This is a genomic window from Variovorax palleresanus (assembly GCF_051144945.1).
Classification (GTDB): domain Bacteria; phylum Pseudomonadota; class Gammaproteobacteria; order Burkholderiales; family Burkholderiaceae_C; genus Variovorax; species Variovorax paradoxus_S.
The window spans coordinates 221102-445138 of the sequence record NZ_JBJNVP010000002.1 but is presented as its reverse complement, the minus strand read 5'-3'; the positions used below and the strand labels follow the sequence as shown (position 1 = coordinate 445138).

At 66.7% G+C, this 224037-nt stretch carries 200 protein-coding genes, 7 tRNA genes and 2 riboswitches (2 of these 209 only partly in view); of the genes, 117 read left to right on the top strand and 90 right to left on the bottom strand.

The window, feature by feature from the left end; translation table 11 throughout:
* The 3 genes from ACJ7Z0_RS05895 to ACJ7Z0_RS05885 all read left to right on the top strand — a co-directional run.
* Positions 1–833, top strand: the 3' portion of a protein-coding gene (locus ACJ7Z0_RS05895) for a D-amino acid dehydrogenase (protein ID WP_434789073.1). Its footprint begins 427 nt before the window's first position; 833 of the gene's 1260 nt are visible here — the last part of the coding sequence; the start codon falls outside the window, past its left edge; the stop codon is at positions 831–833.
* A gap of 717 nt (positions 834–1550) precedes the next feature.
* The gene (locus ACJ7Z0_RS05890) at positions 1551–3776 is read left to right on the top strand and encodes a M1 family metallopeptidase (RefSeq protein WP_434789072.1); all 2226 of its coding nucleotides are present in this window, start codon (positions 1551–1553) and stop codon (positions 3774–3776) included.
* An 11-nt stretch (positions 3777–3787) separates the two neighbouring features.
* Positions 3788–4198, top strand: coding sequence for a hypothetical protein (locus tag ACJ7Z0_RS05885; protein WP_434789071.1), 411 nt, complete (start codon positions 3788–3790; stop codon positions 4196–4198).
* Between the two features lie 28 nt (positions 4199–4226).
* Here the strand turns inward: ACJ7Z0_RS05885 and ACJ7Z0_RS05880 are convergent, their stop codons facing one another.
* From ACJ7Z0_RS05880 to ACJ7Z0_RS05870, 3 genes are all read right to left on the bottom strand, one after another.
* Positions 4227–4979 carry a transporter substrate-binding domain-containing protein gene (locus ACJ7Z0_RS05880; protein WP_434789070.1) on the bottom strand — a complete coding sequence of 251 codons (753 nt, stop codon included), beginning with the start codon at positions 4977–4979 and terminating at the stop codon, positions 4227–4229.
* 59 nt (positions 4980–5038) lie between these two features.
* Positions 5039–5857: a substrate-binding domain-containing protein gene (locus ACJ7Z0_RS05875; protein WP_434789069.1), complete on the bottom strand. Its 819-nt coding sequence runs from the start codon at positions 5855–5857 to the stop codon at positions 5039–5041.
* A gap of 126 nt (positions 5858–5983) precedes the next feature.
* A complete protein-coding gene (locus ACJ7Z0_RS05870) occupies positions 5984–6268 on the bottom strand; it encodes a DUF1488 family protein (RefSeq protein WP_434789068.1) in 285 nt (94 codons plus the stop codon).
* A gap of 130 nt (positions 6269–6398) precedes the next feature.
* On the opposite strand from ACJ7Z0_RS05870, the gene ACJ7Z0_RS05865 reads away from it, so the two are divergent.
* Positions 6399–7532 (top strand): ATP-binding protein, encoded by a 1134-nt coding sequence (locus tag ACJ7Z0_RS05865; protein WP_434789067.1) that lies wholly within the window; start codon positions 6399–6401, stop codon positions 7530–7532.
* A 198-nt stretch (positions 7533–7730) separates the two neighbouring features.
* Entirely contained in the window at positions 7731–8201 is a 471-nt protein-coding gene (locus tag ACJ7Z0_RS05860) for a hypothetical protein (RefSeq protein ID WP_434789066.1), read from the top strand.
* Positions 8202–8255: 54 nt separating this feature from the next.
* Here ACJ7Z0_RS05860 and ACJ7Z0_RS05855 read toward each other — a convergent pair whose 3' ends face one another.
* Together ACJ7Z0_RS05855 and ACJ7Z0_RS05850 are read right to left on the bottom strand one after the other, a co-directional pair.
* A complete protein-coding gene (locus tag ACJ7Z0_RS05855; protein ID WP_434789065.1) occupies positions 8256–9167 on the bottom strand; it encodes a response regulator in 912 nt (303 codons plus the stop codon).
* Positions 9145–12543 carry a hybrid sensor histidine kinase/response regulator gene (locus tag ACJ7Z0_RS05850; RefSeq protein WP_434789064.1) on the bottom strand — a complete coding sequence of 1133 codons (3399 nt, stop codon included), beginning with the start codon at positions 12541–12543 and terminating at the stop codon, positions 9145–9147. The genes ACJ7Z0_RS05855 and ACJ7Z0_RS05850 overlap by 23 nt, the downstream gene beginning before the upstream one ends.
* A 270-nt stretch (positions 12544–12813) precedes the next feature.
* Between ACJ7Z0_RS05850 and urtA the strand changes: the two genes are divergently transcribed.
* The 8 genes from urtA (at position 12814) to ACJ7Z0_RS05810 (ending at position 20302) form a co-directional block, all read left to right on the top strand.
* A complete protein-coding gene (gene urtA / locus ACJ7Z0_RS05845) occupies positions 12814–14079 on the top strand; it encodes an urea ABC transporter substrate-binding protein (RefSeq protein WP_434789063.1) in 1266 nt (421 codons plus the stop codon).
* A gap of 143 nt (positions 14080–14222) precedes the next feature.
* Positions 14223–15137, top strand: coding sequence for an urea ABC transporter permease subunit UrtB (gene urtB, locus ACJ7Z0_RS05840; RefSeq protein WP_434789062.1), 915 nt, complete (start codon positions 14223–14225; stop codon positions 15135–15137).
* 34 nt (positions 15138–15171) lie between these two features.
* Complete coding sequence (gene urtC / locus ACJ7Z0_RS05835; protein ID WP_434792616.1) at positions 15172–16380, top strand: urea ABC transporter permease subunit UrtC; 1209 nt, start codon at positions 15172–15174, stop codon at positions 16378–16380.
* A gap of 18 nt (positions 16381–16398) precedes the next feature.
* Complete coding sequence (gene urtD, locus ACJ7Z0_RS05830) at positions 16399–17142, top strand: urea ABC transporter ATP-binding protein UrtD (protein WP_354375017.1); 744 nt, start codon at positions 16399–16401, stop codon at positions 17140–17142.
* 340 nt (positions 17143–17482) lie between these two features.
* A complete protein-coding gene (urtE, locus tag ACJ7Z0_RS05825; protein WP_434792615.1) occupies positions 17483–18172 on the top strand; it encodes an urea ABC transporter ATP-binding subunit UrtE in 690 nt (229 codons plus the stop codon).
* A gap of 43 nt (positions 18173–18215) precedes the next feature.
* The gene (fmdA, locus tag ACJ7Z0_RS05820; RefSeq protein ID WP_431130729.1) at positions 18216–19448 is read left to right on the top strand and encodes a formamidase; all 1233 of its coding nucleotides are present in this window, start codon (positions 18216–18218) and stop codon (positions 19446–19448) included.
* 7 nt (positions 19449–19455) lie between these two features.
* A complete protein-coding gene (locus tag ACJ7Z0_RS05815) occupies positions 19456–19803 on the top strand; it encodes an FmdB family zinc ribbon protein (protein WP_434789061.1) in 348 nt (115 codons plus the stop codon).
* Positions 19804–19951: 148 nt separating this feature from the next.
* Positions 19952–20302, top strand: coding sequence for an alpha/beta hydrolase (locus ACJ7Z0_RS05810; protein WP_431130732.1), 351 nt, complete (start codon positions 19952–19954; stop codon positions 20300–20302).
* A gap of 63 nt (positions 20303–20365) precedes the next feature.
* Here the strand turns inward: ACJ7Z0_RS05810 and ACJ7Z0_RS05805 are convergent, their stop codons facing one another.
* The 8 genes from ACJ7Z0_RS05805 to ACJ7Z0_RS05770 all read right to left on the bottom strand — a co-directional run bounded on the left by ACJ7Z0_RS05805 (position 20366) and on the right by ACJ7Z0_RS05770 (position 29044).
* Positions 20366–20647: a hypothetical protein gene (locus ACJ7Z0_RS05805; protein WP_431130734.1), complete on the bottom strand. Its 282-nt coding sequence runs from the start codon at positions 20645–20647 to the stop codon at positions 20366–20368.
* Between the two features lie 6 nt (positions 20648–20653).
* A complete protein-coding gene (locus ACJ7Z0_RS05800; protein WP_434789060.1) occupies positions 20654–22927 on the bottom strand; it encodes a glycoside hydrolase family 3 N-terminal domain-containing protein in 2274 nt (757 codons plus the stop codon).
* Positions 22928–23030: 103 nt separating this feature from the next.
* Positions 23031–24257, bottom strand: coding sequence for a tricarballylate utilization 4Fe-4S protein TcuB (gene tcuB / locus ACJ7Z0_RS05795; RefSeq protein ID WP_434789059.1), 1227 nt, complete (start codon positions 24255–24257; stop codon positions 23031–23033).
* Positions 24241–25668: an FAD-dependent tricarballylate dehydrogenase TcuA gene (tcuA, locus tag ACJ7Z0_RS05790; RefSeq protein WP_434789058.1), complete on the bottom strand. Its 1428-nt coding sequence runs from the start codon at positions 25666–25668 to the stop codon at positions 24241–24243. The genes tcuB and tcuA overlap by 17 nt, the downstream gene beginning before the upstream one ends.
* A gap of 77 nt (positions 25669–25745) precedes the next feature.
* The gene (locus ACJ7Z0_RS05785) at positions 25746–26672 is read right to left on the bottom strand and encodes a LysR family transcriptional regulator (protein WP_434789057.1); all 927 of its coding nucleotides are present in this window, start codon (positions 26670–26672) and stop codon (positions 25746–25748) included.
* A gap of 7 nt (positions 26673–26679) precedes the next feature.
* Positions 26680–27558, bottom strand: a complete 879-nt coding sequence (locus ACJ7Z0_RS05780; protein WP_434789056.1) for a bile acid:sodium symporter family protein — start codon at positions 27556–27558, stop codon at positions 26680–26682.
* 93 nt (positions 27559–27651) lie between these two features.
* On the bottom strand, positions 27652–28419 hold the full coding sequence (locus ACJ7Z0_RS05775) for a class II aldolase/adducin family protein (protein WP_434789055.1): 768 nt from the start codon (positions 28417–28419) through the stop codon (positions 27652–27654).
* A gap of 34 nt (positions 28420–28453) precedes the next feature.
* Positions 28454–29044 (bottom strand): HD domain-containing protein, encoded by a 591-nt coding sequence (locus ACJ7Z0_RS05770; protein WP_431130747.1) that lies wholly within the window; start codon positions 29042–29044, stop codon positions 28454–28456.
* Positions 29045–29176: 132 nt separating this feature from the next.
* Here ACJ7Z0_RS05770 and ACJ7Z0_RS05765 point away from each other — a divergent pair, with 132 nt between their 5' ends.
* The gene (locus tag ACJ7Z0_RS05765) at positions 29177–29896 is read left to right on the top strand and encodes a Crp/Fnr family transcriptional regulator (protein WP_434789054.1); all 720 of its coding nucleotides are present in this window, start codon (positions 29177–29179) and stop codon (positions 29894–29896) included.
* A gap of 1 nt (position 29897) precedes the next feature.
* Here the strand turns inward: ACJ7Z0_RS05765 and ACJ7Z0_RS05760 are convergent, their stop codons facing one another.
* From ACJ7Z0_RS05760 to ACJ7Z0_RS05750, 3 genes are all read right to left on the bottom strand, one after another.
* Positions 29898–31058: an ABC transporter substrate-binding protein gene (locus ACJ7Z0_RS05760; RefSeq protein WP_431130751.1), complete on the bottom strand. Its 1161-nt coding sequence runs from the start codon at positions 31056–31058 to the stop codon at positions 29898–29900.
* An 82-nt stretch (positions 31059–31140) separates the two neighbouring features.
* On the bottom strand, positions 31141–31680 hold the full coding sequence (locus ACJ7Z0_RS05755) for a cupin domain-containing protein (protein WP_434789053.1): 540 nt from the start codon (positions 31678–31680) through the stop codon (positions 31141–31143).
* Positions 31677–32426, bottom strand: coding sequence for an NAD-dependent epimerase/dehydratase family protein (locus ACJ7Z0_RS05750; RefSeq protein ID WP_434789052.1), 750 nt, complete (start codon positions 32424–32426; stop codon positions 31677–31679). Before ACJ7Z0_RS05750 ends, ACJ7Z0_RS05755 begins: the two co-directional genes overlap by 4 nt.
* A 95-nt stretch (positions 32427–32521) precedes the next feature.
* On the opposite strand from ACJ7Z0_RS05750, the gene pdxR reads away from it, so the two are divergent.
* Positions 32522–33967 (top strand): MocR-like pyridoxine biosynthesis transcription factor PdxR, encoded by a 1446-nt coding sequence (gene pdxR / locus ACJ7Z0_RS05745; RefSeq protein ID WP_434789051.1) that lies wholly within the window; start codon positions 32522–32524, stop codon positions 33965–33967.
* A 30-nt stretch (positions 33968–33997) separates the two neighbouring features.
* Here pdxR and trmB read toward each other — a convergent pair whose 3' ends face one another.
* The 4 genes from trmB to ACJ7Z0_RS05725 all read right to left on the bottom strand — a co-directional run bounded on the left by trmB (position 33998) and on the right by ACJ7Z0_RS05725 (position 37801).
* A complete protein-coding gene (gene trmB, locus ACJ7Z0_RS05740) occupies positions 33998–34747 on the bottom strand; it encodes a tRNA (guanosine(46)-N7)-methyltransferase TrmB (RefSeq protein ID WP_434789050.1) in 750 nt (249 codons plus the stop codon).
* A complete protein-coding gene (gene gluQRS, locus ACJ7Z0_RS05735; protein WP_434789049.1) occupies positions 34747–35670 on the bottom strand; it encodes a tRNA glutamyl-Q(34) synthetase GluQRS in 924 nt (307 codons plus the stop codon). Before gluQRS ends, trmB begins: the two co-directional genes overlap by 1 nt.
* A 7-nt stretch (positions 35671–35677) precedes the next feature.
* Positions 35678–36760 carry an NAD(P)/FAD-dependent oxidoreductase gene (locus ACJ7Z0_RS05730; protein ID WP_434789048.1) on the bottom strand — a complete coding sequence of 361 codons (1083 nt, stop codon included), beginning with the start codon at positions 36758–36760 and terminating at the stop codon, positions 35678–35680.
* A gap of 87 nt (positions 36761–36847) precedes the next feature.
* Positions 36848–37801 (bottom strand): LysR family transcriptional regulator, encoded by a 954-nt coding sequence (locus ACJ7Z0_RS05725; protein WP_434789047.1) that lies wholly within the window; start codon positions 37799–37801, stop codon positions 36848–36850.
* A gap of 177 nt (positions 37802–37978) precedes the next feature.
* Between ACJ7Z0_RS05725 and ACJ7Z0_RS05720 the strand changes: the two genes are divergently transcribed.
* The 4 genes from ACJ7Z0_RS05720 to ACJ7Z0_RS05705 all read left to right on the top strand — a co-directional run bounded on the left by ACJ7Z0_RS05720 (position 37979) and on the right by ACJ7Z0_RS05705 (position 40765).
* On the top strand, positions 37979–38680 hold the full coding sequence (locus ACJ7Z0_RS05720; RefSeq protein WP_434789046.1) for a pirin family protein: 702 nt from the start codon (positions 37979–37981) through the stop codon (positions 38678–38680).
* Between the two features lie 89 nt (positions 38681–38769).
* The gene (locus ACJ7Z0_RS05715; protein ID WP_434789045.1) at positions 38770–39207 is read left to right on the top strand and encodes a DoxX family protein; all 438 of its coding nucleotides are present in this window, start codon (positions 38770–38772) and stop codon (positions 39205–39207) included.
* Positions 39208–39264: 57 nt separating this feature from the next.
* Complete coding sequence (locus ACJ7Z0_RS05710; RefSeq protein WP_434789044.1) at positions 39265–39816, top strand: flavodoxin family protein; 552 nt, start codon at positions 39265–39267, stop codon at positions 39814–39816.
* Positions 39817–39841: 25 nt separating this feature from the next.
* Complete coding sequence (locus ACJ7Z0_RS05705) at positions 39842–40765, top strand: pirin family protein (RefSeq protein WP_434789043.1); 924 nt, start codon at positions 39842–39844, stop codon at positions 40763–40765.
* 31 nt (positions 40766–40796) lie between these two features.
* Here the strand turns inward: ACJ7Z0_RS05705 and ACJ7Z0_RS05700 are convergent, their stop codons facing one another.
* A complete protein-coding gene (locus tag ACJ7Z0_RS05700) occupies positions 40797–41588 on the bottom strand; it encodes a sulfurtransferase (RefSeq protein WP_434789042.1) in 792 nt (263 codons plus the stop codon).
* Positions 41589–41649: 61 nt separating this feature from the next.
* Between ACJ7Z0_RS05700 and dnaE the strand changes: the two genes are divergently transcribed.
* A complete protein-coding gene (gene dnaE / locus ACJ7Z0_RS05695) occupies positions 41650–45168 on the top strand; it encodes a DNA polymerase III subunit alpha (protein WP_434789041.1) in 3519 nt (1172 codons plus the stop codon).
* A gap of 60 nt (positions 45169–45228) precedes the next feature.
* Here the strand turns inward: dnaE and ACJ7Z0_RS05690 are convergent, their stop codons facing one another.
* The 12 genes from ACJ7Z0_RS05690 to ribD form a co-directional block, all read right to left on the bottom strand.
* Complete coding sequence (locus ACJ7Z0_RS05690) at positions 45229–50460, bottom strand: PDDEXK-like endonuclease domain-containing protein (protein ID WP_434789040.1); 5232 nt, start codon at positions 50458–50460, stop codon at positions 45229–45231.
* On the bottom strand, positions 50457–51677 hold the full coding sequence (locus tag ACJ7Z0_RS05685) for a SprT-like domain-containing protein (protein ID WP_434789039.1): 1221 nt from the start codon (positions 51675–51677) through the stop codon (positions 50457–50459). Before ACJ7Z0_RS05685 ends, ACJ7Z0_RS05690 begins: the two co-directional genes overlap by 4 nt.
* Before the next feature lie 130 nt (positions 51678–51807).
* On the bottom strand, positions 51808–52734 hold the full coding sequence (gene tolA, locus ACJ7Z0_RS05680) for a cell envelope integrity protein TolA (RefSeq protein WP_431130781.1): 927 nt from the start codon (positions 52732–52734) through the stop codon (positions 51808–51810).
* Positions 52735–52737: 3 nt separating this feature from the next.
* A complete protein-coding gene (locus tag ACJ7Z0_RS05675) occupies positions 52738–53175 on the bottom strand; it encodes an ExbD/TolR family protein (protein ID WP_055806077.1) in 438 nt (145 codons plus the stop codon).
* Between the two features lie 15 nt (positions 53176–53190).
* Positions 53191–53913: a protein TolQ gene (tolQ, locus tag ACJ7Z0_RS05670; RefSeq protein WP_434789038.1), complete on the bottom strand. Its 723-nt coding sequence runs from the start codon at positions 53911–53913 to the stop codon at positions 53191–53193.
* The gene (locus ACJ7Z0_RS05665; protein ID WP_055806080.1) at positions 53910–54368 is read right to left on the bottom strand and encodes a YbgC/FadM family acyl-CoA thioesterase; all 459 of its coding nucleotides are present in this window, start codon (positions 54366–54368) and stop codon (positions 53910–53912) included. Before ACJ7Z0_RS05665 ends, tolQ begins: the two co-directional genes overlap by 4 nt.
* Positions 54365–55561, bottom strand: coding sequence for a pyridoxal phosphate-dependent aminotransferase (locus tag ACJ7Z0_RS05660; protein WP_434789037.1), 1197 nt, complete (start codon positions 55559–55561; stop codon positions 54365–54367). Before ACJ7Z0_RS05660 ends, ACJ7Z0_RS05665 begins: the two co-directional genes overlap by 4 nt.
* Positions 55558–56094: a transcription antitermination factor NusB gene (gene nusB / locus ACJ7Z0_RS05655; RefSeq protein ID WP_434789036.1), complete on the bottom strand. Its 537-nt coding sequence runs from the start codon at positions 56092–56094 to the stop codon at positions 55558–55560. The genes ACJ7Z0_RS05660 and nusB overlap by 4 nt, the downstream gene beginning before the upstream one ends.
* Positions 56091–56558 (bottom strand): 6,7-dimethyl-8-ribityllumazine synthase, encoded by a 468-nt coding sequence (gene ribH, locus ACJ7Z0_RS05650; RefSeq protein ID WP_434789035.1) that lies wholly within the window; start codon positions 56556–56558, stop codon positions 56091–56093. Before ribH ends, nusB begins: the two co-directional genes overlap by 4 nt.
* Positions 56559–56564: 6 nt before the next feature.
* On the bottom strand, positions 56565–57719 hold the full coding sequence (gene ribBA, locus ACJ7Z0_RS05645) for a bifunctional 3,4-dihydroxy-2-butanone-4-phosphate synthase/GTP cyclohydrolase II (RefSeq protein WP_434789034.1): 1155 nt from the start codon (positions 57717–57719) through the stop codon (positions 56565–56567).
* On the bottom strand, positions 57716–58408 hold the full coding sequence (locus ACJ7Z0_RS05640) for a riboflavin synthase (protein ID WP_434789033.1): 693 nt from the start codon (positions 58406–58408) through the stop codon (positions 57716–57718). The genes ribBA and ACJ7Z0_RS05640 overlap by 4 nt, the downstream gene beginning before the upstream one ends.
* A gap of 85 nt (positions 58409–58493) precedes the next feature.
* A complete protein-coding gene (gene ribD / locus ACJ7Z0_RS05635; protein ID WP_434789032.1) occupies positions 58494–59630 on the bottom strand; it encodes a bifunctional diaminohydroxyphosphoribosylaminopyrimidine deaminase/5-amino-6-(5-phosphoribosylamino)uracil reductase RibD in 1137 nt (378 codons plus the stop codon).
* 167 nt (positions 59631–59797) lie between these two features.
* Here ribD and pilV point away from each other — a divergent pair, with 167 nt between their 5' ends.
* From pilV to ACJ7Z0_RS05605, 6 genes are read left to right on the top strand one after another with little or no spacing between them, the layout of a single operon-like run.
* A complete protein-coding gene (gene pilV, locus ACJ7Z0_RS05630; protein ID WP_434789031.1) occupies positions 59798–60400 on the top strand; it encodes a type IV pilus modification protein PilV in 603 nt (200 codons plus the stop codon).
* The gene (locus ACJ7Z0_RS05625) at positions 60387–61361 is read left to right on the top strand and encodes a PilW family protein (RefSeq protein ID WP_434789030.1); all 975 of its coding nucleotides are present in this window, start codon (positions 60387–60389) and stop codon (positions 61359–61361) included. The genes pilV and ACJ7Z0_RS05625 overlap by 14 nt, the downstream gene beginning before the upstream one ends.
* Positions 61358–62011 (top strand): pilus assembly PilX family protein, encoded by a 654-nt coding sequence (locus ACJ7Z0_RS05620; RefSeq protein WP_434789029.1) that lies wholly within the window; start codon positions 61358–61360, stop codon positions 62009–62011. The genes ACJ7Z0_RS05625 and ACJ7Z0_RS05620 overlap by 4 nt, the downstream gene beginning before the upstream one ends.
* Before the next feature lie 26 nt (positions 62012–62037).
* A complete protein-coding gene (locus tag ACJ7Z0_RS05615; RefSeq protein WP_434789028.1) occupies positions 62038–65991 on the top strand; it encodes a pilus assembly protein in 3954 nt (1317 codons plus the stop codon).
* Positions 65988–66413 (top strand): type IV pilin protein, encoded by a 426-nt coding sequence (locus ACJ7Z0_RS05610; protein ID WP_434789027.1) that lies wholly within the window; start codon positions 65988–65990, stop codon positions 66411–66413. The genes ACJ7Z0_RS05615 and ACJ7Z0_RS05610 overlap by 4 nt, the downstream gene beginning before the upstream one ends.
* The gene (locus tag ACJ7Z0_RS05605; RefSeq protein WP_434789026.1) at positions 66410–66964 is read left to right on the top strand and encodes a GspH/FimT family pseudopilin; all 555 of its coding nucleotides are present in this window, start codon (positions 66410–66412) and stop codon (positions 66962–66964) included. The genes ACJ7Z0_RS05610 and ACJ7Z0_RS05605 overlap by 4 nt, the downstream gene beginning before the upstream one ends.
* Before the next feature lie 33 nt (positions 66965–66997).
* On the opposite strand, the gene nrdR is transcribed toward ACJ7Z0_RS05605, so the two are convergent.
* The 3 genes from nrdR to ACJ7Z0_RS05590 all read right to left on the bottom strand — a co-directional run bounded on the left by nrdR (position 66998) and on the right by ACJ7Z0_RS05590 (position 69736).
* Positions 66998–67441, bottom strand: a complete 444-nt coding sequence (gene nrdR / locus ACJ7Z0_RS05600; RefSeq protein ID WP_431130806.1) for a transcriptional regulator NrdR — start codon at positions 67439–67441, stop codon at positions 66998–67000.
* A gap of 19 nt (positions 67442–67460) precedes the next feature.
* Positions 67461–68705, bottom strand: coding sequence for a serine hydroxymethyltransferase (gene glyA / locus ACJ7Z0_RS05595; protein ID WP_434789025.1), 1245 nt, complete (start codon positions 68703–68705; stop codon positions 67461–67463).
* Between the two features lie 41 nt (positions 68706–68746).
* Positions 68747–68873: riboswitch (ZMP/ZTP riboswitch) on the bottom strand.
* Between the two features lie 17 nt (positions 68874–68890).
* On the bottom strand, positions 68891–69736 hold the full coding sequence (locus ACJ7Z0_RS05590) for a lytic transglycosylase domain-containing protein (protein WP_431130810.1): 846 nt from the start codon (positions 69734–69736) through the stop codon (positions 68891–68893).
* A 596-nt stretch (positions 69737–70332) separates the two neighbouring features.
* Between ACJ7Z0_RS05590 and ACJ7Z0_RS05585 the strand changes: the two genes are divergently transcribed.
* Positions 70333–74145 carry a DUF748 domain-containing protein gene (locus ACJ7Z0_RS05585; protein ID WP_434789024.1) on the top strand — a complete coding sequence of 1271 codons (3813 nt, stop codon included), beginning with the start codon at positions 70333–70335 and terminating at the stop codon, positions 74143–74145.
* Between the two features lie 130 nt (positions 74146–74275).
* Positions 74276–77206, top strand: coding sequence for a DUF349 domain-containing protein (locus tag ACJ7Z0_RS05580; RefSeq protein ID WP_434792614.1), 2931 nt, complete (start codon positions 74276–74278; stop codon positions 77204–77206).
* 101 nt (positions 77207–77307) lie between these two features.
* Here the strand turns inward: ACJ7Z0_RS05580 and ACJ7Z0_RS05575 are convergent, their stop codons facing one another.
* The 6 genes from ACJ7Z0_RS05575 to ACJ7Z0_RS05550 form a co-directional block, all read right to left on the bottom strand.
* Positions 77308–77601, bottom strand: a complete 294-nt coding sequence (locus tag ACJ7Z0_RS05575; protein ID WP_434789023.1) for a GYD domain-containing protein — start codon at positions 77599–77601, stop codon at positions 77308–77310.
* Between the two features lie 237 nt (positions 77602–77838).
* On the bottom strand, positions 77839–78630 hold the full coding sequence (locus tag ACJ7Z0_RS05570; protein WP_434789022.1) for a M90 family metallopeptidase: 792 nt from the start codon (positions 78628–78630) through the stop codon (positions 77839–77841).
* Positions 78631–78638: 8 nt separating this feature from the next.
* Positions 78639–79421 (bottom strand): UDP-2,3-diacylglucosamine diphosphatase, encoded by a 783-nt coding sequence (locus ACJ7Z0_RS05565; protein WP_434789021.1) that lies wholly within the window; start codon positions 79419–79421, stop codon positions 78639–78641.
* Between the two features lie 13 nt (positions 79422–79434).
* Positions 79435–79947: a peptidylprolyl isomerase gene (locus tag ACJ7Z0_RS05560; protein ID WP_434789020.1), complete on the bottom strand. Its 513-nt coding sequence runs from the start codon at positions 79945–79947 to the stop codon at positions 79435–79437.
* 30 nt (positions 79948–79977) lie between these two features.
* Complete coding sequence (locus ACJ7Z0_RS05555) at positions 79978–80574, bottom strand: peptidylprolyl isomerase (RefSeq protein WP_431130822.1); 597 nt, start codon at positions 80572–80574, stop codon at positions 79978–79980.
* Between the two features lie 91 nt (positions 80575–80665).
* Complete coding sequence (locus ACJ7Z0_RS05550) at positions 80666–81256, bottom strand: tetratricopeptide repeat protein (protein ID WP_431130824.1); 591 nt, start codon at positions 81254–81256, stop codon at positions 80666–80668.
* 191 nt (positions 81257–81447) lie between these two features.
* Here ACJ7Z0_RS05550 and cysS point away from each other — a divergent pair, with 191 nt between their 5' ends.
* The 6 genes from cysS to ACJ7Z0_RS05520 all read left to right on the top strand — a co-directional run bounded on the left by cysS (position 81448) and on the right by ACJ7Z0_RS05520 (position 86933).
* A complete protein-coding gene (cysS, locus tag ACJ7Z0_RS05545; protein WP_434789019.1) occupies positions 81448–82824 on the top strand; it encodes a cysteine--tRNA ligase in 1377 nt (458 codons plus the stop codon).
* A 17-nt stretch (positions 82825–82841) separates the two neighbouring features.
* Positions 82842–83492 (top strand): DNA-3-methyladenine glycosylase family protein, encoded by a 651-nt coding sequence (locus ACJ7Z0_RS05540; RefSeq protein WP_434789018.1) that lies wholly within the window; start codon positions 82842–82844, stop codon positions 83490–83492.
* 16 nt (positions 83493–83508) lie between these two features.
* The gene (locus ACJ7Z0_RS05535; RefSeq protein ID WP_307576649.1) at positions 83509–84489 is read left to right on the top strand and encodes an acetyl-CoA carboxylase carboxyltransferase subunit alpha; all 981 of its coding nucleotides are present in this window, start codon (positions 83509–83511) and stop codon (positions 84487–84489) included.
* Between the two features lie 11 nt (positions 84490–84500).
* The gene (gene tilS / locus ACJ7Z0_RS05530; RefSeq protein ID WP_434789017.1) at positions 84501–85478 is read left to right on the top strand and encodes a tRNA lysidine(34) synthetase TilS; all 978 of its coding nucleotides are present in this window, start codon (positions 84501–84503) and stop codon (positions 85476–85478) included.
* A gap of 67 nt (positions 85479–85545) precedes the next feature.
* Positions 85546–86814, top strand: a complete 1269-nt coding sequence (locus ACJ7Z0_RS05525) for an aspartate kinase (protein ID WP_434789016.1) — start codon at positions 85546–85548, stop codon at positions 86812–86814.
* A 26-nt stretch (positions 86815–86840) separates the two neighbouring features.
* Positions 86841–86933 (top strand) — tRNA-Ser (locus ACJ7Z0_RS05520).
* A 119-nt stretch (positions 86934–87052) separates the two neighbouring features.
* On the opposite strand, the gene ACJ7Z0_RS05515 is transcribed toward ACJ7Z0_RS05520, so the two are convergent.
* The 3 genes from ACJ7Z0_RS05515 to ACJ7Z0_RS05505 form a co-directional block, all read right to left on the bottom strand.
* Positions 87053–87406: a HigA family addiction module antitoxin gene (locus ACJ7Z0_RS05515; RefSeq protein WP_434789015.1), complete on the bottom strand. Its 354-nt coding sequence runs from the start codon at positions 87404–87406 to the stop codon at positions 87053–87055.
* A 42-nt stretch (positions 87407–87448) separates the two neighbouring features.
* Positions 87449–87718 carry a type II toxin-antitoxin system RelE/ParE family toxin gene (locus ACJ7Z0_RS05510; protein WP_431130836.1) on the bottom strand — a complete coding sequence of 90 codons (270 nt, stop codon included), beginning with the start codon at positions 87716–87718 and terminating at the stop codon, positions 87449–87451.
* A gap of 205 nt (positions 87719–87923) precedes the next feature.
* Complete coding sequence (locus ACJ7Z0_RS05505) at positions 87924–88928, bottom strand: LysR family transcriptional regulator (protein WP_434789014.1); 1005 nt, start codon at positions 88926–88928, stop codon at positions 87924–87926.
* Positions 88929–89032: 104 nt separating this feature from the next.
* Between ACJ7Z0_RS05505 and ACJ7Z0_RS05500 the strand changes: the two genes are divergently transcribed.
* The 4 genes from ACJ7Z0_RS05500 (at position 89033) to ACJ7Z0_RS05485 (ending at position 92790) form a co-directional block, all read left to right on the top strand.
* Positions 89033–90262, top strand: coding sequence for a pyridoxal phosphate-dependent aminotransferase (locus tag ACJ7Z0_RS05500; RefSeq protein ID WP_434789013.1), 1230 nt, complete (start codon positions 89033–89035; stop codon positions 90260–90262).
* Positions 90259–91245, top strand: coding sequence for a Bug family tripartite tricarboxylate transporter substrate binding protein (locus tag ACJ7Z0_RS05495; protein WP_434789012.1), 987 nt, complete (start codon positions 90259–90261; stop codon positions 91243–91245). The genes ACJ7Z0_RS05500 and ACJ7Z0_RS05495 overlap by 4 nt, the downstream gene beginning before the upstream one ends.
* Before the next feature lie 20 nt (positions 91246–91265).
* A complete protein-coding gene (locus ACJ7Z0_RS05490; RefSeq protein ID WP_434789011.1) occupies positions 91266–91952 on the top strand; it encodes an RraA family protein in 687 nt (228 codons plus the stop codon).
* 166 nt (positions 91953–92118) lie between these two features.
* Positions 92119–92790 (top strand): hypothetical protein, encoded by a 672-nt coding sequence (locus ACJ7Z0_RS05485; protein ID WP_434789010.1) that lies wholly within the window; start codon positions 92119–92121, stop codon positions 92788–92790.
* A 49-nt stretch (positions 92791–92839) separates the two neighbouring features.
* Here the strand turns inward: ACJ7Z0_RS05485 and ACJ7Z0_RS05480 are convergent, their stop codons facing one another.
* The 4 genes from ACJ7Z0_RS05480 to ACJ7Z0_RS05465 are packed head-to-tail and all read right to left on the bottom strand — an operon-like array spanning position 92840 to position 96234.
* Positions 92840–93646 carry a PPK2 family polyphosphate kinase gene (locus ACJ7Z0_RS05480; protein ID WP_434789009.1) on the bottom strand — a complete coding sequence of 269 codons (807 nt, stop codon included), beginning with the start codon at positions 93644–93646 and terminating at the stop codon, positions 92840–92842.
* A gap of 52 nt (positions 93647–93698) precedes the next feature.
* Positions 93699–94133: an RNA-binding S4 domain-containing protein gene (locus ACJ7Z0_RS05475; RefSeq protein WP_431130850.1), complete on the bottom strand. Its 435-nt coding sequence runs from the start codon at positions 94131–94133 to the stop codon at positions 93699–93701.
* A 2-nt stretch (positions 94134–94135) separates the two neighbouring features.
* Positions 94136–95557 (bottom strand): sensor histidine kinase, encoded by a 1422-nt coding sequence (locus tag ACJ7Z0_RS05470; protein ID WP_434789008.1) that lies wholly within the window; start codon positions 95555–95557, stop codon positions 94136–94138.
* Positions 95554–96234 carry a response regulator gene (locus tag ACJ7Z0_RS05465; RefSeq protein WP_434789007.1) on the bottom strand — a complete coding sequence of 227 codons (681 nt, stop codon included), beginning with the start codon at positions 96232–96234 and terminating at the stop codon, positions 95554–95556. Before ACJ7Z0_RS05465 ends, ACJ7Z0_RS05470 begins: the two co-directional genes overlap by 4 nt.
* Before the next feature lie 128 nt (positions 96235–96362).
* Here ACJ7Z0_RS05465 and ACJ7Z0_RS05460 point away from each other — a divergent pair, with 128 nt between their 5' ends.
* From ACJ7Z0_RS05460 to ACJ7Z0_RS05450, 3 genes are all read left to right on the top strand, one after another.
* Positions 96363–97322: a tripartite tricarboxylate transporter substrate binding protein gene (locus ACJ7Z0_RS05460; protein WP_431130855.1), complete on the top strand. Its 960-nt coding sequence runs from the start codon at positions 96363–96365 to the stop codon at positions 97320–97322.
* 194 nt (positions 97323–97516) lie between these two features.
* Positions 97517–98053 carry a tripartite tricarboxylate transporter TctB family protein gene (locus ACJ7Z0_RS05455; RefSeq protein WP_431130856.1) on the top strand — a complete coding sequence of 179 codons (537 nt, stop codon included), beginning with the start codon at positions 97517–97519 and terminating at the stop codon, positions 98051–98053.
* 89 nt (positions 98054–98142) lie between these two features.
* Positions 98143–99657, top strand: a complete 1515-nt coding sequence (locus ACJ7Z0_RS05450) for a tripartite tricarboxylate transporter permease (protein ID WP_431130858.1) — start codon at positions 98143–98145, stop codon at positions 99655–99657.
* A 211-nt stretch (positions 99658–99868) separates the two neighbouring features.
* On the opposite strand, the gene ACJ7Z0_RS05445 is transcribed toward ACJ7Z0_RS05450, so the two are convergent.
* The 4 genes from ACJ7Z0_RS05445 to ACJ7Z0_RS05430 are packed head-to-tail and all read right to left on the bottom strand — an operon-like array spanning position 99869 to position 106375.
* A complete protein-coding gene (locus tag ACJ7Z0_RS05445) occupies positions 99869–102979 on the bottom strand; it encodes an efflux RND transporter permease subunit (RefSeq protein WP_434789006.1) in 3111 nt (1036 codons plus the stop codon).
* Positions 102976–104175, bottom strand: a complete 1200-nt coding sequence (locus tag ACJ7Z0_RS05440; RefSeq protein ID WP_434789005.1) for an efflux RND transporter periplasmic adaptor subunit — start codon at positions 104173–104175, stop codon at positions 102976–102978. The genes ACJ7Z0_RS05445 and ACJ7Z0_RS05440 overlap by 4 nt, the downstream gene beginning before the upstream one ends.
* On the bottom strand, positions 104172–105653 hold the full coding sequence (locus tag ACJ7Z0_RS05435) for an efflux transporter outer membrane subunit (protein WP_434789004.1): 1482 nt from the start codon (positions 105651–105653) through the stop codon (positions 104172–104174). Before ACJ7Z0_RS05435 ends, ACJ7Z0_RS05440 begins: the two co-directional genes overlap by 4 nt.
* Complete coding sequence (locus ACJ7Z0_RS05430) at positions 105650–106375, bottom strand: CerR family C-terminal domain-containing protein (protein WP_431130865.1); 726 nt, start codon at positions 106373–106375, stop codon at positions 105650–105652. Before ACJ7Z0_RS05430 ends, ACJ7Z0_RS05435 begins: the two co-directional genes overlap by 4 nt.
* Before the next feature lie 156 nt (positions 106376–106531).
* On the opposite strand from ACJ7Z0_RS05430, the gene ACJ7Z0_RS05425 reads away from it, so the two are divergent.
* The 9 genes from ACJ7Z0_RS05425 (at position 106532) to ACJ7Z0_RS05385 (ending at position 116627) form a co-directional block, all read left to right on the top strand.
* The gene (locus ACJ7Z0_RS05425) at positions 106532–108064 is read left to right on the top strand and encodes a sigma-54 interaction domain-containing protein (protein ID WP_431130867.1); all 1533 of its coding nucleotides are present in this window, start codon (positions 106532–106534) and stop codon (positions 108062–108064) included.
* 419 nt (positions 108065–108483) lie between these two features.
* A complete protein-coding gene (locus ACJ7Z0_RS05420; protein WP_434789003.1) occupies positions 108484–109671 on the top strand; it encodes a substrate-binding domain-containing protein in 1188 nt (395 codons plus the stop codon).
* 168 nt (positions 109672–109839) lie between these two features.
* Complete coding sequence (locus ACJ7Z0_RS05415) at positions 109840–111297, top strand: extracellular catalytic domain type 2 short-chain-length polyhydroxyalkanoate depolymerase (protein WP_434789002.1); 1458 nt, start codon at positions 109840–109842, stop codon at positions 111295–111297.
* 36 nt (positions 111298–111333) lie between these two features.
* Positions 111334–112101, top strand: coding sequence for an ABC transporter ATP-binding protein (locus ACJ7Z0_RS05410; RefSeq protein ID WP_434789001.1), 768 nt, complete (start codon positions 111334–111336; stop codon positions 112099–112101).
* A 136-nt stretch (positions 112102–112237) separates the two neighbouring features.
* Entirely contained in the window at positions 112238–112966 is a 729-nt protein-coding gene (locus ACJ7Z0_RS05405) for an ABC transporter ATP-binding protein (RefSeq protein ID WP_434789000.1), read from the top strand.
* A 151-nt stretch (positions 112967–113117) separates the two neighbouring features.
* Positions 113118–114101 (top strand): branched-chain amino acid ABC transporter permease, encoded by a 984-nt coding sequence (locus tag ACJ7Z0_RS05400; RefSeq protein ID WP_434788999.1) that lies wholly within the window; start codon positions 113118–113120, stop codon positions 114099–114101.
* 16 nt (positions 114102–114117) lie between these two features.
* Complete coding sequence (locus tag ACJ7Z0_RS05395) at positions 114118–115185, top strand: branched-chain amino acid ABC transporter permease (RefSeq protein WP_434788998.1); 1068 nt, start codon at positions 114118–114120, stop codon at positions 115183–115185.
* Positions 115182–116069, top strand: coding sequence for an alpha/beta fold hydrolase (locus tag ACJ7Z0_RS05390; RefSeq protein ID WP_434788997.1), 888 nt, complete (start codon positions 115182–115184; stop codon positions 116067–116069). Before ACJ7Z0_RS05395 ends, ACJ7Z0_RS05390 begins: the two co-directional genes overlap by 4 nt.
* 51 nt (positions 116070–116120) lie before the next feature.
* Positions 116121–116627, top strand: a complete 507-nt coding sequence (locus tag ACJ7Z0_RS05385) for a DUF1993 domain-containing protein (RefSeq protein ID WP_434788996.1) — start codon at positions 116121–116123, stop codon at positions 116625–116627.
* On the opposite strand, the gene hemH is transcribed toward ACJ7Z0_RS05385, so the two are convergent.
* The gene (hemH, locus tag ACJ7Z0_RS05380; RefSeq protein WP_434788995.1) at positions 116624–117658 is read right to left on the bottom strand and encodes a ferrochelatase; all 1035 of its coding nucleotides are present in this window, start codon (positions 117656–117658) and stop codon (positions 116624–116626) included. The two genes, ACJ7Z0_RS05385 and hemH, sit on opposite strands and share 4 nt — an antisense overlap.
* A gap of 15 nt (positions 117659–117673) precedes the next feature.
* On the opposite strand from hemH, the gene ACJ7Z0_RS05375 reads away from it, so the two are divergent.
* Entirely contained in the window at positions 117674–118405 is a 732-nt protein-coding gene (locus tag ACJ7Z0_RS05375) for an HAD family hydrolase (protein WP_434788994.1), read from the top strand.
* A 9-nt stretch (positions 118406–118414) separates the two neighbouring features.
* Here ACJ7Z0_RS05375 and ACJ7Z0_RS05370 read toward each other — a convergent pair whose 3' ends face one another.
* The 5 genes from ACJ7Z0_RS05370 to hpnC all read right to left on the bottom strand — a co-directional run bounded on the left by ACJ7Z0_RS05370 (position 118415) and on the right by hpnC (position 122096).
* Positions 118415–118720 (bottom strand): NIPSNAP family protein, encoded by a 306-nt coding sequence (locus ACJ7Z0_RS05370; RefSeq protein ID WP_434788993.1) that lies wholly within the window; start codon positions 118718–118720, stop codon positions 118415–118417.
* A gap of 64 nt (positions 118721–118784) precedes the next feature.
* On the bottom strand, positions 118785–119087 hold the full coding sequence (locus ACJ7Z0_RS05365; protein WP_434788992.1) for a hypothetical protein: 303 nt from the start codon (positions 119085–119087) through the stop codon (positions 118785–118787).
* Positions 119084–120352: a hydroxysqualene dehydroxylase HpnE gene (gene hpnE / locus ACJ7Z0_RS05360; RefSeq protein WP_434788991.1), complete on the bottom strand. Its 1269-nt coding sequence runs from the start codon at positions 120350–120352 to the stop codon at positions 119084–119086. The genes ACJ7Z0_RS05365 and hpnE overlap by 4 nt, the downstream gene beginning before the upstream one ends.
* Positions 120349–121188 (bottom strand): presqualene diphosphate synthase HpnD, encoded by an 840-nt coding sequence (gene hpnD / locus ACJ7Z0_RS05355; protein ID WP_434788990.1) that lies wholly within the window; start codon positions 121186–121188, stop codon positions 120349–120351. Before hpnD ends, hpnE begins: the two co-directional genes overlap by 4 nt.
* Entirely contained in the window at positions 121185–122096 is a 912-nt protein-coding gene (hpnC, locus tag ACJ7Z0_RS05350) for a squalene synthase HpnC (RefSeq protein ID WP_434788989.1), read from the bottom strand. The genes hpnD and hpnC overlap by 4 nt, the downstream gene beginning before the upstream one ends.
* Before the next feature lie 150 nt (positions 122097–122246).
* On the opposite strand from hpnC, the gene ACJ7Z0_RS05345 reads away from it, so the two are divergent.
* The 13 genes from ACJ7Z0_RS05345 to ACJ7Z0_RS05285 all read left to right on the top strand — a co-directional run bounded on the left by ACJ7Z0_RS05345 (position 122247) and on the right by ACJ7Z0_RS05285 (position 137236).
* A complete protein-coding gene (locus ACJ7Z0_RS05345; RefSeq protein WP_434792613.1) occupies positions 122247–124091 on the top strand; it encodes a potassium transporter Kup in 1845 nt (614 codons plus the stop codon).
* Between the two features lie 99 nt (positions 124092–124190).
* Complete coding sequence (locus ACJ7Z0_RS05340; RefSeq protein WP_434788988.1) at positions 124191–125384, top strand: efflux RND transporter periplasmic adaptor subunit; 1194 nt, start codon at positions 124191–124193, stop codon at positions 125382–125384.
* Complete coding sequence (locus ACJ7Z0_RS05335) at positions 125381–128536, top strand: efflux RND transporter permease subunit (RefSeq protein ID WP_434788987.1); 3156 nt, start codon at positions 125381–125383, stop codon at positions 128534–128536. The genes ACJ7Z0_RS05340 and ACJ7Z0_RS05335 overlap by 4 nt, the downstream gene beginning before the upstream one ends.
* A gap of 113 nt (positions 128537–128649) precedes the next feature.
* Positions 128650–128736: transfer RNA gene (locus tag ACJ7Z0_RS05330), tRNA-Leu, on the top strand.
* A gap of 26 nt (positions 128737–128762) precedes the next feature.
* Entirely contained in the window at positions 128763–130079 is a 1317-nt protein-coding gene (gene tig, locus ACJ7Z0_RS05325; RefSeq protein WP_369655829.1) for a trigger factor, read from the top strand.
* Positions 130080–130215: 136 nt separating this feature from the next.
* Positions 130216–130824, top strand: coding sequence for an ATP-dependent Clp endopeptidase proteolytic subunit ClpP (clpP, locus tag ACJ7Z0_RS05320; RefSeq protein ID WP_369655830.1), 609 nt, complete (start codon positions 130216–130218; stop codon positions 130822–130824).
* A gap of 121 nt (positions 130825–130945) precedes the next feature.
* Positions 130946–132211: an ATP-dependent Clp protease ATP-binding subunit ClpX gene (gene clpX / locus ACJ7Z0_RS05315; protein ID WP_012747621.1), complete on the top strand. Its 1266-nt coding sequence runs from the start codon at positions 130946–130948 to the stop codon at positions 132209–132211.
* Positions 132212–132330: 119 nt separating this feature from the next.
* Positions 132331–134769 (top strand): endopeptidase La, encoded by a 2439-nt coding sequence (gene lon / locus ACJ7Z0_RS05310; RefSeq protein ID WP_431130907.1) that lies wholly within the window; start codon positions 132331–132333, stop codon positions 134767–134769.
* A gap of 54 nt (positions 134770–134823) precedes the next feature.
* Positions 134824–134899, top strand: a tRNA-Gly gene (locus ACJ7Z0_RS05305).
* A 64-nt stretch (positions 134900–134963) separates the two neighbouring features.
* A tRNA-Cys gene (locus tag ACJ7Z0_RS05300) sits at positions 134964–135037 on the top strand.
* A gap of 103 nt (positions 135038–135140) precedes the next feature.
* Positions 135141–135232, top strand: a tRNA-Leu gene (locus ACJ7Z0_RS05295).
* 22 nt (positions 135233–135254) lie between these two features.
* A complete protein-coding gene (locus ACJ7Z0_RS05290; protein ID WP_093018172.1) occupies positions 135255–135890 on the top strand; it encodes a DUF6806 family protein in 636 nt (211 codons plus the stop codon).
* Between the two features lie 44 nt (positions 135891–135934).
* Positions 135935–137236: an MFS transporter gene (locus tag ACJ7Z0_RS05285; RefSeq protein ID WP_434788986.1), complete on the top strand. Its 1302-nt coding sequence runs from the start codon at positions 135935–135937 to the stop codon at positions 137234–137236.
* A gap of 24 nt (positions 137237–137260) precedes the next feature.
* Here the strand turns inward: ACJ7Z0_RS05285 and ACJ7Z0_RS05280 are convergent, their stop codons facing one another.
* From ACJ7Z0_RS05280 to proV, 6 genes are all read right to left on the bottom strand, one after another.
* Complete coding sequence (locus tag ACJ7Z0_RS05280) at positions 137261–138040, bottom strand: PA3715 family protein (RefSeq protein WP_434788985.1); 780 nt, start codon at positions 138038–138040, stop codon at positions 137261–137263.
* 12 nt (positions 138041–138052) lie between these two features.
* The gene (gene murI / locus ACJ7Z0_RS05275) at positions 138053–138862 is read right to left on the bottom strand and encodes a glutamate racemase (protein WP_434788984.1); all 810 of its coding nucleotides are present in this window, start codon (positions 138860–138862) and stop codon (positions 138053–138055) included.
* Positions 138859–140412 carry a fumarate hydratase gene (locus tag ACJ7Z0_RS05270; RefSeq protein WP_434788983.1) on the bottom strand — a complete coding sequence of 518 codons (1554 nt, stop codon included), beginning with the start codon at positions 140410–140412 and terminating at the stop codon, positions 138859–138861. The genes murI and ACJ7Z0_RS05270 overlap by 4 nt, the downstream gene beginning before the upstream one ends.
* Before the next feature lie 71 nt (positions 140413–140483).
* Positions 140484–141494 carry a glycine betaine/L-proline ABC transporter substrate-binding protein ProX gene (proX, locus tag ACJ7Z0_RS05265; RefSeq protein WP_434788982.1) on the bottom strand — a complete coding sequence of 337 codons (1011 nt, stop codon included), beginning with the start codon at positions 141492–141494 and terminating at the stop codon, positions 140484–140486.
* Between the two features lie 23 nt (positions 141495–141517).
* Positions 141518–142690, bottom strand: a complete 1173-nt coding sequence (gene proW / locus ACJ7Z0_RS05260) for a glycine betaine/L-proline ABC transporter permease ProW (RefSeq protein WP_434788981.1) — start codon at positions 142688–142690, stop codon at positions 141518–141520.
* A gap of 21 nt (positions 142691–142711) precedes the next feature.
* Positions 142712–143974 carry a glycine betaine/L-proline ABC transporter ATP-binding protein ProV gene (proV, locus tag ACJ7Z0_RS05255; protein WP_434788980.1) on the bottom strand — a complete coding sequence of 421 codons (1263 nt, stop codon included), beginning with the start codon at positions 143972–143974 and terminating at the stop codon, positions 142712–142714.
* Between the two features lie 549 nt (positions 143975–144523).
* Between proV and fumC the strand changes: the two genes are divergently transcribed.
* Positions 144524–145921, top strand: coding sequence for a class II fumarate hydratase (gene fumC, locus ACJ7Z0_RS05250; RefSeq protein ID WP_434788979.1), 1398 nt, complete (start codon positions 144524–144526; stop codon positions 145919–145921).
* Between the two features lie 72 nt (positions 145922–145993).
* Here fumC and ACJ7Z0_RS05245 read toward each other — a convergent pair whose 3' ends face one another.
* Complete coding sequence (locus tag ACJ7Z0_RS05245; RefSeq protein WP_431130923.1) at positions 145994–146611, bottom strand: NAD(P)-dependent oxidoreductase; 618 nt, start codon at positions 146609–146611, stop codon at positions 145994–145996.
* A gap of 101 nt (positions 146612–146712) precedes the next feature.
* Here ACJ7Z0_RS05245 and ACJ7Z0_RS05240 point away from each other — a divergent pair, with 101 nt between their 5' ends.
* Entirely contained in the window at positions 146713–147630 is a 918-nt protein-coding gene (locus tag ACJ7Z0_RS05240) for a LysR family transcriptional regulator (protein ID WP_434788978.1), read from the top strand.
* 13 nt (positions 147631–147643) lie between these two features.
* Here ACJ7Z0_RS05240 and ACJ7Z0_RS05235 read toward each other — a convergent pair whose 3' ends face one another.
* Positions 147644–148276: a YqhA family protein gene (locus ACJ7Z0_RS05235; RefSeq protein ID WP_434788977.1), complete on the bottom strand. Its 633-nt coding sequence runs from the start codon at positions 148274–148276 to the stop codon at positions 147644–147646.
* A 156-nt stretch (positions 148277–148432) separates the two neighbouring features.
* On the opposite strand from ACJ7Z0_RS05235, the gene acs reads away from it, so the two are divergent.
* Together acs and ACJ7Z0_RS05225 are read left to right on the top strand one after the other, a co-directional pair.
* A complete protein-coding gene (acs, locus tag ACJ7Z0_RS05230) occupies positions 148433–150433 on the top strand; it encodes an acetate--CoA ligase (RefSeq protein ID WP_434788976.1) in 2001 nt (666 codons plus the stop codon).
* Positions 150434–150574: 141 nt separating this feature from the next.
* Positions 150575–151075: a LapA family protein gene (locus ACJ7Z0_RS05225; protein ID WP_434788975.1), complete on the top strand. Its 501-nt coding sequence runs from the start codon at positions 150575–150577 to the stop codon at positions 151073–151075.
* 24 nt (positions 151076–151099) lie between these two features.
* Here the strand turns inward: ACJ7Z0_RS05225 and ACJ7Z0_RS05220 are convergent, their stop codons facing one another.
* Positions 151100–151411, bottom strand: coding sequence for a c-type cytochrome (locus ACJ7Z0_RS05220; RefSeq protein WP_434788974.1), 312 nt, complete (start codon positions 151409–151411; stop codon positions 151100–151102).
* Positions 151412–151518: 107 nt separating this feature from the next.
* Here ACJ7Z0_RS05220 and ACJ7Z0_RS05215 point away from each other — a divergent pair, with 107 nt between their 5' ends.
* Entirely contained in the window at positions 151519–151773 is a 255-nt protein-coding gene (locus ACJ7Z0_RS05215) for a TIGR04438 family Trp-rich protein (RefSeq protein ID WP_434788973.1), read from the top strand.
* Between the two features lie 52 nt (positions 151774–151825).
* Positions 151826–152647, top strand: a complete 822-nt coding sequence (locus ACJ7Z0_RS05210) for a DUF3592 domain-containing protein (protein ID WP_434788972.1) — start codon at positions 151826–151828, stop codon at positions 152645–152647.
* 7 nt (positions 152648–152654) lie between these two features.
* Here ACJ7Z0_RS05210 and ilvD read toward each other — a convergent pair whose 3' ends face one another.
* Positions 152655–154349: a dihydroxy-acid dehydratase gene (gene ilvD, locus ACJ7Z0_RS05205; protein WP_434788971.1), complete on the bottom strand. Its 1695-nt coding sequence runs from the start codon at positions 154347–154349 to the stop codon at positions 152655–152657.
* Between the two features lie 103 nt (positions 154350–154452).
* On the opposite strand from ilvD, the gene ACJ7Z0_RS05200 reads away from it, so the two are divergent.
* From ACJ7Z0_RS05200 to ACJ7Z0_RS05165, 8 genes are all read left to right on the top strand, one after another.
* Entirely contained in the window at positions 154453–155391 is a 939-nt protein-coding gene (locus ACJ7Z0_RS05200; protein ID WP_434788970.1) for a LysR family transcriptional regulator, read from the top strand.
* A 134-nt stretch (positions 155392–155525) separates the two neighbouring features.
* The gene (gene lgt / locus ACJ7Z0_RS05195; RefSeq protein WP_434788969.1) at positions 155526–156359 is read left to right on the top strand and encodes a prolipoprotein diacylglyceryl transferase; all 834 of its coding nucleotides are present in this window, start codon (positions 155526–155528) and stop codon (positions 156357–156359) included.
* 71 nt (positions 156360–156430) lie between these two features.
* A complete protein-coding gene (gene lgt, locus ACJ7Z0_RS05190) occupies positions 156431–157252 on the top strand; it encodes a prolipoprotein diacylglyceryl transferase (protein ID WP_431131876.1) in 822 nt (273 codons plus the stop codon).
* Positions 157253–157377: 125 nt separating this feature from the next.
* A complete protein-coding gene (locus ACJ7Z0_RS05185) occupies positions 157378–158046 on the top strand; it encodes a GntR family transcriptional regulator (RefSeq protein ID WP_055796544.1) in 669 nt (222 codons plus the stop codon).
* A 49-nt stretch (positions 158047–158095) separates the two neighbouring features.
* Positions 158096–159568 (top strand): malonyl-CoA decarboxylase, encoded by a 1473-nt coding sequence (locus ACJ7Z0_RS05180; RefSeq protein ID WP_434788968.1) that lies wholly within the window; start codon positions 158096–158098, stop codon positions 159566–159568.
* A 79-nt stretch (positions 159569–159647) separates the two neighbouring features.
* Entirely contained in the window at positions 159648–160640 is a 993-nt protein-coding gene (locus ACJ7Z0_RS05175) for a Bug family tripartite tricarboxylate transporter substrate binding protein (protein ID WP_434788967.1), read from the top strand.
* A complete protein-coding gene (locus tag ACJ7Z0_RS05170; RefSeq protein WP_434788966.1) occupies positions 160640–161419 on the top strand; it encodes an enoyl-CoA hydratase/isomerase family protein in 780 nt (259 codons plus the stop codon). Before ACJ7Z0_RS05175 ends, ACJ7Z0_RS05170 begins: the two co-directional genes overlap by 1 nt.
* Positions 161420–161430: 11 nt before the next feature.
* The gene (locus ACJ7Z0_RS05165; protein ID WP_434788965.1) at positions 161431–162966 is read left to right on the top strand and encodes a malonate--CoA ligase; all 1536 of its coding nucleotides are present in this window, start codon (positions 161431–161433) and stop codon (positions 162964–162966) included.
* A 53-nt stretch (positions 162967–163019) separates the two neighbouring features.
* On the opposite strand, the gene ACJ7Z0_RS05160 is transcribed toward ACJ7Z0_RS05165, so the two are convergent.
* Positions 163020–164081, bottom strand: coding sequence for a phenylacetaldoxime dehydratase family protein (locus ACJ7Z0_RS05160; RefSeq protein ID WP_434788964.1), 1062 nt, complete (start codon positions 164079–164081; stop codon positions 163020–163022).
* 17 nt (positions 164082–164098) lie between these two features.
* Complete coding sequence (locus ACJ7Z0_RS05155) at positions 164099–165148, bottom strand: carbon-nitrogen hydrolase family protein (protein ID WP_434788963.1); 1050 nt, start codon at positions 165146–165148, stop codon at positions 164099–164101.
* 170 nt (positions 165149–165318) lie between these two features.
* Between ACJ7Z0_RS05155 and ACJ7Z0_RS05150 the strand changes: the two genes are divergently transcribed.
* Complete coding sequence (locus ACJ7Z0_RS05150; protein ID WP_434788962.1) at positions 165319–166281, top strand: AraC-like ligand-binding domain-containing protein; 963 nt, start codon at positions 165319–165321, stop codon at positions 166279–166281.
* A 39-nt stretch (positions 166282–166320) separates the two neighbouring features.
* Here ACJ7Z0_RS05150 and ACJ7Z0_RS05145 read toward each other — a convergent pair whose 3' ends face one another.
* The 4 genes from ACJ7Z0_RS05145 to ACJ7Z0_RS05130 form a co-directional block, all read right to left on the bottom strand.
* A complete protein-coding gene (locus ACJ7Z0_RS05145; RefSeq protein ID WP_434788961.1) occupies positions 166321–166746 on the bottom strand; it encodes a universal stress protein in 426 nt (141 codons plus the stop codon).
* Between the two features lie 76 nt (positions 166747–166822).
* The gene (locus ACJ7Z0_RS05140) at positions 166823–167644 is read right to left on the bottom strand and encodes a sulfite exporter TauE/SafE family protein (RefSeq protein WP_431131855.1); all 822 of its coding nucleotides are present in this window, start codon (positions 167642–167644) and stop codon (positions 166823–166825) included.
* A 282-nt stretch (positions 167645–167926) separates the two neighbouring features.
* On the bottom strand, positions 167927–168274 hold the full coding sequence (locus tag ACJ7Z0_RS05135) for a cell division protein ZapA (protein ID WP_434788960.1): 348 nt from the start codon (positions 168272–168274) through the stop codon (positions 167927–167929).
* Positions 168271–168495, bottom strand: a complete 225-nt coding sequence (locus ACJ7Z0_RS05130; RefSeq protein ID WP_093023459.1) for a DUF904 domain-containing protein — start codon at positions 168493–168495, stop codon at positions 168271–168273. Before ACJ7Z0_RS05130 ends, ACJ7Z0_RS05135 begins: the two co-directional genes overlap by 4 nt.
* A gap of 69 nt (positions 168496–168564) precedes the next feature.
* Positions 168565–168813: riboswitch (cobalamin riboswitch) on the top strand.
* A 93-nt stretch (positions 168814–168906) separates the two neighbouring features.
* Here ACJ7Z0_RS05130 and ACJ7Z0_RS05125 point away from each other — a divergent pair.
* The 12 genes from ACJ7Z0_RS05125 (at position 168907) to ACJ7Z0_RS05070 (ending at position 179189) form a co-directional block, all read left to right on the top strand.
* Entirely contained in the window at positions 168907–170847 is a 1941-nt protein-coding gene (locus ACJ7Z0_RS05125; protein ID WP_434788959.1) for a TonB-dependent receptor domain-containing protein, read from the top strand.
* 45 nt (positions 170848–170892) lie between these two features.
* Entirely contained in the window at positions 170893–171474 is a 582-nt protein-coding gene (locus tag ACJ7Z0_RS05120; protein ID WP_434792612.1) for a bifunctional adenosylcobinamide kinase/adenosylcobinamide-phosphate guanylyltransferase, read from the top strand.
* On the top strand, positions 171471–172340 hold the full coding sequence (locus ACJ7Z0_RS05115; RefSeq protein WP_434788958.1) for an ABC transporter substrate-binding protein: 870 nt from the start codon (positions 171471–171473) through the stop codon (positions 172338–172340). The genes ACJ7Z0_RS05120 and ACJ7Z0_RS05115 overlap by 4 nt, the downstream gene beginning before the upstream one ends.
* Before the next feature lie 14 nt (positions 172341–172354).
* Entirely contained in the window at positions 172355–173365 is a 1011-nt protein-coding gene (locus ACJ7Z0_RS05110; protein ID WP_434788957.1) for a FecCD family ABC transporter permease, read from the top strand.
* Positions 173366–173426: 61 nt separating this feature from the next.
* Entirely contained in the window at positions 173427–174209 is a 783-nt protein-coding gene (locus tag ACJ7Z0_RS05105) for an ABC transporter ATP-binding protein (RefSeq protein ID WP_434788956.1), read from the top strand.
* A gap of 29 nt (positions 174210–174238) precedes the next feature.
* Positions 174239–174808 (top strand): cob(I)yrinic acid a,c-diamide adenosyltransferase, encoded by a 570-nt coding sequence (gene cobO, locus ACJ7Z0_RS05100; protein ID WP_434788955.1) that lies wholly within the window; start codon positions 174239–174241, stop codon positions 174806–174808.
* 5 nt (positions 174809–174813) lie between these two features.
* The gene (gene bluB / locus ACJ7Z0_RS05095; protein WP_434788954.1) at positions 174814–175497 is read left to right on the top strand and encodes a 5,6-dimethylbenzimidazole synthase; all 684 of its coding nucleotides are present in this window, start codon (positions 174814–174816) and stop codon (positions 175495–175497) included.
* 51 nt (positions 175498–175548) lie between these two features.
* Positions 175549–176517 (top strand): adenosylcobinamide-phosphate synthase CbiB, encoded by a 969-nt coding sequence (gene cbiB, locus ACJ7Z0_RS05090; protein WP_434788953.1) that lies wholly within the window; start codon positions 175549–175551, stop codon positions 176515–176517.
* On the top strand, positions 176514–177539 hold the full coding sequence (locus tag ACJ7Z0_RS05085) for an aminotransferase class I/II-fold pyridoxal phosphate-dependent enzyme (RefSeq protein WP_434788952.1): 1026 nt from the start codon (positions 176514–176516) through the stop codon (positions 177537–177539). Before cbiB ends, ACJ7Z0_RS05085 begins: the two co-directional genes overlap by 4 nt.
* Before the next feature lie 28 nt (positions 177540–177567).
* Positions 177568–177921 (top strand): CidA/LrgA family protein, encoded by a 354-nt coding sequence (locus tag ACJ7Z0_RS05080; RefSeq protein WP_434788951.1) that lies wholly within the window; start codon positions 177568–177570, stop codon positions 177919–177921.
* Positions 177918–178646, top strand: coding sequence for an LrgB family protein (locus tag ACJ7Z0_RS05075; RefSeq protein ID WP_434788950.1), 729 nt, complete (start codon positions 177918–177920; stop codon positions 178644–178646). Before ACJ7Z0_RS05080 ends, ACJ7Z0_RS05075 begins: the two co-directional genes overlap by 4 nt.
* Before the next feature lie 66 nt (positions 178647–178712).
* On the top strand, positions 178713–179189 hold the full coding sequence (locus ACJ7Z0_RS05070; protein ID WP_434788949.1) for an OsmC family protein: 477 nt from the start codon (positions 178713–178715) through the stop codon (positions 179187–179189).
* Between the two features lie 21 nt (positions 179190–179210).
* Here the strand turns inward: ACJ7Z0_RS05070 and ACJ7Z0_RS05065 are convergent, their stop codons facing one another.
* Positions 179211–180125 (bottom strand): LysR family transcriptional regulator, encoded by a 915-nt coding sequence (locus tag ACJ7Z0_RS05065; protein ID WP_434788948.1) that lies wholly within the window; start codon positions 180123–180125, stop codon positions 179211–179213.
* A gap of 183 nt (positions 180126–180308) precedes the next feature.
* Here ACJ7Z0_RS05065 and ACJ7Z0_RS05060 point away from each other — a divergent pair, with 183 nt between their 5' ends.
* The 10 genes from ACJ7Z0_RS05060 (at position 180309) to ACJ7Z0_RS05015 (ending at position 193199) form a co-directional block, all read left to right on the top strand.
* Positions 180309–181190 carry an alpha/beta hydrolase gene (locus ACJ7Z0_RS05060; protein ID WP_434788947.1) on the top strand — a complete coding sequence of 294 codons (882 nt, stop codon included), beginning with the start codon at positions 180309–180311 and terminating at the stop codon, positions 181188–181190.
* 149 nt (positions 181191–181339) lie between these two features.
* Positions 181340–182590 (top strand): efflux RND transporter periplasmic adaptor subunit, encoded by a 1251-nt coding sequence (locus ACJ7Z0_RS05055; RefSeq protein WP_431131824.1) that lies wholly within the window; start codon positions 181340–181342, stop codon positions 182588–182590.
* Between the two features lie 40 nt (positions 182591–182630).
* The gene (locus tag ACJ7Z0_RS05050; RefSeq protein ID WP_434788946.1) at positions 182631–185906 is read left to right on the top strand and encodes an efflux RND transporter permease subunit; all 3276 of its coding nucleotides are present in this window, start codon (positions 182631–182633) and stop codon (positions 185904–185906) included.
* A gap of 33 nt (positions 185907–185939) precedes the next feature.
* A complete protein-coding gene (locus ACJ7Z0_RS05045) occupies positions 185940–187424 on the top strand; it encodes an efflux transporter outer membrane subunit (protein WP_434788945.1) in 1485 nt (494 codons plus the stop codon).
* Between the two features lie 80 nt (positions 187425–187504).
* A complete protein-coding gene (locus ACJ7Z0_RS05040) occupies positions 187505–188944 on the top strand; it encodes a cobyric acid synthase (protein WP_434788944.1) in 1440 nt (479 codons plus the stop codon).
* Positions 188941–189987 carry a nicotinate-nucleotide--dimethylbenzimidazole phosphoribosyltransferase gene (gene cobT, locus ACJ7Z0_RS05035; RefSeq protein WP_434788943.1) on the top strand — a complete coding sequence of 349 codons (1047 nt, stop codon included), beginning with the start codon at positions 188941–188943 and terminating at the stop codon, positions 189985–189987. The genes ACJ7Z0_RS05040 and cobT overlap by 4 nt, the downstream gene beginning before the upstream one ends.
* A gap of 5 nt (positions 189988–189992) precedes the next feature.
* Positions 189993–190787 carry an adenosylcobinamide-GDP ribazoletransferase gene (locus ACJ7Z0_RS05030; RefSeq protein ID WP_434788942.1) on the top strand — a complete coding sequence of 265 codons (795 nt, stop codon included), beginning with the start codon at positions 189993–189995 and terminating at the stop codon, positions 190785–190787.
* Positions 190784–191335, top strand: a complete 552-nt coding sequence (locus ACJ7Z0_RS05025) for a histidine phosphatase family protein (protein ID WP_434788941.1) — start codon at positions 190784–190786, stop codon at positions 191333–191335. Before ACJ7Z0_RS05030 ends, ACJ7Z0_RS05025 begins: the two co-directional genes overlap by 4 nt.
* Positions 191336–191371: 36 nt before the next feature.
* Positions 191372–192256, top strand: a complete 885-nt coding sequence (locus tag ACJ7Z0_RS05020; protein WP_434788940.1) for a helix-turn-helix domain-containing protein — start codon at positions 191372–191374, stop codon at positions 192254–192256.
* 46 nt (positions 192257–192302) lie between these two features.
* The gene (locus ACJ7Z0_RS05015) at positions 192303–193199 is read left to right on the top strand and encodes an SDR family NAD(P)-dependent oxidoreductase (RefSeq protein WP_434788939.1); all 897 of its coding nucleotides are present in this window, start codon (positions 192303–192305) and stop codon (positions 193197–193199) included.
* 29 nt (positions 193200–193228) lie between these two features.
* On the opposite strand, the gene nth is transcribed toward ACJ7Z0_RS05015, so the two are convergent.
* Positions 193229–193876 (bottom strand): endonuclease III, encoded by a 648-nt coding sequence (nth, locus tag ACJ7Z0_RS05010; protein ID WP_055796645.1) that lies wholly within the window; start codon positions 193874–193876, stop codon positions 193229–193231.
* A gap of 141 nt (positions 193877–194017) precedes the next feature.
* Between nth and ACJ7Z0_RS05005 the strand changes: the two genes are divergently transcribed.
* The gene (locus ACJ7Z0_RS05005; RefSeq protein WP_431131807.1) at positions 194018–195205 is read left to right on the top strand and encodes an aminotransferase-like domain-containing protein; all 1188 of its coding nucleotides are present in this window, start codon (positions 194018–194020) and stop codon (positions 195203–195205) included.
* Positions 195206–195221: 16 nt separating this feature from the next.
* Here ACJ7Z0_RS05005 and ACJ7Z0_RS05000 read toward each other — a convergent pair whose 3' ends face one another.
* Positions 195222–195449 (bottom strand): hypothetical protein, encoded by a 228-nt coding sequence (locus tag ACJ7Z0_RS05000; RefSeq protein WP_055796651.1) that lies wholly within the window; start codon positions 195447–195449, stop codon positions 195222–195224.
* Between the two features lie 72 nt (positions 195450–195521).
* Here ACJ7Z0_RS05000 and ACJ7Z0_RS04995 point away from each other — a divergent pair, with 72 nt between their 5' ends.
* Positions 195522–195845 carry a DUF6172 family protein gene (locus ACJ7Z0_RS04995; protein WP_434788938.1) on the top strand — a complete coding sequence of 108 codons (324 nt, stop codon included), beginning with the start codon at positions 195522–195524 and terminating at the stop codon, positions 195843–195845.
* Positions 195846–195849: 4 nt separating this feature from the next.
* Here ACJ7Z0_RS04995 and ACJ7Z0_RS04990 read toward each other — a convergent pair whose 3' ends face one another.
* The 3 genes from ACJ7Z0_RS04990 to mfd are packed head-to-tail and all read right to left on the bottom strand — an operon-like array spanning position 195850 to position 201103.
* Entirely contained in the window at positions 195850–196917 is a 1068-nt protein-coding gene (locus tag ACJ7Z0_RS04990; RefSeq protein ID WP_434788937.1) for an Ldh family oxidoreductase, read from the bottom strand.
* The gene (serB, locus tag ACJ7Z0_RS04985) at positions 196914–197624 is read right to left on the bottom strand and encodes a phosphoserine phosphatase SerB (RefSeq protein ID WP_434788936.1); all 711 of its coding nucleotides are present in this window, start codon (positions 197622–197624) and stop codon (positions 196914–196916) included. Before serB ends, ACJ7Z0_RS04990 begins: the two co-directional genes overlap by 4 nt.
* Positions 197621–201103: a transcription-repair coupling factor gene (mfd, locus tag ACJ7Z0_RS04980; RefSeq protein WP_434788935.1), complete on the bottom strand. Its 3483-nt coding sequence runs from the start codon at positions 201101–201103 to the stop codon at positions 197621–197623. The genes serB and mfd overlap by 4 nt, the downstream gene beginning before the upstream one ends.
* Positions 201104–201484: 381 nt before the next feature.
* Between mfd and ispD the strand changes: the two genes are divergently transcribed.
* Positions 201485–202198 carry a 2-C-methyl-D-erythritol 4-phosphate cytidylyltransferase gene (gene ispD, locus ACJ7Z0_RS04975; protein ID WP_431131795.1) on the top strand — a complete coding sequence of 238 codons (714 nt, stop codon included), beginning with the start codon at positions 201485–201487 and terminating at the stop codon, positions 202196–202198.
* Positions 202195–202683 carry a 2-C-methyl-D-erythritol 2,4-cyclodiphosphate synthase gene (gene ispF / locus ACJ7Z0_RS04970; RefSeq protein WP_434788934.1) on the top strand — a complete coding sequence of 163 codons (489 nt, stop codon included), beginning with the start codon at positions 202195–202197 and terminating at the stop codon, positions 202681–202683. Before ispD ends, ispF begins: the two co-directional genes overlap by 4 nt.
* A 1-nt stretch (position 202684) precedes the next feature.
* Here the strand turns inward: ispF and ACJ7Z0_RS04965 are convergent, their stop codons facing one another.
* Both ACJ7Z0_RS04965 and ompR read right to left on the bottom strand, forming a co-directional pair.
* On the bottom strand, positions 202685–204094 hold the full coding sequence (locus ACJ7Z0_RS04965) for a sensor histidine kinase (RefSeq protein ID WP_434788933.1): 1410 nt from the start codon (positions 204092–204094) through the stop codon (positions 202685–202687).
* Between the two features lie 75 nt (positions 204095–204169).
* Positions 204170–204901, bottom strand: coding sequence for an osmolarity response regulator transcription factor OmpR (gene ompR / locus ACJ7Z0_RS04960; RefSeq protein WP_012747691.1), 732 nt, complete (start codon positions 204899–204901; stop codon positions 204170–204172).
* Positions 204902–205052: 151 nt separating this feature from the next.
* On the opposite strand from ompR, the gene ACJ7Z0_RS04955 reads away from it, so the two are divergent.
* Together ACJ7Z0_RS04955 and ACJ7Z0_RS04950 are read left to right on the top strand one after the other, a co-directional pair.
* Entirely contained in the window at positions 205053–205433 is a 381-nt protein-coding gene (locus tag ACJ7Z0_RS04955; RefSeq protein ID WP_434788932.1) for a hypothetical protein, read from the top strand.
* Between the two features lie 58 nt (positions 205434–205491).
* On the top strand, positions 205492–206202 hold the full coding sequence (locus tag ACJ7Z0_RS04950) for an SIMPL domain-containing protein (protein WP_434788931.1): 711 nt from the start codon (positions 205492–205494) through the stop codon (positions 206200–206202).
* A 45-nt stretch (positions 206203–206247) separates the two neighbouring features.
* Here ACJ7Z0_RS04950 and ACJ7Z0_RS04945 read toward each other — a convergent pair whose 3' ends face one another.
* The gene (locus ACJ7Z0_RS04945) at positions 206248–207018 is read right to left on the bottom strand and encodes a 3-hydroxybutyrate dehydrogenase (RefSeq protein WP_434788930.1); all 771 of its coding nucleotides are present in this window, start codon (positions 207016–207018) and stop codon (positions 206248–206250) included.
* Between the two features lie 67 nt (positions 207019–207085).
* Between ACJ7Z0_RS04945 and ACJ7Z0_RS04940 the strand changes: the two genes are divergently transcribed.
* The 6 genes from ACJ7Z0_RS04940 (at position 207086) to rimO (ending at position 213056) form a co-directional block, all read left to right on the top strand.
* Positions 207086–208045 (top strand): alpha/beta fold hydrolase, encoded by a 960-nt coding sequence (locus tag ACJ7Z0_RS04940; protein WP_434788929.1) that lies wholly within the window; start codon positions 207086–207088, stop codon positions 208043–208045.
* Positions 208046–208151: 106 nt separating this feature from the next.
* Complete coding sequence (locus ACJ7Z0_RS04935; protein WP_434792611.1) at positions 208152–210296, top strand: RelA/SpoT family protein; 2145 nt, start codon at positions 208152–208154, stop codon at positions 210294–210296.
* A 48-nt stretch (positions 210297–210344) separates the two neighbouring features.
* Positions 210345–210421, top strand: a tRNA-Val gene (locus tag ACJ7Z0_RS04930).
* A 170-nt stretch (positions 210422–210591) separates the two neighbouring features.
* Entirely contained in the window at positions 210592–210960 is a 369-nt protein-coding gene (locus tag ACJ7Z0_RS04925; protein ID WP_431131781.1) for a hypothetical protein, read from the top strand.
* Positions 210961–211049: 89 nt separating this feature from the next.
* The gene (gene phaR, locus ACJ7Z0_RS04920) at positions 211050–211610 is read left to right on the top strand and encodes a polyhydroxyalkanoate synthesis repressor PhaR (RefSeq protein WP_431131779.1); all 561 of its coding nucleotides are present in this window, start codon (positions 211050–211052) and stop codon (positions 211608–211610) included.
* Positions 211611–211649: 39 nt separating this feature from the next.
* Complete coding sequence (gene rimO / locus ACJ7Z0_RS04915; RefSeq protein WP_434788928.1) at positions 211650–213056, top strand: 30S ribosomal protein S12 methylthiotransferase RimO; 1407 nt, start codon at positions 211650–211652, stop codon at positions 213054–213056.
* Between the two features lie 341 nt (positions 213057–213397).
* Here the strand turns inward: rimO and ACJ7Z0_RS04910 are convergent, their stop codons facing one another.
* The 3 genes from ACJ7Z0_RS04910 to ACJ7Z0_RS04900 form a co-directional block, all read right to left on the bottom strand.
* Entirely contained in the window at positions 213398–213676 is a 279-nt protein-coding gene (locus ACJ7Z0_RS04910) for a hypothetical protein (protein WP_434788927.1), read from the bottom strand.
* Between the two features lie 76 nt (positions 213677–213752).
* Positions 213753–214145 (bottom strand): YkvA family protein, encoded by a 393-nt coding sequence (locus ACJ7Z0_RS04905; protein WP_434792610.1) that lies wholly within the window; start codon positions 214143–214145, stop codon positions 213753–213755.
* Positions 214146–214716: 571 nt separating this feature from the next.
* Positions 214717–214801: transfer RNA gene (locus tag ACJ7Z0_RS04900), tRNA-Leu, on the bottom strand.
* 80 nt (positions 214802–214881) lie between these two features.
* Between ACJ7Z0_RS04900 and rnr the strand changes: the two genes are divergently transcribed.
* Both rnr and ACJ7Z0_RS04890 read left to right on the top strand, forming a co-directional pair.
* Positions 214882–217149 carry a ribonuclease R gene (rnr, locus tag ACJ7Z0_RS04895; RefSeq protein WP_431132245.1) on the top strand — a complete coding sequence of 756 codons (2268 nt, stop codon included), beginning with the start codon at positions 214882–214884 and terminating at the stop codon, positions 217147–217149.
* A gap of 55 nt (positions 217150–217204) precedes the next feature.
* Positions 217205–217969, top strand: a complete 765-nt coding sequence (locus tag ACJ7Z0_RS04890) for an SDR family oxidoreductase (RefSeq protein WP_434788926.1) — start codon at positions 217205–217207, stop codon at positions 217967–217969.
* A 16-nt stretch (positions 217970–217985) separates the two neighbouring features.
* On the opposite strand, the gene ACJ7Z0_RS04885 is transcribed toward ACJ7Z0_RS04890, so the two are convergent.
* The 3 genes from ACJ7Z0_RS04885 to ACJ7Z0_RS04875 all read right to left on the bottom strand — a co-directional run bounded on the left by ACJ7Z0_RS04885 (position 217986) and on the right by ACJ7Z0_RS04875 (position 222146).
* Positions 217986–219440: an NAD(P)H-hydrate dehydratase gene (locus tag ACJ7Z0_RS04885; protein ID WP_434788925.1), complete on the bottom strand. Its 1455-nt coding sequence runs from the start codon at positions 219438–219440 to the stop codon at positions 217986–217988.
* A 76-nt stretch (positions 219441–219516) separates the two neighbouring features.
* Entirely contained in the window at positions 219517–220770 is a 1254-nt protein-coding gene (locus ACJ7Z0_RS04880) for a D-amino acid dehydrogenase (RefSeq protein WP_434788924.1), read from the bottom strand.
* A 50-nt stretch (positions 220771–220820) separates the two neighbouring features.
* Entirely contained in the window at positions 220821–222146 is a 1326-nt protein-coding gene (locus ACJ7Z0_RS04875; RefSeq protein ID WP_434788923.1) for an amidase, read from the bottom strand.
* A gap of 220 nt (positions 222147–222366) precedes the next feature.
* Here ACJ7Z0_RS04875 and rpsB point away from each other — a divergent pair, with 220 nt between their 5' ends.
* Both rpsB and tsf read left to right on the top strand, forming a co-directional pair.
* Complete coding sequence (gene rpsB, locus ACJ7Z0_RS04870; RefSeq protein WP_431131763.1) at positions 222367–223122, top strand: 30S ribosomal protein S2; 756 nt, start codon at positions 222367–222369, stop codon at positions 223120–223122.
* An 80-nt stretch (positions 223123–223202) separates the two neighbouring features.
* A protein-coding gene (tsf, locus tag ACJ7Z0_RS04865; protein ID WP_431131761.1) for a translation elongation factor Ts crosses the window boundary here: on the top strand, positions 223203–224037 show its 5' portion. Its footprint extends 89 nt past the window's final position; the window shows 835 of its 924 coding nt (coding positions 1–835); it begins with the start codon at positions 223203–223205; the stop codon falls past the right edge of the window.

The window sequence follows — 224037 nt, the reverse complement described above, 5'->3', positions numbered from 1 at the left end:
CCCAGAAGCAGCTCGACGGCATTGCCAAGGACGTGGAAGTGCTCCAGGCCTCCGGCGTGCCCTACCAGGTGCTCGACCGTGAAGGCTGCGTGCAGTACGAGCCCGCGCTCGCGGGGGTGAAGAGCAAGTTCGTCGGCGGCCTGCGCCTGCCGGGCGACGAGACAGGCGACTGCTTCAAGTTCACGCAGGCACTGGCCACGCTGGCCGAGGCGGCCGGCGCCAAGTTCCGCTTCGGCGTGGGCATCCAGGCCATCGAGCACGGCGCCGGCGGCGTCACCGCCGTGAGAACCGATGCCGGCAGCTTCACCGCGGACCGCTACGTGGTGGCGCTGGGCAGCTACTCGCCGGCCATGGTCAAGCCGCTGGGCATCGACCTGCCGGTGTATCCGGTCAAGGGCTTTTCCATCACCGTGCCCATTTCCGATGCCAGCGGCGCGCCCGAATCCACCGTGATGGACGAGACCTTCAAGGTGGCCGTCACCCGGCTCGGCGACCGCATCCGCGTGGGCGGCACCGCGCAGCTCTCGGGCTTCGACCTGGCGCTCGATGCCGGGCGGCGCGACACGCTCGAGCATGTCGTGACCGATCTCTTTCCCAAGGGCGGCGATGTGCGCGAGGCGTCCTTCTGGACCGGCCTTCGCCCCATGACCCCCGACGGCACGCCGGTGATCGGCGCCACGCGCATTCCCAACCTGATGCTGAGCACCGGCCACGGCACGCTCGGCTGGACCATGGCGGCCGGCACGGGCCGCGTGATGGCCGATTTGATCGACGGCAGGCAGCCCGCGATCGACATGGAAGGCCTGACGGTGGCGCGCTACGGCGCGCGCTGATCGGGCAGCGCTGCGCCACATCTTCCAGGGCCTGTTCGCGCATTCAGTGTGGCTGCACGGTCACACCGGATGCGCGTGGCGTTCTCGCCCCGCACGCCGCGCGCGGCATGAAGAAAGAACCATCTTCGTAGTGCATTGCACGCGTGGAATCGATGACTCCATTCGTCGTATGGCGCGCGAACATTTTGAGAGAGAAAAGTTCCGCGCCTCGTTGACGCTGTCATCTGTGCTCAGCTAAAAATGTGCCCACTTCCAAGGAGGGAGAACGCACGTGAAGCTATTCAGAACAGCTACAAGAGAACTTGCCGTTGCGACCGCCATTTCAATCGTTTATTCAATCGCTTCTTCAACCGTTATCTCTCTGCCTGAACCCGCAGAGTTGACGCGATTGCGCTAAGCCAACCATCCAGGCATTTAGGCTCAGCCGCATTCCATCGCCCTCGCACATCGACGGGAATGGAACCCATCACTCCCCGCATCCTGGGACCGCCCGCATCGCTCGCGGCGTGGTTAGGCGTGGCGCGTTCGCGCCGCGCCGGCTGAAAAAAATCGCTGGACAGCTCGTGTCTTTCCTGACGAACGTCTCGTTCGCCGGGAGGGCGCGGCGTTGCCTGTCGATGTGTCGTTCATTCCATCATCGCGCGCGTTCGCGCATTGCCGGCTATCCGCCGGTGCATGCGCGGCGGCGCCTGTCTGTACCAAGAGGCGTTCATCATCATGAAGAAACTTGTCAAGCCAGCCGTCAATCATCTTGCCATCACCGCCGTGACACTTGCCACCTTGGCGGCCTGCGGTGGAGGAGGCGGCGGAGGCGATTCTTCGCTGGGAGCCAGCGCATTGAATGCGCCCACGCTCACGGCGGACGGTTCGGCGTCGCCCAAGACACCCGACGACGGACCGGCGCTCGCACCCGACGCGGCCGTGGCGCAGATCGACCGATCCGCGAAGCCGATGGAGCTGCCTGACACCGTCTGGCCCATCAACTACAAGCTGTGGTTCCGGCCCGATGCGGAGCTCAAGACCTTCGTGGGGCGAGGGGACGTGGAGATCGAAGTGCTCAAGCCGGTCGATGCGATCGTCGTTGCCGCGCACAACCTGAAGTTTGCCAATGGCAGAACCACCTTGCGCAAGCTGTCGAATCCCTCCGAGGCGATTGCGTTGATACCCACGCCGCAGACGCTGGGCGACTTCGTTCAGCTGCGGCTCAGCGACGGGCAGATCGCCAAGGGCAAGTACCTGCTGCACATGGAGTGGGATGGCAAGATCCAGTTCTCCGATGCGGAGTACTGCCCGCCCGAGGAGATGGCGCGCAACCCGTTCTGCTCTGCCGCGACCGGCGTCTTCAAGGTCGGCCTTTCCACGCCCGAGGGCGTGACGAGCGACGCCATCGTGACGCAGGGCGAAACCAACTATGCGCGGCAATGGTTTCCGGGCTGGGACGAGCCGGCCTTCCGCCACACCTTCGAAATCTCGGCCGAGGTGCCGGGCGACTGGCAGACGGTGTCGAACGCCGCGCAGAAGTCCGCCGTCAAGCTGCCGGACGGCTACCAGCAGGTGTCGTTCGAGAAGACGCCTTCGATGCCGATGTATCTCGCCTTCTTTGGCGGCGGCAAGTTCGACATTCTCTCGGACACCTTCAAGAGCCCGCTCGACGGCAGCGAAATGCCGCTGCGCTGGTTCACGCCGCCGGGCCGCTCCACCTGGGCCACCTTCGCGATGGAGTGGACCAAGGTGGCCATGGACTACTACTACAACTACACCGGCATTGCGCTGCCGTTCAAGAAGTTCGACACCGTGGCCGCCAACGACAGCTACGACAACAAGCCCAACACCGGCTTTGGCGGCATGGAGAACTGGGGCTCCATCTTCGAGTTTGCCGACCGCGTGCTGACCAAGCCGGGCGACACGCCCACGCTCTATTCGGTGACGGTGGTCACGCACGAAATTGCGCACCAGTGGTTCGGCGACCTGGTCACGCTCGACTGGTGGGACAACGTGTGGCTCAACGAATCGTTCGCGCGCTGGTTCGACCGCCGCACCACCATCAAATTCCACCCTGACTACTACAGCTTCTCCGACTACGTGCTGGACAAGCACACCGTGGTGGTGGCGGACCTGCGCAACACGGCGGTGCCGGTGCAGCGCAACCTGAACGATGCGGGCTCTTTCGGCTTCATCAGCCCTTCGATCTTCGTCTACAACAAGGGCAGCCACGTGCTGGAGATGATCCAGAACTACATCGGCGAGGAGGCGATGCAGAAGGGCCTGCAGATCTACCTGAAAGACTATGCCTTCGGCAACGTCACGCCGTCGCGGCTGTGGAGTTCGCTCGAGAAGGCGAGCGGCGGCAAGAAAGTGACCGACATCGGCGACAGCTTCATCCGGCAGACCGGCGTGCCGCTGCTCACGGTGGACGCGCAATGCGCGGGCGACCGCACCTACGTGTCGATCAGCCAGGAGCCGTTTCCCAACCAGAACGTCTATCCGGCGTCTTCATGGACCATTCCCGTGACGCTGGCCTACGGTGACGCGATGGAGCAGCGCAAGACCTTCGTGATGGCGAGCAGCACCACGCAGCTGGATCTTCCGGGCTGCACCGCGGTGCTGGCCGGGCCGACCGGGCAGGACTACTACGTGAGCAACTACAGCGCCCAGTCGTGGAGCGACCTGCTGGCCAAGGCGCAGAACTTTGCCGACAACAAGCCGCTGCTGCTCAACATCGAGCGGGACGCGTTCCGCCTGCTGTCGGTAGGCCGGATCACGCAGGCGCAGTACGACCAGATCAAGAACATCGTCAACCTGCCGTCCACGCTTCTTGCCAAGACCGAGGCCAGCCAGCAGAAGATGATGACGATGGCGCAGGACACGGCCGGCAAGGAAGACTATCCGCACGCACTGCGCTACCAGGGCAGCCTGAAGCTGCGCGAGAACCAGAAGCGCTGAAGGGCAGCCTCATGAAAAAAGCATTCAACCATCTGGTGGCCAGCGCATCTGCGCTGCTGTTGTTGACCGCATGCGGACCGGGTGGCGGGCCCGAAGCAGAGCTGGTCGGCGTGTATGCCGTGAAGAAGAACGGCATCCTGAAAGAGCTGGTCAAGATCGAGCGGCAGGACGGCCGCTACATCATGCGTGACAAGGTGCGCACCGCCGAGTGGAGCGAACCCAAGATGCAGATGGAGCCCGTCACGCGCGAAGCCTGGCGCCGCATCACCACCGACACCGGGAACACAGCCTTCGTCGGCGTGGCGAGCGGACAGCTCGGCGTGTTCAAGGTGCCGCCGGGCTGGAAGAAGAACGACTTCAGCACTGGAACCGGCTACTTCCTGTTCTATTCGCAAGGACCCGTCGAGGTCCACAAGCTGTGAGCCGCTTGCGACGCGGCCAACGCGCCGCTTAGGCCGCGGGCGCGACGATCGCGCCTTCGATGCCGTGGCGTTCGAGCGCATCGGCCACGAAGCCGCTGGCCTTCATCTCCTCGACGAAGGCCGCGAGCAGTGCCTGTGCCTCGGCGCCACGGCTGGCCGGCGTGCCCATGGCCTGCTGGATCACCATGAAGCGGCCGGGCAGCACACGCACGCCCGGTTCGCGCAGTGCCTCGCCTTCGAGCAGCTGCCGAATGCCGGCGGCCACCTCGACCTGGCCCGAACGGAGTGCGGCCAAAGCCGCGGCCGCGCCCTGGAGCCGCACGATCTCGGCCTGCCTGATTTCGCGCGTGAGGAACAGGTCGTAGGCGCTGCCCGCGCCAACCGAGATCCGTTGGCCCGCGCGGTCCACCTGCGCGTTGTCGGTGAGCTCGGATGCGTCGCGTACGAGATAGCTGCCTTCGATCAGCACGTAGGGCGCGGTGAAGCGCAGCCCTTCGCTGCGTGCCGGGTCGATGGCGAAGAAGCCGATGTCGGCCTTCTCGTTCTTGACCGCGTCGACCGATGCCGCCGCCTTCTCGAACACCACCAGCTCGATGCCTACGCCGAGCCGGCGTGCGAACTCGCGCGCGAGGTCGATCGACACGCCCACCGGCTCGCCCGTGGCCGCGTCCTTGTTCGCGAGGATCGGGTTGCCGAGGTTGATCGACGCGCGCAACGTGCCGCTGGGCGCGAAGGTGGAAACAAGAGCGGGGGCAATGGGCTGTGGCTGTGGCTGGGTCATGGCGTCCATCGTTCAAAAGGAGGATGAGCGCCAGTTTACTGACCAGCCGTATCAGCGCATCAACGTGCCGTCAGCGGCTCGAGGCCCGTCTTTGCAATGGTCGGCGCGGCCTCGGGGGAGTTGAGATAACGGATCAGCTGGCGTGCCGCCTCGGGCTGCTTCGAGGCCGTGGCAATGCCGGCCGAGAACACCGTCACGCGCTGGACCTCGGCCGGCAGCGGGCCGATGTAGTCGATGCCTTCGATCGGCAGCAGTTCGCTCACCTGTTGCAGCCCCAGCGCCGCGTCGCCGCGCGCCACCACCGTGCCCACGCGCTCGCTCAGGATGCGCTTGCTCTTGGGCTTGACCTGATCTTCGATGCCGAGTTTCTTGAGCAGCTCGGTCTCGTAGTACGTGCCGCTGGCGCTGGCTGAATAGGCAATGGAAGGTGCGGCCAGCAGCGTGCGCTTGAGCGCATCGACCGTACCGATGTCGGGCTTGGGCGCGCCCTTGCGCACCGCAAAGCCGATCGACGACTTGACCAGGTCGACCTGGCTTCCCGGCACCACCTTGCCCGCTGCCACCAGCGCGTCGAGGGCCGGCCGCGCGAGGATCACCACGTCGGCCGGTTCGTTGCGCGACAACCGGCTCGGAATCGAATCCTCGGCATTGCCCATCGAAGCGCCGTAGGCGGTCTTGACCGTGCGGCCGCTGCTGCGCTCGAAGCCTGGTCGCAGGTCGTTGTAGGCTGCGGTGAAACCGCCCGAGGTCATCACGTGGATGTCGCCGCCGGCGCGCGGCGGGCTGCTGAGGATGCCGCATCCGGCAAGCACGGCCGCGGCGGCCAGCAGGGCGGTGCGGCGGGTCAGGCGATTCAACGAGAAAAGCTGGGATTTCATGGCGTCTCCTGAGTGGTTTGCATCCATCGTAGGCAGCGAGGCTGTCAATCAGCCTTCACCACTGCTGGGGAAACTACCGACTCGGGTGGCGCCAGCAATGCGAGCCCGCTGGAGCCATGGACGAAATCAAACGCGGGGTAAGTCGTACTCGCGCAGCATCACGGGCTCGATGGAGCCTTGCGCGACCCGGCGGCGCACGGCCGCTTCCATCTGATCGGCGTGCTGCGTGTAGGTTTCGAGCGGATCGTCGCCCTGGGCGCCGGAGTGGTAGCGGTAGTGCAGGATCTCCCGGCCAATGCTGGCGCCCATGGCGTGGCCATCGATCAGCACCCAGAAGCGGACCGTGCCGGAGGCCTCGTGGAAGAAGGGCGGGGCGACGGGGTTCGTCCCGGAAAGCGGCTGTTCGGTCATGGGATGTATTCCGGGGGACGAGGGGCCTCAGGATACGCTTCGTCGAGTACCCCTTCTTCCGTCGCTCCGGCAGGCAGGCGCTGTTCGCCGAACCGCCTGTTGTCCTACACGAGCGCATACTCCGTCCAGCATGCGCCTTAGCCAATTCATCAAAGACAACATCGAACCCATTCTTGTCGAGTGGGAATCCTTTGCACGAACGATGATCCCGCCGGCGGAGACCATGTCCGTCGTCGAGCTCCGGGACCATGCGCATGAAATCCTGCTGGCCATTGCAAGCGAAATGGAGTCCACGCAATCCGAAAAGGAGCGCGAAGCCAAGTCCAAGGGTTTTGCCGTACCGTTCGCAAAAGAGACCTTTGCCGCCGAACATGGAGGCTTGCGCCAGCGGGTGGGCTTCGATTTGTCTCAGCTGGGCGCGGAATATCGCGCGCTGCGGGCCACGGTGCTTCGCTTGTGGATGGGGAAGGTGGGCGCGGTCGACGCCGCGGTGCTCGAAGAAGTGGTGCGCTTCAACGAGGGCATTGACCAGGGCCTTGCGGAGGCCATGGCCACGTATTCCGACCATGTCGCCAATTCCAGGGACACCTTCCTGGCCGTGCTGGGGCACGACCTGCGAAACCCCCTGAGCGCGCTCAGTTCCTGCATTCATCTCCTCGGCCTGTCAGGTGATGCCAAGCCCAAGGAGCGCACGCTCCAGGTCGCCAGGCGAAGCATTGCGTCGATCAACGACATGGTGACCGACCTGCTCGAGTACACGCGCACCCGGCTCGGCCGCGGCATCGAGGTGGTTCCGCAGGAAGGCAACCTGGGCGCCCTGTGCCAGGAGGCCTTCGACGAGGTGTGCGCGGCGTATCCCCAGCGGGCATTGGTTGCCGATCTGCCAGGCGACGTGATCCTGATGTTCGACCCGGCCCGCATGCGCCAGGTCCTGACGAACCTGCTGAGCAATGCCGTGCAGCACGGCGACCCCACCTATCCCGTGGTGCTGCTGATCAGGGACGAAGTGGCGCATGCGACCCTGGTCGTCAAGAACCGGGGCAGGCCGATTCCTCCCGACGCGATGCAGGTGATCTTCAACCCGCTGGTGCAGGTTGCGACCCGCGAATCGGCGCCGCACGAGCGGCCCGCCACGAGCCTGGGACTCGGCCTCTACATTGCGCGGGAGATCGTGACGGGCCACGGCGGCACCATCACGGTGACGTCGTCCTCGGCAGAAGGCACGGCATTCACCGTCCATCTGCCTCGCGGCACGACGGGATAGCCGGGGCCCCCTCGCGCGCTGCTCTCTGGCCGCATCCTTGTGGCGGACACCGTCGAGCCGAACCGTGCAGCTATCGATTGCATAGCGATGCAGACGCCCGACCGATCAGGCCGGCCTGCCATGCTGACTTTTGACTACAAGGGCGGCTTGCTGCGTCGTCTAGCTTGGCCTTGTCGAAACATCAACAAGGAGAATCCGATGAAGCTGAAACGACGTATTGCGCCGACCCTGGTGGCGGTCCTCATGGGCGCCTGCGTTGCACCCCTTGCCTTGGCCGCGGGTGGCGGCGGGGGAGGCGGCGGTAGCGGTAGCGGTGGCGGTGGAGGTTCGGGCGGTGGTGGCGGTAGCGGGGGCGGCAGTGCCGGCGTAGGCGCCGCCGCAGGCGCCAATGGCAGTGGCGCGGGCGCGACCAGCGGATCCAACGCATCGGCCAATGCCGCAACGCCGGCGACACCCGCCACGCCTGCAACGCCTGCAACGCCAGCCACGGCGACATCGCCTGCAACGCCGGCCACGCCAGCGACACCGGCCACGCCGTCCGCGCAATCTTCATCGTCCACGACGTCCACGACGTCTGCAACGCCGGCGACGCCCGCAGTGCCGGCGTCCAAGTCGGACACCAACACGACGACGCCCGCGGTGCCTGCAACACCGGCGCCCAAGAGGTAAGAAGTCGGAAACAGGGGCCGGGCGGCGTGATGCCGCCGGCTCCTGCTTCTGCGGTCAGGCCAGCTGGCCGCTCGCCAGCGCCGCCGCGGCGGCGCGCGTTTCCACGCCCAGTTTTTCGAAGATGTGTTCGAGGTGCTTGTTCACCGTGCGCGGGCTGGTGCCGAGAATCTCGCCGATGTCGCGGTTGGTCTTGCCCTTGGCAAGCCATGAAAGCACTTCGGTCTCGCGCGGCGTGAGCGCCGCATCGGCAAGGCGTGCGGCAGAAGAAGAACCGGCCGTCACGCCGTCGCGCTGGGTAGCAAGGAGCAGCATGGTCTCCCCGAGCGCGGCTGCGCCCAGGTTGCGCACCGACAGCCGCGTGCCCGCCGCAGTGGCCAGCGCAATGGCCGCGCCGGGTACCAGCGCGGCTTCGAGCGAGGCGGGCAACAGCCCAGGGGCCGGTGGTGCGTCGAGGGCATGGAGCCACAGCGCGGCTTGCGGTGAACGCCAGGCGATGCGCCCGTGCGAATCGACGAAGACCACGCCCATGCCTGCGACGTCGACGGCATCGCGCGCCATCCGCGTGATGCGCGCGTTGCGCGTGTGCGTGTGCAGCCGCGCCAGCACCTCTTGCGCGCGGATCGGCTTCACGACGTAGTCGACGCCGCCGCACTCGAAGCCCTCGACCACGTGCGCGGTTTCCGAAAGCCCGGTCATGAACAGCACCGGAATGTGCGCGAGCGCCGCATCGGCCTTGATGCGCCGGCAGGTCTCGAACCCCGAGAGGCCGGGCATCATGCCGTCCAGCAGGATGGCGTCGGGCACCACCAGTTCGAGGCGCTGCAGCGCGGCCTCGCCGTCGGCGGCCACCAGCACGGTGTAGCCGCTGGCTTCGAGCGTGTCGCACAGCATGCCCAGGCTGCTGGGGGCGTCGTCCACCACCAGCACCACGTGGCGTTCGGCTTCAGGGGGAGAGAGTGTCTGCATCTTCTTCTGCGAGTGCCTTGCGGAGATTGTCGAGATCGAAGCGGTTGACCATGCCGCGCAGCCAGGTGCAGGTCACGGCCGCCGGTGGCGAAGCGGCGGCGAGCCGGTCGAGCACCTGGTGCAGGCCGCGCACATGGCCCATCTGCACCAGCCGCATCAGTTCGGCCCGGTCGTCCTCGGAAAGCGCAAGTTGCTGCGGCCGCGGGGCGATGTCGACCGGGGGCGGCATGGGATCGTTCAGGGCCAGCCATTCGAGCCCGAGGTGGCGCTCCAGCGTGGTGATCAGCTGCGACTCGATGACCGGCTTGCCCACGAAGGCCTGGCAGCCCGCGGCGCGCAGCAACTCGCCCTGGTTCTCGAACATGTTGGCCGAGACGATGATGATCGGAATGCGGTCGAAGCCCGAGGCGCGCACCAGCGCCGCGGTCTGCCAGCCGTCCATGTCGTCCATGGTGAGGTCCAGCAGGATCGCGGAGGGCAGGTTTTCGCGCAGGCTGTCGAGGCACTCGGTGCCGCTCGCGGCCTCGCGCACCTCGAAGCCCAGCGGCGCGAGCATGCCGGCCAGCATCTGGCGCTGCACCGGCTGGTCGTCCACCACCAGCAGCGTTCGGCGCGCGCCGATGTAGCCCGACACCGGCCGACGCAATGCGCCGGCCTGCGCCTCCGGCCCCGGCTCGGCCACTTCGCGCAGGTACACCCGCACCCCGAAGGTGCTGCCCGCGGGCGAGGTGTCGGCCAGGCGCAGCTCGCCGCCCATCAGCGACGTGAGAAGGCCGGTGATGGTGAGGCCGAGGCCGGTGCCGGGCTCGCCGCGCCGGCGTCCCGCGGCGCCGCGCTCGAACGGAAGAAAGATGCGTTGGTGGTCCTGCGGCGCCACGCCGATGCCGGTGTCGACCACGTCGAAGCGCAGCACTTCGCGGCGCGCGTCGACATGCAGCGTGACCGTGCCGCTGTCGGTGAAGCGCACCGCATTGGCCAGCAGGTTGATGAGAATCTGGCGCAGCCGCTTGGCATCGGCATGCACCCAGGGCGGGAGCCGCCCGCTGTGCGTGTACACGAACGCCAGGCCCTTGCTCTCCGCCTGCGGCCGCACCATGTGCACGAGCTCGTCGAGAAAGGCGGGCAGCGCGAGCGGGGCGGGTTCCAGCTGCAGGCGGCCAGCCTCGATGCGGGCCAGGTCGAGCAGCCCGTCGATCAGGCCGAGCATGTGCTCGCCGCTGCGCTGGATGGTCTGCACCGCGTCGCGCGGCGGCGCCGCCACCGCCTCGCCCTTGAGCAGGATCTGCGAGTAGCCCAGGATGCTGTTGAGCGGCGTGCGCAACTCATGCGTCATGCCGGCCACGTAGCGGGTCTTGGCCTGGTTGGCGGCCTCGGCCGCTTCCTTGGCCGTCTGCAGCGCCGCGTCGGTGCGCTTGTGCGCCTCCACCTCGACGGTGAGCAGGTGGTTGTGGCGGTTGGATTCTTCCTGCGCCATCTGCCGGCTCTCGCTGCCCAGCACGATCCACCACGCAGCCACCGCCGCCACCAGCGAGAGCAGCGCAAACACCTTGAGAAAGGCGCTGCGAAGGGCCGGGTCCAGGAGGTCCGAGCCCACGATGGTCTCTTGCGCATACACGACGCCCATCACCGTGGCCACCAGCGCCACGAGCGACGTGGCCACCATCAGGTAGTGCGCCACGCGAAAGTTGAGCCGCCCCGACAGCGCGGGCGGCAGCAGCGCCTTGAGCCAGTTGCTCATCTGCTCGGCCGCGCGCGAGTCGGTCTTGCAGCGGTCGTGGCAGCGCGATTCCAGCGTGCAGCACAGCGAGCAGATCGGCGCGCTGTAGGCCGGGCAGTGCGCCATGTCTTCCGACTCGAAACTGTTGTCGCACACCGAGCACTTGACCAATTGCCCCGGCGTCCAGCGTTGGATGTCGGTGCGCGCCAGGTAGTAGCGCCCGCGCGTGCGCCAGGCCAGCAGCGGCGAAACCACCAGCGCCGTTGCCAGCGCGATGAAGGGCGAGAACGCGCGCGCCCATTGGCCCAGCACACCGGAATACGCCAGCATGGCGAGCGCGGCCGCCACCAGCATCGCTCCCAGGCCGACCGGATTGATGTCGTACAGGTGCGCGCGCTTGAACTCGATGGTGCGCGGGCTCCAGCCCAGCGGCTTGTTGATGACCAGGTCGGCAACCAGCGCGCCGACCCATGCGATGGCGATATTGCTGTAGAAGCCCAGCACGTGCTCGAGCGCCGCGAACACGCCCAGCGTCATCAGCAGAATGGCGATGACCACGTTGAACACCAGCCACACCACGCGCCCCGGGTGGCTGTGCGTGAGCCGCGCGAAGAAGTTGGACCACGCCAGCGAGCCCGCATAGGCGTTGGTGAGGTTGATCTTCATCTGCGACACCACCACGAAGAGGGTGGTGATTGCCAGCACCCAGGCCGGGTCGCGCAACACGTACGAAAAGCCCGTGAGGTACATCAGCGTGGGCTCGATGGCGTGCTTGCCCGGAATCTCGTGCTGCAGCGCAAGAAAGGCCAGGAAGGCGCCGCCCATCATCTTGAGCATGCCCGGCACGATCCAGCCCGGCCCCGCCACCAGCACCGCGGCCCACCAGCGGCCCCGGTTGGCGGCCGTCTTCTCGGGCAGGAATCGCAGGTAGTCGACCTGCTCGCCGATCTGCACCACGAGCGAAAAGGCCACCGTGGCTGCGGCGCCGAACATCAGCGGATCGAAGCCGCTGCTGTCCGAGGTGCGGCCCACCAGGCCGGTGAAGTCGGCATAGAGCTCGGGCTTCTTCACCAGCACCGCGATGAAGGGGCAGACGAACAGCACGATCCAGATCGGCTGCGTCCACAGCTGCAGGCCCGAGATGAGCGTGATGCCGCGCATGACCAGCGGCACGATCACGATCGACGAGAGCAGGTAGAGCAGCGGCAGCGGCCAGTCGAGGTACAGCTGCAGCGCCAGCGCGAGGATGGCCGCCTCCAGCGCAAAGAAGATGAAGGTAAAGCTCGCGTAGATGAGCGAGGTGAGGGTGGAGCCCAGGTAGCCGAAGCCCGCGCCGCGCGTGAGCAGGTCCATGTCCACGCCGTGCTTGGCCGCGTAGTAGGAAATCGGCAGGCCCGTGAGGAACGTGATGAGTCCCACCACCAGGATGGCCCACAGCGCGTTCGAGAAGCCGTAGTTCAGCGCAATGGCCCCGCCGATGGCCTCCAGCGCCAGGAACGAGGTGGCGCCGAAGGCCGCGTTGGCGACGCGGAACTCCGACCACTTGCGAAAGCTGCGCGGCGTGTAGCGCAGCGCGTAGTCCTCCAGCGTTTCGTTCGCGACCCACGTGTTGTAGTCGCGGCGGATGCGAAAGATCTTCTGGCCGGTGACGGATTGCATGGTGGGCTCTTGCGGCGAGGGCGGCGGCAGTGGCATGGCGGAAGACACAGCAAGAAGCGCTCCCTGCCGTTTTGCCACCTGCCGCCGCCAGTGCACGGCCTGCGAGTCTGGCTGCAGCCGCGCCTCCGGCCGCTACGTTGAATGACGTATTCGCGGCGGCGCGAGTGATTTCTAAAGTACCAGCCATGGTGCTCGGGGCACCGTCCGATGCACAGCGATGGTGCGCGGCCAACCCGGGTTTCTTTTTCCTCAACCTGCCTGGAGTTCCTGATGTCGCGTGCTTCCGATCCCTCCCTCGATGCCCTGGCATTGCGCCGCCGACGACTGCTGCAGGGCGCTGCCGCGCTGCCCGTGATGGGCCTGAGTGGCCTGAGCTTCGGCCAGTCGCAGTTCCCCACGGCCAAGGTCAACACCACCAAGCTCGCGGTGACCGATACCGAAGTGACGGTGGGCCAGCTGCACTCGTCCTCCGGCACCATGGCCATCTCGGAAACTGGCTCCATCCAGGCCGAGCAGCTCGCCATCGACCAGATCAACGCGATGGGCGGCATCCTTGGCCGCAAGATCAAGGTGATCAAGGAAGACGGCGCTTCCGACTGGCCGACCTTCGCCGAGAAGTCGAAGAAGCTGCTGGTCAACGACCACTGCGCCGCGGTGTTCGGCTGCTGGACCAGCGCCTCGCGCAAGGCCGTGCTGCCGGTGTTCGAGAAGGAGAACGGCCTCTTGTACTACCCGACCTTCTACGAAGGCCTGGAGCAGAGCAAGAACGTGATCTACACGGGCCAGGAAGCCACGCAGCAGATCATCTGGGGCCTGGACTGGGGCGCGAAGGAGAAGAAGGCCAAGACCTTCTTCCTCGTCGGCTCCGACTACATCTGGCCGCGCACCTCGATGAAGATCGCGCGCAAGCACATCGAGAACTTCCAGAAGGGTTCGGTCAAGGGCGAGGAGTACTACCCGCTGGGCCACACCAACTTCAACTCGCTGATCAACAAGATCAAGGTCGCCAAGCCCGACTGCATCTTCGCGGCGGTGGTGGGCGGCTCGAACGTGGCCTTCTACAAGCAGCTCAAGGCCGCGGGCATCACGGGCGACAAGCAGTTCCTGCTGACGCTTGCCGTCACCGAAGACGAAATGACCGGCGTGGGCGGCGAAAACTTCGCGGGCTTCTATTCGTCGATGAAGTACTTCCAGTCGCTCGACAACGAGAACAACAAGAAGTTCGTGGCCGCCTTCAAGGCCAAGTACGGCAAGGACGCGGTGATCGGCGACGTTACGCAGGCGGGCTACCTCGGCCCGTGGCTGTGGAAGGCGGCAGTGGAGAAGGCCGGCAGCTTCGACGTCGACAAGGTGGTGGCCGGCTCGCCGGGCATCGAACTGAAGACCGCGCCGGAAGGCTACGTGAAGCTGGACGCGAACCACCACCTGTGGAGCAAGGCGCGCATCGGGCAGGGGCAGCTGGACGGGACGTTCAAGGTGGTGGCGGAATCGGCTGAGTTGATCAAGCCGGATCCGTTTCCGAAGGGCTATCAATAAACCCCTGATGACTTTCTCCCTCCCCCTCTGGGGGAGGGCAAGGGTGGGGGCAAGCGGCGTTGCCAGTGGACACGCTCTGCCTGCCCCCATCCCAGCCTTCCCACAGAGGGGGAAGGAGCCAACAGCCAATACGGGAACTCTCCATGACTCTGTCGGACATGATGAACATCGGCCTGATGCAGGGCTTCGCGGGGCTGAGCCTCTTTGCGGTGCTGCTGCTCATGGGCCTCGGGCTCGCGATCATCTTCGGCCAGATGGGCGTGATCAACATGGCGCATGGCGAGTTCATGACCATCGGCGCCTATTCGATCTACCTGGCCGCGCGCGTTACCGAAAGCCTGGCGCCCGCGTTCATGCCGTACTACTTTCCGATTGCCATCGGGCTGGCTTTCGTGTTCGCTTTCATCGTCGGCTGGATCGTGGAGTGGGTGCTGATCCGGCACCTCTACAAGCGGCCGCTCGACACGCTGCTCGCCACCTGGGGCGTGAGCCTGGGGCTGCAGCAACTCTTCCGCACCTTCATCGGCCCAAAGGAAGTGAGCCCGACATTGCCCGAGTGGCTCATGGGCTCGTGGACGCCGCATGAAGGCCTCGACATTCCGATCAACGGGTTGTTCGTGCTTGCGCTCACGGCACTGGTTACCGGCAGCGTGCTGGTCGCGCTGCACAAGAGCCGCTGGGGCCTGCGCGTGCGCGCCACCGTGGCCAACCGCACCATGGCCAACGCCACCGGCATCGACACCATGAAGACCGACCGGCTGACCTTTGCCATCGGCTGCGGCATTGCCGGCATGGCGGGCGCGGCCTTCACCACCATCGGCTCGACCGGGCCGACCTCGGGCTCGCTCTACATCGTGGATGCCTTTCTCGTCGTCACCTTCGGCGGCGCGGCCAGCCTGCTGGGCACGGTGGTCTCGGCCTTCGGCATTGCGCAGACCCAATCGATCTCGGAATTCTTCATGACCGGCTCGATGGCCAAGGTGCTGACGCTCTCGCTGATCGTGCTGATTCTGATGATGCGACCGCAAGGGCTTTTCGCCGTGAAAGTCCGGCGCTGATGAACCCGATTCCTTTCTGGAGAACGTTTCGATGATGAACTTCATCAAGGCCTCGATCCTGCGCTACCAGCTCGGCAGCCTCTTGCTGCTGGTCTTGCTGCTGGCAGTCGCGCTGCCGCTGTCGCTCGACATCTTTCGCCTGAACCTCGTGGGCAAGTACCTCACCTACGCTTTCGTCGCGGTAGGGCTGGTGATGGTGTGGGGCTACGGCGGGGTGCTGAGCCTGGGGCAGGGCGTGTTCTTCGGCATCGGCGGCTATGCAATGGCGATGTTCCTCAAGCTCGAAGCCTCCGACCCCATCACGACCAAGATCCAGTCGACGCCCGGCATTCCGGACTTCATGGACTGGAACCAGATCACCGAGCTGCCCATGCTGTGGCTGCCGTTCAAGAGCCTGCCGCTGAGCCTCATGCTGGTGGTACTGGCACCGATGGCGCTGGCCTGGCTCGTGAGCTTTGCGATGTTCAAGCGCCGCGTGGGCGGTGTCTACTTTGCGATCATCACGCAGGCGGTGGCGCTCATTTGCACCGTACTCATCATCGGCCAGCAGGGCTACACCGGCGGCGTGAACGGCATGACCGACTTGAAGACGATGCTGGGCTGGGACACGCGCACCGATAGCGCCAAGTACATCCTCTACTACGTCTGCGTCGGCCTGCTGGTCTGCAGCATCGTGCTATGCCGCTGGATCCAGACCAGCAAGCTCGGCACGCTGCTGCTCGCCATGCGCGACAAGGAAGACCGTGTGCGCTTCTCGGGCTACGACGTGTCGAACTTCAAGGTCTTCATCTTCTGCCTTGCGGCCGGGCTCTCGGGCATCGGTGGCGCCATGTTCGCGCTGCAGGTGGGCTTCATGTCGCCGAGCTTCGTGGGCATCGTGCCGTCCATCGAGATGGTGATCTTCTGCGCCGTGGGCGGCCGCATGAGCCTGGTAGGCGCGGTGTACGGCGCACTGCTGGTGAATGCGGGCAAGACGCTTTTCTCGGAGAGTTTTCCGGACCTGTGGCTGTTCCTGATGGCCGGCCTCTTCATCGGCGTGACCATGGCTTTCCCGATGGGGCTCGCGGGCCTTTGGGACGAAAAGATCAAGCCCTGGTGGAAGGATCGCCGCAAGGCGCTGCGCGAGGCGGCGGTGCAGCCGCCCGCATCCACACCGATGCCGCCCGCACCGGCCTCTCTTTCCTCGTCGCCGTCTTCGCCCGACCCGCAGTTGCCCGAAGGCGTCGGCAGCCAGCACGCCTGAACCCGGAGTCACCACTTCATGAGCAACACCGACTTCGCGCTCGCCGTGGAAGACCTCACGGTCTCCTTCGACGGCTTCAAGGCCATTGACGACCTCACGCTCTACATCGACAAGAACGAACTGCGCGTGATCATCGGCCCCAACGGCGCCGGAAAGACCACGCTGCTCGACCTGATCTGCGGCAAGACACGCGCCAGCGGCGGCAGCATCAAGTTCAAGAACACCGAGCTCACGAAAATGGCCGAGCACAAGCGCGTGCGGCTGGGCATCGGCCGCAAGTTCCAGACACCATCGATCTACGAGAACCTCAGCGTGTTCCAGAACCTCGAGGTGTCGTTCCCCAAGGGCCGCTCGGTGCTCGGTGCGCTGGCGTTCAAGTGCGACGACGAGGTCAAGGCCAAGGTGCAGGCGGTGGCCGAAGACATCGGCTTGGCCGACAAGCTGCGCACCGAGGCGGGCCTGCTGAGCCACGGACAGAAGCAGTGGCTGGAGATCGGCATGCTGTTGATGCAGGAGCCCGAGCTGCTGATGCTCGACGAGCCCATTGCAGGCATGAGCGCGCGCGAACGCGAGCTCACGGCCGAGCTGCTCAAGCGCATCTGCCAGAACCGCGCGGTGATCGTCATCGAGCACGACATGGCCTTCGTGAAGCAGATCGCGCACAAGGTCACCGTGATGCACCAGGGAAAGATCCTCGCCGAAGGGCCGATGGAGAAGGTGCAGGCGGATCCGAGGGTGATCGATGTTTATCTGGGGCACTAGATGACTGGTTGTTCTATTCGTCACGTTGTGCGTTGTTCAGGGCGCGCTCCCGCCGACGGGGTACCTTTCTCCGCGAATGTCCCCCGGCCTGCGGCCTCCTCCTTTATTTCGCTGCGCAAGGCACCCCATCGACGTGAGCGTTGGAAAGGGCGGTTGCTGATCAGCCGCACACCAGCCGCGTGCCCAAGTGCACAGGGCATCGGGTGCTCCCCGCAGCGAAATAAAGGAGGAGGGCGAAGCCCGGGGGACATTCGCGGAGGGGAGTACCCGGTGCCCTTTGCACCCGCCCTGAACAGCAGCGTCCAGAACGAACAACCCAGGAAGTGACATGAGCAACATCATGCTGAAGGTCGATGACCTGCACGTAGCCTACGGCCAGAGCGAAGCCCTGCACGGAATCTCCTTCGAGGGCCACGCCAACGAAACCGTAGCCATCATGGGACGTAACGGCATGGGCAAGACCACGCTGTTCAAAAGCTTGATGGGCGTGCTTCCCATCAAGAGCGGCCGCATCGAAGTGGCGGGGCAGGACGTGTCGCGCGACGAAAGCTTCAGGCGCGTGGCTAAGGGCATTGCCTATGTGCCGCAGGGCCGCATGATCTTCCCGACGCTGACCGTCGAAGAGAACATCCAGACCGGCCTGGAGAACTCGAAGACAAAACGCATTCCCGAAGAAATCTATGCGCTGTTCCCCGTGCTTTGGGACATGAAGCGCCGCAAGGGCGGCAACCTCTCCGGCGGCCAGCAACAACAACTGGCCATTGCACGCGCCCTCGTCACCGACCCCAAGGTGCTGTTGCTCGACGAGCCCACCGAGGGTATCCAGCCTTCGATCATCAAGGACATCGCCAAGGCGCTCAACGAGATCCGCAAGCTGCGCGGCATCACCATCGTCGTGTCCGAGCAGGTGCTGAGTTTTGCCATGGACGTGGCCGACCGGCTTTTCGTGATCGAGGGCGGCCGCCTGGTGCACGAGACCGCGCGCGACAAGACCGATGTGAACCACATCAAGGCCTATCTCTCCGTATGACCTCTTCTTCCGTTACCCACAACCCAACCAGGAGCCACTGCAAATGACGGACACGCTGATCAAGGTCGATTTGACCAAGTCGCCCACCGAGAACGAGATGATCCACAACCGCTGGCATCCGGACATTCCGATGGCCTGCTGGGTGAACCCGGGCGACGACTTCATCCTCGAGACCTTCGACTGGACCGGCGGCTTCATCAAGAACAATGACAGCGCCGACGACGTGCGCGACATCGACCTGAGCACGGTGCACTACCTCTCGGGCCCCGTGGGCGTGAAAGGCGCCGAGCCCGGCGACCTGCTGGTGGTCGACCTGCTCGACATCGGCGCCAAGCAGGACAGCCTCTGGGGTTTCAACGGCTTCTTCTCGAAGAAGAACGGCGGCGGCTTCTTGACCGACCATTTTCCCGAAGCGCAAAAATCCATCTGGGACTTCAAGGGCATGTTCACCAGCTCGCGCCACGTGCCGGGCGTCAACTTTGCGGGCCTGATCCATCCGGGCCTCATCGGCTGCCTGCCCGACAAGCCGATGCTCGACATGTGGAACGAGCGCGAGCAGAAGCTCATCGACACCGACCCGACCCGCGTGCCCGGCCTGGCCAACCCGCCCTCGGCCGGCACCGCCCACATGGGCAAGATGAGCGGCGAAGCACGCGCCAAGGCGGCGGCCGAGGGCGCCCGCACCGTGCCGCCGCGCGAACACGGCGGCAACTGCGACATCAAGGATCTGTCGCGCGGCTCGAAGGTGTTCTTTCCGGTGTATGTCGACGGCGCGGGCCTTTCGGTGGGCGACCTGCACTTCAGCCAGGGCGATGGCGAAATCACCTTCTGCGGCGCCATCGAGATGGCCGGCTGGGTGCACATGAAGGTCACGCTCATCAAGGGCGGCATGGCCAAGTACGGCATCAAGAATCCGATCTTCAAGCCGAGCGTGATCACGCCGCAGTACAACGACTACCTGATCTTCGAAGGCATCTCGGTCGACGAGAGCGGCAAGCAGTACTACCTCGACGTGAACGTGGCCTACCGCCAGGCCTGCCTCAACGCCATCGAGTATCTGAAGAAGTTCGGCTACTCCGGCGCACAGGCGTATTCGATTTTGGGCACAGCACCCGTGCAGGGCCACATCAGTGGCGTGGTCGATGTGCCCAACTCCTGCGCCACGCTCTGGCTGCCCACGCAGATCTTCGACTTCGACATCAATCCGAATGCATCGGGGCCGGTGAAGATGATCGACGGCAGCATCGAGATGCCGCTGTCGCACGACCTGGCCTGAGGCGCCCATGCCGACCTACGACTACGCCTGCGGCCAATGCGGCGGATTCGATGCGCTGCGGCCTTCGGGCCAACGCGACGAGCCGGCCGCGTGCCCCGACTGCGGAGGCGCATCGCCGCGTGTACTTTCGGCCGCGCCACGGCTCGCGCTGATGGCCTCGGGCACGCGCCGTGCGATGGAGACCAATGAGCGTGCGCGGCATGAACCGGGCAGTTCGCGGGACTACGCGCGCTTCAAGCATCCGGCGGGCTGCGGCTGTTGCTCGGGATCGTCCAGGCGCAGCGGTGCGACGGTGACCGCGGCGAACGGCGCGAAGTCTGCGCCGTCGAAGCGGCCATGGATGATTTCGCACTAATGCTGCGCTAATCAATCGGGGCGGCACGATGGATTCGTGGCGCTCGATTGTTTCAATCCCGTGAACGCCGTGATTCATTTTGCGGCGTTTTTTCATGGGGCTTCGGGCTCAAACTTCATCTCACCAACCAACCCATTAGGAGATTGAAATGAATGCCTCGAAGATCCTCGCTGCCGCTGCTCTCTCGCTCCTGGCTGCTGCCGGTGCGCACGCTGAAACCTATGAAGGCGTGGTGAGCGTGAACTCCGGCGTCTCGCGCGCCGAAGTCGCCCCGCAAGCCGTTGCAGCCGCCCGCGCCGGCAACGAATACAGCGAAGGCGCCAGCGCCGGCGCACAAGCCTTCAGCTCGACCGCCGACCGCTCGGTGATCCAGGCCGAAGCCGTTGCCAAGGCGCACGACCCGCTCGCCAGCCTCGACCGCCGCGCTTTCTACCGCGACGAAGTGCCGCAAGCCTACAAGAAGCCCAGCGTGTCGTTCACGCGCCAAGCTGGCCTGTAAGCCGATCGTTCTCTGACGATGAAGCGGGCCCTCGGGCCCGTTTTCATTGAGGCGGTCGTCCCGTCAGCCGATGCGGAAAGTCTTGAACTTTCCGTTGCACTCGGCACGCAACACATCGCCGTCGACTTCGATGCGCGTCCAGGTGGCAATCACGCGCTCGCTGTCGGCAATCTCGATGCTGTCGTCGGACAGTACGCTGTACTGAAACACCGGCGCGCACACAGGCCCGTTCCGTTCGCCCAGCGTTGCCGAGACGGTGCCGGTCGGCTGAAACCAGTAGGTCTCGATGTCCGTCTCGGAGACGAGGTCCAGGCGCTGTTCGATGGGTACGGGGGAGGTGGTCATGGGGCCTCACTCCCGCGTCAGCGCAAAACTCTTTCGCAGGCCGCCCGTGGCCGAAGGCGCGACCCACAGGTCGAACTCACCGGGCTCCACGGTCGGCTTCATGTCGCGGCCGATGAACTGCAGGTCGTCGGCACCGAGCGTGAACTCGACCACCTTCGATGCGCCGGACTCGATGCGCACCTTGCGGAAGTTCTTGAGCTCGCGCACCGGCCGCGTCACGCTCGCGGCGCGTTCTGCGACATAGAGCTGCACCACTTCCTCGGCCTCGCGCTGGCCGGTGTTGGTGAGGGTGGCACGCACGCGCAGCGTGCCGCCGAGCGGCAGCCGGTCCTGGCTCATCTCCACGCTGTCGTAGCGCACCGGTGCATAGCCGATGCCGTGGCCGAAGGGGTAGAGCGCCTGATTGGTGGTGTCCACGTAGCGTGTCTTGAATGCCATGGCCTGGTCGTTGTCGGGCAGCGGCCGCCCGGTGCGTTTCTGGCCGTAGTAGAAGGGCACCTGGCCGGAGGCCTGTGGAAAGCTCACCGGCAGCCGGCCCGAAGGATTGAAGTCGCCGAACACCACGTCGGCAATGGCGGTGCCGGTCTGCACGCCGAGAAACCAGGTCACGAGGATGGCGTCGGCGTTGCGCACCGCGCCCCTGAGCGCCATGGCGCGGCCGTTGCTCAGCAGCACGACCACGGGCTTGCCGGTGGCCGCCACGGCTTCAGCCAAATCCTGCTGGGCCTGGGGAATACCGATGTCGGTGCGCGAACGGGCCTCGCCGGACATGAGCTGGCCCTCGCCGATGGCGAGCACCACCACGTCGGCGTCGCGCGCGGCCGCCACCGCGGCCTCGATGCCGCCGGCCAACGGCGCATCGATGCCCGAGCCGCGTACCACCGCCAGCGCCGCGGGGTCGCGCAGCGCGGCGCGCAAGCCGTCTTCGATGCCGACGGGAGCCGACTGGCCCGGGAAAAGGCTCCAGGCGCCGAGCAGGTCCTGCGTTCCCGAGGCGAAAGGCCCGATCAGCGCGATCTTCTTGCCGGACCTGGGCAGCGGCAGCACCGCGCGCTCATTCTTCAGCATCACGATGGCGCGGCGGGCATCCTCGCGCGCGAGGGCGATGTGCTCGGGGTTCTCGGCGCGTGCCCGGGCCGGTGCGGCATCGAGCCCTCGAAGAGGCTGATCGAACAGGCCGAGCTTCTGCTTGACCCACAGCACGCGGCGCACCGCATCGTCCAGGCGCGCCATGGGCACTTCGCCCGAGGCCACGAGTTCGGGCAGGTAGCGCATGTACAGGCCGCTCTGCATGCTGACATCGGTGCCAGCCAGGAACGACTGCCTGGCCGCCTCCCGCCCGTTGGCCGCGTAGCCGTGCGCAATCAGTTCCTCGTCGGCGGTGTAGTCGGAGACCACGAAGCCCTTGAACTTCCATTCCTCGCGCAGCACGCCCGTCAGCAGCGCCGGGTTGGCAATCGACGGAATGCCTGAAATCTCGTTGAAGGCGCTCATGATCGACAGCGCGCCCGCGTCCAGCGCGGCGCGGAACGGCGGCAGGTACACCTGGCGCAGCGTGCGCTCGGAGATGTCGGTGGCCGCGTAGTCGAGTCCGCCCTCCGCGGCGCCATAGGCCGCAAAGTGCTTGGGCGTGGCCAGCAGGGCATCGCCGCGCGAGAGGTCGCTGCCCTGGAAGCCGCGCACGCGCGCCGCCGCGAACAGGTTGGCCAGGTACACGTCTTCGCCCGCACCTTCGATGCCGCGGCCCCAGCGCGCATCGCGTGCAATGTCCACCATCGGCGCGAAGGTCCAGCGAAAGCCGTCGGCGCTGGCTTCCACCGCCGCCGCGCGCGCGGTGCGCTCGGCAAGCGCGGGCTCCCAGCTAGCGGCTTCCGCCAGCGGCATGGGGAAGATGGTGCGAAAGCCGTGGATCACGTCGGCGCCGTAGAGCAGCGGAATGCCCAGGCGCGATTCGCGCACGGCCACCTCTTGCAGCACGCGCTTGCGTTCCAGTCCCTGGTTGTTGAACAGGCCGGTGAGCCGCCCGGCGCGCACATCGTCGATCTCTTGTTGTGCGTTGCGCTGGCCGGCTTGGGGGTTGCCGGGAATGTTGGTGTCGGCGGGGCCGTAGAGGCTGAGCTGGCCCACTTTCTCCTCGACTGTCATGCGGGCGATGAGCGAATCGATACGGGCGTCCGCGCCCTGGGTCTCCCTGGTGGTGGGAGGGGCTGCATCGGAAGCGGGGGAGAGAAAACAGGCCAGGCCCAGCAGGACCGCCATGGCGGGGATTCGAACGTGCATGGCCCGCCATTCTCACGCCAAAGCGGGGCAGACTTGTCCGGTCGGGCTTTGGCGCTGTTACATCCGGTTCGCAGAGGCTCGCCCTGCGTCGGATCCGGGCGCTTCAGTCGGCGCCCAGCTGCAAGCGGCTGGGCAGGCGTTTTTCGATCGCAAACTTGAGCAGCGCCGCCGAGCGGAAGATGCCATGCGCGAACTTGCCGTAGGGCAGCGTGAGAAAAAGCGCCATCACCACGCCCAGGTGCACCGCCAGCAGCAGCGCCATGAAGCCGGTGTCGCGCCAGGCGAGCAGGGCCAGGCCCGTGACGCTGGTGAGCAGCAGCAGCGCGATGAAGCCGCGGTCCATCGGTCGCTGCGCCACGTCGCCCTGCGCCGCATGGCGCCGCAGGTTCATCCAAAGCAGGCCGACCGGCCCGACCACCAGCCCGATGCCGCCCGCGGTGCCCAGCAGCACCGGCAGGCTCGTGAGCGCATAGGGCGCATGCAGGCCGAGCAGATAGTGGTAGAGCGTCGCCACGCAGGTGGAGGCGAAGCACAGCATGAAGCCGTAGAAGGTGAAGTGGTGAAAGCGCCGGCGCCAGAGCGTGAAGCGGTCGTCTTCGTTGTTGCAGCCCTCGCCATGGCCGCCGCCCAGGTAGGTGAGGCGCAGCGCATCGTGAGCGGCCTCGGCGCTCGCAGCGGCGCGCACGCCGGCCACTTGGGTGGGCGGGTTCTCCTGCGCCGGCGACACCTCGCGCCAGAAGCGCCGCACGCCCATTGCCAATGCGAACAGCACGAAGGCGAACACCGCGCCGAACACCAGCGCGAGAAAGTTGTGCGGAAAGATCGCGTAGAAATTGCCCGCGAGCGGTTCGTGCAGCAGCGTGCCTGTCATCGCCACGGCCAGCACCAGGAACAGTGCGAGCCCACCGGCCAGGGCCAGCGCGACGGTGAGGCCGGCCTTCCTGTAGAGCGCACCCATCGCAGGGGGCCAGGCGTAGTCGTGGTAGGTCTGCATGCGCACCTGCGCCATCGCCTGCGGCACGTTGACCGCAAATTCGTGCGGCGGCGCGTACTGGCAGGCATGCAGGCAGGAGCCACAGCTGTGGCACAGGTTGGCGAGATAGTGCGTGTCGGCCTTGCCGAACTCCAGCCGCCGCGTCATCGCGGGGAACACCGCGCAGAAGCCTTCGCAATAGCGGCAGGCGTTGCAGATCTGCAGGATGCGCGCAACTTCGTCTTCGCTGGCGGTCAGTGGCAGCGCGGGGCGGATGGGGATCACGCGCACCGGGGCGCTGCCGATGCCGTCGGCATCCGCACGGGCGCGTGCGACGAGATCAGTGAGCTGCTGCAAGGGCGGTCTCCGGGGATTTCTTCGAAAGGTTCTTGGCGGCCCGCGCGGCCTGCGTGCCTGCGATGTGGCCGAAGGCCGTGCCGATGCTCATGCCGACACCGGCCGTGTAGCCCTTGCCCAGCACGTTGCCGGCCATCATTTCGCCGGCCACGAACAGGTTGGGACTCGGCCGGCCGCCAAAGCGCACCGCCGCGGTCTGGTCCACCTTCAGGCCCAGGTAGGTGAAGGTGATGCCGGGCCGCACGGGGTAGGCGTAGAAGGGCGCGGTGTCGAGCGGGCGGGCCCAGTGCGTCTTGGCGGGCGCGAGGCCTTCGGTATGGCAGTCGTCGAGCGCGGCGTGGTCGAAACTGCCGACGCGGCAGGCGGCGTTGTAGTCCTGCACGGTGCGCACGAAGGTGGCTTCGTCGAGGCCGATCTTCTGCGCCAGTTCGCCGAGCGTGTTCGCCTCTGTACCGGCGAAGACCGGCGGCATGAAGCGGCCGACCGCCTTCTGGTCGATCACCGACCAGGCGATCTGCCCCGGCTGCTGCGCCACCAGACGGCCCCAGATCGCATAGCGCTTGGGCCAGAAGTCTTCGCCCTCGTCGTAGAAGCGTTTTGCCTCGCGGTTGACCACCACGCCGAGCGACACGCAATCGATGCGGGTGCAGATGCCGCCGTCGTAGAGCGGCGCGCGCGCATCGATCGCCACCATGTGGCCCTGCGACGGATCGCCGATGCTGTCGGCGCCGGCGCCGATCATGTACTTCAGCAGCACGCCCTGGTTGAAACGCGTGCCGCGGACGAGGAAGTTGTCGGCCGGCCACTCGCCGCGCTCGTTCCGGCCCCAGGCTTCGCGCAGCCATTCGCGGTTCGATTCGAAGCCGCCTGCGGCCAGCACGCAGCTCTTCGCCTCGATGCGCTCGCCGGCCTCGGTGCGCACGGCCACGAAGCGCTCGCCGTCGAGCTCCACCGAGGCCACGGGCGTGTCGTAGCGGATCTGCACGCCCAGCCGTTCCGCGCTGCGGAAATAGGCGTTCACCAGCGCCTTGCCGCCACCCATGAAGAAGGCATTGGTGCGCGCGACGTGCAGCGCACCCGAGAGCGGCGGCTGAAAGTGCACGCCATGGCTGCGCATCCAGTCGCGGCAGTCGGAAGAGGCGCGGATCACCAGCCGCGCCAGGTGCTCGTCGGTCAGGCCGCCGGTCACCTTCAGCAGGTCTTGCCAGTATTCCTCTTCAGGGTAGGCCTCGACCAGCACGTCCTGCGGCGCGTCGTGCATGCAGCGCAGGTTGCGGGTGTGCTGCGAATTGCCGCCGCGCCACTCCTTCGGCGAGGCTTCGAGCAGCAGCACCGAGGCACCGGCCTCGCGCGCCATCAGCGCGGCGCACAGCGCGGCATTGCCGCCACCGACAACCAATACATCGATCACTCGTGGGTCTCCTTGGAATGCAGGAGACTTTAGGGAGCGCGGCCTTCACGCGAAAGGCCGATCGAGGCAACGGGTGTTCAGTGATCGAGAAGACTTGCGCCGGTCCAGCGGCCCTCGCGCACCAGGGCGCGGGCCGTGTCGGCAAGCACCACGCGCGCCGCCAGCGCGGCCGGCGAAAGTTCGTCGTCGGACAGGCTCACCAGAAGGTTGTGGCGGCCCACGTGCGCACCGCTGATCTGAGTGAGCTGAAGGTCGTCGCTGTCATGGCGCGCGGTGGCCGCACCGGGCTGGATGGTGGCGCCGTAGCCCGCGCGCACCGCGTCCATCAGCAACGCCAGGCCATCCACCTCGGCGACGATGCGCGGCTGGATGCGCGCCCGCGCGAAAGCGGCCATCAGCGTGGCGCGCAAGCCGTGGCTTCCGCTGGGCAGGATGAGCGGCAGCTCGGCCAGTTGCGACAGCCGCACCTTGGCGCCGGACGGGCGCTGCGCAAGATGGGGCGATGCGATCACGAACAGCTTTTCCGCCAGCAGCGGCAGCACGCTCCAGCGCCGCGGCGTGTCGGTCTGGAACAGCACCGCCAGGTCGAGCTGGCGCGCCTGCAGCATGGTGGTGAGGTGGCCTGACAGTGCCTCGACCATGTGCAGCCGCACCTCGGGGTAGCGCTCCTGCATGGCGCGCATCAGCGGCACGCCGAGCACCGTGGCCGTGGTGGGCGCGAGGCCCACGCTCACATGGCCCGAGAGGCGCGCCTGCTGCGCCGCGCGCACCGCATCGTCGGCATGCCGCAGCGTGAGCTGCGCCTGCTGCAAGAAGGCGAGGCCGGCGTCGGTGGGCGTCACGCCGGTCGAGCTGCGCTGCAGCAGCCGGGTGGAGAGTTCGCCCTCGAGCCGGCTGATCTGCTGGCTCAGTGCCGAAGTGACCACGCCCAGTTCGATGGCCGCGCGGCCCATGCTGCGAAGCTCGCAGACCTTGACGAAGTAGCGCAGTTGCCGAAGTTCCATGCCCGCATCATCGCGCAGGCACGGCCACCGGTTGCCGCCGGCGCAACACCAGCCAGCCGAACAGCGGGGCGGTGATGTACATCACCACCGAGTAGATGGCCGCCGGCAGCGCGAGCTGAAAGCTCCCCAGGACGCTCACGGCGATGAAGATGGCCAGCGTGGAGTTGTGAATGCCGATCTCGTAGCTGATGGCCGTGGCCAGCGGCTTGTCGAGGCCCGCGGCGCGGCTCAGGTAGTAGCCCGCGAGCAGGCTCACGAGGTTGAACAGCAGCACCGGCAACCCGATCTCGGCGAAGGTCGCGGTGATGTTCTTCCACTCGTTCGCGATGGCCAGCACCGTGACCACCGCGAGCACCACGGCGCTGAAGATCTTGGTCGGCTTTTCCATGCGCGCCGCGAAGCCGGGCCGGCGCGAGGCCACGATCATCCCGATGGCCACCGGCACCAGCACGATGGCGATCACCTCCACCAGCTTGCGCGTCTGCAGCGGCACCACCTGGCCGCTCTGCGCAAAGTGGCCGATGGCCCAGTTGGCAATGAGCGGCAGCGTGACGATCGACAGCAGCGTGTTGACGGCCGTGAGCGAGATGTTCATGGCCACGTTGCCGCCGAACAAGTGCGAGAACAGGTTGGCCGAGATGCCGCCCGGCGAAGCCGCGAGCAGCATCAGCCCGATGGCGAACACCGGCGACAGCCCGAAGCCGACGATGATCGCGTAGCAGGCCAGCGGCAGCCCGACGACCTGCAGCGCGAGCGCGATGGTCACCGCCTTGGGGTGCCTGAAGAGACGCCGGAAGTCGTCCAGCGAAAGCGAAAGCCCGAGCCCGAACATCACCAGCGCGAGCGCGCCGAACAGGAAGCGGGTCACGATGAGCGTAGCGTCCATGCCTTGTTGTCTCCTCTTTCTGGTTCTTCTAAAAAAATGGCTGCCGGCACCTGTCGCGCAGGCGCTGGCAGCCGTGTAAACCGGGATCGGCGCTTATTGCTTGTAGCTGTCGTCGATGCGGTCGAGCTTGCGGATCAGCGATGGCCAGACGAACTGTCCGCCCAGGCCGCCGGTCTGCACCTTCATGGCCTGGCCCACGCCTTCGACGATCTTCGGGTTCACGTGCGTGAGTTCGCCACCGCCCGATTGGGCCGCAATCTGGATCTGGCAGGTGTTCTCGAAGGTGTACATCGAAAGGAAGGCGTCCGCAATGGTCTTGCCGCAGGTGAGCAGGCCGTGGTTGCGCAGCATGAGGAAATTGGCGCTGCCCATGTCGGCCTGCAGGCGCGGCTTTTCGTCGTCGCGGAAGGCCACGCCTTCATAGTCGTGGTAGGCGAGCGAAGCCAGCACGAAGGTCGATTGCTGGCTGATGGGCAGCACGCCGTTCTTCTGCGCGCTCACGGCAATGCCGGCCTTGGTGTGGGTGTGCAGCACGCACTGGATGTCTTCGCGCGCGGCGTGCACCGCGCTGTGGATCACGAAGCCCGCCGGGTTCACCGGGTAGGGCGACTCGATGATCTTGTTGCACTGCTGGTCGACCTTGACCAGGCTCGACGCAGTGATCTCGTCGAACATGAGCCCATAGGGGTTGATGAGGAAGTGGTGCTCGGGCCCGGGGATGCGCGCGCTGATGTGGGTGAACACCAGGTCGCTCCAGCCGTAGAGCGCCACCAGGCGATAGCAGGCGGCAAGGTCGACGCGCAGCTGCCATTCTTCGGCGGACACGAGCTTCTGGATTTCGGGTTGGGAGGCTGCGTTCATGGGGGGTGTTTCCTTCTCGGGTTCCTGGTCGGTTTCAGGCGGCCGCGGGTTCTTTCATCGCGGCCTTGTAGATGCTCTGCTTGGGCTCGGCCATCAGGCGTTGCAGCATGGGTTCGAACTCGCTGATGGGCAGCGTCTCGGCCTTGGGGTCGAAGGCCGGGTTGTCGTACAGCGCGCAGAACTCGGCCGTGCGCTCGTAGTGCGGATGGCTCTTGAAGTTGTCGCGCATGTCGCGGTCCAAGCCAATGTGATGAAAGAAATAGTGGCCCTGGAAGATGCCGTGGTGCTGCACCATCCAGTGGTTGGCTTCGCTCACGAAGGGCTTGAGAATCGCCGCGGCAATGTCGGGGTGGTTGAAGCTGCCGAGCGTGTCGCCGATGTCGTGCAAGAGCGCGCACACCACGTACTCCTCGTCGCGGCCGTCGCGCAGTGCGCGCGTCGCGGTCTGCAGCGAATGGGTGTAGCGGTCGACCGGAAAGCCGCCGTAGTCGCCTTCGAGGATCTGCAGGTGCTTGATCACGCGTGCGGGCAGGCCGCCCGCAAACTGCCTGAACTCGCCGCCGATCAGTTGCCAGTCCTCGCGCGTGCTCTCCTGCATGCTCTTGAAACTTGCCCGTTCGCTCATCGTGTCGTCTCCATGTTCTCGGGGAATGCCGGCCACTGTAGACCTGTGCTTGACGTTCAACTGTCTTGAATTTGACAATGCAAGGCTCTGGTAAACCCCGCCCCGAGGCGTCTTCGAGGCAATTTCTCCCGCATGGCCGCTCCCAAGCTGCGTCTTTCCGCTCTGCACCGCGCCGCAATGGAGCGCAACCCGTGGTTCACCAGCATGCCGCGCGCACAGCGCGAGGCGCTGGTGGGCGCGGCCGAACTGATTCACGTGCGGCGAGGAGCCATGGTGTTTCGCCAGGGCGATCCGGTGCATGCGGCGGGCGGTGGCTTCTATGGGCTGGCGGCAGGCACCATCAAGATCTCGTCGCTGCGCCAGGATGGGCGCGAGGCCATCCTCGCGGTGCTCGAGCCCGGCAACTGGTTCGGCGAAATCACGCTGATCGACGGCTCGCCGCGCACGCACGACGCCACTGCGCTGGAATCGCTCGACCTGCTCGTGGTGCCGCCGGAGGCCTTTGCCCACCAGATGCGCGACGTGGTCTTTGCGAACGCGATTGCCGCGATGCTGGCCGCGCGCGTGCGCATGCTCTACGGCCTGACCGAAGATGCCACGCTGCGCAGCCTGCGTGCGCGCGTGGCGCACCGGCTCCTGGTGCTGGCGCGAGGCGATGCCACGCAGTCGGTGCACTTGCGCCGTACGCTGATGCTGCCGCAGGAGGCGCTGGCCATGATGCTCGGCGTCTCGCGGCAGACGCTCTCCAAAGAACTCAACGCACTCGCGCGCGACGAGGTGATTTCGCTGGGCTACGGGCGCATCGACCTGTTGTCGGTCGATGCGCTGCAGGCGCTGGTCAGGAGCGGATGACTCAGCGCAGCACGCGGCCGTCGGCCGAGATGCTGATCAGGTCGATGTTTCTCGACGGATCGCGCAGGCCCGGGCGCAGGTTGACGCGGAAGCCGCCCACGTCGTAGTCCGTCATGGCGGTCATCACGCGCTGCAGGCTGGCCGTCGTGAAGCCGCGCCCCGCGCGGCGAACCGCTTCGCCCACCACCTTGGCCGCAATGAAGCCCTCCAGGCCTTCGTACGATGGCGTCTGGTCGGAGTTGTCGACCGCGGCGCGATACTCCTTGACGATGGGAATGGCCGAAGGCCGCGGCGACGGCACCACCTGCGAGATCACGATGCCGCCGATGTCCTTGCCCAGCTCGGCGTAGAGCGGGTCGATGCCCACGATCGAGAACGCCATGAAGCTGCCGGTGTAGCCGCTCTTGCGCAGCTTGCGGATCGCATTGGCGGTGGTGCCCGAGAGCGATACCAGCACGATGGCCTGCGGCGTCTGCTGCTGCACTGTCTTCAGCGCCGCGTCGAGCTTGTCGCCGCCCGCAGGAACCATGGCCGTGGCAACCAGCGCGGGGAGCTTGAGTTCGGTGATGGCCTGCTGCACGGCGGCCAGGCCGGCGCGGCCCATGGCGTCGTCGTCGCCCACCAGCGCGATGCGCGTCTGCCCCACGGTGGCGCACTGGCGCACGATCTTCAGGGCTTCGTCGATCATGCCGGGGCGGACGTGGAACACGTTCGGATGGCTCGCCTCGCGCAGCGAATCGGCTGCGGCAAAAGGCGCGAACAGCAGGTTGCCCTGCTGCGCGGCGACGCTCGCCCCGGCGTCGCTGCTGGCGGTGCCCACGAAGCCGAACAGCATGTCGGCCTTGTCCGGGCCCAGCAGCGTGCGGGCGTTGGCGGCGGCCCGGCCGGCGTCATAGCCGTCGTCCAGCTGCAGCAGCTTGAGCTGGAGGCCGCCGGCGGCATTGCGCTCGTTGAAGTCGCTCACGGCCAGCCGGCTGCCGGCTGCGAAGGCCAGCCCGATCTCGCCGGCCGCACCGGTCAAGGGCACCGACTGCCCCAGCAGGACGACCCGCGAGCCCGCTGCTGCTGCCTTGGTGGATTGCGAGAGCACGGGAAGAGGAAGGCTGCCGCCCAGCAGCATCGCCCCGCACGCCTGCACCAGTTTTCTTCGAGAGCCGTCCATGCGCCACCTTTCGTACAAATTAGTAAAAAAGTGTAGCAAGTTCGATGCCTGTGCGGAATGCTCCCGCACCCTAGGCACCTCTTCAGTCGGCGTCGGGTGGCAGCAACAGCGGTCCGCAGTTCTCGTCGGTAACGAACACGGCCACCAGCTTGGCTGGGCGCACCGGATCGGGGTTTTCCGCAAAGAGGTGGAGCGTGCGCGGCGGCTCGAAGAAGGTTTCGCCGCTCTTGTAGGTGCCCACCGGCCCGCCGCCAAGCTGAGAGCGGATCGTGCCCTCGAGAATGATCGCGGTCACCGAGCCCGGGTGCCGATGGGCCGGCGAATACGCGAGTGGCGGAAAGTCGACCAGAACCGTGGTGACCGACTTGCCCGGCACGTTCGGCAGCGCTTCGCACGAGAGAACCTTGACCGAAGTGGCGGGCCTGGCGTCGGCGCCCGAGCCCGCGGGCGCCGGGGCGGACGAGAACATCGGTCGCGCGACGCTGCTGCACACCTCGGCGAACCACTCCACCGCCTCCTGCCGGTTGCCGTTCGGCATCAGCGCCCAGCCGGCGGCCAGCACCAGCGAGAGCGCGGCGATGCCAGCCCCCAGCGGCCCGCGATGAAGCCGGGCCGCCTTCACGATTCAACTCCTTGCCGCGGACGCAGCCGCAGCGATGCATGCCAGCCGAGATCGCGTTTCGCCTTTTCGCTGCTGACCTCGGGGTTGTCCTCGGCGATGTTGAAGACGCCGCCTTGCGCCTGCCGCAGCGCCAGCACCGCCGCCCAGGCCGCGGCCTCCACGTGGACCGGGCATGCGCCCTTGGGCCCGGCGTTCGAGGTGCCCGGACCGTAGAACAGGCCATAGCGCAGCACCGTGCCCGTGATGCCCGGCGTGCCGAGCACGCTGCGCTCGAGTGCAGCCACGCCGTCCACGCTGACGCGGCGGCTGCCTTCGGCCTCGAGATCGAGCGGATGCTCTTCGAGGTGGGGCAGGGGCCCCGGTGCGTAGACCCAGGCAATGCTCTGGGCCACCAGCCGGCGGCTGCCGGCCGCCAGCGCCGCGGCCACGAGGTTGCGCGTGCCTTCGCTGCGCACGCGTGCGTTGCGATGGGCGGCATCGGCCATCAGCTTGGGATCGAGGTCGGGCGGCAGGTCGGTGAGCTGGTGGATCACCGCCATTGGCGCCATGCGCTTCAGTGCCACGCGCAGAGCTTCAGCGTCGAACACGTCGACGATGACCGGACGTGCGCCGCGCGCCTCCAGCGCATACGCGCGTTCGGGGCGGCGGGTGCTGCCGTACACGGTGTAGCCGGCCTCGATCAACAGCGGGACCAGCGCACTGCCGATGGCGCCGGCCGCACCCGCCACGAATATCTTCTCGCTCATCGCATGTCCTTTGTCCTGCTGGCTGTTCGACCGGTCGAGCTTAGGTTTTCGATGCCACACTCGAAAGAGCCAAGATTCGCAAAAATGAATGGGCCATGATTCAAGAGAAGACCTTTTCCACCGCCCACCTGGCAATCGACCGCGCGGCGCCTGCGCCGCTGTACCGGCAGGTCTACGAGCGCTTCAGGGCGGCCATCGAACTGGGCGTGCTTCGCCCGGGCGATCGCGTGGCATCTGCACGCAGCCTGGCGAGCGAACTGGGCGTGGCGCGGGGCACCATCGAGACGGCCTACAGCCAGCTTGCGGGTGAAGGTTATTTCTCGCCGCAGGGCCAGGCGGGCACGGTGGTTTCCCCATCGCTCCCCGCCCGCCGGCCGGTGCGCCGCGGGCCTCGAAGAACCGGGGCGGAAGCCTCCGGCCAGGCGCTTGCCGAGCCTGCTCCGCCGCCGCCTTTGCAGCTGGGCATTCCGGCGCTCGATGCGTTTCCGCGCAAGCTCTGGGCGCGCCTGGCTGCGCGCCGCGCGAGGGCGACGACCGCGGCCGACATGTTCTATGGCGACCCTTCGGGCCACCCGGTGCTGCGCACCGCCATTGCCGCCTATCTGCGGGTGTCGCGCGGCGTCTCGTGCCATCCGTCGCAGGTCTTCGTGACCGGCGGCTACCGCGCGTCTCTCGCGCTCATCTCGCACACGCTGCTCGCGAAGGACGACCGTGTGTGGGTGGAAGACCCGGGCTACACGCCCACGCACGAGGTGCTGCGCGGTGCCGGCCAGCGCCCGGTGTCCGTGCCGGTGGACCAGGAAGGCATGGACGTTGCGCATGGCATGCGCAAGGCAGCAAAAGCGAAGATGGCCGTGGTCACGCCTTCGCACCAGGCACCGCTGGGTGTGTCGATGTCGCTCGCGCGCCGGCTGCAACTGCTCGACTGGGCCTCCGAGGCCAAGGCCTGGATCGTCGAGGACGACTATGACGGCGAGTACCGCTACGCCGGCCCGCCGTTGCCCGCGCTCAAGAGCCTGGACGGCCATGATCGCGTGCTGTATGCGGGCAGCTTCTCGAAGGTGCTCTACCCGGGGCTGGCGCTGGGCTACGTGGTCGCGCCCGACTCGCTGCTGAGCGCCTTCGGCGTGGCCGCACAGACGTGGTCCAACGGATGCCCGCAGCTCACGCAGGCGGTGGTGGCCGACTTCATGCGCGAAGGCCACTTCTCCCGTCACCTCAAGAAGATGCGGCTGCTCTATGCGCGCCGCCGCAGCGTGTTTGCGGCCGCCTTGCAGAAGGCCTTTGGCGAGGACGTGCGCATCGATCTGCAGAGCGGCGGCATGCACCTGATCGCACGCTTCGACCGGTGGTGCGAAAACGACGAGGAACTGGCCCACCGCGCGCAGCTTGCCGGCCTGAACTGCCAGCCGCTGTCGCGGCGAGGCACGGCGGCTTTTCGCGACGAGGGGCTGCTGATGGGCTTCACCAACATCGGCTCCGCCGCGCATGCGCAGCAGCTCGCGACAAGGCTGCGGGCCGCCTTGGGCCGAAAGCCCTGAAGTCTCTGCCTGAAAAAAAGCGGGTGCCGCTCAGGCGCGCTGAAACACCAGGTCCCAGACGCCGTGGCCCAGCTTGAGGCCGCGGTTCTCGAACTTGGTCAGCGGCCGGTAGGCCGGCTTGGGCGCGTAGCCTTCGGCCGAGTTGCGCAGCAGCGGTTCAGCCGACAGCACCTCGAGCATCTGCTCGGCGTAGGGTTGCCAGTCGGTGGCGCAATGGATGTAGCCGCCCGGGCGCAGGTGCTCGGCGAGTTTTTTCACGAACCCGGGCTGGATCAGCCGCCGTTTGTTGTGGCGCTTCTTGTGCCACGGATCGGGAAAGAACACGTGCACGCCGGCCAGCGAATCGGGCTGCAGCATGTGGTCGAGCACGTCGACCGCATCGTGCGCGCAGATGCGGATGTTGGTGATCGACTGCTCGCCGATGCGCTTGAGCAGCGCGCCTACGCCGGGCTCGTGCACTTCGCAGCAGAGAAAGTTGGTCTCGGGCATCACCGTGGCGATGTGCGCGGTGGCCTCGCCCATGCCGAAACCGATTTCGAGCACGGTCGGCGCGGCCCGGCCGCCAAAAGCGGCGGTGAGGTCCAGCGGTTCGGGCTTGTAGGGAATGAGGAACAGCGGGCCGAGCTCGGCAAAGGCGCGCGCCTGGCCGTCGGTGGTGCGGCCGGCACGCTTCACGAAGCTCTTGAGGCGGCGGTGCAGCGGGTGGGGTTTGTTGTCGTCGTCGCCCGCGTCGTCGTCGCCGGGTGGAAGGTCGTGGGGCACGGTGTCGGAAGAGGTCATTACGGCCGCGAATTGTAGAGATCGCGCCATTCGGGCACCCAGCCGGCCAATGCCGCGGCGCATGAGCCGCCTTGCGCGGCGCCCAGGCCGAGCACGCGTGCCGCGGCGTCGAGCGAGGCCAGCGCGGCCTCGGGCGCCCCGGTATCGATGGAGGTGGCGCCGTTCTGCTTGGAGAGCTTGTCGCCGTCGGCGCCGCGGACCAGCGGCGTGTGCAGGTAGCTGGGCGTGGGCAGGCCGAGTGCGCGCTGCAGCAGGATCTGGCGTGCGGTGTTGTCGGCCAGGTCTTCGCCGCGCACGACGTCGGTCACGTCCTGTTCCGCGTCGTCGACCACCACCGCGAGCTGGTAGGCCCAGGGGCCATCGGCACGGCGCAGCACGAAGTCGCCGACCTCGCGGCTGACGTGCTGGCACTGGCGGCCGAGGCGGCGGTCGGTCCAGCAGAGTTCACCGTCCGGCAGCGCCGGCTGGGCGGATTCGAACTTCTCGGTGGCAAAGCGCCAGGCACGCGCGGGCTTGCCGTGCAGGCCGTTGCGGCAGGTGCCGGGATAGACGCGCTCCCCATGGCGCGTGTGCGGCCGGCCAAGGCGCGCCAGCGCCTCGTCGATGTCCTTGCGCGAGCAGCCGCAGGGGTAGGCGAGGCCGAGAGCCTGCAGCCTGGCAAGCGCCGCTTCATAGCGGGCGGTGCGCTCTGTCTGCCACACCGGCGTTTCGTCGGGCAGCAGGCTGCAGTCGGCCAACTGCCGGAGCACGTGTTCGCCCATGCCGGGCAGGCAGCGTTCGGTGTCGGCGTCTTCGATGCGGATCAGCCAGCGCGCCTGCGGGCCGCGGGCGCGCACGTCGAGCCAGCTCGCAAGCGCGGCCACCAGCGAGCCGGCATGCAGCGGGCCGGTGGGCGAGGGCGCGAAACGGCCGGTCTCACGCATCCTTGAATCAGATCACTGCCAGCGCCAGTGAAAGGCCCGAGAGGAACGCGTCTTCCACGCGGTGCCCGGTGCACCAGTCGCCGGCCACGCCGATGCGGGCCTTGGCGTCCCAGAGGTGGCTTTTGCCGACGGGAACCTGGGTCTGGGCTTCGGTCCAGCAGCGCGCCTCGGCATGCGTGGGCGCGGCATGGATACCGGTGATCTCGGCGAAGGCACGCAGCAGCTTGGCCTGGACGCGTGCGGCATCGTCGCGCAGGTGTTCCTGCGACCACGCGGCGCTGGCCTGCAGCGTCCAGCGCTCGATGCGTTCGCGGCCGGGCTTGGACGACTCGCGCGCGAGCCACGCCACGCGGTGGTGGGTGCTGCGCGCGGCATTCCATTGCGGGCCCAGGTGCGACATGGTGGGCTGGTTGGCCTGGGGGAAGGCGATCATCAGCGTCCAGCACGGCGCGATGCGCACCGGCTCGATCTTCTGGCTGACGGAGGCGGAGAGCTTGCCGTCGCCCAGCAGCACGCGCGTGCGCGAAGGCGGCACGGCCAGCAGTACGCCGTCGAAGCCCGAGTACACGTGCTGCGAATCGTCCTGGCCCGCGGTGCGCAGCTGCCAGCGCTTGGCATCGAGCGCATCGGGTTCGATCTGCGTCACCTGCGTGTTGGGCACCAGGCTGCCGCCGAGCGGTGCGGCCCAGTGGCTCACCAGTGCATCCATGCCGGGCTGGGCCACCCAGTGCGATTCGCGGCCGGGCAGGGCTGCCTCGGCCACGCGGCCATGCGCATCGAGCACACGTACGAGGTTGGCGCTCCATGGGCGGCAGAGATTGGGCGTGGCTTCCAGTGCCAGCGCAAAACGAGGGTCGCGCACGGTGAAATACTGCGCCCCGCTGTCGAAGCGGCCAAAGGCAGTTTCGACGCTTGCCATGCGCCCGCCGGGCGCGGCTTCGCGCTCGAACACCGTGACCTTGTGGCCGGCCTGCACCAGGGTTCGGGCGCAGGCCACGCCGGCAATGCCCGCGCCGACGACGGCGTAGTGGCGTGGGGCGGTGGGTGTTCGGTGGCGGTCGGTCGCCTTTGCAGTTGCGCGAGTGGTCATGAGGGACTCTTTTCTTGTGTAGGGGAGACGATGGATGTATTCGGACTCTACAACGGTCTGCGAAGGGCGCTTTCGGGCGGCTGGTGCTCAGCGCCCCCGGTGCCGCTCCAGCAGCGCCCGCCGCGTGGCCTCGTGGTCGAATTGCGCGAGCCACCATTCGAGCGCGCGGCCCGGCCCGCCCGCGCTGCGCACGCGCCATGCGCAGTGCATGGTCGCGAGCGGGGGGCGGCGTTCGGTCTTGCGTTCGACCAGGTGGCCGGCCTCGATATACGGCCGTGCCATCGGCTCGGGCAGAAAACCGCCGCCCAGGCCGTGCAGCTGCGCACTCAGCTTGGCATGCATGCTCGGCACCGTGAGCACGTCCTGCCCGCCGACGAGGTTGACCGTCATGCTCGGCCCGCTGCGCACCGAGTCTGCGGCCGCAACCGCGCGGTGTTGGCGCAGCACTTCATCGGTCAATGGCTCGGGCAGCCGCGCCAGCGGATGATGCGGCGCCACCGCATAGACGAAGCACAGCTCGCCGATCGGCCGGCTGCGGATGCCCGTGGCCGTGAAGGCGAGGCTCGCCGCATCCAGCACCGCGCCGATGGCCAGGTCGGCTTCGCCGCTGGTCAAAGCCTCGATGGTGCCGAGCAGGGTTTCATCGCGCAGCTTGAGCCGCGTGGGCGGATCGAGCGCGAAGAAGGCGGTGGCCAGGTCGAGCAGGGGATCGCGCGCGATCACGCTGTCGACCGCGATGGTGAGCATCGGCTCCCAGCCGGTGGCCACGCGCTTCACGCGGTTGGCCACCGCGTCAATCTCGCCCAGCAGCCGGGCCGCCTCGCGCAGCAGTTCGGCACCCGCCTCGGTGATGCGGGCCTGGCGCGCGCTGCGGTCGAACAGCAGAACGTCGAGCGCGTCCTCGATCTGGCGCACGCGGTAGCTGAGCGCGCTGGGCACCAGGTTGAGGGCGCGGGCCGCGCCCGCAAAGCTGCCCGTGCTGGCCACGGTCTGCAGCATGGCGAGCGCGTCGGGGGTCAGTACGTCTCTGGCGCTGGGCATCGTGGCTCCATGATGGGTCGATCGATTGATCAAAAAATTTGAATGATGCCATCAAACCCCGGCGCTTTCAAAGCAGGGGTGCGGGCCTAAAGTTCTTCACATCCGCTGCGCATCCGGCGCGGCATACGAAGAAGGCCCGAGCATCCCCCTCGGGGAATGGGCCGAAGGAGTTCGACGATGTTGCAAGTCCGTAAATCACAGGAACGCGGTTATGCCGACCATGGCTGGCTGCGCTCGTTCCACAGCTTTTCTTTCGCCGGTTACTACGACCCGGCCCACATGGGTTTCGGCAATCTGCGGGTAATCAACGAAGACCGCGTGGCCGCGGGCGCCGGCTTCGGCACCCATGGCCACAAGGACATGGAAATCATCAGCTACGTGCTGTCGGGCGAACTGGCGCACAAGGACAGCATGGGCAACGTGGAAGCGATTCCGCCGGGCGACGTGCAGCGCATGAGCGCGGGCCGCGGCGTGATGCACAGCGAGTTCAACCACAAGGCCGACGAGACCACGCACTTCCTGCAGATCTGGATCGAGCCGAACGTGCGCGGCATTGCGCCCGGCTACGAGCAGAAGAAGTTCGGCACCGACGAGAAGCGCGGCAAGCTGCGCCTGGTGGCCTCGCCCGACGGCGCCGACGGTTCGGTGACGGTGCATGCCGATGCGCGCCTGTTCGCGGGCCTTATCGACGGCGACGAAAAGGCCAGCCTGGCGCTCGACCCGAAGCGCAAGAGCTACGTGCACCTGGTGCGCGGCGAGCTCGAAGTCAATGGCCAGAAGCTCGCGGGCGGCGATGCCGCAATGCTCGAAGGCGAATCGCAACTCACGCTGGGCGCCGGCAAGGACGCCGAAGTGCTGGTGTTCGATCTGGCCGCCTGATTCCCGCGCCGGGCGCGCGCCGCCCGGCATCTGTCTTGCTTTCCCGTTCTTTTCTTTCAATCAATCGACAACCAAGGAGTTACTTCATCATGGCAACCACCACATTCAACGCAGCCGCAGCCACCACCCCCAATGTGGCACAGGACACTCTGTCCCTCGTCGGCCGCGTCCTGCTGGCACTCTTGTTCGTGCCGGCAGGCTTCAGCAAGCTCATGGGCTTTGCCGGGACGGTCGGGTATATCTCGTCCGTTGGCGCACCGCTGCCGCAGGTTGCGGCGGTCATTGCCATCATCGTGGAACTCGGCCTTGGCCTGATGCTGCTCGTCGGCTTCAAGACGCGCTTCGCGGCCGTGGTGCTGGCAATCTTCACCGTGGTGGCGTCGGTGCTGTTCCACAACTACTGGAGCATGCCCGCCGACAAGGCCTTCGTGAACCAGCTGATGTTCTTCAAGAACATTGCCGTTACCGGTGGCCTGCTCGCTTTCGTGGCCTTTGGTGCCGGCCGCTTCAGCATCGACAAGAAGTAAGCTGATCCCCAAGGCTTCGCATCAATGACCATCGCGTCCACCCAGGAGAATCACCCAATGGCAAACATCGTCGTCGTCTTCCATTCCGGTTACGGCCACACCCAGCGCGTGGCGCAAGCCGTGGCCGATAGCGCGGACGCGCAGCTGCTCGCTATCGATGCCGATGGCAACCTGCCCGAAGGCGGCTGGGAGACGCTGGCCGCGGCCGACGCGATCATCTTCGGCTCGCCGACCTACATGGGCGGCGTGAGCTGGCAGTTCAAGAAATTTGCCGATGCCTCGTCCAAGGTCTGGTACACGCAGGGCTGGAAGGACAAGCTCTTCGCGGGCTTCACCAACAGCGCCACGATGAACGGCGACAAGGTGGCGACCATCGCCTACCTGTGGACGCTTGCGATGCAGCACAGCGGCCTCTGGGTCAGCATGGGCATCCTGCCGACCAACAACAAGGCGGCCTCGCGCGATTCGATGAACTACGTGGGCGGCTACGGCGGCCTGCTGACGCAATCGCCTTCGGACGCGAGCCCCGCCGAGATGTTCAAGGGCGACCTCGACACCGCACGCGCTTTCGGCGAGCGCATTGCGGCGGTGGCAAGATCGCGCGGATAGAACCCAGCCATTCACGGAGCGCACGATGACCGACACCACCGCACAGACCCAACTGCTTCAACCGCACGACAAGGACCTGGGCGGTGGCTTCAAGGTACGGCGCCTGCTGCCGGCCGCGAACCGCCGTTCGGTCGGGCCCTTCGTCTTCTTCGACCACTTCGGCCCGGCCACAGAGCAGCCCGGCGCCCAGCACGACGTGCGGCCGCATCCGCACATCGGCCTTTCCACCGTCACCTACCTTTTCGAAGGCGCGATGATGCATCGCGACAGCCTTGGCAGCGTGCAGGAGATCCTGCCCGGCGCCATCAACTGGATGACGGCGGGCCGCGGCATCGTGCACTCCGAGCGCAAGCCCGAACGCCTCAAGGCCGACACCTACGTCAATCACGGCCTGCAGCTCTGGGCTGCCTTGCCGCAGGCGCACGAAGAAACCGATCCCAGCTTCGAGCACACGCCGGCCAGTGACATTCCCGAACTGGTGGAGCAGGGCGTGGCGGTGCGGGTGCTGGTGGGCGAGGCTTTCGGAAAGCGCTCGCCGGTCAAGACGCTGTCGCAGACGATCTATCTCGACATCGCGCTGCCCGCGGGTGGGCGTTTCGAATTGCCCGCGCTGGCGCCCGAGCTCGCGGTCTATGCCGTCGATGCCGATGCGAGCGTCAACGGCGAGCCGATTCCCGTGCACACAATGGCGGTGCTGCCGGACGGCCAGGGCGCGGTGCTCAGCTCGACCACCGCGGTACGCCTGATGGTGATCGGCGGCGAGCCGCTCGATGGCCCGCGCTACATCACCTGGAATTTTGTTTCGAGCCGACGCGATCGCATCCTCGAAGCCGGCTCCGACTGGGCCGCACAGCGCATGGGCCATGTGCCGGGAGAGACCGAATTCATTCCGCTGCCGGGCAAGCCATTTGGGATGCGCGAGCCTGACGTGGGCACCACGCCGGTCTGATCTCCAGAGCGCGTGGCGGGCAACCCGCCGGCTATTTCTTCAGGCCGCTACTGAGGTCGATGTCTTCCGAGGCGCGTGCGCTGGCATCGGCCGCGCGTGCGCTCAGGTCGGGCGCCAGCGCGCGCCGGCCGTCGAACACGAAGCAGTCGCCGTGGTAGTGCGCACCGCCGACCTCTTCGAAATATTTCAGGATGCCGCCTTCGAGCTGCAGCACGTTCTCGACGCCTTCTTCGCGCATCAGGATGGCCGCCTTCTCGCAGCGGATGCCGCCGGTGCAGAAGCTCACGACCGTCTTGCCTTCAAAGTCGGCGCGATGCGCCTTCAGCGCGGGCGGGAATTCGGTGAATTTATTGATGCGCCAGTCGATCGCACCGTCGAAGGTGCCTTCGTCGACCTCGAAGGCATTGCGCGTGTCGAGCAGCGCGATTTCGCGGCCTTCGTCGTCGTGCCCCTGGTCGAGCCAGCGCTTGAGGGTGGGGGCGTCCACGCCCGGCGCTCGCCCAGCGGACGGCTGGATAGCCGGGTGGTCCATGCGGATGATCTCGCGCTTGAGCTTCACCAGCATGCGACGGAAAGGCTGCGCGGCGGACCAGCTTTCCTTGGTTTCAAGGTCGGCGAAGCGCGCATCGGCGCGCAGGCTCGCTACAAAGCTGCGGATGGCGTCGGGCAGGCCCGCCAGGAACAGGTTGATCCCCTCCGGGGCGAGCAGGATGGTTCCCATGAGGCCCAGGGCCTGGGCGCGCTCGCGCAGGTCTTCACGCAGCACGGGGCTGTCGTCGATGGCTACGAATTTGTAAGCCGCAATATTCAAAATCTCTTGCACGGGGCGCAATTGTAGGGATCGTCAACCCACATCGTGGAGTGCGGCTTTCTACAATGAGAGGATGTTTGTTCACCTGCGCCTGCACACCGAGTTTTCCGTCGTCGACGGCACCAACCGAATCGACGAAGTGGTCAAGGCGGCCGCTGCCGACAAGCAGCCCGCGCTCGCCATCACCGACCTGAACAACCTGTTCGGCGCGGTCAAGTTCTACAAAGAGGGGCGGGGCAAGGGCGTCAAGCCAGTCATCGGTGCCGAGATTTTCATCGAGGGACTGGGCAAGGAGCCCGGCGTGCTCACGCGCATCGTGCTGCTGGTGCAGAACACCGAGGGCTATCTTCACCTGTCGGAGCTGCTGGCCCGTGCCTGGACGCAGAACGTGGGCCGGGGCCAGTCGCAGGCGGCCTGCAAGCTCGAATGGCTCGAGGAACTGCAGGGCGGGCTCATCGCGCTTTCGGGCGCGCAGGCCGGCCCGCTGGGCGCGCCGCTGTTGCAGGGGCAGGAGGAGCGCGCCGCCGAACTGGCGCTGCAGCTGGCAGGCATGTTCCCGCACCGCTTCTACATCGAGCTGCAGCGCGCGGGCCGCCCCGAGGACGAGCCGCATGTGATTGCCGCCGTGAAGCTCGCGGCCCGGCTGCGCCTGCCGGTGGTCGCCACGCATCCGGTGCAGTTTGCCGAGCGCCAGGACTATGAGGCGCACGAGGCGCGCGTCTGCATCTCGGAAGGCGAAATCCTCGGCAACCCGCGCCGCGTGCGCAAGTTCACCGAAGAGCAGTATTTCAAGTCGAGCGCCGAGATGGAAGCGCTCTTTGCCGACGTGCCGAGCGCGCTGGCCAACACGGTCGAGATCGCCAAGCGCTGCAACCTGACGCTGGTGCTCGGCAAGCCGCAGCTGCCCGACTTCCCGACGCCTTTCGTCAGCGAAGGCGTTCGCATGCCGATCGACGAGTTTTTCCGCCAGGAGTCGTTTGAAGGCCTGGAAGCGCGTCTTGCGCATCTTTACCCCGACGTCGCCAAGCGTGATGCCGAGCGCCCACGCTACGTGGAGCGCCTCGAGTTCGAGATCAACACGATCCTGAACATGGGCTTCCCCGGCTACTTCCTGATCGTGGGCGACTTCATCAAGTGGGCCAAGAACAACGGCTGCCCGGTGGGCCCGGGCCGCGGTTCGGGCGCGGGCTCGCTGGTGGCCTATGCGCTGAAGATCACCGACCTCGATCCGCTCGAATACAAGCTGCTGTTCGAACGTTTCCTGAATCCCGAGCGCGTCTCGATGCCCGACTTCGACATCGACTTTTGCCAGGGCAACCGCGACCGCGTGATCGACTACGTGAAGGACAAGTACGGCCGCGACGCGGTGAGCCAGATTGCCACCTTCGGAACGATGGCCGCGCGCGCCGCCATCCGCGACGTGGGGCGCGTGCTGGACATGAGCTACATGTTCTGCGACGGCATCAGCAAGCTCATTCCGAACAAGCCGGGCCAGCCCGTCACGATCCAGTATCCGCCGGACCCGAAGGTGGAGGGCGACAAGAACAACTACGCCATCGAGATGGAGCCGCAGCTTGCGGCGCGCATCGAGAAGGAAGAAGAAGTGCGCATGCTGGTCGAGCTGGCGCAAAAGCTCGAAGGCATGACCCGCAACATCGGCATGCACGCGGGCGGGGTGCTGATCGCGCCCGGCAAGCTCACCGATTTTTGCCCGCTCTACCAGCAACCCGGCAGCGACTCGGCCGTGAGCCAGTACGACAAGGACGACGTGGAGGCCATCGGCCTCGTGAAGTTCGACTTTCTGGGCCTCGCCACGCTCACCATCCTCGAGATCGCGAAAGAGTTCATCGTCAAGCGCCATAAGGGCCAGGAGAACTTCGCGTACGAGAACATCAAGCTGGACGACCGCGAAACCTACAAGCTGTTTTCCGAGGGCAAGACGGAAGCGGTGTTCCAGTTTGAAAGCCGCGGCATGCAGGGCATGCTGAAGGACGCGCGGCCCACGCGCCTGGAAGACCTGATTGCGCTCAACGCGCTGTACCGTCCGGGCCCGATGGACCTGATTCCGAGCTTCGTGGCGCGCAAGCACGGCCGCGAAGAGGTGGAGTATCCGCACCCGGCCGTGGCCGAAATGCTGTCCGAGACCTACGGGATCATGGTCTACCAGGAGCAGGTGATGCAGACCGCGCAGATCCTGGGCGGCTACTCGCTTGGCGGCGCCGACCTGCTGCGCCGCGCAATGGGCAAGAAGAAGCTCGAGGAGATGGCCGAGCACCGCGAGAAATTCCGCGCGGGCGCACTGTCGACGCACGGCATTCCGCAAGACAAGGCCGACGAGATCTTCGACTTGATGGAGAAGTTCGCGGGCTATGGCTTCAACAAGTCGCATGCCGCCGCGTATTCGCTGCTGGCGTACCACACGGGTTGGCTCAAAGTCCATTACACGGCCGAGTTCTTCTGCGCCAACATGACCGTGGAAATGGACGACACCGACAAGCTCAAGGTGTTGTTCGAGGATGCGCAGAAAAACTTCGGCATCACCTTCGAGCCGCCGGACGTGAACCGCGGCAACTACCGCTTCGAGCCCGTCACCGACAAGGTGATCCGCTACGGCCTGGGCGCCGTCAAGGGCACGGGCCAGCTGGCGGTCGAGGCCATCGTGCGGGCGCGCGAAGAAGGCGGCCCGTTCAAGAGTCTGTTCGATTTTTGCGTGCGCATCGATCGCCAGCGCATCAACAAGCGAACGGTCGAAGCGCTCATCAAGGCCGGCGCCTTCGACGCGATCCAGCAGAACCGCGCGTCGCTGATCGCTTCGGTCGACCGCGCCTTCGAGTTCGCGTCGGCCACCGAGGCCAATGCCGCGCAGGTCGACATCTTCGGCGACAGCGAGCACGGCTCGGCCACGCAGGAGCCCGAACTGGTGGATGCGACGCCCTGGGGCGTGAAGGAGCGGCTCACCTACGAGAAAACGGCCGTGGGCTTCTATCTCTCGGGCCACTTGTTCGACGAGGTCTCGCACGAGGTGCGGCGCTTCTGCAAGCGCGAGATCGGCGACCTGATGGACACCCGCGAGCAGCAGGTGATTGCGGGCATCGTGAGCGACTTCCGCGTGATCAACGGCCAGCGCGGGCGCCTCGCGATCTTCAAGCTCGACGACAAGTCGGACTCGATCGACGCGACCGCTGACGAGGCGCTGATCAACGCGAACCGCAACACCTTGAAGGACGACGAACTGGTGATCGTGAGCGGCCGGCTGCAGCCGGGGCGCGGCGGTTTCGAGGCACGCTTTCAGGTGCAGCAGGTGTGGGACCTGGCCACCGCGCGCTGCCGCTTCGGCAAGTTCCTGCGCGTGGCCGTGAACGGCAAGGCGCCCGACATCGCCCGCCTGGTGAAAGACTTTCCGCCGCGCACCGAGCAGAGCGAGCATGGCGACCTGGTGCAGGGGCTACCGGTGCGTCTCTCGATGGCGCGTGGTGGTGCGCAGGTCGAACTGCAACTTGGCGAGCGCGCCAAGTTCTTCCCGACCGACGCAGCGCTCGCGAGCTGGACGGCGCAGGCGGAAGCTGGAAAAGCTTCGGTGGTTTACGAGTAAGAGGCAAGCAAGGCGCGCGGTTGCGTAGCACTCGCGCGCGCTCGCAGGCCGAACTCGACCTCAAGCGGCTGTGCCTGGTGCGCTGGCCGCAGTGGCGGCGGCGAGTTCGCCCGCCTTGTCTCCCTTCTTGCGCAGAGCCAGTTCGATTTGTTCGAGCACGGTCTCCGGCGCATGCAGCCAATCCTTGGCGAGCACCTGCACCACCTGCCAGCCGAACGCATCGAGCACGCGCGGACGCGAGACGTAGCGTTCGAGCACGTCGCGGTTCTCGTAATGCGTGGCGGTGTCCACGAGGATGCCCAGTGCATAGTGGCCGGCCTCGGGCGCGCGTAGCGCAAGGTCGCAGCGGAAGCGCGACTGGCCCACCTGTTCATCGATTTCGTGGCCACGCGCACGCAGCGCGGCCGCGAGCTGCGCTGTCACCTCGTCGGCACGCGCATGCGGCGCGCTGCCGGCCCGCGTGAGTGGGTTCATGCCTTCGAGCACGCGCCGCGCGGTGGACGAGTCGCCACGCGACAGGCACTCCGCATAGCGCAGGAACTGCTTGAGAGCCGCGGCGCCTTCGTTGTGATCGTTGGTGATCGCCTCGTGGCGAATGGTCGAGACGACCGCCATGTGATGCCGTGCGCGGCTGAAGATCACGTTCAGCCGCTTTTCTCCGCCGCGCTGGTTGATTGGACCGAAATTCATCAGCATGCGGCCCTCGGGGTTCGGGCCGTAGCAGATGCTCAGGATGATGATGTCGCGCTCGTCGCCCTGCACGTTCTCCAGGTTCTTGATGAAGAGACCGTAGAACTGGTCGTCTTCCTCGCGCACGTACTCGGCCTCGAGCCGCGCGGCGAAGTCGCTATCGGTGGCGCCCAGCGCGTCGAGCTCGGCCTCGATTTCGGTCTGCTGCGCTTCCGAGAACGCGACGATGCCGAGGCTGCGCCCGGTCTCGCGCTTCAGCAGTTCGCGCACCAGTTGCGCAATGTGGCGTGCCTCGCCGTCGTTGATGCGGTTTTCATAGACCGCATCGGTCACGCGGTGGAAGCTGATGGCGCGAGAGAGCAGGGCATCGACCTGTGCGGCCACCGATTCGTCCGTCGGGTTGCGCGACTGCACGAGGATCTCGTCGCGCGCGGCCGCGGGCAGGCTGCGGTCCGGAATGGTGAACAGGTTGCCCGCGTAGAAGGCTGCGTTCGAAAAGCCGATCAGCGACTCGTAGCGGCTGCGATAGTGCCAGGCGAGCAGGGTGGCCGGCAGGTTGCGCGCGCCCTGGTTCAACAGGCTGTCGGCATCGAGCACCACGGCGATGCGGTCGCCCTCATCCTCGACCGACACCGTGTCGTCCTCCGGATCGCGGCCTGAGGAGAAGAAGCTCGTCGGCGGGAGCTGCATCTCGTCGCCCACCACGATGATCTGCGGCGCGCGGTAGAGCGCGGGCACGGCTTCTTCCACCGGAATCTGGCTCGCCTCGTCGAAGATCACCACGTCGAACAGATCGGCGGCGAGCGGCAGCGTGTCCGACACCGAGAGCGGGCTCATGAGCCAGATCGGTTTCATGTCGCGCACCACCTGCCCGGTGTCGCCGGAGGCGAGTTCGCGGATGGCCTTGTAGCGCATGGTCTTGCCGAACTCGTGTTCGAGTTCGCGCCGGCCCGCGTTGTAGCTTTTCTTGAAGAGCTTGCCGCCAGCGTCGAGCTGGCTTGCGGGCAGGGCGCTCTTTTGCAAATGGTCGCGAAAGCGCTGGCGCACCGCGGCGGCAAGGGTGCGGGCGTTGCGGTCGAGCAGCTTGCGCTCTCCTTCGGCGAGGCGCTGGGCATGGCGGGCGAGCGCGGCGCTGTCGAAGCGCGGCAGCCAGCGCTCGGTGCGGTAGACGCGTTCCAGGCCTTCGCGGGCCACGGCGTATTCGATGGCGTCTGGCAAGAGCGGCAGCGTGCGCAGGGCCTTGGCCAGGGCGGGGTCGGCATCGGCCAGTTCCTGCAGGTGGGGCAGCACGGTGGGCAGGGTGTCGGCCTGCTCGCGCATCGTGCGGGCCAGCGCTTCGAGCGACGCCAGCGGCTGGGCGGCAGGGTCGGCCAGCAGTTCGTGCCACAGGGCATCGAGCGCGTCCGTGCGCTGCCCGAGGGCGGCCAGTCGTTCGACGTTGCGGCTCGCGCCGGGTTCGGTGCGCAGGTGCGCATGGAAGGCTGCGCGCACGCCGTTGCCGGTGCCGTCGCCGCGGCGCAACGCGTCGAGCTGCTGCAGGAAATCGTCAGGGTCGGTGCAGCCGTAGGTGGCTTCGATCTGCGCCGCCTGCTTGCCGACGGCCGCGCGGGCCGTGTGCTCGGCCAGCAGTTCCTCGAGCACCTGGCTGGGCTGCGGGCGGACTGCGTGCTTGGCGAAGTCATAGCGGCGCTTGAGCTCGCCCGACAGCCGCCACCACGAGGGCTGGAGCCAGCGCAGCAAGGAGCCTTGTTGCGCCTCGGCCTGAGCGAGGCCGGCTTCGGTGTCGCCCGGCGAGAACTTGTCGTGCCAGTGGATCGTGCGTTCGAGGGCTTCCTTGAGCACCTGCTGCAACGCACGGCGCTGCGCCATTGCCTCGCCGAAAGCGAGGCTGGTGGGGTGTGCGGTGTCGAGCAGTGAGAGATGCCCGCGCGCAGCGAGTGCGGCCACGCGGCGTGCGTCGGCCACCACGGCCAGTGCGTCGCCCCAGAGGACGCGGGCGTCGGCGAGCGGCGGCCAGGCTTCGATGAGTGCATCGCGGTGCGGGCCGATCTGCTCGGCCGCACGGTCGCTGAGTTCGACCAATCGCGCAAGCGGCCGCTCCTGCCGCAGCAGCGCCGGCGCGAGCTGCGCGAAGGCATGCTGCGCAAGATACGGCACGCCCAGGCTTTCGGTCACGGCGAGGTGCAGGCGGGCGATCAGGTCGGCATGGCGGCGCCAGGCCGCGAAGGTGGGCAGGGCCTCGGCCTGCAACGGCGTGAGCGCCGGGTCGTGCGGCTTGAGCGCGATCAGCCGTGCCATCAGCGTACGCACCGTCACGGCCAGGTGTTCGGGTGCTTCGCGCATCGTGGCGTCGAACCGCTCCAGCGCCTTCAGGTCGGCGTCCATGGTGTCGACGAGTTGCGTGCGCTCGCGGGTCTCAGCCTCCAGCTCCTCGGGCGCTGCGAGCCAGTGCTCGTAGGTCTTCTTGAGGTTCTGCACGAAGGCCTTCTTGTCGCCCTGCGAGTCGTGGATCATGCAGCAGAGCTCGTCCAGCCCCTGCTGCCGCAGCCGGTGGAACACTACGTCGATGGCGGCGCGCTTCTCGCAGACGAAGAGCACGCGCTGGCCGCGGCCCACGTAGTCGGCGATGAGGTTGGTGATGGTCTGCGACTTCCCCGTGCCGGGCGGCCCCTGGATGATGTAGCTGGTGCCGGTGCGCGCCAGCGCGACGGCGGCGGTCTGCGTGGCGTCGGCCTGCACCACGGGCCATTGGTCGGCCAGCGGCAGCGCGGCCGGCGGTTCGGCATCGACCTGGCGCGGCTGCAGCGAGAACACGCGGTCGAAGGCCTCGCTCGCGATTTCGGTTTCGCTCAGCGCCGAATAGTCGCGCACCAGGGACATCTTGCGATGGTTGAAGTTGCCGAGCGTCACCGAGGTGAGGTCGACGTCCCATTGGTAGGGGTTGCCAGCGCTTTCGCGCAGCGTAAAGGTCTCGCGCTCGGTCTGGGCGGCGGTGGACCCCATCTGCGGTGCGCGCGGCACGGGCCGCGCGCCGACCGCATCGCGCAACGGCAGCGGAACCGGCCGCACCTTCGCGTGAAAGAGCTGAAGGCCGAGCGGGCGGAAGTCGTCGCGCGCGTAGCTGAAGTCCTGCGCCGCGACGGGTTGCGCACCGGGGTTGCGCACGCGGGCACGGCGCTTGAACTGTTCGAGCCGCTGGCGGGCACGCTGATGAATCAGTTCGATCTCGGGCTGCTTCACGAGCCGCAGCTGCACGCCGGGCTCGCTCGCCGCGATCTGTGCGGCGAGCTGAGCATGGAACTGCTCGATGGTGGTTTCGCGCAGATCCACGGTCTCGGGCAGCACGATGCCGTAGAGCTGGCGCAGGTGGTGCCGCAGCGTCGGGTTGACCTGGGCTTCGCTCGAGGCGGCTTCAAGCAGGTACTGGTCTTTCACTCCCTTCTTGCGCGTGAGTTCGACCGACAGCATCAGGAGGGGCGAGGCGATGCGCTCGGCCCGCTCGGTCTCTCCTTCTTTCAGGTTGTGCCAGCGCAGGAAGGCGATCACCAGCGACAGCTGCGAGAAGCCGTATTCGGAGCGGTCGCGCCGTGCCTCCTGCAGGATGCGGTCGAGCGCGCCCGGTAGGTAGGGCTGGTCTTCGAAGCGCAGCCAGCGCGCGAGCGGCACGGGGTCGCAGGTGGCGATGTCGCTCGCAAACCGGCCGTCCCACACGCAGAGCTGGTCGACGCGGATGTTCTTGATGTCGACCACCAGCGGCACGCTCGCCACCGTGAGGTTCACGTGCGTCTGGCTGGGTTTGAAATGCAGCAGGCGGTTGCGTCGCGAGAGGTCGAAGAGGCGGTCGCGCAGATGCAGGCGGATCGCCTGGCGGCGCTGGCCCGCGCCGTCCCTCGCGGGCGCAATGCGGTCGAGGCCGAGGTCCAGCGGCTGGTCGCGGTAGGTTTCTAGCCGGCGGATCACCGAGGGCAGGTCGCGTGCGCGTTCGTGGCGGTCGAGCGCGGTCATCTCGCCGATCACCGCGGCCACCACCGGGTGCAGACGGCGGTTGAGTGCGAACAGGTTGCCGCGGTCCGCGACGAAGCGGCCCAGTTCTTCGGTGTCGGTGAAGTCGAGCCCGCACGAGAGGCTGGCCAGCACCTGGCCGAGGCAGAGGATGTCGGTCAGCGCGTCATGGTGCCCGAAGCGCAACTCCCATGCGGTGTAGCCGGGCAGGTACACGGGGCGCGTCGGCAGGGCGTCGGGCGCGGCGTCGGTCATGACCGCGAGGTTCTCGACCGACAAGCCTTCGTCGGCATCGAGCGTCACGCGGTGCTCGCCGACCACGCGCAGCACGGAGGCGGCGGGCTGTTCCAGAGGAGCGATGGCTCCGCGGTTCTGGCGCGGCTCTGTGCCTGTGGGCTGTGCGAGCGCGAGAGCGGGCGTGTCGTCGACACGGTAGGCGAATACGCTTCCGAGCGCGGCGACCTTGCCTTGCTCGTGCAAGGCGGACACCTCGCGCAGCAGCGGCAGCACGAGGCTCAGCACGTCGTCGGTCTGCAGGCCACCGTGGGCCTCGCCGGTGTCCAGCAGCTGCTGAATGGGAGAGGTGGCGGGTGTCGTCATGCGGATGCGCCCTGAAGATGTTGGGCCGCTGCCTTTTCAAGCAGGGTGGCGGCATCGCGCTTCACGCGGGTCAGGCTGCGCTTGGGAAAGCGTATGTCTTTCACGACGCGCTGTTCGAGCTGGTCGGCGCAGCCCATGGCTTCGGCAAGACCGAGCGCGGCGGCGAGCGTGATGTCGTCGAGGTCGGGGTCGGCCGCGACGAAATCGACCAGCACGCTGGCCAGGTAGTCGTGCACGCCAGCCGGCACCGGCGCGGGCGGCGGCATGGTCGCCGAGGGCGGCGCGAAGTTCGGGAAGAAGCGGCGCGCGTGGGCCAGCAGCGATTCGGAGTGCAGGAACGGGCGTTGCAGCAACTGGGCGATGGTCTCGCGCGTCAGTGCATTGGCGCGCTGCTGGCCGAGCAGGTCGAGCGTGGCGATGTCCAGCGGGCCTTCGAGCGCGCCCGCCAGCCATTCGTCGGCTTCGGGCTGGCGCTCGGTCCACAGGCGCAGCGCCCGCGCCCGCACGAACACCTCGGGGTGACTGGTACCGCGCGTCTGGAGTTCGGGCTCGGCGCAGATCTCGTCGGCCTGCCGCAGGTAGCTTGCCGCATTGACCTGCGCGAGGCCGGTCTGCACCTTGACGAGCGCGGTGACCGCGGGTTCGAGCGCTTCGCAGGCGATGCAGGCACCGCGGTCGGCAAAAGCCTCGGTGTAGAGCCCGTAGCGGCGCGCCGCATGCAGATGGCTCGCGTCGGCGCGGGAGTCGGCCGCCGCGGCCTGCAGGATGCGGTCGACCACGTGGTACTTGCCGCCGTCGCGCTCCCACAGCAGGTAGTGCGCGAGTTCATGGCCGAGCACGGCCTGCAGTTCGGGGCCTTGGAGGCGTTCCAGCAGCGGGCCCGAGAGCACGATGTGCGCCTCGCCGGGCACGAAGTAGAGCGTGGCGTTCATCGTGCCGTCGCCCGCCTGGTAGAGCGTGACGCGCGCCGTGATGCCCAAGCGCAGCGCGGCCGCGGTGCAATGCGCGTGCAGATCGGGATGGGCGTCGGCATCGAGCCGGTACGAATTGCGCAGCAGGTCGGCGCGCACTGCCCCGGCATGCTCCTCGCGCGCTTCAGCCGAGGCAGCCCAGTGCCAGACCTCGGGCTCGTTCGCTTGCAGATGGGCGGCAAGTGCTTGCTGGTAGGGCAGCGGGGTCAGGTCTTCGAGGCGAACGGCGGGAGTGGTTTCGACCATGTCAGGAGCGCCAGGCAATGAGTTGCCGACGATCCTAAACGAGCGGCTGCGGTCCGAACGCCATCCAGCGCGACAGCAACGGAGTTCCGGGCGGCCTCGTGAAAAGGCCACCCGGAACCGTCATGCTGTATCAGCGCTTGGGCCGCAGAGAGACGATCAGCGACGGAAAGATGCGCCCGTCGGTGTCGCGTGGCAGCTTGTCGGTCTTGTGCAGGCCGCGTTCGGCGGCTTCGTCCCAGCTTGGCAATCCACTCGACTTGGTGAGCTTGACGCCGACGATGGTGCCGTCCGGCGCGAGATTCACCTCGAACTCGGCGGCTGGGTTGCCGTTCACCGTCTCCGCATCGGGGAAGGTGATGTTCGGCCGCACCGCTGCGGCAATGCGGCCCGCATAGCCGCTCGACGGCCCCGACGAACGCAGGGCCGTGCCCTTGGAATCGTCGCTGCCGCTCGCGCCCGCCAGGCCCTGCATGCGCTTGAGCGTGGCGGCGCGGTCGGCGGCAGCCTGCTTGGCGGCAGCTTCCTGCTGCTTCTTCGCTTCGGCCTGCTTGGCCTCGGCTTCTTGCTGCTTCTTCTGCTGCTCGGCCAGCTTCTTCTGCTGTTCCTTCTTGCGCTCGGCTTCGTCTTCGGCGCGCTGCTTGGCCTCGAGCTCTTTCTTGCGCTGCTGTTGCTGGCGCTCGAGCTCGCGCTCCTTCTGCTCTTTTTCTTCCTTGAGCTTTTTCTCGCGCTCCAGGGCGATGTCGGGCGCGCGCGGCGGTGGCGCGGGCTCCGGGGCCTTCACTTGCGGCGGCGGGGGCGGTGGTGGGGGCGCAGGCGGCGGCGGTGCGGGGGCGGGCGTGGGCGCCTCCGGTGCGGACAGGCGCGGCGCGGCCTGCTGCACCGTGGAAGACCACAGTTCGGCATCCACCGCGCCGTCGTCGGCCTCGCTGCGCCAGCGCACTCCCCACGTCAGCGCCGCGATCAGGAGCGCATGCGCGACCAGTGCGAGCATCACCGCGCGCGGCGTGCCGCGCTGCGGTGGGGGTGCGAACTCGGGACGATCCAGGGCGAGCGACATGCCTTATTTGCCGCCCGTGGTGGTGACGGACAGGCCCACGCGCTCGATGCCGCTGCGCTTGAGCTGGTTCATCGCCTTCACGACGGTTTCATACTTGACGGACTTGTCGGCGCTGATGACCACGGGGCGCTGGTCGTCGCCCCCCTGGGCGGTCTTGGCTGCGGAGCCGATCTGGGTCATGGGAATCGACGCGCCGCCGCTGCCGGTGGACGGGTCCTTCTTGATCTGCACTTCATCGTCGCTCTTGATGACGATCTCGATCGGCTTGTCGGGCTGCTTGTTGGCGCGGTCGACCGAGGGCAGGTTGATCACGCTCGGCGTGATGAGCGGCGCCGTGACCATGAAGATGATCAGCAGCACCAGCATCACGTCGATGAACGGGACCATGTTGATCTCGTTGATCGTGCGGCGGCCTCGGCCCCGGGATGAAACGGCGGGCATGCGCTGGACCTCCGTTCAGCGGTTGGCCGGAGCCGTCGAAGTTGCCGACGCCACCGCGGCCGGGTTGGCCGAGAGGTTGCGCTGCAGGATGTTGGAGAACTCCTCGATGTAGGTCTCCAGGGCAATGGCGATCTTGTCGATCTCGCGCGCAAAGCGGTTGTAGCCCACCACGGCTGGAATGGCGGCGAACAGGCCGATGGCTGTGGCCACCAGCGCTTCGGCAATGCCGGGCGCCACGGTGGCCAGCGTCACTTGCGCGAGGGCGGCCAGGCCGGTGAAGGCATGCATGATCCCCCAGACCGTGCCGAAGAGGCCGACGTAGGGCGACACCGAGCCGACCGTGGCGAGGAACGAGAGGTTCTGCTCCGCAGCGTCGAGTTCGCGCTGGAAGCTCGCGCGCATGGCGCGGCGGGCGCCGTCGAGCAAGGTGGGGGCGTCGCTCACGTGGCGCTCGCGCAGCTTTTGATACTCGCGCATGCCCGAAGCGAAGATGCGCTCCATGGGGCCTGCGAACTTGGCGTTCTGCGCGGCCGAGGCAAACAGTTCGTTCAGGCTGGTGCCCGACCAGAACTCGCGCTCGAAGTCGTCGTTGAGCGCGCGCATGCGACGCAGGGCAAAGTATTTGCGGATGATCGCGGCCCAGCTGGCGATCGAGACGATCACGAGCAGCAGCACGACCAGTTGCACCACGAAGCTCGCATGGAGCAGGAGATTGACGATGGAGAGATCTTGGTTCATGGCTTGAAAGGTTGAGTCATGGAGCCGCCGCAGCGCTCGAGGGTTCCCGAAACTTGGCTCGGTATGCGCGCGGGGCGCAACGTGGATGCATCCACCCAGCCGATGCGGATCGTGCCTTCGCACAGCAGGACAGGCGCTGAGGCTCCTGTTCGCTCTTGCTCTGTTTTTGATAGCACGCGTTGACCGATTATCAACGACGCGGTGCCCAGTTGTTGAAGGTCGGCTGTAACCAGCAGTTCGTCGTCCAGGCGGGAAGGGCGATGATATTTGAGCTGCGTTTCGCTCACCACGAACTGGCCGCCGGTTTCCTCGCGCAGCTTTCGCTGCTCCACGCCCAGCGAGCGCAGCCACTCGGTGCGGCCGCGTTCCATGAACTTGAGGTAGTTGGCGTAGAACACGATGCCGCCGGCGTCGGTGTCTTCCCAGTAGACGCGGATCGGAAACGCGTAGCTCATCGGGCGGGGTTCGCGATCATGGCCCGCAGGCGTTCGACGGATTCCTGCAGGTGCGCCATCGAACTGGCGGTGGAGAAGCGCACGAACTTGGCTGTCTCGGCGGTGCCGAAATCGCGGCCGGGCGTGACGGCCACATGGGCCCGCTTCATGGTTTCGAAGGCGAAATCCCAGCTGCCCGAAATGCCCAGCTTCTCGGCCACGCCGGTGCAGTCGGCCCAGGCGTAGAAGGCACCGTCGGGCACCACGGGCACGTTGAGGCCCAATGCGTTGAGCTGCGGAATGAACCAGTCGCGGCGCGCCTTGAACTCGGCGCGGCGGCGTTCGTACTCGGCAATGCTCTCGGCCTCGAAGCAGGCGAGAGCCGCGTACTGCGACACGGTGCTTGCGCAGATGAAGAGGTTCTGCGCGAGCCGTTCGACCACGGGCACCAGCACTTCGGGCACCACCAGCCAGCCAAGCCGCCAGCCGGTCATGTTGAAGTACTTGCTGAAGCTGTTGATGCTGATGACGTTGTCGTCGATGGCCAGCGCGGTCTGGCCGAAGGTTTCGTCGTACGACAGGCCCAGGTAGATCTCGTCGATCAGCGTGATGCCGCCGCGCTGCGAGACCACTTCGTGGATGCGGCGCAGCTCATCGGGCGCGATCGAGGTGCCGGTCGGGTTGGAGGGCGAGGCGAGCAGCACGCCACGCGTCTTGTCGGTCCAGGCGGCCTCGACCTTGGCGGCGGTGAGCTGAAAGCGCTCTTCGGCCGTGGTCGGTATCAGCACGGCCTTGCCATCCGCGGCGCTCACGAAGTGGCGGTTGCAAGGGTAGCTAGGGTCGGGCAGCAGGATCTCGTCGCCAGATTCGATCAGTGCGAGGCAGGCCAGTTGCAATGCAGCCGAAGCCCCCGCGGTCACCACGATGCGGTGGGCCGGCACGTCGACGCCGAAGCGCTGCGCATACCAGCCGCTGATGCGCTCGCGCAGCAGGTCGAGGCCGGTGGCCTGGGTGTACTGCGTGGCGCCGGCACGCACGGCGCGCGCGGCGGCTTCCTGCACCAGCGGCGGCGCGGTGAAGTCGGGCTCGCCGATGTTGAGGAAGATCATCGGCCGGTCGGTGTGGGCCACCTCGCGCGCGAGCACGCCGGCGGCCTTGGCGACCTCCATCACGTAGAAGGGTTCGATGCGCTGTGCGCGCGCCGAAATCTTCACGTTCTGGCCTTGCCCGAGGCCCGGTCGGCCTCGACCTCGGCAGCGCGCAGTTGAGGCGCCAGGCCATTGAGCACGGCGTTCACGTACTTGTGGCCGTCGGTGCCGCCGAATTCCTTGGCAAGCTCGATGCACTCGTTGAGCACCACGCGCCACGGCACGTCCAGGCAGTGCTGGAACTCATACACGCCGATCCACATCACCGCATGCTCGATGGGCGAGATCTCTTCGAACTTGCGGTCGAGCAGCGGCCGGATCAGCGCGTCGAGCTGCTCGGCGCCTTCGATGGAGCCATGCAGCAGCGCGTCGTAGTGCGCGGCGTCGGCCTTGTGAAAGCCCGCGAGGTCGCGCGTGAAGTGATCGATCTCGGTCGGGTCGTTGCGGCCCACCAGGTGCTGGTAGAGCGCCTGCAGCGCGAACTCGCGCGCGCGGCTGCGGTTGGACTTGGCCGAAGCCTTGCGCGCGCCGGTGCTGGTGAGTCCGGTGCGCGCCTGGCGCGGCTTGGCGCCTGTTGTCTTGTTGTTGTCTTCGGTCATTTGAGGGAGGCCAGCAATTGCGCCATCTCGACAGCCACCTGGGCCGCATCGCGGCCCTTGTCGGTCTGCCGGGCAATGGCTTGCTCCATGTTTTCGGTCGTGAGGATCGCGTTGGCGATGGGAAGGCGGTGGTCGAGTGCAACGCGGCTCACGCTTGCGCCCGATTCGTTGGCCACCAGTTCGAAGTGGTAGGTTTCGCCGCGGATGATGCAGCCCAGCGCCACCAGCGCGTGGTAGCCGCCGCGCACGGCCATCGCCTGCAGGGCCACGGGCACTTCGAGCGCGCCGGGAACCTGCACATGATGGATGTCGTCCGCGGCCACGCCCAGCTTCTCGAGCTCGGAGAGGCAGGCCGCGGCCAGCGCATCGGTGATGTCGGCGTTGAAGCGCGCTTGCACGATGCCGATGCGCAGCCCTTTTCCGTCGAGCGGCTTTGCATCCGCGCCCTTGTTTGCACCTTGCATGTCGTGTCAGTCTTTCGTGAGGTAGCCGGCAATTTCGAGGCCGTAGCCTGCGGCCATGCTCGGCATGCGGCGGGGCGTGCCGAGCAGGTTCATCTTGTGCACGCCGCATTCGCGCAGAATTTGCGCGCCGATGCCGTAGCTGCGCAGGTCCATGCGGCCGCGCTCGGGGGCTTGCGCGGGGCGCGCGGTGCCGTCGAACTGCGCAAGCAGCTCGCCGGCCGTTTCGCCGCAATTGAGCAGCACGGCCACGCCCTTGCCTTCGTTCGCGATGTGCGCCAGGCTGGCATCCAGGCTCCACGAGTGCAGCGAGCGGTTGATCTCCAGCGCGTCGAGCACCGAGAGCGGCTCGTGCACGCGCACCGACACCGTGTCTTCGGGCGCCCACTTGCCGCGCACCAGTGCAAGGTGCACGCCGCGGCTCGGCTTGTCTGTGAAGGCGTGGGCGGTGAAGGTGCCCCAAGCGGTCTGGATTTCGCGGCAGCCGACCTTCTCGACCAGCGATTCGGTGCGACTGCGGTGCTCGATGAGCGCGGCAATGGTGCCGATCTTGAGCCCGTGCTCGGCCGCAAAGATCTGCAGGTCGGGCAGGCGCGCCATGGTGCCGTCTTCGTTCATCACCTCGCAGATCACCGAGGCGGGCGAGCAGCCGGCCATGGCCGCGAGGTCGCAGCCGGCTTCGGTATGGCCGGCGCGCATGAGCACGCCGCCGTCCACCGCCTGCAGCGGAAAGATGTGGCCGGGCTGCACCAGGTCGCTGGCCACGGCGTTGCGCGCCACGGCCGCCTGCACGGTGCGCGCGCGGTCGGCGGCCGAGATGCCGGTGGTCACGCCCTCGGCCGCTTCGATCGAAACGGTGAAGGCGGTCGAGTGCTTGGCGCCGTTGCGGGACACCATGGGCGGCAGCTGCAGCCGCTCGCACATTTCGCGCGAGAGCGTGAGGCAGATCAGTCCGCGCGCATGGCGCGCCATGAAGTTGATGGCGTCGGGCGTGATGTGGTCGGCCGCGATGACGATGTCGCCTTCGTTCTCGCGGTCTTCTTCATCGACCAGGATCACCATGCGGCCGGCGGCGAGCTCGGCCACGATCTCCTCGACGGAGGAAATCGGCGCCGGGGCCCGCGAGCTGCGGGGCGCGCCGATGGGCGTGACGGAAGCGTTCATTCGGCAGTGTCCTTGGAATACGTGGATTGCGCAGATTGCGTGGAGGCCATGGATGCGGGCGCAAGAACGCCGGCCTGAAGCATGCGCTCCACGTAGCGCGCCACGGTATCGATTTCGAGGTTGACCTGGGAGCCCGCCTTCAGGTCGCCCAGCGAAGTGTTCTCGACGGTGTGCGGAATCAGGTTGATGCTGATCTCGCTGCCGCCTGTGTTGTCGGACACGCTGTTGACGGTCAGGCTCACGCCGTTGATCGTGATGGAGCCCTTGTACGCCAGAAAGCGCGCCAGAGCGGGCGGCGCCAGCACGCGCAGCTCCCAGCTTTCGCCGACGGGCGCAAAGTGGCTCACCGTGCCGATGCCGTCCACATGGCCCGAGACGATGTGGCCGCCCAGCCGGTCGCTGGCGCGCAGCGCCTTCTCGAGGTTGATGCGGGCGCCGTCTTCGGTGAGGCCCGCGGTCTTGTCGAGGGATTCGGCGGAAATGTCGATGGTGAACTGCTGCTGCGCCGGATCGAGGGTGGTGACGGTCATGCAGGCGCCGTTGAGCGCGATGCTGTCGCCGAGCCCGACATCGTCGAGATACCCGTCGGGCACCGAAATGCCGAGTCTTTTGCCGTAGGAGGAGGAGGAGGGGCCGAGGTCGTGGATGGCGGCGATGCGCCCCACGCCGGTAATGATTCCGGTGAACATTCGCACATTTTCGCAGATGCGTGAGCCCCCCGGCTTTTCGCGGTGCTTTGAGCCGATGTGATCCGCCCCTGAAAGTGCAAGGCGCTTAGAAGTTGTCGCGTCCGCTCACCCGCGACACGATCCGGAGATCCGGTCCAAGCATCTCCACCGACTTGAATTCGAGCGGCAGCGCGCCCGCCAGCGAGGTGAGCGGACCCTCGGCATGCAGGTGGCTCGCCATGTCGAGGCCGCTGCCGATCAGCTTGGGTGCCAGATACACCAGCAGTTCGTCGACGCAGCCTTCGCGAATCAGCGAGCCATTGAGCTTGTGGCCGGCTTCGACGTGAAGCTCGTTGACCCCGCGCTGAGCCAGGTCGTGCAGCATGGCGGCCAGGTCGACCTTTCCGCTTGCGTTGGGCAGGCAGGTGATCGTGGCGCCCCGTGCTTCCAGCGCCTTGGCGCGGGCTTCGTCGCGCACTGCGGCATAGATCCAGACCGGCCGGCCTGCTATGAAAACATGAGCATCTGGCGGCGTCTGCAGATGGCTGTCGACCACCACAAGGTGCGGCTGACGCGGCGTGTCGACCAGGCGCACGTCGAGGCGGGGGTTGTCTTCGAGCACGGTGCCCACGCCCGTCAGTACCGCGCTGGCACGGGCGCGCCAGGCGTGGCCGTCGGCGCGGGCGGCTTCGGCGGTGATCCATTGGCTCACGCCATTGGCCAGGCCGGTCTTGCCGTCGAGCGAGGCCGCCACCTTGAGGCGCACCCAGGGCAGCTTGCGGACCATGCGGCTGAAGAAACCGATGTTGAGCTCGCGCGACTCGGCGGCGCCGGGGCCGGTTTCCACCTGGACGCCGGCCGCACGCAGGCGGGCGAAGCCTTGGCCCGCCACCAGCGGATTCGGATCGGCCAGCGATGCCACGACCCGGCCGATGCCGGCCGCGACGAGGGCGTCGCAGCAGGGGCCGGTGCGCCCGTGGTGCGAGCAGGGCTCGAGCGTGACGTACGCGGTGGCGCCCTTGACCTCATTTCCCTTGGCCGCCGCATCGCGCAGCGCCATCACTTCGGCATGCGGCCCACCGGCCTGCTGCGTATGGCCCTGGCCCAGCACGCGGCCCGCTGCGTCGCACAGCACGCAGCCGACGCGCGGGTTGGGGTCGGTCAGCAACAGCGCGGCGGAAGCCAGCCGCAAAGCGGTGGCCATGTGCTGCGCGTCTTGTGCTTCTTGTTCGGGGGAGGGCATGGGCTGCGAGAGGAGGAATTAATTAACACCGGAGCCGCCGGATCATACGAGCGGCAGTCAAAAGCGGACGAACGGCAAATGCACTGCCGAAGGCGACGCCTACGCTGCGGATTCGATGGCGCGAATAAAGAAGCAACACAAGTTGCAAGACGGGAGGACATCGACAAATGACGACCCCAAGGCGGTCCGGTGCGGGCTTCTCGCTCGTGGAGGTGCTCGTTTCGGTCGCGGTGCTGAGCATTGGCCTGCTCGGCGCGGTCGGCATGCTGCTGGCTGCGGTGCGCGCGGGCAAGGAGGCCGCTACGTTCAACGCGGCGGTCGGGCTCGTGCGCGACCTGTCCGAGAAGGTTCGCATGAATCCGGGTGTCGCGGCAGGCAACGGTGCGGCCAACACCTACCTGGTCGAGCACTCGGCGGATAGCGCCGCCGTGAGCCCCGCGACCGGCGGCTGTGCGGCGCCGGGCGCGACCTGCGACGCAGCGGGCCTGGCCGCGTGGGACGTCGATGAATGGACACGCCGAGTCGCCAAGGCGTTGCCTGGCGTCCGGGTGCGCGTGTGCTTCGACGACAAACCCTGGAACGCGGCGGCCGGCGAATTTGCCTGGAGATGCAGCCAGAGCGGCCGCAGCCTGATCGCAAAGCTCGGCTGGGCATCGCACGCGAATGAATCAATCGGCAAGCAAAAGGGCGAACCGCAACGAGAGCTTCCACCTCGCCTCGTGATGCAGCTGGTCTCCGGCTGGGCACAGGATGGTCATGACGGGTCCTGATACCGCGCGGCTGGGCGGCCACCGAGGCATGTCGCTCGTCGAGCTGCTGGTCGCGATGGCTGTCGGACTCCTCGTCGTGCTTGCGGCGACTGCAACCTTCCTCGGCAGCAAGCAGCTCTTCGTTGCCAACGCGGAAGCGCAGGCGGTGGAAGATTCGCTGAGGTTCGCAGGTTTCGTCGTCCGGGGCATCGTGCGCCAGGCCGGATATTCCGACTACGCGCCCGATCACGCCGCCGCGGACGGCACCGTGGTCATTGCCAGCAGCGCCAATCTGGCGGCATCTCCGGACGATCCGTCCGACCTCGACATCGTCGGCGCGAGCAATGCCAAGGTCAGCGCTGCCGGCGAAAGCCACGGCACCCACAACAGCAAGGGCGTGAACGGAAGCGACTCGCTTCGCGTGCGCTTCTTCGGCCGCAGCCGCACTGGAGGCGACGGCACCGAGCCCGACGGCACCATGGTCGACTGCATGGGGATCGCGCAGGCCGGGCCGTCTGCCGGGAAGCCGGCGCTTGCCGATCGTGCGTGGAGCTTCTTTCACGTCGCCGAAGCGGCCGACAAGGAGCCCGAGCTCTATTGCAAGTACCACAGCGAAACGGTGGACACGTTCAAGTCCGAGCCGCTCGCGCGCGGCATCGAAGTGTTCAAGGTCGTCTATGCCTACGACGTCAACGGCGATGGCGTGCCCGAGCGCTGGCTCGACGCCGCGCAACTGGAAGCGCAGGCAAGATCGGTTGCCGCCATCAACGCCGAATGGCGCAAGGTCGTCGGTCTTCGCATCGGCATGGTCGCGCGAAGTGGCCGCAACAACAGTGGGCCGCGTCTGCAGGGCGAGACGCTCTACCCCTTGGGCGCGGAGTTTTCAGGCACGAGTTTCAAGCCCCCGGCCGATGGCAGGCTGCGTCGCACCTCGACCTTCACCGTCATGCTGCGCAACGTCATGAAGGAGCCGGCGCCATGAGCCGGACGGATCGCTTGTCGCAACGAGGCTTCTCGTTGATCGTGGTGCTGTTGATGCTGGTCATTGCGATGGTGCTGGGCATCGGTGCGGCACAGGTTTCGCTGGTGGGCGAGCGAAGCGCGCGCAACGACCGCGACACCGAGGTTGCGTTCCAGGCCGCGGAAGCCGCGCTCGTCGACGCCGAACGAGACGTGCTCGGCCCCAATTCCAGCGCGGCCCAGCGCCTCTGTCTTTTCAGCGGCAGCGATATCTCGGCCTTCGTTCCCGGATGCGGTGGCGCGGGCATGCGCCAAGGGCTGTGCGCGCCGGCCGAGTCCGGCGACAAGCCAGCGTGGATGACCGCCGACTTCGCTGCCGACAGCACGACATCCGTCGTCTACGGCACCTTCACCGGACAAGCCTATGCCGCTGGCGACGGGGCTGCGGACGTACGCGCCGGGACATTGCCCGCGCGCGCGCCGCGCTACATCGTCGAGGCGGTTCGCAATCTCGGCGGCTGGCAGTCGGGCCAGTTGCAGAGCGCGAGTGCGCGCAATGCCTCGCATCTCTTTCGCGTCACGGCCATCGGCTACGGCATGCAAGAGGACACGCAAGTGGTGCTGCAGACCAATTTGTACAAGTCGGGCGCGAGCCCGGGCTGCCCTTCCTGAGTTCTTCATCTTGAAACGGAACCCGAATGCGTTCTCTTGAAAGCTGCGGCATCGCGGCTGCGGTCGTTGCGGCCTTGGCCCTTTGCAACGCTCCATGCGCTTTGGCGGCGGAGCAGGTCGAGTTTCCGGGCGAACCGCTGTCTTCCATGGCATCGCGCGCCGATCCGAACCTGGTGCTCGATCTCGCGCTGGAGTTCTCGAACGCCGGTGCGGCGTATCGCGGCAGCTTCGACTGGAAGAAGGTCTACCGCGGCTATTGGGATCCGATGGCCTGCTACGGCTATGCGGCGGCCGATGGTTATTTCAGGCGCCTTGCACCTGCGGTGAAGCTCGCCGACGGCGAAATTGCATGCGCCAATCAGTGGAGCGGCAATTTGCTGAACTGGGCGGCCATCTCCACCATCGACGTGCTGCGACTCGCCTTGACAGGCGGAGACCGCGTGGTGGACGAAGCCGGCCGCACCGTGCTGCAGCGCGCGGTGCTGCAAGAAGATTTCTATCGCAGCAGCTACTTTCCCGACAAGGCCGTGACGGGCAACCTGGACAAGCTCACGCCGCTCGTCGCGGACAGCCGCACGGGCGTTCGCGCGGCAGGCACTGTTCACTTCAACCATTGTCTCGACCGCATGTTCGTCGGGCCGAGCGCCAGCGGCGGTTGCGCAAGCCCCGGTACCGACCAGCAATATGGCCCGGGCGCTGCGAGTGCACCTTACTTTGCGCGGGTCGAGGTTTGCACGGCGGCAGAGGCCGCGACGCGCATCGATCTCTGCCTCAAATACCCGGGCGGCCAATTCAAGCCCGTGGGCGAAATCCAGCGCCATTCGAGTCGCATGCGCTTCGCCGTTTTCGGCTACCTGCTGGACAACGACCCGGCGCGCTACGGCGGCGTGCTGCGCGCGCCGATGAAATACACGGGGCCTCGGAAGCTCGACGCCGGCCTCGACAGCGTGGACAACCCCCGGGCCGAGTGGAACGCGACGACTGGCGTCTTCATCGACGATCCCGATGCGGCTGCGCAGGGTGGCCGATACAGCGGCATCGTCAACTACCTGAACCGGTTCGGGCGCGGCGGCGCCTACAAGAAGTTCGACCCTGCGGGCGAGCTCTACTACGAGTCGCTGCGCTACCTGCAGGCCAAGGCTCCGACGCCGGAAGCCCTGGCGGGCGTGGTCGCAACGAACGATCCCCGCAAGGACGGGCTGCCGGTCTCCAACGACACGGCCGCATGGCGCGATGAAAGCCGCAAGAGCAGCTGGGACCCGGTGGCGGCCAGCTGCCGCAAGAACCACATCCTGGCGATCGGTGATCTCGATACGCACGACGACCATTCCTTGCCAGGCATGCCCGGCGGCGGCCGCGGCTTCAGCAGCGCGTCGTTCGAGCCGGACACCGCCTACTGGACACGACTCGTCGGTGCGTTCGAAAACCGCGAAGCGTTTTCCTATGCGCATCCTTCGGAGAGGACCGGCCTTGCCACCACCGGCAACCGAGGCCTTCCGGCCTTCAACTACAAGGGCGGCGCGCAACTGACGTCGGGCACCATCGCCGGCGCGGAAACAGGCACAGAAAGGGGCTCGTTCGGCATGGCGGGTCTGGCCTACTGGGCCAATACGCAGAAGATCCGCGCCGATTTTTCCGAGGCCCGAGTCCAGACCTTCGGCATCGATCTGGATGCGAGCGGGCAGGGCGCCATTCGGCAGGGCCAGCGTGGCAGCGCCCTGTACCTCGCGTCCAAATACGGTGGCTTCGTGGACAGCAACGGCGACGGCAATCCGTTCGTCGCATCGGGTGGCGGTGGCCGGGCGGACGTGGGCAGCAATGCCGAATGGGCCGAAGGCCTCGACGACGACGGCCAGCCGAAGCCGTCCAACTACTTCCTCGCCGGCGAGCCGCACCAGCTACTGGCCGCAATCCGCAAGGTGTTCCAGTCGGCGGCCGCGCCATCGGGCGGAAGCACGGCGGACGCGGCAATCTCTTCGAACCGCATCGGAGCGACGGGCGCCAGTCTTTACGTGGCCCGGTTCAGCGGGCGCAGATGGTCGGGAACGTTGCTGGCGTATCCACTGGCCTACGACGCAGGCTCGGGCACCGTTCGCCAGGCCGAGGAGCCCAGCTGGGACGCGGGAGCCTTGCTGACCGGCGATGCATCGGCCCAACCTGCAGTGCCTGCGCGCGAGCCGGCGGACCGAAGCATCTTCACCCTCTCGGCTGCCGGCGTCGGCGCGCCTTTTCAGTGGAACGCACTGGACAAGGCGCTGCAAAGCGCCTTGAACGCCGAGCCCTATGCCGTGCCAGCAGCAACCGATGGCCTGGGCGCCGAGCGGCTGGCCTACCTGCGCGGCGACCGGCGCAAGGAGCTTTCTGCGCCAGGTGGGACCTTCCGCGTGCGCGATTCGGTGATGGGCGACGTTGCCAATTCGAACCCGCTCTTCGTCGGCCCTCCGAGCCCGAACGTGCGAGGCGCCGGGTACCAACAGTTTCTCGATGCTCACAAGGCAAGGCCGCAGGCCGTGTACGTCGGCGCCAACGACGGCATGCTGCATGCATTCTCGGCCGCCACGGGCAACGAGCTTTTCGCCTATGTTCCCCGCTCGGTGTCTTCGAAGCTGGCCGGCTACACCTCGCCCGGCTATGCGCACCAGGCCCATGTCGACGGCTCGGCCGCGGCGGTAGAGGCGCGAATGGCCAGCGGTGCCTGGAAGACGGTGCTGGTCTCCGGCACGGGGGCAGGGGCTGCCGGCGTTTTTGCGCTCGACATTTCCGACCCTGCCGCCTTTTCGGCGGACAAGGTCTTGTGGGAGTTCACCGGCGCGGACGATGGCGACATGGGCCATGTGCTCCAGGCGCCGCGCATCATGAAGTTCCGTGTGTCCGCAGCGACTCGCACCCAGCCCGCGGCGTACGCCTGGTTCGCGGTTGTTCCCTCCGGGTTCAACAACGCAAATATTGAGAAGCGGAGCGCGCTGTTCCTGCTCTCGCTCGACAAACCGGCCGGTGCTGCATGGAAGCGGGGCCTCAACTATCACAAGATCATGCTGCCCGCACCGGCAGACAGCACGCTCGTGAATGCCTTGGCAACACCCGGCGACTTTGCCGCGGCGGACGGCTGGGCACGCTGGCTGTACGCCGGCGACACGCAAGGCAACCTCTGGAAGTTCGACTTCACGGGCAATGCGCCGTGGAGCGAAGCCAACGCACTCGGGCTGGGCAGCCTTCCATTGATGGTCGCGACATCGGGCGGCGCAAACGCGAAGCGCCAGCCCATCACCGTGGCGCCCGAAGTCGGGGTGGGGCCGAACGGCGGCGCCATCGTGCTGTTCGGTACCGGCAAGTTCGTGAGCGCCGAAGACATGGGCCGGGCCAGCCGCGGCGCGCAGAGCCTGTACGGCGTGTACGACAGCGGCACTGCGATTCCCGCCAGCGAAACGCGTACGCAACTGCAGGCGCGGCGGGCTGTTGCCGCCGCGGGCCAATCGTTGCCGGCCATCGTGGGCGAGCCCTTCGTCTATGGCGTAGGCACCAGCCGCGCCGTGAGCCGCCGCGGCTGGTACTTCGACTTCCCGGGCGCGCTGGAACTGGGCGAGCGGCAGGTCTCGCGGTTGGCGCTGAGCGACGGATATCTGTTCTTCAACACGCTGATACCGAATGCCGAAGCATGCGGCGCCAACGGCGGCGGCCGAAGCTGTTCGGTGAACGCGATGACCGGCCTGTCGCAAGGCGGAACCTGCGTTCCTTCGAGCGTCGGGCTGCTGTCGTCGCCTCTTCTGGTCGAACTGGGCGAGGGCGCCTACACGGCCACCGATGCGTTCGGGCGCCGAACGGAAACGAAGAAGGTGTCCGTCATCAACGTCGGTGTGCCGGGCGGCTCGCGCGGGGTCCGTATTTCCACGGCGCGCCCCGTGGAGGGCGGCCAGGTCTCCCAGGTGTCCGGACGCCTGAACTGGCGCCAGATTGCCGACTACCGGAGTGCGAAACCATGAAGACCGTGCAACGCGGTGCCAGGCGCAGCCACGGCTTCACCCTGATCGAAGCGATGATCGTGGTTGCGATCGTCGCCATCCTGGCCGCAATCTCCTACCCGTCATACCTGGACTTCATGCGCAAAGGCTGGCGCACCGAGGCGCGGTCGGCCCTGGTGCAGCAGATGCAGCAGCAGGAGCGCAACTACACCCTGAGCGGGCAGTACAAGCGCTACGAAGGCGGCTCCGGCGAGGGCGGCGCAGGCGGCAAATACCTGGTCCAAAGCGGCAATTGCGAGGGGCAGGACAGCATCGATCGCTGCGTCAGGCTGACCGCAACCCCCAGGCCGGGCCTCTCCGATCCGGAGGTCGGGGCGCTCTGGCTCGACAGCACGGGCGACAAGGGCTGTGACGGCACCGCGCCAAGCAGGTGCTGGCAATGAAGCGCTGCGCGCCGTTGCGCAGGCCGCGCAGCGGCTTCACGCTGGTGGAATTGATGGTGGTCATCGCCATCGCGGCGATCCTCGGCTCGCTCGGCGTACCGGCATTTCGCGATCTGCTGCTCAACCAGCGCCTGGCGGCCGCGTCCAGCGGTTTTGTCGCCGCGCTGAATCTCGCCCGCACCGAAGCCATTCAACGTTCGCAGAGGGTTCACGTCGTGGCGCTGACCGCAAATGACTGGTCGAGCGGATGGGCGGTGCGGGCGGGAACGGATGCCGCACCGCAGATAGTGCGCAACTTCGAAAAGCTCCCGGCCGGTGTCGGCATCGATGCGGGGCTTGGAGATGGTTTTGTGCAGGGCCTGGACTACGACAGCAACGGCTTCTCGCGCCGGGCGGGGGGCTCGGGCTTCGGCGCCGGCTGCCTGACCTTGAAGGCGGAGTCGGGCCGCAGGGCGTCCATCGTCGTGTCGGCCTCGGGCCGCGCGAGAGTCTGCAATCCCGACCTCAAGGGCGATTGCGGAAGCGGCGCCTGCGGCAAGGACAGCCAATGAACCCGCCGCACGCGAACGGCGGACCGGCTCCGCTCAAATGTCCCGCAGCAGCTGCCTGAACTCGTCCACGTCTTCGAAGCTCCGGTACACGGAGGCAAAGCGCACGTAGGCCACCTTGTCGAGCTTCTTGAGCTCGCGCATCACGAGTTCGCCGACCTTGGTCGAATCGATTTCACGCAAGCCGCTGGCAAGCAGCTTCTGCTCGATGCGGAGCAATGCGTTGTCGATCTGCTCGATGCTCACCGGCCGCTTGCGCAGCGCCAGCATCATCGAGGCGCGAACCTTGGACGATTCGAAGTCGGCGCGGCTGCCGTCCTTCTTGACGACGACTGGAAAGTTGACGTCCGGCCGCTCATAGGTGGTAAAGCGCTTGTCGCAGGCGCTGCACTGGCGGCGCCTGCGCACGAAGTCGGCGTCTTCCGACACGCGGGTCTCGACGACCTGCGTTTCGAGATGACCGCAAAAAGGGCATTTCATGCGGCCACGTCTTCCTGGGTCAGCGGTAGACCGGGAACCGGCTTGTCAGCGCGTGGACCTTGGCGCGAACCGCATCGATGTTGGCGGCGTCGCGCGGGTTCTCCAGTACGTCGGCCACCAGGTTCGCGGTGATGCGCGCCTCTTCGTCCTTGAAGCCGCGGGTGGTCATGGCGGGGGTGCCAATGCGCACGCCGCTCGTCACCATCGGCTTTTCGGGGTCGTTGGGAATCGCGTTCTTGTTGATCGTCATGTGGGCGCTGCCCAGCACGGCTTCGGCTTCCTTGCCGGTGATGCCCTTGGAGCGCAGGTCGACCAGCATGACGTGGCTTTCGGTGCGGCCGCTCACGATGCGCAGGCCGCGCTCGGTCAGTGTGTCCGCCACGATCTGGGCGTTCTTGACCACTTGCTGCTGATAGGCCTTGAACTCAGGCGCCATCGCTTCCTTGAACGCGACGGCCTTGGCGGCGATCACGTGCATCAGCGGGCCGCCTTGCAGGCCCGGGAAGATGGCGCTGTTGATGGCCTTCTCGTGCTGCGACTTCATCAGGATGATGCCGCCGCGCGGACCGCGCAGGCTCTTGTGGGTGGTGGACGTCACCACGTCGGCGTGCGGCACCGGGTTGGGGTACACGCCCGCGGCCACCAGGCCCGCATAGTGGGCGATGTCGACCATGAAGATCGCGCCGACGTCCTTGGCCACCTTGGCGAAGCGCTCGAAGTCGATGCGCAGCGAATAGGCCGAGGCGCCCGCGATGATCAGCTTGGGCATGTGCTCGTGCGCCTTGCGTTCCATCGCGTCGCAGTCGATGGCTTCGTTGGCGTCCAGGCCGTAGCTCACCACGTTGAACCACTTGCCGCTCATGTTGAGGGGCATGCCGTGGGTCAGGTGGCCGCCTTCGGCCAGGCTCATGCCCATGATGGTGTCGCCGGGCTTCAGGAAGGCGAGCATCACGGCTTCGTTGGCCGAGGCGCCGCAATGCGGCTGCACGTTGGCGGCGTCGGCACCGAAGATCTGCTTGATGCGGTCGATGGCCAGCTGCTCGGCCACGTCGACGTGTTCGCAGCCGCCGTAGTAGCGCTTGCCGGGGTAGCCTTCGGCGTACTTGTTGGTGAGCTGCGAGCCTTGGGCGGCCATGACGGCTGGCGAGGCGTAGTTTTCGCTCGCGATCAGCTCGATGTGGTGTTCCTGGCGCGCGTTTTCGGCCTGGATGGCAGCCCAGATTTCGGGATCGGTCTGTTCGACCAGGATATTGCGGTGATACATGGCAGTCCTTTGAAGACGAGGTCCTTGTTCTTCAACCAAACAAGGGCTGCCCAGGCGAACGGCTGAACGCCTGTATGGATGCCAGGCGGCACGCTTCCCAGTGGTATTCCACGTCAGCGCGGGGCACCGCGGGGGGTGCTGCGCCTATCGCCAGTCGCGTACGGGGTGAAGTGTAGCGCAGGGCCTCAGGAAACTTCCGAAAGCAGGGCCACTTTCTGCGGGTCGGCTGCCGGCTCGGAGGCCTGCTGCCGCTTCGGGGGCGTCGCGACGGGGATCGGCTGCGCGCGCACCACCGGCGCCGCCGTGGGCGGATTGCGGCCATTGGCGACCTGCAGCAACCGTTCGTGCTCGGCGAGCACCTTGCCTGCGTAGCCGCCGTCGTCTTCGAGGTTGGCGGCACCCACGTAGTAACGCAAGCCGCCTTCGAGCGACCCGGCGCGGGCGATGCATTCCTGCAGCACCTTCACGCCAACGCGCATGTTGGTCACCGGGTCGAACGCGGTGAGCGTGCCGCCCGCGCTTTCGTACTTGTCGCCATGCACGCGCGTCATGACCTGCATGAGGCCCTGGGCGCCCACGTGGCTCTGGGCGAACGGGTTGAAGCTCGATTCGACGGCCATGATGGCGAGGATCAGCGTCGGGTCGAGCTTGGTGCGCTTGCCGAGGTGATAGGCCTCGGCGACCAGCACGCTCAGCGGTTCGGCCGCCACGCGGTACTTCTTGCTGAGCCAATATGCCACGGCGGCCTGCTGCTTGGGCAGGTCGCCAGGGCTTGCGGCCGTGGTGCGCACGATGGCGGTCGGCTCGAGGTCGGTGGCTTCCGGTGCCGGCTTGCGCGATTGCAGCCAGCCCATCAGTTGCTCCTCACCGGTCTGGCGCAGGTCCGGCCGTGCCACGAGGGCGAGGGCCGCGAACACGATGGCGAGGCCGACCAGTGCAAACCCGTTGTGGGTGATTTCAAAAAAGCCGTCTGCCACATCGGACGCAAAGGTCCTTAGCCCGCGGGCCGTGGCATCAAACGCCTTGTTCATCGCTCTTCCTTTCTGTGCGGCACCTGTTCGCAGCGCCGGGAAGGCGATGGATGAAGGCTACGGCGCTTGGATTGGTACGAATCAGGCTCCGCGCGTGGAGGTGTAGGGGTAAGGGCGCGGCGACCTGATCAAGCCGGGGGAGTTCGGCGGCGGATTCAGGAGGCCCCTGCTGGGTCTGGGCAGCCAGGGGCAGGCCGGATTCTAGCGTGGCTAAATACTCGGTCAAGCATAAGAAACCTTGTTCTTATGCAATTACATATTTAAACAGATTGTTCCCATTGAGCGGGCCTACCCTAGGGTATCCCCTTGGTGGATGGGATTGCAATGCAAGGGTCAGGCGCCTAATCTGGACACGCCTGAGTTATTCAGGCGTGTTCCGAAGTCAGATAGCCCGAGGTGCAAGTCAAGGGCTCGAACGGCAGAGGATCCACGGCGGCAATCTCTTGCTGCCAGCACGGCAGGAACCATTGACTTCCGGTCGCGCGAATCGATGGCATGGGTCTCGGGCCCGCCATCAAGCCCGGTAATGAGACATTCGTCTGATTGCCGGGCTTTCTTGTTTCTGCCTTGTTCTTTCTTTACGGCACACTCCCGCGATGGATGCAGCTTCGCTCAAACAAAACAAATGGGTGCGACGTGGGATCGTCGCGGTGCTGGCTCTTCTGGCGCTCTGGATCGTTGCCTGGCTCGCGGTACCGCCGATCGCCAAGAGCCAGCTCCAGAAGATCGCGAGCGAGAAGCTCGGCCGGCAGGTCACGGTCGGCAAGATCGACTTCAAGCCCTGGACCCTCGAACTTGCGCTGAACGATCTGCGCATTGCCACGGCCGACGGCAGCCGGCCCCAGGTGGCCGTCAAGCGAATCTATGCCGACGCCGAGCTGCAATCGCTCGTCCGCCTGGCGCCGGTGATCGACGCGGTCACCATCGAATCGCCGGCCATCCTGCTCACGCACCTTGCCGACGGCAAGTACGACATCGACGACATCCTGGCCAAGCTGGCCGCCGCTCCGCCGTCCGACCCCAACGCCGAGCCGGCACGTTTTGCGATCTACAACATCTCGATCAAGAGCGGCGCGGTCGACTTCGACGACCAGACGGTCAAGCGCAAGCATGAACTGCGCGATTTCGTGCTCAACGTGCCCTTCCTGAGCAACCTCGCCTCCAAGCGCGACGTGAACACCGAGCCCAAGCTCGCGTTCGCGCTCAACGGCGGCAAGTTCGATTCGGCGGCCCTCACCACGCCGTTCGCGAAAAGCCGCAAGACCGACGCCCACCTGCAGTTCAAGGGGCTCGACCTCGCGCCCTACCTGGGTTACCTGCCGGGCGGCCTGCCGGTGAAGCTGCAGGCGGGCAGCCTGGATGCCGACCTGAAAATCGACTTCGAGCAGGCCGCCACCGCCGGCCTCAAGATCACCGGCACGGTCGAAGCGCAGAGTGCCAAATTGGGCGACGCCCGCGGCCGCGACCTGCTGAGCTTCGACTCGCTCAAGCTGGCGCTGGCGGACGTGCGCCCGCTGGAGTCGGTGTTCCATCTGAGCGAAGTTGCGCTGTCCAACCCGCAGCTTGCGGTCGCGCGCGATGCGCAAGGCCGGCTCAACCTGCTCGCCACCGATCCGGCCACGGGGGCTGCCGAAAAGGTGGCCCCGCCCGCATCCGCAGCCAGCGCCCCGGCCGGAAAGACGGTTGAAAAGCCGAAGCTGAAGGTCCAGGTCGACAAGGTCGCTCTCAGCGGCGGGCGCATCGGGTGGCGCGACGAAACGGTACAGCCCGCGGCGGCCGTCCAGGCGAGCGCACTCGGCCTCGACCTGACCGGCGTCACCTGGCCGATGGAGAAGCCGGCCCAGTTCAGCGGCAGCACCGCCATTGGCGGCGCGACGCTCAAGTTCCAGGGCAGCGCCACCGACAAGAAGGCCGACGTGCAGACCGAGGTCGATGCGCTGCCGCTGTCCCTGGCGGCGCCATACCTGGCACACAGCCTCGAGCCCACGCTCGACGGCAAGCTCAGCGGGCAGATCGACATCGCCTGGGCCGAGCCCGATCTCCGGTTCAAGGCCCGCCGCCTGGCCGCCGACGGCCTTGCGCTGACCCAGGCAAAGACCGCGCTGGCAAGCGTGGGCCGCTTCGAGCTGGTCGATGCCGAGGTCGACATGACGAAGCACACGCTGAACGTGGCTTCGTTCACCGCCACCAACCCGAAGGTGAACGTCGAGCGCGACAGCGAGAAGCGCTGGATGTTCGAGCGCTGGCTCAAGGCGCCGGCGGCCGGCAACGGGGCGGCAGCACAGGCCAAGGTGGCTGCGCCCAAGCCCGCCGGCGCGGGCACCGCAACGGCACCGCCCGGCGCCAACACCAAGCCCTGGGCCTTGACCATCGGCACCCTGGCGGTCGAGAACGGCACGCTTTCATATGCCGACAAGGCCAGCGCCACGCCGGTCGCGGTCGAGTTCACGGCGCTGAATGTGAACGCCCAGAAGATCGCGCCCGACACCGCCACGGTGTCGCCCCTGCAGATTTCAGGCCGCATCGGTTCGAGGCGTTCCGAGCCGGGCCGCTTCGACTACAAGGGCAACCTGGTGCTCAAGCCGCTCGCGGCCGAGGGCCGGCTCGACGTGGCGTCGTTTCCCGCCCATGCCTTCAAGGCGTACTACGCAGATGCCCTCAACGTCGACATCCGCCGTGCCTTCGCGAGCTACCGCGGCACCGTGCGCTATGCGAACGCACCGGCAGGCATGACTCTCAAGCTGGCCGGCGACACGGCGCTCGACGATTTCCGCGCCAACAGCATCTCGCTCACGCAGTCGCCCGGCTTCGACCGCAACACCAACCAACTGCTGAGCTGGAAGACGCTGAGCCTGCGCGGCCTGCAGGTGAGCATGGCGCCCAATGCGGCGCCGGCGGTGGACGTGCGCGAAACCACGCTGACCGACTTCTTCGCGCGCGTGATCGTCGACCCCACAGGCCGCCTGAACCTCGTGAACCTCACCAAGAAGGGCGAAGCGGAAGCCAATGCCGCCGCCGCAGCCACCACCGAGGCGAAGACCCGCAGGAGCCTGGGCGGAACGACCACCACGACCCGGCCCCCGTCGCAGGCGGGCGGCGCGCCGGTATCGGCCGAGTCCATGGTCGGCGGCAGCTCGGAGCCGGCCAGGCCGGCCTCGGCGCCGGTCGCAGCGGCCCAGGCACAAGCCGATGCCGGGCCCCAACCGGTCATCAACTTCGGCCCGATGAGCCTGGTCAATGGCCGCATCGACTTCACCGACCTGTTCGTGAAGCCCAACTACTCCGCCGATCTGAGCGAACTGACCGGCAAGCTCAGTTCCTTCTCGTCGAATCCGCCGAAGGGCGAGAGCGGCCGCCCCGCGCTGGCTGACCTGGAACTGCGCGGCAAGGCGCAGCAGACGGCCGCGCTGGAAATCACGGGCAAGCTCAACCCGCTGGTCAAGCCGATCGAGCTCGACATCACGGCCAAGATGCGCGACCTCGACCTGGCGCCGCTGTCGCCGTACTCGGTGCGCTATTCGGGCCACGGCATCGAGCGCGGCAAGATGAGCATGGACGTCAACTACAAGATAGCGCCCGATGGCCAGCTGACAGCCACCAACAAGCTGGTTCTCAACCAGTTGCAGTTCGGCGAAGAAGTGCAGGGCGCTCCCAACAGCTTGCCGGTGCGGCTCGCGGTGGCCTTGCTGGCCGACCGCAACGGCGTGATCGATGTCGACCTGCCGCTCAGCGGCTCGCTCAACGATCCGCAGTTCAGCATCGGCCCGCTGATCTTCAAGGCCGTGGTCAACCTCATCGTGAAGGCGGCGACCGCGCCCTTCAATCTTCTGACCGGCGGACTGGGCGGCGGCAGCAGCGAATCGAGCACCGTCGCTTTCGAATCCGGAAGCTCGGAGCTCAGCACCGGCGCGAAGGAGAGCCTGGACAAGGTCGTCAAGGCATTGACGGAGCGCCCGGCCCTGCAGATGACCGTGGTCGGCACGGCCAGCCTCGAGCGGGAGCGCGACGCCTACCAGCGCCAGCGCCTGCGCCAGCTGGCCCAGGCCGAGAAGCGGCGCGTGGTGGTGCGCGCCGGCCAGGCGGGCACCGACGTGCCGCCGGTCACCGATGCCGAGTACCCCGAACTGCTGACCGCCGTGTACAAGCGCGCCGACATCACCAAGCCGCGCAACATGGTCGGGCTCGCCAAGGACCTGCCCGTCAAGGAGATGGAAAACCTGCTGCTCGCGAGCGTTCCGGTCGACGAGGAGTCGATCCGGCAACTGGCCGTCGAGCGCGGTGCCGTGGTGCGCGACTACCTGCTGGCGCAAAAGCTGCCGAGCGAACGCCTGTTCCTTGGCGCCGTGAAAACCACGGCGGGCGGTGCCGACTGGAAGCCCGGCGCCGAACTCAAGCTGGCCATGAAATGACCCGCAGACACTTGGTTTTTCGTACCGCCGCGCTATATATGTAGGCAGCCGCCGCCGACATTCCGGCGGCCATTTGGCTGCTGTTGCGGCATGTAATTCAACCGCCCGCCACAAGTGGGTGAAAATGTCGATGTGCGCCGGCCTTTGCCGGCGCCTTCGCTTTCTCTCTTCAGACAACGATTTCGCGCAAGTGACCTCTACTTCTTCCAAGCCACACGACCTCCAGGCCCTCGACACGCTCACCGGCGGCGCCTTCACCGCGCCAACTTCGGGCGAGCGCGCCGCGCGCATCCGCGACTGGCTCGCGGGCAACCCCGCGCCTGAGCAAATGCAGGAAGTCTTCAAGGAACTGAGCGGCCGCGACAAGGGCGCGGCGCGCCTCTTGCGCGAAAAGCTCGACGAACTCAAGCGCGCCAAGGGCCAGGAAGCCATTGCGGCCGAATGGGCGCAAAAGGCCGAGGCCTTGCTGGCCCAGTCCAAGCTCAATATTGCCGATGCGCTTGCCTGGCAGCGCGACGCCGCCAAGGCCGGCGCGCCGCTGTCGCGCGAGCCGCTCGCAGGTTTCAAGGTGCAACTCTCCGAGCGCGTCAAGGGCATCGAAGACCTGCAGCACCGTGCCCAGGTGCACCGCGAGGCCGCCGTGCTGCTCGCGCAGCGCTTCGAAGTGCTGTCGACCAAGAGCTGGCAGGACGCGCAGGCCGCCGAGGAATCGCTGCGCGCCGACGTGACCCACTGGCAGCAGCAGGCCGGCGACATCACGGCCGATGCCAACTGGAACAGCCTCGACGCCAGGTTTGCCCCGCAACTCGAGTCGTCGAAGGCGCAATTGCTGGTCGTGTCCGATGCCTTCCACGGTGCGCTGGCCCAGGCGCAGGCTGCGGCAGCCGATGCCGCGGCCCCCCTGCCGCCGGTGCCCGTGTGGGCCGACGAACTGCGTGCCGCCCGCGGCGAGGTGGTGGCCCCCAAGGCCGCGCCTGCCAAGCCCGCCGCACCCAAGGTCGACCCGTCCGTGCGCGCCGCCGCGCAAGACGCCGTGCAGGCCGCGCTCGCCAAGCTCGAACAGGAAACCGCCGAAGGCCACGGCAAGGCCAGCGCCGGTGCGGCCGCAGCGCTGCGCGCAGTGCTGAAGGAACACGGCAAGCTGGTCGATGCGCCGCTCGAAGCCCGTGTGCATGCGGCGCTGGTTGCCGCCGGCGAACTCGAAGGCTGGCAGCGCTGGAGCGCCGACAAGGTGCGCGAAGACCTCGTCGCCAAGGCTGAAGGCTTGCTCAAGCGCCCCGAAGGCCAGGCGCTCGGCGGCCGCAAGATGCAGGAAACGCTGCGCTCGCTGCGCGACCAGTGGAAACAGGCCGACCAGGGCGGCGTGCCGAACCATGCGCTCTGGAAGCGCTTCGACGAAGCCTGCAACGAAGCCCACAAGGTGGTGGAAGCCTGGCTCGAAAAGGTTCGCGCCGATGCGGCCGAGCACCGCGCCCATCGCGTGGCGCTCATCGAAGAGGTCAAGGCCTGGGCGGCAGAGCATGCCGCCTCTTCGGACCTGAAGGCGCACAACCGCGCGCTGCATCAGTTTGCCGACCGCTGGCGCGATGCCGGCCACGTGGGCGAGAAGGTCTTCGCGGAGCTGCAGCCGCAGTGGAACGAAGCCTTCGGTGCCGCGCGTGCTCCCTTCGAGACCGCGCAAAAGGCCAGCATCGAACGGCGCCAGGCCATGATCGCGGAGGCGGCCGAACTCGGCGCCCAACCCATGCTGCGCATCGATGCCGTCAAGGCGCTGCAGCAGCGCTGGCAGGCGGAAGCCCAGAGCGTGCCGCTCGACCGCCGCCACGAACAGAAGCTGTGGGACGCATTCCGCGCCCCTATCGACGAAGCCTTCAACCGCAAGACGGCAGAGCGCGAGAAGTCTGCCTCCGCCATGAGCGAACATGATCGCCACGTGCTCGAGGCCTCCAAGGCGCTCGACGCGGCCAACGCTGGCGGCGACGTGCAGAAGATCCGCGCCGCCATCGCGCGCCTCGAAGCCGCGCTGCGTGGCGAAGCGCCCCCGCCGGCACCCGCCGCGAAGCCCGAGCAAGCGCCGGCCGCTTCCAGCGACGGCCCCTCGGTTGGCGCAACCGAAGTGGCCGCGCCCGGACAGGCTGCGGCTGAATTCGGCGAAAGCGCCGAGCAGGCCCCGGGCTCGAGCGATGCGGAAGCCTTGCCGGCTGCACGCGTCGAAGCCGCGGAAGCTGCAACTTCCGACCTCGTGGCACCGGCCGACGGCGCTGACGCGTCTGCGCGCACCGATGATGCGGCACACGAAGCCGGCGAAGCGGCTGCTGTCGAGAGCCCGGCGCCCGCGGCGGCACCGAAGCCTGCATCCAAGCCGGTCGTGGCCATGCGCGGCGACGACCGTCCTGGCAGCAAGAAGACGGACGCGGCACCTGCTGGCCGCGCTGGCGGCAGGTTCGGCGATCGGCGCGACGGCGCCCGCCCGGGCCCGGGCGGCCCTGGCCGTCCCGGCGATCGCGGAGCGCCTCGTCCCGATGCCCGCGGCGACCGCGGCGCGCCGGCCGGACGCTTCGGCGATCGTCCGCCGCGCTTCGAGGACCGTAGCCCGAGGCTCGGCGATGCCGCCTTCCGCGCCCAGCGCGAAGCGCTCGAGCGTGCGGACATGGCGCTGCGCAAGCTGGCAGCGCAAGCGCATGGCGAAGCGCTCACGCAAGTGCTTGGCGCATGGGAACAGCGCGATGCCTCGAAGCTGCCCAGCGTGCAGGAGTTGGGGCGTGCGGTGACGCCCGCGGTGCGCAGCGGCTGGTCTCAGGCCGTCGGTTCGGCGCCCAAGGCCGCTCCCGATGAAGCAGCCGAAGCACTGTTGCGCCTGGAAATGGCCGCCGAAGTGCCGACGCCCGCCGAGCAGCTCGACGCACGCCGCGCACTGCAGCTCAAACTGCTGACGAAGCGCGGCGATCCACCGCCGGTCCAGACCTGGGGCCAGGACGCAGGCAAGGTACTGGCTGCGGCGCACGACACGGCGAGCGCACGCCGTTTGCAGAACGCACTGAAGGCCTTGCTGCGCAAGTAAGGCTTCTTCGGCGCAAGTTCACGAGAAAGCCCGCCGCGCGCGGGCTTTTTCATTTCACCTGACTCGGCAGCGCCGCAGTCCCGGCGTCCAGCCGACACCGCTCAAGGCAGCTTGGCCAGGATCTGGTCCATTTCACCGGCGGTGTAGGCCCGCAGGGAGCGCGTGTGCACATTGCCCTGCATGGCAATCGCCAGACTGAATGCGGCGATCGCCTGCTCGTCCTCGGCCTCCAGCACACAGACCACGTCGCAGTCGCCCATGGTCCAATAAATATCGCGCATTTTGACGCCGAGCTTTTGGGCGCTTTCCTTGGCGGCAGCGGCGCGCTTGGTGGTTTCCTTGACGCTCTGGATGCCCTTGTCCGTGAAATTCAGCATACCGATATAGGTCACCATTTTTCGCTCCTGCGTTATCCACGGGGGGCATCACATGAAGCAACGCCGCCCCCGATGGCGACGCTTCAGGTCATCACGCGCGCAACGGTGCTACGGGGCTGTGGTGGGCGATGGCCGCAGCGATGCTACGCCTGCGGCCTGCAAAGACAAGGTGCCGCGCGGGCGGCTCATACCCTGGACGGGGTAGGCGGGCCGTATCGTGCGCGTAAGCAAGGAAACGCAGATTGCGATGCGCGATCAGGCCTGTTCGGCCCGAAAGAATTCGTCGAAGAGAGCCAGCACCGCCGGGAAGTCGCGCGCGAAGTTCGGACGGTTCACGAAGTAGGCCTCGCAGGCCACCGCGAAGAATTCGCTGATCGATGTCGCGCCGTAGTCGTCGAGCCAGGGCGCTTCGGCGCCGAAGCGGTCGGCGAGGATCGTCTTCTCGCGAAAATCCTCATAGGCGGGCTGCAGCACTGCGATCCAGGCGGCGCGGGATTCGCGGGCACTGTGCTTGCCCGCAAAGCCTGGCGGCAGCGGTGGACAGCCATCGGCGTCGCCGCCACGCATGTCGATCTTGTGGGCGAATTCGTGGATCACGACGTTGTAGCCGCCGCCCGCCGTGATGCTGCTCGCAAGCACGTCCTGCCAGCTCAGCATCACCGGTCCGCGGTCCATGGCTTCGCCGGCCACCACTTCGTCGTATTCGTGCACCACCTGCGCTTCGTCGACGATCTTGCGGCGCGCGACCACCTCGGACGGATGCACCACGATGCCGACGAAATCGTCATACCAGTTCAGCCCGCCCTTCAGGTTCAGGACCGGCAGCACCGCCTGCGCGGCAATGGCCAGCGCAACCTCGTCGGTGATGACGAAGCCCTGGGTGCCATGGAATTCCTTGTCGCGCAGAAATTCGGCGGCCAGGGTGCGAAGCCGCTGCTGCGCGTCGAAGGGCAATGCGCCAAGAAAGGCATAGCGCTCGAGCGTGGCACGCCAGGCAGCTTCGGGAATCGGGGGCAGGGCGCGCAACCGGCGCAGCCACTTGAACATGGGCCGCGCTAGCGCAGGTCGACGCGCTGCGCGCCGGCGGTGGAAAGGCAGAGCAACTGCGCACGCGGCGGGTGGGCCGCGGCGTCCCAGTCGCTCAGCACCATGCGCTGCAGGCCGTCGCCCAGGTCGTGATTGGCGGGCCGGTGCGTGTGGCCGTGCACCAGCGTGCGCGCACGCGCCTGATGAAGCCATTGGCGGGCGGCGCCGCCATCCACGTCGGCCCAGCGCGCCGACGGGTCGCGCTTGCGGTCTTCGCTTTGCACGCGCATGGAGCGCGCGAGTGCGCGGCGCTCGGCCAGCGGCCTGGCCAGAAACGCCGCCTGCCATTCGGGCGTGCGCACCTGGCCGCGAAACTTGAGGTAGTCGGTGTCGTCCAGGCAAAGAATGTCGCCGTGGCTCAGGAGCCAGCGTTCACGGTGCAGCACCAGCACCGTGGGATCGTCCAGCAGCGCAAAGCCGCATCGCGCGGCCAGCGCCGGGCCCACGAGGAAGTCTCGGTTGCCGTGCATGAAGTACACCGGCAGCCGCTCGGCCGTGCGGCGCAGCAATTCGGTGCACTCGGCCTCGAAGCCTGGGAGGTCGGCCGCGTCGTCGCCCACCCATACTTCGAACAGGTCGCCGAGGATGATCAATGCATCGGCCGGCGTGGTCTCCAGATAGCCCCGCCAGGCCTCGAAGGTGGCGGGCTCGCCGGCCTGCAGGTGCAGGTCGGAAATCAGGTCGACGGTGCGCCATGCGGGCGGGGCGAGCAGCTCCTTGAAAGCCGGGGGTGCCGCGATGTCCGAGCCCATGCCGCGCCAGTCTTTATTCCGAGACGACCACGGCCTTTTCGATCACGACGTCTTCGAGCGGAACGTCGTCATGGAAGCCCTTGCGGCCCGTCTTCACGGCCTTGATCTTGTCGACGACGTCGGTGCCGCCAGTGACCTTGCCGAACACCGCATAGCCCCAGCCCTGGGCCGAGGGAGCGGTGTGGTTCAGGAAGCCGTTGTCGGCCACGTTGATGAAGAACTGGGCGGTGGCCGAGTGCGGTGCGCTCGTGCGGGCCATGGCAACGGTGTAGTTGTCGTTCTTGAGGCCGTTGTTGGCTTCGTTCTCGATCTCGGCGCCGGTGGGCTTTTGTTTCATGCCGGGCTCGAAGCCGCCGCCCTGCACCATGAAGCCCGGGATCACGCGATGGAACACCGTGTTGTCGTAGTGGCCGTTCTTCACGTAGTTGACGAAATTCTCGGACGACTTCGGCGCCTTGACGCTGTCGAGTTCGAGCGTGATCACGCCGTAGTTCTTGATGTGGAGTTCGATTTTGGGGTTGCTCATGAGGGAGTCCTTCTTTCGGATGTTCGGAAATTACTTCGCCAGTGTGGCGGACTTGATGATGATGGGCTCGAGCGGCACGTTCTGCATGCCGCCCTTGTTACCGGTTTGAACAGCGCGGATCTTGTCGACCACGTCGGTGCCGGACACGACGCGGCCGAACACGGTGTAGCCGTAGCCATCCGGGTTGGGCGCGTTGAGCGAATCGTTGTTCTTCACGTTGATGAAGAACTGCGAGGTGGCCGAGTTCGGATTGCCGGTGCGTGCCATCGCGATCGTGTACCTGTCGTTCTTGAGGCCGTTGCTGGCTTCGAGTGCAATGGGGGCCCGGGTTGGCTTTTGTTGCATTTCAGGCGTGAAGCCGCCGCCCTGGATCATGAAGCCGTCGATCACGCGGTGGAACACGGTGCCGTCGTAGTGCTTGTCCTTGACGTACTGAACAAAGTTCTCGACCGTCTTGGGCGCCTTGGCCTGGTCGAGTTCGATCAGGATGTCGCCCGCCGATGTGTTGAGCTTCACGCGCGGGCCGGCTTCTGCATGTGCAGCGCCGGCGAAGGCGAGGGCGGACGCCAGCACCAGCGCGGCGCGGCGGCTGAATCGAGCGGATTGGATAAGGACTTGGGTCGTCAAGAAAAGGCTCCGGTGTGCGAATGATGTGGGGCTCGGGCCGGCCAATGCAAGCTGCCGCGGCACCAACGCGTTGGCGGTTGCTCGCAGGCTACTACTTGCTCGCGCGGCCGACCGGCTTGCGAGCTTCGGGCGGTGCCGCCGGCAGGGCCGCGGCATCGGCTTCGGTCTTGGGGGTGAAGATCTGGCGGATCAGCGAGAGCTTGGGCGCAACGCTGGCATTGGTGCTGGCAAATTGCTGCGCGCGCACATATTCCTGGGCCGCGAGGCGGGCGTAGACATCGCCCAGGTTCTCATGCGCGGTGGCGTAATTCGGGTTGAGCTTGAGTGCCTGTTCCAGCGCCGCGCGCGCCTGGTCGAACTTGCTCTGCGATGCATAGAGCGCGGCCAGGTTGTTGTAGGGCTCGGGCAGTTCCGGGAAGTCTTGCGTCAGCTGCGTGAACGCAGCAATGGCCTCGTTCTGTTTTTTCTGCTCGGTGAGGATCACGCCGCGCAGAAAGCGCATCTGCGGGTCGCGCGGCTTGCCGGCAATGTAGGCGTCGGCCTTGGCGAGCGCCTCGTTCGACTTGCCCTGGCGCAGCAGGGTGTTCACGTCGTCGTAGTCGTTGGCATACGCGGCGGAACCCCACAGGCTGAAGAGCAGTGCAAAGGCGAGGGAGAATTTGGTGAATGCGACGTGCTTCATGAAGCCTCGGCAGGATTGGGAAATGCGGGCCTCGAAAACACCCGGAAGGACACGGCAGTAGCCGTTTATACTGCGCTGCATTGTAGCCGAGGGGCCATGTCCAACCCCTCGCAGCCACTGCCCCGTCACCCCTGAAATACACCGTCGTTCGCCCGTGCCGCACGTGCGCGAAGCGACGCTTTCCGAGCCTCATGAGTCTGCGCATCTACAACACGCTCTCGCGTGAACTGGAGGAATTCTCCCCATTGCAAGCCGGCAAGGTGCGCATGTACGTTTGCGGCATGACGGTCTACGACCTCTGCCATCTGGGCCACGCCCGCTCCATGATCGCGTTCGACCTCGTACAGCGCTGGCTCAAGGCCAACGGGTACGGCGTGACCTACGTGCGCAACATCACCGACATCGACGACAAGATCATCCGCCGCGCCGTCGAGAACGGCGAGACGATCCGCTCGCTCACCGACCGCATGATCGACGCGCTGCACGAAGACGCCGATGCGCTCGGCATCGAGCGTCCCACGCACGAACCCCGCGCCACCGACTACATCCCGCAGATGCTGTCGATGATCGGCACGCTCGAGAAGAAGGGCCTGGCCTATCGCTCGGACAACGGCGACGTGAACTACGCGATTCGAAAGTTTCCGGGCTACGGCAAGCTCAGCGGCAAGTCCATCGACGAGCTGCACGCGGGCGAACGCGTGGCCGTGCTCGACGGCAAGGACGACCCGCTCGACCCCGTGCTCTGGAAGAGCGCCAAGGCGAGCGAGCCCGATGAAGTGAAGTGGGCCAGCGAGTTTGGGCCGGGCCGTCCGGGCTGGCACATCGAGTGCTCGGCCATGGCTTGCGAACTGCTCGGCGAAACGCTCGACATCCACGGCGGCGGTGAAGACCTGCAGTTCCCGCATCACGAGAACGAAATTGCACAGAGCGAAGGTGCCACCGGCAAGCCGCTCGCCAACTACTGGATGCACAACGGCTTCATCGTGACCGACAACGAGAAGATGTCCAAGAGCCTGGGCAACTTCTTCTTGATCCGCGATGTGCTCAAGAAGTACGACGCCGAGACCATTCGCTTTTTCGTGGTGCGGGCGCACTATCGCCGTCCGCTCAACTACAGCGACGTGCACCTGGACGACGCCCGCAATTCGCTCAAGCGCCTTTACACGGCACTCGACCTGGTCGCGCCTGAAGCTGTAGCCATCGACTGGAACGACCCCTATGCGGCGCGCTTCAAGGCCGCCATGGACGAAGACTTTGCAACGCCCGAGGCGGTTGCGGTGCTGTTCGACCTGGCGGGCGAGGTGAACCGCACGCGATCGCCCGCACAGGCCGGGCTGCTGAAGGCGTTGGGCGGCTGCCTGAACATTCTGCAGAGCGATCCGACGAGCTTCCTGCGCGCGGGCGCGACGCTGGACGAAGCCACCATCCAGGCGCAGATCGACGCGCGCGCGGCCGCCAAGGCCGCGAAGAACTTCGCCGAGGCCGACCGCATCCGCAACGACCTTCTTGCGCAGGGCATCGTGCTCAAGGATTCGCCCACCGGCACGACCTGGGCGGCCGCCCAGTGAACGGAACGACCAACCCCATGCCCGCTTCCAGGAATCCGGCGGTCAAGATCTACACGCCGGACTATTGGGAAGAGGCCTGCAAGCACCTGGCCAAGAAGGACCGGGTGATGAAGCGGCTGATTCCGAAGTTCGGAGATGCCTGCCTGGAGTCGCGCGGCGACGCGTTCACCACGCTCGCGCGAAGCATCGTGGGCCAGCAGATTTCGGTGAAGGCCGCGCAAACGGTCTGGGACAAGTTCGCGGTGCTGCCGCGCAAACTGACGCCGGCCAACGTGCTCAAGCTCAAGGTCGACGACATGCGCGGGGCAGGGCTGTCGGCCCGCAAGGTCGAGTACCTGGTCGACCTGGCCATCCATTTCGATTCCGGCGCGGTGCACGTCGACGCCTGGAAGGACATGGCCGACGAGCTCATCATCGATGAACTGGTTGCCATCCGCGGCATCGGCCGGTGGACGGCCGAAATGTTCCTCATCTTTCATCTGATGCGCCCTAATGTGCTGCCGGTCGACGACCTCGGCCTGCTCAACGGCATCAGCGTCAATTATTTTTCGGGCGATCCGGTGAGCCGAAGCGATGCCCGCGACGTCGCCGTGGCCTGGGCGCCGTACTGCAGCGTGGCGACTTGGTATATTTGGCGCTCGCTCGACCCGGTACCGGTCGCATACTGAACAACAGGAGAAGACGTTGGCGAAACGAACCTTCCTCGACTTCGAGCAGCCCATTGCTGAACTCGAATCCAAGATCGAAGAACTGCGCTATGTACAGACCGAATCGGCGGTCGACATCTCGGAGGAAATCGACCAGCTCGGCAAGAAAAGCCAGCAGCTCACCAAGGACATTTACAGCGACCTGACGCCCTGGCAGATCACCAAGATCGCCCGGCATCCGGAGCGCCCCTACACGCTCGACTACGTCAACGAGATCTTCACCGACTTCGTCGAACTGCACGGCGACCGGCACTTCGCCGACGACCTCTCGATCGTGGGTGGCCTCGCGCGCTTCAACGGCACGCCCTGCATGGTGCTCGGCCACCAGAAGGGCCGCGACACGAGGGAGCGCACTGCGCGCAACTTCGGCATGAGCAAGCCCGAGGGCTACCGCAAGGCCTTGCGCCTCATGAAGACGGCCGAAAAATTCAAGCTGCCGGTCTTCACGTTCGTCGATACGCCGGGCGCCTACCCGGGCATCGATGCCGAGGAGCGCGGCCAGTCCGAAGCCATCGGCCGCAACATCTTCGAGATGGCGCAGCTCGAGGTGCCGATCATCGTCACCATCATCGGCGAGGGCGGCTCCGGCGGCGCGCTGGCCATCTCGGTGGGCGACCAGCTCGTGATGCTGCAGTACTCCATCTACTCGGTGATCAGCCCCGAAGGCTGCGCTTCCATTCTCTGGAAGACCAGCGACAAGGCGCAGGAAGCGGCCGATGCCCTCGGCATCACGGCGCACCGCCTGAAGGCCCTGGGCCTGGTCGACAAGATCGTCAATGAGCCGGTTGGCGGCGCGCACCGCGACCATCGCCAGATGGCCGCTTTCCTCAAGCGCGCGCTCAACGACGCATTCCGCCAGGTCAGCGACCTGAAGCCGAAGGAACTGCTCGATCGCCGCTATGAGCGCCTGCAGAGCTACGGCCGCTTCAACGACACCAAGGCCGACACCGGCAGATAAGCAAGCGCCCCATGAACGAAGCCTTCGAACGCGCGATGGCCGCGTTCGAGCCGGCGCATCTGCCGCTGGCGGTGGGCTTCAGCGGCGGCGCGGATTCCACCGCCTTGCTGGCCGCGTGCGCGTCCGCCTGGCCGGGGCAGGTGGTGGCCTTCCACGTGCACCATGGCCTGCAGGCCGCGGCTGACGATTTCGAACGGCACTGCGCCGCGGTGTGTGAGCGCCTCGGCGTGCCGCTGGTGGTGCACCGCGTCGATGCCCGGCATGCCCAAGGCGACAGCCCCGAAGATGCGGCCCGGCGCGCCCGATACGAAGCTTTTGCAGCAATGGCGCGCGAGGGCGAACCCGCTGGCGCTATCAAATCCATAGCTCTGGGGCACCATGCGGACGATCAGGTCGAAACCCTGTTGCTGGCCCTTTCCCGGGGCGCGGGTCTTCCGGGCCTGGCCGCGATGCCCGCGCATGCGCAGCGCCACGGACTCGACATCCATCGGCCGTTGCTGGCGGTCGCTGGTGCCGATATCCGGGCTTGGCTCGAAGGCCTCGATTTGCCTTGGATCGAGGACCCGACCAACCAGAACGAGCGCTATACGCGCAACCGGATTCGCGCAGTGCTGCTACCCGCGCTGGCTCGGATTTTTCCGCAATTCCGCGCCACCTTCGCGCGCAGCATCGGCCACGCCGCGCAGGCGCAGGAATTGCTGAGCGAACTCGCCGCGCAAGACTTGGCCGTGGTGGGCGATCCGCCCCGCATCGCAGAGCTGCAGGCGCTTTCGCGCGCGCGGCAGGCCAATGTGCTGCGCCACTGGCTCATGCAGGCGCACGGCTGCGCGCCCAGCGCGGCGCAGCTGGACCAGCTGCTGGACCAGGTTCGTGCCTGCACCACCCGCGGCCATCGCATCCACCTGAAGGTGGCCAGTGGTTTCATCGAGCGCAGGGGCGATTTTCTGCATTGGTACAATTCCGGGCCCTCGCCCAAGGCTTCGCGCTGACGGCTTGCAGGGCGCCGCGCTTGCACTCCGGAGTGGAGCGGCCCTTTCTTTTTCTCTGAATTCACCCATGGCATTGATCGTTCACAAATACGGCGGTACGTCGATGGGCTCGACTGAGCGCATCAAGAATGTTGCCAAGCGCGTCGCCAAATGGGCACGCGCCGGCCACCAGATGATCGTGGTCCCGAGTGCCATGAGCGGCGAAACCAATCGCCTGCTTGGCCTGGCCAAGGAGCTTGCGCCGAGCAAACCCAGCGAGGCGCATGGCCGCGAACTCGACATGCTCGCCTCGACCGGCGAGCAGGCGTCGTCGGCGCTGCTGGCCATTGCCCTCCAGGCCGAAGGCATGGAAGCCGTGAGCTACGCGGGCTGGCAGGTGTCGGTGCGCACCGACAACTCCTACACCAAGGCCCGCATCGAGAGCATCGACGACGAGCGCGTGCGCGCCGACCTCGACGCCGGCAAGGTGGTTGTCATCACCGGCTTCCAGGGCGTGGACGAAGACGGCAACATCACCACGCTGGGCCGTGGCGGCAGCGACACCTCCGCCGTGGCCATTGCAGCCGCCATGAAGGCGCACGAGTGCCTGATCTACACCGACGTGGATGGCGTCTACACCACCGACCCGCGCGTGGAGCCCGATGCGCGCCGCCTCTCGACCGTGAGCTTTGAAGAGATGCTCGAAATGGCGAGCCTGGGCTCCAAGGTGCTGCAAATCCGCTCGGTCGAATTCGCCGGCAAGTACAAGGTGCCGCTGCGTGTGCTCTCCAGCTTCACGCCGTGGGACATCGACATCAATGAAGAGGCCAAGTCCGGCACGCTGATCACTTTCGAGGAAGACGAAAACATGGAACAAGCCGTCGTATCCGGCATCGCTTTCAACCGCGACGAGGCCAAGATCTCGGTGCTCGGCGTGCCCGACAAGCCGGGCATCGCGTATCACATCCTCGGCGCCGTGGCGGATGCCAACATCGAGGTCGACGTGATCATCCAGAACCTCAGCAAGGACGGCCGCACCGACTTCAGCTTCACGGTGCACCGCAACGAGTACGCCAGGACCGTCGACCTGCTGCAGTCGAAGGTCATGCCCTCGCTGGGCGCGACCGAAATCGTGGGCGACACCAAGATTTGCAAGGTCAGCATCGTCGGCATCGGCATGCGCAGCCACGTCGGCGTGGCCAGCAAGATGTTCCGCGTGCTGAGCGAAGAGGGCATCAACATCCAGATGATTTCGACCAGCGAGATCAAGACCTCGGTCGTGATCGACGAAAAATATATGGAATTGGCCGTGCGCGCGCTGCACAAAGCCTTCGATCTGGATCAACCGGCCGCCTGACGGTGGCATAATCTCGGCTTCTTTCAGGAACTGTGACCGAGTGGCCGAAGGTGCTCCCCTGCTAAGGGAGTATGGGGTGTAGAGCCTCATCGAGGGTTCGAATCCCTCCGGTTCCGCCAATACGGCTTCTGGTGCCTTCCAGAAGCCCCCAAAAAGCCCAGTAGATCATTGATTTACTGGGCTTTTTCATTGGTCTGACCTCTTGGGCGTTCTGAGGCTTTCCAGCCCATTCCCGCCCTCAAGCGCCCAATGCGAATCGCTCGTCGTTTGGTGCCGCAGCTTCCTTGGCGTCGCGCGGCTTCACTTCCTTCGCGATGACCTTGGCAACGGCCTTCTGAGCGACCTTGAAATCGTACGTCGCTTGCATGTTGATCCAGCCCTGCGCGTCCGCCTCTTCGCCGCCGAAATAGCGGGTCAGGCGCAGCGCGGTGTCTGGTGTGATGCCGCGGCGTTCGAGAACGATGTCATTGATGCGCGAGGCGGGCACACGCAGTGCCTTGGCCAGCGCGTTCGCGGTCATCCCGAGCGGCTTCAAGTAATCCTCGCGGAGGACTTCGCCGGGGTGGACCGGACGCATTCCATTTTTCATCATAAAAGTGCCCTATCTAGGTGCGGTATCCGGCAGGCTGGCCGGTCAGTGTGGGTCTTCAATTCGTATTTCGTAGGGGCCTGACTCTGCCCACTTGAAGGTCAGGCGCCATTGTTGGTTGATCCTGACGTGCCACGCATCGTCGTAAAACTTCAAATCATTGCCCGGAGGCATCTTCATGAATGCCACGGAAGTCGCTGCATCCAGTTGCGTCAGCTTGCGCGTGGCCACATCCTTGATGTTGGCGAACCGAGCGTTCTTGCCCTTGGTGAAAAGCTCTTCGGTATCGGGGCAGGAGAAGGATTGGATCGCCATGTTGCATTTTATAGTGTTTACCGGTAATCGGTAAACCACTGCGACGAGCGGCTTGCTCTTTGCACCCGGGGTGCGCTGATTTCGAGGCAAGCTGCAACGGCACCGATGCAACGAAATGGTTTGCCGAGATTGCGCAGAGCCCTGGCCAAGTTGAAGTGCCGGCAGTGCGTGGTGGACGGCGAGGTCTGCGCGCTCGATGAATCAACTATTTTCTGGTCTTCCTGACCGGTGCCTTCGCACCCTGGCGGAGCGCGCGTTGCCGCAGGGGCCCGCCCGAGCCCCGCGGCGGGCGGGCCGGGGCCACGTCGTGCTGGCTTGCCCGTAGGGTGAAGTCGCAGGTCTTGACGGCCAGCTCGACGATGCGCGTCAGCGCGGGACTGAAATTGTCGCGCCGGTAGACCGCGCTGTAGACCAGGGGCGGTGGCATGGGGTCGCTCTTCACCACCCGCAGCAGGCCGCTCTTGATGTCCGGGCGCACGTAGTCGAGCGCCTGCTGGCTGATGCCGAAGCCGCTGATCGTCAGTTCGCGCAGGATGGTCGTGCTGTTCGTCAGCATGACCTTGCCGAAGCGAAACCCGTGCTCTGCGCGCCAGGCTTCGTAGAACCTGTTCTTCGAGGCGCCGGCGGGCTGCTCGATCACGGGGTAATCGGCAAACTCATGCGGCTTCAGGGCCCGGGCGGGAATGTCGAGCCGCGGGCTCGCGATCCAGGCCTGGTCGACTTGCCCCACCTTGATCGATTCGAAAGCCTGGCCCCAGAAGGTGCCGGGCATGATGGTCAGGTCGAGCTTGTTGGCTTCCAGGCGCTCGAAGAGCGTAAGCCCGGCGTCCACCACGGGCTCGAGCGTCACCTGGGGGTGCAGCTTCTGGAGCAGCTGGATCAGGCTCGTGAGCCAGGTCATCGCGATCAGTTCCGTCACACCCACCCGGAAGGTGCCGCGCAGCGTCTTGTCGACGCTGATGTCGTGCTGGATGCGCTGCCAGAGCCGTTGGGCTTCTTCCGCGAGCGGCAGCAGCTCTCTGCCGGCCTGCGCCAGTTCCAGGCCGTGGGACGTGCGATGCAGCAAGGGGCCGCCAAGCGACTGCTCGAGCTCCGCCAGGCGCTTGGAGATGGCCGACTGCGTGGTGTGCAGCTTCACCGCCGCGGCGCTGAAGCTCTGGAGCCTGGCGCTGAAGAGAAAGGCCTCCAGCTGCTTGAAGGTGAAGTTCATTCCAGTGGAATGTACGCCCAAGGCTTGCCGCACGAAAAAAAGGAATAGCTCACTGCTCCGATTTCTCGTTTGTCCTGCGGCAACCGGACTTCGATACTGCTTGCATGCTTCACATTGCTCCACGCCTGAATCGAATCAAGCCGTCTCCCAGTTCCATGGCCGGACAGCGAGCGCGCGAGCTGCGCGCGATGGGTCGGGACATCCTCGGCCTTACCGCCGGCGAGCCCGATTTCGAGACGCCCGATCACATCAAGGAGGCGGCAATCCGAGCCATGGCGGCGGGCCAGACCCGGTACACGGATGTGGGCGGCACGCCGTCGCTGAAGGAGGCCATTGCCGGCAAGTTCCTGAACGAGAACGGACTGGCCTACGCGCCGAGCGAGATCATCGTCGGCACGGGCGCCAAGCAGGTAATCTTCAACGCGCTGATGTGCACGGTTGCAGCAGGCGACGAAGTCATCGTGCCGGCGCCTTACTGGGTGTCGTACCCCGACATCGCGCTGCTGGCCGGCGGCGTTCCGGTCTTCGTCGACTGTCCGGCAGCCATGGGCTTCAAGCTGCAGCCTGCGGATCTGGAGCGCGCCATCACCGGCAAGACGCGCTGGTTGATGCTGAACTCGCCGAACAACCCGAGCGGGGCGACCTATACGCGTGCCGAGCTTCTGGCACTGGCCGAGGTGCTCCGGCGCCACCCTCACGTCTGGATCTTGACCGACGACATCTACGAGCACCTGATCTATGGCGATGTAGCGTTCGCCACCATGGCCCAGGCTGCGCCCGACCTCAAGGACCGCACCCTGACGGTGAACGGCGTTTCCAAGGCCTACGCGATGACAGGCTGGCGCATCGGCTACGGGGCAGGGCCTTCGGCACTCGTCAAGGCGATGGTCAAGCTCCAGTCGCAAAGCACGTCCGGGCCGAACTCCATCGCCCAGGCTGCGGCCGTTGCAGCGCTCACGGGGCCGCAGGACACCATTGCCGCGAACCGGCGCGAATACGAGAAGCGGCGCGACACGGTGGTTGCCTCGCTCAATGCCATCGACGGCATCCGGTGCGAAGTGCCCGACGGAGCGTTCTACATCTTCGCCTCATGCAGCGCATTGTTCGGCCTTCGCACACGCAAGGGCGTCGCAATCGAGAGCAGCGACGACTGGGTGATGCACCTGCTCGATTCGCAGGACCTGGCGGCGCTGCAGGGCAGCGCCTATGGCGTGCCGACGCATTTCCGCATTTCTTTTGCCGCCAGCACCCAACAGCTGCTGGAGGGTTGCCGTCGCATTGCGCAGGCGCGCGATGAACTTTCGGGCCAAGCCATCAACCAGGAACTGCAATGAAACTCCGACCACTCCTGAAGCTGCTGCCGGCTCTTGCCGCAAGCACCGTCTGGCTCGGCGCCGCCCAGGCGCAGGGTACAGATGCTTTTCCGTCGAAACCGGTGAAGATCCTCGTCGGCTTCTCGCCCGGTGGATCCAACGACGTCGTGGCACGCCTGATCGCTCCGAAACTGGCGGAAGGCCTCGGCCAGCAGGTGCTGGTCGAAAACCGCCCCGGTGCCGGCGGCAACATCGCTGCGTCGGCCATGCTCGGCGCGCCCGCGGACGGGCACACGCTGCTGATGTGCACCACCGGAACCCTGTCGATCCAGCCGCATGTCCTGAAGAGCATGCCGTTCGATTCCGAGAAGGACATCGTGCCGGTCACGCAGGTCATCTACGCGCCCTACATGCTGATGGTCAACGCGACGCTTCCGGTGAAAAGCGTCAAGGAACTGGTCGCTTACGCCAAACAGAAGCCGGGCGAGATCAACTTCGCTTCATCGGGCACGGCCACGGGCGGGCATCTTGCGGGCGAGATGCTGAAGAGCCGCGCCGGCATCGACATCGTTCACGTGGCCTACAAGGGCACCGGCCAAGCCATGACCGACCTCATTGCAGGCCAGGTCTCGATGATCTTCGACCAGCCCGTCAGCTCGATGCAGTACGCGCGCGCTGGCAAGCTCCGCGCGCTGGCCGTGGCCAGCTCGCGTCGGCTGGCCGCCTTTCCCGACATTCCGACGGTGATGGAAGCCGGCGTTCCCGACTTCGAACCCGTGACATGGGCAGGCATTTGCGCGGCGAAGAACACACCGCCGGCCGTCGTCGAGCGTATCCAGCGCGAAGTCGCCAAGGTGCTCGCGATGCCCGAGATCTCCAAGCGGCTCGCCGCCGACGGCCTGGAGCCTGTGGGGAGCACGCCCGAGCAGTTCCGCGCCTTCCTGGCTGCGGACAAGCGCAAATGGGGCCGCGTGGTGAAAGACGCCGACGTCAAGGCCGAGTAAGAACGAGAACGAGAGAGACGATGAACCAGCTTCCCGATATCGTGCGCGACTTCGAACGCGTTTCCCCCGATCTGGTCCGGCAGGCTTCGGCTTTCCAGCCCGCCATCCTTGCCGACGTTGCGGGCCGCCGGGGCGCGCTGCATGGCCGTATCCGGGCCTTGCGCCACCGGATGAAGCTGGCCGGCAGTGCGCTCACGGTGGAAGTGCGGCCGGGCGACAACCTGATGATCCACGCCGCCATTGCGCTGGCAAAGCCCGGCGACGTGCTGGTGATCGATGGCAAGGGCGACCAGAGCGCAGCCCTGATGGGCACCATCATGATGACCGCCTGCCGGCAGCTCGGCATTGCCGGCGTGGTGATCGATGGCGCGGTGCGCGACAGCGCCGAAATCGACGAGATGGACTTTCCCGTCTTCTCGGTCGGCACCAATCCCAACGGTCCGACCAAGCTGGCCCCGGGGCGGATCGGGCACACGGTGTCCGTGGGCGGCGTGGCCGTCCGTTCGGGTGACCTGATCGTGGGCGATGCCGACGGCGTGGTGGTGGTCGAGCGGGAAAAAGTCGAAGCGTTCATTCGCGCGGCAAAACTGAAGGTCGAGGAAGAAGCAGCGCGAATCGAGGCCATTGCGAGGGGCGACACGACGGCCAAGTGGCTGGTGGCTTCCCTGCGCAAGGCGGGCGTGCTCAAGGAACACGAGACGCTCTGATCCAGCGCACGTGCAGTGCCGCGTACAACGCCTCGTCCTCCGAAGCCTGTAGCCGAAAGCATTCAAGCCGCTGGCCGTCGCGAGGTTGCGACAAAATTGGCGCAAAAGTAACCATCTGTATGGTTAAATCGGCGGAAATATCGCGAAAGAGGACGAGGGAAATTCCATGAAGCTGCTGCTGAGCATCGTGTGCGCCGTTGTTGCATTGGCCGGGTGCGTCAGCACGCCGCCACCGACTCCGACGCAGCCCGGAACAGGATCGGGGCTTACTTATGTGCCCATGGTGGCCATGGAGGGTGTCGACAAGGCCCGCTATGACAGCGACGTGGCCGGTTGCCGCGCTGCGGCGATGCGGATCACCGCGCGTAGCGAGTCTGGCGACGCCATGTGGCTCGCATTGGGCCTGGGCCTGATCACGGTGCATGGCCAGGGCATCGTTGCCGCGGCTTCGTACACGGGCATTTCGGCGGCGGCGATCGACATGTCCTACCGGCCCGATGCGAGCCTGATTGCCGAGCATCAGCAGATCGCGCTGGTGCACTGCATGGCCAAGCGCGGCTACCGCAATCTCGACCCCAACGTGCGCGACACGTTCTACGGCCATACCTTCAACCCCGAGGTCGTTCTGGCGCCGCGCAGGACGGGCGTGGACACCTACAACGCCGAAACTCTTGCCAAGGCCGGCCAATGCAGCATTCAGCCGCGGGCTGAACTGATGGCCAAGGGCCCGGGCTACGAGTCGTACAGCGTGCCGTGTTCGAACGGCGCCACCTGGGCGGTGCGCTGCGAATTCGGCAAGTGCCGCGTGCTGGGGCAGCCGGCCGTTCGCCGCTCCTGACGCGGGAGCATGCCGGCACGGTGCGCGCCGGCGGCAACCAGCCGCTCGCTCACTTGATGACCAGGCCCTTGAGCGCGGGATCCACGGGCGGCGCCTTGAGCTTCATCTGCCGCAAGGTCTTCATGAGCAGTTGCGCGATCATGAGATTGCGATGCCGCTTGTGGTTGGCGGGTATCACGTACCAGGGCGCGTGCTCGGTCGAGGTGGCGCGCAGTGCCCTGTCGTAGGCCTCCTGGTAGGCGTTCCACTTGGTGCGCACTTCGAGGTCGCCCATGCTGAACTTCCATTGCTTGCCGGGCGTGTCGATGCGCGCCTGCAGGCGTTCGCGCTGTTCGTCCTTGTCGATGTGCAGCATGCACTTGACGATGACCGTACCGGTCTCGACCAGCAGTCGCTCGAAATCGTTGATCTGCGCATAGCGCCGCCTGGCCTCGGCCCTGTCGATCCAGCCTTCGACCACGGGCACCAGCACGTCTTCGTAGTGGCTGCGGTTCCACACCGCGATTTCGCCCGCGCGCGGCACCACCGCATGGCAGCGCCAGAGATAGTCGTGGGCGCGTTCGTCGTCGTTGGGCACCTTGAAGGCCGTGACCCGGACACCCAGCGGAGAAGTGCGCGAAAAAACCCAGCGCACGGTGCCGTCCTTGCCGCTGGTGTCCATGCCTTGCAGCACCAAGAGGACCTTGCGGCGGCCTTCGGCATGCAGCAGATCCTGCATCTCGTCGAGTTCGACCGCGAGGGCGTCGATCTCGGCGACCTGCGCGGCCGTGTTTCCCTCGAGAAAGGGTGTTTCGCCGGGGCTTACCTGCGAGAGTTTGAAGGTGCTGTCGACGCGGTATTTCTTGAGGTTGGCCATGAACCCGGGCTCCGTGCAAAGACACGCAGCGTACGCGATCGGCAGCGGGCGATCAGCGATCGGTGTCGTTCGGATCGATGGACGCGCTCCAGCGGTTGTCCCAGTCGGCATGCCGTGCCGCGCCGTCGAGTTCGCGCCGGTCGCGCTTGGTCGGCCGGCCCTGCACGATGGCCAAGGCTGGCTCGCTGCCCATGCGGCGTTGCTCGCGCATCTCGGCCTGCGCCGCGATGCTCTCCGGCGTTTCTTCATAAAGCTGCTGCGCCACGGGTGCCGGCCCGCGCTGGCCGCTCAAGCCGCGCACCGTGACCGTGCGCGTCACGGCGCCCAGGCGGATGGCCACGGTGTCCCCCGCCTTGACCTCCCGGGAGGCCTTGGCAATGTCCCCGTTGACCTGCACCCGGTTCTTGCCGATTTCATCCGCAGCCAGGGATCGCGTCTTGAAGAAGCGGGCGGCCCAGAGCCATTTGTCGATGCGCAAGCGATCCATATTCAAGAATTGTGGCGGTAGACCGGGAGCCGCACGACAGCGTCGAGCCCGACCACCTGTGCGGAATTTTCCTGCACGCTGCGGTTGTCCAGGCTGATGCGTCCGCCCAGCGCCAGCACGATTTCGCGGCAGATCGCGAGGCCCAGCCCGGAGCCGCTGGCCGTGTCGCCGGCGGAGAAGGGCGCGAACAGGCGCTGGCGCAGTTCGGCCGAAATGCCAGGTCCCTCGTCGCGCACCGTCAGCACGGCTTCGTCCTCGTCGGAGCGCACCATGACGGAAAGCGCGCCGCCCCGCGGGCTCTGCTTGATGGCGTTGTGCAGCAGGTTTCGCGTGAGTTCCTGCAGCATCCACTGGTGCGCGCGCACCGTCACGGGGTGGTCGATGTCCAGCTCGAAATCGAGCGACTTGTCGGCGATCAGCGGCGACAGGTCCAGCGCTATCTGCCGCACCACCTCGCCAAGCTCCAGCGGAACCGATTCCGGCTGCTGCCGCAGCTGCTCGACCTTGGCGAGCGACAGCATCTGGTTGGCGAGCGTAGTCGCGCGCTCCACCGTCTGGCTGATTTCGCGCAGCGCCTGTTCGGGCGCCACATCGCCGCGCCTTGCCGACTGCACCTGGGCCTTGAGCACGGCCAGCGGCGTGCGCAACTGATGGGCACTGTCGCGCACGAAGCGCTTCTGGTGGTCGAGCAGGCGCTGCAGCCGGCCCATGACCTCGGTGGTGGCGTCGACCAGCGGCCGCAGTTCGCGCGGGGCATCGGGGGCATCGATGGGCGAAAAGTCATCGGCCGCGCGCTTCTCGATGGCTTCGCCAAGCTCCCGCACCGGCCGCGTGGCGCGCTGCACCACCAGCACCGTGACCAGCGCGATGACGCCCATCAGCAGCAGCTGCCGCCACAGCATGTCGACGAGCAGCTTGCGCACCAGCGTTTCGCGCAGCTCGAGGGTTTCGGCCACCTGCACCACGGCCATGCCGCGGCCGCGGCCACTGGACACGGGTTGCAGCAATACAGCCATCCGGACGGGCTGGCCGCGAAAGCGCGCGTCGTAGAAATCGACCAGCGCCGAATAGGCTCCGCGATCGGGAATGCGGCCGCGCCAGAACGGCAGTTCGGCAAAGCCCGAGACCATTTCGCCGTCGAGGGCCGAAACACGATAGAAAAGCCGGCTGCGGTTGTCGGCCTCGAAAGCCTCGAGCGCGGAATAGGGCACGATGGCGCGCAGCCGTGCCCCGTCGTCGTAGCCTTCCACGTCGAGCTGCTCGCCGATGGTCTTGGCCGACGCGAGCAGGGTCCGGTCGTAGGCGGTGGTGGCCGCGGCCAGGCTCTGCCGGTACAGGCTCACGCTGTTGATCACGATGAAAAGCGCCACCGGCGCGAGAATGCCGAACAGCAGCCTCGCGCGCAGCGACAGGGCCGCCCTCATGGCTCCGCGCGCAAGAGATAGCCCAGCCCGCGCAGCGTCATCAGCGCGGCGCCGGTGCCCACGAGCTTCTTGCGCAGGCGATACACCACCACCTCGACAGCCTCGTACTGCACGTCGGCTTCGCCTGGAAACACCAGCTCGAAAAGCCGTTCCTTGCTGACTGCGTGGCCCGGCTTCATCATCAGCGCCTTGAGCAGCGCCAGCTCGCGCGGCGTGAGTTCCAGGATGCCGCCGCGGTGGTAGATGGCGCCGCTTTCGGGCTCGAAGCGCAGGCCGCCGACTTCCTGCGGGTTCAGGATCACGTCGGCGCCGGCGTTCTGGTGACGCCGGCGCAGGGCGCGGATGCGCGCCTCCAGCTCATCGAGGTCGAAGGGCTTGGGCAGGTAGTCGTCGGCGCCGGCATTCAGGCCCATGATGCGGTCGCCCACCGTGCCGCGGGCCGTCAGCAGCAGCACGGGCGTGCGCAGCCCCGCGGCGCGTGCCTCGGCCAGCACCTGGAGGCCGTCCAGGTTCGGCAGGCTCAGGTCGAGCGCCACCACGTCGGGCTCCAGCGCGCGCCATTGCTCGACGGCCAAGGCGCCGTCGCCGCAGATCCGCACGTCGATCTTGCTGCGGGCGAGGGCGCGCTGCAGGGTAACCTGCATCGAGGGATCGTCTTCGACCAGCAGCAGCTTCATGGGGCGTGGAGGGGAGAATGGTACTTTGGTGTTTTCCCCAGTCCGGTGGACAGCCAACTGACAGCGGGGCGGCGCATGATAGCGGCTCAGGTCCAAGTCAGGTTTTCTTTAGTTACCAGGAGACATCGATGCGTCGCGACACCTTTTTGAAGTCATTGGCCGCGCTGGCCGCCGCCGGAGCGCTGCCGTTGTCGGCACGCGCCGCAGCCAACGTCAAGATGATGATTCCAGCCAACCCGGGCGGTGGCTGGGACACCACGGGCCGCGCGCTGGGCAAGGCTCTGACCGAATCCAAGCTGGCCGACACGGTCACCTATGACAACAAGGGCGGCGCCGCCGGCGCACTGGGCCTGGCCCAGTTCGTGAACGGCTCCAAGGGCGATCCGAACGCGCTCATGGTGATGGGCTCCGTCATGCTCGGCGGCATCATCACCGGCAAGCCGCCGGTCAATCTTTCGCAGGCCACGCCCATCGCGCGCATGACCACCGAATACAACGTCTTCGTGCTGCCGGCCAACTCGCCCCTCAAGACCATGAAGGACGTGGTCGATCAGCTCAAGAAAGACCCCGGCAGCGTCAAATGGGGCGGCGGTTCGCGCGGCTCCACCGAGCACATTGCCGCGGCCATGATCGCGCAGAAGGTCGGCGCCGATCCGTCCAAGATCAACTATGTGGCCTTCCGGGGCGGCGGCGAGGCCACGGCGGCCATTCTGGGCGGCAACGTCACCATCGGCGGCAGCGGCTACAGCGAGTTCGCCGAGTACATTGCCGCCGGCAAGATGAAAGCCATTGCCGTCACGTCCGCCCAGCGCCTGCCGGGCATCAACGTGCCCACGCTCAAGGAGCAGGGCATCGACGTCGAGATCGGCAACTGGCGGGGCGTGTACGGCGCGCCCGGCATCACCGCCGAACAGCGCAAGGCGCTGACCGACATGGTGCTGGCTGCCCTCAAGAGCCCGTCGTGGGCCGAAACGCTCAAGAAGAACGACTGGACGCCGGCCGTGCTCTCGGGCGAGGCTTTTGCCAAGTTCGTCGACGACGACTTCGCCAGCCTGCGCGCCATCATGGTCAAGTCCGGAATGGTCTGAATTTGGCTCGCCCCCAGTCTTCGCGCACTTCGCGTCGCTACGCCAACGCCAACCCTCTACGGGGGCAACATCAGCGGCCCGGCAAAGCCGGTTCCGCGGTGTTCCTGGAAGGGAGCGGGGACGGGTGGGGAGTTCTTTTGAATCGTGGGCCTTTCAGTAGGCCCTCTTCTTTTCCCTGACTGTGGGAGAAAAAAATGACAACTCCAGAATCCTCGGTCTCGCCGCAAGCCGCGGCCATCTGGCCGCAAACCCTGGTCGGCGCCGGCGTGCTGCTGACCGGCTTGGCGCTGGCTTTCGGCGCCATCGGCATTTCTTCCGAGGCTGGCTATGGCGGCGTCGGCCCCAACTTCCTGCCCTGGCTGGTGTCGAGCGCGCTCACGCTGTGCGGCGGTTGGATCGTGTGGGAGGCACGCACCGGCGGCTTTCGCGAGCTTGACGCACCGACGGGCGCCGAGCGCGCCTACTGGCCGGGTTTCGTCTGGGTGTCGGCGGGCCTGCTGCTCAATGCGGCGCTCATCACCCAGCTCGGCTTCATCCTGAGCTGCACGCTGTGCTACGTGCTGGCCGTGCAGGGCCTGCGCCGCGCGGGCGGCCAGCCTTCGGCGAACCAGCCGCGCACCTGGGCCATCGACCTCCTGACCGGTGCCCTCATCTCGGCGCCCGTGTTCTGGATGTTCACCAAGTTCCTGGCCATCAACCTGCCGGGCCTCACGACCACCGGCTGGATCTGACATGAACCCCCACGCTCATCACTTCGTGTATTCGCTGCCCCCCGAGGGGGCGCAGGCCTGCCTTGGGGCGGCCCGGCGGGAGGCCTGACATGGAAATCTTCAACGCACTCATGACGGGTTTCGCCGCGGCGATCACCCCTGTCAATCTGCTCTGGTGCCTGGTGGGCTGCGCCCTCGGCACGGCCGTCGGCGTGCTGCCGGGCATCGGGCCCGCTGTGGCGGTGGCCATGCTGCTGCCGATCACGGGCAAGGTCGAAATCACGGCCTCGATGATCTTCTTCTCGGGCATCTACTACGGCGCCATGTACGGCGGTTCGACCACGTCGATCCTGCTGAACACGCCGGGTGAAACGGCCAGCATGGTCACGGCGATGGAAGGCAACAAGATGGCCAAGAGCGGACGGGCGGGCGCCGCGCTCGCCACCGCCGCCATTGGTTCCTTCGTGGCCGGCACCATCGCCACGGTCATCGTCACGATGTTCGCGCCCTTCGTGGCCGAGTTCGCCGTGAAGCTCGGGCCGCCCGAGTATTTCCTGCTGATGCTGCTGGCCTTCACCACGGTGAGCGCGGTGCTGGGCAAGAGCACGCTGCGCGGCATGACGGCGCTGTTCATCGGCCTCGCGGCCGGCTGCGTCGGCCTCGACCAGATCTCGGGCCAGGGCCGCTACACCGGCGGCATTCCCGAAATGCTCGACGGCATCGAGATCGTGCTGGTGGCGGTCGGCCTGTTTGCGGTGGCCGAAGTGCTGTACGCGGTGCTCTACGAGGGCAAGGTGGTCGAAGGCCAGAACAAGCTGAGCCGCGTCCACATGACCAAGCGCGACTGGAAGCGCTCGATTCCTGCATGGTTGCGCGGCACCGCCATTGGCACGCCGTTCGGCTGCATTCCCGCGGGCGGCACGGAGATTCCGACTTTCCTGAGCTATGCGATGGAAAAGAAGCTGGCCAAGAATCCGGAAGACAAGGCCGAGTTCGGCAACGCCGGCGCCATCGAAGGCGTGGCCGGCCCCGAAGCCGCCAACAACGCCACCGTGACTGCCGCGCTGATTCCGCTGCTGACGCTCGGCATTCCGACGTCGAACACCACAGCCATTCTGCTTGGCGCGTTCCAGAACTACGGCATCCAGCCGGGGCCGCAGTTGTTCACCACCTCGGCCGCGTTGGTGTGGGCGCTGATCGCGTCGCTCTACATCGGCAACGTGATGCTGCTGGTGCTGAACCTGCCGATGGTCGGCTTGTGGGTCAAGCTGCTGAAGATTCCCAAGCCGCAGCTCTACGCCGGCATCCTGATCTTCGCGACGGTGGGTGCCTACGGCATGCGCCAGAGCGCGTTCGACCTGTTCCTGCTCTACGGCATCGGCCTGCTCGGCGTGGTGATGCGGCGCTTCGACTTTCCGACCGCTCCTGTGGTGGTGGGCATGATTCTGGGGCCACTCGCCGAGGCGCAATTGCGCAATGCGATGTCGATCGGGGAGGGCAGTGCTGCGGTGTTCTTCCAGCGGCCGATGTCGATCACGCTGGTGGTCATCATCGTGGCTGTGCTTGTGTTGCCGCGCGTGGCGAAGCGCATGAGTGAGCGGAAGTTGGCTCGGTTGGCGGTCTGACTTTTCTGTCTTCTTGCCCTCATTTTTGGGGGGCGAGGGGTAGTTGTTTTTTTACCGCTGCGCGGCGGTTGCTTCCCGAGGCCGGGACTCGCCCCGGCGGGCGACTCACTTTCTTTTGGCGAAGCAAAAGAAAGTGAGTCCGCCGCCGGGCGGATATCCCGGCCTCGGAAAACAAATCCCGCGAAGCGTCAAAAAGTCTGAACGAACAGCGTCAACCAGCAGTCCGCTCCACCAGATCATCATCAATATGCGGATCAGCCGGCTGCCCCCGCACCCTGCGCACAGTCCGCCGAATCCAGTGCTCGATGTCATCCACATAAGTGAACACAGCCGGCACCACCAGCAGACTCAGCACGGTCGACGTGATCAGCCCGCCGATCACCGCCATCGCCATCGGCGACCGGAAGCTCGAATCGGCGGCACCGAGGCCCACTGCAATCGGCAGCATGCCCGCACCCATGGCCAGCGTGGTCATGATGATGGGCCGGGCGCGCTTGTGGCAGGCATCGCGCAGGGCCTCCCAGCGGGTCATGCCGTGGTCGCGGCGCGCCACGATCGCGTACTCCACCAGCAGGATCGAGTTCTTGGTGGCAACGCCCATCAGCATGATCAGCCCGATCAGCGACGGCATCGAAAGCGCCTTCTGCCCGATGAGCAGGCCCACGAAGGCGCCGCCGAGCGCCAGGGGCAGTGCGCAAAGAATCGTCACCGGATGCAGGAAGTCCTTGAACAGCAGCACCAGCACGATGTAGATGCACAGCACGCCCGTGAGCATCGCAAGGCCGAAGCTCGCGAACAGCTCGGTCATCACTTCTGCGTCGCCCACCTCGGTCACGCGCACGCCGGGCGGCAGCTTCTGGATCGAGGGCAGCGCCGTGACCGCGGTCTTGGCATCGCCGAGGCCCACGCCCGAAAGCTCGATCTCGAAGTTGACGTTGCGCGAGCGGTCATAGCGGTCGATGACGGCCGGGCCGCCTTCCATCGTCAACGAAGCCACCTGGCTCAGCATGACGGGGCCGCGCGCGCCGGGCACCGAGAGGCGGCCGAGCAGGTCGAGATTCTGCCGTGCCGAGTCTTCGAGCTTCACCACGATGGGCACCTGCCGCTGCGCGAGGTTGAGCTTGGCCAACGCCTGGTCGTAGTCGCCCAGCGTGGCCACGCGCAGCGTCTCGGCGATGGCTGAACTGGTCACGCCCAGGTCGGCCGCGCGCGCGAAGTCGGGGCGCACGGCGATCTCGGGGCGCACGAGGCTTGCCGTGGAGGTGATGTTGCCGAGGCCGGGAACCGTGCGCAGGTCCTTCTCGACCGCGCTGGCCGCACTGGCCAGCGCAGCCGGGTCTTCACCGGTGAGAGCGAGGATGTATTTTTCGCCCGAGCCGCCAAGGCCCACGGTGCTGCGCACGCCGGGCAGGGTTTCAAGCGCCGTGCGGATCTGGTTCTCGATCACCTGCTTGCGCGGGCGGTCGCCGCGCTCGTCGAGCTTGATGGTGAGCGTGGCCTTGCGGGTTTCGGGCGTTCCGAAGTTGGCGAAGGGATCGCCGCCCGCGCTGCCGCCCGCCACGGTGGTGTAGACGCTTTTCACGTGCTTGATCTGCATCACGCGGCGCCGCGTTTCTTCCGCGGCCGCGGTGGTCTGCGCAAGCGTGGAGCCGGGCGCGAGCGAGAGGTAGATCTGCGTCTGCGAGTTGTCGTCCGGCGGAATGAAGCCGGTCTTCAGCAGCGGGATCATCGCCAGCGAACCGAAGAAGAAGAGGGTGGCGAGCACCATCGTCTTGAAGCGATGGTGCGTGCTCCATTCCACGGCGCGCATGTAGGCCGTGAGCCAGCGCGGCTCTTTTTGGGCACCGACCACCGGCTTCAGGATATAGGCCGCCATCATGGGCGTGAGCACCCGCGCCACCACCAGCGACGCGAACACTGCCAGCGAGGCCGTCCAGCCGAACTGCTTGAAGAACTTGCCGGCTATGCCGCTCATGAAGGCCGTGGGCAGGAACACCGCAATCAGCGTGAAGGTGGTGGCGATCACCGCCAGGCCGATTTCGTCGGCTGCCTCCATGGCCGCCTCGTAAGGCGACTTGCCCATGCGCAGATGGCGCACGATGTTTTCCACCTCCACGATGGCGTCGTCCACCAATATGCCGACCACCAGTGAAAGCGCAAGCAGCGAGATCACGTTGACCGAGAAGCCCAGCAGGTGCATGCCGATGAAGGCCGGGATGACGGACATGGGCAGCGCCACGGCCGAGACGAAAGTGGCGCGCCAGTCGCGCAGGAACAGCCACACCACGATCACCGCCAGGATGGCGCCTTCATACAAGAGGTGCAGCGAGCCGTCGTACTCTTCTTCCACCGGGTCGACGAAGTTGAAGGCTTCCGTCAGTTCGATATCGGGGCGCTGCACGCGCAGGTCGGCCAGCGCCTTCTGGATGGCGCGGCCCACCTCCACCTCGCTGGCGCCGCGGCTGCGGGCCACTTCGAAGCCGACCACCGGCTTGCCGTTGAGCAGTGCGGCGGCGCGCGGCTCGGCGATGGTGTCGCTGATGCGCGCCACCTGGTCGAGCCGGACGCGGCGGCCGTCGGAGAGCGCAATCTGCATGTCGGCGAGCTGGTCGGCCGACTGCACGGTGGCCATGGTGCGCACCGGCTGCTCGCTGCCGCCCAGGTCGATGCGGCCACCGGCGCTTTCGGTCTGCACCTGTCGCAGCTGGCGCGAGATGTCGGCCGCCGAGGCGCCCAGCGCCTGCAGCTTGGCCGGATCGAGGTCGACATGCACCTGGCGCGTGACGCCGCCCACGCGGTTCACCGCACCCACGCCCGGAAGCGCGAGCAGCTTCTTGGTGATGTCGTTGTCCACGAACCAGCTCAGCGCCTCGATGTCCATGCGCGCCGAGGCGATGGTGAAGGCCAGCACCGGCTGGGCCGCGAAGTCGAGCTTGGTGACCACCGGGTCACGCACGTCGGCCGGGAGGTCGGCGCGCACGCGCTGCACCGCGGAGCGCACGTCGTCCACGGCTTCCTGCACCGGCTTCTCGAGACGGAACTCGACGATCAGCGTGGCGGCGCCATCCTGCACCTTGGTGGTGATGTGCTTCAGGCCTTGCACCGTGGCAATGGAGTTCTCGAGCTTGCGCGCGACGTCGGTCTCGAGCTGCGAAGGCGCGGCACCGGGCAGCGCCGCCGAGACCGTCACGGTCGGCAGGTCGATGTCCGGAAAATTCTGCACCTTCATCGCGTTGAACGACAGCAGCCCACCGAAGGTGAGCAGCACGAACAGCATCACCGCCGGAATCGGGTTGCGGATGGACCATGCGGAAACGTTCATGGGCGTGCCTTCGTTTCAGTCGGGGCGGCCGGTTGCGCACCCGCGGCCGCCGGTGCGGGCGCCGCGACGACGCGCACCAGGTCGCCGTCGTTCAGGAAGCCGGCGCCCTGCACCACGATCTGCGCGCCTTCGGGCAGCGCGCTGGTGATCTCCACGCGCTCACCCACGCGGCGGCCGCTCTGCACCTTGAGCTGCGCAACGCGGTTGTCGGGCAACAGCATGAAGACGTTGTTGAAGCCGTCGCGCGGAACGATGGAGGTTTGCGGCACGGTGGGCGCGGAGCTCCGGCCGAGCTCGAAGTCGCCGCGCGCGAACATGCCGGCCTTGATGCCGGTGTTCTGCTGCACGTTCGGCAGGTCGACGTAGACCAGCGCCGCGCGCGTTTGCGGATCGACCGTGGGCGCGATGCTTCGCACCTTGCCGCGCACCTGCGCGCCGCTGGCGCTGACCACGAAGGCCGTGGTGCCCACCGCGATGCGGCTGAGTTCGGCCGACGTGACCTCGGCGCGCCATTCGAGCCGGCCCTGGCGGATCAGCCGGAACAGCTCGGTGCCGGAGGCCACCACGCTGCCGACCGTGGCGGTGCGCGATGAGATCACGCCGTCGTCGGGGGCCAGCACCTGCGTGTTGCGCCCGCGAACCTGTTGCGCGGCTAGCACGGCTTCGGCGGCCTCAACGCGCGCCTTGGCGGTCTGCTCGGCGGTCTGGTACTGGTTGATCTGCTGCTGGCTCAGCGCGCCGGTGGCCTGCAGCGTGCGGGCACGCGCGGCATTGCCGGCTGCGTCGGCGGCGGTCGCCTTGGCCTCGGCGAGCGAGGCACGCGATTGCGCGATGTCCGCCTGCACCGTCTCGGGCGAGAAGACGGCGAGCACTTGGCCCTTCTTCACCACGTCGCCCACGTTCACGCGCACTTCGGCGAGCCGGAGCCCGGCGGATTCGGAGCCCACGATGGCCTCCTGCCAGGCGGCCACGTTGCCGTTGGCTGCGAGCGTCAGCGTGAGCTCGGTGAGCTCGGGCTTGGCGACCGTGACTGTCAACGTCGGCCGGGCAGCCGGAGCACCCGCCTTGTCCTTGGCGGCCGCCGCCGGAGTGCCGGGCTCGCTCGCTGGCTTGCGCGTCAGCCACACGGCCGCCGCAATGACGATGACGAGCGCCAGCAGCGCGATGGCGAGGGTGGAGCGTTTGATACTTTTCATGGCGACGTCGCGACCTTGGCGGCCGGGTTGGAGGTCATTGAGGGCGATCCGGGGCGGGCCCAGCCGCCGCCCATCGAGCGGTAGAGCGCAACCCAGGCCTGGGCGCGTTCGCGTTGCAGCGAGACGCGCGCGGTCTGTGCGGCAAAGAGCGTGCGGCGCGAATCCTCGAGCTCGAACAGGCTGGCCAGGCCGCTGCCATAGCGGGCCTGGGTGGCGTCGAAAGAGGCCTGGTAGTTCTTCACCGCGGAGTCGGCGTCGGTGGCGCGCGCATCGGTGGCGTCGAGGTTGACCAGCGCTTCTTCGACCTCGCGCACCGCCTGCCGCACGTTCGCGCGGTAGAGCGACACGGCCTCGGTGTAGCGCGCCTTGGCCGCATCGCTGTTGGCGGCGCGAGCGCCGAAGTCCAGCAGCGGCACCGTGAGCGACACCGGGCCAATCGACCAGGTGTCGAGCGATTCCCGAAAGCCGCTGGTGCGGATCTGCATGCGGCCGATGGAGCCCGAGATGCTGAGCTTGGGATAGCGCTCGGCTTCGGCGGAGCCCACGTCGGCGCTGGCCGAGGCCACGCCGAGTTCGGCCGCGTACACGTCGGGCCGCTGCGAGATGGCGTCGGCCGGCACGCTGGCAATGCTGCCGACCACTGGCAGCGCGCGCTGCGTGGGCGAGGCGGCGAGCTTCTGTTCGAGCGCGGGCTCGTCGATGCCGCTGAGCGCCACCAGTGCCTTGCGCTGCACCGCGCATTGGGCGCGTTGCTGCGTGAGGCGGCCCGAGGCGTCCGAGGCGCTGGCGCGCGCCAGCGCAGCGTCGGCCGGCGCGGTGAAGCCGGCGCGCGCGGACAGGTCGGTGAGGCGCGCGGTTTCGCCGCGTGATTTGGCGTCCGACTCGGCCACGCGCAGTTGCTGCTGGCAGGCGCGTTCGGCGAAGTACGCGTTGGCCGTTTCGGCCGCGACGGCCACGCGCGCGTCGTGCCATTTGGCGGTGGCGCTGCTGAGCTTCTGCTCGGCTGAATCGCGATCGGCGCGCAGGCGGCCGAACAGGTCGATCTCCCACTTGGACTGCAGGCCGGCCTGCAGCGTGGTCACCGGCGCGATGGCCGCGCTGCTGCTGGAAGAGGAAGTCGTGCCGCCCGAGCCGAAAGAGGAGCCCGAGACGCCGCGGCTGGCCGACGCCGTGCCGTCCAGGTTGGGCAGCAGCGCCGCGCCGGCCTGCACGCGCGTGGAGCGCGCCTCGGCCACGCGCGCCGCAGCGCTCGCGAGATTGGGGCTTGCGGCTTCGGCCGCGGCAATCAGTTCGACCAGCAGCGGGTCGTCGAGCTGGCTCCACCATTCAGCCAGCGAAGCCACCGAGCCGCCGTGGGGCAGCGGCGCATGCCACTGCGCGGGGAACGGCGCCTCCACCGTGGCCGGCGGGCGCGTCAGGCCGCAGCCGGCAAGGCCGAGGCCCAGGCAGGCGGCAGCAATCCATCGGAGTCGTCTCATGTTTTCTTTCTCCCGGAACGGACGGCAGATACCGCCGCGGGCTTGGTGGCGGCTTTGCGGCGCAGTGCTTCCGCCTCGACCAGCGCAACGGCATAGCCCGTGAGGCGCTGCGCCCAGGTGTCCACGTTTTTGGGTGTGTTCAGCAACGAGGGGCGTATGGCGTCGACGAGATCCTGGCTCACGAAAAGCTGCACCGCGAGTCCGGTGATGGCGAAGGTGAGGCGATGCACGTCGTCGTCCGGCCGCGCAAGACCGAGGTGGCGACACAGCACGCCCGCGACGGCGATGTGCGGTGTCTTGATGTCGCGCTCGAATTCCTTGGCCCACTGGCTTGTCGGCTCGAGCATCTCGCGCATGTGCAGCTGGATGCACTGCCGCACGATCTCGCCTTGCTTGAGCGGCTCGATCATGTGGGTGAAGAAGATGCGCAGCGCTTCTTCCATCGGCAGATCGGGCGCGTCGTACAGCGAAACGAAGTCTCCGGCATTGCCGCCCATCGGCTCGCCGAAGGTGGCGGCATACAGCCCGGCCTTGTCGCCGAAGTAATAGCTGATGGCCGAAATGTTCACGTCCGCCGCGCGGGCAATCTCGCGGGTCGAGGTCTTGGCGTAGCCGTTGGCGGCAAAGAGGGCGAGCGCGGCATAGAGAAGGCGCTGGCGCGCTTCGACGCCGTCGCTGCGTGGCGCGCGCGCGGAAAGGGCTTGGAGGGCAGGGGCGCTCATGCCGGCATTAGACCACGGAGGCAATCAAACGATTGATTTACTTATGGCCGCATGAGGGCTTTCTTCGTATGGGTCGGCGGATATCTATTCTGTGTATGTTCCGGCCGCGCGTTGATGCTTGATTCGGCGCCGATTGATGCGCGCTACGATCCGCGCATGTCCGCCGCTCCGCCTGTTGCCGCACCGCCCACCCTGCCGCTCGATGCCGAAGGCATCCTCGCATTGGCCGCTCGCTCGATGTTCCATCTGTTCTCGAGCATCAGCCAGGGCATGTTTCTGGTCGACCGCAGCGGGCGCATCGTGTGGGTGAACGAAGGGTACCGGCGTTTTCTGCCGGCCCTGGGCTTCTCGTCGATCGACCAGTTCATGGGGCACATGGTCGAGGACGTCATTCCCAACACGCAGATGCGGCGCGTGCTCGAAACCGGCGAGCCGATTCTCGTGGACCTTCTCACCAACAAGGCGGGTACTTTCGTTGTCAGCCGCATTCCGCTGCGCGCCGAAAGCGATGGGCGCGAAGGTAGGGCGGGAGAGGTCATCGGCGCCATCGGCATCGTTCTGTTCGACCAGCCCGAGACCACGCTGCAGCCGCTCATCAGCAAATTTGCGCTGCTGCAGCGCGACCTCGACGACGCACGGCGCGAACTGGCGAGCCAGCGCAACAACCCGCTGTACCAGCACGCGGCCGACGGGCAGCGCCGCTCCAAATACACCTTTGCCAGCTTCATCGGCAGCAGCCCCGCGGCGGTGGAGGTGAAGCGCCATGCGCGCCGGGCCGCGCAGTCCACGAGCCCGGTGTTGCTGCTCGGCGAAACGGGTACGGGCAAGGAGTTGCTCGCGCATGCGATCCACGCATCGTCGGCGCGTGCCAAGGGGCAGTTCGTCAGCGTCAACATCGCGGCCGTGCCCGACACGCTGCTGGAGGCCGAGTTCTTCGGCTTCGCACCGGGCGCCTTCACCGGCGCCGACCGCCGCGGCCGCGAAGGCAAGTTCAAGCTGGCCGATGGCGGCAGCCTGTTTCTCGACGAGATCGGCGACATGCCGCTCGGCCTGCAGGCCAAGTTGCTGCGCGCGCTGCAGGAGGGCGAGATCGAGCCGCTCGGCTCCAACAAGCTGGTGCCATTCGATGCGCGCGTGATCGCCGCTACCTCGCGCGACCTGCCCGAGCTGGTGCGCCGCGGCCAGTTCCGCGAAGACCTGTACTACCGCCTCAACGTGCTGCCGCTGCGCGTGCCGCCGCTGCGCGAGCGCCGCAGCGACATTCCGGCGTTGGTGGAGGCATTGGGCGAAGACATGGCGCTGCGCAGCGGCGAGGCGCCGCCCGAACTCACGCCCGATGCGCTGGCGCTCCTGGCCGGCCAGCACTGGCGCGGCAACATCCGCGAGCTGCGCAACGTGCTGGAGCAGGTGACCATGCGCAGCGATTCGCAGCGCATCGATGCCGCGCAGCTCGAACGCATCCTGCGCGAAGCGGGGCTGGACCAGATCGCGCCGCCCGATGTCCTGCACTCGTCAGGCGACGAAGAGGCGGCGCTGCTGCGGCCGCTGGCGCAACAGGTTGCGGAGCTGGAGCAGAAAGCCATAGCCGCTGCGCTCGCGAGCACGGGCGGCAACAAGCTCGCAACCTCGCGGCTGCTCGGCATTTCACGCGCGACGCTGTATGAACGGATGACGAATCCGGTTCGCTGAAGCGCCTGAACCATGGCGCGAGAGGCGCCCTCGGCGCAATGGCAGCAGCAAAAAAAAGACCCGCCGAAGCGGGTCAGGGGCAGCCCCCGCGTCGGAGGGAGGAGGGGGAGGGGGAGGTAGCCAGGGGTGCCAAGTGCCAATGTAGGCATGAATCTGGGAAAAATATGGGCGCAGCACCGTCTTCCTGTGTCCTGTCGCTCGCAATTCGAAAAGTGGCTGAACAGTGGCGGCGATCTGCGAGCGAACCTTCTCGAAAACCCTGACTGATAAAAATACAAATGCCTGAATATCAGGCATCAAAATTGTTCCTAAATCAGGCGAAAGCGCGTCTTCTCCAATGAAGAAACCATTGTTATCAATGGCTTGGGCGTGTGGCACGAACTGTGCAATATTCAGTCACCTATTTCAGGAGACAAAGAATGAACCGTCGCCACCTCGTCGCCCTGGCCGCACTCGCCACCTGCGCCGCCGCAGCCCCCGCCTGGGCCCAGTCCAACGAAATCCGCATTGCGCACATATACAGCAAGACCGGTCCGCTCGAGGCCTATGGCAAGCAGACGCAGACCGGCTTCACGATGGGCCTGGATTACGCCACCGGCGGCACGATGACGGTCAATGGCAAGAAGCTGGTGGTCATCGAGAAGGACGACCAGGGCAAGCCCGACCTCGGCAAGTCGCTGCTGGCCGCCGCGTATTCCGACGACAAGGCCGCGCTGGCGGTGGGTCCCACGGCTTCGGGCGTCGCGCTGGCCATGCTGCCGGTGGCCGAGGAGTACAAGAAGATCCTGATCGTCGAGCCCGCGGTGGCCGATTCGATCACCGGCGACAAGTGGAACAAGTATGTCTTCCGCACCGGCCGCAATTCGAGTCAGGATGCGATCAGCAACGCGGTGGCCATCGACAAGGCCGGCGTGACCGTGGCGACTCTCGCGCAGGACAACGCCTTCGGCCGTGACGGCGTGAAGGCCTTCGGCGCCGCGCTCAAGAAGGCGAAGCTGGTGCACGAGGAATACCTGCCGCCCGCCACCACCGACTTCACGGCCGGTGCCCAGCGCCTGATCGACAAGCTCAAGGACCAGCCGGGCCGCAAGATCATCTGGATCGTCTGGGCCGGCGCGGGCAATCCGTTCAAGATCGTCGACCTGGACCTGAAGCGCTACAACATCGAGATCGCGACGGGCGGCAACATCCTGCCGGCCATGGCCGCTTACAAGGGCCTGCCGGGTATGGAAGGCGCGGCGTATTACTACTTCGGCATTCCGAAGAATCCGGTGAACGAAGCTCTCGTCGCGGCGCACTACAAGGAATTCAAGACGCCGCCGGACTTCTTCACGGCCGGCGGCTTCTCGGCCGCAATGGCGGTGGTTTCCGCGCTCAAGAAGACCGGCGGCGACACCAACACCAACAAGCTCATCAGCGCCATGGAAGGCATGAGCTTCGACACGCCCAAGGGCAAGATGACCTTCCGCAAGGAAGACCACCAGGCGATGCAGTCAATGTACCACTTCAAGATCAAGAACGACCCCGCCTTTGCATGGGGCGTGCCTGAACTGGTGCGCGAGATCAAGCCCGAAGAGATGGACATCCCGATCAAGAACAAGCGCTGATCGGCACCCCGATTCCGCGGTCCTGAGGCCGCATCCCTTTCGCCCCGGCATGGCCGCCGGGCGAAGCGCCAGCCTGCGCCTTCGTGGCGGACGTGGCGGCGCAACCAATGGCCTGTTCGTCAGCAATCAAGCAAGCGTTCGACACGCCTGCAACGCAAGGAGACAGCGATGGCAGCGATGCGAGGGAACTGGAAGGGATTGGCCGCGGCTGCGGCAATGGCGTTTGGCGTGTATGCCTGCACGGCCACTGCGGCGGTGCCGCTCCCGTCGCTGGGCGCAAACCCGGCGGAGGTGAGCGTGTCCGGCCTCTCGGCGGGCGGCTTCATGGCCGTGCAATTGCACGTGGCCTATTCGGCCACCTTCAAACGCGGTGCCGGCGTGGTGGCCGGCGGGCCGTACTACTGCGCAGAGGGCTCGGTGGTCAATGCCACAGGGCGCTGCATGGCGCACAGCACCAGCATCCCGGTGTCGACGCTCGTGAGCACCACCAACAGCTGGGCCGCCAGCGGCGCGATCGACCCGGTGTCGAACATGACCGCGTCGAAGGTGTACCTGTTCTCCGGCACGTCGGACAACACGGTCAAGCCCGCGGTCATGGGTGACCTGAAGACCTACTACCAGAGCTTCGTGCCCGCGGCCAACACGGTCTACAAGAACAACATCGGCGCCGGCCACGCGATGGTCACCGACGACTTCGGCGCCGCCTGCAGCACCACCGCCGCACCCTACATCAACAACTGCGGCTTCGACCTCGCGGGCGAGATCCTGCAGCATCTGTATGGGCCGCTCAACCCGCGCAACAACGGCGCGCTGGGTGGCACGTTCACCGAGTTCAACCAGTCGGAGTTCATCTCCGGCCACGGCGTGGCAGCTACCGGCTGGATCTACGTGCCGCAGGCCTGCACCACCGCGTCGTGCCGCGTGCACATGGTGCTGCACGGCTGCAAGCAGAACTACACCGACGTAGGCGACCAATATGTGCGCAAGACCGGCTACAACCGCTGGGCCGACACCAACAACATCGTGCTGATCTATCCGCAGACCAGCACCGCGGCCACCAACAGCTGCTGGGACTGGTGGGGCTACGACAACGCGAACTATGCGAAGAAGTCGGGCCCGCAGATGGCGGCGCTCAAGGCCATGGTCGATCGCGTGACCGGCTCCGGCGGCGGCTCGGCACTGCCGGCGCCCACCGGCGTGGGCACATCCGGCGCGACCAGCAGCAGCATGGTGATCGGATGGAATGGCGTCTCCGGCGCCAGCGGCTACAACGTCTATCGCGGCGGCAGCAAGGTCAACGCCGCGCCGGTGGCCGGCACCAACTACACCGACAGCGGACTGGCCGCGTCGACCACCTACAGCTGGACCGTGGCGGCATTGGACGCCAGCAATGCGCAAGGTGCGATGTCGGCCGCGGCCACGGGCACCACGCTTGCCGGCAGCGGTGGCGGCGGCACCTGCTACACCGCCAGCAACTACGCGCACACCGTGGCCGGGCGTGCCTACGCGCTGTGGGGCCTCACCTATGCCTACGGTTCCGGGCAATCGATGGGGCTGTGGAACATCTACGTCACGACCACGCTGAAGCAGACCGGCCCGAACTACTACGTGATCGGCAGCTGTTGAGCCGATCTGCACCACTTTCATTTGCAATGACCAACGATGCTTGAGACGAAAGACCTGACCATTCGCTTCGGCGGGCACGTGGCCGTCAACAGCGTGAGCTGCGCCTTCGCGCCGGGCACGCTGACGGCCATCGTGGGCCCCAACGGCGCGGGCAAGACCACGTACTTCAACCTGATCTCGGGCCAGCTCAAGGCGAGTGCGGGCACGGTGTCGCTCGACGGGCATCTGCTGTCGGGCCTGTCGCCGTCGGCGCGCACGCACGCGGGGCTGGGACGGGCCTTCCAGCTCACGAATCTGTTCCCGAACCTCACAGTGCTGGAGAACGTGCGCCTGGCGGTGCAGGCCACGCGCGAGGGTCCGCACCGCCGTGGGCTCAACCTGTGGAGCATCTGGAGCGACCACAAGGCGCTGACCGAGCGCGCCGATCAGATCCTGGCCGATGTGGCGCTGAAGTCGCGCGAGCTCGCGACCGTGGCCAGCCTGCCGCACGGCGACCAGCGCAAGCTGGAGGTGGCGCTCCTGATGGCGCTCGAGCCCAAGGTCTTCATGTTCGACGAACCCACGGCCGGCATGAATGCCGCCGAGGCACCCGTCATCCTCGACCTGATCCGCAAGCTCAAGCAGGACAAGACCAAGACCATCCTCCTGGTCGAACACAAGATGGACGTGGTGCGCGAACTCGCGGACCGCATCATCGTGCTGCACAACGGCACGCTCGTGGCCGATGGCGAGCCGGCCGAGGTGATTGCCTCGCCGGTGGTGCAGGAGGCGTACCTCGGCATCGCGAAGGAGGCGGCTGCATGAAGGCGTTGATGAATTTCTCCCTCCCCCGCTGGGGGAGGGCAGGGGTGGGGGCAAGCGGCCTTCACACCGCCGCGGCCCTTCAAGCGCCGCATGCCCCCATCCCAACCTTCCCCCGGAAGGGGAAGGAGCAAGACCGATGACAACGCAGAACCTCCTGACACTCGAAGGCGTGCACACGCACATCGGGGCGTACCACATCCTCCATGGCGTCGACCTTGCGGTGCCCAAGGGCCAGCTCACCATGCTGCTGGGCCGCAACGGCGCAGGCAAGACGACCACGCTGCGGACCATCATGGGCCTGTGGCATGCGTCGCAGGGCCGGGTGCGCTTTGGCGACAAGGACATCGCCGCCATGCACACGCCGCAGATCGCCGAGCTTGGCATCGCCTACGTGCCGGAGAACATGGGCATCTTTTCCGACCTGACGGTGAAGGAGAACATGCTGCTCGCCGCGCGCGGCGCCAAGAACGCCGCGCAGATCGACGACACGCGGCTGAAGTGGATTTTCAAGCTGTTTCCCGCCGTCGAGAAGTTCTGGAACCATCCCGCCGGCAAGCTCTCGGGCGGTCAGAAGCAGATGCTCGCCGTGTCGCGCGCCATCGTCGAGCCGCGCGAGCTGCTGCTGATCGACGAGCCCAGCAAGGGCCTCGCGCCCGTGATGATCAACAACATGATCGATGCGTTTGGCGAGCTCAAGCGCAGCGGCGTGACGATCCTGCTGGTGGAACAGAACATCAACTTCGCCCAACGCCTGGGCGACAACGTCGCGGTGATGGACAACGGCCGCGTGGTGCACAGCGGCGGCATGGCGGCGTTCTCCGCGGATGCGCAATTGCAGCAATCGCTGCTGGGACTCGCCCTATGAAGTATTCGATGACTTGTCCCCTCTCCCTCTGGGAGAGGGCTAGGGTGAGGGCAGGCGGCCTGTGCAATGGCCGTGCCCTCATGTTGGCGCCGCTGGCCCTCACCCCAACCCTCTCCCAAAGGGAGAGGGAGCAAGAAAAGGGAGCGCAGCAATGAAGGCACTCGACTTCGACTGGAAGCCGCTGCTTCTCGCGCCCATCCTCGCGCTGGCCGCGCTGCCGCTCACGGGCTCGTTCTCGACCTGGCTCACGCTCACGGTCGCGGGCTTGGCGATGGGCATGATCATCTTCATCATCGCCTCGGGCCTCACGCTGGTGTTCGGGTTGATGGACGTGCTCAACTTCGGCCACGGCGTGTTCATTGCGCTCGGCGCGTTCGTGGCCAGCAGCGTGCTCGGCCTGATGGGCGACTGGACCGGTTCGGGCGAACTGTGGCGCAACCTCGTCGCCGTGTTTCCGGCCATGCTGGTCGCGATGGTGGTAGCTGGCGCGGTGGGGCTGGCCTTCGAGCGCTTCATCGTTAGGCCCGTGTACGGCCAGCACCTGAAGCAGATCCTCATCACGATGGGCGGCATGATCATCGGCGAAGAGCTCATCAAGGTGATCTGGGGACCGGCCCAGGTGCCGCTGCCGCTGCCCGAAGCCTTGCGCGGCTCGCTGCTGATCGGCGATGCGGCCATCAGCAAGTACCGCCTGCTCGCGGTGGCGGTGGGCATCGTGGTGTTCGGCCTGCTCGCATGGACGCTGAGTCGCACCAAGATCGGCCTCCTGATCCGCGCCGGCGTGCAAGACCGCGAGATGGTCGAGTCGCTCGGCTACCGCATCGGCCGGCTGTTCGTCGGTGTGTTCGTGGTGGGCAGCGCATTGGCCGGGCTGGGCGGTGTGATGTGGGGGCTGTTCCAGCAGAACCTGGTGCCGCAGATGGGCGCGCAGGTCAACGTGCTGATCTTCATCGTGATCATCATCGGCGGGCTGGGCTCGACGGGCGGGGCGCTGATCGGCGCGCTGCTGGTGGGGCTCATGACCAACTACATCGGCTTCCTGCTGCCCACGCTCACGCAATTCGCGAGCATCCTGCTGATGGTGGCGGTGCTGCTGTGGCGTCCGCAGGGCGTGTACCCGGTTGCCAACCGCTGAGAAGGAAGAAGCCGCCATGTTCCTGAAACGACTTCTCTCCAATGACACGCCCAAGAGCCGCCTGCTGGCGCTGCTGCTGGTGGCGCTGTTCATCGCGCTGGCCTTCGCGCCTTTCATCTTCCCGGGCGTGAAGGCGCTCAGCGTTGCGGCCAAGATCCTGGTGTTCGTGGTGCTGGTCGCAAGCTTCGACCTGCTGCTGGGCTACACCGGCATCGTGAGCTTTGCGCACACCATGTTCTTCGGCATCGGCGCCTACGGCATCGCCATCTCCGCCACGCGTCTCGGGCCCAGCTGGGGCGCGGTGCTGCTCGGGCTCGGCGCGTCGCTCGCAATCTCGCTGGTGCTCTCGTTCGCCATCGGGCTGTTCTCGCTCAGGGTGCGCGCGATCTTCTTCGCAATGATCACGCTGGCGGTGGCCTCGGCCTTCCAGACGCTGGCTTCGCAGCTGTCGGATTTCACGGGCGGCGAAGACGGGCTTACCTTCAAGCTGCCCGAGCTGATTTCGCCGAGCTTCGAGTTCTCCGAAGAGCCTTTCCTCGGCGTCTCGCTCGACGGCCGGCTGCTGTGCTACTACCTGCTGTTCGTGGCGGCGGTGGTGCTGGTGCTCGCGCTGCTGCGCATTGTCAATTCGCCCTTCGGCCGCGTGCTGCAGGCCATCCGCGAGAACGAGTTCCGCGCCGAGGCCATCGGCTACCGCGTGGTGGTGTACCGCACCACGGCAGCCGTGCTGTCGGCGCTGTTTGCCACGCTGGCCGGCGCCATGCTCGCGATCTGGCTGCGCTACAACGGGCCCGACACCTCGCTGAGCTTCGAGATCATGATCGACGTGCTGCTGATCGTGGTGATCGGCGGCATGGGCACGATCTACGGCGCGGCCATCGGCGCGGTGCTGTTCGTGGTGGCGCAAAGCTACTTGCAAGACCTGCTGCGCGTGGGCAGCGAGGCCGCGAGCGGGCTGCCATGGCTCGCGGCGCTGCTGTCGCCCGACCGCTGGCTGCTGTGGCTGGGGGTGCTGTTCGTGCTCTCGGTCTATTACTTTCCGACCGGCATCGTCGGCAAGCTGAGGGCGAGGGCTGCACGATGAGCAACGATCTTCCCGTTCCGGTTTCCCGCTACGCCCAGCTCGCGGGCCGCGAAGTCCACTGGCTCGATTGGGGCGCGCCCGACGCGCCGGTGATCATCGCGTGGCATGGCCTCGCGCGCACCTGCCGCGACATGGACGAGCTGGCCCAGCACTTTGCCGCGCGCGGCTTCCGCGTGATCTGCCCCGACACCATCGGCCGCGGGCTGAGCCAGTGGAGTCCGCTGCCCGACGAGGAATACCAGCTCTCGTTCTACGCCCGCATGGCCGCCGCGCTGTGCGACGAGCTGCGCCTGGGCCGCGTGCACTGGGTCGGCACCTCGATGGGCGGGGCCATCGGCACGGTCTGCGCGTCGGGCCTGTTCGAGCCGCGCATGAGGGCGCGCATTGCGAGCCTCACGCTCAACGACAACGCGCCGCAGCTCGCGCAGGCGGCCATCGAGCGCATCCGCGCCTATGCCGGCGAGCCGCCCGCATTCGACACCGTGGCCGAGCTCGAGCTTTTCTTTCGCACCGTCTACAAGCCCTACGGCTGGCTCAGCGATGCGCAATGGCGCCGTTTGACCGAGAGCTCCACCCGCCGCCTGCCCGACGGCCGCGTGACGCCGCATTACGACCCGGCCATGGTCCGGCAGTTCAGCGCGCACGACAACGACTACCTGATCTGGCCGCACTACGACGTCATCGAAGTGCCGGTACTGTGCCTGCGCGGCGCGGAATCGGACCTGGTGCTGCCCGAGGTCACGCAGCAGATGCAGCAGCGGGGCCCGGGCACTGCCGGGTTGCTGAAGGTGATCGAAATCCAGGGGTGCGGCCACGCGCCCGCGCTCAACGTGCCGGAACAACTGGATCTGGTTGAAGGGTTTATCCGGGCCGCCGGCCGCTAGGCGCGAGTCGGCGAGACAATCGCCGCCGATTCCAACCACAAGGATTTACCCATGGCGCTTTCGATGTACGACCTGTCCGTGCCGGTCTTCTCCCGCGGGCTCGGCCAACTCACCCATGTGCTCGAGAAGAGCCTGGCGCACGCCAAGGCCAACGACATCGACCCGGCGACGCTCGTGGACGCGAGGCTCGCACCCGACATGATCACGCTGGCCGGGCAGATCCAGCGCGCCAGCGATGCGTCGAAGCTCGGCGTGGCGCGCATCTCGGGCATCACGGCACCGAGCTTTCCCGACGAGGAAAAGACGTACGACGAACTGCTGGCCCGCATCGCGAAGACACAGGATTTTCTCGCTACCGTGGACCGCACGCTGATCGACGGCCAGGAGGAACGCCCCGTCACCATCAAGGCGCGCGAAGGCGAGGCGCACTTCACCGCGCAGCGCTACCTTTTGCAATTCGCGTTGCCCAATTTCTTCTTCCATGTGACCACAGCCTACGACGTGCTGCGCCACAAGGGCATGCCCATCGGCAAGATGGACTACCTGGGCAAGTTCTAAGTACCGGTGGGGCGCTGCGTGGGCCAGCCCGCGAGGTTGCGTTCGGCAATCCCCGCCAGCGCGGTGATCCAGGCCGGGCTGTCGTTGAGGCAGGGGATGTAGCTGAAGGCTTCGCCACCGGCATGCATGAAGGCCTCGCGGCCTTCCATCGCAATTTCTTCCAGCGTCTCGAGGCAGTCGGCCGGAAAGCCGGGGCACACCACGTCGACCCGCTTGACGCCGCTTGCGCCGAGTTCGCGCAGGGTGGGTTCGGTATAGGGCTCGAGCCACTTGGCGCGGCCGAAGCGCGATTGAAAGGTGACGCGATGCCGTGCCGCTGAAAGGCCGAGCCGCGCCGCGAGCAGGCGCGCGGTTTCGAGGCACTGCGCCTGGTAGGGATCGCCGAGCGCGATGTTGCGCGCCGGAATGCCGTGGAAGCTCATCAGCAGCACCTCACCGCGGCCTTCGGTCTTCCAGTGGCGCTCGATGCTTTGCGCAAGCGCCTCGATGTAGGCCGGATCGTCGTGGTACTGGTTGACGAAACGGAACTCCGGAATGCGGCGCTGGCGGCGGCTCCAGTCGTTCACCGCATCGATCACGCTGGCCGTGGTGGTGGCCGAGTATTGCGGATAGGCCTGCAGCACCAGCACGCGCGCTGCGCCTTCGGCCTGCAGCGCATCGAGCCGCGAAGCGATCGAGGGGCTGGCATAGCGCATCGCATCGCGCACCGCCACGCGATGCCCACGTTCACCGAGCCAGCCGGCGAGCAGGGTGGCTTGCTTCTGCGTCCACACTTTCAGCGGCGAGCCCTCGGCCATCCAGATGCTCGCGTATTTGGCGGCCGACTTGGCGGGCCGCACGCGCAGGATGATGCCGTGCAGGATCAAGGCCCAGAGCAGCTTCGGAATCTCGACCACGCGCGGATCGCCAAGAAACTCCGCAAGATAGGACCGGACGGCGGCCGTGGTGGGGGCATCGGGTGAGCCCAGGTTGCACCAGAGTACGGCGGTACGCGAGGCGATGGAACTGTTGTTCCCGTTGTCTTGAGGCATGCGATATTCTCGGGCATGACTTCCGTTTTCACGGCGCCGGCAGGCGCCGAGCCACTCGACATCAAGCGCATCTCGGCGATCTCGCTCGATCTGGACGACACCCTCTGGCCGATCTGGCCGACCATCGAGCGTGCCGAGACCGTGCTGCAGGAATGGCTGCTGCGCGAAGCACCCAAGACCGCGTCGCTGCTGCTGAACCCGGGCGTCCTGCGCGAGCTGCGCGAAGCCACCGCCAAGGAACGGTCGGATCTGGCGCACGACCTGAGCGCGCTGCGCCGCGAATCGATCCGCACGGCACTGAAGCACGCGGGCGAAGACCCGGCGTTGGCCGATCCGGCCTTCGATGCCTTCTTTGCCGAACGCCAGCGCGTGACCTTGTACGACGATGCGCTGCCGGCCCTCAAGTGGCTCAGCGAACGCTATCCGCTGGTGGCCATTTCGAATGGCAATGCGGACATCCACCTGACCGGCGTGGGCCGTTGGTTTCGCACCGCGTTCAATGCGCGCGCCTTCGGCAGCGGCAAGCCGCATGCGCCGATCTTCCGCGCCGCGGCCGCGTCGGTCGGCCTGCTGCCGAAGGACGTGCTGCACGTGGGCGACGACGCTGAACTGGACGTGGTCGGCGCGCTCAACGCCGGCATGCAGGCGGCCTGGCTGGTACGCGACGAGCGGCCGTGGGTGCACGGCGCGCGTCCGCAACTGATCGTGCCGAACCTGCACGCGCTGTGCGTGGCGCTCGGCGCTTGAGTTCCCGCCTTACGAGAACACGGGCCGGAAGAAGCTGCGCTCGTAGCTCAGGATGCAGCGGGTGTCCTCGGCGTACTTGAAGGCAGCCTGGCACTCGGGGTCCTGCATCGAATCGGCGCGGTACTGCTCGTAGGCGGCGAAGCTCGGAAAACTGAACATCGCGAGCGCCACGTTGTTCGCGCCCTCCGAGGGCAGGAAGTAGCCGTGGTGCTGGCCGCCGAATTTCTCGACCAGCGGGATCCAGAGCTTGCCGTAGTGCTCGAATTCCTTGAGCTTGTACGGATCGACGATGTAGCGCAGGTAGCAGGTGACCATGTTTCTTTCCGGGACCGGATGGTTGTGGGGCGCAGCCTCCGCGGCGGCGGGCTTGTCGGACTTTTCAATCCACTGCGAACTGCTCGCGAAACGCAGCGCAGAAGTCGGCCGTGCCGCTGAGCGAGAAGGTCACGATATCGAGGTTCGGCTCTTCGCGGGCCTGCTGCAGGTCGAAGTCCCACATCGCGCCGTCGTCCAGCGCGCCGCGCGCATCTGGAAAGGCCGAGTCGGCCCAGGCCAGGACCCGTGCAATCTCGGCCAGCGCTTCGCGCGTTTTTTCGGGCACGGTCGAGGCCATCGCGTCGAAGGTGCCGTGGCCTTCGGTGTCTTCGCTGTAGTCGAAATCCAGGTAGCGCAATTCGGTCATGGTGATGTCAGTGCCTTGGCGGCGGCCAGTCCGCTCAGGACCGCGCCTTCGAGCGTTGCGGGGTAGGGGCCTTCGGTGTAGTCGCCGCAGGCCTGCAGGCCGGGGGCGATGGCCGCGGGCGGCCGCGCGAGTCCGGGCGTGCAGGCAAAGGTGGCGCGCTTCTCGACCACGGTCTGCACGGGTTGCAGCGCGGTCTGGCCCAACTGGGTCGCGGCCTGTGCCATGGCCTGGTGTTCCAACGCCTCGCGCGGAGTTTCGTTCGCGCTGACGACCATGGCAAGCACGCCCTCGGGGCCGCCAAGCTGGCCGCGGTCGAACACAAACTGCGCCGGTGCGGTGTCGGGACGGCTGCGCAGCGCCAGCATCGGTTCCGCAAGCGGCGTGGCGCCTCGCACATAGACCGTGGCAATGGCTTCGAAGCGCAGCGCCTCGGTGGTCTCGCACCAGCGGTGCGCCGGCGGGCCGGACAGGCCGGACGCGCGAACGAGCCGCGCGGCGTCCCACGGCGCACAGGCCAGGACGACGCGGTCGAAGCGCTCGCCGTCGACTCGCCATGCCCCACCCTCGGGCCAGATCGCGTGCACGCGGATGCCGATGCGCAGCGTGGCGTCGTGCTTCGCGAGCCACGCCAGGGCCGCATCGGGAAAAAGCCCGCCGAGGTCGACGCGCGGCAGCAACAGGTCGGCGCCGCCGCTGCCGCTGAAGAGCGCGTCGTGCAGCACCCGCAGGAACACTTCGCCGCTCGACTGATCGACCGGCGTGTTGAGCGCCGAGACGCACAGGGGCTCGATCAGCTCTTCCATCACGCGCGGCGTGAGGCCGGTGCAGAGCGTGGCCACACTGGTGCCCGGGTCGCAGCGAAACCCGCGCAGGCGCCATTGCACGGCGGTGCGCAGCAGGGTGGACTTGTCCCGCCACGTCCAGCCGCGTGCCGTGAAAATGCCGGCCAGCAGATCGAGCGGCGCCGGCAGTCGCGGCAGCTTCAGCCCGCCGCCGTCGGCAAAGCGCAGCGACAGCGGCAGCCGGAGCAGGGCCTGTTCCACATCGACGCCCAACTCGCGCATCAGCTTCAAGGTGGCGGTGTAGGCGCCGATGAGGATGTGCTGCCCGTTGTCCAGCGTCAGCCCATGCATGTGGTCGACGCGGCGCGCGCGACCGCCCGCCATGTGCGCGGTTTCGAACAGCGTCACGGCATGGCCGAGCCGCGTGGCTTCGACGGCGCAGGCAAGGCCAGCCCAGCCGGCGCCGACGACGGCGGTTTTCAAATGCTCCCCAGCGCCTGGACTTTCCACGCCAGCCAGAACTTGCGCACGGGCGTCAGGCTCACGCGCTGGTTCAGCACCTGGAAGTCGTCGCGCTCGATCTCGCGCAGCAGGGTGCGGTAGATGCTGGCCATCATGAGGCCGGGTTTTTGCGCGCGGCGGTCCGCGGCGGGCAGCAGGGCGAGGGCTTCGTCGTACGCCGCGTGCGCGCGTTGGGCCTGGAACTTCATGAGTGCCACGAAGCGTTCCGAATGCACGCGGTTGAGAATCTCGTGCGCCTTGACGTCGAACTTCTGCAGTTCGTTCACGGGCAGGTAGATGCGGCCGCGCAGCGCGTCCTCGCCCACGTCGCGAATGATGTTGGTGAGCTGCAGCGCGAGCCCCAGCTTGTGCGCGTAGGCGGTGGTCTGCGGATCGGTCTGGCCGAAGATGCGCGCCGCGACTTCGCCGACCACGCCGGCCACCAGGTGGCAGTAGCGCGCAAGGCCCGGAAAGTCCAGGTAGCGGGTCTGGTCGAGATCCATCTGGCAGCCGTCGATCACCTCGTTGAGCTGCCTGGGCTCGATGCCGTAGGCGGCGGCATGAGGCACCAGCGCCTGCATCACGGGGTGGCGCGGCGGGCCGGAGAACGACTGCGCCACCTCGGTGCGCCACCAGGCGAGCTTGGTGGCCGCCACGCCGGGGTCGCTGACCTCGTCGACCACGTCGTCGATCTCGCGGCAGAAGGCATAGAACGCCGTGATCGCGGCACGCCGCGGCTTGGGAAGAAACAGGAACGCGTAATAGAAACTGCTGCCCGAGGCGGCGGCCTTGTCTTGTACGTATTGCTCGGGAGTCATCGGAGGGGCGCTTTCATGGGCGGCAATTGTCTCCGCATCCGCAGGGCGCGCCAGGCCAGCAAGGGCGCATCGGTCTTGCCGATCGTGGGGCGTTGCGAGAAGGTGTCGAAGCCCAGGTCTTCGATCTTGTCGAGAATGCGCAGGCCGCCCTGGACGACGAAGCGCAGCTCCCAGCCGGCGCGGCCCGGCAGGCGGTGGACCAGCGGGGCGCCCTGGGCCATGAGTTCGCGCGCCCAGGCGCTTGCGACCGCGATCAGGTTGATGGCTTCCTGCGGAGGCGGCGCATCGGCCAGCGGCATGAAGGCCTTGAAGCTCTCGCGCGTCAGGCCGCGCCGGGCGCAGTCGGCCAGCGGCGGATAGAAGCGGCCGCGGGGCAGGTCCACGCTCGGGTCCTGCCAGAAATTGATGAGTTGCAGGGCGCTGCAGATGGCGTCGCTTTGCGTCAGCGCCTCGGCATCGTTCACGCCGTACAGGTGCAGCAGCAGGCGGCCGACCGGGTTGGCGGAGCGGCGGCAGTAGTCGAGCAGCTCGGCGCGGTCGGCGTAAGTTCCTCTGCCCTGCGTCTTCTCGATGTCCTGCATGAAGGCGCTCAGCAGGTCGGCGAGCAATTCCTCGGGCAGTGCGAACTGCGCGATGCTGTGCGCCAGCGGGCCGAACACGTACGGCCAGCGCGAGGCGGCCGGCACGTTGCCGCGCGCGGCGGCGCGCAGCTCCTCGCGATAGGCACGGAGGTCGGCCAGCCGCTGGTCGGGCGAGGCGTCGCCTTCGTCCGCGATGTCGTCCGCGGTGCGCGCGAAATGGTAGATCGCGGCAATGGGCGGTCGCAGATGAGGCGGGCACAGCCAGGAGGCCACGGGAAAATTCTCGTAATGCGCCGGCGGCGCGGCAATGTGGGATGGTTCAGGCACGCGGCGATTGTCCGCGACACCTGCCGCGCACTATGCTCGCGGCGTCACCCTCCAATCGAAGCTCACGATTTCATGAACGCACAGGCACAGGTTCCCGCTGCCCAGAGTCCAACGCACGGCGAGGCGTCTTCTGCGGCGGGGCCGGGCCTGATGATCGCGGCGCTGGGCGTGGTGTTTGGCGACATCGGCACATCGCCGCTCTATGCCTTCAAGGAAACGCTGAACCCCGAGCACGGCGTGGGGTTCACGCCCGATACGGTGCTGGGCCTGCTCTCGCTCATCTTCTGGGGCTTGATGTTCGTGGTCACGCTCAAGTACGTGGTGTTCGTGCTGCGCGCCGACCACGACGGCGAGGGCGGCATTCTTGCGCTGCAGGCGCTTGCCCGCAGCGCGGCTGGAGGCTCGCAGACCCGGCCGTGGCTGTGGAATGCCATCGGGGCGCTCGGCCTGGTGGGCGCGGCCATGTTCTACGGCGACAGCCTGATCACACCGGCCATTTCCGTGCTGTCGGCGGTCGAGGGGCTGGAGGTGCAGGCACCCGTGCTGCAGCGCGCGGTGATCCCGATCACCATCCTCATCCTGCTTGGGCTTTTTGCCGTGCAGCGCAAGGGGACCGGCGCGGTGGGCAAGGTGTTCGGGCCAGTCATGTTGTTGTGGTTCGGGGTGCTGGCCCTCGCAGGCGGCTGGCAAGTACTGCAGCATCCGCAGGTGCTGGCGGGGCTCGACCCGCGCCGCGCCATCGGCTTCCTGGTCGAGCACCGGCTGCAGTCGCTGGCGGTGCTGGGCGCGGTATTTCTTGCCTTTACCGGCGGCGAAGCGCTGTACGCCGACATGGGGCACTTCGGCACGCGGGCGATCCGGCTCGCCTGGCTCTTCATTGCGCTGCCGGGGCTGGTGCTGAACTATTTCGGCCAGGGTGCGCTGGTGCTGGCCGACCCCGCGGCCGTCGACAACCCGTTCTTCCGGCTCTTTCCCGCCTGGGGCGTTTTGCCGATGGTGGTGCTGGCCGCCATGGCCACCGTGATTGCCTCGCAGGCCGTGATCTCGGGCGCCTTTTCCTTGACGGCCCACGCCATGCGCATGGGCTACCTGCCGCGCATGCGGGTGGTGCAGACCTCGGGCTCGGCCATCGGCCAGATCTACGTGCCGGTGGTCAACTGGCTGCTGATGACCGGGGTGCTGCTGCTGGTGCTGGGCTTTCGCAGTTCGGGGGCGTTGTCGGCGGCGTACGGCATTGCGGTGTCGGTCACGATGGTGACCACCACGCTGTTGGCCGGCGTCGTGGCCTGGGGGCTCTGGCGCTGGAACAGGGTGGCGGTGGTGCTCGGAGTGGTGGCATTTGCCGTGGTCGACCTGACTTTCGTGGCGGCCAACAGCCTCAAGGTGGCTGAAGGCGGGTGGCTCACGCTGGCCGTGGCGGCCGGGGTGATGGTGCTTTTCACGACCTGGGCCAAGGGACGCCGACTGGGGCTGGAGGCCGCCGCGGCCGAAAGCCTGCCGCTCAAGCCTTTCTTCGAATCGCTGGCGCTCGACATGCCGCACCGCGTCAGGGGCACGGCGGTGTTCCTGAATGCCGACGCCACGGCGGTGCCCCACGCCTTGCTTCACAACCTCAAGCACAACCAGGTCCTGCACGAGCAGGTGGTCGTGCTGCGGGTACTGGCTTGCGACACCCCGCGTGTCGATGCGGGCATCCGCATCGAGGCCGAGCACCTGATGGATGGCATCTGGGTGGTCACGGCGCGGCACGGCTTCATGGAGCGGCCCGACGTGCCCGAGTTCATGCGGATATTCGCCTACCAGAAGGGGCTGGCTATCGATTCCATGAAGACCTCGTACTTCGTTTCGCGCGCGTCGGTCGGGGAAGAAAACCTTCCGGGCATGAACCCCGTGCGCCGCGCGCTCTTCGGCTGGCTGCAACGCAACGCGGGCAGGGCGTCCGACTATTTCGAGCTTCCGGACAACCGTCTGGTCGAGATGGGCCAGAGAACCTAGCGAATCTTCGAACTCCGCGATTGACAGTCCTGGAGGTTTACCCTAGATTACTAACCAGTGGGTCAGTAATGACCAGGTTCGACCTTTCCAGGGTGTCTCATGACCGCCTCCTCCGGCTTTTCTCCTGCCCGCGGCGCCATTGCATGGCTGCTGCTTCCCGCCTTGTTCCTGGCCGGCTGTTCCCAGTCGAAACCAGCCGAGGAACCCGTGCGCGCGGTCAAGCTGGTGACGGTGGGCACCAGCGACTTCGATGCCCAGCCCGAGTTCTCGGGCGAGGTTCGGGCCCGTGTCGAATCGCGCCTGGGCTTTCGCGTGGCCGGCAAGATCACCAAACGCCAGGCCGAACTCGGCCAGCACGTGCAGGCCGGCCAGGTGCTGGCCCAGCTCGATCCGCAGGACTACCGGCTGGCGGCTGAAGCGGCGCGCGCCCAACTCGCCGCGGCGCAGACCAACCGCGATCTCGCGGCGGCGGACCTCAAGCGCTACCGCGAACTGCGCGAGCAGAACTTCATCAGCGGCGCGGAGCTGGAACGCCGCGAGTCCACCTGGAAGGCGGCCCAGGCCCAGCTCGAGCAGGCGCAGGCCCAGCTTTCGTCGCAGGGCAACCAGGCCAGCTACACCACGCTGGTCGCCGACGTGGCCGGCATCATCACCGCCATCGAGGCCGAGCCGGGTCAGGTGGTGCAGGCCGGCACGCCGGTCGTTCGCATCGCGCAGGACGGCGCGCGCGACGTGGTGTTTGCGGTGCCCGAAGACCGAGCCGCGCTGATCAAGCCCGGTTCGCCGGTCACGGTGCGCGGCTGGTCGGGCGGCACCGAACTGCAAGGCCAGGTGCGCGAAGTGGCGGCCAGCGCCGACGCGGTTACGCGCACCTATTCGGTCAAGGTGGCGATCGACGCGGCCACTTCGCCGGCGCTCGGCGCCACCGTCTATGCCCGTCCGCAGGCACTGGCGCGCGCCGGCGGCGTGGTCATGAAGCTGCCGACCAGCGCGCTGCGCCAGGAAGGCAAGGGCACCTCGGTCTGGGTGCTGGACAAGGCGACCATGACCGTGCGTTCGCAGGCCGTGCAGGTGGCCACGGCCGACGGCAACGAGGCCGTGATCGGCGGCGGGCTCGCGCCCGGCATGATGGTCGTGGCCGCGGGCGTGCACGTGCTCTCGCCGGGACAGAAGGTCACCATCTACCAGAGCAAGGAGGCGGCCGCGGCAGCCGCCAACGCGAAGGAACCCGCGCCGTCCGCCGAGGCCGTTTCGGCCACGAAGAAGGAGATCGCAGCAGGTGCCGCCAAATGACGCAGGGCGCTGCGACCACCGACAAGCCCGCAGGCTTCAATCTCTCCAAATGGGCGCTGGACCACGCGCCCCTCACGCGCTACCTGATGGTGGTGCTGATGGTGCTGGGAGCCTTTGCCTACTTCCAGCTCGGCCAGGACGAAGACCCCCCGTTCACCTTCCGCGCCATGGTGGTGCGCACCTACTGGCCCGGCGCCACGGCGCAGCAGGTGGCCGAGCAGGTGACCGACAGGCTCGAGCGCACGCTGCAGGAGGCGCCCTATGCCGACAAGATCCGCAGCTATTCGAAGCCCGGCGAGTCGCAGATCATTTTCCAGATCAAGGACTCCTCCAAGCCCGGCGACGTTGCCAACGTCTGGTACACGGTGCGCAAGAAGATCGGCGACATCCGCAACACGTTGCCGGCTGGCATCCAGGGCCCGTTCTTCAATGACGATTTCGGCGATGTCTATGGCGTGATCTACGCGCTGGAGAGCGAAGGCTTCAGCTACGCCGAGCTCAAGACCCTGGCCGACGAAGTGCGCCAGCAATTGCTGCGCGTGAAGGACGTTGCCAAGGTCGACCAGTTCGGCGTGCAGGACGAAAAGGTCTACATCGAGATCTCGCAGAAGCGCCTGGCGCAACTGGGTCTGGACTTCAATGCGGTGCTGGCCCAGCTCGGCTCCCAGAACGCAGTGGAAAGCGCCGGCACGATCCAGTCGCCCGCCGACGTGGTGCAGGTGCGCGTGGCCGGGCAGTTCACCAGTGTCGAGCAGCTGCGCGAGATGCCGATCCGCGGCAGTTCGGGCAACCAGCTGAAGCTCGGCGACATTGCCGAACTTCGCCGCGGCTACGTCGATCCGCCGGCGGTCAAGGTGCACCACCAGGGCAAGGAGGTCATCGCGCTGGGCGTTTCCATGGCCAAGGGCGGCGACATCATTGCGCTGGGCGAGGCGCTGCGCGCCACCACGGCGACGATCGACCAGCGCCTGCCGGCCGGCGTCAAGCTGGCGCAGGTGCAGGACCAACCGGTGTCGGTGGCCAGCTCGGTGAATGAATTCGTCGGCGTGCTGATCGAGGCGGTGGCCATCGTGCTGGCCGTGAGCATCATCTCGCTGGGCCTGCACAAGGGCGGGCGCTTCGGCTGGTACATCGACATGCGCCCGGGGCTGGTGGTGGCCATCACCATTCCCCTGGTGCTGGCCGTGACCTTCCTGGCCATGAACTACTTCAACATCGGGCTGCACAAGATATCGCTGGGGTCGCTGATCATCGCGCTCGGCCTTCTGGTCGACGACGCGATCATCGCGGTCGAAATGATGGTGCGGAAGATGGAAGAGGGCTATGACAAGGTCCGCGCCGCCACCTTCGCGTACGACGTGACGGCCAAGCCCATGCTCACCGGCACGCTCATCACCGCCGCGGGCTTCCTGCCCATCGGCCTCGCCAAGTCGGTGACGGGCGAATACACCTTCGCGATCTTTGCAGTGACGGTGATTGCGCTGGTGCTGTCGTGGATCGTCTCGGTGTACTTCGTGCCTTACCTCGGCACGCTGCTGCTCAAGGTGAAGCCGCACGACCCCGATGCGCCGCCGCACGAGCTGTTCGACACACCGTTCTACAACACCTTCCGCCGCACGGTGAACTGGTGCGTGCAGCATCGCTGGCTGACCATCGGCGCCACGGTGCTGATCTTTGCGCTGGGCATCTTCGGCATGGGCAAGGTGCAGCAGCAGTTCTTCCCGGATTCGAGCCGGCCCGAGATCATGGTCGACATCTGGTTCCCCGAAGGCACCTCGTTCCTCGCGAACGAAGAGGTTGCCAAGCGGGTCGAGCAGCGCATCATGAAGGAAGAGGGCGTGAAGACGGTCAGCACCTGGATCGGCTCCGGCGTGCCGCGCTTCTACCTGCCGCTCGACCAGGTGTTTCCGCAGACCAACGTGTCTCAGCTCATCGTGCTGGCCAAGGACCTGAAGGTTCGGGAGAGCCTGCGCATCAAGCTACCGGCCCTGCTGGCGCAGGAGTTTCCTGAAGTGCGCGGCCGTGTGAAATTGCTGCCCAACGGGCCGCCGGTGCCGTACCCGGTGCAGTTCCGCGTCATCGGCACCGAGCCCGCGCAACTGCGCGCCCATGCCGACGAAGTCAAGGCCGTGCTGCGCGAGAACGCCAACATGCGCGGCGTGAACGACAACTGGAACGAATCGGTCAAGGTGATCCGTCTCGAGGTCGACCAGGCCAAGGCGCGCGCGCTCGGCGTCACCAGCCAGGCGATCGCACAGGCCTCCAAGACGATGTTCTCCGGCACCACGGTGGGCCAGTATCGCGAGAACGACCTGCTGATCGACATCGTGCTGCGCCAGTCGGCGGACGAGCGCGAGGCCATCTCGGACATCGGCAATGCCTATCTGCCCACCACGTCGGGCCGTTCGATTCCGCTGACCCAGATCGCGCGGCCGGTGTTCAGCTGGGAACCCGGCGTGATGTGGCGCGAGAACCGGGACTACGCCATCACGGTGCAGGGCGACGTGGTCGAAGGCCTGCAGGGCGCCACGGTGACCGAGCAGCTGCTGCCGAAGCTGCGTCAGCTCGAAGCCGGCTGGCACGCGGCCGGGCAGGGCGGATACCGCATCGAAGTGGCCGGCGCGGTCGAGGAAAGCAGCAAGGGCTCGACCTCCATCGTCGCGGGCGTGCCGATCATGCTGTTCGTGGTGTTCACCCTGCTGATGCTCCAGCTGCACAGCTTCAGCCGCTCGCTACTGGTGTTCATCACCGGCCCCATGGGCATTGCCGGCGTGGCCGGTGCGCTGCTGTTGCTGAACCGGCCGTTCGGCTTCGTGGCTCTCCTGGGCGTGATCGCGCTGATGGGCATGATCCAGCGCAACGCGGTGATCCTGATCGACCAGATCGAAAGCGACCGCGAGGCGGGCGTGCCGGCCTGGGACGCCATCGTCGAATCGGCCGTGCGGCGCCTCCGGCCGATCGTGCTCACGGCTGCGGCGGCCGTGCTGGCGATGATCCCGCTGTCGCGCAGCGTTTTCTGGGGGCCGATGGCCGTGGCCATCATGGGCGGCCTGATCGTGGCGACGGTATTGACCCTGCTGGCACTGCCGGCAATGTACGCCGCGGCGTTCCGCGTCAAGCGGGAGCCGAAAGAGCTTCCGATTAGCGCTTAAAATAGCAGGTTGACCGATTTCAGGCGGACGGTCTTTGGGCGGCGGATATCCGGTATCGGAGGTTCGCTGCACCAGGGCCGTCCGCCTTTGCATTCACCTGAAAAATTTGGCAAGCGCGGGTGGCGAAATTGGTAGACGCACCAGGTTTAGGTCCTGACGTTCGCAAGAACGTGCCGGTTCGAGTCCGGCCCCGCGCACCAGCCACACCCCTCACAAGGAAGACACCATGACCGTGACCGTTGAAACTCTCGAGAAGCTCGAACGCAAGATCACGCTGACCCTGCCGGTCGGCACCATCCAGTCCGAAGTCGATTCGCGCCTCAAGAAGCTCGCGCGCACCGTCAAGATGGACGGCTTCCGTCCGGGCAAGGTGCCGATGAACGTCGTGGCCCAGCGCTATGGCTACTCGGTGCACTACGAAGTCATGAACGACAAGGTCGGTGAAGCCTTCTCGCAAGCCGCCAACGAAGCCAAGCTGCGCGTGGCCGGCCAGCCCCGCATCACCGAGAAGGAAGAGTCGCCCGAAGGCCAGCTCGCCTTCGACGCGGTGTTCGAGGTGTTCCCCGAGGTCAAGATCAACGACCTGTCGGGCGCCGAAGTCGAGAAGCTCTCGGCCGAAGTGGGCGACGACGCGATCGACAAGACGCTCGACATCCTGCGCCGCCAGCGCCGCACCTTCGCCCAGCGCGCGCAAGACGCCGTGGCCCAGGACGACGATCGCGTGACGGTCGACTTCGAAGGCAAGATCGACGGCGAGCCCTTCCAGGGCGGCAAGGCCGAAGACTTCCAGTTCGTGGTCGGCGAAGGCCAGATGCTGAAGGAATTCGAAGACGCCGTGCGCGGCATGAAGGCCGGCGACAGCCGCACCTTCCCGCTGTCGTTCCCGGCCGACTACCACGGCAAGGACGTGGCCGGCAAGCAAGCCGACTTCATGGTCACCGTGAAGAAGATCGAGGCCTCGCACCTGCCCGAAGTCAACGAACAGCTCGCCAAGTCGCTCGGCATTGCCGAAGCCACGGTCGAAGGCCTGCGCGCCGACATCAAGAAGAACCTCGAGCGCGAAGTGAAGTTCCGCCTGCTGGCCCGCAACAAGAATGCCGTGATGGACACCCTGGTGGCCAATGCTGAGCTCGACCTGCCGAACGCCAGCGTGCAGTCCGAAGTGAACCGCATGGTCGAAGGCGCCCGCGCCGAGCTCAAGCAGCGCGGCATCAAGGACGCCGACAAGGCACCGATTCCCGACGAAGTGTTCCGTCCGCAAGCCGAGCGCCGCGTGCGCCTGGGCCTGGTGGTGGCCGAGCTGGTGCGCGCCAACAACCTGCAGGCCAAGCCCGAGCAGATCAAGGCCCACATCGACGAGCTGGCCGCCAGCTACGAAAAGCCGGCCGACGTGGTGCGCTGGTATTTCAGCGACAACAATCGCCTGGCCGAAGTCGAGGCTGTGGTGATCGAGAACAACGTGACCGAATTCGTGCTCGCCAAGGCCAAGGTCAACGAAAAGTCGGTGACGTTCGACGAGCTGATGGCGCAGCAGCAGGGCTGAGCGCCGCGCCGGGGGTCCGCCCCGCGCCTCCGCCCGCGACGCCAATGGGGCTTGTGCTTTGCGGCACGAGCCCCATTTCACTCAGGCGTACAGTCAAATACGAACAGCGAACGAACCCCTTCCGGAGAGCAAATCAATGAGCGCACAGGAAATCAAAGGCCTCGGCATGATCCCGATGGTCATCGAGCAGTCGGGCCGCGGCGAGCGGTCCTACGACATCTATTCGCGTCTTCTCAAGGAACGCATCATCTTCCTGGTGGGCGAGGTCAACGACCAGACCGCCAATCTCGTGGTGGCGCAGCTGCTGTTCCTGGAGAGCGAGAACCCGGACAAGGACATTTCGTTCTACATCAACTCCCCGGGCGGCAGCGTGAGCGCCGGCATGGCCATCTACGACACCATGCAGTTCATCAAGCCCGACGTGTCGACGATGTGCATCGGTTTTGCGGCCAGCATGGGCGCCTTCCTGCTGGCGGCCGGTGAAAAGGGCAAGCGCTTCTCGCTGCCCAATTCGAAGATCATGATCCACCAGGTGCTCGGCGGCGCGCGCGGCCAGGCCACGGACATCGAGATTCATGCCCGCGACATCCTGCGCACCAAGGACCAGATGAACCGCATCCTGGCCGAACGCACGGGCCAGCCGCTCGAAAAAGTCAAGTCGGACACCGAACGCGACTATTTCCTGACCGCTGACGAAGCCAAGGACTACGGCCTGGTCGACCAGGTCATTGCCAAGCGCGGTTGATCGGTAAAACCTGCGCCACGGCGCCGGTGGCGCCAAAAAGACAAAAACGGCGTTTTCCACAAGGGAAACGCCGTTTTTGTTTCGTTATCATTGTCCCTACCCCTTTACGAGGCACCTGTCCATGGCCGAAAAAAAAGGCTCCTCCAGCGAAAAAACGCTTTATTGCTCGTTCTGCGGCAAGAGCCAGCATGAGGTCAAGAAGCTGATCGCGGGCCCTTCGGTCTTCATTTGCGACGAGTGCATCGACCTTTGCAACGAAATCATCCGCGACGAGCTCCCGGCCGGTGAAGAGGCGCGCGAGGCGCGCAGCGACCTGCCCACGCCGCTGGAGATCAAGACCAACCTCGACAACTACGTGATCGGCCAGGAGCCGGCCAAGCGCATGCTGTCGGTGGCGGTCTACAACCACTACAAGCGCCTGCGCCACAAGGAAAAGGCCAAGGGCGACGACGTCGAGCTCAGCAAGAGCAACATTCTCCTGATCGGGCCCACGGGCTCGGGCAAGACGCTGCTCGCGCAAACCCTCGCGCGCATGCTCGACGTGCCCTTCGTCATGGCCGACGCCACCACGCTGACCGAAGCCGGCTACGTGGGCGAGGACGTCGAGAACATCATCCAGAAGCTGCTGCAAAGCTGCAACTACGAAGTCGAGCGCGCCCAGCGCGGCATTGTCTACATCGATGAAATCGACAAGATCTCGCGCAAGTCGGACAACCCCTCCATCACCCGCGACGTGTCGGGCGAGGGCGTGCAGCAGGCGCTCCTGAAGCTCATCGAAGGCACCATGGCCAGCGTGCCGCCCCAGGGCGGGCGCAAGCACCCGAACCAGGACTTCCTGCAGATCGACACGACCAACATCCTGTTCATCTGCGGCGGCGCCTTTGCCGGCCTCGAGAAAGTCATCGAAAACCGCACCGAGGCCTCGGGCATCGGCTTCGGCGCCTCGGTCAAGAGCAAGGCGCAGCGCAGCATCACCGAGGTGTTCCGCGAAGTCGAACCCGAAGACCTGATCAAGTTCGGCCTGATTCCCGAGCTCGTGGGCCGCATGCCCGTGGTGGCCTCGCTGGCCGAGCTCAGCGAAGACGCGCTGGTGCAGATCCTGACCGAGCCCAAGAACGCCGTGGTCAAGCAGTTCACCAAGCTGCTGCAGATGGAAGGCGTCGACCTGGAGATCCGCCCCGCGGCGCTCAAGGCGATTGCGCGCAAGGCGCTGGCACGCAAGACCGGCGCGCGCGGGTTGCGCTCCATCCTCGAACAGTCGCTGATCGACACCATGTTCGAGCTGCCGAATGCCACCAACGTCGACAAGGTTGTGGTCGAAGAATCCACAATCGATGAAAACAAGCCGCCGCTGCTCGTGTACCGCGAAGCGGCCAAGAAGGCCTGAGTGAACGCGGCGCCGGCTCTTCTCACCGAGGCTTCCGGCGCCTTCGACAAAGAACGGGTGCACGGGCTTGAAATGCCCGCAGGCCCATCCATCTTTGCCTGATCAATCAAAGGATATTCATGTCCGGTCATACCCCCCTGCCTGCCGACGCGATCGACCTGCCGCTGCTGCCGCTGCGCGACGTTGTCGTGTTTCCCCACATGGTGATTCCGCTTTTCGTGGGGCGCCCCAAGAGCATCAAGGCACTCGAGCTGGCCATGGAGGCCGAGCGCCGCATCATGCTGGTGGCGCAGAAAGCCGCCGCCAAGGACGAGCCCTCGGTCGAGGACATGTTCGAAGTCGGCTGCGTCTCCACCATCCTGCAGATGCTGAAGCTGCCCGACGGTACCGTGAAGGTGCTGGTCGAGGGCCAGCAGCGCGCCCGCGTGAACCGCATCGACGACGGTGAAACCCATTTCACGGCCAACGTGACGCCGGTCGAGGCGCCCGAAGGCGGCGAGAAGGGCACCGAGGTCGAGGCGTTGCGCCGTGCGGTGATGCAGCAGTTCGATCAGTACGTCAAGCTCAACAAGAAGATCCCGCCAGAGATCCTCACCTCGATCTCGAGCATCGACGATCCGGGCCGCCTGGCCGACACCATCGCGGCCCATCTGCCGCTGAAGCTCGACAACAAGCAGGCCGTGCTCGACCTGGCCGACGTCAAGTCGCGCCTGGAGAACCTGTTCGGCCAGCTCGAACGCGAAGTCGACATCCTCAACGTCGACAAGAAGATCCGTGGCCGCGTGAAGCGCCAGATGGAAAAGAACCAGCGCGACTTCTATCTCAACGAGCAGGTCAAGGCGATCCAGAAGGAGCTCGGCGAAGGCGAAGAGGGCGCGGACATCGAGGAGATCGAGAAGAAGATCAAGCTCGCCAAGATGCCGAAGGAAGCGCTCAAGAAGGCCGAGGGCGAGCTCAAGAAGCTCAAGCTGATGTCGCCGATGTCGGCCGAAGCCACCGTGGTGCGCAACTACATCGACGTGCTGGTGGGCCTGCCCTGGAGCAAGAAGACCAAGATCAAGCACGACCTGGCCAACGCCGAGGCGGTGCTCAATGCCGACCACTACGGCCTGGAGAAGGTCAAGGACCGCATCCTGGAATATCTCGCGGTGCAGCAACGCGTCGACAAGGTCAAGGCGCCCATCCTGTGCCTCGTGGGCCCACCGGGCGTGGGCAAGACCTCGCTCGGGCAGTCGATCGCCAAGGCGACCGGCCGCAAGTACACCCGCATGGCGCTCGGCGGCATGCGCGACGAGGCCGAGATTCGCGGCCATCGCCGCACCTACATCGGCGCGCTGCCGGGCAAGGTGCTGCAGGGGCTGAACAAGATCGGCACGCGCAATCCGCTGTTCCTGCTCGACGAGATCGACAAGCTGGGCACCGACTTCCGCGGCGATCCGTCGAGCGCGCTGCTCGAGGTGCTCGACCCGGAGCAGAACCACACCTTCGGCGACCACTACGTCGAGGTCGACTTCGACCTCTCCGACGTGATGTTCGTCGCCACCTCCAACTCGATGAACATCCCGCCGGCGCTGCTCGACCGGATGGAAGTCATCCGCCTCTCGGGCTACACCGAGGACGAGAAGACCAACATCGCGATCAAGTACCTGCTGCCCAAGCAGATGAAGAACAACGGCGTGAAGGAAGACGAGTTGCTCGTCTCCGAAGAAGCCGTGCGCGACATCGTGCGCTACTACACGCGTGAGGCCGGCGTGCGTTCGCTGGAGCGCGAGCTCTCCAAGATCTGCCGCAAGGTAGTGAAGGGCCTGCTGCTCAAGCAGATGACGCCGAAGGTTACGGTGGACGGCGCCAACCTCAACGAGTTCCTGGGCGTTCGCAAGTACAGCTTCGGCCTGGCCGAGAAGCAGAACCAGGTCGGCCAGGTGGTCGGTCTGGCGTGGACCGAAGTGGGCGGCGACCTGCTCACCATCGAGGCCGTCACCATGCCCGGCAAGGGTGTGATCAGCCGCACGGGTTCGCTCGGCGACGTGATGAAGGAATCGGTCGAGGCCGCGCGCACGGTTGTGCGCAGCCGCTCGCGACGCCTGGGCATCAAGGACGAGGTGTTCGAGAAGCGCGACATCCACATCCACGTGCCCGATGGCGCAACGCCCAAGGACGGCCCGAGCGCGGGCGCCGCGATGACCACCGCCTTCGTGTCGGCGCTGACGGGCATCCCCGTGCGTGCCGACGTCGCCATGACCGGCGAGATCACGCTGCGCGGCGAGGTCACGGCCATCGGCGGCCTGAAGGAAAAGCTGCTCGCAGCGCTGCGCGGCGGCATCAAGACCGTGCTGATTCCCGAAGAGAACGCGAAAGACTTGCAGGACATTCCCGAGAACGTGAAGAACGGCCTCGAGATCGTGCCGGTGAAGTGGATCGACAAGGTCCTGGAGATCGCGCTCGAGAAGATGCCCGAGCCGTTGTCCGACGAGGAAGTCGCGGCCTCCGCCGCTGCCGTGGCCGAGCTGGCCAAGCAGCGCGGAACGCAGGCCTCTGAGGGCTCCGTCAAACATTGATTGGCGGAACTTGCCGAGCCCCGAAAAAGTGTTCTATAATTCGAGGCTCGAAACGCGGGAATAGCTCAGTTGGTAGAGCGCAACCTTGCCAAGGTTGAGGTCGAGAGTTCGAGACTCTTTTCCCGCTCCAGTTTTGAAAAAGGGAAGCACTGCTTCCCTTTTTTTCGCGAGTTCGATTTCGTTTTCAGCAGCGTGGCGCGATAGCAAAGCGGTTATGCAACGGATTGCAAATCCGTCTAGCCCGGTTCGACTCCGGGTCGCGCCTCCACCTCTCCTGATCAGTTCGATCCAACCTCCATCGAAAATAGCCCCGCCAACCTGCGTTGCCGGGGCTCGTTGCGTTTGGGTTATCGTCGATGTTCAAACCCGAGGCCCGGATGGTGAAATTGGTAGACACATCGGACTTAAAATCCGCCGCTTCCTTAATCGGGGCATACGGGTTCGACCCCCGTTCCGGGCACCATACTTAGACAAGGGAGCACTCCATGCCTCGTTACAACGCTCCATTTGAAATTCATGTGCACGGCGACGTGCCGCTGCGGTCTGACGTCACCTTCGACCAGATCCAAGAAGCACTCAAGCCGCTGTGGGCCTATTCGGGCGCCAAGTCGCTGGCCGACGGCGCCACGAGCACCTACGAAGAAGAGCCCGGCATCCGTTTCGAGCAGAAGGACCACATGCTCCAGATGTGCTGGACCGTGCCCGGCGACGACGACTTTCGCCAGGCGCTCGACGAGATGTGCATGGCGCTGAACGAACTGTCGGAACGCGGTGCCGCCATCGAGGTCACCTTCTACGACACCGACTTCGACGAGGAAGAGGGCGACCCCGACGAAGAATCGCGCGACGATTTCCTGATGCTGTTCGTCGGCCCCAATCCGGCCGCGATCATGCAGGTGCAGCGCGACCTGCTGGTGGAAGACGTCGTCAACCTGATGGAGCGCCACTTCGATGGCGCCGAACTCGGCGGCGTGGTGTCCGAAATCGATCGCCTCTTCAGCGACCGCTTCGATGCGCTCGTGAATTCGCTCGAGATCGGCAAGCGCCCGCGCGGCACCGGCGGCAGTGGCAGCGGCGGTGGTGGGCATGGCGGTGGTCGCCGTCCGCGCCACCTGCACTGACGCGCAGGCCAGCCCGCTCTCCTGGCGCCGCCATTCACCGCCGCATGGCGCTGTTCCCGTCTTCCGCCCTGAACGCCGGCGTGCGCAAGCGCGAGGTGTTCGGCTGGGCGATGTACGACTTCGCGAATTCGGGCTACACCACGGTCGTCATCACGGCCGTGTTTGCCGCTTACTTCGTGGGCGGCATCGCCAAGGGCGCGCCATGGGCCGCGTTTGCATGGACCGCGGCGCTCAGCGTCTCCTATGCCATCGTGATGCTCTCCATGCCCGCCATCGGGGCCTGGGCCGACCGGCACGCAGCCAAGAAGCGTGTGCTGGCCGTTGCGACAGCGGGCTGCGTGCTTGGCACCGCCGCGCTTGCGCTCACGCCAAGCTTTTCGGGCGCCGCAGGCGTCGCGGTGGCCATGGGACTGGTGATTGTCTCCAACACCTTCTATTCGTACGGCGAGTCGCTGACCGGTGCCTTCCTGCCCGAGCTCGCAACGGCCGAGGGCATGGGCAAGGTCAGCGGATGGGGTTGGGCCTTCGGCTACGTCGGCGGCATGCTCGCACTTGGCTTGTGCCTGGCCTACGTGCTGTCCTCGCAAGCCAAGGGGTTGCCGGCATCGCACTTCGTACCGGTCACGATGCTGATCACGGCCGCCATCTACGGCACGGCGGCCTGCGCCACTTTTGCGCTGCTGCCCGAGCGCGCGCGGCCCCGAACGGCCGGCGGCGCGCCGAGCGCCTGGCGGCAGTTGCGTGCCACGTTCCGCGAGGCGCGCGCCTACCGCGACTTCATGTGGCTGCTGGTCTGCACCGTGTGCTACCAGGGCGGCGTGGCGGTGGCCATCACGCTGGCGGCCATCTATGCCGAACAGGTCATCGGCTTCGTGGCGAGCGAGACCATGGTGCTGATCTTCGTGCTCAACATCGCGGCCGCGGTCGGCGCCTTTGCCTTCGGCTATGTGCAGGACCGCGTCGGCCACAAGGTCTCGCTGGCCGGCACGCTGGTGGCGTGGATCGCGGTCTGCGTGATTGCCGCGCTGGCGACCACCAAGGGCACCTTCTGGTGGGCCGCCGCCATTGCAGGGCTTGCCATGGGCTCGAGCCAGTCGGCCGGCCGGGCCATGACCGGCTACCTTGCGCCGCCGCGGCAGCTGGCCGAATTCTTCGGGCTCTGGACCTTCGCCACGCGCCTGGCAAGCATCATCGGCCCGCTGATGTTCGGCGCCATCACGTGGGCCGCGGGCGGCAACCAGCGCATCGCCATTCTCTCGACCGCGGCGCTCTTCGTGGCGGGTCTGCTGCTGTTGCTGCCCATCGACATGGCGCGCGGCCGCGAAGCCGCTTTGCGCAGCCGGTAGTAGGCAGCCGATAGGGCCTGTGGCTCAGGGCACCTGCTGCTGCAGGGACTTGGGCACCCGGTAGCGCTCGCCGTCGTAGCGCAGCGTCACGGTGTTGAATCGCGCGGGCAGGGTTTTCTCGGCGCAGCCCTGGTCTTCCTGCAGCTGTGCGTGGCTCTGGACCAGCGTGCGCGCGAGTTGCAGGTCGGCGTAGCCGTTGCTCGACGATTTGCCCACCGAAAGCATGGTGCGCAGTTTCTCGAGTCGGCCGGTGCAGGTGCTGTCCCATCCGCCGCTGTCGTGGTCGAGCTCGACCTCCTGCAGCACCTGCCGAAGCTTGCTGCCGTGGTGCACGTAGAGGCGAATGGATTCGCTCGCAACCGAACTGCCCGGCGCTGTGCCACGGTAGCGCACGCGCAGCCCGAAGGCGCGCGTGTCGGCCGACAGAACATAGCGCGCGGTGTCGATCCGGATGTCCTGGATCGCGGTCGCACTGTCTTCGTCGAGCGCCTCGGGCTGGAAGATGCGGCCGATCACCGTGTCGCGTTCGGTGTTGCCGTTGTCGGGCCGCTGGATCAGCAGCAGCTCGAGATCGAAGACCTTGGCGCCCGTGCTGCTGGTCTCGCGCGGCACGGGCAGCACCACGATGCTGCGCCCCGGGAAGGCGGGCCATGGCTTGCAGGCGGCCAGGCGCTCGTCGAGCGTGCGGTTCGGATGCAGCTTGGCGTGCATGCGTTCGGCCAGGCCGCTCTCGCAGGCGGCATGGCCGAGGCCCGCGGCCGAAAGGCACAGCAGGAGCAAGCCGTGACGCAAAAGGGGACGCATGCGGGTCGGGGTTCAGGTGGCGGTTGCGGCAGCTGCCGTCGCAGCTTGCGGCCGCCGTTGCAGCCAGTGCGCGGCTGCGGCTTCGAGCACGGCCAGATCGCCGCTGCCTTGCAGGACCAAGCCGCCTTCGCCGCTGTCCGCCAGGCGGCCAATCGACGCCAGCACGCGCCGGGTCTGCAGCGCGACCGGCGCGCCGGTATCGATGAAGCGCAGCGCGGTTGGCGCATGGCGCTGCAGTTCGCTTTTCACGAGCGGGTAGTGCGTGCAGCCGAGCACGACGGTATCGACTTGGCCCGGCCCATCGCCGAAGGGGCCCGCCTCGGCCATGTAGCGCGCGCAGAGCGCCTCGATGGCCGCGGTGTCGAAGCCTTCGATGGCTTTCACGAGGCCGTCGCATGGCACGGCGCGGACATTCGCAGACCCAGCGAAAGAGTCGCGCAGCGCCGCGTACTTGGCGCTGGCCAGCGTTCCGCGCGTCGCCATCACCGAGATGTGGCCGGTGCGGCTCGTCGCCACGGCGGGCTTGAGTGCAGGCTCCAGGCCCACGATGGGCAAGGCCGGATACTCGGCACGCAGCAGGTGGATCGCCGCCGTGGTGGCCGTGTTGCAGGCCACGACCAACGCCTTGATGCCGTGCTCGCCGATCAGCTGTTCGGCCACCTTGCGCGAGCGCTCGATCACGTAGTCGTCGCCGCGTTCGCCATACGGCGCATAGGCCGTGTCGGCGAAGTAGACGAAGCGCTCGTGCGGCAGCTCGGCGCGCAGCGCGGCAAGCACGCTGAGCCCGCCGACGCCGCTGTCGAACACTCCGATGGGTTTCAAGCTTCTTCCATCATGATGGTCTTGAACTCGCCGCTCGCAATGCGCTTCTGCCACTCGGCCGGGCCGGTGATGTGCGCGCTGGTGCCGCCGGCATCGACCGCTACCGTCACGGGCATGTCGACCACGTCGAATTCATAGATGGCTTCCATGCCCAGGTCCTCGAAGCCCACCACCTTGGCGGTCTTGATGGCCTTGCTCACGAGGTAGGCGGCGCCGCCCACGGCCATGAGATAGGCGCTCTTGTGCTTCTTGATGGCCTCGATGGCGACCGGGCCGCGCTCGGCCTTGCCGATCATCGCGATCAGGCCGGTTTCGGCCAGCATCATCTCGGTGAAGCCGTCCATGCGCGTCGCGGTGGTCGGGCCGGCGGGGCCCACGGCCTCGTCGCCCACCGGGTCGACCGGGCCGACGTAGTAGATGACGCGGTTGGTGAAGTCCACCGGCAGCTTCTCGCCCTTGGCCAGCATGTCCTGGATGCGCTTGTGCGCGGCGTCTCGGCCGGTGAGCATCTTGCCGTTGAGCAGCAGGGTGTCGCCGGGCTTCCAGCTCGCCACTTCGGCGGGCGTGAGCTTGTCCAGGTCGACGCGCTTGCTCTTCTTCTCGTCGGGCGCCCAGTTGACGTCGGGCCACAGGTCGAGCGACGGCGGGTCGAGGTAGACCGCGCCGCTGCCGTCCATCACGAAGTGCGCGTGGCGGGTGGCCGCGCAATTGGGGATCATTGCCACGGGCTTGCTGGCTGCGTGGGTCGGGTACATCTTGATCTTGATGTCGAGCACGGTGGCCAGGCCGCCCAGGCCCTGCGCGCCGATGCCCAGCGCGTTGACCTTCTCGTACAGCTCGATGCGCAGCGCCTCGACCTTGCTGAGCTCGGCGCCCGAGGCCTTCTTGGCCTGCAGCTCGTGCATGTCGAGGTCGTCCATCAGGCTTTCCTTGGCCATCAGCGCGGCCTTCTCGGCCGTGCCGCCGATGCCGATGCCCAGCATGCCTGGCGGGCACCAGCCGGCGCCCATGGTCGGCACCGTCTTGAGCACCCAGTCGACCACGCTGTCGCCGGGGTTCAGCATCACGAGCTTGCTCTTGTTCTCGCTGCCGCCGCCCTTGGCCGCCACGGTCACTTCGACGGTATTGCCCGGAACGATCTCGGTGAAGATCACCGCGGGCGTGTTGTCCTTGGTGTTCTTGCGATCGAACTGCGGGTCGGCCACGACCGAGGCGCGCAGCGTGTTGTCGGGGTGGTTGTAGCCGCGGCGCACGCCTTCGTTGACGGCGTCGTCCAGCGAACCGGTGAAGCCGCCCCAGCGCACGTCCATGCCCACCTTGAGGAACACGTTGACGATGCCGGTGTCCTGGCAGATCGGGCGGTGGCCCGTGGCGCTCATCTTGCTGTTGGTCAGGATCTGCGCAATGGCGTCCTTGGCGGCGGGGCTCTGCTCGCGCTCGTAGGCCTTGGCCAGGTGGGCGATGTAGTCGGCGGGGTGGTAGTAGCTGATGTACTGCAGCGCGGCGCTGATCGATTCGATCAGGTCGGCCTGCTGGATCGTGGTCGTCATGGTGGGGGGTGTTTTTTGGAGTGTGGAAACGCCCCCCGATTATCTCAGCCGCCGCGCCCGGCCCCGTCGCGCTACCTTGCGGCGGCCCGGGCTTCCTCGATCCAGCCGTCGAACAGCGGCCGGTGGACCCGGATCCAGGCGTCGGTTTGGCGCTCCAGGTCTTGCTGGGTGTTGGCGCCCTGGCTCATGCGCAGGTTCTGGGCGTTGATGTCGCCGATCGGCAGTTTCATCACCTCGAACAGCTTGCCGGCCGCGGGATTCTTCTCGACGAAGGCCTTGTTGGCGACGATCTGCTCCTGGTTGGCCTGGAAGCCGTAGTTCTTGCCGTTCGGAAGCCGCGTGTCCGCGTTCCCACCCTGCGAGGAAGAAAACGGCACCTGCAGCCACACCACGTCCGCGCCGGGCCGCAGCACGGCGCTGACCCAGTAGGGCGTCCAGGTGTAGTACAGCACCGGCTTGTCCTGCTTGAAGCGGGCAATGGTGTCGGCCATCAGCGCGGCGTAGCTGCCTTGCTTGTGCGTGACGGTGTCGCGCAGCTGGTAGGCCGTCAGGTGGTTCTCGATCGCCAGTTCGCAGCCCCAGCCGGGGTTGCAGCCCGTCAGGTCGGCCTTGCCGTCGCCGTCGGCGTCGAACAGCTTCGCGATGGCCGGGTCCTTCAGCTGGGCGATGTTGGTGATGTTGTGTTGCTCGGCCGTCTTGCGGTCGATGAGGTAGCCCTGCACCGCGCCGTCCGAGTACACGCCCTTGCGCCACAGCTTGGCGTCGCCGCCGCTGTTCTTGTAGAAGTCGGCGTGCAGCAGGCTCCAGTGGTTGGCCATGAAAGTGGCGTCGCCGTTGGCGATGGCCAGGTGTTCGGTGGCGGGTTCGAGGTCTTTCATGGGCAGGGCGGTGTAGCCGAGCTTTTCGAGCGCGCGCATCACGAGCAGGGTCTGGAACGCCTCTTCGGCGAGCGAGCTCTTGAGCGGTTGCACGGTAATGCCCTTGCCGGGCAGGTCGTTGGCGGCCTGCGCAGCCATGCCGAAAGCGACGAAGCCGAGCGCCAGCAGGCCGCGGGCGATGTGATGGAGACGGGTTTTCTTCATGCGTTGGATTCCTTCGTGGGCGCTCATTGCGCTTGCGTGGACAGGGCGGGAACAGGTTCGTTCGCACCACGCGGCGGCGTGCTCGCCAGGCGCTGCAGCAGATGCAGCGCAAAGCCGGCCGGCCCGGTGTGCCACCAGCGGCGCCCGGCGCTGCGGCGCGACTTGCCCATGGCTTGCGTGAGGCGGTCGAGCGAGATCGCCAGCAGCACGATGCCCAGGCCGCCCACGGTCGCCAGGCCCATGTCGAGCCGGCCGATGCCGCGCAGCACCATCTGGCCCAGGCCGCCGACCGCGATCATCGAGGCGATCACCACCATCGACAGCGACAGCATCAGTGCCTGGTTGATGCCCGCCATGATCGAGGGCATGGCCAGCGGCAGTTGCACCTTCACCAGCATCTGCCACGGCGAGGCGCCGTAGGCGCGCGCGGCCTCGATCAGGTCGGGCCGCACCTGGCGCAGGCCCAGGTTGGTCAGGCGCACCAGCGGCGCCAGCGCAAAGATGATGGTCACGATCACGCCCGGCACGTTGCCGATGCCGAACAGCATCACCACCGGCACCAGGTAGACGAAGGCGGGCGTGGTCTGCATCGCGTCGAGCACCGGGCGCGTGAGGCGCTGGGCGCGGTCGCTGCTGGCCAGCAGCACGCCGAGCGGCAGGCCGATGACCATGCAGAAGACCAACGAGGTCAGCACCAGCGACAGCGTCACCATGGCTTCGGGCCAGATGCCCAGCATGGCCACGAGCAGCAGCGCCGCCGTGGTGCCGAAGGCGAGCGCGCGGCCCGCGAACTGCCAGGCGAAGAGGCCGATCAACGCGATCATCGCGAGCGTCGGCAGGCCGGTCAGCAGGCTCTGCACCCAGTTCAGCGTGCTGTCGATGGGCAGGCGCACGGTCTGGAAGAACGGGCGGAAGTGCTCGACCACCCAGCCGAGGCCCTGGTTGATCCAGGATTCGACGGGCAGCGAGCCGTCCCAGAGGCGGTGCAATTGGAAGCCGCCGGTGGCGGCGTCGGCCGATCCGGCCAGCTGACGAGCCGTGTCGACGGGGGCGTCGAGCCAGGCGCTGGTCGCGGAGGCGTCGGGGGCGGCGGACAGGGCGGCCCAGGGATCGGCCGGTGCCGCTGCTTGCGGGGCCACGGCGGTGGAAGCGTCGTTCAAGGGCGCGAGTTCGGAGGGCAGTGCGGTGTCGTTCATCAAGGGGTCCTTCGAAGTCGATCAGGCAACGGCCATGGCGGCCGCAGCAGGGACGGGTTGCTGGCGCTGGTGCGCCGGGTCGATCGGCGGCGTGTCGCGGTCGAGAAACTTCAGCAGCGTCGTCTTGCTGATCGCACCGCAGAAGCGGCCGTCGCCGGCCACCACGGGCATGGCACACGGCGCCTGGCCCACCTGGCCGATCAGGCCGGCCACGGGGGCGTCGGCCTCGATCACGCCCAGGTCGTTCAGGAACGCGTGGCGCAGCCCCAGCGGGCCCGAATGCCCGTCGAGCGCCGCGCGCAGCGTATCGGCCGACACGGTGCCCAGGTAGCGCCTGGTCGGGCTCGTCACGTAGGCGAAGTCGCGGTCCTGGTCTTCCAGCACCTTGAGTGCCGCATGCGCACCGCGCTCGGGGTGCTCGCAGACCACGGTGAGCGACTTGCGCGCGATGTCCGCCGCCTTGAACACGGCCGCCGCGTCCACCCCGCGCACGAAGCTGCGCACGTAGTCGTCGGCCGGGCTGCGCAAGATCTCGTCTGGCGTGCCGACCTGGATCACCTGGCCGTCCTTCATGATCGCGATGCGGTCGCCGATGCGCATGGCCTCGTCCAGGTCGTGCGAGATGAAGACGATGGTGCGGCGCTGTTCCTTCTGCAGCCGCAACAGCTCCGACTGCATCTCGGTGCGGATGATCGGGTCGAGGGCCGAGAAGGCCTCGTCCATCAGCAGGATCGACGGATCGGAAGCCAGCGCCCGCGCCAGGCCCACGCGCTGCTGCATGCCGCCCGAGAGCTCGTCGGGATAACTGTCGCCCCAGCCCGCAAGACCCACCTGCGCGAGCGCCAGGTCGGCCTGCGCGAGGCGTTCCTTCTTGCTGGTGCCCGACAGTTCGAGGCCGAAGGCCGTGTTCTCGCGCACCGTCATGTGCGGCATCAACGCGAAGGACTGGAACACCATGCTGATGTCCTTGCGGCGCAGTGCGCGCAGCTTGGCGTCGGAATGTTCGTTGATGTCGGCGCCATCGATCACGATGCGGCCCGCGGTCGGCTCGATCAGCCGGTTCAACAGGCGCACCAGCGTCGATTTGCCCGACCCCGAGAGGCCCATGATGACGAAGATCTCGCCGGCCTGGATTTCGAAGGTGGCATCGAACACGCCGATCGACTGGCCCGTCTGCGCGAGGATTTCCTTTTTCGAAAAACCTTGCCGGACCCGTTCGAGCGCCTGTTCGGGCGAGTCGCCGAACACCTTGAAAACATGGTCGATGAGAATTCCTTTGGCCATACGCCGGGGCTCCTTGTGTGATGGTTGGACACAGCGCCGCCCCGGAGGGCGGCAACGGCCACGCCATCAGCCGATGGGGCTGCCCGAACAGAGCGCGTGAAAAACGCGCGTGCAATGGCCCGGCGAGCCTCGAAGGCTGCCGACAGGCACTGAAGACGACATGGCGACGAAGCCAGTGCCCGCCGGATGCTTCATTCGCAGAGCGGCGGGCCTGGTCGAGGGGCGCCGCCTGGATGAGCGTGACGTGGCAATGGGGCCGGAAAGATCCGGCCGGGTTGCCGGGCAGGGCCCGGCGGGGAGAGCCTTGCACCGCGACGGGATTCGGTGATCCGCGAGTAGCGCAAGGGCAACCAACATGACTTGTTGGTCGTCTGAAGCCCGCAATTATAACTTTTTGACATTACGTGAGTCAAGCCCGGGGCGTATCGTGGGCCGGGCGTCCGGGGCGAATAAGCCTAGGCAAATGCGAGCCATTCTTATCGAGGCCATACTCGGCACCGCGCCCGGTGAGCGGGCGCAACCATTCAAGACCGCGGAGCTTTTTTCATCATGACGACTTCCCCCAAGACCCGTGCCGAGCGCGACACGTTCGGCCCGATCGACGTGCCGGCGGACAAGCTGTGGGGTGCGCAAACGCAGCGCTCGCTGCAGAACTTCGACATTTCCGGCGAGCAGCAGCCGCGCGAGATCATCAAGGCGCTGGCGCAGGTCAAGCGTGCCTCGGCGGTGGTCAACCATGCGCTCGGGCTGCAGGACGACAAGAAGACCCAGGCCATCGTGGCCGCGGCCGACGAAGTCATCGCGGGCAAGCACCCGGGCGAGTTTCCGCTCGTGGTCTGGCAAACCGGCTCGGGCACGCAGACCAACATGAACGTCAACGAGGTGCTGGCCAACCGCGCGAGCGAGCTGCTCGGCGGCGAGCGTGGGGAAGGGCGCCTCGTGCACCCGAACGACGACGTGAACCGCAGCCAGTCGAGCAACGACGTGTTCCCCACGGCCATGCACGTGGCCGCCGTCGAGGCCATCACGCACAAGCTGTTGCCCGCCATTGCCAAGCTGCGCGGCACGCTGGAGAAAAAGTCGAAGGACTTCGCCGACATCGTGAAGATCGGCCGCACCCATCTGCAGGACGCCACGCCGCTCACGCTGGGCCAGGAGTTCTCGGGCTACGTGGCGCAATTGGCGCACGGCGAGGCGCATGTGCGCGCGGCGCTGCCGCACCTGTGCGAACTGGCGCTGGGCGGCACGGCCGTCGGCACCGGACTCAATGCGCCCAAAGGCTACGCGGAGCAGGTGGCGGCCGAGTTGGCGACGCTCACGGGCCTGCCTTTCGTGACCGCACCGAACAAGTTCGAATCCATGGCCAGCGTCGATGCGCTGGTGCATGCCCACGGCGCGCTCAAGACGCTCGCGGCCAGCATGACCAAGATTGCCAACGACGTGCGCTGGCTTGCGAGCGGGCCGCGCAGCGGCATTGGCGAACTCAGCATTCCCGAGAACGAGCCCGGCTCGTCGATCATGCCGGGCAAGGTCAATCCGACTCAGAGCGAAGCCGTCACGATGCTGGCTGCGCAGGTGTTCGGCAACGACGTGGCCATCAACATCGGCGGCGCCTCGGGCAACTTCGAACTGAACGTGTTCCGCCCGATGGTGGAGCACAACTTCCTGCAGAGCGTGCGCCTCCTGGCCGATGGCATGGTGAGCTTCAACGACCACTGCGCCGTGGGCATCGAGCCGAACCGCGAGCGCATCACCGAGCTGGTCCAGCGCTCGCTGATGCTGGTGACTGCGCTCAACACGCACATCGGCTACGACAAGTCGGCCTACATCGCGAAGAAGGCACACAAGGAGGGCACGAGCCTGCGCGAGGCGGCGATTGCCTCGGGCCACCTCACGGCCGAGCAGTTCGACCAGTGGGTGGTGCCTGAGAACATGACCGGCCGGTGAATCCGGAAGGCGAAAAAAAGGACCCGTGCGGGTCCTTTTTTTGCGGCCGGCCGATCAGGCCGATCGAGCCGATCAATAGCCGACCGTGTAGCGCTGGCGCGAATGGGCCTGCTTTTCGAGTTCGTCGATGAACGCGATCGCGTAGTCCTCGAAGCTGATCCAGCTGCGGCCCTCGGCGCTCACGAGCAGGTCGTCCTTGCCCAGGCGGAACTTGCCCGTGCGCTCGCCTTCGACGAATTCGGCGGAAGGCGAAAGAAAGGTCCAGTCGAGTTCCTTCTCGCTTCGCAGCACCTCCAGGAACGCGGCGCCCGCCGAAGCCTCGGCCTTGTACGCCTCGGGGAAATTCGGCGTGTCGATCACCTTCAGGCCCGGCGCTGCGAACAGGCTGCCGGCGCCGCCGACCACCAGCAGGCGCTTCACGCCGGCGCGCTTGGCGGGCTCGATGATGGCGGCGGGCGGTACCGTGGAGAAGTGCGCGGCGCTGAACACGGCGTCATGCCCGGCCAGCGCCTTTTCGAGCGCGGGTGCGTCGAGCACGTCGACGTCGATGGGCTTCACATCGGCGCGGCCCGACAGCTTTTCGCTGGCCTTGCGCGCAATGGCGGTCACGGTGTGGCCGCGGCGCAGGGCCTCCTCGAGAAGGCGGCCGCCAGCGCGTCCGGTGGCGCCGATGATGGCGATGTGGCTCATGAATGCTCCTGAAAAGTTGATGCGATGAAGCGCATCTTAGGTTTCTGCTTTCGAAAGAAATACCTCGAATTTCGCGCTTGTTTATTCCTAAAATCGTTCGAATGGATCGATTGAATGCAATGCGCGTGTTCGTCACGGTGGTCGACTCGGGCAGCCTTTCGGCCGCGGCCGACAAGCTCGATCTTTCCCGGCCGGTGGTCACGCGCTACGTGGCCGAACTCGAGCAATGGACCGGCGCGCGCCTGCTGCACCGCACGACGCGCCGGCTGAGCCTCACGGCGGCCGGCGAGGAACTGCTGCCGCGCTGCCGCCAAGTGCTCGAACTCGCGGGCGACATGCAGGCCGCCGTGCGGCACCCGGCCGAGGCGCCGCGGGGCCAATTGCGCATCACGGCCAGCACTTCCTTCGCGCAGGCGCAACTGGCCGGCGCCGTGGCCGATTACGTGCGGCTGTACCCCGGGGTGGCGGTCGACCTGGTGCTGCTCGACCGCGCGGTGAACCTGGTGGACGAGCGCATCGATCTCGCCATTCGGGTGGCGGTGGAGATCGATCCCAACCTGATCGCGCGGCGGCTCACCGACTGCCGGTCGGTGGTTTGCGCGTCACCCGGCTACCTGAAGGAACACGGCAAGCCTGTGCGCGTGGAGGAGCTGGCCCAGCGCAATTGCCTCACGCACTCGTACTTCGGGCGCAGCCTCTGGAATTTCACGCGCAAGGACAACGGGGAGCCGGTCTCGGTGGCCGTGGGCGGCAACCTGTCGACCAACGATGCTGCGAGCCTGATGCAGCTGGCGCGGTCCGGGGCGGGCATTGCGATGCTGCCGACCTACCTGACGGCCGGCCTCGTGAAGGCCGGCGAACTGGTGCCGCTCTTCCCTGATTGCGAACCGCAGGTGGTGGGCATGTACGCGGTGTATGCCTCGCGCAAGCACATGCCGGCCGCGCTGCGCACGATGCTCGACTTTCTGGCCGAGCAATTCACCGACGTGCCCGCGTGGGATCTGCCGCACGCAGGCTAGAAGCGGGCAGGGCTCAGTGCGAGCCGCCGCCTTGCGGCGCGTTCGACGTCATGAGCTTGTCGGTGTAGGCAATGGCCATGGCCGAGAACAGGAATGCGATGTGGATCACGGTCTGCGCAATCAGAACGCGGTCGGTGTAGTTGTCCGCGTTGATGAAGGTCTTCAGCAGATGGATCGAGCTGATGCCGATGATGGCGGTGGCCAGCTTCACCTTGAGCACCGAGGCGTTCACATGGCTCAGCCACTCGGGCTGGTCGCGATGGCCTTCGAGGTCCATGCGGCTCACGAAGGTTTCGTAGCCGCCCACGATCACCATGATGAGCAGGTTCGAGATCATCACCACGTCGATCAGCGCCAGCACCACCAGCATGATCACCGTTTCATTGAGTGTGCCCACCGGCGCGGTCGTCTTGTAGCCGATGCTGGTGATCAGGGCCTGCAGCGCGTCCTTGCTGCCGAAGGCCGCCTCGACCAGATGCAGCAGCTCGACCAGGAAGTGCACCACGTACACCGCCTGCGCCACGATCAGGCCCAGGTACAGCGGCAGCTGCAGCCAGCGGCTCGCGAAGATCAGCTTGGGGAGTGGCCGCAGGGGCGAGGCGGCGGCGGGCGTGTGGGGGCGGTCGAAAGGGTCGGGAGCGGACATTGGACGGGAGGTTGGGAACGACCGGCGATTCTAGAGGTGCCCTTGTGTCCGACTCGTGATAACCCTGCGAACTAACATCGGACCTGGACGAACCCGTCAGTGACCCGTAAGTGGGCCCGCCGACATTACGGCCGCACCTACCCAGGAGACAAGAAAATGAGCAGCAGCGCATCCAAGAACATCGAATCCGTCCTCGTAGAGAACCGCGTATTCCCACCCGACGCCCGCGCCAGCGCCGGCGCGCGCATCTCGGGCATGGCCGCCTACGAAGCCCTGTGCCAGGAAGCCGAGCAGGACTTCGAAGGCTTCTGGACCCGCCTGGCGAAGGACAACCTCACCTGGACCAAGCCCTTCACCAAGACCCTGGACGAATCCAACGCCCCCTTCTACCAATGGTTCGGCGACGGCGAACTCAACGCCAGCGCCAACTGCCTGGACCGGCACATCGGCACCCCCGTCGAACACAAGACCGCCATCGTCTTCGAGGCCGACGACGGCGCCGTCACCCGCGTCAGCTACAAGGAACTGCTCGCCCGCGTGAGCCAGTTCGCCAACGCCCTGAAGGCCGCCGGCATCCAAAAGGGCGACCGCGTCATCGTCTACATGCCCATGACCGTCGAAGGCGTCGTCGCCATGCAGGCCTGCGCGCGCATCGGCGCCACCCACAGCGTCGTGTTCGGCGGCTTCTCGGCCAAGGCCCTGCAAGAGCGCATCATCGACGCCGGCGCCGTGGCCGTCATCACCGCCAACTACCAGCTGCGCGGCGGCAAGGAGCTGCCCCTCAAAGCCATCGTGGACGACGGCATCGCCATGGGCGGCTGCGAGTCGATCCGGGCCGTGTTCGTCTACGAGCGCACCCCCACCGCCTGGAATCGCGTCGAAGGCCGCGACCAGAGCTTCGCCGAGGCCCTCCAGGGCCAGAGCACCGACTGCCCGCCCGTGCCCGTGAACGCCGAGCACCCCCTCTTCATCCTCTACACCTCCGGCTCCACCGGCAAGCCCAAGGGCGTGCAGCACGCCACCGGCGGCTACCTGCTGTGGGCCCGGCTCACCATGGACTGGACCTTCGACATCCGGCCCGAAGACGTGTTCTGGTGCACCGCCGACATCGGCTGGATCACCGGCCACACCTACGTGGCCTACGGCCCGCTGGCCGCCGGCGCCACCCAGGTGGTGTTCGAAGGCATCCCCACCTTCCCGCACGCCGGGCGCTTCTGGCAGATGATCGAGAAGCACAAGGTCAGCGTCTTCTACACCGCCCCCACCGCCATCCGCTCGCTCATCAAGGCCGCCGAAGGCGACGAGAAAGTGCATCCGAAGAACTGGGACCTTTCGAGCCTGCGCATCCTCGGCTCGGTGGGCGAGCCCATCAACCCCGAGGCCTGGATGTGGTACCACCGCCATATCGGCCGCGAGCAATGTCCGATCGTGGACACCTTCTGGCAGACCGAGACCGGCGGCCACGTGATCACGCCGCTGCCCGGGGCCACGCCGCTGGTGCCCGGCTCCTGCACCCTGCCGCTGCCGGGCATCATGGCCGCCATCGTGGACGAGACCGGCAAGGACCTGCCCCACGGCGCGGGCGGCATGCTGGTCATCAAGCGGCCCTGGCCCTCGATGATCCGCACCATCTGGAACGACCCCGAGCGCTTCAGGAAGAGCTACTTCCCCGAGGAGATGGGCGGCACCATCTACCTGGCCGGCGATGGGGCCGTACGCAGTGCCGACCGCGGCTACTTCCGCATCACCGGGCGCATCGACGACGTGCTGAACGTCTCGGGCCACCGGCTGGGCACGATGGAGATCGAATCGGCGCTGGTGTCCAAGACCGACCTGGTGGCCGAGGCGGCCGTGGTGGGCCGGCCCGACGACGTGACGGGCGAGGCGGTGTGCGCCTTTGTCGTGCTCAAGCGCAGCCGCCCGACCGGCGAGGAGGCCAAGCAGATCGCCAACGAGCTGCGCGCCTGGGTGGCCAAGGAGATCGGGCCGATTGCCAAGCCCAAGGACATCCGCTTCGGGGACAACCTGCCCAAGACGCGCAGCGGCAAGATCATGCGGCGCCTGCTGCGCAGCATCGCCAAGGGGGAGGCGATCACGCAGGACACGTCGACGCTGGAGAATCCGGCCATTCTGGAGCAGTTGTCACAGACCAATTGATTGGTTCTGTAGGACACGGCCGTTACTGGAGAGCGGCGGCCATAGCGGCCTTCGGCCTGAGGTAAAACCAGCAGAGCCGCCGTGCGCTTCGATGCGCAGGGCGCGTTCAGCTGTGTTCGATCTGTACGAAGGAGGCCCCCCATGGGCGTGAGATCCGCTTTTCTGTTCGTCATTCTGCTGTTGATCGCGGTCCTTGCCGCGCTCAACTGGGGAACGCTTTCGGCGCCCGTGCCGGTCTCGCTGGGCTTCATGACGATTTCCGCGCCGCTCGGCTTGATGATGCTTGCGCTGACGGTCGCCCTGGGCGTGTTCTTCCTGGTCTATGTGCTGTACCTGCACAGCTCGGTGTTGCTCGACGCCAAGCGCCACAACAAGGAAATGCAGGTGCAGCGCGATCTTGCCGACAAGGCCGAGGCTTCGCGCTTCACCGAGCTGCGCAATTTCCTGGAAACGCAGGAGAACAAGCACATGGCGCAAAACGCCGAGCGGCATGCCGCGTTGCTGACCCGGCTGGGGCAGGTCGAGAGCGTGGTGCGCCAGCGTTCGGAGCAGTCCGACAACACCGTGGCCGCGCACATCGGCCAGCTCGAAGACCGCATCGAGCGCCGGCCGCTGCCCACGGACATCGATCCACGGGTTTGACGACGCGGGCCTGGGCGCCCAGGCTCAGCGCGCCATCAGCACCCAGGCGGCGAGCTTCTTGGCGTCGGCTTCGCTCACCTGGTTGTTCGCCGGCATCGGCACCGGGCCCCATACGCCCGAACCACCCTTGATGATCTTTGTCGCGAGCATGTCCGCGGCGCCGGCGTTGCCTTTGTACTTGGCCGCCACGTCCTTGAAAGAAGGGCCGAGCACCTTGCGGTCGACCGCGTGGCAGCTCATGCAGTTTTTCGACGTGGCCAGGGCCAGGTCTGCGAAAGCGGGCGCCGCCAACCCAAGGCCCAAGCCCAGAATCGCGGATGACAGGAGTCTCTTCATGGGGATGTATTTCGTAATGGCTGGGTTACATTCGATCTAACGCGATTGTAGGTAGCGCCGTGCACCGGCGTCCGGAAGCGTTTCGAACAAAACCCGAGGGATTCGCGATGCTTTTTCTGCTGCTGGGCTTGCTGGGCATAGGCCTCAAATACTTCGAAGTGGGCATGGTTGCCGGCTGGAGCTGGTGGATCGTGCTCTCGCCGTTCGCGCTGGCCGTGGCGTGGTGGGCATGGGCCGATTCGTCGGGCTACACCAAGCGCAAGGTCATTGAGCGCGAAGAGCGGCGCAAGCAGGCCCGCATCGACCGCCAGCGCAGCAACATGGGCCTGCCGGGCAGCAAGGGCCAGCGACCGAAGCGCTGAGCGGCACGCACACGCCGGGCGGCCCTGTCCACTGCATGCACCGGCACCCGCCATGGACGAAGAAGCGACCCGGCAAGCGATGCTGGTCTTCGGACTCTCGCTGCTGGCCGGGCCGGCCATCGGCGGTTTGGCGGGATGGCTCAAGGGCTTGTTCTGGGGCGTGGGGATCGGGGCGCTGCTGATCGGCTGCGCGGGCCTCTACGCCGCCGCGACGATCGGCTGGCATCGCTACCAGTCGATTGAGGGCACGGCCAGCGTGCAGGGCAGCCTGGTCGAGTTCGTCGACGAGCGCAGCAAGGACAGCAACGGCCGCACCACGGTCTCGCGCGCCCCCATCGTCGAATACATCGCGCCTGACGGCCAGAAGCGCCGCGTCAAGGGACTCGGCGGCGGACTGTCGGACAAGGAATGGGGCGACCCGGTCGAGGTGCGCTACAGCGTGGCCGACCCGGCGCAAGCCCTGGTGGCGGACTTCCAGAACATGTGGGGCGCCGTCTGGGGATTTGGCCTCTTCGGGCTGTTCCCGACGATGTTCGGCCTCTTCTTCACCGGCATGGCGATCAAGGAGGGGCGGCCCCAGGCCGGCGCGCCGGTTGAGCGCAAGGCCACGTCCGCGCAGCAGCGCTGGCGCACGCGCGGCACCGTGCTGGCCAACCTGGTCTTCGTGGCCGGCTTTGCCGTCTGCTTTCTGTATCCGGACGAGCGGCTGGGGAGGGCGCTCGGTGCCGGCTTCATGACCATCGGCGCCGGCGCATTGCTGCACTTCGTCGTGCAGAGCCTGCCGCCGTCGATGGAATTCGAATTCCGCAGCATCCTCGCGATCGTGGGCCTTGGCTTCCTGGCCTTTGGCTACGGCGCGTGGATGATGGCCTGACCAGGTTTCAGAACTTGTCGAGCACCGCGCCCGAGCTGGCGCTCGAGGCGTTGAACGCGAACTTGGCCTGCACGCCGCGGGTGTAGCGCGGCGCCGGCGGCTTCCAGCCTTCGCGGCGCTTGGCGAGTTCGGCTTCGGGCACGTTGAGTTCGAGCACCAGCTTGTGCGCGTCGATGGTGATCGAGTCGCCTTCGTTCACGAACGCAATGGTGCCGCCCGCTGCTGCCTCTGGCGCGACGTGGCCGACCACCATGCCCCAGGTGCCGCCCGAGAAGCGGCCGTCGGTAATAAGGCCCACGCTTTCGCCCAGGCCCGCGCCGATCAGCGCGCCCGTGGGGGCCAGCATTTCGGGCATGCCGGGGCCGCCCTTGGGGCCCAGGTAGCGCAGCACCATCACATCGCCGGCCTTGATCTTGCCGTCCAGGATGGCCTTGAGCGCCGATTGCTCGTCGTCGAACACGCGCGCCGGGCCGGTAATGACGGGGTTCTTCAGGCCGGTGATCTTGGCGACCGCGCCTTCGGGCGACAGGTTGCCCTTGAGGATGGCCAGGTGGCCTTGGTTGTACATGGGCTTGTCGATCGGGCGGATCACGTCCTGGTCGGCGCGCGGCACGTCGGGCACGTCCTTCAGCACTTCGGCAATCGTCTGGCCGGTGATGGTGATGCAGTCGCCATGCAGCAGGCCCGCGTTCAGCAGCACCTTCATCACTTGCGGAATGCCGCCGGCCTTGTGCAGGTCGACTGCCAGGTACTTGCCCGAGGGCTTCAGGTCGCACAGCACCGGCACCTTCTTGCGGATGCGCTCGAAGTCGTCGATGGACCACTCGACCTCGGCGGCATGCGCAATCGCCAGGAAGTGCAGCACCGCATTGGTCGAGCCGCCCGTGGCCATGATGACGGCCACGGCGTTCTCGATGGCCTTCTTGGTCACGATGTCGCGCGGCTTCAGGTCTTTCTTGATCGCCTCGATCAGCACCTTGGCCGACTCCTTGGCCGAGTTGGCCTTTTCGTCGTGCGGGTTGGCCATGGTGGACGAGTAGGGCAGCGAGATGCCGAGCGCCTCGAATGCGCTGGACATGGTGTTGGCCGTGTACATGCCGCCGCACGAGCCGCTGCCGGGAATGGCGCGCATCTCGATCTCGCGCAGGTCTTCGTCGCTCATGTTGCCGGCGGCGTTCTGGCCCACGGCTTCGAACACGCTCACGATGTTCAGGTCTTGCCCCTTGTAGCGGCCCGGCAGGATGGTGCCGCCGTAGACGTAGATGGCCGGCACGTTGGCGCGCAGCATGCCCATCAGGCCGCCCGGCATGTTCTTGTCGCAGCCGCCGACCACCAGCACGCCGTCCATCCACTGGCCGCCCACGCAGGTCTCGATGCAGTCCGAAATGACCTCGCGGCTCACCAGCGAGTACTTCATGCCCTCGGTGCCCATGGCCATGCCGTCGGAGATGGTGGGGGTGCCGAACACCTGTGCGTTGCCGCCGGCTTCCTCGATGCCCGCGATGGCCGCGTCGGCCAGCTTCTGCAAGCCCGAGTTGCAGGGCGTGATGGTGCTGTGGCCGTTGGCGACGCCGACCATCGGCTTCTTGAAGTCGCTTTCCTCGTAGCCCATGGCGTAGAACATGGAGCGGTTGGGCGCGCGGCTCTTGCCTTCGACGATGTTGGCGCTGCGGCGATTGATCTGGATTGGCTTGGTGTCCATGGTGTCTCTTGTGTCGTGGGGAGATCGGGGGGAAGCCCAAGTATCGGACTTCTCATTGATTCATTCCAATCCATTTTTCAGTGCGGATTGATATGCTAGGCATATGAAAGAAAGCCTGATCGATCTGCGGGCCTGGCGCCAGTTCGTCGCGGTGGCCGAAGAATTGCACTTCGGCCGCGCCGCCCTGCGGCTGCACATGACCCAGCCGCCGGTGACCCAGGCCATTGCCCAGCTCGAAAAGACATTGGGCGTGCTGCTGTTCGACCGCACCCGAAGGCGCGTGGCGCTCACGCCCGCCGGCGAGGCGCTGCTGCCCGATGTGCGCGAACTGCTGGCGCGCGCCCAGGCGCTTCCGGCGCGGGCGCGGGCCGCGGCGGCGGGGCAGGTGGGGCGCGTGCGCATCGCCTTCGTCTCCACCGTCGGTTTCGAGCAGTTGCCGGCCTGGGTGCGCGAGTTCCGCGTGCTTTGCCCCGAGGTGGCGCTCGAACTGGTCGAGGCCACGGGCGACGTCCAGCTCGAAGCCTTTGCGCGCGGCGAGATCGATGCCGGGCTGATGCTGCATTCGCCGGGCGCCGCGCCGCCGGGGCTCGCGCGGCTGCCGGTGGAGGAGGAGGCGCTGGTGCTGGCCCTGCCGGCGCAGCACCGGCTCGCACGCGCGCGGCCCGTGCCGCTGGCAGAGGTGCTGGCCGAGCCGCTGGTGATCTTTCCGCGCCGCATCGTGCCTTCGCTGCATGACGCTGTCTTCGACCTCTATCACGCCGCCGGCCGCACGCCGCAGGTCGCACAGGAGGCGATCCAGATGCAGACCATCGTCAATCTCGTCTCGGGCGGCATCGGCGTGGCCTGGGTGCCGCACAGCGTGATGCAGTTCCGGCGCGCGGGCGTGGTCTACCGGCAGGCCGACGAGTTCAAGGGCGTGGGGCGGCGCCGCGTGGCGCTGCCGGCTTGCGAGACCAGTCTGGTGTGGTCTGCGCAGGCGGCGCACCCGGCGCTGGCCCGTTTCGTGGAATTCGTGCGGGAGCGTACGGTGCGGGCGAAGTAGTGAGCAGCTAAATCGCGTCACACCGCGGAACCGGCTTTGCCGGGCCGCAGGTGCTGCCTCCGACAGGGGGGAGAAGCGACACGAGGTGCGCGAAGCCTGGGGGGCGTGTCACTTGCTCCGGGCACAATCCGCGGATGCTCGTGCATCCGCAGATCGATCCCATCGCCTTGCAGCTCGGACCCGTCGCCATTCACTGGTACGGGCTGACCTACCTGGCCGCGTTCGCGCTGTTCTACTTTCTCGGTACGCGCCGGCTGCACCACGAGCCGTACCGTTCGCTGGCCCGCGCCGGCGCCTGGCAGCGCAAGGACATCGAGGACATTCTTTTTCTCGGCGTGATGGGCGTGATCGTCGGGGGGCGGCTGGGCTATTGCCTCTTCTACAAGCCGGAGTTCTACCTCACGCACCCGCTCGAGATCCTGTACGTGTGGAAGCGCGGCATGAGCTTTCATGGCGGCATGCTGGGCGTGATCGGCGCGATGGTCTGGTTCGCGCGTTCGCGTGCGCGGCCGTTCTGGCAGGTGATGGATTTCGTCGCGCCCTGCGTGCCCACCGGCCTTGCTGCGGGCCGCGTGGGCAACTTCATCAATGGCGAACTCTGGGGCCGCTTCAGCAGCCCCGACCTGCCCTGGGGCATGGTGTTCCCGCAAAGCGGCTCGATGCTGCCGCGCCATCCGTCGCAGGTCTACCAGTTTCTGCTCGAAGGCCTGCTGCTGTTCGTGATCATGTGGCTCTATGCGCGCAAGGAGCGCAAGCAGGGGCAGGTGGCTGCGGTCTTCCTGATCGGCTACGGCGCGCTACGCTTCTTTGCCGAGTACTTCCGCGAGCCCGACGACTTCCTCGGCCTGCGCTCCCTGAGCCTGAGCCAGGGGCAGTGGCTCAGCGTGCCGATGGTGACCGTCGGCCTCGCGCTGTGGTTCTGGTTCGGCCGCGCAAGGCTTGCCGGGCCGCAAGTGTTCCCCCGGTAGGGGGAGGGCGAAGCGACACGAAGTGCGCGAAGCCTGGGAGGCGAGTCATTTGCTCCGGGCACAATCCGCGGATGCTCATGTATCCGCAGATCAATCCCATCGCCCTGCAGCTCGGGCCCGTTGCCATTCACTGGTACGGCCTGACATACCTGGCCGCGTTCGCGCTGTTCTATTTTCTCGGCACGCGCCGCCTGCGGCACGAGCCGTACCGCTCCCTGGTCGGCGCGGGTGCGTGGCAGCGCAAGGACATCGAGGACATTCTCTTTCTCGGGGTGATGGGCGTCATCGTGGGCGGCCGGCTCGGCTACTGCCTGTTCTACAAGCCCGAGTTCTATCTCGCGAATCCGCTGCAGATTCTTTACGTGTGGCAGGGCGGCATGAGCTTTCACGGCGGCCTGCTGGGCGTGATCGGGGCGATGCTCTGGTTCGCACGTTCGCGTGCCCGGCCGTTCTGGCAGGTGATGGATTTCGTCTCGCCCTGCGTGCCTACGGGGCTGGCGGCAGGCCGCGTGGGCAACTTCATCAACGGTGAGCTCTGGGGCCGCTTCAGCAGCCCCGACCTGCCCTGGGGCATGGTGTTTCCGCAGAGCGGCTCGATGCTGCCGCGCCATCCCTCGCAGGTCTACCAGTTCCTGCTCGAAGGGCTTCTGCTGTTCGTCATCATGTGGCTGTACGCCCGCAAGGAGCGCAAGCAAGGACAGGTGGCCGCGGTGTTCATGATCGGCTATGGCGTGCTGCGCTTCATTGCCGAGTATTTCCGCGAGCCGGATGATTTTCTCGGCCTGCGCGCGCTCAACCTGAGCCAGGGGCAGTGGCTCAGCGTGCCGATGGTGATCTTCGGCATCGGCCTGTGGATCTGGGCGGCGCAGCGCCGCCAGCCGGCGACGGCCTGAGGCTCCGGCACTCAGGGTAAGCACGGGCCGCGGGCGTGCCGCGCGGCCTTGTGCCGCGTTCATCGCGGACTCACAATTATGTGTAATTACAGGAAATTACGCCTGCCCCCGCGTTTCACATCCTCATGCGCCTCGTCCCAAACTCCCTGCACGACGAAGTGGCCGCCACGCTGCGCGAGCAGATCTTCGCGGGCGCGCTGGCACCGGGCAGCTTTCTGGACGAGGCCGCACTGTGCGAGAGGCTGTCGATTTCCCGCACCCCCTTGCGCGAGGCGCTCAAGGTGCTCACGGCCGAAGGCCTGCTGCGGCATGAACCGCGGCGCGGCTGCTTCGTGCGCGAGGTGACGGAGCGCGATCTCGATGAGATATTTCCAGTCATTGCGCTGCTCGAAGGCCGTTGCGCCTACGAGGCCGCGCGCAACGCAAGCGATTCCGAGCTGCACGAGCTCGATGCGCTGCACGAACGGCTGGTGCGCCATGCCAAGTCCAAGCGCATCAACGACTACTACGCCACCAACCACCTCATTCACGAGGCGATCATCCAGCTGGCCGACAACAGATGGCTGGCGCAGGTGATCGGCGATCTGCGCAAGATACTCAAGCTCGCGCGGCTCCAGCAGCTGCATGCGCCGGGCCGGCTCGAGCAGAGCCTGTCGGAGCATCTGGCGGTGTTCGCCGCGCTCAAGGCGCGCGACAGCGACGGCGCGGACGCGGCCATGCGCACGCACCTGACGCGCCAGCGCGAAGCACTGCGCGAGGTGGCGCGGCAACAGAAATCCAGGGTGATGTCATGAACGACATGAAAAAAGACCTCCCCGCACCTCACAGCATTGGAGTTTGTCGATGAGTGCGACCGAATGGTTCCAGGCGCGACTGCGCTCTGGCGAGAAGTCCGGCAACAAGGTGCCGGTGGCGCCCGAGGGTGCCACCCGCGGCGCGCCCAAGGCCGCCGCCAAGCCGAGCCTGCGCTCGACCGCCGAGCGCATGCAAGCCACCCTGCGCAAGGCCGACGAAGCCTTGTCGCCGCGCGCGCTGCGCCGCGTGCTGGCCGCCTTGCAGGCCGTGATCGATCCGCGCGTGAGCGAGGTCGAGGGTGGGCGCCGCGCGCATGCCATTGCAACCGCGTACGCCAGCGCCGCGCCTGAGGAGCGGCGCGACTATTGGGCGCTGATGAGCGAGCATTTCGCGGCCGATCCGCACAAGCTCAAGTCCGCACGCGACCAGCACCAGGCCGCGGTCGGAACGCCCGACGAAGGCCAGGCCGAGTTGCGGCTGCGGCGCGCGCTGGTCTCGCCCCGCATGCGCCTGCTGCAGCGCTTCGCGGTCGAGCCCGAAGGCATGCGTTTCCTGGTCGACCTGCGCGCCGAACTGCTGCCTTTTCTCAAGTCCGACAAGCGGCTGATCGCGCTGGACGCCGAACTGGAGCACCTGTTCTCTACCTGGTTCGATGTCGCGTTTCTCGAACTGCGCCGGATCGACTGGAACTCGCCGGCGTCGCTGATCGAGAAGCTGATCCGCTACGAGGCCGTGCACGACATCAAGAGCTGGACCGACGTGAAGAACCGGCTCGACGACAGCGACCGCCGCTGCTACGGCTTCTTCCATCCGCGGCTGCCCAACGAGCCGCTGATCTTCGTCGAGGTGGCGCTGGTCGACCGCATCAGCGAGGGCATCACGCCGCTGCTCGACGAGACCGCCGTGCCGATCCTGCCGGCCAAGGCGACGACGGCCATCTTCTATTCGATCAGCAACACCCAGAACGGCCTGCGCGGCGTGAGCTTCGGCGACTCGCTCATCAAGCGCGTGGTCGAGACGCTGCAGGACGAGCTGCCGCGCCTCAAGGTCTTTGCCACGCTGTCGCCGGTTCCCGGCTTTCGCAGCTGGCTCGCCAAGAACGCCGCGGACCTGCTGCCGCGCCTGGACGAAAAACGAGAGGCCGAACTCGGCCGCCTCGTCGGCTCGCTGCCGCCCACCGCCGACCGCCTGCTGGCAGCGGTGGACGCCGCGGCCACCCTCGACGCCAAGTCGCCGCTGCGCCAATGGCTGCTGCAGGCGGCCGCCGAATACCTTGGCCATACGCTGATCGACGGCACGCCCGCCGACCCGGTGGCGCGCTTTCACCTGGGCAACGGCGCTCGCGTGGAGCGGCTCAACTGGGCCGGCGATCCCTCGCCCAAGGGGCAGAAGCAGTCTTACGGCCTGATGGTGAATTACCTCTACGATCTGAAGCGGCTCGACAAGCATCGCGCGTGGCTCGCCGAGGGAAAGGTGGCGGTATCGGGAGATGTTGAAAGCCTTTTTTTCAAGAAGGGCTGAGTTCTGAAAGAAAAAGTCCGGCGCGCGAGGTGCCGGCGGCCGCATGGCGCGGCAAATCCACAACGACAGGAGATGACAGATGACCCAGAGTTTTCAACGACGCGACGTGCTGCGCCTGGCTGCGGCCGGTGCCGCCGTTCTGTGCGGTGGCGGTGCGCGTGCGCAGGGGGCTAACTGGCCGACCCGGCCGGTGAACATGATCGTTCCGTTTCCGGCCGGCGGCGGCACCGATGCCTTCGCACGCCCGCTCTCGGCGCAGTTTGCCAAGATCAGCGGCCAGACGCTGGTCATCGACAACCGCGGCGGCGCGGGCGGCACGGTGGGTGCCAGCATCGCATCCAAGGCCCAGCCCGACGGCTACACGCTCTTCATGGGCGCGGTGCACCACGCCATCGCGCCGTCGATCTACCCCAAGCTCGACTACGACCTCGAGAAAGACTTCGTGCCGCTGATGCTGCTGGCCAACGTGCCGCAGGTGGTGGTGGTCAACCCGCGCCGCGTCACGGCCAACACCTTGCAGGAGTTCGTTGCCGCCGCCAAGCGCAATCCGGGCAAGCTCAACTACGGTTCGGCCGGCGCGGGCACTTCGCATCACCTGGCGGGCGAGCTGTTCAAGCTGCAGACCAACACCTTCATCACGCACATTCCCTACCGCGGCGCGGGCCCGGCGCTGTCCGACCTGATTGCCGGCAACGTCGACCTGATGTTCGACGGCCTCGGTTCTTCGGCCCAGCACATCAAGGGCGGGCGCATCAAGGCGCTGATGGTCGCGGGCAGCAAGCGCAACCCCGCGTTCCCCGACGTGCCCTGCGCCGCCGAGGTGGGGCTGCCCGACTACACCGTCACCACCTGGTACGGCCTGTGGGCCCCCAAGGGCACGCCGGCCGACCTGCAGGCGCGCATCGTCGACGACATGAAGAAGGCGCTGGCGAGCGACGAGCTCAAAGCCATCTGGACCCAGAACGGCTCCGAGATTCCGAATCTCACCATGGCTTCGTACGGCGGCTTCGTCAACTCCGAGATCAAGCGCTGGGCCAAGGTGGTGAAGGCCTCGGGCGCCAAGCTCGAGTGATGGGCGAACGCCACGTTTCACTGCGCCGCGAGGGCGCCGTTGCGTTTGTCACCCTGTCGAACGCGGGTCGCCTCAATGCCATGACGCGCGGCATGTGGCGCGAACTGCGTGCGGTGTTCGACGGCATCCGCCAGGCGGTTGATCCGGAGTTGCGCTGTGTCGTGGTTCGCGGCGAGGGCGGCGCCTTCTGCGCCGGCGGCGACATCTCCGAGTACCCGTCGTTCCGTTTCGACGAAGCCAGCCTGCGCGAGTTCCACGAGAACGAGGTCTGGGGCGCGCTCCAGGCCATGCTCGATTGCCCGCTGCCCGTGGTCGCGCAGATCGAAGGCGCGTGCATGGGCGCCGGCATCGAGATGGCGAGCTGCTGCGACATCCGCCTTGCGGGCGCCTCCGCAAAGTTTGGCGCACCCATCGCAAAGCTCGGCTTTCCGATGGCGCCGCGAGAGGCCGCGCTGGTCCATGGCGCCATTGGCGATGTGCTGGCGCGCGACATGCTGCTGGCCGCCGGCGTGCATGGCGCACAGCGCCTGTACGACGCGGGTTTTCTGCTGCAGGTGCTGCCCGACAACGAGGTGGCTCCCGCCGCAGAGGCCCATGCCGCGCGCATCGCCGCCCTGGCGCCGCAGGCCGCGCGACTGCACAAGCGCACCTTCGCCATGCTGAAGGCAGGCGCGCATTCGACCGAGAACCTGCTCGCAACCGCCTACGATTACGCCGACTCCGCCGAACACCGCGAAGGCATCGACGCCTTTCTTGCCAAGCGCACACCGAATTTCTGAAGACTTGCCCGATGAAGACGAAAGCCAACTACAACCTGTTCGCCGCCCTGCGCGCGTCCTTTCCCGCCAATCTCGACCGCATTGCCGTGGAAACGGACGACGGCCTGTTCTATTCGTGGCGCGACCTCGACCGTGCCAGCGCCATGATGGCCAACCTGCTCGGCGGTTTGGGCCTGGAAGATGGCGCCCGCGTCGCGGTGCAGGTCGAGAAGTCGGTCGAGGCGATGATTCTCTATCTCGCCACGCTGCGCGCGGGCTATGTGTTCCTGCCGCTCAACACCGCCTATCAAAGCGCCGAGATCGAATACTTCATCGGCAACGCCGAACCGGCCGTGGTGGTGTGCACCAGCCGCAATGCCTCGTGGGTCAAACCCATCGCCAACGCGGCGGGCACACGGCACGTGTTCACGCTCGACGACAACCGCACCGGCACGCTGCTGGAAGCGGCCGCGCAGTGCAGCGACCAGCATGTGATTGCGAAGAGGAAAGCCGACGACCTGGCCGCCATCCTCTACACCAGCGGCACCACCGGCCGCAGCAAGGGCGCGATGCTCACGCATGGCAACCTGCTGTCGAACGCCGAGGTGCTCAAGGAATACTGGGGCTGGACCCAAGGCGACGTGCTGATCCACGCACTGCCGATCTTTCATGTGCATGGCCTCTTCGTGGCGTTGCACGGTGCGCTGCTGAACGGCAGCAAGATGATCTGGTTCTCGAAGTTCGACCCGAAGCGCGTGGTGGAGAAGCTGCCCGAGGCCACGGTGTTCATGGGCGTGCCCACGCTCTACGTGCGGCTGCTGGCCGAGCCCGGTCTCACGCGCGAAGCGGTGCGCAACATGCGCCTCTTCGTCGCGGGCTCCGCGCCGCTGCTCATCGAAACCTTCGACGAGTGGCGCGAGCGCACCGGCCACACCATTCTCGAGCGCTACGGCATGAGCGAGACGATCATGCTCACCTCCAACCCCTACAGCCCCGCGCAGGGCGAGCGCCGCGGCGGCACGGTCGGCTTCGCCCTGCCGGGCGTGCAGCTGCGCGTGCGTGACGACAGCGGCCGCAACTGCACCACCGACGAGATCGGCAACATCGAGGTCAGCGGGCCGAACGTGTTCGCGGGCTACTGGCGCATGCCCGAAAAAACGAAGGAAGAATTCACCGTCGACGGTTTCTTCAAGACCGGCGACGTCGGCAAGATCGACGGCAGCGGCTACATCACCATCGTCGGGCGCAGCAAGGACCTGATCATCAGCGGCGGCTACAACGTCTACCCGGCTGAGATCGAGGGCTACATCAATGAGCTCCCCGGCGTGGCCGAGAGCGCCGTGGTCGGCGTGCCGCACCCCGACTTCGGCGAAGTCGGCGTCGCCATCGTCATTCCCAAGGCGGGCGGAGTGCTCGACGCCGATGCCATCGTTGCGGAACTCAAGTCGAAACTCGCGAACTTCAAGATTCCGAAGCGCTGCTTTGTCGTCGGCGAACTGCCGCGCAACGCCATGGGCAAGGTGCAGAAGGCGCTGCTGCGGGAGCAGCACAAGCGGCTGTTCGCCTAGGGCTTTTCCTTGGCGGCGTCCGCGGATTCCGGCGTGCGGCGCTGGGCAATGGGTCAGCCCACGCCCACCCCGTTCATGAGCCCGCTGCGCGCATGGCAGTTGATGTATTCGTAGCTCTGCTCGTCGGCCTTCAGCACCGACACCTCGTGGTACACGCGCAGCTGCAGCTGGAAGTTCAGCGCCTGCACGTAGCGCATGAAGCTGCCGAAGATCGCGACGTGCGTGGGATGCGATTCGGCCCAGCGTTCCATGTCGGCGAGCGAGCGCCAGAAGCTCAGGCCGAACGATTTTTCCAGCGGAGCACCCTTGCCGTCGAGGTGATGCATGTAGCGGTTGCTGTAGCAGCCGATGCCCAGGCCCTGGTCGCGCAGGAAGTTCATGCCCTCGCGCAGCACGGGTTCCATTTCGCCGAGATAGAGCGAGCGTTCCTGGCCCGTGGTGTCAGCCCACTCCTGGCCGGAGCGGATCATCGCGATGTTCTCGTGGCCTGCCACGCGCACGCGCTGCCCCGGTGCGGGAGCGCCGGCGATGATGGCGCGCGTGCCCGAAGGCGCCATGGCATCGGTCTGCGACAACGGGATGCGGTCGCGCATCGAACCCCAGTAGCCATGCTCCTGCAGTTCGCCGCTCACGCCACCCATCACCACGCCCACGCCTTCGAGGCGGTCCGGCGTGTTGAACATGGTCTCGAAGTGCTCGGCGCGCGGCGAAACGATTTCGCGGAAATAGCCGAGGCCATCCGCCAGCCGCTCGTCGGAGCGCCACCAGGCATCGATGCCGGGTGCCCCGCACCAGCGAGCGTGCGCGGCAGGGTCGTCCCAGTAGGCGATGGCGATCATGTTGTCGTAGCCGTCGGCATCGACATGATGCGCGAAGTCGTGATGGCCGGGGCCGTCGGGCAGGGCGAAGCCGGCCGTGATCTTCATCAGCGCCGCGCACGCGCGGCCGCGCATTTCGGCCCCGCGCGACTGCACCCCGAAATAGCCCATCACGACCTGCTTGACCTCGGCCGGCGCGCGTGCCGACCAGACGGGGTAGGGCGGCGCGTAGTCGTCCTCCACGCGGCGGTGGCGCGTGCGGGGACACTTCAGGTGCTCGGCAATGGCGGATTCCATGGCGTGGCTCCGGTGTTTCAGGCGGCCAGCGGCTGCTGGCGCGGCGCCGCTGCCGGCTCGGGCGTGGCGACGATGGCTTCGAAGGCACCGCCTTCGACCTCGGGCGCGCGCTGCAGCACCACGGGCTCGCGGCGTGTCTTGTTCAGCAGCAGTTGCGTGACGTCGGGGCGCGAATAGTGGCCGCTCGGGTCGGCTGCCGCCTTGGCGAGCGCGATCATTCCCAGGTCGATGTCGGCGATCACCAGCCCTTCCTGGTCTTCGGCCAGCGGCGTGCCGAGCGGCGAGCCGTCGGGCGCGTAGATGCGCGCAAAGCCGCCGCCGACGCGCAGCATCTGCTGCTTGCCCGCGTCGGTGCACATCAGCTCGCTCATCGCCTGCGACACGGTGGCGCACGGCGCCACGACGAAGCACTGGCCCTCGGCCGCGTACACCTGGCTCGCGGCGTTGTTGAGCTCGGGGCCGAGCGCATAGGCCGCGCCGCGGTAGAGCGAAAAGCTGGGCCAGGCGCCGCAGTGGATCTGCTCGTTCTGCGCATACATCGCATACTTGCTGAGCGGCTGAAGATGCTCCCAGCACGAGAGCGATCCGACGTTGCCGATGGGCGTCTCGACCACGGCCAGGTCAGAGCCGTCGCCTTCGCCGAACACGGTGCGCTCCACGTGCGTGGGCTTGAGCTTGCGGCGCGTCTGCACCGTGCTGCCCTCGTCGTCGAACAGCGCCTGCGCAATGTAGAGGCTGCCGGCGGCCTTTTCGCTGTAGCCCAGCGAAACCCAGATCTTGTGCTTGCGCGCGGCTTCCCTGATGCGGTCGAACTCGGCGGAGCCGACGACCAGCGCATTGTCGTGGTAGCGCTGCACGAACTGCATGCCCCAGGCCGGCGAGTCGAGCCATATCCACCAGGGGTAGCCGGGCACCCAGGTTTCGGGAAAGGCGATGAGCTTCACGCCCTGGCCGGCCGCCTGGGCCATGAGGTCGATGGTCTTGTCGATGGTGCCGTCGAGGTCGAGAAACACGGGCGCGGCCTGCACGGCGGCGACGCGGAGCTTGGGATGAACGGTGGTGGGCATGGCGGGTCTCCAGAAACGGGGTGATGAAACAACTTCGCACACCTGGCACCGGGTTTGCGCGGTGGCATGCGGGTTGCTTCAAGCGTAGATTCGCCGCCGCGAAACGCCTTGATCCGAACTTGCGGCGTTCTTGTTCCAGCGTTGCATGCCGACTCCCCCAAGGACCCCCGATGAACCAGTTGCTCAGCACCGACGCCGTCCCGCGCGACCAGCGGCTCGCCTACTGGACCGACATGATCTGCAACGTCTACGTGCAGCTCGGGTGCGATCCGGTGCGCGAACGGGGCGCGGGCAACTTCGAAGGCAGCATCCGCCAGCACACGCTGCCGAGCCTGGACGTGTCGGTGGTCAAGTCAGGGCCGCAGAAGGTCATGCGCACGCCGGGGCACATCTCGCGCTCGGGCGACGATTACTTCCTGGTCAGCATCCAGGCGCGCGGGCAAGGCGTGGTGCGGCAGGATGGGCGCGATGCCGTGCTGGCGACGGGCGACTTCGCGCTGTACGACAGCACCCGGCCGTATGAGCTGCTGTTCGACGATACCTTCGAGCAGATCGTGCTCAAGCTCCCCGGCGAACGCCTGCGCAGCGAACTGCACGATACCGAAGCCCTGACGGCCACCACGGTATCGGGACGCGAGGGCGCGGGGCACCTGTTGCTTGGCATGATCCGCACGCTGCGCGAAGACATCGACACGCTGCAACCGGCCTCCGCGCTCGCGGTGGCCAACGGTGTGCAAAGCATTCTGGTTGCGGGCCTGCAGACGTTGCCCGCGGCGCGCTCGCCGGGGCTGAGCAGTCTCACGGCGTACCACCTTGCGCGCGTGAAGCGCCGCATCGACGAGCAACTGGCCGATCCGTCTCTTTCGGTGGGAAGCCTCGCGGCGGAGCTCGGCGTGTCGGCAAGCCACATCCACCGCGTCTTCAAGAGCGAGCCGCTCACGCCTTCGCAATACATCTGGGAGCGGCGGCTCGAAGCCTGCAGCCGCGACCTGCTCGAGCCGCGCCTGGCCGGGCGGCCGGTGGCCGACATTGCCTACGGCCGCGGCTTCAATGACGCGGCGCACTTCAGCCGCGCATTCCGAGAACGCTTCGGCTGCTCGCCGCGCGAGTGGCGGCAGCAGCGCGTTCAATAGAAAGAAAAAAGAAGGCTTGGCGCCTGCCTGCCTACCTACTTACTGCACGAGCAGCACGGTGGTGTCGGTCTCTGAAATCACCTTGGTGGCCACCGAGCCCATCAACGCACGGCCGAAGATGCCGTGGCCGTGGGTGCCGAGCACGATCAGTTCGGCGTGTGCCGCCGCTGCCGACTTGAGAATCTCTTCGGCCGCGTGGCCGTGGCGCTTGTCGACCGTGTAGTTGGTCACGCCGTTCTCCGCGAACCGCGCCTTCACGGGCTCGATGACCTTGGCGTTTTCTTCGGCGTAGTAGTCGTCGACCACCTCTTTGCTGAGGTGGCGCGCGACGTGGCCCGAGATGCCGGTGCAGACATGCACGATGGTCAGCTCGTGACCATCCACGAACATGGCGCGGTTGGCGAGGATGTAGCTGAGCGCCTTTTGCGTATAGGCGCTGCCGTCGACGGCGATGAGGATTTTCATGCGACCGTTATACGGCCGGGGCGCCGGCGTCGCAACGGGTGTCACCCGGGACCCGAGGGGTTTTCGGGTGGTGGGCCTAGCCTTGCAGGCCCTTCCAGAGCATGTAGGCCGCCAGCAGGTACAGGATGCTCGCGAACACGCGCTTGAGCTTCTTCACCGGCAGGTTGTGCGCCGCCTTTGCGCCCAGCGGTGCGGTGAGCACGCTGCATACCGCAATGACCGCCAGCGCCGGCAGCCAGATGTACCCGAACGAGCCGCCCGGCAGGCCCTGCACCGACTGCCCGCTGATCACGTAGCCCAGCACGTTGGCCACCGCGATCGGAAAGCCGAGCGCCGCGCTGGTGGCCACGGCGTTGTGGATGGAGATGTTGCACCAGGTCATGAACGGCACGCTGACGAAGCCGCCGCCCGCACCGACCAGGCCCGAGATGAAACCGATGGCGCCGCCCGCCGACAGCTGCCCCGCGGTGCCCGGCATCTGGCGCGTGGGCTTGGGCTTGCGGTCGAGGAACATCTGCGTGGCCGAGAAGCCAACGAACAGCGCGAAGACGATGGCCAGTACCGTGCCCTTGAGCAGCGCGAACACGCCGAGGCTGCCCAGCAGGCTGCCGATGACGATGCCGGGCGCAAGGCGCCGCACGATGTCCCAGCGCACCGCGCCGCGCTTGTGATGGGCGCGCACGCTGGACACCGAGGTGAAGATGATCGTGGCCATCGAGGTGGCAATGGCCATCTTCACCGCAAGATCGGAAGCAACCCCGCGATGGCCCATGATGATCGTGATGAAAGGCACCATGAGCATGCCGCCGCCGATGCCGAGCAGGCCCGCCAGAAAACCGGTGCCCAGGCCGAGCGCGGCCAATTCGGCGATCAGGAGGGGGTCGAGCAGGGAAGTCACGCAGCGGGGCCTTGAAAAAAAGCAACGGCCCCGTGCAGTGCATGCAGGGGCCGTGTCAACAGAAAAAGGTGTCTGCAAGTGGGCGCCGAACCCGCATCCTGAACCAGGGTTCAGGTGGGCGAGGGCAGCAAGACTTCGGGTTCATCTAACGCGAGATGATCACGCCCGTCAAGCGATGTACCAAGCCCGGCTCCGGAGAGCATTGGAACAAGGAAATATTAAGCCCGACGCGCACCGCAGACAGTTCGGATTTTACGCCTCTGGCGGACCGGACGCGGCCGCTCAGAGCAAATGATCATCGCCCGCGAGGGCTTGATCGAGTTTCTGGATGAGTTGCGCGGCCTTGGCATCGGCTTCGCCGGCCTCGCCGATTTCGCCCACGGGAGCCGCGGCAGCAGGTGCGGATGCCGCTGCAGCCGCGGCGGCGGTCTGTTGCGCGGCCAGGTCGAAAGCCAGGTTCAACGAGGCCAGCACCGCGATGCGGTCGCGTGCTTTTACCTTGCCCGCATCGCGGATCTTGCACATGGCCGCGTCCACGCGATCGACGGCTTCGCGCAGCTGCGCCTCGCCGCCGTCGGGACAGCCGAGCAGATAGCTCTGGCCCATGATTTGTACTTCGATCTGCTTCATGCGGGGGAATCTTCGGAAGGTGGTTCGGCCGGCAGCCGCTCGAGCAGTGCATCGAGGCGCGTGCGGGCCGCGGCAAGCCGCGACTTGAGCGCGTCGCGCTCGCGCGTGAGCGCTTCGACCTGCTCCTGCAGCAGCGCATTGGTGCGCTGCACCTCTTCATGACGCACGAGCAGGCGTTCCACACGCTCGGCGATCTGGTCGATGGGGCTGGAGGCGGGCATGGTTGGCGATTGTAGTTTCCCGCCGAACAACGAACGGCGCAACTTTTGGCTTACTGCGCCGGCAGAGGCCCTAAAATCCTGCCCGTTGGTGCCTGCGGCGTGGTTCACACGCCGCGGTTCAACGGGAAGCAGGAGTGAACGCTCCCCGGAAACGGAACCGGGCCGAAGCCGCCTGCGCTGCCCCCGCAACGGTCAAGCAGTCGACGCCGCAAGCGTCAACCTCATCCATTCAGCCACTGGGTGCCCTGAAACAGGCACCTGGGAAGGCGGTGGGGTTGCACTGCCAGCCCGGATACCGGCCAACGAGGCGGCTGCCGCATGCGCGATCGATTTCGATGCATGAGGCAGCCATTGCGCCCAAAAGTTGGCGGGGAGGCCGGCGACGGGCATAGACGTTCGTTCGCTCCATTCATGACTTCCTGTGGTCCCCTTTCCCTCGGCCGTGTTCCCGCGCGCCGTCGCCGCCTTGCCTGCCTGCCGCTTGCGCTGGCCTCCGCTTTCGGCGGCATGGCCCTGTTTCAGCTGCCCCTCGCGGCGCATGCGCAGCAAGTCGTGGCCGCTGCCGCACTCAGCGAAACCGTGGTCACGGCCAACCGCACGCCGCAACCGCTGTCGGACCTGGTGGGCGACGTGTCGGTCATCGACCGGCAGACCATCGAGCGCAGCGGCGCGGTCGGCGTCGCCGACGTGCTGGCGCGCCTGCCCGGCATCGAGATCACGCGCAACGGCGGCGTGGGCAACACCACCAGCCTCTACATTCGCGGCGCGGAGACGCGCTTCACGGCCGTGTACGTCGACGGCGTGCGTGTCGATTCGCAATCGACCGGCGGCGCCGGCTGGGAGAGCATTCCCCTCTCGCAGATCGACCGCATCGAAGTGCTGCGCGGCCCGGCTGCAGCCGTGTACGGTTCCGACGCCGTGGGCGGCGTGATCCAGCTCTTCACCAAGCGCGGCGAAGAAGGCGTGTCTCCTTATGCGGGCGTCGGCTTCGGCAGCCATGGCCTGCGCAAGGCCGAAGCTGGCGTGAGCGGAAAGTCCGGCGCGCTGGACTATTCGCTGGGTGTCGCGCATGAGGAGAGCAGGGGCTTCAACGTGCAGCCTCTGGACAAGCGCACGCCCTCGAGAGACGGCTACACCAGCCCCGATCGCGACGGCTACCGCAGCAACGCCGGCAACCTGCGCCTGGGCTACCAGCTCACCCCCGACCAGCGGCTCGACGCCACGCTGCTCTACAGCGACATGGAAGCGGGCTACGACGCACAGGTCAGCTCCAGGGCCCGCCCACCGATCCAGTTCAGGAACGACATCGGCAACAACACGCTGCGCACGGCCGGGCTTTCGTGGTCGGCGAACTGGAACGACATCTACAGCACGCGCGTGCAGGTCACCGATTCGCAAGCGGTCTACAAGACGCAGCCTTCGTTCTATCGCACCGAGACGAACCTTCGCGGCTACCTGTTCCAGAACGAATTCCGCTTCGGCCCGCACCTGGTGACGGCCACCCTCGAACGCCGCGAAGACGCGCTGGAAAACGCGCCGACCCTCTTCACCGGCCTGCTCTCCAGCAAGCGCTCGCAAGATGCGGTTTCGCTCGGCTACGGCTTCGTGCAGGGCGCGCATTCGCTTCAGCTGCACGTGCGCCGCGACGACGACAGCGAGTTCGGCGGCAAGACCACCGGCAGTGCGGCCTACGGCTTCTCGATCACGCCCAAGCTGCGCGCCACCGTGTCGTCTGGAACGTCTTTCCGCGCCCCCACGCTGTACCAGCGCTTCAGCGAATACGGCACGCCCAGCCTCAAGCCCGAGTCGGGCCGCAACGTCGAACTGGGCCTGCGGTACACCGACGGCGGCACGCATGCGGGCATCGTGGTCTACCAGAACCGCGTTAACAACCTGATCGTGTTCGACACCAACTGCCGCTCCGGCTTCGGCTGCTATGCCAGCACCGCGCGTGCCCGCTACCAGGGCGTGACGCTGTCGGGCGGCCATCGCATCGGCAACGTCACCTTGCGTGCGTCGGCCGACTTCCAGGATCCGCGCGATTTGGACACCGACAACCTGCTGGCGCGCCGCGCCCGCCGCCACGGCACGCTGGGCGCCGACTGGCGCGTGGCCGGCTGGACGCTGGGTGCCGAGATCCAGTCGTCGAGCAAGCGCTTCGACGATGCCGCCAACACCCGCACCCTGAGCGGCTACACGGTGCTGAACCTGGTGGCCAGCACGCAGATCACGCGCGACCTTGGCCTGGTGGCGCGCGTGGACAATGTGGGCGACAAGGACTACACGCTGGCGCGCGGCTACGCCACCGGCGGCCGCAACGCTTACCTCGGCCTGAAGTGGACACCGCAATAAGCCAACCCGACGCAAACGGCGAACTTAGCGCTGATGCCCATGCCCATGCCCATGCCTGAGCACGAACTCATCCTTGGCGGTCAGAAGAGCGGCAAGTCCCGGCGCGCAGAACAGCGCGCTATTGACTGGCTGGCCGAAGCGCCAGCAACGCACCGCGCCGTGCTCATTGCCACGGGCCAGGCCTACGACGACGAAATGCGCGAGCGCATCGCACGTCACCAGGCCGACCGCGCGCAGCGCGTGCCCGCCATGCGCACGGTGGAAGAGCCCATCGAACTCGCGCGCGAAATCGTCACCCAGAGTGCGCCCGACACGCTGGTGGTGATCGACTGCCTCACGCTCTGGCTGACCAACCTCCTGATGCCGCTGCGTTCCGAATCGGCGCGGCCGATGACGCGCACGCCGGCGACGCATATCGCCATGCTGCTCGTCGCGCTGCGCGAAGCACGCGGACCGGTGGTGCTGGTCGGCAACGAGATCGGCCTGGGCGTGATTCCGCTTGGCGGCGAAACGCGGGCCTTCGTCGATGCGCTCGGCCGACTCAACCAGGACGTGGCGGCCGCGTGCGGCCGGGTCACGCTGATGGTGGCCGGATTGCCGCTGACCTTGAAGGCGCCTGCCGCATGACAAGACACTGGATCCTTTCTTTCTCCCTCGCCGTCGGCCTGGGCGTTTTCGCATTGGCGGCGAATGCTCTCGACGTGGTCGACGAGCGCGGCGTGACGGTGACGTTGCCGCAGCCGCCGCAGCGCATCGTCACACTGCTGCCGTCATTGACTGAAGGGGTCTGCGCACTGGGCGCGTGTTCGCGGCTGGTGGGCGTCGACAACTATTCCAACTCGCCGAACGCGGTGCTTGGCTTGCCTCGACTGGGCGGCGGAATCGATCCCAACGTCGAAGCCATCGTCGCGCTGCGGCCCGATGCGGTGCTGCTTGCCAAGTCGTCGCGCGTGACCCAGCGGCTCGAGGCGCTCGGCCTCAAGGTGGTGGTGCTCGAACCCAAGAGCCATGCCGACGTGCGGCGCGTGCTCGACAAGCTCGACCAGGTGCTCGGCACCCACGAGGCCGCGAACATCTGGCGCGCGATCGATGCCAGCGTGTCGGCTGCCGCCCAGTCGCTGCCCGCCAGTGCGAAGGGCCAGCGCGTCTACTTCGAGGTCAACAGCGCGCCCTATGCGGCCGGCGAGTCGTCGTTCATCGGCGAGACGCTCACGCGCCTGGGCATGAAGAACATCGTGCCGGCTTCGCTCGGACCCTTTCCCAAGCTCAACCCAGAATACGTGGTGCGCGCCAATCCCGACCTCATCATGGTCAGCGTGCGCAGCGCGGCGGGCATGGAGCAGCGACCGGGCTGGAGCGGCATCCGCGCGGTGCGCGAGGGGCGCATCTGCCGCTTCGATGCCGCAGAGGCCGACGTGCTCGTGCGGCCCGGCCCGCGCATGGACGAGGCCGCGAGGCTCATGGCCCGGTGCATCGCGGAGAAGGCCGGTTGAGCCGCGCGGATCTCATGCACACGCGTCATCGGCGCCGCGTCTGGCTCTTCGGTATAGCCCTGCTTGGCGTGGGTAGCGCATTGGCGGTGTTCGGCCTGGGCATCGGCAGCACCGGCTTCCAAAGCCTGCTGGCGGCGCGGCACGATGCGGTGGCGCTGCAGATCGTCTGGGACATCCGCCTGCCGCGCACGCTCGGCGCGTGGCTGGCGGGTGCATTGCTCGGCCTCGCGGGTGCGGTGGCCCAGGGGCTGTTCCGCAATCCGCTGGCCGATCCTTACCTGCTCGGCAGCGCATCGGGGGCCTCGCTGGGTGTGGCCGTGGCGCTCATGCTGTTCGGCGGCTCGGCCGCCAGCATGCAATGGGCGATGCGCCTGGGGCTCACCGGCGCGGCCTTCGTGGGGGCGGTGTGCGCGGTGATGCTCACGCTGATGCTGGCGCGTGGCGTGCAGCAGACGCTGCGGCTGCTGCTCGCCGGCGTGATCGTCGGCGTGGTGCTCGGCGCCGCCAAGGACCTGATCACCATCGCCTCGGCCGACATCCTGCAGGCGCTGCAGGGCTTCATCCTGGGCAGCACCGGCCTGGTCGGCTGGAGCGCGTGCGCGGTGATGGCCGCGGTCGGTGCGGCGTGCCTGCTGCTGGCCTGGGCGCTCGCGCCGGTGCTCGACGGACTTGCGCTCGGAGAAGCGACGGCCCGCAGCCTGGGGCTCCCGCTGGGTGCGATGCGCGCCGCGCTGGTGGTGGTGCTCGCGCTGGCCACCGGCGCGGCCGTGGCGCAGACCGGCCTGATCGCCTTCGTGGGCCTGGCCGCGCCGCACCTCGTGCGTTCCGTGGTCAAGACCACGCACGCGGGATTGATCGTGCTGTCGGCCGCGATGGGCGGCTTGCTGCTGATGGCGGCCGACCTGCTGGCGCGCTGGCTCATTGCGCCCCAGGAACTGCCCGTGGGCGTGCTCACGGCCGTGCTCGGTGGCAGCTATCTTCTGTGGCTCATGCACCGGCGCGGCGCGCGAGGGGGCGTGGCATGAGCCCCCGCCCGGCCGCTCCGAAGGGGGCTCGCACCGCAGTGCGCAGCACGGAGGTTACCCAATGAGCACTCACATCCCCGCTCTTGAAGCGCGCAGCGTGAGCGCCACGCTCGGCACCGCCGAGGTGCTGCACGGCATCGACCTGAAGCTCGGCGCCGCACGTTGGACCAGCGTGGTCGGGCCGAACGGCGCCGGCAAGTCGACCTTGCTCAAGGCGCTTGCCGGGCTGCTCCCGCACCGCGGCGACGTCTTTCTTTTCGGTGAAGCGGCGGCCAAGGTGCCGGGGCGCATTCGCGCGCAGCGCCTTTCATGGCTGGGCCAGAGCGGCGCGGCAGGCGAGGGCAGTGCCGACGACCTGATGGTCTACGACATTGCCATGCTCGGCCGCCTGCCGCACCAGCGTTGGCTTGCCGCGCCGAGCAAGGCGGACCGCGAGGCGGTGGAGCGCGCGCTGCGCAGCACCCAGGCCTGGGAGTGGCGCGAGCGGCCGCTCGGCCAGCTTTCGGGCGGCGAGCGCCAGCGCGTACTGCTGGCCCGTGCGCTGGCCGTGGAGGCCGAGCTGCTGTTGATGGACGAGCCGCTCGCCAACCTCGATCCGCCGCACCAGGCCGACTGGATGCAGACCACGCGCGCCCTGGTGGCCGAGGGCCGCACCGTGGTCAGCGTGCTGCACGAACTCCCGATGGCACTGGCCGCGGACGAACTGGTGGTGATGAACCACGGCCGCGTGGTGCACCATGGCGGCAGCAGCGATCCGGCCACCCACGCCGCGCTCGAAGAGGTGTTCGACCATCGCATCCGCGTGCACCGCGTGGCCGACCAGTGGATCGCACTGCCGAACTGACGAGCATCAACACAAGGCCTAAATACATTATGCAAATCGAAACTCCCCCCACCGAGAAGCCGTACGACAAGCCCGAAGGCGAGCGCCGCGGCATCGTCATCGTCAACACCGGCGACGGCAAGGGCAAGAGCACCGCAGCCTTCGGCCTTGCATTGCGAGCACACGGCCGCGGCAAGGCCGTGAAGATCTTCCAGTTCATGAAAGTGCCCTCGGCTCGTTTCGGCGAGCACCGCATGTTCGAGCAGCTCGGCATTCCGATCCAAGGCCTGGGCGACGGCTTCAGCTGGAAGAGCCAGGACCTCGAGCACTCGGCCGAGCTGGCGCGCGACGGCTGGGAAAAAGCCAGGGCGGCGATTTTGTCCGGCGAGTTCTTCCTGGTGGTGCTCGACGAGATCACTTATCCGCTGATCTACGGCTGGCTGCCGCTCGAGGGCGTGCTCGAAACGTTGCGCGGGCGGCCCAAGCACGTGCACGTGGTGCTCACCGGCCGCCGCTGCCCGCCAGAGATCATCGAGCTGGCCGACACCGTGACAGAGATGGCCCTGGTCAAACACGCCTTCAAGGCCGGTATTCCGGCGCAGCGCGGTATCGAGGATTGAGTTCGATGTCGCAAGCCTTCGCGGCTCACGAGGTGAGAGCGGTGTACCGCGCCATCCATGAGCGGCGCGACATGCGTCACTTCGCAGGGGGGCAGGTAGCGCCCGAGTTGCTGCGCCGGCTGCTCGAAGCGGCGCACCACGCGCCCAGTGTCGGATTCATGCAGCCGTGGCGGTTCATTCGCGTTCGCGACGGTGCCTTGCGCCAGCGTCTGCACGATGTGATCGAGCGCGAACGCGTGCTGACGGCCCGCGCCCTCGGCGAGCGCGAAGACGCGTTCATGCGGCTCAAGGTGCAGGGCGTGCTCGATGCGGCCGAACTGCTGGCCGTGTCGCTGGCCGACGGCCGTGAGCAGCATGTGTTCGGACGACGCACCTTGCCGCAAATGGACCTGGCCTCGGCGTCCTGCGCCATCCAGAACCTCTGGCTTGCGGCGCGTGCCGAAGGGCTGGGCATGGGCTGGGTCTCGCTATTCGATCCCGCCGAGGTGTCGGCCCTGCTGGGCCTGCCCGAGGGTGCGGAACCGATCGCGCTGCTGTGCCTGGGCCCGGTGCACGATTTTTACGAAGAGCCGATGCTGCAACGCGAACGCTGGGCCCGGCGCGAGCCCTTGTCGGCGCTGGTGTTCGATGAACGCTGGGGCCAGCCGTCGGACCTGTTTTCAACCCCGTCTTCCGTGGAGCCTGCCTGATGCTGGCCGTCGATGCCGTCCTGTTCGTCACCGCTGCCTGATTCGCGTCCCATGCCCGCCTTTCCCCTCGAACACGCCCTGGTCGTCGCCGCCGCGCTGTGGCTTACGCTTGCCATCGACTGCTGGCTGGGCGAGCCCGCCGCGCGCTGGCATCCGGTGGTGTGGATGGGGCAGTACCTCGGCTGGATCGGCTCGCGCATCGCACCGCCGGCGGCCAAGGCGAAGCCGCGCGACCTGTCGCTCTTCTTGATCGGGGCGCTGACGTGGTGCGTGGGCGCGATGTGCGTGGGGATGGTCGCCGCCGGCGTGCAGGCTGCGATGGTGCAATGGCTGCCCGCATGGGCGCTGGCGATGGCGATGGCCTTTGCGCTGAAACCGCTTTTCGCGTGGCGCATGCTGCACGACGAAGTGCTCGCGGTCGAGGCGGCGCTGGGCGTTTCGCTCGATGCGGGGCGCGCGCAGCTGGCCCGGCTCGTCAGCCGCGATGTCTGCGCGCTCAGCGAACGCGAGGTGCGCGAAAGCGCCATCGAATCGCTGGCCGAGAACCTCAACGATTCGCTCGTGGCGCCGTTGTTCTGGTTCGTGCTGCTGGGCTTGCCGGGCGCGGCGGTCTATCGCTTCGCCAACACGGCCGACGCCATGTGGGGCTATCGCGGCGAACGCAATGGCCGCGACTGGACGTGGTTCGGCAAATGGGCCGCGCGCGCCGACGACGTGCTCTCGTGGCTACCGGCGCGGCTCACGGTAGGGCTGCTCGCGCTCGCGGCGTGGCAATGGCCCGCAGGCGTGGCACGCGAGGCGCGCCGCACCCCGTCGCCCAACAGCGGCTGGCCCATGGCGGCCATGGCGCTGCTGCTCGGTGTGCGGCTCGCCAAGCCGGGCGTCTATGCCTTGAATGCCGAAGGCCGGCAGGCGGAAGCGGCCGATACGCATCGCGCTGCGCAATTGGGCGGCAGGGCGGCGCTGACGCTGGCTGTGTGTGCATCATTGGCCATCTTCGCGATCACGAGGCCGGCATGACCCAGGAAGACGAAACCTTCGAAGCTGCGGTGCATGGCGGCCCCGACGGAGCCGGCACGCCTTGGCACGATTTTTCGACCAATGGCAATGCGACAGGGTCGTGCCCCGTCGTCCTGGCCGCGCTGCGCGCGGCCGACGCGGCCCACTATCCGGACCCTGGCTATGCGCGGTTGCGCGGTGCGCTGGCGCGGTTTCATGGCGTGGCAACGGAGCGCATCGCGATCGCGGCCAGCGCAAGCGAATTCATCCACCGCATCAGCGCCGCCTTTGCGCAGGGCGGTGGCCGCGAGGCGTGGCTGCCCGCGCACAGCTATGGCGACTACGAGCGTGCGGCCTTGGCCTGGGGCCTGCACGTGCTGCGCTTTCCGGAGCCGCACGGCGCTGCGGCGCTGCGATGGTGCTGCGAACCATCGAGCCCGCTCGGCCAGGCAGAGTCCGATCTCACGCGGCACACCAGGGCCGGCGGCCTCTGCGTGCTCGACCTGGCCTATGAACCGCTGCGTCTCGAAGGCGCGGCATCGCTCGATGCCGCCGAGCGAAACCGCGTGTGGCAGCTGTGGACGCCCAACAAGGCGATGGGCCTCACCGGCGTTCGCGCGGCCTACGCCATCGCGCCCGACGACGCTGCGGCCGTGCCGATGTTGCAGCGCCTCGAACGCCTGGCCCCGTCATGGCCGGTGGGTGCCCACGGCGTGGCCTTGCTCGAAACCTGGATCGGCACCGAAGCCCAGGCCTGGCTCGCGCAGAGCCTGCACACCTTGCGGGCATGGAAGGCGCAGCAGCGCACCCTCTGCGAATCGCTGGGTTGGCAATGCCTGCCCAGCGATGCCAACTTCTTCTGCGCGCGCACCGATGCGCCTTACCCGCGGTTCGCCGCGGCCCTGCGCGCCGAAGGCATCAAACTGCGCGACTGCGCTTCCTTTGGCCTGACGGGGTTCGTGCGGCTGGGCGTGCTGCCGCCGCAGAGCCAGCAGGCACTGAAAGAAGCCTGGACACGCGCCGTTGCCTCGGCCGAACACTGAAGGTCAACACGATCCGCAGGACATCCGCATGCTCTACGCCATCACCACGCTCTTTCTTTGCCAACTGGCCGGTGAACTGCTCGTGCAGTGGCTGGGCCTGCCGATCCCGGGTCCGCTGATCGGCATGCTGCTGCTCTTCATCGTGCTGCTCGTTCGTGGCGGCGTGCCCGATGCGTTGAGCGAGACCTCGGGCCATCTGCTGCGCAACCTCATGCTGCTGTTCATCCCCGCCGTGACCGGGGTCATGCTGCATTTCGAGCGGGTAGGGCGCGAATGGCTTCCGTTCTTCGCGGCCGGCATCGTGGGGGCGGCCTTCACCATGACGGTGACCGCGCTCACCTTGCGCTGGATGATCCGCATCACGGGCAAGGACGCGGAATGAGCCCATCCCCGAAGCTTTCCGAAATCTGGGTCTTCCTGGCGCAGTCGCCGCTGCTGTGGCTGTCCATCACGCTGCTGGCCTACCTGGGCGCGCTGTGGCTGCACAGACGTAGCGGCGCCAACCCGGCAGTCAATCCGGTGCTGGTGTCGGTGATTGCGATCGTGAGCGTGCTGCTCGTCACGCACACGCCTTACGACACGTATTTCGAAGGCGCCAAGTTCGTGCACTTCCTGATCGGGCCGGCCACCGTGGCGCTCGCGGTGCCGCTTTACGGCCAGCTCGCGCGGCTGCGGCGCCTGTGGCTGCCGATCGGCGTGGCGCTGCTGGTGGGCTCGGTGGCTGCCATCGTGTCGGCCATCGGCATTGCCTGGGCGCTGGGCGGATCGCACGAACTGATGATGTCGCTCGCGCCCAAGTCGGCCACCATGCCGATCGCAATGGGCGTCGCCGAGAAGATCGGCGGGCTGCCGTCGCTTGCCGCGGTGGCGGCCGCCGTGGCGGGCATCTCTGGCGCCATCATGGCCACCGGCCTCCTGAACCTGCTGCGCATCGAAGAGCCCGCGGTGCGCGGCTTCTCGGTGGGCTTGGCGGCGCACGGCATCGGCACTGCGCGCGCCATCCAGGTGAACGAAACGGCGGGTGCATTCTCCGCGCTGGCCCTGGGGCTCAACGGCATCGCGACGGCGCTGCTGGTGCCGTTGCTGGTCAGGCTGATGGGCGTTTGAGGGCGTTCGCGGCCGATGGCCCCCTGACGCAAAATGGCGGCCACTATTTGCGCTGGAGAGCAAGGCATGGCCCAGTACACCGCAGAAATCCTCTGGCAGCGAGGCGAGCAGGACTTCCTCGGCAACACCTACAGCAGAAGGCATTCGATGCGCTTCGACGGCGGCGCGGAAGTGCCCGGCTCTTCGTCGCCGCACGTGGTGCCGCTGCCGTTTTCCGATGCGGCGGCGGTCGATCCCGAAGAAGCTTTCGTCGCTTCGCTGTCGAGCTGCCACATGCTGTGGTTTCTCACCATGGCAATGAAGCGCAAGTTCAACGTCGACCGCTACTTCGATGCGGCGAGCGGCATCATGGAAAAGAACGCCGAAGGCAGGCTCGCGATGACGGTGGTCACGCTCCGGCCCGAGGTCACGTTCTCGGGCGACAACCTGCCGACGCGCGAGCAGATCGAACACATGCACCACCGGGCGCACGAAGAGTGCTTCATTGCCAACTCAGTGAAGACCGAGGTGCGTTGCGAGCCGGTGTTCCCCGCCGCCGACTGAAGCGGCGGGCAGCGAACGAACTCATCGCCGCTGCAGCCTCGGGCTCTTCGCAAACAGTTCGGCCGCCCAGTCCACGAACGCCCGCACCTTCGCGCTCAGATGCCGGTTGGGCGGGTAGACCACGTGAATCGGCAACGGGTCGCGGTGCCATTCGGGCAGCACTTCGATCAGTTCGCCGCTTTCCAGAAGCGGCTCGGCCATGAAGGTGATGCACTGCGAGATTCCGAAGCCGCCAAGCACGGCCGCCATGTGGGCGTTGCTCTCATTCACCGACACGCGGTAGGGCCCGTTGAGCTCGATGGACTCGTCGCCCTTCTTGAACTCGTGTGGGTAAACGCGCCGCGTGCTGCCCGAAAAGTAGCTCACCACGTGGTGGCGCTTTTCAATGTCGTTGGGATGCTGCGGATGGCCATAGCGCTTGATGTACGCCGGGGACGCCACGGTCACGAAGTGCAGGGTGCCGATGCGGCGGGCCACCAGAGACTGGTCGCTGAGTTCGCCGGCCCGGATCACGCAGTCCACGTTGTCGGTGATGAGGTCGACCGTGCGGTCGCTCACGCCCAGGTCGACCTGGATCTCGGGATAGCGGTCGCAAAACGTGGCCAGCGCGGGCAGGATGATGAGCCGCGCCACCGAGGTGCCCACGTCGATACGCAGCCGTCCCGTCGGGTTCGCCTGCGCATTGGTCATGCTCGCTTCGATGTCGTCGAAGTCGTTCAAGAGGCGCGCCGCGCGCTCATAGTAGGCCGCACCGTCCGGCGTCACGGTCACGCGCCGGGTGGTGCGGTTGAGCAGCTTCACACGCAGGCGCGATTCCAGCGCCTGGATCTGCTTGGTGACCGTTCCCTTGGGCAGGGCGAGCGAGTCCGCCGCCCGGGTGAACGTGCCTGCTTCCACGACGCGGACAAAGATCCGCATTGCCTGGATTTGATCCATTGATGACTGTTCCTGGGAGCCCGGCCATGCCGGGAGGACGCGGATTCTCACACAAGGTGACAATCCCACAGCGTTTCCCGGATTGTTAGCGGTTTGGAAACAGAGTAGGGGCAGGTTGCCTGTTTAACCCCACACTGGCCGCCTTATATTTCGACTATCGCCAATCCTCCTGAGGTTGCCTCCATGTCACCCCGTCCGTCGTCCCGCTCTGCCGAAGCCGCTGCTCTCGCCGCGGCAGAAGGCGTGGAAGCCGATCTTTCGATCGAGCTGCCCGGCCGCGACCCCGTGGGCGCCCGGGTGTACGGACAACGCCCCCGGGGCGAAACCGTGCCGCTGGTGCTGCATTTCCATGGCGGCACCTTCATTTGCGGCAACCTGGACAACGGGCGCAACGTGGCCCGGCTTTTGGCCGGCGCGGGCGCGGTGGTGGTGTCGGTGGCTTATCCGCTGGCGCCCGAATCGCCGTTCCCCGAACCCATCGAAGTGGGCTATGCCGCGCTCGAGTGGCTCTACAAGCAGCGCGTGAAGATCGGCGGCAAAGGCGCGCAGGTGTACCTGGCCGGCGAGGAAGCCGGCGGCAACCTGGCGGCCGGCGTGGCGCTGATCGCCCGTGACCGGGCGCATCCACCGCTGGCGGGACAGATCCTGCTGTCGCCCATGCTCGACCCGTGCGCGGGCACGGCATCTCTGCGCAATGCCACCAACGACGAGGCCGAATGCCGCTGGGCCAAGGGCTGGGAAAAGTACCTGAGCTGCCCGTCCAACGCGATGCACCCCTACGCGGTGCCGAGCGGATCGCTCCGGCTGTCTTCCCTGGCACCCGCCCTGGTGCTGGTGGGCGCCGACGATGCGATGCGCGACGAGGCGATGACTTTTGCCGGGCGGCTGCGCGCGGCCGGCATCGACGTCACGAGCAGCGTGCTGCCCGGTGCCGCGAACTGGCCCAAGGCCCTGTACGACCCCGAGCCCTCGGGCTGCAAGGCATGCGAGGCCAGCGTGCAGCAGCATTTCCGCGAATTTTTCAGTGCCACCACGCCGCCTCCGGTAGCACTCAAGCCCAGCTAGGTGGGCCAGTCGCAGCAGCCTGGCTGACGCGCGACGCCACCCCTCGGCCCACCGGTAACCCCGGTCGTTTTCGAATTCCGCCTCCTGGTGCCACAAGCACCGGGGTGGCCTGTTGCATCCCAAAAAGTCATCGAGAAGGACGAATCATCATGTCGAACAACAATCAAAAACTGTCTTCCGTCGCCCGCAAGGGCCTGTGGCCCGCCGTGACCGGCCTCACCGCAGTGCTGGCCGTGGCCGCCGGGGTGCTGGGCATGCACAGCTTCAAGGCCGAGGCCACGGCGCCCGCCGCGGCGCCGCAGGGCACGCCGGTGTCGGTGGCGGCCGTGGCGTCGAGCGAGATCAACGCCTGGGACGAGTTCTCGGGCCGGCTGGAGGCGGTGCAGCGGGTGGACGTGCGTTCCCGCGTGGCGGGCGCCGTGCAGGCGGTGCACTTTCGCGAAGGCGCGCTGGTGAAGCAGGGCGACCTGCTGATCACCATCGACCCCGCACCGTACGCCGCCGAAGCGGAGCGAGCCGAAGCGCAGGTGGCATCGGCCCAGGCCCGCCAGGCGTTCAGCCGCAGCGAGCAGGAACGTGCCAAGCGCCTGTGGGACCAGCAAGCCATCGCCCAGCGCGAATATGACGAGCGCGTGAACGCCAGCCGCGAAGCCGATGCCAACCTCCGTGCCGCGCAAGCGTCGCTGCAGTCGGCGCGCCTGAACCTCGGCTATACGCAGGTGCGTGCGCCCGTGCCCGGCCGCATCGGCAAGCTCGAGGTGACCGTGGGCAACCTGGTGGCTGCCGGCCCCGGCGCGCCGGTGCTGACCACGCTGGTGTCGGTGAGCCCGATCTACGCGAGCTTCGATGCTGACGAGCAGGTGATCACGCGGGCGCTGAAAGACTTGCCGAGCGGCGCCAGCGCCCGCGGCCAGATCGAGAGCATTCCGGTGCAGATGGGCACCTCGGGCTTCGACGGAACGCCCTTCATCGGCAAGCTGCAGCTGATCGACAACCAGGTCGACGCCCGCAGCGGCACGGTGCGCGTGCGTGCCTCCTTCGACAACAAGGACGGCGCGCTCATCCCCGGCCAGTTCGCCCGCATCCGCATGGGCCAGGCACGCAGCGACTCCGCGTTGCTGGTGAGCGAACGCGCCATCGGCACCGATCAGAACAAGAAGTTCGTGCTGGTGGTGGGCGAGGACAACAAGGCGATGTACCGCGAAGTGACGCTCGGCGCATCGATCAACGGCCTGCGGGTCGTGAGCAAAGGCCTGAAGGCCGGCGATCGCGTGGTGGTCAACGGCCTGCAGCACATCCGCCCCGGCGCGCTGGTGGTGCCGCAGACCGTGACGATGGACGCCAAGGCCGATACCAAGCAACAACAACCGGAACGCGTCGCGGAAGCCGCGAAGTCCTGAACTCGGAGGGGAGCGCGTTTGCGCTCGCCGGAGAAACAACATGAATCTCTCTAAATTCTTCATCGACCGGCCGATCTTTGCCGGCGTGCTGTCGCTATTGATATTGATAGCCGGCCTGATCGCGCTGCGCGGGCTGCCGATCTCCGAATACCCGGAAGTGGCACCGCCCTCCGTGGTGGTGCGCGCCCAGTATCCGGGCGCCAACCCGAAGGTGATTGCCGAAACCGTTGCCACGCCGCTCGAAGAGCAGATCAACGGCGTCGAAGGCATGCTCTACATGGGCAGCCAGGCGACCACCGACGGCGTGATGACGCTGACGGTGACCTTCCGCCTCGGCACCGATCCCGACAAGGCACAGCAGCTTGTGCAGAACCGCGTCTCGCAAGCCGAGCCGCGCCTGCCGGAAGAAGTGCGCCGCCTCGGCATCACGACCGTCAAGAGCGCGCCTGACCTGACGATGGTGGTCCACCTCGTTTCGCCGAACGACCGCTACGACATCAACTACCTGCGCAACTACGCGGTGCTGAACGTGAAGGACCCGCTTGCGCGCATCGAAGGCGTGGGCCAGGTGCAGATCTTCGGCGGCGGCGACTACTCGATGCGCGTCTGGCTCGACCCGCAGAAGGTTGCGCAGCGCGGCCTCTCGGCCAGCGACGTGGTGGCTGCGATCCGCGGCCAGAACGTGCAGGCCGCCGCCGGCGTGGTCGGCGCTTCGCCGGGCCTCTCGGGCGTGGACATGCAGCTCTCGATCAATGCGCAAGGGCGCCTGCAGAGTGAAGAAGAGTTCGGCGACATCATCGTCAAGAGCGGCACCGACGGCGCCGTGACCCGCCTGCGCGACATCGGCCGCCTGGAAATGGGCGCCGCCGACTATTCGCTGCGTTCGCTCTTGAACAACGACCCGGCCGTCGGCATGGGCGTGTTCCAGGCGCCGGGCTCCAACGCGCTCGACATCTCGTCCAACGTTCGCAAGACGATGGCCGAGCTCAACAAGAACATGCCTGAAGGGCTGGAATACCGCATCGCCTACGACCCGACGCAGTTCGTGCGTGCGTCCATCGAATCGGTGATCCACACGCTGCTCGAAGCCATTGCGCTGGTGGTGCTGGTCGTGATCCTGTTCCTGCAGACGTGGCGCGCGTCGATCATTCCTTTGCTGGCCGTGCCGGTGTCGGTGATCGGTACCTTCGCGGTGCTGCACGTCCTCGGTTTCTCGATCAATGCGCTGAGCCTGTTCGGGCTGGTGCTGGCCATCGGCATCGTGGTGGACGACGCCATCGTGGTGGTGGAGAACGTCGAGCGGAACATCGAAGCCGGATTGACGCCACGTGAAGCCACTTACCGCGCGATGCGCGAAGTGTCCGGGCCCATCATCGCGATCGCGCTGGTGCTGGTGGCCGTGTTCGTTCCGCTGGCTTTCATCAGTGGTCTCACGGGCCAGTTCTACAAGCAGTTCGCGGTGACTATCGCGATCTCGACGGTGATCTCGGCCATCAACTCGCTCACGCTGTCGCCCGCGCTCGCCGCCTTGCTCCTGCGCAGCCACGATGCTCCCAAGGACGCGCTGACGCGCGGCATGGACAAGGCCTTCGGCTGGCTGTTCCGCGGCTTCAACAAGCTCTTCAGCCGCGGCTCTGAAGCCTACAGCGGCGGCGTCAAGAGCGTGATCTCGCGCAAGACGCTGATGCTGGTGATCTACCTCGCGCTGATCGGCGTGACCTTCGGTCTCTTCAAGGCGGTGCCCAGCGGCTTCGTGCCGGCGCAGGACAAGCAATACCTGATCGGTTTTGCCCAACTGCCCGACGGCGCCACGCTCGACCGCACCGACAACGTGATCCAGCGCATGGGCGAGATCATGAAGAAGAACCCGAACGTGGAAGACGCCATCGCCTTCCCGGGCCTGTCGATCAACGGCTTCACCAACAGCTCGAACTCGGGCATCGTGTTTGCCACGCTCAAGCCCTTCGACCAGCGCAAGCGCGCCGACCAGAGCGGCGGTGCGGTGGCCGGGCAGCTCAACGGCGCGTTCGCCAGCATCCAGGATGCGTTCATCGTGATGTTCCCGCCACCACCGGTGGCGGGCCTGGGCACCACGGGCGGCTTCAAGCTGCAGATCGAAGACCGCGCCTCGGTCGGCTACGACCAGATGGACGCGGCGGTGAAAGCCTTCATGGCCAAGGCATATGCCGCCCCCGAGCTCACGGGCATGTTCACGAGCTGGCAGGTCAACGTGCCGCAGCTGTATGCGGACATCGACCGCACCAAGGCGCGCCAGCTCGGCGTGCCGGTGACGGACATCTTCGACACCATGCAGATCTACCTCGGCAGCCTGTATGCGAACGACTTCAACAAGTTCGGCCGCACGTACAGCGTGCGCGTCCAGGCCGATGCGCCTTACCGCGCCCGTGCCGAAGACGTGGGCATGCTGAAGGTGCGCTCGACCTCGGGCGAGATGGTGCCGCTGGCCGCGCTGATGAAGGTCAACTCGACCTTCGGCCCGGAACGCGCCATGCGCTACAACGGCTACCTTGCAGCCGACATCAACGGCGGCCCGGCCCCGGGCTATTCGTCGGGCCAGGCGCAGGACGCGATCACCAAGATTGCGGCCGAGACGCTGCCCAAGGGCGTGAGCTTCGAGTGGACCGAGCTGACCTACCAGGAAATCCTGGCCGGCAACTCCGCCTTCCTGGTGTTCCCGCTGGCCATCCTGCTGGTGTTCCTGGTGCTTGCCGCGCAGTATGAAAGCCTGACGCTGCCGATCGCCATCATCCTGATCGTGCCCATGGGCATCCTGGCCGCGATGACGGGCGTATGGATATCGGGGGGTGACAACAACGTCTTCACGCAGATCGGGTTGATCGTGCTGGTGGGGCTGAGTGCGAAGAACGCGATCCTGATCGTGGAGTTCGCACGGGAGCTCGAGTTCGCCGGACGCACGCCCATCCAGGCCGCGATCGAAGCCAGCCGCCTGCGCCTGCGCCCCATCCTGATGACCTCGCTGGCTTTCGTGATGGGTGTGCTGCCCCTCGTGCTGTCGACCGGTGCGGGCTCGGAGATGCGCAAGGCCATGGGCGTGGCGGTGTTCGCCGGGATGATCGGCGTGACGGCCTTCGGCCTGTTCCTGACGCCGGTGTTCTATGTGCTGATGCGCCGTCTCGCGGGCAACCGCGCACTCAAGCTGCACGGCGATGTGCCGCACGGGGAAGACTTCGTCTCGGCGGCCCATCCGGCTGCGCCGTCCCACGGTGGTTCCGGCGGTGGCGGGCTGCATCCGGTGCCGGCCTCGCCGCGTCCTTCGCACGAGTCGCATGACTGATCGCACGGTCGATCAAGAAGAAAGTTCATCATCATGAAATTCGCATTTCAACCCTGGGCCCGTACCGCCTTGCTGCCGCTGGTGGCAGCCCTGGCGCTGGCCGGCTGCGCGACAGTGCCTTCCGGCGTGCCGGAGATCCAGACCACCGCCCAGTTCAAGGAGCAGGGCGCCGCGCCGCCCGCGGGCTGGACGCGTGCCGTGCCTTCCGAGGCACAGGCCCGCGGCGCCTGGTGGCTGGCGTTCAACGACCCGGTGCTCAATGCGCTGGTCGAGAAGGCCGACGTCAACAACAACAACATCCAGGCCGCCGCGGCCCGGCTGGCGGAAGCCCGCGCCCTGGCGCGCAGCACCAACGCCAACCGCATGCCGCAGATCGGCCTGAGCGCAGGTGCCAATCGCGGCGCGGGGCTCGACAAGGCCACGGCCAGCACCAGGCCGGCCACCATGACCAACATCGGCGCCACGTTCTCGTACGAGCTCGACCTGTTCGGCCGCCTCTCGGGCGCGAGCAATGCGGCCAAGCTCGATGCGGCGGGCCGCGAAGGGCTGCTGCAAAGCACGCGCCTCGCAGTGCAGGCCGAGGTGGCCCAGACCTATCTGCAACTGCGTGCGCTCGACGCCGAGCGCGCCCTGGTGCGCGAGCAGGTCGAGGCCTACCGCGACACGCTGCGCCTGACGCAGCGCAGGCAGCAGGCCGGCGACATCGCCGAGCTCGACGTGGCGCGCGTGCAGACCGAGGTGTCGTCCACCGAGTCAGACGCGCTCGCGCTCGACCGGCAGCGCGCCCAGGTCGAGCATGCGCTCGCGGTGCTGGTGGGCGATTCGGCCTCCAGCTTCGGCCTGCGTACCGACGACTGGGCCACCGCGCTGCCGTCCGTTCCGCCTGGCGTGCCGGCCACGGTGCTCTCGCGACGCCCGGACGTCTCGTCCGCGCAGAACGCGGTGCTTGCGGCGCAGGCCCGGGTGGGCGTGGCACAGGCGGCGTGGTTTCCGGACATTTCGCTGACCGGCGCGGCCGGCTATGCGTCGCCGGAGATCGGCGACCTGTTCAAGTGGTCGGCCCGTTCATGGGGCGTGGGTGCGCTGCTCTCGCTGCCGATCTTCGACGGCGGCCGCCGCGAAGCAGGTGTGCAGGGCGCCAATGCGCAGCTCGACGGCGCGCTCGCGAACTATCGCAACCAGGTGCTGGTGGCGTTCCAGGAGGTCGAAGACCAGCTGTCCGCCATCCGCATCCTGCAAGACCAGTCGACCGTGCAGGCGCAGGCCGTCACGTCGGCCCAGCGCGCGACCAGTTTGTCCGACACGCGCTACCGCAATGGCTACATCAGCCAGCTCGACCTGCTCGATGCACGCCGCAGCGAATTACGCAACCGGCGCCAGGCGCTGCAGGTGAAGTCGGCGCAGTACCAGGCGGCCGTGGGGCTGATCCGCGCCATCGGCGGCGGCTGGGAAGTGCCGCCCGCCACGGCACAGGCTCAGCCCGTAGGGGCTGCCACGCTGCAGACCGCGGCACGCTGAACACCAAAGGGGCGCAAGCCCCTTTTTCTTTGCCGCTCCGCGCTGCGGAAACGGCATGCGGCGGCAACGACAATAGCCGCATGACAACCCGATGCGTGATGGTTCTCGGCACGACCAGTGGCGCTGGCAAGAGCTGGCTGGTGACAGCGCTGTGCCGCTGGTATGCGCGGCAGGGCCTGAAGGTGGCGCCTTTCAAGGCGCAGAACATGAGCAATAACGCGCGCGTGGTCGACGGCGGCGAAATCGGCAGCGCGCAATATTTCCAGGCGCTGGCGGCGCGCGCCGTGCCCGACGTGCGCATGAACCCGCTGCTGCTCAAGCCCGAGCGCGACACCCACAGCCAGGTGGTGCTGATGGGTCAGGTGAGCGCGGAACTCACGGCCATGCCCTGGCGCGGGCGCAGCGAGCGCGTCTGGCCGCAAATTGCAGAGGCGTTCGATGCGCTGCGCGCCGAGAACGACGTGGTGGTGATCGAGGGCGCGGGCTCGCCGGCCGAGATCAACCTGATGGCGAGCGATATCGTCAACCTGCGCGTGGCCCGCCATGCGGATGCCCGCTGCCTGCTGGTGACAGACATCGACCGCGGCGGCGCCTTCGCACATCTCTACGGCACCTGGGCATTGATGCCCGAGACCGACCGTGCATTGCTGCGCGGGTTCGTGCTCAACAAGTTTCGCGGTGATGCCTCGTTGCTGGCCCCGGCCCCGCAGCAACTGCAGGCACTGACCGGCATCGCCACCGTCGCGACGCTGCCGATGTGGTGGCAGCACGGCCTGCCGGAGGAAGACGGCGTGTTCGACGATCGAAGCCGCTCGAGCGGCATCGTCACGCGCACGGTGGCTGTGGTGGCGTACCCGCGCATCAGCAATCTCGACGAGTTCCAGCCGCTCAAGAACGTGCCCGGCGTGCGCCTGGTCTGGGCGCGCACGCCGGCGGACGCGGCTGGCGCCGACTGGATCGTGCTGCCAGGCTCCAAGCACACCAGCGGCGACTTGGCATGGCTGCGCGCGCAGGGGCTGGACAGCGCCATTGCCGCGCACGCGGCCGCCGGCGGCGCCGTGCTGGGCGTCTGCGGCGGCTTGCAGATGCTGGGCGAGGCGCTGGTCGATCCGCACGGCATCGACGGCAATGCGCCCGGCCTGGGCCTGCTGCCGCTGGTGACCGTGTTCGAGCGCGAGAAAACCGTGCGCCACCGGGCCGCCGTCTTTGGCGAACTGGGCGGCGAATGGGCTGCGCTTTCGAACGTGTCGGTCGCAGGCTACGAAATTCATCACGGCCAGACCGCGATTCACCCGCAGATGGCGCAGGAGGGCCGTGCCGTGATGCCCGAGGGGCTGGCATGGCAGAACGCGCGCGGCAATGTGCTGGGCCTCTACCTGCACGGCTTGTTCGAAGATGCGGCCGCGCTGCACGCGCTCTTCGGCGCCGCGGCCCCCACGCTCGATTCCACCTTCGACGGCCTGGCCGATTTCATTGACACCCACTTCGAGGCCGGCGTACTGCAAGGCCTGATCGCATGACCGACAACGACACCATTCCCTCCATCTCCGACATTCACGACGACACGCTTGCGGCACGCCTGCAAAGCGCGCTGGACAACAAGACCAAGCCGCTCGGCGCGCTCGGCCGCCTCGAAAACCTGGCCCTGCGTATCGGCCTGATCCTGGGCAGCGAAACGCCTCTGCTCGAAGCACCGCAGATGCTGGTGTGCGCGGGCGACCATGGCCTCGCGGCGCGCGGTGTCTCGGCGTTTCCGAGCGACGTGACCTGGCAGATGGTCGAGAACTTCCTCGCGGGCGGGGCGGCCGTGAGCGTGCTGGCACGCCAGCACGGACTCGCATTAACGGTGGTTGATTGCGGTGTGCGGCGCGACTTTCAGGCGCGCCCGGGCCTGGTGTCGCGGCGAATCGCCGCCGGCACCGCCGATGCATCAGCGGTGCCGGCCATGACGGCCGCGCAATGCGCCGAGGCCATTGCCAACGGCCGCGACGTGGTGCAGGTGCTGCCCGGCAATGCTTTGCTGCTGGGCGAGATGGGCATCGGCAACAGCTCGGCGGCGGCGATGCTGCTCGCGCGGCTGTCGGGGCTCGATATCGATGCCTGCACCGGCTCCGGCACCGGGCTCGACGCCGCGGGACTCGCGCGCAAGCGCACGGTGCTGCGCGAAGTGCTGGCGCTGCATGCATCGGCGGTTTCGCCGCTGGATGCTTTGGCTGCATTCGGCGGCTTCGAAATCGCCACCCTGGTCGGCGCGGTGCTGCAGGCGGCGCAGGAACGCCGGGTGATCGTGGTCGACGGCTTCATTGCGAGTGCCGCGGTGCTCGTTGCACAGGCACTGCAGCCGCATGTGGTGCAGCGCTGCGTGGCGGCGCACAGCTCGGCGGAACCCGGGCACGCGCTGCTGCTGAAGCACCTCGGACTGGAGCCCTTGCTGAACCTGGACCTGCGCCTTGGCGAAGGCTCGGGTGGGGCGCTGGCCTGGCCGCTGCTCGAATCGGCCTGCCGCATCCTGCGCGAAATGGCGAGCTTCGAGGCGGCGGGCGTGTCGCGCAAGGACGCCTGAACTCGATGAACGGTGTTCGCCACTACCTGCTGGCCCTGCAGTTCTTCACGCGCGTGCCGGTAACCGGCCGGCTTGCCGAATGGGTCGGGTTCAGTCCGACGATGCTGCGTGCGAGCGCGGCGCATTTTCCCGGCGTCGGCTGGCTGGTGGGTGGCGTTGGCGCGGCCGTTTTCGTGCTCGCACTGCAGGGCTTGCCGGGCACGGCCGGTGCGCTGGCCGCGGCGCTGCTGAGCATGGCCGCGACGGTGCTGCTCACCGGCGCGTTTCATGAAGACGGGCTCGCCGACGTGGCCGACGGGCTGGGCGGAGCGTCCGACCGGAGCCGCGCGCTGGAGATCATGAAGGATTCGCGCATCGGTGCCTTCGGCGCCATTGCGCTGGTGCTGGCACTCGGGCTCAAGGCCGCGCTGCTCGCGTCGATGGCGGGGCAGGGCGCGCTGGCGCTGGCAGCTGCCATCGCCAGCGCGCACGTGCTTTCGCGGCTGGCGCCGCTGTTCCTGATTCGCTGGTTGCCCTACGTGGGCGATGCCGGCGCGAGCAAGGCCAAGCCGCTGGCCGATGCAATCGGCGGTGGTGCCTTGCTGGTTGGCGTGCTCTGGTCGGTGCCTGCTGCCGGGCTGGTGCTGCTGACGCAGGGCCCCGCGAGAACGCTCGCCGTGGCGGTGGCATGCGCTCTTGCGGCGCTGGTGATGGCGCGCATGTTCCGGCGCCGGCTGCAGGGGTTCACCGGCGACGGGCTCGGTGCGACGCAGCAGGTGTGCGAGCTTGCGATCTATCTTGCGCTGGCGTGGCAGGCATGAAGCTGTGGCTGGTGCGCCATGCTGAGACCGACGCCGCGCCGGGCCTTTGCTACGGCAGGGCGGACGTGGGCGTGCCGGCCGGAGCATCGCTGGCGGTGGCGCACGCGGTGGTGTCCGGCATACCGGAAGGCATCGCGCTGGTCCACTCGCCCTTGCGGCGTTGTGCCGAGTTGGCACAGGCCATCGGCACGCTGCGCCCCGATCTCGTGATGCGGGCCGATGCGCGCTTGGTCGAAATGGATTTCGGCGCCTGGGAAGGCCGGCCCTGGTCGTCCATCGCTCGCACCGAGTTCGACGCGTGGACCTGCAATTTCGCCGAGGGGCTTCCGGGCGGCCACGGCGAAAGCACGGCGCGCTTTCTGCAACGCACGGGCGCTGCCTTCGACGATTGGCGCGTGTCGGGGCAAGACGCGGTGTGGGTCACGCATGCAGGCGTGATGCGCGCCGTGCAACTGCTGCACCGCGGCGTGCGGCGCGTCGACGACGCCACGCAATGGCCGTCGGCGCCCATTGACTACGGGGCATGCCAGCTGATCGAATGCGGCTGATGGAAAGCGACAAGGCGGTCTGCCGCCGTCACCGCGATGCCGAACCCCTCCACGAACGAACGCCTGTACATACGCCTCGACGGCGACCCCTTGCACGGGCCGGAGGCCGACATGCCCGCGGGAACGTTGTGCGCCTTTCCGGTTGCGGCACCGCTCGCGGCGCATGTCGCGCACATTCTTCTCTACAGGGAAGCGCTGCCCGAAGGCCATGAGGTTGTCGAGCGCGTGCTGCCCGATGGGGCGGTGCGCCTTGTCTTCAATCTGGGCGATGCGCCGTCGGCGGACGAAAGCGCCGGGCAAGCTGTCGAGGCCCTGGGCGCTTCCGCAGCCCCGGTCCTGGTGCGCCTCCGCCGAAAGATGGAAGGACTGTCGGTAACCCTGCGCCCCGGCGCGGCCGCGGCCCTGTTGGGAATGCCGGCCAGCGAGATCGCCGGCACCGCCGTGCACCTGGACGAACTGTGGCACGGCCGTGGTGCCGAACTGCTGGAGCGCATGGCTGGGCAGCCGGACGACGCCTCGCGCGTGTCGGTGCTCTGCGCCGCACTGCAGCGGCAACTGGCCGATGGCGATGCCACCGTTCACCCGGCCGCGATGCGCGCGGCGCAACTCATTGCGGCGTCGGGGGGACGGCGTCCGCTGCGCGAGGTGGCGGCGGCCGTCGGGCTCGGCGAGCGGCGGCTGCAGCAGGTCTTTCAGCAGCAGGTGGGGTTGCCGCCCCGTGCCTGGAGCCGGCTCGCGCGGTTGCATGCCTGCCTGCGCGCCTTGCGCCTGCAGCGCGCGCCCGCCTGGGCGAGCCTTGCGCTGGACGGTGGTTTCTATGACCAATCGCACCTGGTCAACGAGTTCCAGGCGCTCTGCGGTCTCACGCCGACGGAGTTTCTGGGCCGCGCGATTTCGGGTTCTTCCAAGACGGCGGGTTGAGGCGGCCTTACTGTCGCTTCGAACTCGGAACGAAAGGAAAAAACCAATGCATGCCGAAAACAATGACCAGCCGTTGAAAGGCCATGTGGCCGTGGTGACCGGCGCCAGCCGCGGTGCCGGCCGCGGCATCGCGGTGGAACTCGGCGCCGCGGGCGCCACCGTGTATGTCACGGGGCGAAGCACGCGGGAGCAGCCGGCGACCACCTACGGCCAGTTGCTCGCCCTCTCGGAGCTCGAAGCCCTGCCGGGCAGCATCGACGAAACCGCCGACGAAGTCACCCGCCTCGGCGGACGCGGCATTGCGGTGCGCTGCGATCACACGCACGAAGACGAGGTGAAGCAGCTCTTTGCGCAGGTGCAGCGCGAGCAGGGCCGTGTCGATCTGCTCGTCAACAACGCGTGGGGCGGCCACGAGACTTTCACCGGCGTGTTCGAGGCGCCGTTCTGGGAGCATCCGCTTTCCAACTGGGACTCGATGTTCGACCGCGGCGTGCGCAACCACCTGCTGGCCAGCAGGTGCGCCGCGCCGATCATGGTGTCGCAGAAGAGCGGGCTCGTCGTGACCACCACCTTCTGGGACCGCGGCAACTACCTGCGTGGCAACCTGTTCTATGACCTCGCCAAGTCCGCCATGACGCGGCTGGCCTTCGGCATGGCGCAGGAGCTGCGTCCGCACGGCGTCGCTTCGCTTGCGGTGTCGCCGGGCTGGATGCGAACCGAGTTCGTGCTGGCCGGCCACAAGACCGACGAGGCACATTGGCACGAGCGCCCGGCGCTGGCGCGGACCGAGTCGCCGCGCTATCTCGGCCGCGCCGTCGCTGCGCTGGCGGGCGATTCGCGGGTGCTGGAGAAGAGCGGCGGCGTGCATCGCGTGGCCGACCTGGCGCGCGAGTACGGCTTTACCGACATCGACGGCCGGCAGGTCGAGGCGTTCGAGATGTAGCCGGAGAACAGGCGAGGCTCGGGCCGGGTTCAGGCCGACTTGGGCCGCGGCGTCTTCGGTTTGTAGTCGCAGTAGGGCGCCACCGCGCATTCCCAGCATTTCGGCGTGCGTGCCACGCAGATGTAGCGCCCATGCAGGATGAGCCAGTGGTGCGCATGCAGGCGAAACTCGAAAGGCACCCGCTTCTCGAGCTTGAGCTCCACTTCGAGCGGCGTCTTGCCCGGCGCGAGCCCGGTGCGGTTGCCGACGCGGAAGATGTGCGTGTCGACCGCGATGGTGGCCTCGCCGAACGCGACGTTGAGCACCACGTTGGCGGTCTTGCGGCCGACCCCCGGCAGTGCCTCGAGTTCGGCGCGCGTGCGCGGCACTTCGCCGCCATGCAGTTCCACCAGCATGCGGCAGGTCTCGATCAGGTGCTTGGCCTTGCTGCGGTAAAGCCCGATGGTCTTGATGTATTCCTCCAGGCCTTCCACCCCCAGCCGGAGGATCGCCTGCGGCGTGTTCGCCACCGGAAAAAGCTTGCGCGTCGCCTTGTTCACGCCCACGTCGGTGGCTTGCGCCGAGAGCAGCACGGCGGCCAGCAGTTCGAACGGCGTGGCGTATTCGAGCTCGGTTTCGGGGGTGGGATTGGCCGCCTGCAGGGTGGCGAAGAAGAGGGGAATGTTGTCTTTTTTCATGGGGTCCGGGAAACGCAGCGCTCGTCGGCCATGCCGGGCAGGGGCGCGATAGACGCAATATATCGTTGAAAGGCGATAGCCTTACGCAGCTTTATTGCCCGCGGCTTTCGCGACAATGGCGTCCAGAAAGTGAGAACCTCCATGCAATTCGCTTCCCGCCTCGACAACGTCGAAACCTCCGCCATCCGCGAACTCTTCAAACTCCTGGGCAAGCCCGGGATCATCAGCTTTGCAGGCGGGTTCCCCGACAGCGCCATGTTCGACGTCGAGGGCTTGAAGGAGGCGAGCAACAAGGCACTGACCGAAGAACCCGGCGGCGCGCTGCAATACGGCGCCACCGAAGGCTACGAGCCGCTGCGCACCCAGCTCAGCGCCTTCATGAAGACCAAGGGCGTCGACGTGGACCCCAGCGGCCTGATCGTCACCACCGGTAGCCAGCAGGCGCTCGACCTGCTGGGCAAGACCATGATCTCGCCCGGCGACAAGGTGATCGTCGAAGGCCCGACCTTCCTGGCCACGATCCAGTGCTTTCGCCTGTATGGCGCGCAGCTCATCAGCGCGCCCATCGACGCCAACGGCGTGAAGACCGACGAGCTCGAAAAACTCATTGCCGAGCACAAGCCCAAGTTCGTCTACCTGATTCCCACCTTCGGCAACCCGAGCGGCGCCATGCTGACGCTGGAGCGCCGCAAGAAGGTGCTCGAGCTGGCGGTCAAGTACCAGACGCTGATCGTCGAGGACGACCCCTACGGCGACCTTTACTTCGGCGAGGCCCCGCCGCCTTCGATCCTGGCTCTGAGCAAGGACGTGCCGGGCAGCCGCGAATTGCTGGCGCACTGCGGCAGCCTGAGCAAGGTGCTGAGCCCGGGGCTGCGCATCGGCTGGATGATCGCGCCCGCCGAACTGCTGGCCAAGGCGACCATGTGCAAGCAGTTCAGCGATGCGCACACCAGCACCTTTGCCCAGGCCACGGCCGCGCAATACCTCAAGAGCGGCCGCATGCCCGGCACGCTGGCGCATGTGCGCGAGGTGTACGGCCAGCGCGCGCAGGCCATGGGCGCGGCGCTCAAGCGCGAGCTGGGCGACGCCGTGAGCTTCACGCAGCCGCAGGGCGGCCTGTTCTTCTGGGCCCGCCTCACGGGCGCCAACGGCAAGCTGGCCGATGCGGGCGAACTGGCAAAGCGCGCCATCGAGCAGCTCGTGGCCTTCGTGCCCGGAGCGCCGTTCTATGCCGAGAAGCCCGACATGGCGACGCTGCGGTTGAGCTTTGCGACGGCGGATGTGGCGAAGATCGAAGAGGGCGTGAAGCGCCTCGGCCAAGCCCTGTAGTCTTCGTAGTCTTCGCTCAGGGCGAGCGGTGCAGCCGCGGCGCCGCCAGCAGCGCCAGGTTCTCCGCAATGGCCGCATCCACGTTCGGATGACGGCCTTTCATTTTCGATAGCGTCATGATCGTCTGAAGCGCCTTCAGGTCCTTGACCGAGGGCGCGACCTTGATCTGCGCGATGGCCGCCGATGCATTGCCACCGTTGACCAATGCCATTACCTTGCTTGCCCAGTCGTTTGCGCGCGCCATGTCGTTCACCTGTTTTCCGTTGAGCCGCCGACTGTACACAGGACAGCCGGGTGGCATTGGTTACCATCACCCATGAGAAAAACCTTTCAGCTTCAGGTCGAGGGCAAGCACCCCGACCGTCTCCTCGAAGCCATCAAGCACGAGATCCGCAAGTACATCAAGCGCGAGCGGCGCCGCGTCCTGCCCGAAGGCAGCGACTTCTGGGACTTCGATTGCAAGTTCGGCAACTCGGCGGAAACCGCCGAAACCGTACATCTTTCGGCCATCACGGGCCTGATCGACGGCGTCGTCAAGGACGCCGGCAAGCAGTTCCATGTCGAGATCCTGGCCAAGCCCGGCAAGCGCGCACCGCGCCCGGCCGGGGAGCGGGCGGAAGAACCACCCGAGGAAATCTAGCCCTTCAGATCAGCGCCTGGGCCAGTTGAAGGCCGTGGCGCTGCTCCGCGTCCTGCAGCGAACGCGCGATCGACGGATGCAGGCGCACTCCGTTCTTCGATTGCGCTTCGCGGCGCTTCAAGCCGCCTTCTCCGGGCAGCCGCACCGGCTTCGCAGGATCGATGGGCGTGTTGGTGCGGCACTGCGCCGCCACGTGGTCCATCTGGCGCAGAAAAGCTTCCTTGCCGCCGAACGCATGCAGATCGTGCAGCGTGACGTGGACCGTCGCGCCCCAGCCTTCGGGCGGATCGGCCCGTCCGTGGCCCGCGAGGCCGGCCGTCAGCGTCTCGACCAGCAGCGCCATGCCGTAACCCTTGTGGCCGTGGCTCAGGCCTCCGACGGGCAGCAGCGTGCCGGGCGGCTGGTCGAACAGCACCTGCGGGTTGTTGGTCGGCTTGCCGGCCGCATCGATCAGCCATTCCTCGGCAAAGGTCTCGCCAGCCGCGCGCTTGCGGTTGCTCATTCCGTTGGTGGTGATGGAGGCCGAGATGTCGACCATCACGCCGCCCTGCGACAGCGGAAAGCCCATGGCCAGCGGATTCGGCGTGAACACGGCCTGCGTGCCGCCGAAGGGCGCGACGCTGGCCGCATTGGGGTCGGAGCACGCCAGCAGCATCAGCATGTCTTCCTGCAGTGCACGCAGCATGTAGACCGCGAGACAGGCGATGTGGTGGCTGCGGCGGATCACGAGCGAGGCGGTGCCGAGCTCGCGCGCACGCGGCAGCAGCAGGTCCAGGCCCTGGTCCATGAGCCAGGGGCCGGGCAGGCGCTTGCCGTCCCACAGCACGGCCGCCGGGCGGTCCGACAGCACCTCGGGCGAACCGTCGCGCGTCATGCCGCCCGATTCGATTTCCTTCACATAGCCGGCCAGCAGGGCGAGGCCGTGCGTGTCGTGGCCCAGCAGGTCGCCTTCGACCAGCGTGCGGGCGACGCTGTCGGCCATCGATGCAGCGAGGCCGGCCTTCTGCAGCAATGCGCTGCCGTAGTCTCTGAGTGCGTCAGCGCTGTAGAGCGGGGTGGTGTCGTCGTTCATTTCAGGATCTCCAGCACTCTGTCGAGGCCGCCTTCGTTGATCGCCACCATGGCCTGCTCACGCACCTTCGGCTTGGCGTGATACGCCACCGAGAGGCCGGCTTCACCCATCATCGGCAGGTCGTTGGCGCCGTCGCCCACGGCGATGGCCTCTTGCGGCGAAATGCCCATGAGCGATGCGACTTCGAGCAGCGTTCGGCGCTTTTCGGCACCGTCGCAGATGTCGCCCCAGCTTTGCTGCACCACCTGGCCGGTAAGGCGGCCGTCGGCTTCGTCCAGCAGGTTGGAACGCGCGAAGTCGATGCCCAGGCGGTCTTTCACGCGGTTGGCAAAGAAGGTGAAGCCGCCCGAGACCAGCAGCACCTTGAGGCCCGCCGCCTTGCACGCTGCCACCAGTTCGGCCGCGCCCGGATTGAGCTTCAGGCGCTCGTCGTACACCTGCTGCAGCGCCTCGACCGGCACGCCCTTCAGCAGTGCCACGCGGCGGCGCAGGCTTTCCTTGAAGTCCTTGATCTCGCCGCGCATCGTGGCTTCGGTGATGGCGGCCACCTCGGCCTTCTTGCCGACGGCATCGGCGATCTCGTCGATGCATTCGATGTTGATCAGCGTCGAGTCCATGTCGAACGCGATCAGCTTGAAATCGGCCAGCGCCAGCGGCGGCTTCACGCGCTGGACGACGAGGCCGGGAGAAATTTCGATGGCGTTCATGCGGGAACAGTTTCCTTGACGATGGGTTGGCCGAGGCTGCGCAATACGTCGCGCACCATTTGCGCACGCTCCTTCGGTTCCTTGAGTTCGCGCTCGATGCGCAGCTTTTCGTTGCCCGCGAGCTTGATGTGCTTGTTCTTCTGGATCAGGTGAATGATGGCCATCGAATCGACCGGCGGGTCTTTCTTGAAGGTGATGTGGATCACGCCCGGCGCCGCATCGACCTTGACCACGCCGTAAGGCCGCGCCAGCACGCGCAGCCGGTGCGTGTCGATCAGCGTCTGCGCCTGCGGCGGCAGCTTGCCGAAGCGGTCGACGATTTCTTCCAGCAGCGTGTCGATCTGGTCGGGTGTCTTGGCGGTGGCCAGCTTCTTGTAGAACGACAGGCGCAGATGCACGTCGCCGCAGTAGTCGTCGGGCAGCAGGGCGGGGGCATGCAGGTTGATCTCGGTCGTGACCGACAGCGGCGCGAGCAGGTCGGGCTCCTGTCCGGCCTTGAGCGCGCGCACGGCTTCGCTCAGCATCTCGTTGTAGAGCTGGAAGCCGATCTCCATCATGTTGCCGCTCTGGTTCTCGCCCAGCACTTCGCCAGTGCCGCGCATCTCCAGGTCGTGCATCGCAAGGTAGAAGCCCGAGCCCAGTTCTTCCATCTGCTGGATGGCGTCCAGCCGCTGCGCCGCCTGCTTGGTGAGGCCCTCGGTGTCCGGCACCATCAGGTACGCATAGGCCTGGTGGTGCGATCGTCCGACGCGGCCGCGCAGCTGGTGCAGCTGCGCCAGGCCGAACTTGTCGGCGCGGCTCATCACGATGGTGTTGGCGGTCGGCACGTCGATGCCGGTCTCGATGATGGTCGAGCACAGCAAGAGGTTGTAGCGCTGCGCCACGAAGTCGCGCATCACGCGTTCCAGCTCGCGTTCGGGCATCTGGCCATGGGCCACGGCAATGCGGGCCTCGGGAAGAATCTCTTCGAGCTTCTGGCGCCGGTTCTCGATGGTCTCGACCTCGTTGTGCAGGAAGTAGACCTGCCCGCCGCGCTTCAATTCGCGCAGCACGGCTTCGCGGATCACGCCGGTGCCCTCGTTGCGCACGAAGGTCTTGATGGCCAGGCGCCGCTGCGGCGCGGTGGCAATCACGCTCAGGTCGCGCAGGCCTTCGAGCGCCATGCCCAGCGTGCGCGGAATGGGCGTGGCCGTGAGCGTGAGCACGTCGACCTCGGCCCGCATGGCCTTCATCGCCTCCTTGTGGCGCACGCCGAAGCGGTGCTCCTCGTCGATGATGAGCAGGCCCAGGTTCTTGAACTTGATCGACGGCGACAGCAACTTGTGCGTGCCGACCACGATGTCGACCGTGCCTTCGGCCAGGCCCTTGGCCGCCGCGGTAATTTCCTTGGCCGAACGGAAGCGGCTCATTTCCGCCACCTTGACCGGCCACTTGGCGAAGCGGTCGACCAGCGTCTGGTAGTGCTGCTCGGCCAGCAGCGTGGTGGGCGCGAGAAACGCCACCTGCTTGCCGCCGGTGATGGCGATGAACGCCGCGCGCAGGGCGACTTCGGTCTTGCCGAAACCCACGTCGCCGCAGACCAGCCGGTCCATCGGCTGCGGCGAGATCATGTCCTGCACCACGGCGTGGATCGCGGCCTTCTGGTCGGCCGTTTCCTGGAAGCCGAAGTCGTTGGCGAACACCTCGTAGTCGGCGGCCGAATAGCGGAACGCATGGCCCTGGCGCGCGGCGCGGCGCGCGTAGATGTTGAGCAGTTCGGCGGCGGAGTCGCGCACCTGTTCGGCGGCCTTGCGCTTGGCCTTTTCCCATTGGCCGGAGCCCAGCCTGTGCAGCGGAGCCTCGTCGGCGCTGACGCCGGTGTAGCGGCTGATCTGGTGCAACTGCGAAACGGGCACGTAGAGTGTGGCCTTGTCGGCGTACTCCAGGTGCAGCATTTCCTGCAGCAGCGGCTTGCCTTCGGCGTCGGTGCCCTGGCCCAGGTCCATGTGGATCAGGCCGCGGTAGCGGCCGATGCCGTGGGCGGTGTGGACCACCGGGTCGCCCACGTTCAGCTCGGAAAGGTCCTTGATCAGCGCCTCGACGTCGCTGACCTGTTCCTGCTTCTTGTTGCGGCGGCGGGTGGTGGGCGCGGTGGCGAAGAGCTCGGTCTCGGTGACGAGGTCGATGCCCTGTTCGCGCCATGCGAAGCCCGAGGCCAGCGCGGCGGTGGCGATGCCGATTTTTTCGTCGGTCGATGCCTCGAACTCGGCCAGCGAGTCGAAAGCCGGCGGGCTCACGCCGCTGGCGCGCAGGAAGTCGAGCAGGCTTTCGCGCCGGCCTTCGCTTTCGGCAATCAGCAGCACCCGGTGCGGGGTTGCCTTGATGTGGGCCTTGAGGCCGACCAGCGGGTCTTCGGCGCCGCGCACCACCGCGAACGACGGGAGCCTGTCGAACTCGGCGTAAGGCGTTTCGGTGGCGATGTCGCCTCGAATGGCGAGCTGCGCATGCGGCTTGGCGCGTTGGTAGAACTGCTCGGCATTGAGGAACAGCGCCTCGGGCGGCAGCGCCGGGCGCTCTGGGTCGCCGCGCACCAGGCGGAAGCGCTCATTGGTGTCTTGCCAGAAATGCTGGAACGCGGGTTCGAGATCGCCATGCAGCACCACGGTGGCGTCGGGACCGAAGTAGTCGAACACCGTGGCCGTCTCGTCGAAGAACAGCGGCAGGTAGTACTCGATGCCGGCGGTGGCCACGCCGTTGCCCATGTCCTTGTAGATGCGGCTCTTGGTCGGATCGCCCTCGAGCAGCTCGCGCCAGCGGCTGCGAAAGCGCGCGCGGGCGTCGTCGTCCATCGGGAACTCGCGGCCCGGCAGCAGGCGCACCTCGGGAACGGGGTAGAGGCTGCGCTGGGTGTCGGGGTCGAAGGTGCGGATGGAGTCGATCTCGTCGTCGAACAGGTCGACGCGAAAGGGCACCGGCGAGCCCATGGGAAACAGGTCGATGAGGCCGCCGCGCACCGCGTATTCGCCCGGGCTCACCACCTGCGTCACATGGCTGTAGCCGGCCAGCGTGAGCTGGGCCTTGAGCTTCGATTCCTCGAGCTTCTGCTTGGCCTTGAAGTGAAAGGTGTAGCCGGCCAGGAAGGCCGGCGGCGCCAGCCGGTAGAGCGCGGTGGTGGCGGGCACCAGCACCACGTCGGCCTCCTTCTGGCTGATGCGCCAGAGCGTGGCGAGCCGCTCGCTGATCAGGTCCTGGTGCGGGGAAAAGCTGTCGTAGGGCAGCGTTTCCCAGTCAGGGAACAGGGCGCAGCGCAAGTCGGGCGCGAAGAACGCGATCTCGTCGATCAGGCGCTGGGCGTCGTTGGCGTCCGCCGTGAACACCGCGGTGGCGCGGCCCGCGGCCTTTTCGCGCATGCCCAGCTGCGCCAGCAGCAGCGCATCGGCCGACAAGGGAGGACGCGGCAGCGTGAATCGCTTGCCCGCCGTGAGGTGGGGGAGGTCCATGGAACGCCTAGGGTCTGTTCACACTATGCAAGGGGTCGCGTTGCTTCACAAAGGGGCTGGCTGCAAGGCGCCCGCGCGCAGCAAGGCTCGCGCCTTGCAAGCGCGGGCAACGCCGCAGACGGCCCCTTTGCGAAGCAACCCGGAGGGAAGCTCGCCACAGCCCGCCCTTCGGCGTTGCGTTCCTTGTGCGTGCAGACGCACGCACGGCGTCACGCGCCTTGATGGGCGGGCTGTGGCGAGCTTCGCGACCCCTTGCATAGCGTGAGCAGACCCTTATGAAAATGCAGAACACCCCGCGCCGCTGGCGAGGGGTGTGAGATGGTCGATTCTAGAATGGCGGCCCCTTGTTCGCTTGCCGGCCGTCGCCCGGTGCCGGAGCCCATGTCTTCCTCCCGTCTTTTCGTTCTGATTCCTTGCGCCGGCTCGGGGCACCGCGCGGGCGGTGCGCTGCCCAAGCAATACCAGCGCCTTGCGGGCGCGTCCTTGGTGGCTCACACGGTGGAGGCGTTCCGTGCGCTGGCGGGCCGCTTTGCAGGCCTGGCGGTGGTTGTGGCGCCGGACGACAGGGACGTGCAGGCGGCGCTGCCGCGCTTTCCGGCCACGGGCGAGTTCCTGCTGCAGGTGGGCGGCGTCACGCGCGCGGCCACGGTGCGCAACGGCTTGGCCGCGCTGCGGAAAAAAGGGGCCGGCGCGCACGACTGGGTGCTGGTGCACGACGCCGCGCGCTGCCTGGTCACGTCGAGCCAGATCGAGGCGCTGATCGCCGCCTGCGAGCACGATGCCATCGGTGGTCTGCTGGCCCAGCGCCTGGCTGACACGCTCAAGGTGTCATCGGCCGAAAGCCGGGTGTCGCAGACGCTGCCGCGCGCCGACAAGTGGCTGGCCCAGACGCCGCAGATGTTCCGCATCGGCATGCTGCTCGATGCGCTGGAGCGCGTGGGCGATTCGGTGACGGACGAAGCCGGTGCCATCGAGGCCATCGGCCTTGCGCCGCTGCTGGTGCCGGGCAGCGCGCAGAATTTCAAGGTGACTTTTCCTGAAGACTTTGCGCTGGCCGAAGCGGTATTGCTGGGCCGCAAGAAAGGCAGGGCATGAGCGCGTCGTTCAACATCCGCGTCGGCGAGGGCTGGGACGTTCACCAACTGGTGGCGGGGCGCAAGCTGATCCTGGGCGGTGTCGAGGTGCCGCACACCACCGGCCTCCTGGGCCATTCTGATGCCGACGTGCTGCTGCATGCCATCACCGACGCATTGCTGGGCGCGGCGGGCCTGGGCGACATCGGACGGCATTTTCCCGACACCGATGCGCAGTTTCGCGGCGCCGACTCGGCCGTGCTGCTTGGCGAGGCGGCGCGCCGCGTGCGTGCCGCGGGCTGGGAGATCGGCAACGTCGACAGCACGGTGATCGCGCAGGCGCCCAAGCTGGCGCCGCACATCCCGGCCATGCGCCAGCGCATTGCAACGGCGCTGGGCCTTGCGCCCGACCAGGTCAACGTGAAGGCCAAGACGGCCGAAAAGCTCGGGCCGGTCGGTGAGGGCCGCGCGATGGAAGCTCGCGCGGTGGTGCTGCTGCACCGCTGAGTCAGGCGCGCCGGACCGGGGCTTCGACGGGCCTGGGTTCGGGCATGGCGCGCGGCATGCGGATGTGCGCCGCCAGGCCACGCCCCGGCGTGCTGGTGAGCGCAAAGGTGCCGCCCATGCGCTCGATGTTCTTGGCCACGATCGACAGGCCGAGGCCGGCGCCGGCGGCGGATGTGCGTGCCACGTCGCCGCGGAAGAATGGCTTGGTCAGTTGCGAGAGCAGGGCGGGCTCGACGCCCGCGCCGTGGTCGCGTACCTTGATCAGCACCGCGTCGTTGTTGGCCTGGGCCTGGATCACCACGTCGGCCACGCCGGTGGAAGGCGTCTTGCCGTAGCGCCGCGCGTTCTCCACCAGGTTGGAGATCACGCGGGTGAGTTCGACCTCGTCGCCCAGCACACGGAGGTCGGACGGCACGTCGACCCGGATCTTCATTTCTTCGTAGTCCTGCACGGCATAGGTGCAGGCATCGACCACGTCGCGCAGCAGCACGGGCTTGGGATCGACGTGATCGGGCCGTGCGTAGTCGAGGAACTTGTCGATGATCGCGTCGAGCTGGGCGATGTCGGCCGCCATGTGGTCGCGTGCGTCTTCGTCGGCCACGCTCATCTCGGTTTCCAGTCGCAAGCGCGCCAGCGGGGTGCGCAGGTCGTGCGAGATGCCGGCCAGCATGATGGCGCGGTCCTGCTCGATCTTGGCGAGCTGGTCGGCCATGCGGTTGAAGCCGATGTTGACTGCGCGGATCTCGTTGGTGCGCGCGCTTTCGTCGAGCCGGTGCGCCTCGTACTCGCCTTCGCGCACCTGCATGGTGGCGCGCGACAGCTGTTTGAGCGGCAGGTTGATGAGCCGGGTGATCAGCGCTGCGCCGGCCAGGGACAAGGCCATGGCGGTGCTGAGCCAGACCAGCCACGTGCGGCCCCCCACGCGGCTGAAGCGGGTCGGGTCGAGCAGCAGCCAGTAGGCGTCGCTTTCGATGGTGAAGCCGATCCACAGGCCGGGCTCGTCGTTGACGCGGCTGGCCACGGTGGTGCCTTCGCCGAGCTGGTCGATCAGCTCCTCGGTGACGCGCTGGTCGAGCGCGCCGCTGGTGTAGGGCTGGAAGCGGTCGTTGGGTTCGCGCGGCAGGATGCGCACGCCTTCCTGATCGGCCAGCGTCTTGATCAGCGACACCCGCGTGATCGCGTCCGAATACACCAGCGCGGCGCGCGTGAGGTTCACGAGCGAGGCGATCTGGTGCGCCGTCTGGATGGCGCGGGGCTCGTATTCGAGCGAGCGAAAGGTCTGCAGCCACGCGACCGTGCAACCGACCAGCAACAGCGCGAGCAGGAAAAATGTGCGCCAGAAAAGGCTGAAGCCGAGCTTGAGGCCCGGTTGCCGGTCACGCTGGCCGGCGCCCTCCAGAGGGCTCGGCATCGTGACCTGGGCGCCGTCCTCCTGGGCTGGGCTGGGTCTGGCTGAATTCAGGCCGATGGCCACCTCGGGATGTCGTCAGGCCGTGCCGTCCGGCACGAAGACATAGCCCACGCCCCACACCGTCTGGATGTAGCGGGGCGCCGCGGCGTCGGCCTCGACCAGCTTGCGCAGGCGCGAGATCTGCACGTCGAGGCTGCGGTCGAAGGGCTCGAATTCGCGGCCGCGTGCCAGCTGGGCCAGTTTTTCGCGCGAGAGCGGCTGGCGCGGATGGCGCACCAGCGCTTTCAGCATCGCGAACTCGCCGGTGGTCAGGGAGAGCTCTTCGCCGTCCTTCTTGAGCGTGCGCGACCCGAGGTCGAAGGCGAACGGGCCGAAAGTGACGGTTTCGTTCTCGGTGGAAGGCGCACCGGGCGCCTCGAGCGGCGGACGGCGGCGCAGCACGGCGTGCACGCGCGCCAGCAGTTCGCGGGGGTTGAAGGGCTTGCCAAGGTAGTCGTCGGCGCCGACCTCGAGACCGACGATGCGGTCGACGTCTTCGCCCTTGGCGGTGAGCATGATGATCGGCGTGCGGTCGTTGGCGGCGCGCAGGCGGCGGCAGACCGAGAGGCCGTCCTCGCCGGGCATCATCAGGTCGAGCACGATCAAATCGACCGTGTCGCGCAACAGGATGCGGTTGAGCGCCTTGCCGTCCTCGGCCACGATCACTTCGAAACCTTCCTGGGTCAGGTAGCGGCGAAGCAGGTCGCGGATGCGGGCGTCGTCGTCGACGATCACGATCTTGTCAGTGCGAGCGGGAACTTGAGTCATTTCTACAACGTTGAATTTGTAACAGCGTCGATTCTGAAGGCGTTGAGCCGCCGCTGAGCCAGTTTTACTTATGGTTTGACACTAAGTTACAAAACTTGCGGTCGCTAGCTGTCTAGCCATCCGACCTTCGTCCCGCGGTGGCAAAGTCCACTTGTCCTATGACTTCTGTTCAATGAGAACCCTCTTTTCCGCGTTGCCGATCCTCGTTGCCTGCAGCTGCGGCTCCACCCTGGCCACGGCTGGCGAATTCCTCAAGGTCGGGGATTCGCGCCGCAGCGAGGTTCGCGAGGCGGTGGCGGCTCACCGCGCGTCGCAGCGCGCCGAGATCCGCAGGGAGGAGGCGGCGGCCGGCAGGCGCCTGACGGCGGCCGAACTCTTCGAGTTGCGCCAGCAGGTGCGCGGCCAGTGGGCGCCGCCCGGCACACCCCCCAGGGCAATGAATTCGGCAGAATCGCAGCCGGCCGAGCGAATCGCGCCGCCGCCGATGTCGGCGGCCCGCGCGTTGACCTTGCCCCGCAGCCAGCGCCGCTGAAGCGGCGCGGCGCGCTTTTTTTGCGTTCATTGAATACCAATCCAGGGGGTAACTCGTCTTGAAGAAAATCAGTTGGATCGCGGCCTGCGCCGCGTTGGCCGCGGCAGCGGCCGCAGGCAGCGCCACAGCCCAGAACATGGCCCCGCCGCCGCAGAACGTGCTGCAGCTCACTGCCTCCGGCACGGTCGAAGTGCAGCAGGATCTGCTGAGCATGACGCTCACCACCACCCGCGACGCGACCGATGCCGCCACGGTCCAGTCGCAGCTCAAGGCTGCGGTGGACGCCGCGCTGGCCGAAGCCAAAAAGAATGCCCAACCCGGTCAGCTCGACGTGCGCACCGGCAACTTCAGCCTGTCGCCGCGCTACACCCGCGAAGGAAAGATCAACGGCTGGCAGGGCTCCGCTGAAATGGTGCTCGAGGGCCGCGACTTCCCGCGCATCACGCAGACCGCGGGCCGCATCACCACGCTCAACGTCGGAAACGTCGGCTTTGCACTGAGCCGCGAGCAGCGCGCCAAAAGCGAGACCGAGGCCCAGACCATCGCCATCGAGAACTTCAAGCAGAAGGCCACGGAGCTGGCCAAGGGCTTCGGCTTTGCGGGCTACACGCTGCGCGAGGTCTCGGTGAACGCGAACGACAGCGGCCCGATCCGGCCGCGCGTCATGGCGGCATCGGCCAAGTCTTTTTCTCCCGATGCGCCGGTGCCGGTGGAAGCCGGGAAGACCAGCGTGGTGGTGAACGTGTCGGGTTCTGTGCAGCTCAAGTAGAGGGCCAGGCAGGCGTGGGGGAGGGCGCGGGCCGCTCCCCTTCGATCACTGCGCGGTCCAGCCGCCGTCCATTTGCCAGGCCACGCCGCGGACCTGGTCGGCCGCCGGCGAGCACAAGAACACCGCCAGCCCGCCGAGCTGCTCTACCGTGGTGAACTGCAGCGAAGGCTGTTTTTCTCCGAGCAGTTCGTTTTGCGCCTGCGTGGCCGAGATGCCTTCGCGTGCCGCGCGGTCGTCGATCTGCTTTTGCACCAGTTGGGTCAGCACCCAGCCCGGGCAGATTGCATTGCTGGTGATGCCGGTGGTCGCGGTTTCGAGCGCTACCGACTTGGTGAAGCCGACGATGCCGTGCTTGGCCGCCACGTAGGCGGACTTCTGCGCCGAGGCGACCAGCCCGTGGGCCGACGCAACATTGACGATGCGTCCCCAATTGGCTTCGCGCATGGCCGGAATCGCGAGCCGCGTCGTGTGGAACGCGCTCGTGAGGTTGATTGCGATGATGGCGTCCCAGCGCTCTGGCGGAAAGTCCTCGACCTTTGCCACGTGCTGGATGCCGGCGTTGTTGACGAGGATGTCGACTCGGCCGAACCTGGACGCGGCGAACTTCATCATGTCCTCGATCTGGTCGGGCTTGCTCATGTCGGCGCCGTGGTATTCGGCACGCACGCCGAGCGCTTCGATGCGGGCCTTGGGCGCCTCGGCATCGCCGAAGCCGTTGAGCACGATGTGCGCGCCTTGTTGTGCAAGTGCCTCGGCAATGGCAAGGCCAATGCCGCTGGTGGACCCCGTGACAAGCGCGGTTTTGCCTTTGAGCATGAAGTTCAATCTCCGGATGAATTAGGATGCGACGAGACATTATCCGCACCAGGACGACTTCGTTTTCATGACAGAACCGACGCTTCATTACGTGGCGTGCGACGACCCCCAAGGCGGGCATCGCATGGCCTATTGGCAATGGGGCAGCGCGCGCAGTGCGCGTGTGGTGATGTGCGTGCACGGCCTGACCCGCCAGGGGCGCGATTTCGACGTGCTGGCCCAGGCCATCGTGGCGCGTGCCGGCGGCGACGTGCGTGTGGTCTGTCCCGATGTCGCAGGGCGTGGCCGAAGCGACTGGCTGCGCGATCCGGCGCTCTACCAGGTGCCGGTCTATGCGGCCGACATGGTGGCCCTCCTGGCGCAACTGCATCGCGAACAGCCGATCGAGACGCTCGACTATCTGGGTACCAGCATGGGCGGACTCATCGGTTTCGTGCTGGCCGGCCACAAGCAATTGCCGCTGCCCCAACCCATACGCCGTTTCATCGTGAACGACGTCGGCCCGACGATCGAGGCCGTGGCCATCCAGCGCATTGGCGGCTACGTGGGGCAGGGCGGCCGCTATGCGAGCCTGAAGGAAGCGGCGGACGCCATGTGGGCAATTTCGACCAGCTTCGGCCCCCATACGCCTGAGCAATGGCTTTCACTGTCCAGGCACATGGTGGTGCCGGCATCCCGGCGCACGGCCGATGGTGCGTGCAAGCTGGAGGCCGACGAAGCCGGCGGCGGCGAAGCCGGTCCCTGCCTGCTCCACTACGACCCGGCCATTGCCGTGTCGCTGCGCGCCGTCACGCCCGAGGCCGCGGCCCAGGGCGGCGCGGTGATGTGGAGCCTGTACGACGCCATCGAGGCGAAAACCCTGGTGACGCGTGGCGCCCAGTCGGATCTGCTGTCGCACGAAACGGCGCTGGCCATGACGCAGCGCGGGCCTCGCGCGGCGCTGATCGAATTCGAAGGCGTGGGCCATGCGCCCACCTTCGTCGACCCTGCGCAGGTCCTGGCTGTCACATCCTTCCTGTTCGATTGAGGGCAGCGTGAAGCGCGATTCTTCGAGCCTTCAAACGGCACACTCTCCCGATTCGGCAGTGGCGGACTATCCGCTGTCCGCCGCCACGGCGGATCGCACTCCGGTGATGGAGAACATGCTCGCCCGTGCGCGCGCATTTGCCGAGCCGTTGATTGCCGACGAAAAGCTCGACACCGGCGAGAACACGCTGGCGCACGCCGATGCCGTGGCGGCCATCGTCGCAAAGATGGGCGGCTCCGAGGCCATGCAGGCCGCGAGCTATCTGGTCTATGCCTGCCAGCACCTGAACCGCCCGCAGGAAGTGATTGCCAAGGTGTTCGGCGACAACTTTGCGGCGCTGGCGGTCGAAACCACCAAGCTGGTCCGCGTGCAGGAGCAGGCCCGCTCGGCTTCGCAGGGCCATCACCTGTCGGAAGGCGCGGGCGCGCAAACTGAAAACGTGCGCAAGATGCTGCTCGCGTTTTCGCGCGACCTGCGCGTGGTCATGCTGCGCCTGGCGTCGCGGCTGCAGACCTTGCGGCATGCCGCGGCCAGCAAGCGGCCGGCGCCCGAGAGCGTGGCGCGCGAGTCGCTGCAGGTGTTTGCGCCGCTGGCCAACCGGCTCGGCATCTGGCAGGTGAAGTGGGAGATCGAGGATCTCTCGTTCCGCTTCCTGGAACCCGAAACCTACAAGCTGATTGCACGCCTGCTCGACGAGAAGCGGGTCGAGCGCGAAGGCCATGTCGAGCAGCTGCGCTCGCAGCTCGAAAGCGAGCTGCAGGCCGAGGGCGTGCGCGCCATCGTGCAGGGGCGGCCGAAGAACATCTACAGCATCGTCAAGAAGATGCGCGGCAAGTCGCTCGACTTCGCGCAGGTGTTCGACATCCTCGCGCTGCGCGTGGTGGTGCCCGACGTGAAGGATTGCTACGCGGCGCTGGCCTGGGTGCATTCGCATTTCCTGCCGATCGACGAGGAGTTCGACGACTACATTGCGCGGCCCAAGCCCAACGGCTATCAGTCGCTGCACACCGTGGTGCGCGAGATGGTCGACGGCAAGCCCGGCAAGCCGATCGAGATCCAGATTCGCACGGAAGAAATGCATGACCATGCCGAGCACGGCGTGGCGGCGCACTGGGCCTACAAGGAAGCCGGGCACAAGGGCTATGCGGGCGTGTGGGCGAGCGGAGAGTACGACGCGAAGATCGCCGTGCTGCGGCAGCTCCTGGCATGGGAGCGCGATCTTTCGGGCGGCTCGCAGGGGCAGGGGCTGTTCGACGACCGCATCTACGTGCTGACGCCGGACGCGGCCATTGTCGAGCTGCCGCAGGGCGCGACGCCGGTCGACTTTGCCTACACCGTGCACACGACGCTCGGCCACAGGTGCCGCGGCGCGCGCGTCGATGGCGCGATGGTGCCGCTCAACACGCCGCTGTCCAACGGACAGACGGTGGAGATCATCGCGGCCAAGGAGGGCGGCCCGTCGCGCGACTGGCTCAATGCCGAGCTGGGCTACCTTGCCAGCCACCGCGCGCGAGCCAAGGTGCGCGCGTGGTTCAACGCGCAGATCACGCACGAGACCGTGGCGCGCGGACGCGAAGCCGTCGAGAAGCTGCTGCAGCGCGAAGGCAAGACTTCCACGCGGCTCGAGGACCTGGCTTCGCAGCTGGGCTTCAAGTCGGCGGACCATTTGTTCGAAGTGGTCGGCAAGGACGAGTTCTCGCTGCGCAACATCGAGGTGCTGCTGCGCCCGCCGGAGCCCGCGCCCAATCCGGACGACGGCGTGCAGATCAAGAAGCCGCGCGCGAGCGAAAAATCCGGCAAGGGCGGTGTGCTGGTGGTGGGCGTGTCTTCATTGATGACGCAGCTTGCCAAGTGCTGCAAGCCGGCACCGCCCGATCCCATCAGCGGCTTCGTGACCCGCGGTCATGGCGTGAGCGTGCATCGCACCGATTGCAGCAACTTTCGCACGATGGCCGCGCGCGACGGCGAGCGCGTCATCGATGTCGAATGGGGAGCGGCCAAGAAGGGTGGCGAGGCGCCGGTCTATGCGGTCGACGTGGCCGTGGAAGCGGCGGACCGCCAGGGCCTCTTGCGCGACATCTCCGATGTCTTCGCACGCGAGAAGATGAATGTGATCGGCGTGCAGACGCAATCGGTCAAGGGCACGGCATGGATGACGTTCACTGTAGAGATCACAGACGCAGCGCGGCTGACGCAGGTGCTGGGCATCGTGACGGCAGTGGCTGGTGTGCGATCTGCACGTCGGCGCTAAAAAGCGCGTTTTCTCCTGCTACAATAGCTGCTTCTCGGACACATCCTTAGGCGCGTAGCTCAGCTGGTTAGAGCACCACCTTGACATGGTGGGGGTCGTTGGTTCGAGTCCAATCGCGCCTACCAATTTCTGTTCCAACATCCGGCCAACCACCGGGTCTGTTGAACAGAGCTTTCACCGGGTTCCCCGGTGTCTCAATCGTCCCTGCGGTGAAGCAGACAAAGACCATGGCCACATTGTTGTGCTACCTTGGCCACACTGCAAACCTTTTCCAATTTTCTTGACAAGCGATCTGATGAATACGCGATCAACGCTGGTTGATCGGGCTCATGCCGCCAAGCGCTTGGCCGCATTGCTCAGGCAAGCCCCCATTGAATTTGCGCGCGCGGTCTATGGCATCAACGACCACGCAGGCGGCCGCACCGACACCATGGCTGCGCGCGAGGTGGCGCGCGCCCAGCGGCAGGGCATGCCCGTGACGCAAGAGCGCGCCGAACAGCGTGCTCGCGCCTATCTGCCGACCTCCGGCCAGGAGCACTGTCCGCGCTGCTGGGTCGTCTACGGCCACAAGAGTCCCTTGCGTTTTCGAGAGGCCACGGAAGATCGCCCCGAGACGGCGACCTGCGCCGCATGCGGCGCCGAATACGCCACAACGCTCGACTGAAGAAGGACGCGGATTCGCTGGCCGAAGGGCGGTCAGGGTAAACCTTGTCGCGATGCAGCAAAACCGCTACCTAGAATTGATCGGATGACATGGGCATCCATGTGAAGGAGTCCGCAGTGCAGAGCAAGAAGTCCGGGGTCAAGCCGGTGCAACGTGTAATCAAGAAGTACCCCAACCGAAGGCTCTACGACACCGAGACATCCACCTACATCACCCTGACCGAGGTGAAGCAGCTGGTCATACAGAACGCCCAGTTCGTGGTGCGCGATGCCAAAACGGGCGACGACCTCACGCGAAGCATCCTGCTGCAGATCATCCTCGAAGAAGAAGCGGGTGGCGCGCCGATGTTCACCGAGCAGGTGTTGTCCAACATCATCCGTTTCTACGGACAGGCGATGCAGGGCTACATGGGCCCGTATCTCGAGAAGAACATCCAGGCCATGACCGAAGTGCAGGCCCAGCTCACCGAAAAGGCCGAAGGCCTCACGCCCGAAATGTGGTCGCGCTTCATGACCCTGCAGTCGCCGATGCTCCAGGGACTGATGGGCAACTACGTCGAGCAGTCCAAGAACGTGTTCCTGCAAATGCAGGAACAGATGCAGAAGAATACCGAGCAGGTTCTGGGTGCATTCGGCATCAAACGCCCCTGAAATCCCGGTCCCGTCCGATAGCTGGGACAATAGAGGCATATGAGCGAAGTTGCCTCCCCTGAACGTACGGCCACGCCGGCTGCCCCCAAAGTCGGCTTCGTGAGCCTGGGCTGTCCCAAGGCCCTGACCGATTCCGAACTGATCCTGACCCAGTTGAGCGCCGAGGGCTACCAGACGGCAAAGACCTTCGAAGGCGCCGACCTGGTGATCGTCAACACCTGCGGCTTCATCGACGATGCCGTGAAGGAAAGCCTCGACACCATCGGCGAGGCATTGGCGGAAAACGGCCGCGTGATCGTCACGGGCTGCCTGGGCGCCAAGACCGGCGACCAGGGCGGCAACCTGGTGCGGCAGATGCATCCCAGCGTGCTGGCCGTGACCGGTCCGCACGCCACGCAGGAGGTCATGGATGCGGTCCACGCCAACCTGCCCAAGCCGCACGATCCCTTCATCGACCTGGTGCCCAACACTTTCGGCATCGCAGGCCTCAAGCTCACGCCGCGGCACTATGCGTACCTGAAGATCAGCGAAGGCTGCAATCACCGCTGCACCTTCTGCATCATCCCGTCGATGCGTGGCGATCTGGTGTCGCGTCCTGTCGGCGACGTGCTCGGCGAGGCCAAGGCACTGTTCGAAGGCGGCGTGAGAGAACTGCTGGTCATCAGCCAGGACACCTCGGCCTATGGCGTCGACGTGAAGTACCGTACCGGTTTCTGGGACGGCAAGCCGGTCAAGACGCGCATGCTCGAACTGGTGCGCACGCTGGGCGAAATCGCGGAGCCCTACGGCGCCTGGGTTCGGCTGCACTACGTGTACCCGTATCCGAGCGTGGACGAAATCATTCCGCTGATGGCGAGCGGGCAGGTGCTGCCTTACCTGGACGTGCCGCTGCAGCACAGCCACCCCGACGTGCTCAAGCGCATGAAGCGGCCGGCCAGCGGCGAGAAGAACCTGGAGCGCCTCGCGCGTTGGCGCGAGGTCTGTCCCGAACTCGTGATCCGCAGCACCTTCATTGCGGGCTTTCCGGGCGAAACCGAGCAAGAGTTCGAGCATCTGCTCGACTTCATCCGCGAGGCGCAGATCGACCGGGCCGGTTGCTTTGCCTACAGCCCCGTCGAAGGTGCCACGGCCAACGACATTCCCGGCATGCTGCCGCCGGCCGAGCGCGAAGCGCGCCGTGCCCGCTTCATGGAAGTGGCGGAGGCGGTGTCGATCGCCAAGCTGCGCCAGCGCATCGGTGCAACCATGCAGGTGCTCGTCGATTCCGCGCCGGGCATGGGCCGAAAAGGTGGCGTGGGCCGTACCTACGCCGACGCGCCCGAGATCGACGGCACCGTTCGCCTGCTGCCGCCCGAGAAAATCAGCAAGACGCTCAAGGTGGGTGAATTCACCAAGGCCCGCATCGTGGGTGCCGAGGGCCACGACCTGATTGCGCTGCCGATCTGACCCGCCAAAAGGAAAGCCCGCTTGAAGCGGGCTTTCCAAAAAGGCTCGATCGGGACGGGCAGGGCCCGGTTGCTCTCAGTCATCCGAACGTGAGATGACCAGAAGGCTCATGAACAACGCGCCAAGAAACATGCCGGCGATCAAAGTAAATGCTGCGATCACAGTTGACTCCTTAAATTTGAATTACACAAACCAAAGGTAACATTGTGCGCGCGTTTCGGTTACTTTTAGACGCATGTTTGGCGGCAAAGTGTGATTTTTGCCACGACTTCCCCGTCTGAATCCATGGGCCGACTGTCCTGCGACTTGCCGCCTGGCGATTTCTGTAACGGCTGGAACCGCTAGAACGGAAGCGCTTCGCCTGCGTCCTGCGTGCGGCCCGGATAGAGGTATTTGAAGTAGTCACCCGATTTGCCGTACAACTGGGCGGCGAGTGCCACGGGGTCCTCCTTGCCGTGCTTTTCATAGAGTACGGGCCCCCAGATGATGAATCCATCGATGCTCAGCGAACGAGGCGCGGGTTCGATCGCCTTCCACGCGTGGGCAAATTTTGAAATCCATGCCAAGGCTTCTGCCAAGGCGTGGTTGCGTGCGGGAGCGGTTTCTTCAGGGGCGGACATGGGCAGTTATCCTTTGTGAAAAGACTGTATAAATATACAGTAAATTCAATGCCTGTCGAGGCCCTGGCGAGCAGACTCAGCGGTGCCTGTTGAACCACGCCAAAAGGCCAGCGGCCAAGCCGATCCAGATGGCAACGACGATCACAGCGCCCGCAATGCTTCGGGGCTTGGAGCCTTGTTCTTTCATCCACCTGTCGGCCTGCGCGCGGCATTCCTGGAGCACATCGGCTGGAATGAGCCGGATGTTCAGCGCGATGAGGGCGGGCAGCAGCAATACGTCGTCGACATAGCCAAGCACGGGGATGAAATCCGGTATCAGATCGATCGGGCTCAGCGCGTAGGCGACGACAAATGCGGCAAGCGCCTTGGCGAACCAGGGCGTGCCGGGATGGCGGTAGGCAAACCACAGCGTGACGGCGTCGCGCTTGATGCGCGACGCCCATTGCCTGATGCTTTGAAAAAGGGCCATGAACAGTGGGGATTCGGAGAGCGCGACGTGCCGGCGCGAACTATGGCGCAGTTTGGCAGGCCGAGCCCTGGCGGCCAGATCGTCGGAGCCGCGACGCTGCGGCGTGGTAAGGTGCATGTCGGCTTCACAGGCCGTCGCAACCCGCAGATCCAACCGTGGTCACTTCGGCGAGTTGAACGCCGCGCCCATCAGGTTGGGTTTGCGGTTCACCTTTACTGGCAACACGGTGTATTGATTGGTTGCCCCGCTTCTTGAGACTGTGCGCGATCATTCGTCGATGTACTGCGTCAGAATGGCGAGAAAGCCGCTCTCCCTGAGCGGCTGCCGCAGCATTTCATGAGAAGACGAAGCCCGTTGCATCTGTTCGAATCCGTGCCGCCCGAAACAATCCCGCAAGAGGTCTCGAACGGGGACCGCGAAGGTGTGTGCGAAAGCGGCGGCTTGCTGTCGGTCGGGCCTTGTTTGGTCACGACCGGCTTTTGCGAGGGAGAGCATCCCTCGATCATGTTCCCAGGGCAAAGAAAAAACCCCTGTAAATCGATGATTCACAGGGGTTTCAGCTTGGTAGGGGTGGTGCCCAGAAGAGGACTCGAACCTCCACGATGTTACTCGCTAGTACCTGAAACTAGTGCGTCTACCAATTCCGCCATCTGGGCCCACATAGCTGCCGAAGCAGTTATGTTTTGAATTTCAGGAAAGAGAGAATCATATCAAAAATAATGGCCATTCCAGCGGTCTGCTGGATGAATTTGAAGGAACTGTTCAAGGGCATCGCGATGGACACGGTTTCGTGCAGCGCGACGACGGCGAGGCCGACATTTATCTGCCCCCGAACGAGATGCGCGCGGTGCTGCACAAGGACCGCGTCAAGGCGCGCGTGGTGCGCCAAGACCGGCGCGGTCGTCCCGAAGGACGGGTGGTTGAAATCGTCGAACGCCCCGAGCAGCCGATCATCGGTCGCCTGTTGCATGAAGGCGGCATCTGGCTCGTCGCGCCCGAGGACAAGCGCTACGGACAGGACGTACTGATCCCCAAGGGCGCGACCGGTCCCGCGAAGGTAGGGCAGGTCGTGGTCGTGCAGCTCACCGAGCCGCCGGCCTTGTTCGGCCAGCCCGTGGGCCGCGTGAAGGAAGTGCTGGGCGAGATCGACGACCCCGGCATGGAGATCGAGATTGCCGTGCGCAAGTACGGCGTGCCGCATGAGTTCTCCGCGGAATGCCTGGTCGAGGCCAAGGCGTTGCCCGAGAAGGTACGGCCCGCCGACAAGAAGGGCCGCATCGACCTGACCGACGTGCCGCTGGTCACCATCGACGGCGAAGACGCGCGCGACTTCGACGACGCCGTGTACTGCGAGCCCGCGAAGGTTGGCCGCGGCAAGGGCTGGCGCCTGCTGGTTGCCATTGCCGATGTCAGCGCCTATGTGCAGACCGGCTCGGCGATCGATATCGACGCGTACGACCGCGCCACCAGTGTCTACTTCCCGCGCCGCGTTATTCCGATGCTGCCGGAAAAGCTTTCGAACGGCTTGTGCTCGTTGAACCCCGAGGTCGAGCGCCTGTGCATGGTGTGCGACATGCTCGTGGCCGCCGACGGCGAAATCTACGCCTACCAGTTCTATCCGGCGGTGATGTTCAGCCACGCCCGCTTCACCTACACCGAAGTGGCTGCCATTCTTGGCAACACGCGCGGCCCCGAGGCGGCCAAGCGCAAGGACCGCGTGAAGGATCTGCTGAACCTCGCCGACGTCTACAAGGCACTGCTCAAGCAGCGCGGCAAGCGTGGTGCGGTCGACTTCGAAACCACCGAGACGCAGATCATCTGCGACGACGCGGGCCGCATCGAGAAGATCGTGCCGCGTACGCGCAACGAGGCGCACCGCCTCATCGAAGAAGCCATGCTCGCCGCCAACGTGTGCAGCGCCGACTTCATCGCCGAAGGCAAGCACCCGGGCCTGTTCCGCGTGCACGAAGGCCCGACGCCCGAGAAGAAGGAAATCCTGCGCGGCTACCTGAAGGCCATGGGCGTGGGGTTGAGCATCACCGACGACCCGCGGCCCGGTGAGTTCCAGGCGATTGCCGAGGCCACCAAGGAGCGTCCCGACGCGCAGCAGATCCACACCATGCTGCTGCGCTCGATGCAGCAGGCGATCTACACGCCCATCAACAGCGGCCACTTTGGTCTGGCGTACGAGGCCTACACCCACTTCACGAGCCCGATCCGGCGTTATCCGGACTTGCTGGTGCACCGTGTCATCAAGGCCATTCTCGGCAAGACGCGCTATCAGCTGCCGATGCTGCCGACGCCGGGCGAGGCGCATGCCAAGCTGGCCAAGCGGCTGGCCTCGCGCGTCAAGGCGCCAACCACCAAGCCGCAGAAAGCCACCGTCGCGCCAACCAAGGAAGTCCTGGCCTGGGAAGCTGCCGGCCTGCATTGCAGCGCCAACGAACGCCGCGCCGACGAAGCCAGCCGCGACGTCGAGGCATGGCTCAAGTGCAAGTACATGCGGGAGCACCTGGGTGAGGAATACGGCGGCGTGGTCACGGCGGCCACCACCTTCGGCATCTTCGTCACGCTCGACGCCATGTATGTCGAAGGCCTGGTGCACATCACCGAACTCGGCGGCGAATATTTCAAGTTCGACGAAATGCGCCAGGAGCTGCGCGGCGAGCGCACCGGCATTCGCTATGCCATCGGCACGCGCGTGCGGGTGCAGGTGAGCCGTGTCGACCTGGACGGGCGCAAGATCGATTTCCGCCTGGTGCGCGAGGGCGAAGAGCTCACCGCGCGTGCCATGAAGGACAAGGGCGTGGGCTCGACCGGCGTGCCGGTCAAGGCATCGGCCAAGCGCAGTTCGCGCCACAAGGCCGAGGCCGTTCCCGAGCCGCGCAGCGAACGCGGCGCGAGCGCCGTTGCGGTGGGGCCCCAGTCGGCCATGCAGGCCTTCAAATCGGCGGTCAAGAAGGCTGCCAACAAGATGAAGGGGCGCAAGCCTCGCCGTGCATGACGGGCAACGCACTGCACCCATCCCCTACAGACACACCGAGAAGGAGACACTGAACATGAGCGTGGAAAACAACAAGGGCCGCATCGCGATCGTCACGGGCGCCGGCACGGGCATCGGACGCGCCGCGGCGCTGGCATTGCTGGCCGACGGCTGGAACGTGACCCTGGCCGGGCGCCGCCTGGAGCCGCTGGAACAGGTGGCGGAAGAGTCGGGCGCCGGCGCACGGGCTTTCGCGGTGCCCACCGACGTGGCCAACGCCGAATCGGTAGAGGCTCTGTTCGCCGCCGCGGTGGAACGCTTCGGCCGCGTGGACCTGCTGTTCAACAACGCCGGCGTGGGCAACCCGCCGGGCCCGTTCGAAGACTGGACGCCTGAGCAATGGCGCGGGGTGGTCGACATCAACCTGACCGGCATGTTCTTCTGCATCCAGCAGGCCTTCCGCACGATGAAGGCGCAGACCCCGCGCGGCGGCCGCATCATCAACAACGGCTCCATCTCGGCCACCGCTCCGCGGCCGAATTCGGCCGCGTACACCGCAACCAAGCACGGCGTGGAGGGCCTCACCAAGACCGCTTCGCTCGACGGGCGCAAGTACGACATCGCCGTGGGTCAGATCGACGTGGGCAATGCCATGACCGAACTGGCGGCGCGCATGGCCAAGGGGGTGCCGCAAGCCAACGGCGAACTCGCCATCGAGCCGCTGATGGACGTCAAGATCGTGGGTCAGTCGGTGCTCTACATGGCGAACCTGCCGCTGGAGGCCAACGTGCTGTTCCATACCGTCATGGCAACGAAGATGCCCTTCGTCGGGCGCGGCTAGAGCAGACAGAACCTCGTCAGCGCGGCGCCTGGCGCGCCAAGGCGCCGGCCGTCAGCGGCGGCGCATTGGCCGGCCACGTGTCGGCGATGCGGCCGTGGCGCCAGACGGCTTCGCGCGCTGCCTCGAAGGCCGGTTTTTGCATCGCCAGCGCGGCGCCGATCATTCCGGCCAGTACGTCGCCCGTGCCGGCGGTCGCGAGCCTGGCGTTGCCGGTCGCATTGAGCACCGGTGGTGCGCCGCTGCCGTCGGCAATCGCCGTTCCCGAGCCCTTGAGCACGGCGACCACGCCGTAGCGCGACGCCAACTCGCGGGCCGCTGCGAGCCTGTCTGCCTGAATGTCGGCGGCCGAGCAATTCAGAAGGCGCGCCGCTTCGAGCGGGTGCGGGGTGATCACGGTGGGCTTTCCGCGCCGGGCGCGCGACGCCAACTGCATTCGCAACCCGCTGTCGGCAGCAATCGCGTTCAACGCATCGGCGTCGAGCACCAATGCAGCCGCTGTCGCCAGCACGCGCGGCAGCACCGCGCGCACGGCTGTGCCGCCGCCGCATCCGCAGACCGCGGTCATGCCCGAAAGATCGAGTGCGTTGGCGTCTCGCAGCATCAGCTCGGGTTGTGACAGGTCGACGGGGGCTGCGCTCGGGTCGAGCAGTCCGACAAACACGCGTCCGGCACCCGCATGCAGCGCGGCCGATCCAGCGAGCAGTGCGGCGCCCGCCATGCCAGGTGCGCCGCCGATCACCGCAACATCGCCATAGCTGCCCTTGTGCGATGCGTGGCTGCGCGGCCGGTTCGTTGGTGTGCCAGCCAGGCGAGCGACAGGCGGCTCGGCCATGCTGCTGCAACCCAGGTCGTCGAACCAGACCGTACCTGCCGCGTCGCGGCCTTGGGCCGTGAAGAGGCCTGGCTTCAGGGTCAGGAAGGTCACGCAAGCCGAGATGTCGGCCGCCGGATGGGCGGCGTTCCAGACCCCTGTGTCGGCATTCAAACCGGAGGGCAGGTCGACGCTGAGCACCGGTTGCCCCCCGGCATGCATCTGCCGCAGCCACTCGGCCATGACGCCTTCGGGCGGCCGGGTCGATCCGATGCCGAGCAGCGCATCGATGGCCAGTTCATACGTGGCAGGCGGCTGCGGGGCGAAGATCACCCCGGCGTTCCGCGCGTGTTGCAGCGAGGCCTTTGCATCCGGCGGCAGGCGGTTTTCATCGCCCGTGAATGTGACGACCGGCTGGAAGCCCCGGTGCTGCATCTGCGCTGCCGCCTCGAAGCCATCGCCACCGTTGTTGCCCGGCCCGCAGGCGATCCAGATCGTGCGTGCGTGCGGCGCGAGCGCCATGGCCAGCCGTGCCACGGCCAAGCCCGCGCGCTGCATCAGCGTGTGGGAGGGCAGGCTGGCCGCGGCTGCGTGCTCGATGCGCCGCGTCGCCGCAATGTCGAACAGATCGGCGGCGGTGGCGGACGTGATGCGTTGCATCGGGCCATTTTGCCGCTCGGCGGCCGATGGATGAAGCGCTTGACCAGGAGCCCCGAATGCTTGGGTGGGGCGAACCCTAGAGGCTGAGCCGCTCGACGCCCAGGCCTTCGAGGTCGACACCGGCATCGCGGCCACCGACCAGGTCGGCCACCACGCGTGCGCTGCCGCACGACAGCGCCCAACCGCTCGAACCGTGGCCCAGGTTGAGCCACACGCCCGGCACGCCACTGGCACCGAGCACCGGAGGGCCATCGGGCAGCATCGGCCGCGCACCCTTCCATTGCTGCACGCCCGACTGCAGCGTGACCGCGCCGGGAAACCAGTCGTGAAGCACCTTGTAGAGCGTTTGCACCGCGGACGGGTTCATGGTGCTCAGCGAGCCGCCGATCTCGGCGCTTCCGGCCACGCGCACGCGCTGGCCCAGGCGCGAGATGGCGACCTTGTAGCGTTCGTCCATCACGGCGCTGCGGGGGGCGTTGAGCGATTCTCGAATCGGCGCGCTGATGGAATGGCCATACACCGGCGCCAGCGGAATCTTGAGGCCGAGCGGGCGCAGCAGCTGGGCCGAGGCGAGCCCGGCGCACACCACCACCGCATCGAAGCGCAGCGGCGGCGACCCGCTTGCGAGCGAGACGGAGGTGGGCTCGGCGCGGCTCAGCGGCGCAATGTCGCAATTGAAATGAAATTGGGCACCGAGTGCCTCGGCCTCCCACTTGAGCAGCAGCGCGAACTGGCGGCAGTTGGCTACTTCGTCTTCGGGCAGGTGGATGGCGCCTGCGAGCGCGGTGTCGGTGTTGAGGGCGGGTTCGATGCGCCGGGCTTCGTCGGCATCGACTTCCTTGAAGACGCTGCCGGCCGCGCGCAGCACCTCGAGCCCGGGCTGGACCAGTTTCTTCTCGCGCTTGGAGCGCAGCAGCACGAGGTAGCCGTCGCTGCGCTCGTAGCTCAGCTCGCGTGCCTCGGTCACCTCGTGCAGCCGGGTGCGGCTGTAGAACGCCAGGCGTTGCATGCGGGCGCGGTTGGCAAGGTAGGTTTCGAGCTTGCACGCCTTCTGCCAGCGCGACATCCAGCCCAGATCGCGCGTACTCAGTGGCCAGCGCAGCTTGATGGCACCGTGCGGGGAGAGCAGGGAGCGCAGCACCTTGGCCCGCATGCCGGGCGCCGCCCAAGGCGTCACATAGCCCGGCGCGACCACGCCTGCATTCGCAAAACTGGCCTCCTCGGCAGCGGCGCCGCGGCGCTCGAACACGGAGACTTCATGGCCATCCGAAACCAGTTCCCAGGCGGTGGTGACGCCGATGATGCCGGCGCCCACGATCGCGATTTTCATTGAATCTTTGAGTAAGAAGAGATGGCTCACGCCCTTCGATGGGCGTGGAGCTATTGTCTTCGCAGTGCGTGCTCGGCTTGCAGGGCAATCGCAAGAACCGCGTCGTCGTGCAGCGCGGCGTGCCACAGCATCAGGCCGACCGGCAGTTCGCCGGCGGCATGGCAGGGCAGCGAGATGGCGCAGCCGTCGAGCATGTTGACGATCGACGGATTGCGCAGCAGCAGCGCGTTGACGCGAAAGAACTCGTCGTCGCGCTCGGCACCCGGCGCCACGCTGGCGATGGAGGGGGCGGTGATCGGCACCGTCGGCGACAGCACGGCGTCGAAAGACGACAGCGCCGCTTCAACGCGGGCGATCCATGCGCGCCGGGCATTCACGAGGTCGATGTATTCGTGCGCCTTCATGACGGCGCCCCGGATGATGCGCTGAGCGACGCGGGGGTCGTAGCCGGCGCCGCTGCGTTCCAGCAGCAGCCGGTGCCAAGCATAGGACTCTGCCGCCGAAAACCCGCCTGTGGCGTTGATGGCCTGCAGCTCCGCCAGTTCCGGCAGCAGGATTTCCTCGACCTGGGCGCCCGCGCTGCGCAGCGCTTGCAGCGCGTTCTCGAAGGCGCTGGCCACCGCGGGCTCGATGTCGTCGAAGAACACGTTTTTCACCACGGCGAGCCGGTAGGCCCCCAGCGAGGCGGCGCCGGCGGTCACACGTCGGGCCGCAAGGATCTCGTGCGCGGCGATGGCATCCCGGACCGAGCGCGTCATGGCGCAGACGGTGTCGAGCGTGGTCGACAGCGGCAGCGCGCCATCGGCCGGCACGAGGCGGGCGGTGCTCTTGAATCCCACGATGCCGTTCAGTGCCGCCGGAATGCGGATCGAGCCGCCTGTGTCCGAGCCGAGCCCGATGAAAGCCGCCCCGGTCGCGACCGAAATGGCGGCTCCTGACGACGAACCCCCCGGAATGCGCGGCGTGGTGGCGTCGCTCACGTTGGCCGGCGTGCCATGGTGCGGGTTGACTCCCACGCCCGAGAAAGCGAACTCGCTCATGTTGGTGCGGCCGGTCAGCACGCCGCCCGCGGCGCGCAGCCGTGCGACCGCCACTGCATCGGCCCTGGCTGCCGGGGCATGCGAAAGCACGACGGAGCCGGCGGGGGTTGGCTGCCCCTCGATGTCGAACAGGTCCTTGGCGGTGAAGGCGAGCCCCGCGAGCCTGCTTTGCGGCGCCGGCAGCGCGACCTGCCGGTGGGCTTCGTCGAACAGCGTGCGGGTGAAGACGTGGCTGCAGGCCGGAGACTGGGCGATACCGATGGCATGCTCCAATTCGGTGCGTGCATCGGTGCCACCTGCCAACAGATTCAGACGGGTGGCGTGAAGGTCGTTCATGGGCGGTTGGGGGGCGCGGACGGCTTGGTTACGGGGCGGGGCAAGGACAAAAGCCAGGGAGGGCCGTGCTATACTCTTTGGGTTTCGCTGACCGTGTGACGGCTACCGCCACACACAGCAAGACACATCCGCAAACCGGCCCAATCAAGGTGTTGCGACTCCATTCGAAGGAGGCGCAAAACGGGCTGGATTTTAGACCCAACCTTTGGAGGAATTTTCAATGTCTACCACCATGCGCGAAATGCTGGAAGCCGGTGTCCACTTCGGTCACCAAACCCGCTTCTGGAACCCCAAGATGGCCCCGTACATCTTCGGCCATCGCAACAAGATTCACATCATCAACCTGGAAAAGTCGCTTCCGATGTTCCAGGATGCGATGAAGTACGCCAAGCAGCTCACCGCCAACCGCGGCACGATCCTCATGGTCGGCACGAAGCGCCAAGCCCGCGAAATCGTGGCTGCCGAAGCCCGCCGTGCCGGCGTGCCTTTCGTGGACACCCGCTGGCTCGGCGGCATGCTGACAAACTTCAAGACGGTCAAGACCTCGATCAAGCGCCTGAAGGACATGAAGGCCCAGCAAGAAGCCGGCCTCGACAGCCTGAGCAAGAAAGAGCAGCTCACCTTCTCGCGTGAAATCGAGAAGCTCGAGAAGGACATCGGCGGCATCCAGGACATGACCGCGCTGCCCGATGCCATCTTCGTGATCGACGTGGGCTTCCACAAGATCGCCGTGGCAGAAGCCAAGAAGCTCGGCATTCCGCTGATCGGCGTGGTGGACTCCAACCACTCGCCCGAAGGCATCGACTACGTCATTCCGGGCAACGACGACTCGTCGAAGGCCGTCACGCTCTACGCTCGCGGCATCGCCGACGCGATCATCGAAGGCCGCAACAGCGCCGGTGGTGACGTGGTCAAGGCCATCGCCGAAGGCAGCAGCGACGAATTCGTCGAAGTCGAAGAAGGCGCTTCGGCCTGATTGGTGCTCTCGCGAGCCTGAAGAAGGGGCTTTGGTGCCCCTTTTTTTTAACCTGATTTTTTGGACACGGAGATAGAACAATGGCTGCAATCACTGCAAGCATGGTCGGCGAACTGCGCGCAAAGACCGACGCGCCGATGATGGAATGCAAGAAGGCCCTGACCGAGGCCGACGGCAACATGGAAAAAGCCGAAGAGCTGCTGCGCATCAAGCTCGGCAACAAGGCTGGCAAGGCATCGGGCCGCATCACCGCCGAAGGCGTGGTCACGGCTTTTGTCGACGGCGCTGCCGGCGGCATGATCGAGATCAACTGCGAAACCGACTTCGTCACCAAGAACGACAGCTTCCTGGCCATGGCCAACGCTGCCGCGATGCTGGTCGCCAAGCACAACCCCGCGGACATCGCCGCGCTGGGCGCGCTGCCCTATGAGCAAGACGGCTTCGGCCCCACGCTCGAAGACGTGCGCAAGGGCCTCATCGGCAAGATCGGCGAGAACATGAGCTTCCGCCGCTTCAAGCACTTTGCCGGCAACGGCAAGCTGGCTTCGTACCTGCACGGCACGCGCATCGGCGTGATGGTCGAGTTCGAAGGCGACGACACCTCGGCCAAGGACGTTGCGATGCACATCGCCGCCATGAAGCCGGTTGCCATCTCGGCCGCCGACGTGCCTGCCGACCTGATCGAAAAAGAGCGTGCTGTTGCCGCCGGCAAGGCCGAGGAAGACCGCAAGACGGCCGAAGCCGAAGGCAAGAAGCCGCAGCCTGCAGACATCGTTGCCAAGCGCATCGAAGGCGGCGTGCAGAAGTACCTCAAGGAAGTCTCGCTGCACAACCAGCCGTTCGTGAAGAACGACAAGCAGACCGTCGAGCAAATGCTCAAGGCCGCCGACACCAGCATCAAGGGCTTCACCCTGT

Excerpts from the sequence above, each read along its gene's own strand:
- mfd (WP_434788935.1), bottom strand. The coding sequence starts at position 201,103 with ATGGACCTCCCCCACCTCACGGCGGGCAAGCGATTCACGCTGCCGCGT.
- ACJ7Z0_RS05435 (WP_434789004.1), bottom strand. The coding sequence starts at position 105,653 with ATGAGACGACTCCGATGGATTGCTGCCGCCTGCCTGGGCCTCGGCCTT.
- ACJ7Z0_RS04945 (WP_434788930.1), bottom strand. The coding sequence starts at position 207,018 with ATGCTCAAAGGCAAAACCGCGCTTGTCACGGGGTCCACCAGCGGCATT.
- ACJ7Z0_RS05225 (WP_434788975.1), top strand. The coding sequence starts at position 150,575 with ATGGGCGTGAGATCCGCTTTTCTGTTCGTCATTCTGCTGTTGATCGCG.
- ACJ7Z0_RS05475 (WP_431130850.1), bottom strand. The coding sequence starts at position 94,133 with ATGGATCGCTTGCGCATCGACAAATGGCTCTGGGCCGCCCGCTTCTTC.
- ACJ7Z0_RS05490 (WP_434789011.1), top strand. The coding sequence starts at position 91,266 with ATGAACCAGCTTCCCGATATCGTGCGCGACTTCGAACGCGTTTCCCCC.
- ilvD (WP_434788971.1), bottom strand. The coding sequence starts at position 154,349 with ATGGACACCAAGCCAATCCAGATCAATCGCCGCAGCGCCAACATCGTC.
- glyA (WP_434789025.1), bottom strand. The coding sequence starts at position 68,705 with ATGTATCACCGCAATATCCTGGTCGAACAGACCGATCCCGAAATCTGG.
- ACJ7Z0_RS05110 (WP_434788957.1), top strand. The coding sequence starts at position 172,355 with ATGCACACGCGTCATCGGCGCCGCGTCTGGCTCTTCGGTATAGCCCTG.
- pdxR (WP_434789051.1), top strand. The coding sequence starts at position 32,522 with ATGATTCAAGAGAAGACCTTTTCCACCGCCCACCTGGCAATCGACCGC.
- fmdA (WP_431130729.1), top strand. The coding sequence starts at position 18,216 with ATGACGGACACGCTGATCAAGGTCGATTTGACCAAGTCGCCCACCGAG.
- ACJ7Z0_RS05430 (WP_431130865.1), bottom strand. The coding sequence starts at position 106,375 with ATGAGCGCCCCTGCCCTCCAAGCCCTTTCCGCGCGCGCGCCACGCAGC.
- ACJ7Z0_RS05115 (WP_434788958.1), top strand. The coding sequence starts at position 171,471 with ATGACAAGACACTGGATCCTTTCTTTCTCCCTCGCCGTCGGCCTGGGC.
- tolA (WP_431130781.1), bottom strand. The coding sequence starts at position 52,734 with ATGTCGCTCGCCCTGGATCGTCCCGAGTTCGCACCCCCACCGCAGCGC.
- ACJ7Z0_RS05675 (WP_055806077.1), bottom strand. The coding sequence starts at position 53,175 with ATGCCCGCCGTTTCATCCCGGGGCCGAGGCCGCCGCACGATCAACGAG.
- lgt (WP_431131876.1), top strand. The coding sequence starts at position 156,431 with ATGCTCATGTATCCGCAGATCAATCCCATCGCCCTGCAGCTCGGGCCC.
- nth (WP_055796645.1), bottom strand. The coding sequence starts at position 193,876 with ATGAAAAAAGACAACATTCCCCTCTTCTTCGCCACCCTGCAGGCGGCC.
- urtE (WP_434792615.1), top strand. The coding sequence starts at position 17,483 with ATGCTGAAGGTCGATGACCTGCACGTAGCCTACGGCCAGAGCGAAGCC.
- ACJ7Z0_RS04925 (WP_431131781.1), top strand. The coding sequence starts at position 210,592 with ATGAATACGCGATCAACGCTGGTTGATCGGGCTCATGCCGCCAAGCGC.
- ACJ7Z0_RS05625 (WP_434789030.1), top strand. The coding sequence starts at position 60,387 with ATGACGGGTCCTGATACCGCGCGGCTGGGCGGCCACCGAGGCATGTCG.
- cobO (WP_434788955.1), top strand. The coding sequence starts at position 174,239 with ATGCAAATCGAAACTCCCCCCACCGAGAAGCCGTACGACAAGCCCGAA.
- ACJ7Z0_RS05540 (WP_434789018.1), top strand. The coding sequence starts at position 82,842 with ATGCCCGCTTCCAGGAATCCGGCGGTCAAGATCTACACGCCGGACTAT.
- phaR (WP_431131779.1), top strand. The coding sequence starts at position 211,050 with ATGGGCATCCATGTGAAGGAGTCCGCAGTGCAGAGCAAGAAGTCCGGG.
- rimO (WP_434788928.1), top strand. The coding sequence starts at position 211,650 with ATGAGCGAAGTTGCCTCCCCTGAACGTACGGCCACGCCGGCTGCCCCC.
- hpnD (WP_434788990.1), bottom strand. The coding sequence starts at position 121,188 with ATGACTCCCGAGCAATACGTACAAGACAAGGCCGCCGCCTCGGGCAGC.
- ACJ7Z0_RS05395 (WP_434788998.1), top strand. The coding sequence starts at position 114,118 with ATGTTCCTGAAACGACTTCTCTCCAATGACACGCCCAAGAGCCGCCTG.
- ACJ7Z0_RS05605 (WP_434789026.1), top strand. The coding sequence starts at position 66,410 with ATGAAGCGCTGCGCGCCGTTGCGCAGGCCGCGCAGCGGCTTCACGCTG.
- ACJ7Z0_RS05085 (WP_434788952.1), top strand. The coding sequence starts at position 176,514 with ATGACCCAGGAAGACGAAACCTTCGAAGCTGCGGTGCATGGCGGCCCC.
- ACJ7Z0_RS05800 (WP_434789060.1), bottom strand. The coding sequence starts at position 22,927 with ATGCACGTTCGAATCCCCGCCATGGCGGTCCTGCTGGGCCTGGCCTGT.
- ACJ7Z0_RS05880 (WP_434789070.1), bottom strand. The coding sequence starts at position 4,979 with ATGACCCAGCCACAGCCACAGCCCATTGCCCCCGCTCTTGTTTCCACC.
- ACJ7Z0_RS05080 (WP_434788951.1), top strand. The coding sequence starts at position 177,568 with ATGCTCTACGCCATCACCACGCTCTTTCTTTGCCAACTGGCCGGTGAA.
- ACJ7Z0_RS05045 (WP_434788945.1), top strand. The coding sequence starts at position 185,940 with ATGAAATTCGCATTTCAACCCTGGGCCCGTACCGCCTTGCTGCCGCTG.
- proV (WP_434788980.1), bottom strand. The coding sequence starts at position 143,974 with ATGGCCAAAGGAATTCTCATCGACCATGTTTTCAAGGTGTTCGGCGAC.
- ACJ7Z0_RS05180 (WP_434788968.1), top strand. The coding sequence starts at position 158,096 with ATGAGTGCGACCGAATGGTTCCAGGCGCGACTGCGCTCTGGCGAGAAG.
- ACJ7Z0_RS05585 (WP_434789024.1), top strand. The coding sequence starts at position 70,333 with ATGGATGCAGCTTCGCTCAAACAAAACAAATGGGTGCGACGTGGGATC.
- ACJ7Z0_RS05185 (WP_055796544.1), top strand. The coding sequence starts at position 157,378 with ATGCGCCTCGTCCCAAACTCCCTGCACGACGAAGTGGCCGCCACGCTG.
- ACJ7Z0_RS05420 (WP_434789003.1), top strand. The coding sequence starts at position 108,484 with ATGAACCGTCGCCACCTCGTCGCCCTGGCCGCACTCGCCACCTGCGCC.
- clpX (WP_012747621.1), top strand. The coding sequence starts at position 130,946 with ATGGCCGAAAAAAAAGGCTCCTCCAGCGAAAAAACGCTTTATTGCTCG.
- ACJ7Z0_RS05730 (WP_434789048.1), bottom strand. The coding sequence starts at position 36,760 with ATGACCACTCGCGCAACTGCAAAGGCGACCGACCGCCACCGAACACCC.
- ACJ7Z0_RS05460 (WP_431130855.1), top strand. The coding sequence starts at position 96,363 with ATGCGTCGCGACACCTTTTTGAAGTCATTGGCCGCGCTGGCCGCCGCC.
- ACJ7Z0_RS05440 (WP_434789005.1), bottom strand. The coding sequence starts at position 104,175 with ATGAAAAGTATCAAACGCTCCACCCTCGCCATCGCGCTGCTGGCGCTC.
- ACJ7Z0_RS05725 (WP_434789047.1), bottom strand. The coding sequence starts at position 37,801 with ATGCCCAGCGCCAGAGACGTACTGACCCCCGACGCGCTCGCCATGCTG.
- ACJ7Z0_RS05445 (WP_434789006.1), bottom strand. The coding sequence starts at position 102,979 with ATGAACGTTTCCGCATGGTCCATCCGCAACCCGATTCCGGCGGTGATG.
- ACJ7Z0_RS05640 (WP_434789033.1), bottom strand. The coding sequence starts at position 58,408 with ATGTTCACCGGAATCATTACCGGCGTGGGGCGCATCGCCGCCATCCAC.
- ACJ7Z0_RS05145 (WP_434788961.1), bottom strand. The coding sequence starts at position 166,746 with ATGAAAATCCTCATCGCCGTCGACGGCAGCGCCTATACGCAAAAGGCG.
- ACJ7Z0_RS05345 (WP_434792613.1), top strand. The coding sequence starts at position 122,247 with ATGATCGCGGCGCTGGGCGTGGTGTTTGGCGACATCGGCACATCGCCG.
- cobT (WP_434788943.1), top strand. The coding sequence starts at position 188,941 with ATGACCGACAACGACACCATTCCCTCCATCTCCGACATTCACGACGAC.
- ACJ7Z0_RS05590 (WP_431130810.1), bottom strand. The coding sequence starts at position 69,736 with ATGAACAAGGCGTTTGATGCCACGGCCCGCGGGCTAAGGACCTTTGCG.
- ACJ7Z0_RS05025 (WP_434788941.1), top strand. The coding sequence starts at position 190,784 with ATGAAGCTGTGGCTGGTGCGCCATGCTGAGACCGACGCCGCGCCGGGC.
- serB (WP_434788936.1), bottom strand. The coding sequence starts at position 197,624 with ATGAACGCCATCGAAATTTCTCCCGGCCTCGTCGTCCAGCGCGTGAAG.
- urtB (WP_434789062.1), top strand. The coding sequence starts at position 14,223 with ATGACTCTGTCGGACATGATGAACATCGGCCTGATGCAGGGCTTCGCG.
- ACJ7Z0_RS05415 (WP_434789002.1), top strand. The coding sequence starts at position 109,840 with ATGGCAGCGATGCGAGGGAACTGGAAGGGATTGGCCGCGGCTGCGGCA.
- ACJ7Z0_RS05175 (WP_434788967.1), top strand. The coding sequence starts at position 159,648 with ATGACCCAGAGTTTTCAACGACGCGACGTGCTGCGCCTGGCTGCGGCC.
- ACJ7Z0_RS04990 (WP_434788937.1), bottom strand. The coding sequence starts at position 196,917 with ATGAACGACGACACCACCCCGCTCTACAGCGCTGACGCACTCAGAGAC.
- tig (WP_369655829.1), top strand. The coding sequence starts at position 128,763 with ATGACCGTGACCGTTGAAACTCTCGAGAAGCTCGAACGCAAGATCACG.
- ACJ7Z0_RS05050 (WP_434788946.1), top strand. The coding sequence starts at position 182,631 with ATGAATCTCTCTAAATTCTTCATCGACCGGCCGATCTTTGCCGGCGTG.
- ACJ7Z0_RS05160 (WP_434788964.1), bottom strand. The coding sequence starts at position 164,081 with ATGGAATCCGCCATTGCCGAGCACCTGAAGTGTCCCCGCACGCGCCAC.
- ACJ7Z0_RS05215 (WP_434788973.1), top strand. The coding sequence starts at position 151,519 with ATGCTTTTTCTGCTGCTGGGCTTGCTGGGCATAGGCCTCAAATACTTC.
- ribH (WP_434789035.1), bottom strand. The coding sequence starts at position 56,558 with ATGCAAGGTGCAAACAAGGGCGCGGATGCAAAGCCGCTCGACGGAAAA.
- ACJ7Z0_RS05150 (WP_434788962.1), top strand. The coding sequence starts at position 165,319 with ATGAACCAGTTGCTCAGCACCGACGCCGTCCCGCGCGACCAGCGGCTC.
- ACJ7Z0_RS05705 (WP_434789043.1), top strand. The coding sequence starts at position 39,842 with ATGACCGACACCACCGCACAGACCCAACTGCTTCAACCGCACGACAAG.
- ACJ7Z0_RS05665 (WP_055806080.1), bottom strand. The coding sequence starts at position 54,368 with ATGAGCTACGCGTTTCCGATCCGCGTCTACTGGGAAGACACCGACGCC.
- urtA (WP_434789063.1), top strand. The coding sequence starts at position 12,814 with ATGTCGCGTGCTTCCGATCCCTCCCTCGATGCCCTGGCATTGCGCCGC.
- cbiB (WP_434788953.1), top strand. The coding sequence starts at position 175,549 with ATGCCCGCCTTTCCCCTCGAACACGCCCTGGTCGTCGCCGCCGCGCTG.
- ACJ7Z0_RS05005 (WP_431131807.1), top strand. The coding sequence starts at position 194,018 with ATGCAATTCGCTTCCCGCCTCGACAACGTCGAAACCTCCGCCATCCGC.
- rpsB (WP_431131763.1), top strand. The coding sequence starts at position 222,367 with ATGTCTACCACCATGCGCGAAATGCTGGAAGCCGGTGTCCACTTCGGT.
- ACJ7Z0_RS05405 (WP_434789000.1), top strand. The coding sequence starts at position 112,238 with ATGACAACGCAGAACCTCCTGACACTCGAAGGCGTGCACACGCACATC.
- ACJ7Z0_RS05280 (WP_434788985.1), bottom strand. The coding sequence starts at position 138,040 with ATGCGTCCCCTTTTGCGTCACGGCTTGCTCCTGCTGTGCCTTTCGGCC.
- ACJ7Z0_RS05550 (WP_431130824.1), bottom strand. The coding sequence starts at position 81,256 with ATGAAGCACGTCGCATTCACCAAATTCTCCCTCGCCTTTGCACTGCTC.
- ACJ7Z0_RS05565 (WP_434789021.1), bottom strand. The coding sequence starts at position 79,421 with ATGGGCTCGGACATCGCGGCACCCCCGGCTTTCAAGGAGCTGCTCGCC.
- ACJ7Z0_RS05890 (WP_434789072.1), top strand. The coding sequence starts at position 1,551 with ATGAAGAAACTTGTCAAGCCAGCCGTCAATCATCTTGCCATCACCGCC.
- ACJ7Z0_RS05780 (WP_434789056.1), bottom strand. The coding sequence starts at position 27,558 with ATGGACGCTACGCTCATCGTGACCCGCTTCCTGTTCGGCGCGCTCGCG.
- ACJ7Z0_RS05130 (WP_093023459.1), bottom strand. The coding sequence starts at position 168,495 with ATGCCCGCCTCCAGCCCCATCGACCAGATCGCCGAGCGTGTGGAACGC.
- ACJ7Z0_RS05690 (WP_434789040.1), bottom strand. The coding sequence starts at position 50,460 with ATGACGACACCCGCCACCTCTCCCATTCAGCAGCTGCTGGACACCGGC.
- tolQ (WP_434789038.1), bottom strand. The coding sequence starts at position 53,913 with ATGAACCAAGATCTCTCCATCGTCAATCTCCTGCTCCATGCGAGCTTC.
- ACJ7Z0_RS05365 (WP_434788992.1), bottom strand. The coding sequence starts at position 119,087 with ATGACCGAATTGCGCTACCTGGATTTCGACTACAGCGAAGACACCGAA.
- ACJ7Z0_RS05340 (WP_434788988.1), top strand. The coding sequence starts at position 124,191 with ATGACCGCCTCCTCCGGCTTTTCTCCTGCCCGCGGCGCCATTGCATGG.
- ACJ7Z0_RS04910 (WP_434788927.1), bottom strand. The coding sequence starts at position 213,676 with ATGTCCGCCCCTGAAGAAACCGCTCCCGCACGCAACCACGCCTTGGCA.
- ACJ7Z0_RS05120 (WP_434792612.1), top strand. The coding sequence starts at position 170,893 with ATGCCCATGCCTGAGCACGAACTCATCCTTGGCGGTCAGAAGAGCGGC.
- urtD (WP_354375017.1), top strand. The coding sequence starts at position 16,399 with ATGAGCAACACCGACTTCGCGCTCGCCGTGGAAGACCTCACGGTCTCC.
- ACJ7Z0_RS05000 (WP_055796651.1), bottom strand. The coding sequence starts at position 195,449 with ATGGCGCGCGCAAACGACTGGGCAAGCAAGGTAATGGCATTGGTCAAC.
- ACJ7Z0_RS05220 (WP_434788974.1), bottom strand. The coding sequence starts at position 151,411 with ATGAAGAGACTCCTGTCATCCGCGATTCTGGGCTTGGGCCTTGGGTTG.
- ACJ7Z0_RS05285 (WP_434788986.1), top strand. The coding sequence starts at position 135,935 with ATGGCGCTGTTCCCGTCTTCCGCCCTGAACGCCGGCGTGCGCAAGCGC.
- ACJ7Z0_RS05075 (WP_434788950.1), top strand. The coding sequence starts at position 177,918 with ATGAGCCCATCCCCGAAGCTTTCCGAAATCTGGGTCTTCCTGGCGCAG.
- ACJ7Z0_RS05525 (WP_434789016.1), top strand. The coding sequence starts at position 85,546 with ATGGCATTGATCGTTCACAAATACGGCGGTACGTCGATGGGCTCGACT.
- ACJ7Z0_RS05855 (WP_434789065.1), bottom strand. The coding sequence starts at position 9,167 with ATGCAGACACTCTCTCCCCCTGAAGCCGAACGCCACGTGGTGCTGGTG.
- ACJ7Z0_RS05055 (WP_431131824.1), top strand. The coding sequence starts at position 181,340 with ATGTCGAACAACAATCAAAAACTGTCTTCCGTCGCCCGCAAGGGCCTG.
- ribBA (WP_434789034.1), bottom strand. The coding sequence starts at position 57,719 with ATGAACGCTTCCGTCACGCCCATCGGCGCGCCCCGCAGCTCGCGGGCC.
- proW (WP_434788981.1), bottom strand. The coding sequence starts at position 142,690 with ATGAACGACACCGCACTGCCCTCCGAACTCGCGCCCTTGAACGACGCT.
- ACJ7Z0_RS05860 (WP_434789066.1), top strand. The coding sequence starts at position 7,731 with ATGAAGCTGAAACGACGTATTGCGCCGACCCTGGTGGCGGTCCTCATG.
- ACJ7Z0_RS05450 (WP_431130858.1), top strand. The coding sequence starts at position 98,143 with ATGGAAATCTTCAACGCACTCATGACGGGTTTCGCCGCGGCGATCACC.
- ACJ7Z0_RS04890 (WP_434788926.1), top strand. The coding sequence starts at position 217,205 with ATGAGCGTGGAAAACAACAAGGGCCGCATCGCGATCGTCACGGGCGCC.
- ACJ7Z0_RS05065 (WP_434788948.1), bottom strand. The coding sequence starts at position 180,125 with ATGGATCAAATCCAGGCAATGCGGATCTTTGTCCGCGTCGTGGAAGCA.
- ACJ7Z0_RS05165 (WP_434788965.1), top strand. The coding sequence starts at position 161,431 with ATGAAGACGAAAGCCAACTACAACCTGTTCGCCGCCCTGCGCGCGTCC.
- ispD (WP_431131795.1), top strand. The coding sequence starts at position 201,485 with ATGTCTTCCTCCCGTCTTTTCGTTCTGATTCCTTGCGCCGGCTCGGGG.
- acs (WP_434788976.1), top strand. The coding sequence starts at position 148,433 with ATGAGCAGCAGCGCATCCAAGAACATCGAATCCGTCCTCGTAGAGAAC.
- dnaE (WP_434789041.1), top strand. The coding sequence starts at position 41,650 with ATGTTTGTTCACCTGCGCCTGCACACCGAGTTTTCCGTCGTCGACGGC.
- ACJ7Z0_RS05470 (WP_434789008.1), bottom strand. The coding sequence starts at position 95,557 with ATGAGGGCGGCCCTGTCGCTGCGCGCGAGGCTGCTGTTCGGCATTCTC.
- cysS (WP_434789019.1), top strand. The coding sequence starts at position 81,448 with ATGAGTCTGCGCATCTACAACACGCTCTCGCGTGAACTGGAGGAATTC.
- ACJ7Z0_RS04995 (WP_434788938.1), top strand. The coding sequence starts at position 195,522 with ATGAGAAAAACCTTTCAGCTTCAGGTCGAGGGCAAGCACCCCGACCGT.
- ACJ7Z0_RS05410 (WP_434789001.1), top strand. The coding sequence starts at position 111,334 with ATGCTTGAGACGAAAGACCTGACCATTCGCTTCGGCGGGCACGTGGCC.
- ompR (WP_012747691.1), bottom strand. The coding sequence starts at position 204,901 with ATGACTCAAGTTCCCGCTCGCACTGACAAGATCGTGATCGTCGACGAC.
- ACJ7Z0_RS05375 (WP_434788994.1), top strand. The coding sequence starts at position 117,674 with ATGACTTCCGTTTTCACGGCGCCGGCAGGCGCCGAGCCACTCGACATC.
- ACJ7Z0_RS05070 (WP_434788949.1), top strand. The coding sequence starts at position 178,713 with ATGGCCCAGTACACCGCAGAAATCCTCTGGCAGCGAGGCGAGCAGGAC.
- ACJ7Z0_RS05570 (WP_434789022.1), bottom strand. The coding sequence starts at position 78,630 with ATGTTCAAGTGGCTGCGCCGGTTGCGCGCCCTGCCCCCGATTCCCGAA.
- ACJ7Z0_RS05020 (WP_434788940.1), top strand. The coding sequence starts at position 191,372 with ATGCCGAACCCCTCCACGAACGAACGCCTGTACATACGCCTCGACGGC.
- ACJ7Z0_RS05495 (WP_434789012.1), top strand. The coding sequence starts at position 90,259 with ATGAAACTCCGACCACTCCTGAAGCTGCTGCCGGCTCTTGCCGCAAGC.
- ACJ7Z0_RS05135 (WP_434788960.1), bottom strand. The coding sequence starts at position 168,274 with ATGAAGCAGATCGAAGTACAAATCATGGGCCAGAGCTATCTGCTCGGC.
- ACJ7Z0_RS05770 (WP_431130747.1), bottom strand. The coding sequence starts at position 29,044 with ATGAGCGAACGGGCAAGTTTCAAGAGCATGCAGGAGAGCACGCGCGAG.
- ACJ7Z0_RS05710 (WP_434789044.1), top strand. The coding sequence starts at position 39,265 with ATGGCAAACATCGTCGTCGTCTTCCATTCCGGTTACGGCCACACCCAG.
- ACJ7Z0_RS05875 (WP_434789069.1), bottom strand. The coding sequence starts at position 5,857 with ATGAAATCCCAGCTTTTCTCGTTGAATCGCCTGACCCGCCGCACCGCC.
- ACJ7Z0_RS05040 (WP_434788944.1), top strand. The coding sequence starts at position 187,505 with ATGACAACCCGATGCGTGATGGTTCTCGGCACGACCAGTGGCGCTGGC.
- ACJ7Z0_RS05170 (WP_434788966.1), top strand. The coding sequence starts at position 160,640 with ATGGGCGAACGCCACGTTTCACTGCGCCGCGAGGGCGCCGTTGCGTTT.
- ACJ7Z0_RS05400 (WP_434788999.1), top strand. The coding sequence starts at position 113,118 with ATGAAGGCACTCGACTTCGACTGGAAGCCGCTGCTTCTCGCGCCCATC.
- bluB (WP_434788954.1), top strand. The coding sequence starts at position 174,814 with ATGTCGCAAGCCTTCGCGGCTCACGAGGTGAGAGCGGTGTACCGCGCC.
- nrdR (WP_431130806.1), bottom strand. The coding sequence starts at position 67,441 with ATGAAATGCCCTTTTTGCGGTCATCTCGAAACGCAGGTCGTCGAGACC.
- ACJ7Z0_RS05210 (WP_434788972.1), top strand. The coding sequence starts at position 151,826 with ATGGACGAAGAAGCGACCCGGCAAGCGATGCTGGTCTTCGGACTCTCG.
- hemH (WP_434788995.1), bottom strand. The coding sequence starts at position 117,658 with ATGCCTCAAGACAACGGGAACAACAGTTCCATCGCCTCGCGTACCGCC.
- ACJ7Z0_RS04880 (WP_434788924.1), bottom strand. The coding sequence starts at position 220,770 with ATGAAAATCGCGATCGTGGGCGCCGGCATCATCGGCGTCACCACCGCC.
- ACJ7Z0_RS05125 (WP_434788959.1), top strand. The coding sequence starts at position 168,907 with ATGACTTCCTGTGGTCCCCTTTCCCTCGGCCGTGTTCCCGCGCGCCGT.
- tilS (WP_434789017.1), top strand. The coding sequence starts at position 84,501 with ATGAACGAAGCCTTCGAACGCGCGATGGCCGCGTTCGAGCCGGCGCAT.
- proX (WP_434788982.1), bottom strand. The coding sequence starts at position 141,494 with ATGAAGAAAACCCGTCTCCATCACATCGCCCGCGGCCTGCTGGCGCTC.
- ACJ7Z0_RS04965 (WP_434788933.1), bottom strand. The coding sequence starts at position 204,094 with ATGCCGAGCCCTCTGGAGGGCGCCGGCCAGCGTGACCGGCAACCGGGC.
- ACJ7Z0_RS05815 (WP_434789061.1), top strand. The coding sequence starts at position 19,456 with ATGCCGACCTACGACTACGCCTGCGGCCAATGCGGCGGATTCGATGCG.
- ACJ7Z0_RS05245 (WP_431130923.1), bottom strand. The coding sequence starts at position 146,611 with ATGAGCCACATCGCCATCATCGGCGCCACCGGACGCGCTGGCGGCCGC.
- ACJ7Z0_RS05720 (WP_434789046.1), top strand. The coding sequence starts at position 37,979 with ATGTTGCAAGTCCGTAAATCACAGGAACGCGGTTATGCCGACCATGGC.
- urtC (WP_434792616.1), top strand. The coding sequence starts at position 15,172 with ATGAACTTCATCAAGGCCTCGATCCTGCGCTACCAGCTCGGCAGCCTC.
- ACJ7Z0_RS05810 (WP_431130732.1), top strand. The coding sequence starts at position 19,952 with ATGAATGCCTCGAAGATCCTCGCTGCCGCTGCTCTCTCGCTCCTGGCT.
- ACJ7Z0_RS05105 (WP_434788956.1), top strand. The coding sequence starts at position 173,427 with ATGAGCACTCACATCCCCGCTCTTGAAGCGCGCAGCGTGAGCGCCACG.
- ACJ7Z0_RS05785 (WP_434789057.1), bottom strand. The coding sequence starts at position 26,672 with ATGGAACTTCGGCAACTGCGCTACTTCGTCAAGGTCTGCGAGCTTCGC.
- ACJ7Z0_RS05015 (WP_434788939.1), top strand. The coding sequence starts at position 192,303 with ATGCATGCCGAAAACAATGACCAGCCGTTGAAAGGCCATGTGGCCGTG.
- ACJ7Z0_RS05620 (WP_434789029.1), top strand. The coding sequence starts at position 61,358 with ATGAGCCGGACGGATCGCTTGTCGCAACGAGGCTTCTCGTTGATCGTG.
- ACJ7Z0_RS04875 (WP_434788923.1), bottom strand. The coding sequence starts at position 222,146 with ATGAACGACCTTCACGCCACCCGTCTGAATCTGTTGGCAGGTGGCACC.
- pilV (WP_434789031.1), top strand. The coding sequence starts at position 59,798 with ATGACGACCCCAAGGCGGTCCGGTGCGGGCTTCTCGCTCGTGGAGGTG.
- ACJ7Z0_RS05610 (WP_434789027.1), top strand. The coding sequence starts at position 65,988 with ATGAAGACCGTGCAACGCGGTGCCAGGCGCAGCCACGGCTTCACCCTG.
- ACJ7Z0_RS05750 (WP_434789052.1), bottom strand. The coding sequence starts at position 32,426 with ATGAGCGAGAAGATATTCGTGGCGGGTGCGGCCGGCGCCATCGGCAGT.
- ACJ7Z0_RS05235 (WP_434788977.1), bottom strand. The coding sequence starts at position 148,276 with ATGTCCGCTCCCGACCCTTTCGACCGCCCCCACACGCCCGCCGCCGCC.
- fumC (WP_434788979.1), top strand. The coding sequence starts at position 144,524 with ATGACGACTTCCCCCAAGACCCGTGCCGAGCGCGACACGTTCGGCCCG.
- ACJ7Z0_RS05615 (WP_434789028.1), top strand. The coding sequence starts at position 62,038 with ATGCGTTCTCTTGAAAGCTGCGGCATCGCGGCTGCGGTCGTTGCGGCC.
- clpP (WP_369655830.1), top strand. The coding sequence starts at position 130,216 with ATGAGCGCACAGGAAATCAAAGGCCTCGGCATGATCCCGATGGTCATC.
- ACJ7Z0_RS05455 (WP_431130856.1), top strand. The coding sequence starts at position 97,517 with ATGACAACTCCAGAATCCTCGGTCTCGCCGCAAGCCGCGGCCATCTGG.
- ACJ7Z0_RS05865 (WP_434789067.1), top strand. The coding sequence starts at position 6,399 with ATGCGCCTTAGCCAATTCATCAAAGACAACATCGAACCCATTCTTGTC.
- ACJ7Z0_RS05335 (WP_434788987.1), top strand. The coding sequence starts at position 125,381 with ATGACGCAGGGCGCTGCGACCACCGACAAGCCCGCAGGCTTCAATCTC.
- ACJ7Z0_RS05500 (WP_434789013.1), top strand. The coding sequence starts at position 89,033 with ATGCTTCACATTGCTCCACGCCTGAATCGAATCAAGCCGTCTCCCAGT.
- ACJ7Z0_RS04885 (WP_434788925.1), bottom strand. The coding sequence starts at position 219,440 with ATGCAACGCATCACGTCCGCCACCGCCGCCGATCTGTTCGACATTGCG.
- ACJ7Z0_RS05030 (WP_434788942.1), top strand. The coding sequence starts at position 189,993 with ATGAACGGTGTTCGCCACTACCTGCTGGCCCTGCAGTTCTTCACGCGC.
- ACJ7Z0_RS04905 (WP_434792610.1), bottom strand. The coding sequence starts at position 214,145 with ATGGCCCTTTTTCAAAGCATCAGGCAATGGGCGTCGCGCATCAAGCGC.
- ACJ7Z0_RS05240 (WP_434788978.1), top strand. The coding sequence starts at position 146,713 with ATGGATCGATTGAATGCAATGCGCGTGTTCGTCACGGTGGTCGACTCG.
- ACJ7Z0_RS05560 (WP_434789020.1), bottom strand. The coding sequence starts at position 79,947 with ATGAGCAACCCCAAAATCGAACTCCACATCAAGAACTACGGCGTGATC.
- ACJ7Z0_RS05850 (WP_434789064.1), bottom strand. The coding sequence starts at position 12,543 with ATGCAATCCGTCACCGGCCAGAAGATCTTTCGCATCCGCCGCGACTAC.
- ACJ7Z0_RS05715 (WP_434789045.1), top strand. The coding sequence starts at position 38,770 with ATGGCAACCACCACATTCAACGCAGCCGCAGCCACCACCCCCAATGTG.
- ACJ7Z0_RS05270 (WP_434788983.1), bottom strand. The coding sequence starts at position 140,412 with ATGACGACCACGATCCAGCAGGCCGACCTGATCGAATCGATCAGCGCC.
- ACJ7Z0_RS05870 (WP_434789068.1), bottom strand. The coding sequence starts at position 6,268 with ATGACCGAACAGCCGCTTTCCGGGACGAACCCCGTCGCCCCGCCCTTC.
- gluQRS (WP_434789049.1), bottom strand. The coding sequence starts at position 35,670 with ATGCGTGAGACCGGCCGTTTCGCGCCCTCGCCCACCGGCCCGCTGCAT.
- ACJ7Z0_RS05425 (WP_431130867.1), top strand. The coding sequence starts at position 106,532 with ATGTCCGCCGCTCCGCCTGTTGCCGCACCGCCCACCCTGCCGCTCGAT.
- ribD (WP_434789032.1), bottom strand. The coding sequence starts at position 59,630 with ATGCCCTCCCCCGAACAAGAAGCACAAGACGCGCAGCACATGGCCACC.
- ispF (WP_434788934.1), top strand. The coding sequence starts at position 202,195 with ATGAGCGCGTCGTTCAACATCCGCGTCGGCGAGGGCTGGGACGTTCAC.
- ACJ7Z0_RS05885 (WP_434789071.1), top strand. The coding sequence starts at position 3,788 with ATGAAAAAAGCATTCAACCATCTGGTGGCCAGCGCATCTGCGCTGCTG.
- ACJ7Z0_RS05200 (WP_434788970.1), top strand. The coding sequence starts at position 154,453 with ATGAAAGAAAGCCTGATCGATCTGCGGGCCTGGCGCCAGTTCGTCGCG.
- ACJ7Z0_RS04940 (WP_434788929.1), top strand. The coding sequence starts at position 207,086 with ATGACAGAACCGACGCTTCATTACGTGGCGTGCGACGACCCCCAAGGC.
- ACJ7Z0_RS05370 (WP_434788993.1), bottom strand. The coding sequence starts at position 118,720 with ATGGTCACCTGCTACCTGCGCTACATCGTCGATCCGTACAAGCTCAAG.
- ACJ7Z0_RS05510 (WP_431130836.1), bottom strand. The coding sequence starts at position 87,718 with ATGGCGATCCAATCCTTCTCCTGCCCCGATACCGAAGAGCTTTTCACC.
- ACJ7Z0_RS05505 (WP_434789014.1), bottom strand. The coding sequence starts at position 88,928 with ATGAACTTCACCTTCAAGCAGCTGGAGGCCTTTCTCTTCAGCGCCAGG.
- ACJ7Z0_RS05465 (WP_434789007.1), bottom strand. The coding sequence starts at position 96,234 with ATGAAGCTGCTGCTGGTCGAAGACGATCCCTCGATGCAGGTTACCCTG.
- lgt (WP_434788969.1), top strand. The coding sequence starts at position 155,526 with ATGCTCGTGCATCCGCAGATCGATCCCATCGCCTTGCAGCTCGGACCC.
- lon (WP_431130907.1), top strand. The coding sequence starts at position 132,331 with ATGTCCGGTCATACCCCCCTGCCTGCCGACGCGATCGACCTGCCGCTG.
- ACJ7Z0_RS05155 (WP_434788963.1), bottom strand. The coding sequence starts at position 165,148 with ATGCCCACCACCGTTCATCCCAAGCTCCGCGTCGCCGCCGTGCAGGCC.
- ACJ7Z0_RS05385 (WP_434788996.1), top strand. The coding sequence starts at position 116,121 with ATGGCGCTTTCGATGTACGACCTGTCCGTGCCGGTCTTCTCCCGCGGG.
- trmB (WP_434789050.1), bottom strand. The coding sequence starts at position 34,747 with ATGACCTCTTCCGACACCGTGCCCCACGACCTTCCACCCGGCGACGAC.
- ACJ7Z0_RS05290 (WP_093018172.1), top strand. The coding sequence starts at position 135,255 with ATGCCTCGTTACAACGCTCCATTTGAAATTCATGTGCACGGCGACGTG.
- ACJ7Z0_RS05515 (WP_434789015.1), bottom strand. The coding sequence starts at position 87,406 with ATGATGAAAAATGGAATGCGTCCGGTCCACCCCGGCGAAGTCCTCCGC.
- ACJ7Z0_RS05685 (WP_434789039.1), bottom strand. The coding sequence starts at position 51,677 with ATGGTCGAAACCACTCCCGCCGTTCGCCTCGAAGACCTGACCCCGCTG.
- ACJ7Z0_RS05580 (WP_434792614.1), top strand. The coding sequence starts at position 74,276 with ATGTGCGCCGGCCTTTGCCGGCGCCTTCGCTTTCTCTCTTCAGACAAC.
- ACJ7Z0_RS05060 (WP_434788947.1), top strand. The coding sequence starts at position 180,309 with ATGTCACCCCGTCCGTCGTCCCGCTCTGCCGAAGCCGCTGCTCTCGCC.
- ACJ7Z0_RS04935 (WP_434792611.1), top strand. The coding sequence starts at position 208,152 with ATGGAGAACATGCTCGCCCGTGCGCGCGCATTTGCCGAGCCGTTGATT.
- ACJ7Z0_RS05805 (WP_431130734.1), bottom strand. The coding sequence starts at position 20,647 with ATGACCACCTCCCCCGTACCCATCGAACAGCGCCTGGACCTCGTCTCC.
- ACJ7Z0_RS05765 (WP_434789054.1), top strand. The coding sequence starts at position 29,177 with ATGGCCGCTCCCAAGCTGCGTCTTTCCGCTCTGCACCGCGCCGCAATG.
- ACJ7Z0_RS05575 (WP_434789023.1), bottom strand. The coding sequence starts at position 77,601 with ATGGTGACCTATATCGGTATGCTGAATTTCACGGACAAGGGCATCCAG.
- ACJ7Z0_RS05775 (WP_434789055.1), bottom strand. The coding sequence starts at position 28,419 with ATGAACGCAGCCTCCCAACCCGAAATCCAGAAGCTCGTGTCCGCCGAA.
- ACJ7Z0_RS05390 (WP_434788997.1), top strand. The coding sequence starts at position 115,182 with ATGAGCAACGATCTTCCCGTTCCGGTTTCCCGCTACGCCCAGCTCGCG.
- ACJ7Z0_RS05485 (WP_434789010.1), top strand. The coding sequence starts at position 92,119 with ATGAAGCTGCTGCTGAGCATCGTGTGCGCCGTTGTTGCATTGGCCGGG.
- ACJ7Z0_RS05480 (WP_434789009.1), bottom strand. The coding sequence starts at position 93,646 with ATGGCCAACCTCAAGAAATACCGCGTCGACAGCACCTTCAAACTCTCG.
- ACJ7Z0_RS05760 (WP_431130751.1), bottom strand. The coding sequence starts at position 31,058 with ATGGACGGCTCTCGAAGAAAACTGGTGCAGGCGTGCGGGGCGATGCTG.
- nusB (WP_434789036.1), bottom strand. The coding sequence starts at position 56,094 with ATGACCGAAGACAACAACAAGACAACAGGCGCCAAGCCGCGCCAGGCG.